This is a genomic window from Bacillus sp. EB106-08-02-XG196 (assembly GCF_013396335.1).
Taxonomy (GTDB): domain Bacteria; phylum Bacillota; class Bacilli; order Bacillales; family Cytobacillaceae; genus Neobacillus.
Genome location: NZ_JABWSY010000004.1, coordinates 57,672 through 288,357 on the forward strand (window position 1 = coordinate 57,672; position 230,686 = coordinate 288,357).

A 230,686-nucleotide genomic window follows, 5' to 3' on the forward strand; every position below is an offset into this window, starting at 1 on the left:
TCCAGTTTGTTTCATGACAACTAATTTCATGCGCTCTGGAAGCATAGGTAGATCTTCTAGATTCCATGTTTTATATTTATGATCATATACCTCAGGATCTGCTAAAGTTACTAAATGTCCCAGCGCCCAAGTAACGATATAATTGTTTCCTTCTAAAAAACCATTGCCTTTCTTCGTACACTTCAATACATTTGCAATATCACGTGCAACGGAAGGTTTCTCAGCAATTACTATACTTTTTGCCATTATCCGAACTCCTTTACTGACTATGTACCGTCTAATATACCATAGTTTCAGTGTGGGAATGTATAGATACACTTACATATTAGACATTGCTTATTCCTTTTTGAAGGCCAAACTAAATCTGTAAGCTGGGCTTGTTTTTTTCTTGTATTTTCTTCCATTGAGATAGTATGATGTATTAGCTATCATACATATTGGTTCTGGAGGTACATCATGAGGATTAGAGATTGGGATCCGAATTTAAAAGTTCGCTTATTTAGCGAAGCAATGATGAACATTACGTTTTGGATGTTCTTTCCGTTTTTGACGATCTATTTCGCTGAGGCGTTTGGCAAAAATAAAGCAGGATTTTTATTGGTATTTTCACAACTTTTCTCAGTATTGGCCAACCTAATGGGTGGTTATTGTGCCGATCGTTTTGGAAGAAAACGCATGATGGTTCTCTCTGCCTTTGGACAAGGACTTTCTTTTATAGCTTTTGCGGCAGCAAGTTCTCCTTGGCTTGAATCTCCCTGGGTAGGATTTATTTCCTTTGCGATTGCTGGTGTATTTGGTTCGTTTTATTGGCCTGCCAGTCAAGCAATGGTCGCGGATGTGGTTGAAGAAAAAGATAGAAGCAATGTATTTGCCATTTTCTACACGTCAATTAATATCGCCGTTGTAATTGGTCCTATTTTAGGGGCAATTTTTTATGTGAATTATCGTTTTGAAACTTTACTCTTTGCTGGTATTGTTTGTATGTTACTTGGCTTAATATTAGCAAAATTCACGAGAGAAACTGCACCGCTGCAAAAAACCAACCCGCTGGAAGCGGAAGGTAAATGGTACTATTTCTTACAGAACCAATTGAAGGATTATACATTAATCATAAAAGATAAAACCTTTCTACTTTTTATTATTGCAGGTGTCCTAGCTGGTCAAACATTTATGCAATTGGATTTATTATTTCCTGTTTATATGAAAGATGTAATCGATCTCCAAACTCTGTTTTCAATCGGAGACTGGTCATTCACTGTTAGAGGAGAGCAAGCCTTTGGAATTGTGCTTGCAGAAAATGGTTTCCTCGTTGCATTACTAACGGTTGTGATTACTAAATGGATGGGTAAATATAAAGAACGGAATGTATTTGTTCTTTCATCTGTCATTTATGCCATTTCCATTGTACTTTTTAGTCAGACTCATTGGATTTGGGGATTTATCATCGCGATGGCTGTCTTTACCTTTGCTGAGTTGATGGGAGCAGGAATTCAACAAAGCTTTGTATCCAAGCTTGCACCTGAGCATATGAGGGGACAATATTTTGCTGCTGCCAGCTTGCGATTTACTATCAGCCGCACAATTGCTCCGTTATCTATCCCAATGACCGTTTGGATAGGATATGAATGGACATTTTACGTCCTATGTTTCCTGGCACTTGTAAGTGCAGGATTGTATTGGCTAATGTTTTATTCATTTGAGAAGACAACAGCATTGGATCCTAATTAGGATCTCAGATTGTCGAGAAAGGGTATTTTTCTCGACAATTTTATATTTTATCAGAGTCTAACCTACGATTTTAAAAAAATTCGTGCCTGCTCAATGGCCTGTTGATTTCCACTCCAGGTGCTTCGCTTTCCGCGGGCGTGCCGGGAAGCCTCCTCGGCGCTGAAGCGCCTGCGGGGTCTCCCCCTGCCCCGTACTCCCGCAGGAGTCTTCGCACCTTCCGTTCCAATCAACAGGGTAGCATTAAGTTAGAATTGCCACACACTTTCTTTAGCCTCGTTAAAAACAAATTCTGCTTCATTTTGTATCTCTTTTTTCGGCTTAAACATTTAATCCACCGTCCAATTAATATTAATTATATTATACCTAATTAACGCGGTGAATTGCAAAAGTAGTTGATAAAGTCTTCTTTTCTGAAAGATTGTGCCATTATCAATATTGATAGCAAGGAGTGGATTGGAGCGAAAGGTGCTTGACTCCTGCGGGATGTAGAGGGTAGGTCGAGACCCCACAGACGCACAGCGTCGAGGAGGCTCGACTTCCTCCCCGCGGAAAGCAAGCACCTGTAGCGGAAAGGAACGGTCCGTTTGTATACAAAAAACAATATTCTATTAGAGAAGAGCCAAAATAAAAGACTGTCGAGAGTTTCTCGACAGCCTGTGGATCCTAATTAGGATCCTTTTTTTCGTTCAAAAATTCGTCAATAAATTGTACTAAAATGTTCACATTTACCCTATTTACTTGTATAATTAAGTTGTAATCGTTTTCTATTATAAGGATGGTGGAATTGATGGAATTATCCCAATTTATGTCTCCCACTTCATGGTCAGGTATTATTACATTTCTAGTATTATTTTCCGCAGGTGTTTATTTTAATATAAAAGTATACGGCAGTAAATTAGAGTAGAGATTCACGTCCCTACTTATTTTTTTGCCTAATTTTGTGCTCCACTGCCTTTCTGCTGTTATCAGTTTCCTTTTAACATAAAAAAGGCTAAAATATATAAGGAAGATTCTGAAAAGGGGGACTAAAAAATGAGTGATTTTCAAAAGAACCTTGAGAAATATGCTGAGCTTGCTGTTAAGGTTGGGGTTAATATACAGGAGGGTCAAACATTAGTAGTAAATACGACCTTAGATGCTGCAGAATTTGTTCGTCAGGTTGTTAAAAAAGCCTATGAAGCAGGCGCCCATAATGTTGTAGTTAACTGGAACGATGATGTGGTCTCCAGAACAAAATACGAATTAGCACCAGATGATGCATTTACTACATACCCTATTTTCCGTGCAAAGGAAATGGAAGATTTAGTTGAACAAGGGGCTGCTTTTATGGCCATTGTTTCTTCCAGCCCTGATTTATTGAAAGGAGTTAATCCAGAGCGCATCTCTAACTTCCAAAAAGCCGCTGGAACTGCTTTGGCTAAATACCGTCAAGCAGCACAATCTGATAAAGTCAGCTGGACCGTTATTGCTGCTCCATCTCCTGCATGGGCTGCTAAAGTTTTTCCAGATGCACCGAGCGATCAACAAGTTTCATTACTTTGGGATGCTATCTTTAAAGCTGTTCGTGTCAATACTGATAATCCAGTGGAAGCTTGGAAAAAGCATGATGCAACTCTGCATGAAAAGGTTAACTATTTAAACGAAAGACACTATCAAAAGCTTCACTATACTGCACCAGGAACAGACTTAACCATCGAACTCCCGCATAACCATCTTTGGGTTGGGGCTGGCAGTGTAAATGAAAAAGGTTTTGAGTTCATGGCAAATATGCCAACGGAAGAAGTCTTCACTGTTCCTCATCGTGAGGGTGTAAATGGTACCGTTGCAAGCACAAAGCCATTAAGCTACGGCGGAAATATTATCGACCGGTTCTCTGTTACGTTTGAAAACGGAAGAATTGTCGGTTATAAGGCTGAAGAAGGTGAGGAGTTCCTAAAGCGTTTAGTTGAAACAGATGAAGGCTCTCATTATCTTGGTGAGGTAGCACTCGTTCCTTTCAATTCACCAATTTCACAATCTAATGTCCTATTTTATAATACTTTGTTTGATGAAAATGCATCAAACCACTTAGCCATCGGAAGCGCTTATGCGTTCTGTATTGAAGGCGGTAAGAAAATGTCTTCTGAAGAACTGAAAGAAAATGGACTCAATGATAGTATTACTCACGTTGATTTCATGATTGGCTCGAATGAAATGGACATTGATGGCATTAAAGCGGATGGAACAACTGAACCAGTATTTAGAAAAGGCAATTGGGCATTTTAAATGGTATAATAAATGGAGCAGTTTCTAAAAAGGAAGCTGCTCTTTATTGATTATGCGGATAAAATTTGGAGGTATTATTATGTTAAATGAATTTAAGAAGTTCGCCATGAGAGGCAATGTGATTGACCTCGCAGTCGGTGTCATTATCGGCGGAGCATTTGGAAAAATTGTTTCATCACTTGTGGCTGATATTATTATGCCAATAGTGGCAATGCTAATAGGAAAGGTAAGTGTTTCCGACCTAGCTTTTGGCTCAATCAAATACGGCATATTTATTCAGTCAATTATAGATTTCTTAATTATTGCTTTTTCAATATTCTTGTTTATAAAATTCCTTTCTCGTTTTAAAAAGAAAGAAGAAGTTAAAGTGGTGGTTCAAATTGATAAGAAAGAAGAGCTGCTTGCTGAAATACGTGATTTATTAAGAGCAGAAAAAGATTTTTCTAAATAAAATGAAACATCTTGACTCTTTCTTCGTATATTCTAGTTATAAATATACTTTGAGGTGAAGAAAAATTGTATACACAAACTTCTACTGAATTTTTACCTTCTGTAATAAGGACATTTGCTCTTTCTCTGGCCATCGCCTTTGTTGGGACCATGGCAGGTACCTTTGTACCACCGGCATTATTTTTACCTTTGGCTATCCTTGAATTTGTTTTATTGATGATTGCCTTTTTCTTTAGACGTAAAAAAGCTATTTCTTATACGTTCTTATATATCTTTACATTTATTTCAGGGATTACCTTATATCCTATTGTTTCGTATTATGCCATGACTGCTGGGGCAAATGTAGTACTGATGGCTTTTGGAAGTACCACAGTCGTGTTTACTGGAGTAGCCATTTATGCAACAGTATCAAAACGAAATTTCTCCTTTTTAGGCGGATTCCTGTTAGCAGCCTTACTTGCTTTAGTTGCTGTTTCTATTTTTAATATTTTCATGCCGCTTAGCTCAACTGGTATGCTCGCTTTCTCTTTCATTGGCGTATTGGTTTTTAGTGGGTATGTATTGTATGATTTCAACCGTATGAAGCATTATGGGGTAAGTGCTGAAGAAGTTCCATTGATGGCATTAAACCTATACTTAGATTTTATCAATCTGTTCGTGAGTATCTTACGTATCTTTGGAATTCTTTCAAGTAAAGATTAAACAGCAAAAGCCGGGAGCTCCCCGGCTTTTTTTATGCAAAGGATTGGAGCTTTGGTCTTAAGTGCTCCTTTCCCCTCTTCATTCTTGTTTTTACCGTAGAAATTGGAATGTTTTTTCTCTTTGATATTTCAATTAAGGTAAGGTCTTTAAAATAATAGAGAAATAGTGCAGATTGGTATATTTCTGGTAATGTCTTTACACTTTCAACCATTTTTTCAGTTGAATATTTATGTAGGACCTCTTCTTCGGGAAGAGGCGGTGCCTCAACTGTTGTCGAGTAAGAATACACCTCTTCCTTCCAAAACTGTTTTGTTTTCTTTTCCTTCCGCCAATAATCCCGGCACTTATTTCTTGCTATCGTAAACAACCAGCCTTTTAGTCTGGCAGGTTCCTTAATAGTATGAAAAGCCAAATAGGCAGATACCAAAACCTCCTGATAGAGGTCCTCTGCAAGTTCTTTTTGTCTAACTAAAGAAAATATATAGTTAAAAATAGCTTTCCCATGTTCAATAATTATTTCTTCAAATAAATCTGTCATACTATCCCTCATTTTTTCGTACCTTCTTTCCATTTAACACTTCTCATACTAATAGACGGAATAGTAATGTCTAACCCCTACACAGGATCATAAATTTTTCTAATTATTTTTCTGAATGAAACCTTTCATAAAAATAGAAACACCAATTTTTTTGCAAATGCTTAAGTAATGCATCAAAGCTAGTAAAATGGATCCGGTATTCATTGCGATAATCACGCCTTCCATCCGCCATTCGGGACGTGAAGCTAAGACAATAATGATAGCAAAGGAAACAATGGTAGACCAAATAGCATGTATAAAGGTTTCCTTTATAAGTCCTAAACCAATTAAGATTGCCTGCATTGGCATTACAAAGAAATGGAATAGAAAAAACGGCCAAAGCAATTGTAAATAAATAGCTGCAGTAGAGGATTCAAAGAATATCGACGTGAGCGGGCGGGCAAATATATAGAAAATCACCACCGCTGGTACGCCGTAAAGGAATGTGAGTGTCATTACCTGCGAAAGCATTTTTTGCAGTGTAGGGTAATCTCTCATCGAATACGTTTTTGAGACAGCTGGAATTAGAACCGTCATTAAGGAATGAGCAATAAAAGCAGGGAAAAATCCAATTGAAACGGCAACCCCCATTAGCATCCCAAAATGCTCGGTAGCAATGGTTTCAGAAAGTCCAGATTGGACCAATGCAGCCTTAATTAAAAAGGGCTGTATCGCACCTGTCAGTGCGGAGAATAGTCGCAATCCTGTCGTTGGCACAGAGACAGCCATTAAGTTTTTCCGGACAGCCTTACGATTTAAATTGGAAAAGGGCATTCGCCTAAGTTGCTGAAACTGAATGATTAACGTATAGCATAAATAAAGAAAAACAGCGATTTCACTGCCTATAAAGGAAGCAATGGCAATGAGTACAGCGGCTTCTGAGTCAAATTGGAAGAAACGAAAAAGAACAAATAACAACACTAGTTGTATTGATTTTCGTATGAAATTAGCAATGGCGATTTTCCCCATCTGGTGCCTGCCCATAAAATAACCCCGCGCTACAGAGGTAAAGGAAATGACGGGAACCAAAAGAATGATGAGCCATCTCGTATAAGGGTGATATCCATTGAATACCGAAATAAATGGTATCAGCAATATGGCCAATACTAACAGGATACTTGTAAAAATAATGGTGATCGTAATAGCATGATAAAGGATATTTCGATGGAACTTTTCCTCTTTTTCTGCAACAAACTTTGATATGGATACCGGCAGTTCGAAGCTTGATAACAGAACTAGTAAATAAATAGAGGGAAGTATAGACATATATAAACCTAATCCATGCTTGCCCAATTCTTTTGCAAGAATTAAATTGACTAAGAACTCAACACCTTCCCCTAAAAAAGCAGAAAGGGCTAAAAACAAGATTCCTTTGTAAAAGATACCCATTTCGAACTCCCCTTTAAAACAATCTCACTTTTAATAAGCTATGAGACAAGTTCAAAGATTAGTAGGGATTTTTTCAAGGTTGTGTATTCAGGTAAAATGGAATGTTGATTTCCGCTCCACTAAGGAAAGCTTCTTTGAATAATCACCGCAGTGACAGACCGTCTCTGCCTGTCACGAGGCGCTTCGCTTTCCGCAGGCGTTGCGGGAAGCCTCCTCGGCGCTAAAGCCGCCTGCGGGGTCTCCCCTGCTCCGTACTCCTGCATGAGTCTCGCGCCTTCCGCTCCAATCAACATTCAATAAGCTATTCGTAACACAGCCCATCAAAAAAGGACTTCTTCAGTCCTTTTCATGATTATTTTATTAATGAGTGTTTGAACGCGTAGATTACTGCTTGTGTGCGGTCTTGGACGGCTAGTTTACTTAGTATGTTACTGACGTGGGTTTTCACTGTTTTTAAGGCGATGAAAAGTTCATCTGCTATGTCTTGATTTGTTTTTCCCTGTGCCATTAACATGAGTATTTCCATTTCTCGGCTGGTAAGTTCTTCGTGTGGTAAGTGTTGATGTTTCTGGCGCATTTTCACCATCATTTTTCCCGTTACTTCTGGTTCAAGAACGGACTGGCCATGATATGTAGCGCGGACAGCATTAGCGATTTCATCTGCTTTTGATGTTTTAAGCATATAGCTGGTTGCACCTGCTTCTAATGCGGGATAAACTTTCTCATCGTCTAAAAAGCTAGTGACGATAATTACTTTTGCTTCTGGCCATTTTTCAATAATTTTCCTTGTTGCTTCAATTCCGTCCATTTCCTTCATCACTAAATCCATTAAAATAATATCAGGTCTAAGCTCTAGTGCCAGTTCCACACCCTTTTTACCATCAGCTGCCTCACCAACCACTTCTATGTCCGGCTGTGCTGATAAATAAGCGGAAACTCCAATTCTCACCATCTCATGATCATCGACAAATACTACCCTAATCATTTACACCATCTCCATTTTTCATAACAGGTACCTTTACTTCCAGCCGTGTACCTTTACTCTTTACACTAATCACCTTTAAAGTGCCCCCGACTTCAAGCGCCCGCTCGTGCATATTCTGCATACCATAGGAGCCAGCCTTCATGTTATCGACTTCAAAGCCAATCCCGTCATCCACAATTCTTAATATGACAAGGTCATCCCGCTCTATTAATAAAACTTCAAGTTTGTTTGCTTTTGAGTGCCGAAGCGTGTTGGATACAGACTCTTGAAGGATACGGAAAAGATGATCTTCAATTCCCTTATCAAGTGGAAATGCCTCTACCTTCCACTTAATTTCCATTGTTACTTTCTGCGATAATTCGATTAATAACTCTTCGATTCCTTCCTGCAGCGTTTTATTTTTTAACGCAACAGGACGCAAATGAAGAAGCAGGGCGCGCATTTCCAGTTGTGATTGATGAATCATCTCTTCAACCATTTTCAACTGTTTTGCTTCCCTATCCTCCTCAGTGGTACTTTGTTTTGTTGTATTAATAGCAGACATCATCATAGATGCAGCAAATAGCTGCTGACTGACTGAATCATGTAACTCACGTGCGAGACGGTTTCGTTCCTGTTCAATAATTTCTTGTATTCTTGCTTCCTGATCTTCTACTTTTTCTGTAGCCAAACGTTGTGATAGCTTGGCTTGTTCAGAAATTTGCCTGCCTATCTTATCAATTTGTTCTGCAATACCTTGCATTTCCGTTATGGCTTGCTTTTCAACGAATCCACTCTGTTTCCCCTGCTCCAATTGGTGTAAGGAGTGTTCAACAGACTGAAACTGTCTTCTCCAGAACATACCTGAAATTATGCCCAATAAAATTCCAATGGCAATACTAAATGCCGGAATAAAAATAACAAATGGGATATCCATGAAATGTCTATTCCACAATTCTGACCAATCTGCAATTGGAAAAACAATGATAAAGGCAGCAGCCACAACAAGAGCAATGATGACGGAAAAGCCGATATTCCAAATAACCTGCCTTTGGATAGTGCTCATATCCGGCTCACCTCTAAATTCCCCACCAACAAGGATGTAAAGATTTTCACCTTTTGCTCTGCCTGATCATAACCCGCTGTCTTTAGATGGAAAGCTTGATTAAAAACCTGTGACTGATGGTTATCCAAAACCGTTGTAGAACCGATAACACATGAGTGATGAACACTTACTTCAATTTCATAAGGCACTTGAATTTGTATATTTCCAATGATATTCCGAATAAAGATGATGGTTTCACCTTTTGGTAAAACCGTATAACTTAGATCGATGATAGTATCTCCAATTCCAGATTGGATGTTAATGTCATTCCATTCATAAACACCACTAGGCGTTTTTTGCTGTCCAAAAAATATATTTTCAAAGAGCGGCTTGGTCTTAATCAACGTCTCTTCCTGCCCGGCCTGCTCTGATTCTTTTATATCTAGTGAAATCTTATTTGGATTCTTTTTAGAGTTAGAATATTGAATAATAAAATGTAAGAGAATAGCCAGCAATAAAAACTTGAAGGTCATCATACTAAACACACTAATTAAAAGGAAAATAATTCCAGCAAGGAAAAATACTTTCCCACTCTTCTTCCCTGATTTTCTTCTACTTAGATATATAAGTCCACCAGAAAATAAAAGGGAGAATATAAGACCACTGTTGAAAAATAGAATTTCGAGAAGCAGAACGACAACCCCAATTACAACCAGCCATCCTGAATAATCATTCTTTGCATTTTTTAACATCTGGCCACCCCTCCCTTAATTTTTTTCTGTTTGAATTTAGGCCAAAAGGTGCAGCTGTCTGCACCTTTCTAGAATATCATGTTTTGGTTATTAAATGGACTTGCTTTCTTCTAATTTCATTTCTTTTTCTAATTGAGCAACCCTTGCGTCAATGGTATCGCGATAATAAGAACTTTTCACTTGATGTTCTAAACGATCTAAGTAATGATCAATTTCTTGAAAACGAGTGTTTTCATTATTCATTGTAGTATTTGAGTCTAATACTTGATTCATTCGATGATTGGCACGGGTTACATTCTCACGGCCCATTAATTCCAAGCGCCGGATTTGCATATCTTTAAGCTTATGCTTCATTTCCTCATATTTTCTTTCAAGTTCCCCTAGCTGACCCTTTACTTGCTCAAGTGAAGAAGCTAGCCGCTCAACACGGCTTGAGTACTGCTGATGTTCAGCAGTAGCAAACTCATAAAGCTCTGTTTCTCCAGCCTTAGAAGCCACCTCAGCCTGATACTTTCTTTTTTCTGCCAGTTCCACAGCCTGAGCATGTTCTCTAGTGAATTCATCTCGCAGCGCATACTGGCGTTCCAAAAGCTTTCTTACCTTTTCTGTCTCTTGCTCGCATTGACGAAGATATTGGTTAAGCAGGGCAATTGGATTTTTCTTTTCCTTCTGGTCAACAGCAGCATGTAAATCCGCCATAATCGTATCTTTAATTCTAGTTAATAGGTTTGTCATTTTATATCTCTCCTTAGATTAGTTTTTACTTAATTCATTCCATTGTTTCTCAAAATTTACAAACGGATCAGAATCCTCTTTTACAACGGTCTTTTTACTGCTATTCCAGTTTTTATAAACCAGATAAAGTACATAAGCAGCAAGAACACCAATGATAGCAGGAGCGTTATGAATAGAGGCCATTAAGACAAATACTCCGATAATCCCGAGAACAATCTTGCCTCCAGTCGATTCAGCCTTTAAGAACTGTTTAAAAATGAAGTAGAGAACCGCAAGACCAACTAGTAATCCTATCATCGGACCTATGGATGAAAGTAAAATGATGGCTGCAACACCACCAGCAAGTATTAAACCAAACTTTTTCATTTTGTTTTTTCCTCCTTTCTTTATCTTGATATCATCTTACCTCTTATCCAAATTTCTCATAACGAACCTGCGCTTTATTTTCATATCAGTCTTAAGACGTAGAAAGGGTCAGTCCCTATGCAGGAACTGACCCTTTTTTTGTTTATTTTGAGATAAACATTTGTGTCCAATAATGTCTTTGTGATCCGCCTTTTGCGTACCCAACACCTATATACGTATAATTTCCGCTAAGGATATTTGCTCTATGGCCAGGGCTGTTCATCCAAGCCTGAACCACTTCTTGGGCGGTAGTTTGTCCAGCTGCAATATTTTCTGCTGCTGCCCGGTAAGAAATGCCAAAGTTCTTCATCATGGTAAAAGGGCTGCCATATGTCGGACTTGTATGGCTGAAATAGTTTTTATCCCTCATGTCCATGGATTTATATCGTGCAACCCTAGAGAGTTCCCAGTCTTGTGTCAAAGCTCTTAATCCATGCTTTGCCCGTTCTTGATTCGTTAATTGGACAACTTGGCTTTCAATGCTTTTTGTTGCATCATAACTAGGAATGGTCACCTTATCTCCTGGATAAATAAGATTTGGATTCCTAAATTGCGGGTTTGCTGAGATGATTTCAGAAATCCCAACTTGATACCGAACCGCGATTTTCCATAGTGTATCGCCAGGTTGCACAGTATATATCTGCTGGGCAAATGAAATGCTTGGAATACATATTAGTGATAGTAAAAACATTAAACTAAACCAAAATGATTTTTTCATTATTTCGCCTCCTCGATATATATTTTTGATTTCAGGTTCAAAATATACAGAGTGTCAAAATAAAATTTTTTATGTAAAGTTCGGAGGAGAAAATGTGAGAGACATTTCATGGATTACCTATGTCATGTTAATTTTGGCAAGTTATCGTTTAACGCATTTAATCGTTTTTGATAAAATCACTGAATTTATTCGTAAGCCATTTATGAAAAAAGTTAAGGTCGAAACCAATCATGGAATTGAAACAAAGGAAGTACCGAAAGGCATGTTTGGGTATTTATTGAAGTGTTATTGGTGTGCTGGGGTTTGGAGCGCCATACTTCTTGGAGGCGGATATTTACTTTTCCCCCGGGTTACGTTTGTCTTTATTTTGATTTTCTCGATTGCAGGCGGTCAATCCATCCTTGAAACGTTTGTAGGAGTAAATATTAAAAAAGTAGATTATTATGCTGATTTGGATAAGAAAAATAAATAAAGAAAAAATGTTCCCCCTTTGGCATAAACATTAGAAAAGCGTAAGGCGCCTGCTTATCTGCGACAAGCGTAAGACGAGCAGGCATGAAGGTTGCTTTTTAACCTTCTTGACTGATTGTCTGTAGACCTTAGAGCCGATGGCGCCTGGAGCTAGACAATGAAAAAAGGGGGATTTGAATGGCTGGATGGTGGATTGCTGCCATTGGGTTTATCAGTTGTCTTGGTATTGTAGGTGGAACTATGGTTTATTTTTTAAGAGGAAGTCTTAACTCCGAAGACTCCACCCGAATTGATCCCGTAAAAAAGGATGCTGACTAATAAAATAGCTAAAACGAAAAGAACCTTGGAAACCCAGGGTTCTTTTGTATGATTATAGTGATTTCTCAATTGCCTGTTCAAATTGTGCAATAATATCATCTTCATGTTCGATTCCTACTGAAATTCGAACAACTTCTTTGGTAATCCCCAATGCTTCACAGGCTTCTTGTGGGAGTGACCTGTGAGAAGTGGTTAATGGATGGGAAACCGTCGTTTCGACTCCGGCAAGTGTTGGCGCAATTTTGATCCAGGCCAATGAGCGAAAGAATTGATTGATATCGACCGTTTTTGAAAGCTCAATGGTTACCATCGCACCAAAACCATCTTTATCTTGGTCAAAGGGATAATAGACTTTTTCAACAAAACGATTATGTGACAATGCTTCTGCTAATTTCTTTGCGTTACCGGACTGAGCTTTCATTCTCAATGCTAGTGTTTTTAAACCACGGCACGTCAGCCATGCTTCAAACGGACTTACATTTGTACCAAGGTTTGCAATTTTCGTGCGTGCACTGGCAACTAAATCTTTTCTGCCAGTAAGAACCCCAATGGTTACGTCGCTATGCCCTCCAATATACTTGGTCGCGCTATGTACCACCAAATCAATTCCCATTTGGTATGGCTGACAATGGTAGGGAGTCGCAAATGTATTATCAACTAGTGTATTTAGCTGGTGCTTTTGGGCTAACTCTACAACTCCTTTGATATCCTCCACCCTTAATAAAGGATTTGTAATGGATTCAGTGTAAAGCAGTTTCGTATTTTCTTTAATTTCCTTTTCTACTTCAGCTAAATCTTGAAAGGAAACAAAGCTTGTTTCAATCCCAAAATGATTTAATTCTTCTTTCAGCATATGGTAACTGCCGCCATATAAATCATCTGCTGCAATAATATGGTCCCCGTTTTTCACTACGGCTAATACACCCGCTAAAATTGCTGACAATCCTGATGACGCTGCAACACCTGCAGGCGCACCCTCAAGTCTTGCAACACCTTCTCCTAGTTCATCTGTATTCGGATTGCCTACACGTGAATAAAGATACTGACCATTCCCATGATAAAATCCTTCTAATTCATCAAGATCTTTAAAGGCAAATGCAGAGGTCTGATAAATCGGTGTAACTTTACTTGCTATTTTACTATTACTTTTCTTCCTGCCATGTAAAATCTCTGTCTCAAATTTCTTCCCCATATCAGCACCCTCTTCTTAATTTACAAAATAGTTATTATATTGAAAATATCAATACCTGTAACTTTCGTCAATCTAAATATATTTCCAGATAATATTTTTTTTATAAATGGAACCATTACATGATTTCGCTCTATTTGGAAAAAGTAATCCTATGAATATCTTATTGGAGGTCAACAAATGAGTTCAACTGAAAATACCCACCAATTTCCGCGTACATACTGGCGTGAAATAGAACTACCAACTTTTGAAAAGTTAAATGAGGATAAAACCGTAGATGTTGCCATTGTCGGGGCCGGAATTACGGGTATAACAGCTGCATATTTACTTGCAAAAGAGGGTGTAAAGGTAGCGGTTATTGAGGCAGGAGGAGTCTTAAACGGGACAACAGGTCATACCACAGCTAAACTCACTGCTCAGCATGAGTTGATTTACGATGAATTAATCGGTCATTTTGGTGAGGAAAAGGCAAAGCAATATTTCGAATCAGCCTCCAATGCTATTAAATTCGTTGAAACGGCTGTAAAAGAAAAAGGAATAGATTGTGACTTCAGTCAACAAGACGCCTATGTCTACGCTGCCTCTGACCAATATGCCCAGAAGTTGGAAACAGAGTGGTCTGCTTACCAAAAACTTGGAATCGATGGGGACTTAGTCGGTAACATTCCGTTTGATATTCAAATAAAATCAGCTTTGCTAATGCGAAATCAAGCTCAATATCACCCGTTAAAGTTTTTAAAAGGGCTCCTAAATGAAGCTGTAAATGCAGGCTGTTCTTTTTATGAAAATACGGTAGCTGATACACTAGAGGATGAAGATACGTCACAGCCAAAGGTAGTTACCAAGGATGGACATAGAGTTACCTGCAGTCACGTCATCATTGCTTCTCACTTCCCTTTTTACGATAAACCGGGCCTCTATTTTGCAAGGATGTACGCTGATAGGTCCTATGCCATTGGGATTAAAACAGACATGAAGTACCCAGGGGGCATGTATATCAGTGCTGATAGTCCGACCAGGTCGATTCGCTATACACCGATCGAAGGTGGGAATCTCCTTATCCTTGGCGGTGAAAACCATAAAACTGGACAGGGTATGGATACGCTCAGACATTATCTCGCACTTGAGTCATTTGCTAAGGAAGTCTTTGATTTATCTGAGTATCATTACCGCTGGTCGGCTCAGGATTTAGTTACATTGGATAATGTCCCTTATATCGGTCCAATTACACAAAATAAGGAGCATATTTTAGTGGCAACTGGCTATAAAAAATGGGGGATGACAACAGGAATACTTGCTGCCCATGTACTTACCGATTATATTATGAATCGTGAAAATCCATATAAGGAATTGTATTCTCCATCACGTTTCGATGCAGACCCAGATATAAAATCAATAGTAACCACAAATGCGGACGTAGCTAAGCATTTAATAAAAGGCAAGCTTGAGTTTGTGCCAAAGGATCCTGGGGATTTGAAAAATGGAGAAGGATCGGTCGTCATGCATAATGGACAACGTGCAGGGGCTTATAAGGATGAAAATGGTAAGCTATATATTGTAGATACAACATGTACACATATAGGCTGTGAATGTGAATGGAATCATGCAGAAAAATCATGGGATTGCCCATGTCATGGTTCAAGGTTTTCGTATGCAGGCGACGTAATTGAAGGACCAGCTAAGAAGCCGCTTAAGTATGTCGGGGATAAATAATACGAATTAAACACGCCTCCTAAAGCAGGAGGCGTGTTCCTTTATTTACCGTGCGGACGATTCTGTTTTAACTCTTCACCTGTTGAAAACTCAACAAGTTCAGCGCTGTTTTTCATTCCCTTTTTACGATTGTTATTTCTCTGAGCATTGGCATTACCGAGTTTCGTTCTTCCCACACTATCATCTCCTTTTAGAGAAATTCATAAATAGTATGAGTGAAAATATATGAAGTTATTCTACCCTAAAAACTGGTGCTTTACGGAACTTTGTCAGCTGTTCAAACGCATAGGCAGCTTCAATCAGCTGTGGTTCACTATAAGCGGTTCCCGCAAAGGTTATTCCAACAGGTTCACCTTCTGAGGTATACCCAGCAGGAACAGCAATTGTTGGATAACCAGCTTTTGCACTAATATGTGAACCTTCTTCGCTAGGGAAAAGAATCGCATCCAGTTGATACTTCTCTAACGCATAATCAATACCCCGCTTGGTTGAATGATAATCATCAAATTCCAATGCTTTTACATATTCTGCTTCCGTTAATGAACCACTAGTTGCATCTGAATTAATTAATACCGCCTGTCCATACTTAAGCATTTGTTCTTCATTTTCATTATTAAACTGAATTAAATCTTTTAACGTTCTAATGGATATAGATGGGTGAAGACTGTTTAAATAAGCATTTAAGTCCGGTTTAAATTCATAAGTTAAAACATCATAAGACCATTTTTCCCGAGCAGACGGAATTTCTAAAGGTTCAATAATTTCTGCTCCTGCTGCCTCTAAAATTGCCACAGCTTCATGATAAATTTTTTGCTTTTCTTCACTAACCTGTTCGATGAATCCTTCTGAAGCAATTCCAATTCTTTTCCCCTTGAGTCCGTCCTTACGTAAATGCTCTGTAAAGTCCTTCTCCACAAGTGGATTTGTTCTTGTTATTGCATCGTCCTCGTCTCTCCCTGTTATAGCATTCAATAGAAGTGCCGCATCCCGAACACTTCTAGCCATAGGCCCTGCTGTATCCTGTGTATGCGCAATTGGAATGATTCCTTTCCTGCTGATCAACCCTACTGTCGGTTTGATTCCGACTAATGAGTTTTGACAGGCTGGATTTAAAATCGAACCAGAGGTTTCCGTGCCAATCGATGCTGCCGCTAAATTTGCCGCAATGGCTGCACCTGAACCAGAACTAGAACCGCCAACATCAAATTTATCCGGTCCATATGGATTCAGCACCTGACCGCCTCTTGAGCTATAGCCGCTTTTCATCCCAATTGCCATAAAGTTTGCCCACTCAGTCATATTTGTTTTCCCAAGAATGACAACTCCTGCTTTCCGTAACTGTTCTGCCACATAAGAATCCTGTAAGGCAATCGATTCCTTTAAAGCTAAAGAACCTGCACTCGTATGCATTTTATCAGCTGTATCAATATTATCTTTTAGTAAAATCGGAATCCCGTGCAACGCACTGCGTGGTCCCGTTTCCTTTCTTTCAGCATCAAGAGCTGCAGCGATATGCAGCGCATCTGGGTTCACCTCAATGATTGAATGAATCCTTTTATCATAAACAGAAATTCTATGTAGATACATCATCACAAGTTCTTTAGATGTAAGCTCTCCGTTAGTCATCTTTTCCTGCATTTGCGTAATTGTGGCTTCTTCAATCCACTCATTCAAGTATTTCTTTAACTTATAATTTTCCATGATAACCCCCCTGTTGATAAAATTCTACAAAATCTAAGAAAATCCTGCAAAAGCAAAAGACAGCAGGTAATCCCCACTGTCTTCAATCAACGCCTTGCCTTTTGTTCCGGTTCAGCAATTTGCCCTTTATAAAATATTCTCTTATTAGGCGTGACATTAAGTTCCTGGCAATATCGTTTTAATTCTCTCTCTTCTCGCTCCGTCACTAATGAAATGACGGTACCATCCGCACCCATTCTTCCTGTTCTGCCTGCTCTATGGACATATTGGGCAATGTCCCTCGGAAAGTCTACATGGACCACATGAGTGACACCCTGTATATCCAATCCACGTGCTGCTACGTCTGTAGCGATTAGCATTTTCGTTTTACCATCACGGAAAGCTTTAAGCTCTGCCTGTCGTTCTAATTTCTTCATGTCACTATGTAGAATTCCGGATGACAATTCTTTAAAATTGAATTTTTCTTTGTACACTTGAATTTCGCCAATATCATTAATAAATGCAAGGGCTTTGATGTTTTCTAAACGGACGATTTTTTCAAGAAGCTTAATCTTATCTCTTGGTTCAGCTAGAAAATAGATATGCTCAACATCTCCAGAAGAAGCCAGCTCATCCTTTTCTATCCGCAGGATTTCAGGTTCATTCGTAATTTCCTTTGCTAATTTCTCCGTTCCAGCCTTCATCGTTGCTGAGAATAAAACAACTTGCCGATCACCCATCGTTGATTTAACAATATTTTGGACCGTATTAATATGCTCTGGAATCAGCAGTTGATCGCCTTCATCCAAAACGACTAGCTTCACCTCGTGCATTTTCACCTTTTTCTGTTTGATTAATTCAAATAATCGCCCAGGCGTAGCAAAAATAACATGGGGACGCTTTTTCAATTTTTCAAGTTGGCGTTTTACGTTTGCCCCGCCTATAATGGAGGTGCCTCTTACTCCACTGCCTTCAGACCATTTTTGAAATTCTGAATAAACTTGCATGACCAATTCCTGTGAAGATGCAAGAACAACAGCTTGCAGTGATTGTGAATTAGATTCAATTTTATTTAATAACGGCAGTAAATAAGCAAGTGTTTTGCCTGTGCCTGTAGGTGATTCTGCGATTAAATCTTTTCCATCAAGAATTAGAGGAATGGCCGCTTCTTGAATAGAAGTTGCATTTTGAAAACCTGACTTTTCCCATGCTTCCTGTAAAAAAGGGTTTAAGGTATTTAACATTTCGGACTCCTTTTTTTATCTCATTTCTACATATTATATCCATACATGCATCTGATACTAACCTATTTACTAAAATGTGTCTATAAAAAACCCATTCCCCCGGTCATCCTAAGCGCTGGAGTTACCCAAATCCTTTTTGAACTTTCTTTTCGGTCACTCCAGATGGGCTGGAGTGACCCAAATCCTTTTTGAACTTCCTTTTCGGTCACTCCAGGTGGGCTGGAGTGACCCAAATCCTTTTGAGCTTCCTTTTCGGTCACTCCAACTCCCCTTTTTCTATCTACTCTCTTAAAATTGAAAAAGCACATGCCCAATGTCATGTACTTTTAGTTAATCCGTTAGTTCGTATATCGGCTATTTTTCGGCATAGCCATTTCTCTGAAATTGGCTGTTAAATAGCTTAGATTCTCTCTTAATTCTTCACCATTCATTGGAAGCCCATGCCCGGTTACGGCTATTTCTGGCTTCAAAGCCTCTAGTTTTTTAACGGATTGATAGGCGGCCTCCCAATCGGTTGTGTAATATCGAGGCGGCCCGCTTATTTCCTGTGTTTGCGTTAATACCTTATATAGTGATTCTTGTTTCACTGTGACAAAGGCATCCCCAGCTATTAGTGCTCGATCCTCTTCCCGAAATAATGACACATGACCAGGAGTATGCCCTGGGGTATGAATCCATTTCCAACCAGGCATATGAGGGATTGAACCATCTTGTGGAAAAGCCTTTACCTGTTCCCCTATATTAATTCCATGATTCGGAAACATCGGGGACAATTTTGCCACGATTCCTGCGTCGACACTTGGATCCCCTGGCGGGTAATCCTTTTTGCCCGTTAAATAAGGAATCTCCAACTCATGTGCATAAACAGGAACCCGCCAATTTTCTAGAAGTTCAACCAGCGAACCTACATGATCAAAATGACCATGAGTCAAAATGATGGCACTTGGTCGTGCCTGTTCTCCGAAATGTTCTGCAATCATTTCGATAATTTCATCTGCACTCTTAGGCATACCTGCATCGACAAGTACAAATTCATTCTCATTACCCACTAAAGCTAGGTTGACGATTTGATTTGTATAACTAAACACATCAGGCAAAACGGCAATGCCCATTCCGCCGCCAATAGAGGTCATCGGTAGAAATGCCCCTTCAAACTTGCTGTCCTGATTTTGCTGCAAAAAAATCCCCCCTGTTTTTATTTATTATTTAACAGAGAGGATTAATCTATTAATCAAATGTTCTTATTGACAATTTATGAATGGTGGAATTAATTTCTTCAGATTCAATAATCGCTTCATTATAGTTAATTTCAATTTTACCACTGCCTGCTAAAATCTTTACCTTCTCTATCCCGTTATACCTTTTTATTTTCCTTTTGATTTTCCCAATACACCCAGAGCAGGCAACATCATTAAGAGACAACTGAATTATACTCATCTGAATCTCTCCTTTTTATCATGGCAGCTCCAAAAGATTTGCCAAAGTTAATACAAATTTCTTTGTCCGCACTAGAAGGGGTTTTTTCAATTTTCAATCCACTGTTAACGACCTTTGCACCTAGATTCTCTAGTTTTTCTGATAGAATCTCAACGGCACGGCCTACATGCTCATATGAAAAATCACAGGACCCAAAGGCTGCTGCTATTTTATCTTGTAAGTTTAAGCCATCCATGTCTTCATAAAAATCTATAAACTCATCCGGAAGTTCACCATCACCCCAAGTATAGGCACCCAGCAGGATGCCATTGTAGTTTTGAAGTTCATTCACATCTACCTCTAATATATCCTTCATTTCAACATCACTACCTGACAGTTGAATTCCTTCAGCTATTAAGTGTGCTATTTCCTCAGTATTACCAGTCATACTCGCATATACAATTAAACAAGCTGTATTCATTCATAATCACCTCTTGTTTTTCTTAATCTTATAAGAAATCCGGAAAAGAAACATTGACTTACATCAAGAGTTGATTTGAATCACTACAAAAACGAATAAAGAAAGATAAACTATATAGTAACGAATACTTTAAGGGAGTGGTTATAATCGTGTGTTGTGAAAATTGCTCTCATGAATCATCCTGTCTTATCACTGTTCCTGTTTTTAAAGGGCTGAATGCGGAGGATATTCAGCAATTACGAAAGGTAACACGCAGCCGAATGGCACATAAAGGAGAATATATTTTTAGAGAAGGGGAACGTTCTAGTACGTTATTTGTTGTCAAAGAAGGACTGATTAAATTAACGAAAACATCTGCAGACGGAAAAGAACAAATTGTTCGGCTTCTGTTTCCTGGAGATTTTTTTGGCCTATATTCTCTTTTAAGAGATGAAAAACATTATATAAATGCTGAAACCGTCCAACAAACGATGATTTGTTCAATAGAAAAAGCTGACTTTTTAAAAACAATAGAGGGTAATTCTGATATGGCATTCCGCTTTTTAGTGGCGATGAACGACCGTCTTTATGAAGCAGATGAATCCATGGGGAATCTAAGTTTAATGGAAGTGGAACAAAGACTGGCAAAGGCTCTTCTACTCTTCCATGAAAAAATGAACATCCAGAATGAGGCATTTACGCTGCCGATTACAAAGAAAGATTTAGCAAGTTTTATTGGAACAACCCCAGAATCTGTAAGCAGAAAGCTTTTGACTTTTATGTCGAAAAATATTATTCGCATGGAGGGTCAGAGGCAGTTACAGATCCTAGAGCTTGGCCAACTAAAAAGGATATCTGAATTTGGTTAAATTTCATTCAATTTTATTGCCATGAGACGAAAGTGTGCTGGCTCGATTTCATTTACAATCGCATTCATTCCTAAGGATTGAAAGGTCGCTACCAGCGGTTCCCCACGATGTGGTAAATGAATTTCAAATATGGTACCCACAGGTGCTGACTTTACAAAATTTATGATTTCCCGTCGTGGATGTTCGCCCTTTAACACTCTCTCGCGAATATCTATGACGGCTCTTTGATTTTCTATTTGGAAGCTGCTCATCTTTTAACATCTCCTATTGAGTAAGATTATTTCCAGTGTAACACCCTTTGGTATTTTGAAAATTGATTTATATCAAGTTCAACTATGTTTTTAGTATATAAGATTAGGTAATATTAATATTTGAACGTATTGTGAACATTATCTTTAATTCGATATAACTTATTCTAATTGGTGGTAGAATGAAGAACAGCAAGATAACAATATATCGGAGTTGAAAATGATGTTAAGTAAACTTACTCTGGTTTCATGTTTGTTGTTCTTTTTATTTGGTTCACATACCTTTGCGGATTCCCACTTGGAAACAAATACAACACCACCAGCACAAGTTAAAACGACTAAAGAAATCGAAACTTCCGCCAAAGATACTGAAGCGGTTATGAAGGCAGAAGCCACAGAAGGAAATAAAACGAATTCAGAAAATTCCTCTGTGATGAATTATGTATTCCCAGCCATAATGGGTTTGATAATCGTTTTGGGCTTTGGAAGCTATTGGTTAATTTTTAGGAGGAAACAAATCTAGATGTTTATTACAGGTATCGTAAGTGAGGCATTACTTTATAGTTGTTTTTCATTGTTACTCGGAAGCTTTATTTTGAATCTAATTCCCAAAAATGCTCGACCGGAAATTAAGATTCCAAAAGGTGTGCTTTTGGCTGCCACATTAGGAATTGCTCTATTTTCATTTTTACCGGTATTAAAAATTGTTCTATATTTATATGAGGACCTAGGTTTAGGCTACACCCTTAAGTCAGTGTTAACGAATTTCGAGGTTGGCAAGACATGGATTAGTACGGGGATTATTTCGATCATTCTATTCATCTATCTAATTCCCATTAAACTTGAACAAAAACCTTTATTTTCTTTGACAGGTCTAGCATTTACGCTTATCTTAATTGCTTCCCTTGGCTGGTCCAGCCACGCAGCATCTTTATCCAAATTGGCCGGTTTCCTCATACATTCCGCCCACTTTTTGGCTGTAACAACTTGGGTTGGAATTCTAATAGTGGTCAGTTGGTTTTCACGGAACCATGATCATTGGCTGCAATTCTTGAAGTGGTTTTCTCCTGTTGCAATTTTATGTTTAGTTATTACGACCATAACAGGTATATCCTTAATGACTTTTCATATGGAATTGTCCGAATATGTCAGCGTAACAGCTATTTCTTATGGGCAGACATTATTAATTAAACATATCGCAATTCTGCCATTACTAGCTTTCGCCTTTATCAATAGCTTTTTGATTCGGAAAAGACTGCAAAAAGATCCGTCTTTTAATCCGCTTCCATGGGCAAAGCTTGAGAGCGTGATTGTTTTAATTGTTTTTTCTATTACTGGTGCACTCGGACAAGCTTCGCCGCCTCATGAACTGGGTTCAATGATTAGGGCAGAAGGTGCTTCCAAACTGTTTTCCTTTTTCCATCCGGGTGATATAAATTTCCCTATCCATTTTTCCCCTGGAATTGTTTCAATAACCCTTTTTCTAATCGCTATACTTTTTCTAGCGTTAGTCATTATATCTTTTATAAAAAAAGCTCCAAAGATTTTGTCTTTAATAATGAGTCTATTATTTATCGTTTCAGGCTATATAGGATTTATGTTAAGCATTTCATGAAAGAAGCAGCGGAAATTGATTCCCGCTGCTTCTTTTTTAAAGTGAACGTAACACGGCTCTTACTGGACTTCCATCTCCTTCTACCAATGGCAGGGGCAGGGCAATTAACTCATAATCACCTGGTTCTACTTGATCCAAAAGAACGGATTCGAGGATATGAATTCCGTTTTCATTTAAGCTATGGTGCGCATGCAGGTCTTTACTGTCAATCGGATCGACCGATGGAACATCCACCCCGATGAGCCTAATTCCCTTCTCTGCTAAGTATGGACCAAGGTTACCTTCTATAAAAGGAATCTTTTCCGGAAACTCAACTGAATTTTCCCACGCCAAAGTTCTAAACAACACTCTTTTAAAGCCTTCTAAATCTACATTTTCTAGATCCTTTGTTCCTATACTATCTTTCCCAATCATATCGAGTACCCTTACAGGACCGATATACAAGTCGAGGTCTAATTCAATCATTCTTTTTCCATTATCATCAAAATGAAAAGGCGCATCCACATGCGTCCCTGTATGTGTACTCATAGTAAGGCTCCCAACATTCACAGACCCACTCTCTGCTTTGGACCACGAAACCTCATATTGAAAGGGTGTATCCCCTGGCCAAACTGGCATTCCATTTTCAAGCCTTCTGGAAATATCAATCGTCTTCATTCTTCCCACTCCCTTGACAGCATTTAATTTTGCCTATGTTAAAAATATATCGCTGCCAAGATGTTGTCAATTAATGAAACGAAAGCCAAAAGTCTCCATCATGATTAATGATGCTGCTTATCTCATTAAACCGAATCGTAAAAGTTGGAAAGCCTGCAGCATAAGGGGCAATTTCATAAGGCTCAAAATAAACATTCAACGCCCCTTCACTAATAAAGAATGCCTGGTCTGCTTTTATTCCTTTATAAGAATCTGGGAAGACATAGGAATATTGATCATTATTTTTGATTTGTTCTCCAACAATTTGACTAATGACCTTTACATAATCTGCTTCCGGCTTAAATAAGTCTTTTAGTTGGTAGAACCTGCCCGTTTTAAGGTCGATATGAGCATATTTTTTAACAGGCATTCCGTGTGCCGCACCAAAAGGATAATCATATCCATTTATCTCAATGACTACCAGGTTATTCTTACAAAACTCTATATCAAAATCACCAGCATAGCTTGATTCCAATTGCGTATGCGCAGGCGTTGGTTTCACTCCAGATAGGTCCTTCAATCTCTGATTAACGCTCTCCTGATTTTCAACACCCTTTATCTGTGGATAATAAACTAAATAATCCTTGTTTGGTTTATATTTATTTTCGATAACAGAATAATCGTGGTTTAAAGGAATGATAGTATTTTGCTTCCAAATTAACTTGCCTTTTTTATCAAAATAGAGAATTCGGAGATCGATATCCCCTTTAATTAAAGATTTCTCAAATGCTAATGTACCACTGCCCTCAACCTTTGGCAGATGTTCTATTCTTTTACCATGCTTATCGATAAAGAATGTAAGTTCATCGTTGAAAGCCGAAGCAATTCCTTCCTTAAAATTTGAAATACCATTATAGATAAACCCTGTAAGGATTTGACCACTGGAATCAGCAAGAGCATACTTTTGAAAAAGATATGGCTTCTCTGGATTAGGTGCTTTCCCTAGGGCATATCGATGCTCCTCGAGATTTAACAAACTATTATACTGTGGTTTGATGATAAATTTCCCGTGGGTATCGATCAAGCCGTAATAATTATTTTCTACATTAACAATTGTCTTTCCATCGACAAATGGCTGTGTTCCTGTAAACTGCTGCTCAATGATGACCTTTCCTGTTTCGTCCATGTAACCCCATTTATCATCATTACTTTCTCGAAATGCCAGCATACCTTCACCATAATCGGCGACAAAGAGATTGGGGTAAGAATTCACTACCTTACCTGTTAGCTCAATGAGAGCATGGTTTCCCTCTATCGTCTTAACTAATGCCTTTCCGTCATGAAAGTTATTAGCAGATTCATAGGATAAAGGAATAACCTCATTACCACGTCTATTCAAATAGCCATATAGATAATCTCCATGTTCATCCGTCTTGGCAGCTAATGCCCTGCCATCTTGATAATCACCAATAAAGGAATATGCCTTTGAGGTAATTTCCTTCCCGCTTTCATCAATTACTTTAAAGCCATCGTCATCAATGACAGTTGCCCGCCCTTCTGAAAAGGGACTGATTGTATCATATTTTGGTTTGACAATAAAATAACCGTCATTGTTGATCATTCCAGTTAGATTATTTACTTGAACAATCGCTAAACCATTTTCCTGAAAATCATGAGCCATTTCATATTGCGCTGGAAGAATAAAATCACCCTTCTCATTGATATATCCCCACTTACTGCCGCCAATCCCTTTCACTGCAGCCGGAAAAAGATAAACCATTCTGGATAAGGAAAGAAGGTAAGTAACCCAGTTTTCCTGTTCCGTATTTCTTCTAGACATCCGTACTACCCCATTTTATTTTTTTATTATATATATGTAAAAATGGGCGTGATGGCAACTTTCTGCTATAACAAACAAAAAAGAATCCATTTTAGCATAAACGCCTTAAAATAGATTCATCGCTATTATTTATATAAAAACATAATTTTGCTGTAATTCTCTCTGGATATTTTCCTTTGTTTTCAATATGGCTTGAACGATTTCATCTTTAACCTCAGGTGAAATTCGATAGGATGGCACACTTACGCTAAAAGCACCATATGTTTTGTTATTCATTCGTAGTGAAACACCTAGACAATAAACATCCTTTTCACCTTCACTGTCATCTATTGCAAAACCATTTCTTTTTATATCCTCTACCTGTTTTAATAATGCTGCCGAATCAGTAATGGTATTCTCCGTTATGTGCTTAAGCTCCACGCGGGACAAGTAACCTAATTTTTCACTATTCGACATCTCTGAAAGTACGGCTTTTCCCATTGCGGAGCAGTAAAGAGGCTTAGATAGACCAATTCTAGAATTCAGGCAAACAATTGGCTTTTTTGTTTCCAGCTTGTTAACTGTTAGGATTTCATCGCCTTCTAAAATACCCAAGTGTATCGTTTCATCTAAACAATTTTGCAGCTCTTTTAAATATGGATAAGAAATTTTTGAGATGTCCAGATCTGCAAGATACTTGTTTGCGTACTTAATTAAGGCACTTCCAAGTTCGAATTTCTTTGTTTCAGGATGCTTTTTCACATAACCAATTAGAAGAAGGGTATCTAATATCTTCAAGGCCGTTGAACTTGTTAATCCTGTTTCCTTAGCAATCACATTTAAGGATTGTGGTTCTTTCTTTGCTGAAAGAAAATCAAGGATACTAGAAGCCTTTATTAGAACAGTACCATATGGCTGTTTTGCATTCTCCACTATGTTACCTCCCTTCATTTTTATAACTTATTATAATGTAAAACTAGCGAACTAACCAGCCACCATCGACAGGGATAATGGCCCCATTCATATAATCAGATGCTCTGCTTGCAAGGAAAACTACTACACTTTGCAAATCAGCTGGAGTTGCCCATCGTCCAGCAGGTATACGAGAAGTAATTTCTGCATGACGCACTTCATCCTCACGAATTGGTGCTGTATTTTTCGTTTCAACATAACCAGGTGCGATGGCATTAATTTGTATGCCTTTTATCGCTAATTCATTTGCAAATGCTTTTGTTAATCCAGCGACACCGTGTTTACTTGCCGTGTAGGATGGTACAAATTTTCCACCTTGGAAAGAAAGCATGGAAGCAACATTAATGATTTTTCCGCTGCCTTGCTCTACCATTACCTTTGCAGCTTCTTGGCTCAATGAGTAAACAGCATTAAGGTTGATATCCATTACTGCATCCCAATCTTCTTCCTTATATTCTAGTATAGGCGAACGGCGGATAGTCCCTGCGTTATTCACCAAAACATCTACTCTTCCATATGTTTCTAAGCATTTAGCTACGATATCTTTTGAAACTTGTTTATCTGTTAAATCACCTTGAAAAAACGCTGCACGACGTCCTTCTTTTTCAATTAGTTCTATCGTTTCTCCCCATTTGTTCCCATGAGTCGTGATAAAAAGATCCGCACCTGCTTTTGCCAGCGCAACCGCAAAGCCTTGTCCAATTCCCGTATTACCACCTGTCACAATCGCGACTTTTCCATCTAATTTAAAATAATCTAATGAAAATTGTTGTAAGTCCTGCGTCATTTTCAAAGCCTCCAATTCTATTTAATGAAGTACATTAAAACAATCAATGAACAAAAGGATTTATTTTAAGTCCTTCATTGGAACCATGTCCATATCATTATATGTAATGTTTTCACCGCACATTGCCCAAATGAAAGTATAGTCACTTGAACCTACACCTGTATGAATAGACCAGCTTGGTGAGATGGCAGCCTGTTCATTCGCAATAACTAAATGTTTGGTTTCATCCGGTTTGCCCATGAAATGGAAGACACGAGTATCTTCTTTCATATCGAAATATAGATACGTTTCCATGCGGCGTTCATGTGTATGACTTGGCATTGTGTTCCAAGCACTACCTGGAGTCAGGATGGTATATCCCATTTGAAGCTGGCAGCTTTCACATACGTTCGGGTGAATATATTGATAGATAGAACGATGATTTAACGTGGATGAATCCCCTGTCACCATTGGTTCAATATTATCAATACTAATTCTTACATTTGAATATTTATGGTGAGCCGGTACAGATACTGTATAGAATTTTGCCGGATTAGACGGATCTTCTGATTTGAATTGAATATCCTTTGTTTCTTTTCCAATGTAATATCCATCTTGCTTTTTCATTGGTTCTTCTCTGCCTTCGATTACAATAGATCCTGGTCCACCGATATTAATTACACCAAGTTCACGTCGTTCTAAGAAGTAGGTAACTCCTAATTCTGTAGAGAGTTCAATCGTTAAAGGCTGATTTGTTGGTGTAACACCGCCAAAGATCATTCGGTCGTTATGGGTATACGTCAATCTTACTTCCCCTGGTACAAAAATACTTTCTACTAAAAATTCCTTGCGTAATTGTTCTGTTGAATAATGACGAATATCTTCTGGACTATGTGTATAACGAGTTTCCATTTTACTCACTCCTGTTATCGATTAATTTTTGAAGCATTAAATTTCCAAATAAGAAATAAGATTGTTTATTTGGAAATGTATATTTTTATTATATTGGACATTTTTGGGTTTTTCAACTCTATTTTAAAAAATAGTCAGAAAATTTCCTCTAAAAAAAAAGTAACCTGATTGTACGAATCAGGTTACTCTCTTTTGCTTAGTCTATATATTTTGCTTCAGGAATTAATATTTTCCATTCTTCATAACTGATAATGGTTTCCCAGTGTCCCGTCATTTTTGCAAAGCCAACTATTAAGAAGAATACGACAAAGAATGAAACCGGAATAAACCATTTACTTACCTTTTTATTTGCTACTGTCATGTTCAAGGTATCCTTTACAGGGCATGCCTCTACACAGGCCATACAAGCTGTACAATTTAAGTTATTTACGGTTTCGACCTTATGCACCTTTACTCTGGAAGGACAAACCTTCGTACACATTTCACAGTTCGTACAAGTTTCTTCATTTCTACTAATCTTGGAAATTCTAAATATCGAACCAAGTCCGATGAACGCTCCATAAGGGCAGAGGAATCTGCACCAGAAATTTTTATAGAATAAAGACAGTACAAACATCACGGTTAGAAAGCCAAGGCCAAAACCACTAATATCTAAGAAAAATGTCAGCATTTTCACATCCGATATTTTGTTATATGGTTCGTTTAAGAAGGAAATTGCACCATACGTCGGCATTACGATAACCATACCTAAAAAGAAAAGTAGTAATAAATACTTAATTGGGGTTAGCAGCCAAACGAGCCAAGTGGGTACCTCGAAATTTCTTTTGAAAAGTTTTTTCCCCAATCTGCTGATCCATTCCCCAACTGTTCCAATCGGACAAATCCAGCTGCAAAAAGATCTCTTGAAAATAATAGCTCCGCCTACAAAAAAGCTTAATAAAACGAGGCCTGCTGGATGTATGACATCAAAGTCCCCAGTTGCAAGCCATACCTTCAATGCCATTAAAGCACTAATTGGCAGGAATCCTTCGACTGCTGATGGTCTTTCAACAAAAGGTGTTTCTCCTAGGGTTTCAAAATGCATATAAAATTGATAAAAACGGACACCGACATATAGTAAAAATAACAGGAATACAGCTTGAACGACGTACCTTGTTATTTGAACCGGTTTTCTTTTCAACTGTTTCTTGTACCAGTTCATTGACTTCATTACGATTCCCCCAATCTTCTTCACCTTAAATATAAGGAACGAAGGAAAATCGGGGATGTGATAAAAGTCATCAAGAATGCCGTTTTCATAAAGAGTTCACAACCCTATACTTAAAACAGACATAATTAGTTTGTAAGAAGTATAGGGTTACATTCACCTAGCGTTCTACTCCAAAAACAATATTATTCTGTTTCCGTGCTTCTTCCGTTACACGCAGTACAAAATTACTCCATTGCTTTAGCTTCTCATATTCTTGGTCATTGTTGGTTTCAATGATTTCAGCGATATTGATGCATTCATAGACCATATCTTTTTCTTCCTGGGCCACACTGAAGATTTCACTCTCTTTTGTATGACAGTCAAGGAATTTTATTTCAGATATTGGAGCGGCATCTTCTAGGACAAAGGTACCCTTTTCTCCTTGAATCTCACAGTGAAGAACGGAATCTGAAATCTTTGAACAAAGTATAGTACAGACAAAGTCTTGATATTCTAAAATAAGTGTACCGCTGCCATCGATACCGCTCCGCAGTTTAACTGGATAATAGGTGACCTTTTGCGGCTCTCCAAATAGCCCGATAGCTAAGAAGAGCGGATACACACCTAAATCTACTAAAGCTCCGCCTGAATAGGTACTTGAGAAGATATTCGGTTCCTCCCCTTGTAAAAACAAATCGTAGCGTGAAGAATACTTCATATATGGAAGAATAGCACTTCTTAGATTACCTGCCATATGAAGCTTTTCTTTTAAAATACGAAAGTTTGGTGTATGAATATTGCGTATAGCTTCAAATAAATAAACACCATTTTCCTCAGCAATTTGATAAGCTTTTTCTAATTCAGCTGTATTTGAAAATATCGGCTTTTCACAAATAACATGCTTCTTATTTTTTAAAAAAGTAAGTGCCTGCTCAAAGTGGACTGAATTAGGTGAAGCAATATAGACAGCCTTAATCTCAGAACTTTTTGCCATTTCCTCTAAATCAGTAAAAAAGTATGCTGCGTTATATGTATGGGCAAGGTGTTTTGCTTTTTCATCTGTTCGGGAATAGACTGCTGTTAAATTTAGTTTCCCGCTCAATTTTGCTGCCTCTATAAAGGATTCTGTAATCCACCCTGTTCCGACTGTACCTAAATTAATCATATTAAATCCCCTTCCATTCCTTCTATAAGCATATATTGTAGCCTTTTTGCTTTCTTTTTACCAATTTCACTATTTTTCTAATGAATAGTTGGGTACAATGGAAAAATATCATATTTTATGTTATTTATAAGTAATAGAGATGAAAGAAAGAGGTTGAATAGAGTGGACAATCTAAGTTCTAATTTTATAAAAGATGTTATGATTAAGGATTTGGAATCTGGCAAACACGATAAAATTATCACTCGTTTCCCTCCAGAGCCCAATGGATATTTACATATTGGTCATGCTAAATCCATCATCATTAATTTTGGATTAGCGGATGAATTTAACGGAAAAACCAATTTACGATTTGATGACACCAATCCGTTAAAGGAAGATGTCGAATATGTTAATTCCATTAAAGAAGACGTGAAATGGCTTGGATTTGAATGGGATAACTTATATTTTGCTTCAGATTATTTTGAAGAAATGTACAAACGGGCTGTGCTGTTAATTAAAAAAGGACTTGCCTATGTGGATGACCTGTCCGCTGACGAAATTCGTGAGTACCGTGGCACCTTGACCTCTCCTGGTAAAGAGAGCCCTTATCGTGATCGTTCGGCCGAGGAGAATCTTGATTTATTTGAACGGATGAGAAACGGAGAATTTACAAATGGTCAAAAGGTTCTGCGTGCAAAAATTGATATGAAATCTCCAAATATCAATTTACGTGATCCTGTCATTTATCGAATTGCTCATGCAACACACCATAACACAGGCGATAAATGGTGTATCTATCCGATGTATGCTTTTGCTCATCCTTTAGAGGATGCAATTGAAGACGTAACTCATTCCATTTGTACCGTTGAGTTTGAAGACCAACGTCCACTTTATAACTGGATAGTGGAACAATGCGAAATGGAAAGTACGCCGCAACAAATTGAATTTGGCCGCTTAAACGTGACGAACACCGTAATGAGCAAGCGTAAGCTTAAGCAGCTTGTGGACGAAGGGTTTGTTGATGGCTGGGATGATCCAAGGATGCCTACAATCTCTGGAATGAGACGAAAAGGTTTTACCCCTGATTCGATTCGTAATTTCGTTCGTGAGACAGGTGTAGGGAAAGGTTCTGGCGCCGTAGATTCCCAAATGCTTGAACACTTTGTTAGAGAAGACTTAAAATTAAAAGCTCCTCGGACAATGGGAATTCTAAATCCATTAAAAGTTGTCATCACAAACTATCCAGAAGGGCAAATTGAATTACTTGATGCCGAGATTAATCCTGAAGTTCCAGAAATGGGTTTACGGAAAATTCCATTTTCTCGTGAAATCTACATCGAAAAAGACGATTTCATGGAAAATCCTCCGGCTAAATATTTCCGCCTCTTCCCTGGTAATGAGGTACGCCTTAAACATGCTTATTTTATTAAATGCGAAGAAGTCATCAAGGATGTAAACGGAGAAGTTGTTGAACTTCGCTGCACCTATGACCCGCTAACCAAAAGTGGTACTGGCTTTACTGGCCGTAAGGTAAAAGGTACCATTCATTGGGTGGAAGCAACCAATTCCGTGCCAGCGGAGTTTCGTTTATACGAACCACTTATTCTCGATAAAACTGAAGAAGAAGAGGAAGATAAAACCTTCCTTGATAACGTAAATCCTGAATCTCTAGTGGTATTACAAGGATTTGTTGAGCCAAACATGCGCGAAAGCAGACCTTATGACAAATTCCAATTTTTTAGACATGGATATTTCAATGTAGATCCAAAGCATACGACAGTAGATAAACTCGTCTTTAACCGAATTGTTTCTTTAAAAAGTTCATTTAAGATATAAAAAGTAGAACCTGGCATAATGCCAGGTTCTACTTTTTATATCTTCAGCTTATTTTGGGATTTCTAGGATTACTCTTGTCCCCTTTCCAGGTGAGGAGTTAATCGTCAGTTCTCCTCCAACTGCCCGCGCTCTTTCATCCATACTGAAAAGCCCAACACCACGGGTTTGGGAGCCTGTCTCAAAGCCTCTCCCCTTATCTTCTATCATTACCCTGACACTCTGGTCAAAATCTCTAACGGTAACAGCCGCCTCGGATACTTCTGCGTACTTTCTTATATTTGTTAATGCTTCCTGAATGATCCGGTAAATGGTTAATTCAATACTTATATCGAGTCGGCGTTTTAACAAACATTCAAAAAAAACGTCAATATGATAGTTCTCAGAAAAGCGGGAAAGGAAGGAACGAATCGCAGGAACAAGTCCAAGGTCATCCAATACTGATGGACGCAATTCCCATGATATATCGCGAATTTCTTCAATTAATTGGGTTGCTTCCCTTTGCATTTGATGGAGAAGCGGATGATCTAATTCTGACAATAAACGATTTATTGTAATTAGATGACTATATAGATTTTGACCAATGCCATCATGTAAATTTCGTGATAATCGCTTTCGTTCTTCCTCTTGAACATCAATGATGGTTGTCATCATTTTTTGAAGTTCCTGTTCCACTCTTTTTCGTTCTGTTATTTCGTATCGAATCGCCAAATATTGATAGGGCTTCCCCTTATCATTTAAGAAAGGAACGATTGTAGTATCTACCCAATAATAGCTTCCATCTTTGGCACGGTTACGGATTTCACCTTTCCAAACATCCCCAGCACCAATCGTTCTCCACATTTCCTTAAAAAACTCTGCAGAGTGGTAGCCGGAATTTAATATCCGATGGTCCTGCCCCATCAGCTCATCTTTTGTATACTTTGAAATTTGAATAAATTGTTCATTTATATATGTAATTGTTCCTCTAGAATCCGTTATTGCTACAATGGAAGATTCATCAAGGGCAAATTTTATATCCATTAATTCTTGAATTGACTTTTTTAATTCCAACTCTAGGCTGGTGAGCTCATTTAGTGACTGCTGATGATTTGTCTCCATGACTTAAGCCCCTCCTCCTAAGATTTGGCTTCCTAAGAGCTGCTCAACAGATTCAGCTGACTCTTTCACCTGTTCTTGCTCATCTTCAGAAAAAGTGTATGACACCCTCTTTCCAACAAGTAATACACCTTTTGGAGAGCCATTAAAAAATAAAGGTACCGCATAACAGGAAATAAGCTTCTCAGCAAGCATAATGGGATGGTCGGTTACTTTTCCATAGATATCATTCGGAAAGTCACTCAACATCATTGGACTACCGCTTGAAATGATCTTTCCAGCGATTCCTTTTCCAAAACGGACGGTAATTCTCTTATATTTATCGTTTACGTTCCCTGAAGCATAGTGCCATCGAACATCGGGGCCAACTTCATTTTGAAGGGCAAGGGCAACAAAATCACAGCCTACCTCCTTCAGTAACTGATTACAGACCTCCATTACCCCATTATTTTCTGTTATTTCTGTCATTCGTTGGTCTTCTCCTTATATTCCATAACCTAATAGCCCCTTTTTAACCGCATATTCCACCAGTTCAGGTCTAGTCTTCATTTGCAGTTTTTCCATTAAGTTCCCCTTATGAGTTTCTACCGTTTTTACACTTATGACTAACTGTTCCGCTATTTCTTTGTTTGCATAACCTTTAGCTACAAGCGTTAGAACTTCCTTTTCACGCTCGGATAAAAGATGATAGGTATCATGGCTGTCATGCTTAATGCTTCCTAAATATTCTTCCATTAATCTTTTAGTTGCTGCTGGATGAAGATATGCATCTCCGTTTGCAACTGATTCGATTGCTGCCATCAGCTCATCATGAGGTGCACTTTTTAAAATACAACCTGATGCCCCTGCCTGTACCGCTCTAAATAGATATTCCTCATCATCATGCATCGTTAAAATCAAGATATTAGTTTCTGGCAGCTGCTTTTTTAATTCAGCAGTTGCAGTTAAACCATCCTTCCCATGCGGCATACTTAAGTCCATCACTACCACATTAGGTTTAAGCTTCAACGCTTTTTTAATTCCTTCATTCCCCTCAGATGCTTCTCCAATCACTTCAATTTCAGGATTCGTATTTAATAGCATCTTCAAGCCGCTTCTTACAACAGCATGGTCATCAACCAATAGGATTTTGATCAATTTTAACTCTCCTTTGCTCCCTATAAGGGAAGAGATAATTCAATAGATGTTCCTTCTCCTATTTTAGAGGAAATCACACACTGTCCGCCAGTTAGAAGCATTCTTTCCTTCATGGAGGCAATTCCAAATGCATAAGGATTCTTTGTAATGGTTTCTGTTTGAAATCCCTTGCCGAAATCTAGAATGGAAATCCTTAACTCATCTTCACTCCAGCAAAACTCCATCTTTACATTAGATGTATCCGCATATTTTGCGATATTTGCAAGTGCTTCCTGGCACACTCGAAAAACAGCAATACTATTTCGCTCTGTTATTTGCTGTTCTTCCCCAGTAGATGTTAAATCAACAAGAATACCAAAGGTAGACGTATATAACTTAATATAACTCTTCACCGCTGGAAGTAATCCAAGAGTAGTAAGGACAGGCGGGTGCAGCTCAACGGAAAGCAGTCTAATTTCTTGCATCGTTTTTTCAATCAACTGTGTCATTTCATTCAAGTGATTTTTTAAATGCGGCTGACTAATTCCAGATGCAACGAATTGTAGTCCAGTTAGAATACTAAACAGGTTTTGTCCAACACCTTCATGGAGTTCCAATGATATTCGTTTAATTTCCTCTTCCTGCGATTGAATAATATAAGAGTTAATTAGATGCTTTGATTCAGAATGCTCCATTACCTTCCCCCCTTATCTCTTTTTTATTTGAAAAAACCTATACTTTTTTAAACGTATAGGTTAAACCACTTTCTAGGTCAGAAGCTGAAAACATATCTTCTGATTGATTTACATTGCTAATAAGCGGTACTGCTAAAAAATATATATCATCAAAATAGAAACGGACATGTGTACGATCAGGACAGTTTTGGACTTTTTTTATTGCCCTTTTTACAGTAGGAGCTTGATCCCCACCCTCCTGATCAGAAATAGCGATTTCAACAGTCGCCCCAACGAATCTCTGTAATTCATCAACATTAATGGGTTCCACAGCTGTTACATCCCTTCTTGACTGGATAGATGAACATTTTGTAACCTTGCAGATACTCCCAAAACTTTGAATCCGCATGGTCCTCTATGAATAGGATAGTTTCTTCCTCTGAGCTCCAATCACTCATTCCTTTTACTTCTGCGATCACCATTTCTGCTCCATCGATTGTCTTTTCCTCAAGAAACCAATTTAATCGCTTTTTCCCAAACATGTTTTTCAATAATTCATCAATATCGGCAGCAAAATCACCTGTTTGTTCTCGTATGAAACAAAAATCTAAATACGTTTCACTATTCATTGATTTTCACACCCTTTTTATAAATAAGGAGTGCGGCAGGAAAAAGGATTACATTGAAGACTGCTGCAGCAATTGTGTTTGTATAATTTTCATAAAAATACTGATGAACCATATATTGTGTAGCAATAATATTTAACATTAAGACGGCTAAAAGGAGAGCAACACTTAGGTAACTACGCTTCATATCGCTTCACCCCTACAGCAAAAACGGTTCCGTTTTCTACTTTCACATAAATCTCAGGGAGCGGGCGTCTAGGCGGACCAGCTGTAGGCGCACCTGTTTCAACGTCAAACTTCCCGTGATGACATGGGCAGAGCATTTCGCCCTCATCTTTCTTCCAAAATACAGGGCAGCGAAGATGAGTACAAGCATTTTGATAAGCAACATATTTCTCCTCGGATAACCTGATTAAAATCGCGCTATCATGCTCGCCTGGAAAATGGAAATCTACTGCATCGCCAATAGGTAAAGACTTTACATCGATAATTTTCTGTTTTGGATATTTTTTGTCTCCCAGTCCGTTAAGCTCTTTCGCAGCCAATACACCCCAAGGAAGAGAGGAAACTGCAAATACACCTGCAGCTCCAACTAATGTTTTCATAAACCCGCGGCGGTCGAGTTTTCGTTCATTATTGCGGTTTATATTATGTGTATAGTTATCTTCATTGAACGGGATTTTATTACTTTTATCTGTCATGTTAATCCCTCCTAAAACAATTTTGTGACACCCTGAAGGATACCAGGGAGATTCACTCTAACATTTGTTTCGCCTTCTAAATAAGGCATACTTGTAACCCATTTACCATTATCTAAATTAAATTGCTTTTGCTTTGCTTCTATTTCTTCATCAGTTAACCATTGCAATGTATTTGATGGACATACACTTGCACACATTGGAGGGATTCCGTCTTTTGTACGGTCGATACAAAGATCGCACTTATACATTAGATTTTGCTCGGTATCAAACTTTGGTATACCGTATGGGCAGGCAATCGTACAGTTTTGACAGCCAATACACTTTTCCACAAGTGCCGAAAGAACGGCTCCTGTTTCATGAATTTGGATTGCTTGCGCCGGACAGCTTCTCGCACATGCTGGGTTCACACAGTGAAGGCACATTAGAGGCATAGTTTGACGGTTAACAAGCGGGTTAACATCGTAAACGTAGTTACGGTTACGCTCCTCATGCCCTCCGCACTGTGTGCAGGCAGCCAAACACGAGCGACAGCCTATACAGTTTTCTAGTTCAAGATATAACCTCTTTTTCATTTACTGCACCTTCTTTAGTTCAAGTTTTTCAATCTGCGCTGCACAAGCTTTAAATTCCGGCATTCTTGACATTGGATCAAGAGCAGCAATCGTTAATAGATTAATAGATTTATCGTGACCAAAATGATAGGGTACAAAAACCGTATCTTTTCGGATAGCTTCAGTGATTTTAACTTTATATTCAGCTTCGCCTCGACGAGTATATAGGCGAACCATTTCTTCATGTTTAATGTTATATTTTTCAGCTGTTTCTGGGTGTACTTCAACGTATGGCTCAGGACACATATCGCGTAAGAAATTAATTCTTCTCGTTTGATTACCTGATAAATAATGATACACAACACGGCCTGTTGTTAAGCGCAATGGATATTCTTGATCCGGCTCTTCAGCTGGCGGACGGTATGGAAGTGCACAAATTTTTGCCTTTCCATCTGGATGATAGAATTTTTTATCTAAGAACATATGTGGAGTTCCTTCGTCATTCTCATCTTTACACGGCCAGAAAACTCCGTCTTGTTTGTCGATTTTATCCCATGTTGCACCATAATAATCAGCATATCCGCCTTTTGTTGCTAATCGGAACTCATCAGCAACATCTTTAGCTGTTTTTAGGTGAGAGAAATACTTTCCTCTTCCTAGGTATTCTGCAAGCTCTGCTTGGATCTGCCAATCTGGCTTTGATTCACCAAGTGGTTCTTGTGCTTTGTTAATTTTAATAATACGTCCTTCAAGATTTGTTACTGTCCCTTCATCTTCAGACCATGTAACTGTCGGAAGAATGACATCTGCAAACTCTGCAGATTCTGAAAGATAGAAGTCCGCACATACCATGAAATCTAAACCTTTCATTGCTTTACGGACGAAGTTCAAATTCGGTGCTGATACAGCAGGATTCGAACAAAGCAGATACATAGCCCGAATGGTTTTTTGCTCCATTAATTCAAACATTTCATAAGCCGAAACACCTGGCTGCGGCATTTCTTCAGGAGTAATTCCCCAAACCTGGCAAACCTCTTCAACATGCTTTGGATTTGTAATTTTGCGATAGCCTGGAAGTAAATCTGACTTCTGTCCATGCTCACGGCCGCCCTGACCATTTCCTTGACCTGTAAAAGTTGCAACACCAGATTTTGGCCGTCCAATTTTCCCTGTTACTAAGGCCATATTCGTATAGGCAGAAACATTATCTACCCCTTTATGCTGCTGCTCGATACCACGAGCAAACATTACGACTGCATTTGGTGCTTTCCCGTAAATTTCCGCTGCTCGGATAATCTTTTCAGGAGCAACACCTGTTAGCTCACTTGTATATTCTGGTGTAAATTCTTTTACTAATTCTTTTGTTTCTTCAAAACCATTTGTATGGTTATTAACAAATTCCTCATTTGCATAGCCATTTTGAATTAATAGATTCAAGATTCCATTTGCAAGGGCAAGGTCTGTACCTGGTCTTAAATCCAAATGAACGTCCGCTCTTCTTGCAATTGGTGTTTCACGAGGGTCAGCTACAATTAAATAGCCTCCTCTTTCCTGTACCGCCCATACTCTAAACATTGAAGTGGGATGACATTCAGCAGTATTACTTCCCGCAATAAACAAACAATCCGTTTCATGAAGATCTGTCCATGGTAAAGTGGATCCACGGTCTACACCGAAAGAACGGAGGAATCCGCCTGCCGCACTGGACATACAGAAACGACCATTATAGTCAATGTACCTTGTTTGCATAGCAACCCTTGCAAACTTTCCTGTTAAATAACATTTTTCATTGGTCATTGAAACACCGCTGAATACAGATAGAGTATCTTTTCCGTATTTGTTTTGAAGCTCTCCAAATCTTTTAGCAATTAAGCTATATGCTTCTTCCCATGTTGCTTCACGGAATCCTTCTTTTGTTCCTTTTAGGGAAGCATCATCACGAATCAAAGGTTTCAAGATACGATCATCATGATTCGTTTGCTGATAGGCAGTAACTCCTTTTGGACACATTTTACCGACGGTTACTGGCCAATCATAGCGAGGCTCAACACCGATTATTTTATTGGTCTTTGTATTTACACGTAAATTCATCCCACATTGCATACCGCAATAGCTGCAGTGCGTTTTTACAAGAGTTTCATTTGGATGACGGACATTTTCTATTTCCTTGAAAAACTTATCCCTTTGCATTCTGATTTGCCTCCTTGACCTTCACTTGGTGCGTTGCGAATCCTGAGAATCTTGATATTCTGTATTTTCTACGGCATGGAAGGCATAATTCAGCAAGATTAAATCCATCTTCCATATTGAATTTAATCGCATTTACTCCCAATACTTGAATGACATCATTCGACTGTTCAACTGAAACGAAATGATCGCCGCAAACTTTACACTTTTTCTCTTCCTGTTCAGCATAGTGCTCACGGTAATTCCTCGCAAAGACACTTACCGGACGGAAAGGAATATGAGCAAGTTTTCCAAATGGTAAATAAATTAGTGTGACAATCACGGAAAATTGGTGAATCAATGACATTTGCGGCTGCATCCAGCCATGTAAAAATACGTTTTGAACGGTTAATAAAAGTCCCGTAATAGAAATAAATAACAATAAATAAAGTGGCAGGAAGTCATAGATGAATTTTTGCTCTGCTCTTGCCTGCATGTTTTTTAATCGGCGCTGCAACGCCATGCATACACCTGCAGTAACCATGATTGCAGCGATATTTAATGCATTGTATGAGAACCAAGCAATAATACCATCAGCATTTACTTCCATTAAATTCATACCCATTAACACGATTGTATAATAGCCGTTGTCATCCATTGTGAAATACATCCAGCCAAACACGAGTGGGAAGGTAACTAAACATGCAAGAACACAGCCCCAACCGATTAGAATATGCTGGATCCAACGGTGAATTCCTCGATTTTTAATGAAGTCATAAATAGCTAAATGATTAACCGCAGTTTTAGGTGTGCTTTTTCTTTTTAAAAGCTTTAAGCCTTTTTTGATAAAGATTTTAGTTGGCGGTCTTTCGCCCCATGCGATAAAGCGGTAGAAAAATCCCCCGATAAAAACAATCGTACCTACCATATATCCATAAAGATTTAAATCAACATGGGTGAACATTCTTGTTGCAATAAAAGAAAGAATAACAATAGCGGAAATGGTTAAAAACATTGATTTTGCAAACTTAGATGCAAACGCATCATTGATTGAGCGTTCCGCTTTTTTATTTGTTGAAGTATTTGCCTGCATTGGAGCTCCTCCTCAAAAAAAATAACACTAACGAATTTCTTACTCTTATTGTAAGAAATTCGTTAGTGTTACAAATATAGGGGAACTCCCCCATCTCACGAGGAAAAAACCCTTAGATATTCAATTTTAGACAAATCTTCGTCACATTTAGATCCCTCTACGATACTTTTTCCGATAGGAGTACAACAGTAATAGTAAGAAGATGCTAACCTGCAGAGTGAAAAGCACCGCATCCCAAAAAGCAAGGCTTGTTGGAGCCATTCCAAAACCGGGGAGCAGCTGTTTACCCGCATGGATAACTTCTGGAATAAAATAAATGATATATAGAGCGATCGTTATAACTACACCAAGAAAATAGAAAACGGAAAAAGTAAATACAGTATTTCTTTCTTCTGAGAAAACTACTTCTTCCCTCGCGTGCGAATTAAGAAAGGGTAGCTTCTTTCTAATAGTCTGTTGAGCCATTTCCATCAGATTGTAGCAGCCTGAAACATTCTCGAAAACAAAATATAAATCAGTCTTCATATAAAAACAACATTGATAAATAATCCTCAAAACAACATCAAAAACTGCAAGGTTCATTAAACCTAGAATAATCCCTTGTTCACTTTGAAATATTAACTGCAAAATTAAGGCTACAAAAAGGATGAGACTATCAAAAGAAAGTCCTGCTAGAAAAAGAACATTGCGGTCTTTTGAAGGTAATTTCCAAACCGAAGACATATCCGTTTCAAAGACAACAAAAAACATACGATGCCCTATCTCTAATTTAGTTGGTAAGTTGTGTGCCCTCATCGCCAAAACATGTCCAAATTCGTGAATCAGCACAAATAGGAAGGTAAAAAACATCCAAAATAATACATTTACTACCATTAGGTCAAAAACAAATATATCCTCATGATGGGGAAATAAAGATGGATTGACAATGAAAAGAAGAATATTCAATATGAATATTGCCCCATACAAAAAATATGTAAACTTATTAAAAAAGAACTTCCCTATTTTTGGTGATATCCATAAAAAGCCTAATTGTTCTCTTTGAATTTCCTGCTTATCAATTTTTACTCCATCGATACTATCAAGCAATTGTAAGTCGATTAGCTGTTCAGCAAATTCTAGAAGATTTACATCTTCATATGGGTATTTTTCCTTCAGTAAAAGCTCAATATTTCCTAGCTGCTCACCTTGATTCATCAAACTGATTGCGTCTACACAAATTTCAGGCATTTCAAAAAACTCACCTGAAGTTTTATCTTCTATGATAAATCGTTTCTTGTCCTTTCGAATTTCTATAGGTACCAACGAAAGAGTAGCACTAAGTGTTAAGCTCATCTAAACACCGTTCCTAACTAAAGGATTTTAAAAAAATGGATGCATAGCATATTGCTAGCATCCACTTTTTTTTATGATGGTTTTATACCGAACCAAGGACACCACCAGCAAGTTGTTTTTACCTTCTTAAGCTTACGGATTTTCATGATTCCACCTCCCAAAGGTAAGTCCATTTTTTAGTCCACGGATAATTTTCATGAAATTTAACCCATGCCGGGTATACCTTTTTGAACTCTTCAACTAGCATTGGATCAAATTGAGAACCATTTCCTTCCATAATACGTTGATAGGCTTCTTCAACGCTCATTGCTTCTCGATAAGATCGAGAGGAAGTCATCGCGTCAAAGGCATCGGCAATTGCTGAGACTCTGGCAAGTAGTGGAATTTCTTTACCCTTTAATTGATCAGGGTAGCCTTTCCCATCCCACCGTTCATGGTGTGAACGAATTACACAGATACTACCCTTGATACCCTCAACATTTTTTACGGCTTCAGCACCGACAACAGGATGTGTTTTTATTATATCGAATTCTTCCTTAGTGAGTCTTCCTGGTTTCATCAGTATATGATCTGGAATATTTACTTTTCCTATATCATGCAGTAAACATGCATAATAAAATGATTTCTGATCTTCTTTTGTTAACCCTCCAATTTCTTTTGCTAAAAGCAGCGCATAACTTGCAACCCGCTCACTATGCCCTCTTGTATATGGATCCTTCAGTTCTAGTGTAGCAATAACACCTTTTACAATTCCCTCCAACTGATTGTCATATGATACACTTATGGCTTTGACATAACCTTGAAAGCGAATTAATAAAAAGAAGGACATTACCGATAAAATTGCTATTAAAACAATTGGCATAATAACAAAGGAAGTATTTAATATTATTCCAGTAAGTATATATTTAGTGGCTATACCTAAACATACTACCCAAAAGTATCTAGTATTTAAGAAGAGCGGCAGTGTCAAGATAAGAAATACTTCTACAACATTACCACTGGTATAGGAATCCCCTCTTCCATAGTAAGTTAAAAGGTCAAATAGAAAAGAGAAACATAAATAGCTGGAAATAAACACATATTTAATCAAATATTGCTTTTTCACCTTAATTAAATAATAGCTTACAGCTGGAATAAATACCGTTAAGACAATATAGTAGTTTATATACCAAAATTTATTTGGTAAACCGCTATGGGTACGAGTTATATAATTAGGTATTAAATAATAATAAAGAAAGTCATAGCCAATCATAATAATATAAGAAATTACTAGAAACCATTTGACGGTTCGCTGCTCTTCATGTGGTATCATATAATCCTCCAGAGTTTCTAACACATATATTAAAAATACATCTATAAAGGGAAAGCACTATTAGTCCTATCCCTCATTAATTACCCATATTTTTACAATATAATTTATTTTATCATATTCTTCTACATTATATCTTATTGGTATTAACGTTGTAATATATTATGGTATTGAATTTTGTATAAATATAGAATTATTTTTTTCCATAAATCTGTGATACCGGTAAAGTAACATTAACTATTGTGCCGTTACCAAGACTGCTTTTTATTGTGATTTCACCGTCATGATCGTGAATAATTTGGGTTGAAACCATTAATCCAAGTCCAGTTCCGTCTATTTTAGTGGTATAGAAAGGTTCTCCAAGACTAGCAATGTTTTCCTCATCTATACCGCAACCCTCATCTTGGATGGAGATATTCATCTTATTATTATCTACAACCTTCACATTTACCTTAATACTTCCGCCATTAGACATTGATTCAATTGCATTTTTTATCAGATTGATAAATACTTGTTTTAGTTGGAGAGAATCACAATCTATAGGTGATAATGGTCCTGCGATTATTGTTTCTATCGTTACCCCTTGTCTCTCAGCTTGTTGTTGAGTAATAGATAACGTATAAGCAATTATTTCTTCTATATTTGCTTTAACAAATTTTATCTCCCTTGGCTTTCCAAGATACATCAAGTCATTAACAATGGAATTAATTCGATCAATTTCTTGAATCATAATAGGATAAAATTCATTTGTGTTTGGATATCTTTCCCGTTGCAGCTGAGTAAATCCTTTTAATGATGATAGTGGATTACGTATCTCATGGCCAATACCTGCAGCCATTTGTCCAATCACTGCAAGTTTCTCTTTTTGTCGAAGCTCTAAATGAGCTGATGTTAGAGAATTGATATAGGAGGTAAAACGTGTTAAAAGAAAATAGGCTATTACTGATAGAATAAAGAAAGTTATTACTGGTAGTACAACCTGAGTTTCTTGTAAAATACCTCCAATGATTACGTATTTTCCTACCATACATATTGAAGCAGTCCAGAAATATTTTTTATCCACAAAAATCGGTGAGAAAAAAATAAATAACAATTCAACAATATTTCCTGAACCATATGGTTGGTCTGAACCAAAGTACATTACAAAACTATTTATCGTTTCGACTGATGCATAGCTAAAAAGCAAAATATATTTGACAATATAGGGATTTCCTTTTTTGATAAAATAAATTGCTATAGGGAGAAGTCCGATGATAGCAATATGGTACCAGAAACCTAAGCTTTTATCCGAAAGACCAATCTCGCCTTCTTTCGTATATATAGGCATAAGGTAGTAATTAAAAATATCATATGCAATGAAAAAAATATAAAATAGTACTAGAAAAAATTTTATATTTTTTGTCTCTTCTGTAATTAATTTGGGACTCATGGGGCTTATTATCATTTCTGTTACTCCCTTAATTATGTGATTCAAATTATCTCCTACTATTCTACCACTTTTCTAACAAAATTCTTGATGTTTTTTATGGAAATTCGATAAAATTCGACAAGACTTCTTCTGAATCTGCTTATTTTCAACGATAATACAAAGAAACTAACCAAGCTTGAGTTGGTTAGCTTCTTAATAATCAAATATTAACCAATTCCTTTTTACCTTCTGGAAGAATCATGGTAACTTCTGTCCCAATACCTAGTTTGCTCTTATAGGATACTTTTCCTTTCATTGTTTCGATAATTCTTAATGACACAGATGTCCCAAGGCCAGTACCTTTATCCTTTGTTGTATAAAACAAAGTCCCTATCCGAGAGAGTTGTTCATGATTCATTCCCTTCCCTGTATCTGCAATATAGATATATGCATAATGGTCTATTTGCTTTAGGGTTATGGTTACTTTTCCACCTTCAGAGGTGGCTTCAATTGCATTTTTAATTAGATTCACCAGCGCCTGTTTCAACTGATTTCTATCTGTAAAAAGGTGAAAATCACCTGAATCTAAATAACTATGTAATTGAACTCCTTGTTTTAAAGCGAGTGGATCAAGGAGCATTTTAACTTCTGTAAGGACATCAACCAAGGGGAATTCCTCTATTTTATCAAATTGAGGTTTAGCAAAGTTCAAATAATCATTAATAATCGACTCTGCACGCCCCAATTCACTTAATACAAGTGAAAAATAATCGTAATTTTTCCCTTTCTCCTCCTGCTGCATGAGCTGTAAAAACCCTTTAACAACTGTTAACGGATTACGGACCTCGTGTGCGATAGAAGCAGCAAGTTCACCCAATGTATTTAGTTTTTCTGATTTTTGAATTTCTACTCTCATTATAGACCGTTCCACTAACCCCTCATTCAGCTTAGCAGAAATGGCAATAGCTATGGTATCAATTATTCCAACAATTAAAAGGTCCGGAATATTAGTATTAATATTCACTGCCTGCCCCTCCAAGCTTTGGTGTACAGTTAATGATAAAAAGCAAACTAGCAAGGACCATGCACCGATTAATGCCGTAATCAGGACTCTTTTATTTGGAGTGTAGCCCCAGAAACTTTTCATAATATGAATGGGAATGATAGCAATTAACGAAGTATTAACAAGACCAAATAATACAGTGTCCCCACCCATTAATAACCGTGCTGCAATAATAGTCGTTAAAACCATTCCTCCAGCAATTGGACCAGCATATAAAAAGGCGATTACCAACGGAACATAGCGGAGGTCCCAGTTAAAACCATAGTTAGCATATGAAAAAATCATACATAAAAGTGCTGCAGTACTTTGTAATAGTCCACAAATAATAGGTGAATCTAGTTTTCTTTTTTGATCTGTAAGGACACTATACAGCAGGACTGGTGAGATCGTAATAAGTAAATTCAAAAGAAGTTTTTCTGCCAACATTTAATTTCCCCCAAGAAAATATCCATATATATATATATGATAAAGAATACGACATTATCCGCCAGTATCCTTCAAAATACGAAAATTTTCTCTGCTTCCTTATCGACTTTTGCCAGTAAAATTCCCGTAAAAAACGTAGCATTTACGGTCTTCATCAATTTCTCTTGAATCTAATGAGAATTCCAAAAACTTTCCATCCTTTTGAACGTAGATAAAATCTGAATGAAGTGTTGTTATTATCTCTTCATGTTCCCAAACATCTTTTTTCTCAACTACTATAGATGATGTTCCCTTTAATTCTCTGACTTCAAAACCTATGTGAGAATAGATCGTGTCCGAGGAATCATCGTTATAATTTTCTCTTTTCACATAAATCACGGCTGTTCCATCCGGGTCCATGGAAGTCGCACTAACTTCAAAAGTCTCTTTGTCTTTAACGAAGTATTCACACGTCATTCTTGCTGTCGCTTCAATACGAGAAATATCTTGGTAATTATAGATGGCTGGATAGTTTTTATATTCAACATCTAATCGATATTCTAACCTCATTTCCATCCCTCTTTCTTTTTCTTTTTATATTACCATTGTTTTCCTGGAATTTACTTTTATAATGGAATTATAACAAAAAAAGGAGGGTAAAAAGGTGAAGAAAACCCAATGGTTAATCACTGGTGTTCTTACTTCTCTTATGGCCGGAACCACCCTGGCCGGTTGTTCTCAAGCACAGGATCTACCGCCTGAACCAGACGACACTAACTGTTCAGAGTGGGAATGGGATGATGAAGAGGGAGTCTGGCAATGTGATGATACTCGATCAAGTTACTATGGGCATTTCTTTTATGGCGGGTTGTTTTTCAGTAATAAATCAGCTTTGAGAAATTCATCTGCTTACAAGTCTTATAAATCCTCCTCTAGCTTTAAGGGCGGATTCGGCAGCGGCTCAAAAGGTGGATTTGGAGGTTAATCACATGTCCACATACGCAAAGGACCGAAGTCAATTTTACTCAAGGTTTTCAGACTTTTGGTCAAACTTATATGGAGGTGAATACAGTTTATATCATGTATTTACCATAACAGACCAAACCCAAACCCTTTTAAAGGAAGCTACTGAACGGATGGGCCGGGTATTTTTTAAAACTGCCGTGCTGCTTCGAAGCCTTCAAGACAATCAGCTTCTTGAACTTGGTTTTCCTGCCGCAAGTCTTCCATTTCTTAGAATGAAGAACCTTTTTCCAGAATCGGTCATTTCTCGATTTGATTTTGCTGTGACTAGAAAGGGTGTAAAAATGCTTGAGTTTAATTCTGATACACCTACTTTTATCGTCGAATGTTTTAAAATCAACGGCGAAGTTTGTACAGAATTGGGCTATCGTGATCCAAACCAAAATCAGGAACGGCTTCTTTCGTCCGGCATTACAAAGGCTGTCCTTGAATCCTCAAAGGGACATGAAACTCCTAATGTTGTATTCACAGCACACAGTGATCATATCGAGGATTGGAATACCACTGTTTATTTAAGTCAGTTATGTAAGGTTAAAAATCAAACCATTCCAATGTCAGAGCTTCGGATTACAGATGAAGCACTTTTGGACGCTAATGGGGTTCCAATCGATGTTTTATATCGGCAGACGTATCCTCTTGAACACCTGCTCAAGGACAGAGATCCAAATACAAGAGACCTTGTAGGAATTGAATTATTACAGCTTGCGAAGAAAGGGAAAATTTCAATTATAAATCCTGTATCAGCATTTCTTCTTCAGCCCAAATCGATTCAATGTCTAATATGGGGCTTAGCAGAAAAAGAAGGATATTATACAAAGGAAGAACAGGAATGGATAAAAACATATATGCTGCCTACCTACCTTGAAGCCGATACATTCGCAGGCAATGCTGCATATGTCCAAAAACCGTCATTCGGGAGGGAAGGAGACACGATTACCATTTGGGATTCACAAACCCATATAGATGTCCAAAATTCCTTCCAAACCTACAAAAACGAGCTGCCGGTCTATCAATCGTATCTGCCTCTGCCAGTGATTTCATTGGAAACGGAAAAAGGTATAGAAGAGTTATCGTATGTATTTGGTTCTTTCCTTATTGCGGGGAAACCGAGCAGTATTGGAATAAGAGCAGGCGAAAAAATTACCGGTAACGAGTCCTATTTTTTACCGGTAGGTATTAAAGAAGGAGGACTGTAAATGTTAGATTTCTTGTTATATTTAGCTGTTTCTTTAGCTTTATTACTCACTGGGCTCTTTTTAATGGAGATTACCACAAAGGTCAAGGAATTTTCCTTGATGGCAAAAGGGAATAAAGCAGCAAGCTATGTGCTTGGGGGAAGACTTCTTGGACTTGCCATTGTTTTGTATTCTGCACTTGCTCACTCCATCTCGCTCGTGGATATGGTCATTTGGGGAGCAGTTGGAATCGCGGCACAGATTATTGTCTTTTATCTTACCGAGTGGCTCACACCTCGAAGTTTTAACGTATCGCAGAGCATTGAAGAAGATAACCGTGCAGTCGGGCTTTTTCTCCTATTATTGTCCGTATCAATTGGAATTGTTATAGCGGGTTGTTTGACCTACTGAAAAAAACGCATCTTCTTTGATGCGTTTTTTTCATAGCTTTTGGTATGTTTGTTTGTCACAGATGACAAATAATCTAGCTTCCTTTGGGATGGGGTCATTCCATTTTTTGAGTATGTTCAAATCATTCCTATCAGCTATTAGCTGAGCCCCTTTTTCTTTAAGTTGTTCATATGCCTTACCATATGTTTTCCACTCAGTACTTACACTGACCTCCCAGAGATCACTCCCCCCATCTCCATCCTGTCTGCTTAGCAATTGTGTAAAGAGGTGGCTGGCTCCTTTCATTTGGGCTGATTTCGCCATCAGGTTCGAGACAGATCCATTTGATAAGATAAATTCATCAATCTTAACATGCTTGAAATTGTCGACGTGCTTTTCGTTTACGATTTCTGCAATGGTGTAAATATTCTTTTCCGTTCCATCATCGTAGCGTTCTATCGAAGAAGCAGTTAAAAGAGTCTTGCCGTCTACTAAATCAGGATTTACTATACCTTCCGCCGCAAACAGCAATACAGCTTGTGAATTTTCAATTTTCGCCTTCTTCAAAGTCTCTACATCTGTTGGACTCCCCTGAATATAGTGAAACCGTTCATGCTCATAAGGAGTCTTTTCAAATTCATCTATCAACACGATATCTGTTTTCTCATCACATAATAATAGTTCCTTAATCGTGCTTTTACTTTTAGCACTCCAGCCGATAATAACAAAATGATTTTCACCTTTATATGACAATTTCCCCTCCTCCTTTCGCTTTTTATATTGGGAGATACCGTCTACAATCACCCCTATTACCGTTCCAAAAAGTCCAATACCTAATGTATAGACGACAATCATCGCCCACGTTCTTCCTGCTTCTGTTGTTGGATATACATCTCCATAGCCTACCGTGGTCATCGTTGTTAGAATCCACCACACTGCATGCAGGCTGTTTTCAAACGTCTTAGGTTCTAGAAATCGAATAATTTCTGCATTAACGATAATAAAAAGGATGGTAAACAGAATTACTGTTCGATATCGGTATCGTGAAGCTGTAAGGAACAGTTTACGAAAAAAAAGCATGTTCCCCCTCCTTTCCTATTTATAACTATAATTTCTCCTTACGGTTCCCTATTCCCTTTTTTTTAAATAAGGGACTATTTTATGATCAAGTTAAACTATTATATTGACATATTTAACGACAGGGTGTAATATTGTTAATTGTGCTTAACATTTATGTAACTTGTAATAGACGAGATAACGCAATGTAAGAATTTTTTCTGGCATTCTGCTTATGTTTTAAAAGTAAAACTTATTCACGCTGGATCGGCTTCGGAGCCGTAAGGATGTAAGAGAGGTAGGGCTTACATCGTTTAGGTATAAAACCATCAGGTGGAAGAGTAACCGCGGCAAATTGGTCTTTTAATACCATTTATTATATATAAATTTTTACCTTGCGCATGGCTGCTATCAAAACAACCATTCACAAGTTACAATAGTGATCCCATTTGGATCAAAAGCAAAAGAAGGCAGAGGATAATCCTCTGCCTTCGTCCAATTATAACGCCTTTAGATTTTAAAAACCTTATTTCCTCTAATCTTTCGAATTACTTGATTAATAACCTCTGAAAAAACAAGACCAAATGCGATGGAGCCTGAAAGTAACGTTACTTTTGCACCTAACGCTATTGCTTGAAAGTAATCGTCCTCCACAAAATTCCTCATAGTATCGTATGCCAAACCACCGGGAACTAAAGGAATAATTCCAGCAACACTAAAAATTATAACAGGTGTTTTATAAAACTTGGCTAATTCCTGACTAACGATTCCCACAAATAGAGTCGCTCCTAGTGTGGCTAAAACAGAATCTCCTGTATACTTTTCCGCTAAATAATAGATAATCCAGCCGCCCATTCCAACAAATCCGCATTTTACTAAAGTTTCCTTAGGTGCATTAAAAATAACTCCAAATGCTGCAGTGGCTATAAAGCTTGTAATTAGTTGTCCTAATATATCCACACTGTGCCTCCATTTACAAGAATGATAAAACGACAGCAATACCTGAGCCGATAGCAAAGGCAGTTAGAAGTGCTTCCGCACCTTTTGACAAGCCTGATACTAAATGACCAGCCATTAAATCCCTCACTGCATTGGTCACTAGGAGTCCTGGTACTAGTGTCATTACCGAGCCAATGATTATTTTATCTAACTGCTGACCTAATCCTGTTTTTACAAAGATTAACGCCAGTAACCCAATAATAAACGAGGCTAAAAACTCAGAGAAAAACTTTACTGGTATAAAACGATGAAAATATAAAAAACCGCAATAACCTACCCCACCAGTTAACATCGCCGGGATAAAGTCTACCCATTCCCCCATAAACATAATCATAAAACAGCCGCTGGCTATCGAGGCAGCAGCCGCCTGAAACATAAAGGGGAAGGTTACATCTAATGCATCTAACTCTTTTAAATGAATAAGTGCATCATCTAAGTTGATTTCACCACTCGTTATTCTTCGCGAAATACTATTTACCATAGCCACCTTTTTTAAATCAGTGGACCGTGTTGAAATACGGATTAACTTAGTTTTCGTTGGCTCTGCACCTTCAGCTGAAAAGATGATTCCAGTAGGCGTTACATAGCTATGAGAATTTACAATCCCAAACGCAGCTGCAATCCGCATCATCGTATCTTCTACCCGATAGGTTTCACCGCCGGATTGGAGCATAATTTTACCAGCAAGCAAACAAACCTCTATTATTTCGTATGTATGTGTTTTCTCGTTTTCCATAAAAAATTTCACCACAACTATTCTTTCTTCCTATGATTTCCTAAGTTTAATCAAAAGAATAATCTTTATCAATAAAAAAACGCCTTTTCAATCGAAAAGGCGTAAGATAACTTTTATTTTTTCTTATAATGTTCTTTCAACGTGTTCATCCAGTCTTCTTCAAATGCTGTTGATTGGCCCCATCCTGGAATAATATCAGCAAGATTCACCATGTTGACAGGTTCTTTTGATTTTTGAAGGTCTTCTTGTGAGATCAATGATGCTTCGAGATTAAAGGTTTGAGGAGTCTCTTCACCTGCTAATTTCTTCGCTAATATTCTCATATTAACAGCTCCGATGAGTTTGGGATCAACAGCAGCTGTATACTTCCAAGCACTGCCTTCTCTTTGAATTTCCTGCAAGTCAGCATTAGAAACATCAATCCCATAAAGCGTAACTTCTTCTCTTCCCGCTTCCTTTAATGCACGTGCTGCCCCAATCGCAAACGCATCCCATGTAGCAAAAATTGCATCCAATTCCCCTTTAGGGTATTTATTCAACATAGCAGCAACTGCATTCTGTGTTTGTACACTTGTATCGGCAGAAGCAACACCAAAACGCTCAACTTCTTTGATTCCTGGGTTCTTTTCCAAGACATCCTGATAAACCTTATTTCTTCGAACCATTGGTGGAAATCCATCTACCCAAAGATAGGCAATATTCGCTTCTCCACCTGTTTCTTTGACTAATTGGTCCAGTGCTAATGTCGCCAATGCCTCATCATCCTGTGATGTAAGAGTAACACCATCAACAGTTGTTAGGTTTGCATTCGAGTCAAAGGCAACAATGCTCTTTCCAGCATCAACAATTTTTTTCACATCATTTAAAGTCGCATCATCATCACCATGGGATATGATATATCCATCATAATCTTGGCTTAATGCTTGGTTAATCGCATCATGAAATTTAGCTGTATCTCCATTTGCAGTAAATACATCCACTGTGAATCCTAACGCTTCGCCCTCTTGTTTCGCACCAGCTAAGAATTGGGCGGTATGATCGTCCCCGCCAATTTTTCGGATTACCTTAATTTTTGGCTGTTCCCCTTTTGCAAAACGTTCTGGAACTCCTTCAATTGGTGTACTTCCACTCGTTTGCTTTGATTCTCCTCCAGCACCACAGCCGGTAAGCAAAAGTGTTGCTGCAATTGCTGATACAAATGTGCTCTTAAAAAAATTCTTCCTCATGTTGAAATCCCCCATTTTTTAGTATGTACGTGTGTTCCTACCAACGTAGCCCCTAGGAGAGTAATAACAAAAAACCTCTCCAAGAAAAGAGAGGTTTCATCACAAAAAGAAGGATTACTCCTCTCTTATCTTTCAAAACAATTCCTTGTTTTGCAGGATTTAGCACCAATTCCAAACGGAACGGTTGCTGGGCGTCATCGGGCCAGTCCCTCTGCCACTCTTGATAAGAGAACGTATTATTTTACTTGATTAAAGTGTTAAACTAAATTTAATCTCCTATTAACAATTTGTCAATAGTGTTTTCTAAATATTTTAAATTTATCCTCTACTTTCACTACATGCACATAATATCGAATCTAATGCCGAAGCTAATTGCTAGGTATATAACTTTCATTTTTTTGAAAGTTCGGTATTATTGTATTTAGGAAAACGAAATATCTTGCCGAGAGAGGTGAACTAGCATGACTAAGCTGGAGATGGCAAAACGAAATATCTTAATCATGTGGTTTGCCAACTTCTTTGTTGCTGGAAGTATGACGATGGTTCTACCGTTTATTTCCTTATACATAGAGACATTTGGAAACTTTTCAGCGAAATATGTTCAGCATTGGTCAGGAATAACCTTTGCCGTAACATTTGTATCAGCTTTTATCTTCTCACCGATTTGGGGGAAAATTGGGGATCGTTTTGGAAGGAAAAAAATCCTTATTATTTGTGGAATTGGAATGGGATGCTCGATTTTCCTTATGGGCTATGTCCAATCCGTTTGGCAGCTTTTCCTCCTAAGGTTTTTGACGGGATTTTTCACAGGATTTATTCCAATGTCACAAGCATTTATTTCTACACAAACACCAAAGGAAATAGCTGGTCGTGTACTTGGAACATTACAAACAGGCAGTATCACAGGTTCGCTCCTTGGTCCGATGCTTGGCGGGGTTTTAGCGGATTCACTAGGTTACTCCTTGACCTTTAAATGGACGTCGATTGCGATTATTGTTTCCGGCTTACTTGTTTTTGCAACTAAGGAGTATGTGATTGAAGCGAAAAAAGGAACAAAATCACATTATTCCAGTAAAGAAGTTTTAGCACATATTGTAAGGAATCCCGTATTGTTAACGGTTTTACTTATCTCAGCACTCGTACAAATTGCTCACTTTAGCATACAGCCGATTCTATCATTATTTGTCAGTGAACTGCATGGTCACACAAATATCGCTTTTTATTCCGGAATCGCCTTCTCGGCAGCTGGATTAGGAAATCTGCTGATGTCGAGAAATTGGGGGAAGATTGCGGATAAGCACGGTTATATAAAAATTCTAGTCATCCTGCTTTTTGTCTCAGGAATCATTTACCTTCCTGGCGCTGCAGTCACTGAATTCTGGCAATTGGTTATTGTTCGATTTGCGCTAGGAATAGCAATAGGAGGAATCATCCCCGTTCGTATAGCCTATATTCGGCAAGAGGCACCGATAGCCATGCAGGGTGAAGTTCTAGGCTATAATACTAGCTTACGGTTCCTTGGAAATATCATTGGTCCAATGTTAGGTGGATTCATTTCTGGGTATTTAGGATTTTCTGCTGTGTTTATTAGTACTAGCGCGTTATTGATACTTAGCGGAATCATCTTGTTTATCTCTATGCACCGCCACCCGAAGCTTGTTAAACATACCGTTTAAACATGCATAACCATAAAAATAGCAAAAGACCCAATCTGGGTCTTTAACTATTTTAAAGACTGTTCATAAACTTTTAAATTTGTATAAATGGCCGCTAGGAGTGGAACAGAGATTTCTTCCCTTCGCGCAATATCTAGCAAATAACCATGTAAATGATCTGCTTCAACAGGGAGTAACTTTTCCATATCTCGTTGCATGGATGACTTCATAGGGTAGGCTAAAGCATTTATCTGATTCATTTGAACAGTTTCAATATCTTCGGCAAGCGGTGCATCTATTCTTTTCATTATCGCAATTAGTTCTCTTAATAACTGAATAATAATGGATTCACCAATTTCCGTTTCACGAATTGGACCTATTGGTGCTCTCATTAAAGTCGTTATCCCCGAAAGAGCAGATATGAACAAATATTTATTCCATATCTCATGATTTATATTTTCGCTCAAACGGAAGCCAGTGTTGGTTCCGCTAAAGGCTTCTTCAATTTTTGAAATCCGCTCTGATCTTTTACCAATCCGTTCTCCAAACACCAAATCGTGTCTTGGACTTGATTGAATTACCTTTCCTGTTTCATCAAGCGTAGATTCAAGGAAGCATAGGCCGCCAATAATTTTATCTTTACCAAACTCTTCTTCCAATCTAGTAAAATGCGAAATTCCGTTCAACAAAGGCAAAATCATTGTATCCTCGCCTACATACGGATGGATACTCTCTATTGCCCCCTCCAAATGATATGCTTTGGTGGATAATAGAATTAAATCAAAAGGACCTGCAGACTCACTAGCTGTAATCGCATGGACTGCCTGAGTTACATTTCCATGAACACTTTCGACCACGAGTCCAGCCGTATCTAACTGTTTTTTTCTTCTTTCTCTCACTAAAAAAGTGACATTCTCTCCCTTTTCGAGTAAACGCCCGCCAAAATAGCCACCAATTGCTCCTGCGCCAACAACTAATATCCTCATTCCCCGTCCCCCTAGCAGCATAATAATTTAAGTATACGGGAAACTTTTTACAAGTTAAAGATTGGAAAAAGAAAAAAGCAGGAATGTGTGGATTCCCGCTTTCTAAACTATTTTCCAATATTCGCCTGTTGGTTTGAAAAATCGATATCCTGATAATAGCTATTTTTCACCAAGATGTTAGGACCAAGACATGAAGCTGCTGGACAATGGCAACTCAATTCCTTCGCTATACTGGAGCTCTGCCAGATTTGATAAGCTTCTAACAGGTTGGTGGTTTTGATATTTCCAAGCGGCGGAGTATCACCAAAATCAGTAACGATAATATCTCCATTAAAAATGTTAACATTAAGGCGTGACCTTCCATCAGGATCATTTCTTACTGTTACATTTTTACTTTGATAGAGTCTATTTAATAGCTCTAAATCCTCTGGTTTATGGCTGCATGCGTAAAAAGGGAGAGTCCCAAAAAGCATCCATACTTTTTCATCACGAATATCTAGTAAATGGTGAATAGCTTCCCTAATTTCATTAAGTGTTAACGTTTCAAGATTGCTAGCAAAATCACTTGGATACATTGGGTGAACCTCATGCCTCTGGCAGTCCATTTCATCTACAATCTGGCGATGGATCTTTTCCAAATACGGCAGTGTACGCTTGTTAAGCATGGTTTCTGCGGAAACCATCACTCCAGCCTTCACAAGCTCCCGGCTATTTTCTATCATTCTCTGAAAATACTTTTCACGTTGTTTGTAATCAGGCTTGCGCTCCATTCTTGCAAAGCCGCCTTCAACAAAATCATCAACTGTTCCCCAATTATGTGAAATATGTAAAACATCCAAATATGGAATAATTAACTCATAGCGTGCTAGCTCAAGTGTTAAATTGGAATTTATTTGCGTCCGAACTCCGCGTTCATGAGCATATTTTAATAAAGGCACCACATAATTTTTGATAGAGGAAAGAGAAAGCATTGGTTCTCCACCAGTAATACTTATCGCATTTAGTGTTTGAATTTCATCCAACCTATTCAAAAGTAGATCAAGTGGAAGCGCATCCGGGTCTTTTGTTTGAAGGGTGTACCCTACTGCACAATGCTCACAGCGCATATTACATAAGGTTGTTGTCGTGAATTCAATATTGGTAAGCTTGGACTTTCCGTATTGCTTTATATCATTATATGCTTCCCACGGATCATATTCCGGGGTTATTTTTTTCAAGTAGAACATAGCAAACTCCTTAAAGTCAGTATTAGAAAAACCACTTCATTATATCTGAAATAGTGTTTTTTTGGCTAATTTAAACTACTCTTCCTTTTTACAAAACTTATGAAATCAATCCATTTATTATACATAATTTAGCATCTGTTATTAGAAACTATAGGGATGATTCGAAAATTATGGGTGGTGCAGTTATGGAGAGACAGCCCTTAGGCGAGGTAGAAAAATTAGCGTTAAAAAAGGTTAAAATTTTCAGGCAAAGCCTATTACGTTATATTTTAAGGTCAATGCTTGCCAGTATGTTTATTGGATTCGGTGTAATTGTTGCTTTTAAAACAGGAAACTACTTTTATTTGGAACATTCCCCATGGGCTTATCCGATGGCCGCACTCACCTTTGGAGCGGCAATCATATTAATTGCTTACGCTGGTGGAGATTTGTTTACGGGTAATACATTCTATTACACCTATGCTGCACTTCGGCGAAAAATGGCTTGGCTCGAAGTCACCAAGTTGTGGATAAGCAGTTATATTGGAAATATTTTAGGTGCAGCAGTCTTTGCCTTTATCATTTTTACTACGGGACTTTATGAAGAATCGTCGGTTAATGGTTTTTTATTAAGCGTTGTAGAAAAGAAAATGCAGGTTCCTACAATGGAGCTGCTTTTTAGAGCCATTCTTTGTAATTGGCTGGTTTGCTTAGCCTTTTTTATTCCTCTCGGTTTAAAAGGAGACGGACCCAAAATGTTTTCGATGATCCTTTTTGTGTTCTGCTTTTTTATTTCCGGATACGAGCACAGTATTGCCAATATGTGTACCTTCGCAATAGCATTAGTTCTGAATCATCCTGGTACGATTTCATGGGGAGGAGTGATTCATAATCTCGTTCCGGTAACCATAGGTAATCTATTTGGAGGAAGCATATTAATGGCGTGGATGTATTACTTTGTTAATAAACCATTTTTGGATGAATCTGAGGAATGAAAACAGCCGTATGATTGTTATACGGCTGTTTTCATCGACAAATTCCCGGGAAATACTAACAAATTAACCCGGCAGACGACAATTAATATGAATATTCTAAATAGTTGCACACTACTTGTTTTTGCTTAAAAAATAAAGATAAGATTTAACCATGAAATAGCTTACTTCTTCAGGCAATAAATCCTTGATTGGTTTTAAACGGGAACGCCCAGCCTCTTCCACCGCTTTTTGAAGCATTGGAATATACTCCGTAGGAATGAGCTTAGAAAAATCAACTTCCATTCCTTGCTGAGCACATTGGAGTAAATGGTTTTCAACCGTACTCAGTGCCAGCTCGCGTTTTTCTGCTATTTGTTCGATTGATAAGTTTTGCTGATGTAGCTGTAAGGTCTCTAAATGGGAATCACCCACAGCTTTTTTTGATGTTTTTTTAGGAGCAGCAGCTTGTCCCATCTCCGGCTGGCGTTCTGGATGGGCTTCGCAAAACTGACGAATGGCTTGAATAAATTCAAGTCCATATTTCTTCAATTTAAGTTCTCCGACTCCACTAACTCCTAAAAAGTCTTCGCTTGTTCTTGGAAGCTTTGCACACATATCCTTTAGAGCGGCATCAGAAAAAATAACAAATGGAGGCACATTTTCTCTTTCTGCAATCGACCTTCTTACTTCCCGTAACGTTTCGAATAATGGGTCATCCTTTGAAATTTCTCTGACCTTAACGGTTTCTCTGCGATGAACTTTTTCCTTTCCAAGGAGGATGTCCTTCCCTTTTGACGCTACAAATAATGTTGGAAATTGTCCCTGTTCGATGGCAATTAATTCTTGTGAAATCAAGAACTCGATAAAATCACTGACTTCTTTCGAACCTTTTTCCTTCATAATTCCATAGGTTGTCAGCTTGTCAAAACCCATCTCAGTTACTTTTTTATTTCTTGAACCTGTTAATACTTGAGCAGTAAGTGTTTTTCCAAATCGCTGTCCCATCCGGATCATGCACGACATTACCATTTGGGCTTCTTTTGTTACATCAATGCTTGTACGTGAATCGAGACAGTTACCACAGCGTCCACATGACTCTGTCTCTATTTCCCCAAAATATTTTAAAATAAATTCCTGCAGGCAATTTTCGGTATGACAATAATCGACCATTTGCTGCAGTTTTTCCAGTTCCGCATGAATCCGTGTTCGATCGCTGGATTGATCAATTAAAAAGCGCTGAACCTGTACATCCTGCGAAGAATAGAGAAGAATACATTCACTCTCGAGTCCATCTCGTCCTGCACGGCCTGCCTCTTGATAGTAGCTCTCCATATTTTTCGGAAGTTGAAAATGGAGGACATAGCGGATGTTGGATTTGTCGATACCCATTCCAAAGGCAGAGGTTGCGACCATAACGGATGCTTCATCTTTTAAAAAACGATCCTGCTCGCGTATACGCTCGGCGTCCCCCATTCCGGCATGATACCTTGCAACATTAATATTTTCTTTCTTCAGCCTTTCGTAAAGCTGGTCAACGTTCTTCCGGGTGGCTGCATAAATAATGCCCGCTTCTTTTTCATTCTTTTTAATATAATCTCTTAGAAAATGAAGTCTGTCTTGACCTTTAATCACAGCAAACGAAAGATTCTCTCGTTCAAAACCGGTAATGATTGAATTCTCTTCATCGATATCAAGTGTTTCACAGATATCCTCTCGAACTCTTGGTGTTGCTGTTGCAGTCAGCGCCAATACATTTGGTTTTTGTGGAAGGCTGTAAACCATTTGCTGGATATGGCGGTAGCTTGGACGGAAATCGTGCCCCCATTGTGAAATACAATGTGCTTCATCCACCGCAACTAATGGAATATCCATCTGTTTCAGGTCCTCGATAAATTCATGAGATTCTAATCGTTCGGGTGCGATATATAGGAGCTTGTACATTCCTTGCTTCGCTTCCCTGATTCGTTCGTTTGCTTCATGATAACTTAGAGAGCTGTTGATAAAAGTTGCAGGAATTCCTACCTGAACGAGGGCATCGACTTGATCCTTCATAAGTGAGATTAACGGGGATATGACAATCGTGGTACCTGGTAAAACAAGTGCAGGAATTTGAAAACAAATTGACTTTCCTCCGCCAGTTGGCATGACACAAATCGTATTTTCTCCAGCTAAAACGGATTGGATGGCACGCTCCTGCCCATTTCGAAAGGATGAATAACCAAAATGAGATTCTAATAATCGTTGAGCTTTTTCAAACAACAAGGACGTCTCCCCCTTCTGCTAAATAACCTTCTTACATTATACCTTTTTTTCGGTGTATCCAAGAGTGAATTTTGCTATGTGAGAGTGAATTTCGTTATCCGCGAGTAATTTCTGCTATACGAGAGTAAATTTCGTTATCCGAGAGTATTTCCTGCTATGCGAGAGTTAATTTTGTTATCCGAGAGTATTTCCTGCTATGCGAGAGTGAATTTTGTTATCCGAGAGTATTTCCTGCTATGCGAGAGTATTTTTCGCTATCCTCAAGTATTTTCCGCTATCCGCAAGTATTTTTCGCTATCCGCAAGTATTTTTCGCTATCCGCAAGTATTTTCTGCCATCCGCAAGTATTTTTCGCTATCCGCAAGTATTTCGTGCCATCCGCAAGTATTTTCTGCCCTCCACAAGTAACCGTAAAGAAAAGGCCGCCAAGACGAATCCAGCGACCTTTTCTATTATTATCCCTGTGTAAACAGCTCTTCTAGCTGTTTACGCAGCACAAATTTCTGGATTTTCCCACTTGCATTCCGTGGCAATGCTTCACAGAAGACATATTTACGTGGACGCTTGTAGTTTGCTAGACTATCGCTGTTTTTACAATAGTCTTCTAGATCCTGTTCAGTCAGTGCTGGGTCCTTTTTCACCACAAATGCCGTAACGGTTTCACCCCAACGCTCATCTGGCTGACCCACAACCGCAACATCCAAAACACCTTCATGTGCATGTAAAACATCCTCCACTTCACGTGGATAAATATTCTCCCCGCCGCTTATAATCATGTCATCCACCCGGTCATTTACGAATAGAAAGCCCTCTGCGTCTAGGTAACCGATATCACCTGAATGATACCAGCCTTTATACATCGATTTTTCCGTTGCTTCTTCACGGTTAAAGTAACCTATCATCATGCATGGCCCTTTTACAATAATCTCACCTGTTTCACCAACTGGAACAACATCATCAGGATCTGATGGCCCATCCTCTCTCGTACGAACCACTCGAATATCATGGTTAATGGCTGCTTGACCTGCCGATCCGGCTTTTCTTAACTGGTCATTCTCGGATAGGAAGGTAATCGCTGGTCCCATTTCTGTCATTCCATAGGCTTGAACTAACCGGACACCAAAACGGTCATGTAGGGCATGTACGAGAGACGGAGCCATTGGTGCTGCACCATACAAGCCAAGCTTTAGACTTTCTGTATTGTATTGACTTAAATCTTCTTGCAGCAGCATATTCCACATAGTTGGTGCAGCGAAAAATTTCGTAATCTTTTCCTGTCCTATTAACTGAAGGATGACTTTTGGATTAAATTGGTGCAGAATAACATTTCTTGCCCCTACATGAATCCTTGGCAAAAAGGCACAATGAAGCTCGGCACAGTGGAACATTGGAGCGGTCACAAGACCTACGTCTTCCGGCTCAAGCTTTTGGGCAGCAATACAAATCACACTTTGATCGACCATATTACGATGACTATGTATGACTCCTTTTGGTCTTCCTGTTGTCCCGCTTGTATAGATAAACGCATATATATCATTTTCATTAACCTCTGCCTGTATCTCTTCGATTGAAGAATCAGCCAGTTTATCGTGATAGCTTGCTGCATAGGCTGGTGTCTCTTCATCAATAAACCAAAAGGCCATTGAATCAAAACGATTTTCGATAGCGGAAATGACAGGCTCCAAAGCTTTTTCAAAAAGGACCACCTTAGGGCTTGCGTCCGATAAAATAAAAGCCACTTCCTCAGGAGTTAAACGAAAATTAATTGGATTAAAGATGGCCCCGATTTTTGCACAGGCAAAGAATGCCGTTCCTAATTCCTCGGTATTAAACATGAATGTGGAAACCCGGTCTCCTTTTTTGACCCCTTCATTCAATAATGCATTCGCTAGTCGGTTAACCTGCTCACTCCACTCTTTATACGTATAGCGGACATTTTTCCTAACATCATAGATTGCTTCCTTGTTCGGGTATCTTTTTACCGTTAAATCAAAAATTTGTCCAATAGTGGTAGTCATCCAATCTCCTCCATTTATAAGCCTAAATTTTTGGCAATAATCGTTTTCATGATTTCATTTGTCCCAGCATAAATACTAGAAACCTGTATATCACGGAATCTTCTCGCAATCTCGTATTCTTCCATATATCCATAGCCGCCATGAAGCTGCAGGCATTCTCCCGCAATTTTCTTTGCGGTATCTGTTAGTCGCCATTTCGCCATTGAAACCTTTGTTACCACATTTTGGCCATCGATATGTTCAGCAATTAATTGATCTAAAAATGCTCTCCCCATCTCCACCTCGGTAGCCATTTCCGCAATTTTAAACTGAGTATTTTGGAATTGACCGATAGGCTTTCCAAAGGCTTCACGACTCTTCACATAGTCTATCGTTCCCTGCAGCATAACTTCTCCCGCAATTTGTGCTGCTATGGCCACTAAAAGCCGCTCCTGCTGGAGTTTATCCATCATATAGAGAAAACCTTTTCCTTCTTCGCCTAGGAGATTTTCCTTAGGAACTCGGCAGTCCTCAAAAATTAACTCAGCCGTATCCTGACTATGAAGACCCACTTTATTCAGCTTTCTTCCTCTTGAAAAGCCAGGCGAATCTCGTTCAACTAGGAGTAAACTAACCCCTTTATGCTTTGGTACCGCATCGGGATCTGTTTTACAAGCTACTAGAATTAGATCTGACTGAATTCCATTGGTTATAAAGGTCTTTTGCCCATTTAATATATAGTGGTCTCCATCAAGCTTTGCATTGGTTTTGATATTGGCAAGGTCAGACCCCGTTCCAGGTTCAGTCATGGCAATGGCCGTAATAAGTTCCCCTGTTACACAGCGGGGGAGCCAACGCTGTTTTTGCTCTGCAGTGCCGAAGGAATTGATATATGGTACAACGATATCATTATGGAGACCCATTCCCACAAGACCAGAACCCACTCTCTCCAGCTCTTCGTTAATAACTACAGAGAAGCCCCAGTCCACACCACTGCCGCCATAAATCTCATCTAAATCCGGACAAAGAAAACCCTGGTCCCCCATCTTTCTCCACAAGGAGCGGGGAATCATTCTCTCTTTTTCCCAATGCTCATAATAGGGAATAGCTTCTTTCTCTAAAAATTTCCTTAATGACTTCCGAAAAATTTCATGGTCATGTGTTAAATATGGATGTTTCATTATGAATACCTCACTTTCTATTTGTAACCGCCTGCTTTTAAGCGTTGACTTGATTTAATTTTTGTCGAAGCTGATATTTTAGTATTTTCCCAGAAGCATTTCATTTGGAACCTTCAGGATGAAATTAAACATGGCTGGAACACCAAAGAAGTGAGTAATTTTATGTTCTTGAATGGTTTGAAGTGTCTTAACTGGATGGAAATCACGATGGATAATATGTGTTGCCCCAAGTGCAACACCTGAAATTAGGAAAAGATTTAACTATGCAGAGTGGAAGATTGGTGCTACATTAAGGATACGCTCATGCGGTCGTAATCCCATATTAATGGTGACAGAAATCCCAACATTAAAAATCCTCTTATGATCAAACAATGCGCCTTTCGGCCGGCCTGTTGTCCCTGATGTATAAAGAATTTCTAAATCATCTTCTTCAGAGACCTCTATTTCTGGTTCCTCTCCACCCTCAAATAAAGCGCTTACATACGAGTGATAGCCTACTGTCTGTGGTTTACCGATAGTAATTACCTTTACGACATTCATTAAATTGGCGGTAGGTGTAACTACGGCCTTCACATTCAATGGCTAGCAACTCTGGGAACTTTCTAGCATTTTGAGATAAAAGACTACCAATATTCATTTGTTCTTCCTCCTTTTTGTAATTAAATCTCCCCAACCTATTGTAACAAAAGTATAGAATTTTTAGAATATTAAGTGGAAATAAATTGCTAAACTTTTAATTTTCTATCAATAGTGTCATAGGGCTATATTGAATATTCTAAAATTAGAGGATTATAATAGGATTTGGCAATTTAATTTTTGGCTGCGTTAAAGCTGAATGTTGATTTTACTGTGTTTGGAAAATAAGCGGAGAATTGAGACTGTCGATTAATTATGCAAGTGAAATTCAGCAACTCCAATTTGATGAAATTGTGACCAAATATTTGCTTTTTTAGCTACTTTTTATAGTTTTTTATATCTATTTAGGTAGAAAATAGTTGGAATCTTCGTTTTCTAAAAGGTTAAATGAGTTAATCGACAGTCTCGAATTTCCGTTTAAATTGGGAAATACCCATATTTCCTTCATAATAAGCGGAGTTTTTCCGCTTATGGTATCCAAATCATTGGATTTTGTCTTATTTAAAGCAGTTAACCGGAATTTTTCCGCTTATATCTGCTTCTTAAGGTTCCTTTATATACATTAGCCGGAAATTCTCCGCCTATGAATGATCAACCCTACACGAAAATTAACAATGAATAATAACACAGCCTAATATTTAAAAAAGGTCAGCCCTCTTACTCTAGAGGCTGACCTTTTGTTTATGAAACAATTCTTTCCTTCGGAGTAACTCTTTTTTTCCTAACTTCTACTATAGTTAAAACGATAGCAATAATTAAAAATAGACTACTTATCCGGAAGAGATTAGCCGTATCAGTGAATTGTGCAATTGTACCGAAGATAATCCCGCTTAAGCCAATTCCTAAATCTATCGATGAAAAGAACATGCCATTTGCCACACCTCTTCGATTTTCTGGTGTCATCGATAAGGTCCAGGATTGTAAGATTGGTAATGCACAGCCAAATCCGAGTCCAAACAATCCTCCTGCAACAGCAAGCATGAAATTGGTTTGTGCAAAGGAAAGGACCCACAATCCAACAAAGGTAGCACAAATACAGAAGTAGACCATGGCGATTGGCCCCTTTTCATCAAACCACTTTCCTGCAAACGGTCTAGCCACCGTGGCAATAATTGCATTTAGAATATAAAATAAAAAGATTTGGTCAATGCCTCTTTCTTCCCCGTAGATTACGATGAATGTTGAGACTGAACCATAACCAAGACAAATTATGATGGTAATAAGCGATGGAAACCAGCTCGATTTCTCTACTAATGAATCAAGGTAGGAAAATGTAAGATTCTCCTTTTTTGTTTTTACAACGGCTTCAGGTGTTTGGTAGCGAACAAGTGCAAGCAGCACGACAGAAATCAATCCTAATATGCTTGAAATAACAATGAGATTAGTAAATGTAGTGACATTATATATGAAGATTCCTAGACTAGGTGCAATGATATACCCAATGGTGTTTGATAGCCCAAAATAGCCCATTCCTTCACCAAGCCTTGAAAATGGAATAACGTCGACAGCCGCTGTACCATTCACAGTTGTTGACCACCCCCAAGCAAGACCATGCACAAATCGGATCAACAGGAATATCATGACAATTCTTGATATTGGGTAAAGAATTGTAATAACTAAAAGAATGACAGCACCAATTAATACAAGTGATTTCCTTTGCTTGTATTCGAGCATATGTCCAATAAACGGTCTTATGAGCACAGCACCGATCGAAAACAACGCTGTAACAAGACCAATTTCTACCCCACTTGCACCTATGGATTTAATATAGGGCGGTAATGTTGGAATAAGCATTTGAAAAGACATAAACACAAATAGATTCCCAGCCATTAACATAACAAAAGATTTAGTCCACAAACGCTCTTTCAAGGGAACACCTCTCTAACTATCTACACAACGAACATTGTGATAATTCTGATTATTTCGTATCACTAAATAATAGCATATAACACCTTAAAAGATAAATAAGAAATCATTTATTTTTCAGCACTTCCCTAATTTAATTGTTATCATTTTTCAGTAAATTCCAGTATCATGAATAGTAGTAATCGAAGTACATATGGAGGAAATATATGCTAAAGAGAAAAATTGTCATTACTCATACATTAGAACAGAATCTTATCGATCAAATAAAAGAAATTCTCCCAGATTGGACGATCATTATGGGAAAAGATAGAGAAATTTGGCAGGAGCATTTACATGATGCTGAAATTATTGCAGGCTGGAAAAAAGGCATTGAAAAGGAGTGTCTCGTACCCGAATCAAAGCTTAAGTGGCTCCAAACCTGGAGTGCAGGTGTAAATAGTCTGCCCCTCGAATCCCTGGAATCTAGAAATATTACCCTAACTAGTGCGAATGGTGTGCATGCTTATCCGATATCCGAAACAATCTTTGCATTGATGCTTGGCTTAACTAGAAAGATTCATACATATGTAAAAAACCAGCAAGCAAGGAAATGGCACCATTCCGGCATGAATCTGGAAATGCATGAAAAAACGGTTGGAATTATAGGTGTTGGGACCATTGGAAAAGAAGCAGCAAAAATCGCAAAAGCTTTTGGAATGAAGGTCATCGGCGTTCGCCATTCTGGAAAACAACAGGAGTTTGTTGATGAAATGTACACCACAAATCAATTAGATATCGTTCTTCCCAACTGTGATTATGTGGTTGTTACCCTGCCGCTAACCAAAGAGACACATCGCTTATTTGGATCCAAGCAATTTGACCTCATGAAATCTACCGCTTTCTTTATCAATATTGGTCGTGGTGAAATCGTAGTGGAAAAAGATTTGATTGCTGCTTTACAGAGGGGACACATTGCTGGTGCCGGTTTAGACGTATTTGAACAAGAACCATTAACAGTTGATAGTCCTTTGTGGGAAATGGAAAACGTGATTATTACCCCGCACACCTCTGGTTCAACGGAGCATTATAATCAACGGGTTGTTGAAAATATTCTTATCCCGAACCTAAAAAACTATATTTCAGGTAACAAGCCTTCTCTTAATCTAGTTGATTATTCGAAAGGCTATTAGTAGAGGAGCAGTAATATATGCAACATGTCACAGTAGAAAAGGCAAGGAGAAAAAACACTATATTTCTATCTTTAAAGCTGATAGCATCTGCACTTCTCATTTTCCTTTTAGTCATTAATTTATTTCCAGTCAAACAAATCAAACAGAAAAGCTTTTTTAATCATAATCGCCCAATGGTTATTGCCCACCAAGGCGGTGAACTGTTAGCACCTTCAAATACCATGGCAGCCTTTCAGAATGCAGCTAATATGGGAGTGGATGTCCTTGAAACGGATATACATATAACAAAAGACGGCCACTTAGTTGCAATTCACGACGCAAGTGTTGACCGGACAACCAATGGTAAGGGACAGGTTGAAGATCTTACTTTAGCAGAAATTCAAGAGCTGGATGCAGGCTATCATTTTAAAAATCTTGAAGGTAACCATAATTTTCGTGGTAAGGGGGTCTATATTCCGACGGTTAAGGAAATGTTTCAAACCTTCAATCACATGAAGATTGAAATAGAAATTAAAGATGACAATCCTCCTGAAAGAATCGAGGAGATAGCTTCTAAATTGTGGAATCTAATTGAAGAATACCAAATGGAAGAAAAGATTTTAATCGGTTCCTTTGACCAAGAAATTCTTAAAACATTTGATAAGTATGCAAAAGGCCGAGTAGCTCTTTCAGCCGGAAGACAAGAGGTTAAAATTTTTGTAATTACTCATAAATTCCTTTTACGTAATCTTTATGTACCAAAAGTTGATGCCTTTCAGATTCCAGTGGAAGACAGCGGTTTCGATTTAACTGATCAAAGATTAATCGATGGGGCACATCGGCTTGGAATGGAAATCCATTACTGGACCATTGATGATCCAGATACAATGGAAAAGCTTATTGATGCAGGTGCTGATGGTATATTAACCAATCGACCTGATTTATTACATAATCTGATTGAAGAAAAAGGATTTTAATTATTCCTGCTTTTTTTAATGATAAAGGGTGCCTCAATGGGCACCCTTTTTTATTAATGGCTGTGTTATTACTCATTGTTGATTTTCGTGTAGGCTTGATCATTCATAGGCGGAGAATTTCCGGCTAATGTATATAAAGGAATCTTAAGCAGCAGATATAAGCGGAAATATTCTGGTTAACTGCTTTAAATAATACAAAATCCACTGATTTGGATACAATAAGCGGAAAAACTCCGCTTATTATGAAGGTAAAAATGGCTATTTCCCAATTTAAACGGAAATTCTCCGCTTATTTTCCAAACACAATAAAATCAACATTCAGCTTTAACACAGCCTTATTAATAAATCGTTTGTACACCCTTGCCTGCAATTGTCGTCCATTCAAATTGACGCAGTCTAACTTCAAATAGTGTCAACGGATCGCGGAACAATTCTGGGTTGGTATTCATTTTTTTCAGTATATCGTGATTTGTCGTAATTTGAGACATTGATTCCTCGATTGCTTCATTAAGAACCTTCAATGGCTGTCTGTAAAACATGGTAATGTCTCGTTCTAATGATTTTTCAAATAGCTCGAATTGTTGGAAGAAGCGTTCAATCACAACCTCAGTTGGTTCAGAATAGCTATCATTTTTAACAAAGGACTTGTATTTATTATACAGCATGGCTTTATTTTGAGAGATTGCCCCAAATAATTTCCCTGCACTTTTCAATAAAAATTGTGAAGCTGTGTTGCGAAGTAAGATATTGACCTTTTCTAATTGGAACCGGCTCGTCATTCTATCGGTATCCCGGCGCCAATCATCAAGCACTTTAAAATCACATTCTGTGCTAATTCGCTCTTCCCCATACAGGCTATTTAAGCCTTCAGCCATTTCATTTAAAAATGCCTGCCCTTGCTCAAATTCCTCTTTGCTACTGATAATCCATTCTTGAAGTGATGTATAATATTTCGGCAATACTTCTTGCTCCAAGTAATCTTGGATTCTATTGTTCATCATATCATTAAGCTCCAAATGAATCGTACTAATATTACTGTCTTCTTTGATTAACTCGGAACATTCTTGCAGTATTTTCGGTACTGCGGCAGAAATTTCTTTTTGGATTGATTCCTTAATAGCGCGGTATGATCTTGTGATTGCTTTTGTTTTTTGTGACTCCGCATCCTTTAATTGGTTAAGAGCACCATTTAACTTCATCACCACTTCTTCATTCCAGCGAACCGACTCAATTAATTGATTCTCCACATCAATTCTCTTTTGCAGCAGCCTGGATATGGTTGTTCGGATGAAATATAAAAGCTTTGCCAAGCGTTTATCGGCTATGTTTCTTTTATCCTTTATCGATTGAACAAATCTCTTCAGGTCGACTAATTGCTGTCCACTTTCATATTGAGAGGAAAAGGGTAATACTTGTGCTTCAGGTAAATAGGACTGAATCCTGGACCTAGTATCGTCGTAAATTCTTATTGCTTCCTGCTCATTAACAATCGTATCCATCTTATTCAAGAGAAAATGGACGGGAATATCGGGAGCAAGTTCATGAATTTGTGATAGAATCCCCTTTTCTTTATCTGTAAATGGAGCATTTGCATCTAAGACAAAGAATAAACTATCTGCCATTTGTAGATATTGCAGCACTTCATAGCGGTCTTGGTGGCTGCCTCTTAGACCTGGCGTTTCAATTAACGCCAGTTTCTGCTCATATAACAATGGAAAAGGCTGTTGAAATTCGATAATCGATTCTAGTGCATTTCGGCGCCGATCCATTCGCTCTTGAAATTGCGCGAAGTCTGCGAGTGGCACTGTCTCCTGATCAGTTATTTCATAAATATTTAAGTCTTCAAAATCTTTAAACATAACAAGCGACGAAGTGGGGCTATCCTGAATCTCTTCCCCTAGAATGGTATTTATGAAAGCAGACTTCCCGCTGCCACTTAATCCAGTAATCAACAAGTGATGGGTATCAAAATCATTCAATTGCGAAACCATCCATTTTAAGCGGTTATTCTCACCCATATCTTGACTATTCGCCCAACTAATAATGGACTCAAAGAGATTTATACATTCTTCTAATTCGTTGAAATGACTTTCTGTTTCGCCAATAAGATTTTCAGCCACATTAACAATTGACATACTAATACTTGTTGGAAATAGCTCATTCCATGATAATACCGCAGCTGACACTATGACCGTATGCGCAGGAACTGATAAGCGCAGCCAATTTGTTAATAGGTCAGGTACAAGGTCTTCTAGTGTTTTAATACTCTGGCTGCCGTTTATTAATCCAAAATACGTTTCATGATGGAGATCTGATAGCAATTGGAAATGGTTGTTTGTGCTAATATCTAGATTCAATAGGAGATGATTTAACTCTTTTAGCCATGTAAAATAGGACTCTTCACTTTTATAACTGTTCCATAGTGATGCAGTAAGCTCTTCAAACATCTGATGATCTAGGGTATACAATTCAAATAGTCCCTGTAAGAAATAATTTGGGTTTAAGCTTTTGGTAACACCTTTCTTTACATATGAATTCAATGTATCAAACCATTCAAGTGAACCCGTTCGTTTTGCTTCATTTAGTGCAAGTTCAATACCGTGATCCCAATCCTGCTGATCCTCAAAATATGCGCGGGCTATAGCAGTCACATTCGGATAATCCGGGTTAGCATTGATTGTTCTTTTGATAATCTCCACTGCAGCCTCAGACTTTCCTCGTTCAATATAAAGAGAAAACAGCTGCAGGGCCACTTCTGTCTTTAATGTAGGATTATTTGTTTCTATGGAAAGATAAAGGTCCTCAGCATTTGAGAGAAGACCTGTTTCAAAATAGGCATCGGCAATATTTTTCCTCGCCCAAAGTTCAAGTTCCCCCATTACGTTTTCCCATTTAAAAATAGCTGCCTCAAAATCTCGATTGTGAAAATAGATTTCTCCTTGTGCAAAGCGTATAGACGTCAAATCTGGCAAATCCTTTTGAAGCTCTTCCTGATACGCATCACCTAACACACGTATCGGCTGTATATTTTCATGTTCATTTATATACATTTGATAATATGACTTTTTTATTAACTGACTTTCCAACGTCATTTCCGTCCCCCCAATTACCACCACTTCTATGCATTCATATGGAAAAGAGGCAGAATTATTCCTCTATACAATTCGAACGAGGTATTCATTTTTAGTCCCTATTATACCGATTCTACCAAACGATTTTATTATTAAGGTTTCAGTTATATTTCAATTTGAATACATTCCTTTACACAGCAGGCTTCTACTTTTATCCCATTTCGCTGTATAATGTATTCATTCTACCAAAAGGGGCATTTTTTTGAAAAAGGACGAAGCCGTATTTATGGCAGATTTGATAAAAGAATCAAGACCTGCCGCTTATGAAATTAATAAAATGGAAATTGTTAATGGGATGCTGCCTCGATTTCATCAATGGACAAATGGTAAAAAAACAATAGCAGGCTTTGATGTTACTAGGGTAGATAGCGATACCAGCTATTATTTTCTATTCATTGATTGGCACCGCAATGACAACTATTATTTAGTCATTTATCTACATAATAAATCAACCACAGCTGCGGAGCTAAGAATGGTTGAACAAGTAGACGTAAGCCCCCATATCGTATGGAAGTATAATCCTTTAAAACGTGATGGGAAAAACGATCAAAGAAAAGCTTATTTCAAGCAAATGTTTGGCTCAACTACTGTACAAATAAAAGTTCCTGCCTCTACTTTCGAAGTGAAGGAATTCTTTGAGCAACTATTTAAACTCTGCCAAAACCGGATAAAAGCAGACAAGATTGTCGACGTTTTTGATTTTGAAGTATAATTGATAGTAAAAAACAGGGTGGCTTGGCCTCCCTGTTTATAACACCTTACTCAAGAAGGCTTTGGTTCGATTTTCTTTTGGATGATGAAATAGTTCATTTGGAACATTTTCTTCGACGATAAGCCCGCCGTCCATAAAAATGACACGATCTCCTACTTCTTTTGCAAACCCCATTTCATGTGTAACAACCACCATGGTCATGCCTTCTTTGGCAAGCTGCTTCATGACCTCCAAAACCTCCCCGACCATTTCAGGATCAAGGGCTGAGGTTGGTTCGTCAAACAGCATGATTTTCGGTTCCATCGCAAGCGCTCTAGCAATCGCGACACGCTGCTTTTGACCGCCTGATAAGGAATCAGGATACGCCTCTGCTTTATCCTCTAACCCTACTTTTCTTAAAAGCTCTAACCCTTTTTTTCTAGCTTCCACAGCTGAAGTATTTCTGACTTTCATCGGGGCTAGCATGATATTTTCAATAACCTTTTTATGTGGGAACAGATTAAACTGTTGAAACACCATACCCACTTCCGTCCTAATTTTATTGATATCTGTCTTTTTGTCGGTAATATCAGTTCCTTCAATATAGACATGTCCATCTGTAATACTTTCTAAAAGATTAATACAACGCAGGAAAGTAGATTTACCTGAACCAGATGGACCAATTACAACCACAACCTCTTGCGGCTTAATGGTTACATTTATATCCTTTAGTACTTCATTCGTGCCAAAGGACTTTTTTAAATTTTTCACTTCAATCATTCTGTTGTCAGTCTCCTTTCAAGTCGGCTTAATACGTAGCTTAAAGAAAGCGTTAATACAAGGTAAATAAGCGCTGCAGTAATATACGGCTCCCATACACGGAAATATTGACCTTGCATGGCTCGTCCCCAATACATGAGTTCTGGGGCGGCCACTAATGATGCGAGTGATGATTCTTTAATTAGGACAATAAATTCATTACCTAGTGGTGGAATCATTCGTTTAAACGCTTGTGGAAGGATAATATAACGCATAGCTTGTACTTGCGTCATTCCGAGAGAACGGGCTGCTTCCATCTGCCCTTTATCAATTGATTGAATTCCTGCACGGAAGATTTCAGCTATGTATGCCGCAGAATTTAATGACAGAGTAAGAATCGCTGCAGCAATACCATTTGTTCCCCCTATAAACAGCGGTACTACCGCAAAGTGAATTAACATAATTTGTACCAGCATTGGTGTGCCTCGGAACAAAGTGATATACACGCCAAAAGGGAATGATAGAAATTTATTTTTCATCATTTTTCCTAATCCAATAAACAATCCAAGTACTGTCCCGATTAAAATACCAGCTAATGATAGTCCAATTGTAAGTAGCGTCCCTTTCAGAAAAAAGGGTGCGTATTCTGCTAAAATATCCCATTGAAAATCCATAATTAATCCCCCTATTGATACGTTGACTCTCTGTTAAATTATGTAAAATAAGGCATTAAACCAAAAAATTGCGTAACTTCTGATTTCTAAGAGTTACGCAATTTTTGTTATTATTGTTGGTCTTTTAATAGTTGTACGTCTGGATCTACCTTAAACCATTCATTGTAAATTTCTGCATATGTTCCGTTATCAAATACTTCGTTTAGCGCTTTATCAAAATCTGCTTTTATCTTACTTCCCTTCGGAAACATTAATCCGTAGAACTCTTGAGCAAATGCATCCTTATCTTCAATGATAACAAATTTATCATTCGGATTATTTTTTGCATATTCTTCAATTACTGTATTATCCGCAACAACCGCGTCTGCTCCTCCAGCCTTAAGCTCAAGGATTGCTAAGTTATTGTTTTCAAACTTTTTAATCTGACTGCTGTTTTTACCAAGAAGACCTTCAACCGCTTCCTGCCCAGTTGTTGCGTTTTGAACAGCAACTGTTTTATCCTTCAAATCTTCAGCACTTTTAATATCACTGCCTTCTGGAACCATAATCTTATTGGTAGATAAGAAGTATGGGACAGAAAAATCATAGGTTTTCTTTCTATCATCGTTAATGGTTATGGAAGAAATACCAATATCGGCAATTTTCTTCTCTAATTCTACGAATATTGGATCCCACCCGGTATGAGCAATATCAATTTCGTAACCCGCTTCTTTTGCAACCGCTTTAATTAAGTCAATATCAAAGCCTACTATTTCACCCTTATCCTGGTATTCAAATGGTGCGTAGGCTGCATCTGTTACGACGCGGAGAGTTTTCTTGTCCTTATCGGAGTCATCCCCATTACCACTTGTTTCACTCGATCCACAAGCAGTAAGCATTAACATAAGAGCCATGACCAAGAACGTTGTTAAAAGTTTTAACTTCTTCATTTTCTCATCCCCCTAATATTCTTTTGAAAAGTTAATCTTAAAAACATTTTTAATTTTTAGAATATAATGATTATAACTTTTTTTGTTTGCTTATTCAATATGTTAATATTAATACTTTAGTGTTTTACTATTTTAAAACGCAAAAAAAGTAATATGAAAATAGTATTTATTAGATAATTGTTTATTTTGGATTGATATTTTGTTTAGGTTTCCATTTTATCTAGGCATATGCCCACACTCTCCGCGGATGACTACATAATCTATAGGGTATTAATCAAAAAAGGAGAGTTGCCCCATGTATCCTTATGGCTATTACCCAGCTCAACCAGTACAGTATGATTACAATATGTATGATCAATATGTTCAAGAAGACCCATATTCCCAAGACCAATTTGACCCAGATAGACAACCGCAGCAACTTGAGCGCAGAGTCACTCGACTTGAAAGAGAAAGTGAACGTCAAGAGAGAGAAATCAATCGACTACAACGTGAATTAAACCAGACTCAGCGTCGCCTTCAACGTGTAAATCAACGTCTTCGTCAAGTCGAAAGAAGATTTAACTTCCCATTCACACCATTCGATGGAGAATATTAATAACAAATATTAAGAGCCTGGCTGTTGACGCCTGGTTCTTTTTTATTTAGTAAGATTTCCTCTAATAAATGAAATTGTTTGTCAGTGTTTCTGACACATTCACAGACAAATCCTAATAATTTAGTTACCTTTTACAATATATTCAATTAGAAGGAGTGAAAAGGCGGTATGACAAATCAATTGCGTAAAGGAGTCGAAACACTTAAACTATTTTACATTAATCGATTAATTGCATCTGGTCTTTATAACGCTTCTGAACATAATCTAGATTCCCTCACCTTAAGCGAATTACAAAGTATTTTTATAAAGACATTCCCCCAAAAAAATAAACCAAAGTATCTTAAAATAACTTGTACCAAAATCCAATCAATGTAAGGAAATTTCACATAAGTTAGTAGTAAAGTACCTAATCACAGAAGAGCGTGGTGAGAATAAAAAAATGACAAATGATTTTTCTTATAAAGATAAAAAAGTAATCACAATTGGGATTGTTAGAGACTTAACGGGTCTCTCTGAGAGACAAATTCGTTATTATGAGGAGAGAAGGTTAATTTTCCCCGAGAGATCCCCTGGCGGAAGCAGAAAGTACTCTTTTGCAGATGTAGAATTATTAGTGGAAATCGCGAACAAGATTGAAGATGGTGTTCAAACGCATGAAATTAGGAAAGAAATGCTTCGAGCTCAGAAGAACCAAAATCAAAATGATGTTAGAAAAAAAATGATTCAAGGACAATTGAATGCTCAATTCGGTTTACGAAAAGGTCCATCTTCTTAATAAAGAAGATGGCCTTTTTTCTTCTCCCTTCAAAAACCATGTTAGGAAACCTAACACATTTGTAGAATCCCTATTAAATCCATGTAAAAATACAAATACACTAAATGTTAAGAAAGTTAACATGAATTTAAAGGGGGAGAAATGATGGATACTATATTCTTAATGAACAGTCTTTGGGTAATGGTTGGTGCAGTTCTAGTTATTCTTATGATTGGAGGATTCATTCTGCTGGAAACTGGATCAACGCGAATGAAAAATGCCGGACATATAGCAGGGAAAACGATACTTACCTTTGGTATCTCATCCATCATATTTTGGGCAGCAGGGTATGGCTTAATCTTCGGAGAAGGGAATCCACTCATTGGATTATCAGACTTCTTCTATTCGGGTTATGATGTGGAAGGCTTAGCACTTTCCGGTTCTGTATTCTTTTTATTTCAATTAGCCTTTGCTGGCATTTCCTTAACCATCGCGTTTGGCGGCTTTGCAGAACGAGCAAAATTAGGAGCATATCTCGTGTTTGCCGTTTTATTTTCAGTCATTGTTTATCCTCCTATCGCTCACTGGATTTGGGGCGGAGGCTGGTTAGCAGAACACGGTAAACAGGATTTCGCAGGCTCAACGGTTGTTCACTTAACAGGCGCTATGGCAGCATTTGCAGCTACTTTAATCCTAAAACCTCGTATTGGGAAATACAATAAAGATGGTTCAGCAAACAATCTCGCAGGACATAACCAAGTATTCACTGCTCTTAGTGTTTTAATCTTATGGGTGGGATGGTTTGGATTTAATGCAGGCAGTACAGTTTCTGTTGATGGAGCATTCTTTGGTTTCGTAGCAATGAATACGAACTTAGCTGCGGGTGCCGGAGTCATCGCTGCAATGATTATCTCCTGGATTGTCATGGGCAAGGCAGATGTTCCAATGATGTTAAATGGTGCCCTAGCAGGTTTAGTCGCCATTACAGCTTCCTGTGCTTTTGTTGATACTTGGGCTGCAGTTCTAATCGGTTTCATATCTGGAATACTTGTATTTTACAGCATTCGATTCTTTGAAAAGAAAGGAATTGATGATCCAATCGCAGCATTGTCTGTACACGGTACAGCAGGTATATGGGGAACATTATCAACTGGACTGTTTGCCACACCGGAATTAGCAACAGTTGGGGAGCCAGGATTATTTTACGGAGGCGGATTACACCAGCTTGGTGTTCAGGCATTAGGTGTTGTAAGCAGTGGTGCTTTTGCTTTCATTGTCTCCTTTATCCTGTTAACGATAATGAAAGCTGTTATGAATGGCTTGCGTGTTACAGAAGAAGAAGAAATTATTGGTCTTGACATGAGTGAGCATGGAAGCTATGGTTACCCCGAAATGGTAAAAACAGAAAAAACAGCAATAAGTTCAGAGCCTAAGTTAAAGTTTTAATAGCCCTATTTTTATAGCTAGTCCCCATCCCCTTTCACCTAGCAAGGGGATGGCATTGTATTTTTTAGGAGGTGTACTGAATGAATGAACAGCTACTTAGAGATTAGAAGATTCCGTGATGACCAAATCATTTGGGTTACTCGCAATCATTTCCAATTAAATCAGTTACATGATGAAATTATCAAACGTGTCATCACAGCTTCTGTTAATCAAATTATAGAAAGATACGGCCCTATTCCCTGCTCTTTCTCCTTTTTTATGATGGGCAGTGCTGGACGGTTTGAACAATCCGTATGGAGCGATCAGGATCATGGCATTATTTATCAACAACAAGGCACTGAGATAAATGAATACTTTTTGGCATTAGGGAAAGAAATCTCACAGGGCTTGCAGCTAACCGGCTATGTTTATTGCGATGGCGGAGTAATGGCCAGTAATCCTTTATGGTGTAAATCAGTATCCGAATGGAGGCAGCAATTAGCCACTTGGCTGCTTGACTCTAACTGGGAATTGATTCGTCAATTATTGATTTTCATTGATGGGCGATCCCTATACGGTGACGCAAGCTTTCTAGAAAACTTAAAAACAGAAGTATATCAGACTATCTACAAAGAGAACCTCTTAAAAAAATTGCTCAGTAATACCCTGCACCTCAAAAAAGGAATGGGCATATTAGGTCAAATACTAACGGAAACACACGGGCCACATTCGGGATCGCTCAATATAAAGGAAAAAGCCCTTTTTCCATATGTAAATGCGATACGTCTATTAGCAATAAAAGGGAATATATTCGAAACCTCTACTCTTTCAAGGCTTGAAAAGCTGCCAGACTTTGAACTTCCTTCTACTAAGAGAGAACTATATAAACAACAGTTTTTAAAATTATTATACTTTCGTCTATCACTAGCAAAACCTGACAATTATGAAAATAGCCATTTTCTTCCTATAACTTCCCTTTCAAAAAAGCAAAAGGATGAAGTTAAAGAAATATTGAAAAATGGAGCTGCCCTTTATCGTTATGTAAGAAATATAGTAAGCAAGGAGGATTCTTAATGGGAATGAATGATATGATTCACTTTTTCAGACAAATATCAGGCAGACTTGGTTCCAACATTTATGCAGGTGTTCAAGGGCATGCTAACATGCAAAATATCTCATTTATTAGAAAACTTCAAAAAGAAATGAAAGATAATAACTGCCTGGACACACCTCTTCACGAATTAAAGGTTGTGGTGTTTGATTTAGAAACAACTGGTTTCTATCCGGAAAAAGGAGATAGAGTCATTTCCATTGGCGCCATCAAGATGACAGGGCAGCAAATCAAGGAAACAGAAACTTTTTATTCCCTAGTACATTCTCCAGATAGACTTTCACATGAAATCTCCGTCCTGACCAATATTACGGATGAAGAATTACAGTCAGCACCATTGGCTACAGAAGTGTTGATGGAATTTTTCAAATTTGTACAAAACCACGCTCTTGTAGCCCACCACGCTAAGCATGAACAGACTTTTATGCAAAAAATGACTTGGGATTTACTAAAAACTAGATTTGAGCACCGAATCATTGACACCTCCTTCTTACTGCGCCTTTCAAATCCTATGATAAAATCATTGCCACTTGAAGCTGTGTGCAAGGAATGTGGAATAGAAATTATCAACCGGCACCATGCACTTGGGGATGCCAAACTGACAGCACATATTTGGGGACATTATTTGGAGATGGCTCAAACAATAGGTTATAAAAATCTCCGTGAGGTATACGAATACCTAGCGAAAATAAAATAGCAGCAAATGCGAAAACAAGTATAGTGAAAAACTAATGTTTATCTTTTTTTATAGAAATGGCTTAGTAATCCAAGCTGTTTTTTTAGTTGACAATAGTAGAATCCTCGTATGAAATTACTCCTTCTCACTCTTCTTTTTTAACCTCAAAAAATATTTTTTTACTATTTTTATTTCTCCCCAACCTTAATCTAACAATAATGAAAACGCTATCAACTTTTTCGATTTATTTGAATTGTCAGATTTTTGTGTTGACCAAGATTTAGATTGGGTGTAAGATAACTGAAAATATAATTTGTATTAAATATTCTCATTAATGAAATTGCCTTCAGTCATTCCTTCAAACAGGAAATAAGGCATGGGCATTTTTTTACAAATGATTTTAATTATCTAAAGCGTTGTATCACTAAAAGGAGTGGTTAGGTTGGGAAGTCAATGGATATTCCTTGACGGACAATTCGTCAAGAAAGAGGATGCTGTAGTTTCAGTTTTTGACCATGGATTTTTATATGGAGATGGAGTATTTGAAGGCATTCGTGTTTATAGCGGAAACGTCTTTAGACTCGATGCCCACTTAAAAAGACTGTTCGAATCAGCACAATCCATTATGCTGAATATTCCTTTTACACAGGAAGAAATGACACAATTAATTGTGGATACTATCAGAAAGAATGAATTGGACAGCGCCTATATTCGAGTTGTAGTTTCACGAGGCAAAGGAAATCTCGGCCTTGACCCTTCCTCCTGCATAAAGCCCAGCGTTATTATCATCGCAGAGGAATTGAAAATGTTCCCTCAAGAATATTACGATCGAGGAATTAAAATTGCCTCTGTGCCAAGCAGAAGAAATCGTCCGGATGTCCTAAGTCCACAAATTAAATCATTAAACTATTTAAATAATATTCTTGTTAAATTAGAAGCCAATCAGGCTGGTGTAGAAGAAGCTTTAATGCTCAATGATCAAGGTTATGTAACAGAAGGCTCTGCTGACAATATCTTCATCGTAAAAAATGGAGTAATCTTTACCCCTCCTGTTTACTTAGGAGCGTTAGAGGGAATTACACGAAACGCTATCATTGATGTGGCAAGAGCAAAAGGCTACGAGGTTAGAGAATCTCCATTCACCCGCCACGATGTTTATGTTGCGGATGAGGTGTTCTTAACCGGAACAGCTGTAGAAGTTATTGCTGTTATTAATGTGGATGGCCGCGAAATTAATGGCGGTAAACCAGGAATCGTTACAAACGACCTATTAGAAGAATTTAGAAAAATCGTAACAACGGACGGAGTGGGTTGTTATCCTGAATCTACAAACCACGTTATTGTCAGTTAGGAGATAAAACAATGCGAAGCGATATGATTAAAAAGGGGATTGATCGTGCTCCCCACCGCAGCCTATTATACGCTACCGGGGTAACAGTGAAGGACCTAGAAAAACCGTTTATCGGTGTCTGTAACTCATTTATTGAAATTATCCCTGGGCACAAACACCTTAATCATTTCGGTGAAATCGTTAAAGAAGCGATAAGAGAAGCTGGCGGAATACCTTTTGAATTTAACACAATTGGCGTAGATGACGGAATTGCAATGGGTCATGTTGGAATGCGTTACTCCCTTCCCAGCCGTGAAATTATCGCTGATAGTGCAGAAACAGTAATTAATGCACATTGGTTCGATGGTGTATTTTACATTCCGAACTGCGACAAAATCACACCAGGAATGTTAATGGCAGCAGTCAGAACCAACGTCCCTTCTGTTTTTGTTTCAGGCGGTCCAATGGAAGCAGGTGTTTCTTCTACCGGAAAAAACCTTTCTCTCACTTCGGTTTTTGAAGGAGTTGGAGCGTACCATAGTGGGAAAATGACACAGCAGGAGCTGCTGGATATTGAAACTGCAGCATGCCCTACCTGCGGATCTTGTTCTGGAATGTTTACGGCAAACTCGATGAACTGTTTGATGGAAGTGTTAGGCATGACGGTTCCGGGTAACGGCACAATTGTAGCTACTTCTGAAGAAAGACACGAGTTAATTCGACAAGCAGCGAAACACTTAGTTGAATTAGTGAAAAACGATATTAAACCACGAGATATCATTACCAGAGAAGCAATTGACAATGCATTTGCTTTAGATATGGCAATGGGGGGATCGACGAACACCGTTCTACATACCCTTGCCATCGCTCATGAAGCTGGAATTGACTATGATTTACGAGAAATTAATAAGATTGCTGAAAGAGTACCATATTTAGCAAAAATTATGCCTGCATCCGATTACTCTATGGATGATGTCCATCGCGCAGGCGGAGTTAGTGCCATTCTTAATGAGCTATGTAAAGTAGAAGGTGCGCTGCATCAAGATTGCTTAAGCATTACAGGTAAGACTCTTGCTGAAAATGTGAAGGAAGCAACAATAACAAACGAAAACGTCATTCGGACCAAGGATAATCCATATAGCCCTGTTGGCGGACTATCCATCCTATACGGAAACATTGCTCCAGATGGCGGGGTTATCAAAGTTGGTGCTGTGGATCCATCAATTAAAACCTTCCTTGGTGAAGCAATTGTTTTTGAATCCCAAGATGAAGCACAGGAAAACATTAATAATGGCACAGTTAAGTCTGGTCACGTTGTTGTCATTCGTTATGAAGGACCTAAAGGTGGACCAGGAATGCCAGAAATGCTTGCTCCAACGTCAGCGATTGCTGGCCGTGGATTAGATAAAGAGGTTGCTCTCATTACAGACGGTCGTTTCTCAGGTGCCAGCCGAGGAATCTCGATTGGGCATATCTCACCAGAAGCTGCTGAAGGCGGTCCAATCGGACTCGTTGAAAATGGTGACAAGATACTAATTGATCTTCAGGAACGAACCATTGAATTACTTGTTGATGACGAGGTACTTGCTGAAAGACGCAGTTTATGGAAAAAGCCAGAACCAAAAATCAAGACCGGCTACCTAGCCAAATACGCAAAGTTAGTTACATCCGCCAATACCGGCGGGGTTATGAAAATATAAAAGCTATTTGTAGATACTGCCGCTTTAACCTAACCCAGGGTCTAGGCTCCCTTTTAAAGCCGAGGTTAAAGACATTTCAGTAGATTTGAAAAGTTTATAGAAAAAATCGATGACGGGAATAAAGGAATAAGAAAATGTATTTTCAGAGAGCTGGGGTTGCTGGAAGCCCAGTAATACACCTTATTCCGACATCATCCCTGAGTATTGAGCTGAACAGACCTAACTTATTAGGCTCAATCAGGTGCTTTCTTTAGGCACCTGTTACCAAAAGAAACGGCTAAGCGATTCTTTTTAGCCGCTTCAAGAGGCAGTATTCGTGAGAATGCTGTAAAACCGGGTGGTACCGAGAAATGGAAGGCCTTTTCTCCCCGATATATTCTGCTTTTGTTTTTAACTGCAGTTTATTTCGGAGGCGAAAATGGCCTTTTACTATTTAAATAGCTATCAATTTATGTAATGTCATAGGATGACTTTTGAAAAAGATTCGAACATCCATAAGGAGGGATTACGAGGTGAAAGTAGAAGCAAAGCCGGACGTCCAAACTAGTACGGCACCGAAAACGGGTGCAGACCTGCTCATTGACTTATTAATTAATGAAGGTGTTGAAACGCTTTTTGGGTATCCGGGTGGTGCCGTTCTGCCAATATATGACGCGATTTATCGTGCGAAAGGAAATATTAAGCACGTACTCTTCCGTCACGAGCAAGGAAGCATTCATGCAGCTGAAGGTTACGCTCGGATAACTGGGAAACCTGGGGTTGTAATCGCAACTTCTGGTCCTGGGGCAACCAACCTGGTTACGGGAATTACAGATGCGATGATGGATTCTTTACCCCTAGTGATTTTCACTGGTCAGGTGGCAAGAGGTGTCATTGGAACAGATGCATTTCAGGAAGCAGACGTAATGGCTATCACAACACCTATCACCAAACATAATTATCAGGTGCAAGACATTTCTGATTTGCCAAGAATTGTAAAGGAAGCCTTTCATATTGCTTCAACAGGTAGACCTGGTCCTGTTTTAATTGATATTCCAAAAGATATCTCTGCAGGAGAATTAACTCAGATACCTGAAGAAGTAAGTGTTCACCTTCCGGGTTATCAGCCAACAACAAAGCCAAATCCACTGCAGATAAAAAAACTTGCTGATGCGATTACAAAATCTAAGAAGCCCGTTATTCTTGCTGGTGCAGGTATTCTTCACGGTAAAGCTTCTAATGAGTTAACCGCTTTTGCTGAAAAGCACAAGATTCCAGTTGTAACCACACTTCTCGGTCTTGGAACTTTCCCAGCAAACAATCCTCTTTCTCTCGGGATGGGCGGGATGCATGGAACGTATACAGCAAACATGGCAATTTACGAATCAGATTTACTAATCAATATTGGTGCCCGCTTCGATGACAGGCTTACAGGGAATCTAAAACACTTCGCTCCCAATGCCAAGGTTGCCCATATTGATATCGATCCTGCTGAAATTGGTAAAAATGTTCCAACAAATATTCCGATTGTTTCTGATTCAAAGGAAGCTTTGGGTGAATTAATTAATCAGACAACAGAATCACCCGATACTGAAGGATGGTTAGAAACGCTTAATAAGTATAAAGAAGAATTCCCATTATGGTATAAACACAATCCAAACGGGATGTCTCCTCAATGGCTGATTGAAGCTATTCATAAAGTAACCAATGGGGATGCCATTGTCACGACGGATGTTGGTCAGCACCAAATGTGGGCAGCTCAGTATTACAATTTTGAAAAACCACACCGCTGGGTTACATCCGGTGGACTTGGAACAATGGGCTTTGGCTTCCCTGCTGCCATTGGCGCACAAATGGCTTCTCCAGAAAGCACAGTAGTCACTATTGTCGGCGATGCCGGGTTCCAAATGACCTTACAAGAGTTATCCGTAATCTATGAACAGAACCTTCCAGTTAAGATTATCATTGTCAATAACGGTGCCCTAGGTATGGTTCGACAATGGCAGGAATTGTTACATGGCAACCGGATTTCTGAATCTATCCTTAATACGCAGCCAGATTTTGTGAAGCTTGCTGAGGCCTATCATATCAGAGGGTTAAAGATTGAAAGCCAAGAAGAATTGATCACAAAGCTACCTGAAGTATTTGCTTATGACGGTCCTGTTTTAATGGATTGCCGGGTATTGCAACAGGAAAAAGTCTTCCCGATGATTGCTCCTGGCAAAGGGATACATGAAATGATTGGGGTGAAACCATCATGAAACGGATTATATCTTTAACTGTTCAGGATCGAAGCGGTGTCTTGAATCGAGTCACTGGTTTATTGCAAAGAAGACAATTTAATATTTCAAGTATTTCCGTCGGTCCAACAGAAACCGAAGGCATTTCAAAAATGACCTTGGTGGTTGAAATCGAAGATGAGCAACGCCTTGAACAAGTTACAAAACAACTAAACAAGCAGATTGATGTTTTAAAGGTTTCAGATATTACAGATAAAGCAATTGTTGCCCGTGAGCTGGCTCTAATAAAAGTAGCCGGCAGTTCACAGCTCCGCAGTGAAATAAACGGGATTATTGACCCATTCCGCGCCTTAATCATTGACGTTAGTAAAGAAAGCTTAACGATTCAGATTACAGGACGCCCAGACAAAATTGATGCATTGATTGACCTGATTCGCCCATATGGAATTAAAGAAATTGCTAGAACAGGATTGACCGCCTTCTTACGCGGACATCAACCACAGGTTAACGAGTTAACTACCTACTCTCAAATAAAATAAACATTTTGGAAGGATGATTAATAATGGCAAAGGTACTATATAACGGAGATATTCAAGAGGCAGTTTTACAAGGGAAAAAGATCGCAGTTATCGGATACGGATCACAAGGTCATGCACATGCATTAAACCTAAAGGAAAGCGGTTTTGACGTTGTTGTTGGTTTAAGAGGCGGAAAGTCTTGGGATAAAGCAGTTGAAGATGGTGTTGAGGTAACTTCTGTTGCAGATGCAACTGCTCAAGCAGATGTTGTAATGGTTTTACTTCCAGATGAAATGCAGCCTAAAGTTTACGAAGAAAGCATTAAACCAAACCTTGAAGCTGGTAACGCACTAGTATTTGCTCATGGCTTCAACGTTCATTTTACACAAATCGTCCCTCCTGCAGATGTTGACGTATTCCTAGTTGCTCCTAAAGGACCAGGACATTTAGTTCGACGCACATACACAGAAGGCGCAGGCGTACCAGCACTTTATGCTGTTTACCAAGACTACACTGGCCAAGCGCGTGAATTGGCACTTGCTTACGCGAAAGGAATCGGTTCTGCTCGTGCAGGTGTATTAGAAACTTCTTTCCAAGAAGAAACAGAAACAGATTTATTCGGAGAACAGGCTGTTCTTTGCGGCGGTGCTACTGCCCTAATCAAAGCTGGTTTCGAAACTCTTGTAGAAGCTGGTTACCAGCCTGAGGTTGCTTACTTTGAGTGTTTACATGAATTAAAATTAATCGTTGACCTTCTATATGAAGGAGGATTAGAAAACATGCGTTATTCTATCTCCGATACAGCTCAATGGGGAGATTTCGTATCCGGACCACGTGTTGTAAACGAAGATACAAAAGCACGCATGAAGGATGTATTAACAGATATCCAAACTGGTGCATTTGCAAAAGGCTGGATCCTTGAAAATCAAGCGAACCGTCCACAATTTAATGCAATTAACCGCAGCGAAAATAATCACCCAATTGAGGTTGTCGGCCGTGAGCTTCGTGCTTTAATGCCATTTATTAAGCAGCCTGTAAACCAAAAGAAAGAAGTGGTGGTAAATGGTTCACGTTAACATCTTTGATACGACACTACGCGATGGTGAACAATCTCCTGGTGTAAATCTAAACCAGCTTGAAAAACTTGAGATTGCTAGACAACTAGAAAGATTTGGTGTGGATATTATGGAGGCCGGATTCCCGGCTTCCTCCCAAGGGGATTTCGAGGCAGTAAGAGCAATTGCCCGGAGTATTAAAAATAGTTCCGTTACTGGCCTGGCAAGAGCAACCAAATCGGACATTGACATTGCGTGGGACGCATTAAAGGATGCTGCAGAACCAAGGTTGCACGTTTTCCTAGCTACCTCCCCTATTCATATGAAATATAAATTGTTCAAAACACCTGAGGAAGTCATTCAAACCTCCGTTGATATGGTGGCATATGCCAAACAAAGATTCCCTCATATCGAATGGTCTGCTGAAGATGCTTCTCGTTCGGATCTTGATTTTCTTGTCAAGATCATTACAAAGGTCATCGACGCTGGAGCAACAGTCATCAACCTTCCTGACACTGTAGGTTATGCAACCCCAGCTGAATATGGATACATGTTCAGATATATTCGTGAGAATGTTCCAAATATCCACAAAGCAGCGTTATCGTGCCATTGCCATGATGACTTAGGAATGGCTGCTGCCAATTCACTGGCGGCAATCGAAAACGGTGTTACCCAGGTGGAAGGAACCATTAATGGAATTGGTGAACGTGCGGGGAATGCCTCACTTGAGGAAATCGCAGTAGCCCTAAATATTAGAAAAGATAAATACCCTTATACGACCAATCTAGTTCTAAAAGAAATCAAACGTACCAGCGACCTTGTCAGCCGCTTTACAGGAATGATGGTTCCTGGAAATAAAGCAGTAGTTGGAAAAAATGCCTTTGCACATGAATCTGGAATTCATCAGGATGGCGTTTTAAAAAATACCTTAACCTATGAAATTATCACTCCTGAAATGGTTGGGATTCAATCGAATGATTTAGTCCTTGGTAAACATTCTGGACGTCATGCCTTTAAAGATAAAATTGAAAATATGGGCTTTACGTTATCAGCTGAAAAGCTTCAAGAAGCATTTACAGCTTTTAAACAGCTCACCGACCGTAAAAAGGAAGTGACCGATGAAGATTTATTTACCATATTAACAGACATCCAAACAGCTGTAGCTGATGTTAAAAAATATGAACTTGTTGCTTTTCAAGTACATTATGGTTCAGCCAACCTCCCTACTGCTACTGTTGCACTCAACACGCCAGAAGGTGTTCGAGTAGAAACAGCTCGTACAGGTTCAGGAAGCGTTGAGGCACTAATGAACACATTGGAAGCTCTTATAAAAGAAGAAATTCACTTAACTGATTTTAAACTGAACTCCGTTGGTCAAGGGCGTGACGCATTGGCTGAGGTACATGTAAAAATGACTGTTGACGGTTTACAGGTAAGTGGCCGCGGTTCAGCTCAGGACGTATTAGAAGCTTCTGCTAAATCTTTCTTGAATGCTGTAAATCGAGTATTTTTCACCCCTAAAGCTGTTGTTCAAGCAGCAGCAGCTCAAGCATAACTGGTTTTCGCGAGGCGAATTAAAAAATGACGAGGAGGTTGCTTCGAATGAAAAAACGTATTGTATTACTACCTGGTGATGGGATCGGCAAGGAGGTTATTAATTCTGCAAAAGATGTTTTGAATGCTGTTGCGGAAGAATTTAACCACAGTTTTAACTTCGAAACCCATGAGATCGGAGGGGCAGCCATTGACCTATACGGCACTCCGCTGCCGGAAACAACAGTTGACGCTTGTAAGCGGGCTGATGCTGTATTATTAGGCGCGGTTGGCGGCCCGAAATGGGATAACAACCCCTCCCATTTACGCCCTGAAAGAGGATTACTCGGTATTCGTAAGGCCCTTGATTTATTCGCAAATTTAAGACCCATTAAAGGATTTAAAAATTTGCTGCATGCTTCTCCTCTAAAAGAAGAAATTGTTGCAGGCAGCGATTTATTAATCGTCCGTGAATTAACCGGCGGTATTTACTTTGGTACTCCAAGTGAACGACGCGACAACGGTCAAACTGTTGTTGATACACTCGCTTATACTCGTAAAGAGATTGAAAGAATTGTAGACAAAGCCTTCCAAGCTGCACAAGGACGACGTGGACACCTTACTTCAGTTGATAAAGCAAATGTATTAGAATCCAGTAAAATGTGGCGCGAAATTGTCGAAGAGAAAAAAGCTCAGTACCCAGACGTGGTGGTTGAGCATGTATTGGTTGATGCGGCAGCAATGAAATTAATCACTAATCCAACCAAGTTCGATGTTATTGTTACAGAGAACATGTTCGGTGACATTCTTAGTGATGAAGCCTCTGTCCTAACAGGTTCACTAGGAATGCTTGCTTCAGCGTCTTTGAGTGAAGATGGAGTTGGTTTATATGAGCCTGTTCACGGTTCTGCACCAGATATTGCAGGAAAAGGTATCGCCAACCCATCAGCAATGATTTTATCAACTGCATTAATGCTGCGTTACTCTTTCCAATTAAATGATGAGGCAAAATTAATCGAGGATGCGGTACAGTCTGTGTTAGATAGTGGATGCCATACAGCAGACCTTCACATTCCTGAAGGAAGACAAGTAGGCACAGAAGAAATGACCCGTCTAATTGTCGATTATATTAAGTCCCAAAACGCATCAAAATGTATCATGAGCTGTTACGTTTAACTAGTCGCAGCTGGGCTCAACGGTCCAGCTGCTTCTCCATATCAAGGATCTTCTTTTTCCGGGGATGAATACCCCCTCTTTACTAAATCTAGAAACGTGAGGAAGGACACTATGCAAAAACCCAAAAATATAATTCAAAAAGTTTGGCAGCAGCATGTTGTACATCAAGAAGCAGGAAAACCTGATTTACTTTATATTGATTTGCATCTAGTTCATGAAGTAACCTCTCCTCAGGCATTTGAAGGATTACGAATGAACGGACGAAAAGTACGCAGGCCAGATCTTACTTATGCAACGATGGATCACAATGTTTCCACACGTGATCGAAACGTGATCAAAGATCCTGTTTCTAAGAAGCAAATTGATACATTAAAAGAAAATTGTCAGGAATTTGGCGTTGAACTCTCTGATCGACAACATCCCGACAATGGGATTGTACATGTAATCGGTCCTGAACTTGGTCTAACACAGCCAGGAAAAACAATCGTCTGTGGTGACAGTCATACTTCTACACATGGTGCGTTTGGCGCGCTGGCGTTCGGAATTGGGACAAGTGAAGTAGAACATGTCTTAGCTACACAAACACTTTGGCAAGCACCTCCAAAAACAATGAATGTGAAAGTAAATGGCAAGCTTGGAACAGGCGTGACAGCGAAGGATTTAATCTTAGCGATTATCGGTAAATTTGGGGTTCAATTTGGAACTGGTTATGTGATGGAATATACAGGTGAAGCGATACGCTCTCTTTCCATGGAAGAGCGTATGACGGTTTGTAATATGTCCATTGAGGCTGGTGCACGAGCAGGCTTGATTTCTCCAGATGAAACAACTTTTGAATACTTAAAAGGACGCCGTCATGTTCCTAAGGGTGAAGCTTTTGAGGAAGCCGTTGCAAAATGGCAGGCACTTGCCTCTGATGAAGGTGCAGAATATGACGCAGTGGTTGAAATTGAGGCATCGGAGGTTGAACCGCAGGTTACATGGGGAACAAACCCGGGTATGTGCATCCCAATTACAGCAACAGTGCCAAATCCAGATAATGCAGAAAAAGCGAATAAAAAAGATGAAATTTCTCGTGCCCTACAATATATGGGACTTGAAGCCGATCAGCCTATTTCTAGTGTGGAGATCGATCATGTCTTTATTGGCTCTTGTACAAATTCACGCTTAAGTGATTTACGCAGTGCGGCAGATGTCATCCGTGGCCGTAAGGTAAACCCTAAGGTGAAGGCAATTGTCGTTCCAGGTTCTTTTAGTGTGAAATTGGCTGCCGAAAAAGAAGGCATTGATCAAATTTTTATAGACGCAGGTTTTGAATGGCGTGAAGCTGGCTGCAGTATGTGTCTTGCTATGAATGATGATATCGTTCCTCCAGGCGGACGCTGTGCTTCCACTTCTAACCGGAACTTCGAAGGCCGCCAAGGAAACGGTTCTCGTACACACCTTGTCAGTCCTGAAATGGCTGCTGCGGCGGCTGTTGCAGGTCACTTCGTCGATGTTCGCAAGTTCACAGCACAGGAGGTACTATAAATGGAACCACTACGCATTCATACAGGTATCGTTTGTCCTTTAAACCGAAGTAATGTTGATACAGACCAGATTATTCCAAAGCAATTTCTAAAAAGAATTGAGCGAAGCGGTTTTGGACAATTCTTATTCTATCACTGGCGCTTTGATGATGAAGGTAACCTTCGTAAGGATTTTTCAATGAATCATCCAAAATATCAAGGAGCCTCCATTTTAGTAGCTGGCGAAAACTTTGGCTGTGGATCCTCTCGTGAACATGCACCATGGGCGATTCAGGACTTTGGTTTTAAAGTGGTTATTGCTCAGAGCTATGCAGATATTTTTAAAAATAACTGTGTGAAAAATGGTATTCTTACGATTCAAGCAAGTGAAGAACAGGTTCAAAGTATTATGCGAAAAGCTGAATCTGAGGAGTACTCACTTACTGTGAATCTCGAAGACCAAGTGGTTACCGATAATCAGGGGTTAGAGTTTACTTTTGATATCGCTCCATATCCAAAGGAAATGCTGCTTAACGGCTGGGACGAGATTGGTGTAACGCTTAACTATAAGGATAAGATTTCGCAATATGAACTTGCAAATAAATAATCCTTTAATAATCATTAGAAATGGCAAGGGTATAAACCCTTGCTATTTTCTTTTAATTTTCTGGTTTTTCTGATTTGTTTTTCGGTAGGATTCCAAGCTCTTTTATTAATGCCGTGGTGCCAGTAACATCACCAAAACACCAACAATACATATTCCCGCACCAACCCAGTCATATAGATCAGGTGTTTTTTTATCGATCCACCAGCCCCATAAAACTGAAAGCACAATGAACACTCCCCCGTAGGCAGCATAAACTCGCCCGAATGAAGGGAATGACTGAAAGGTCGCAATTACACCGTATAAGGCTAAAACGAGCCCGCCAATGAGTCCCCAGTAGGAAGGCTTCCCTTCACGCATCCATTGCCAAATTAAATAGCCCCCTCCTATCTCTGCAATTCCGGCAAGAATAAATAAAAGAGTTGCTTGAAACATTACAATCACATCCTAATCTTTTTACCTTTTTTTAAAAAGAGTATAAATAATTTTCTGCATCATAGAGTTTTATAACGGACAAGGTTAGGAGTGGTTACTTGATTAAATTAATATTAATAATTTTATTTGTCCTTCTTTCCATTACTATACTCTTCTTTATCTTAACAAAAAATAAGCAGCAAATGATTCAGACCTATTCAATTTCAACCTTTATGGGAGCAAGTACTGATAATGAACTTCTGGAACCTAAACAAACTATCATTGAAAAAATTAATCATTTTTTTGATGATAATGATGCTGGGGATGATGGCATAGACGACGGTAGTGATGACGCAGGAGAATAGACAAATGATTTAGGTTTGATACTAAGTAACAAAAAGGAGGGATTACGATGGATGGAAAGTATAATACAAATGATGATGCGAGTGTTGAGCTGAAGAAGGCTCTTAATAAAACTACACCTAGAAAGAATCCAAACATGAGTGAAGCAGAGTTTAAGATGAAATATCAAGGAAAAGCAAACAAACTCTAACTAGTGCTAAATTAGAAATAACTCATATAACATCTAACATAAAAGCAGTGGATTTCGAGTAAATCGCACTGCTTTTAGCATTTACTCAGAATAGTTTTTAATTATCTCTCTCAAAAGGACCATAATTTGCTACTATTAATTAATAGTATTTATCTAAGAGGAGATTGTGTGTGATGTCTGTAACAAAGAATGTTTCATTCATAAAAAATCAAAATTTTCTAATCGTTGCTATCGCATTGGGTGTAATACTTAACCCACTAAACACAACGATGATCACGGTTGCATTGCCAGAGATAAAAAATGAGTTTTTGCTTACCTCAAAAGATATTGCATGGTTGATTGCTTCCTATTTTATAATTAGTGCTATTTTCTTACCCCTTATTGGTAAATTAAGTGATTATTATGGAAGGAAAAAAATTTTCCTATTTGGACTACTCTTGGTAGGTATTTCTTCCTTTACCGCACCATTATCGCCGAATATGCCGTTTCTACTAGGAATGAGATCGATACAAGCCATCGGAACGTCTGCGCTATATCCTGCCGGGATAGGAATCGTTCGTACATATATTGAAAAAAATCAAAATAGAGTCATCGGTACACTATCGGTATTTGCTACCACCTCGGCAGCATTTGGACCGACAATCAGCGGGCTGTTAATTCAACAGGGCGGCTGGCATATTATCTTTTATGTTAACTTTCCAATTATCTTTATTTCTGCTATTTTGGCTACCCTCACTATTCCGAAAGATGAAAAGAGTACAACGAGGAATTTCAAGTGGGATGGAATTGGGATTGTTTTGTTCGGGCTATTAATCTCTATTTGGATGTATTATTTCCAAACGTTAGAAAGTGGTATGAATGTATGGGCATTAATCGCTTCATTAGCGTTAACTTTTTTATTTTACTTCTTTGAAAAAAAGAAAGAAAATCCTTTTATCGACGTTATTTTCCTAAAGAAAAATCTAAACATTTCATCGTTGTATATTCAATATATTTTTTCAACAGTGATATTTTTTGCCATGCTCCTTTCAATGCCGATTTATTTACAGTCTGTATTAATGCTTAGCTCCAAACAAACGGGTATCATTATGCTCTCTATTTCCATATTTGCCATGCTTATTACACCATTGGCGACGCGTTGGATTGAAAAATCAGGATATAGAATCCCTTTATTAACAGGGGTATTGATAGGAGTGGTTGGTGTTGTCCTATTACTGACAGTCAATATTAACTCTCCACTTTATTGGATATTTATTGTGTTATCAACCATCGGATTGAGTAATGGTATTCTAAACATCGGTTTACAAACGCTGCTCTATTCATTCGTTTCTATATCAGAAAGTGGAACGGCCTCAGGTCTATTTATGACATCAAGATTCATAGGGAATATCCTTGCTTCAAGCATATTTGGTGTGATGTTTGCCACAGGAGTCAATGATACTAACCAAAATTGGTTAGCCATCATTTTAATCGTTGTATCCGTTATTTTATTGCCAGGAATACTGTTCGTAACAAAAGCCAAACCCGAAACAAATACTCCATAGCTTAAAAAGGCAATGTACAGGCTGCCTTTTTTGCATAATACCATAATCGTTTGTTAAAACTGAATTTTACAGTATCGTTCCCACTAAACCCCGTTTACTCCGTTTAAGGGAACGATTCCCCAAGTATTGTTCCCTTAAACGCTCATTTTCGCCGTTCAAGGGAACGATTCTCCAGGTAACTTACCCTTGGCACCTCGTTTTGGTCATTTAAGGGCACGATTCCTTCACATATATGGATAATTGACTTTCGTTTTAATCTCTCTCACTCCTAATTTAATCTAAACACAATTTCAAGCCCGGTTGGTTTGCCCTTGGAAAAATCATGATATTCTTTAAAAACGAAGGTAAGTCCTGAAGGATCATCTGGTAAAGGAGGAAACACAATAAAATTTTGTCTGAAGTGACCATCAGAACCGCTCCCACTGTCTATGCGACATTCATAGTTTTCTCCTAATCTCAGTTCGAGAGCACGATGATGACGCATGTGCCTCAGGTGAGGATCCTCGTCAAGATCCTCGGTCTTGTCATCCCAATCCATATTCAGTTGTACAACGGTGGCATTCTCGTACTGCCGAAGAAAGGTCAGGGTATATAACCGCTCATCCTTTTCAACAGATTGCAGGATTGGTACATGTTTGATAAAGTTTTTAGGTTCCACGCGAGGTTTAAACTCATCCTCCATTCGCAGTGTCCCAAATACGGAATTCAATAAATCCTCGTAAAGACCGTACTTTTTTGCCCATTCACTTATGTATTCTGGTGGTGGAAATCCTGGGTTGTTGTTTGAAATATCCTTACGCTGTTTCAGTAAAGCACATATTTGTTCGTCAATCGGAAAGATCTTTTCATCATAATGTTCAGTTGGCCGTTCAAATGGCATTCTTTTCATAGTACTCCTCCTCAATCTTATTAAGGTTTTATTGCATCGATTATTAATGAAGGAAATAATAGCTTATCCCCTTGATTCCTAGGATCAAACTTTTTCGACCGAAAAATCACACCATCTTCAGCATGCCAATCCCTGAAATGAAAGTTACCTGCTTCATCACAATATTCAAGTAAAGTCACTTGAAATCCTGCGACTTCAAACATTTTAGATAGAGTTCGGTAATTATGAACGATTTTATGACTTGTAGCGGGATGATCTTTTGGACCTGGGCCGCCGATTTTTACTATATTTTGATATTCCTCATCGGGAAAATATCCATCTGGAACCGCACACCGTATATAGCCTGAAGGCTTTAGGTATTGATAACAAAGTTTAGCAGCCTGAATGCCTTCTTCAAATGTTAAGTGCTCCCAAACATGTTCAGCTAGAATCGCTGTTATGGAATTATAAGTAAACTTGTTTCCCCACGTGATCTCATCTATTAAATTGAGCTCTTCTTCCTGGGTATGTAACCACCCTGGATTATTATTGTATTCCCCTGCTCCGATAACAACTTTGATTTCCTTTTCCATTACCGCCAGTTTCACCCCGATTATTTCTTTTTCACCTTTTCCTCTGCTTTCTTCCTATTTTCAGCCACTCTAAATTTAACAATCTCGCTAATTAAATCATATGGCAGCGGTTTGTCTTTAGGGAACTGGACTGCCCCTTTTGAGCTTTTAAACTCTGTTAATTTATGTTGAAAAGCTGCGATTCCACTTGGAGTTGGATAGAATCCTATATGATTTTTATTAGCAGCGAAATACACGAGATTTCCATTCCAGGAAAAAGCGGGCATTTGATAACTTATCTTTTCCACTGCATCGGGTGCTGACTCTTTAATCACTTCTCTTAGATTTTGGAGTATATCCTGAACTTCTTTTGGAAATTGCCTTATGTATTCATCAATCGAATTAATGTTGATTTTATTTTCTTGCATGATTTTTTCTCCTTACCATAGCAGAATTTTCAACTAAACCATTCCTTAGTTTCATTATAATAAATTCCCCTTCATTCCTTGCTTAATTCCAATAGCATTTGCTCAAAGGTTACTTTATTATTTTCCTTTTTCAAAAGAAACACATCAGGATTACGTAGATTCCGCCAATCATCAAATCCGAATTCATTATTATAATGATTTAACAGTAAAGACAATAAATTACCATGTGTAACAATAATGGTATCTTGAGATTCAATTTTCAGAACTTCCTCTACTACACTTACAATACGACTAGCCGCTTCATTACTAGACTCTCCACCTTCGAATTTCAATTCAAAATCATCAAAGGTGGCTTTTAGTTTTTCAAGCCAGTCGGAAAGGTTTTCGGAACTAAGTACACGTTCTGTTAATAAATCGTTTGTTTCAATCTCCAAATTTCGTCTCTTTGCAAGGGGTTCTATAGATTGCACTGTACGCTTATATGGACTAGCAATAATACGGTCAATTGGAATTCCGGTCAACAAATCCGCCAAATGAATGGCTTGATTAAAGCCTTTTTCTGTAAGTGCTGCTTCAGGTGGCTGCCCTTCTGCCTCACAATGCCTAATAAGATATATTTTCTTCACTATAACCTCTCCTAACTTTATTCTTCTAGCGTTTTCCTAAAACCATAAAAAGGACGATATCCTTGTCCTTCATAAAAAGAACGAGATGAACTAGACGCAAGCATTTCGATTCTTGTTTTCGGATATACATTATGAACGTATTGAAGTAGCTCACCCCCAAGACCTAACCCACGATACTTTTTATCAATTAACAGTTCACAAATGTAAAGAGTGATTTGTGCATCCGTTAAACCCCGGATATAGCCAACTACTCCGTCACTTTCAGTTTCTGCAACGAATGAAACTGTTGAATTTTTCCATGCTTCCTTCGTGTCATCATTCTTTTCAACTAGGTTAATCCAGCCCTCTTCTCTGTTTAACACTTGAATCCTATTAAAATCACTTTCTTGATACTGTCGGATATTTATTTGATTCATTGAATACATCTCCCCAAAAACTACAAAAAAATGAATTGATTAGGAAAGCCTTACCTCTGAGAAGTAAGGCTTCAACTATTATTCAATAATTAACATATCATTTTCATCAAAATTCCAGCTTTCAGCATAGGCAGCTTCCCAATAATATCCATCTGGATCTGAAAAATATCCACTATACCCACCCCAAAATACCTTTTGCGGGGCTTTTACAATCCTTCCTCCCGCTTGTTCCACCATTTCAAAGATCCGATCAACCTCTTCTGCGGATTTTGCATTATAAGCAAGGGTAATCCCTGAAAAACCTTGACCGGCAGGAGGGTCATTTTCATTGATATCCTTGGAAAGCTCATCTAATGGATACAATGCCAGTTTGGTACCGCCATTTTTAAAGAAAACAATTCCCGGATTATCCTCCGTTACCGAAGTTTCAAATCCGAGTCCGTCACGATAAAATTTAAGTGACTGAGATATGTTTTTCACACCTAACGTAATCAGGTTTATTCTATTCATCTTTTATACCTCCACTTGTTTAGAAAAACTACTCTATTACAGCTGTTTCTTGTTTAATTACTTCCTTAATAATTTTGTTTCCATAGGCACCGCGATGGAGGGCGTTAGTATCAGACCAATATAGCTCTCTAAATGAAACTCCATTATTCAGTTCAATCTCTAAAAATATACGATTGCCTTCAAATGCTTCCTCTTTATACATTTCCATGTGGTCTATAGCTTCTAATAGAAGCCATTCATTAAGAAACTTGTCCTTCGATTCAGGCGAAAAAGTATGCATTCTGCTGCCATCATCTGTACTTTCAATATGGATGTCCTTAACCAAATCCTTAATTGGATAAATATCTCCGATTGTTTTTGCGTCTTTCTTTTGATCAGCCACATACACTTTATCGTTTGCTACTACCATCAGGGATGAAGGATAGCCTTTTACAGCATAAACAGTCGTTCCTTTTGCTAAATAGGCTGCATCACCATTTTTCATTTTATGATCACTGCAGGCATTGTCAGCCATTTTATAGGTAACTTTTCCAATAGGCTCTCCTTTTTCAATTTGAGTGCTTAATGGTTCATTTGGTGCTACGTCAAATTGATGTTTAAATGTAACATCATCAATCTTTAACAGATCGACCCACTCAATGGCACCATCTGGACATCCAATCGTTAAATTGCTTGGATTACAGGAGGTTAAAAACGTTGAAAGAAATAAGAAAATTAATATTCTTTTCATCCACTTTCCACCCTTTGTTTTTTCTCAACAATATATATTCAGCATTTAAACCTGTAAATCCTTCCCAAAAAAAGAAAATGCTTTACCCTCATAGGAGTAAAGCACAATTTTTAAAGTTCATCTAATATATTTTGATTTTGAGGATCTTCGTTAAAGGACAAAACCTCTTCAACAGGTTGATAGGATTCACCGTAAAAATGTTGATCCTTGTAGATATGAATCTTGTTATACGTCTTTCTCATGCCTTCAAATATCAACTCTTCAGGCTCTTTATTTGGAGCCCAATAGAGAATTTCCATTTTATTAACCTCATTAGTAGCTAGCGACCGTCTTTCATACCCGATTGAATTGGCATGTTCAAAGCCCTCACGTTTATAAAAATGCAGCCTTTTTCCTGAATCACTGTCTTCATAATTAACGGGTTCAACTTCAAGAATAATAGGCTTTCCTTTTTGTTTCATTTTTCCGATGAGCTTATGACCCAGACCTTGACCACGCGCATTTTTTGAAACGAAAAGATAATCAATAAAGACAAAATCATCTAACTCGGCGTACATCAAAACATGATTAGGACCCTCATCCTTATGGTAGATATCAGACCTCTCTCTTAATAATGTCTCCATATGTTCTCTAGACTTCATTTCTTCTACAGGAAAATATTGATTTAGCTTCTCATACCAATGCATTACACTGCTCCTCTTTTAAATGTCTTATTGAGGAAAGTATGTGTAATTATTCTCTTAATCATTCTTCATCTTATTTACTATTTTCCTAATGAAAAAATGTGTCTGTAAAGAAATAGCGCTTTACTTTTATAGTATCCGCTGACCATTCTTCAGGACCCTTTTCTTAAATAAAATTTACAGATTCCAGATGAGTGATATCTCCTTCTAGCACAAGTTTAAAACCATTTTCATTCATTTCTACAATCGTAAGACTCGTATCATGGATATAGGGAGGGTCCCATAAGGTTTCAATTGGTGAATTTTTTAAAAATGAATACAAACATTTGATTGCTACAGAATGTGTAACAATTAATATATTTCCAGATTTATATTCTCTTTTTATTCGATTTAAAACCTGAATGACTCTTGCCCGCGTTTCTTCAAACGTTTCGCCTCCATCAGTCGTAAATAGATGTGGGGTATTCCAAAATGATTCAAACTCTGTTTGATACAATTCTTTAATGGAAGAATGAGTTTTTCCTTCCCATTGACCCAGTTTAATCTCCCTTAGATTCTCATCGTAAATGACAGGAATATCTCTTTCTCCCCGTATCAAGTTGGCAGTGGCTTTCGTCCTCCCGCTTGTGCTTGAATAAATAGCAGTTAACTCAATTTCTTTCAATCTTTCACCTAAACATACTGCATTTTTTATACCGTTTTCTGTTAGATTTGAATCCAGCCAGCCCTGCATTCTTTTTTCACGATTCCACTCTGTTTCACCGTGTCGTGTTATGTATAGAGTTATCATAAGTTTCTCCCTTATTTGTTTATTACATAATATTTATATTAAAAATATTTAATTAACCCCTCGTTGCAATTATAACAAAAACTCGCCTATCTAATAGACGAGTTTTATCTGCCATTTTATTTGTCAAATTTAATATCATAAAAAGAACATCTACACTTGAATAGTGGATTATTGCTGATGTTACGTCTTTTAAATAATCATTTTTCACGCTTCATTAGCTGCAAATCAATAAACAGGTGACATCTTGTATTAAAATCGTCAAAATCGATTGCAGTTAAGTCGGTGATTTGATTGACCCGATATTTCAATGTATTGATATGGACGAAAAGTTGATCTGCTGTCGGCTTAAGCCTGCAGTTATTTAATAAAAAAACTTCTAATGTTTTTAGCAAATTTGTTTGGCTTTCCAGATCTTTCTTTTGCAGGATTAGTAAATCTTCATTAATATAACTTGTCTCACTTTGATGCCGATAAATCGTTTCAAGGTAACGAAAGACTCCGAGCTTTTTATATTCAAAAGTTAATAGTATAGGAGAGCCGATGTATTTCGCAGCATTAATTACTTCCAGTGCTTCAGCATAGCTTTTACTAAGCTGAAGGATAGATAAATATGCATTGCCGATTCCGGAAAAAACTTTTTGATTTTTAAATTGGCTTAATACTGTGTGCGTTAGTTCATTGGCGCTTTCAGACAATCGTCCTGAATCCTTCGATGTGCTTCCGATGATGACAATGATCTTCAGTTGATCTGTGAAGAGGTGGGTCGGTCGGTTTAGAGCATTAGCAAACAGCCGAACTGTCTCCGTGAGCTCACCAAATATATCTTCATCGTTTTGAGCCACTGTAAAAACATTAATAATAAAAGCATCTGGAATAATTACCTTAATATTTGCGGCTTCCCATTTTATTTGGTTTTCCGTTTGATAGGTTTTCTCGATTATTTTCTTATAAAATTGATTTTTTTCTTCATCTTTACCAAGCTTTAACTGGTTCTTTTGATAAAGAAGCTTTCCGATATGAAAAGATACTTCATGCAAGAAATTAAGCTCATTATCTGTCAGCAGCGTATTTGTTTCTTGAACCCAGATATATCCGAAAATGATTTCTTTATATTTTGCACTTACAACTACACGCTGATTAAGACCAATACTTTGAAATTGCTTAATACGGAATGGCTTAGGGATGCTTTTTAACTGTTCAACGATTCCTTCATCCATAAATTTTTCTAAAATGCTGATTGGCCATCGCTTCGTAAAGATTGTTTGTTGATTTGCTTGATCAAATTGGTCGATATAATACGAGCTGTAGGACAACAAGGAAAACTGATCACTCTCGATTACTATTGGCTTTTTTAAATAGGCGCTGACCATATCGGTAATTTCGTCTATATCTGTCAAAGATAGTATTTTTTCCAACGGCTGACTCATACAGCTCCTCCTATTCTTTTTAGTTAAATAATTATTACTAAAAAAATGATAGTTATCCATTAGCATACATTCATTAGAGACGATTGTACATAATGTTTTTTTCAAATAGGGGAATAGCCCGCAGCATAAACTGCGGGCTTTTCAATCAACTTTCTTTTTTTAGAATTTCAAGTGTTTCTGTGAATTCCCTATCAATTTCGGCATTCGGTTGATACGTCGCGATACTTACAAAGTACGTAACAATCCAACAGATAATGAAACCGGGAACAATTTCATAAAGCGTGCCTGTCAATGAATCAACGTTACCCCAAATCATGACGGTGATCGCACCTGCGACCATTCCCAAAAGGGCACCCTTAGTCGTAATCTTCCTCCAGTATAGGGAAAGTAAGATAATAGGGCCGAATGAGGCACCGAACCCTGCCCAAGCAAACGATACGATTTTTAAAACAGACTCGTTATTTGGCCAAGCGAGCGCCATTGCAATAACCGAAACGATTAGGACGGCCATTCTTCCTAAAAATACGTATTGTTTATCAGAGGCATCTGTCTTAATAACCGCTTTATACAAGTCTTCAATAAGCGCTGATGATGTGACAATCAGCTGTGAAGAAATCGTACTCATAACAGCTGCAAGTACAGCTGCAAGCATAATTCCCGCAATAAACGGATGAAAGATAATCTGCCCGAGGACAATAAACACAGTTTCTGGATCAGCGAGTGTTGCATTATTTTGCTGATAATAGGCAACCCCGACAAGAGCCGTTGCAACAGCTCCAAAAAGGCTGAGGAACATCCATCCGATTCCGATGCGTCGTGCGCTTTTCACTTCTTTAACCGAACTGATCGCCATGAAACGGACAATAATATGCGGTTGACCAAAATAGCCAAGCCCCCATGCAACCGCTGACAAAATCCCGAGGAAGGAAGCACCGGAAACAAAGTTCAACAATTGCGGATTAACTTCCCGAATGCTTGTTGCTGTTTCCGTAAGACCACCTGTAAGAAAGACCCCAGCAATCGGTACAAGTAGAAGTGCGAGAAACATAATAATCCCTTGGACAACATCCGTATAACTTACAGCCAAAAACCCACCAAACAAAGTATAGAAAATAACGACAGCAGATACGATCAAAAGACCAGCGTGATAGTCAAGACCGAAAGAGCTCAGGAAAAACTTCCCGCCTGCAACCATTCCAGAAGATACGTAAAAAGTAAAGAAAATAAGAATAATGATACCTGAAGCAATACGTAAAAGACGTGATTTATCTTTCAGGCGGCTTTCCAAGTAACTAGGAATCGTAATGGAATCATTCGACACTTGCGTATAGACACGAAGACGTGGTGCAACGAGAACATAGTTAAAATACGCACCAGCCGTCAGCCCAATTGCAATCCAAATTTCAGCAAGACCACTCAAATAGATTGCACCCGGTAGACCCATGAGTAACCATCCCGACATATCTGCAGCACCAGCACTGAGAGCCGTAACTGCCGGACCAAGTGAACGTCCGCCAAGCATGAAGTCCGTCAGGTTGGATGTACGTTTAAATGCATACCAACCGATGAAAACCATAGCACCCATGTAAATAATAATTGCTAATAATTGATACATTTCATTGGACATAGTAAAACCCCTTTCTAAATCTTTTTTATTATTAACATTAATACTATTTTAATAAAATAAAACGCTTCTGTTTTCTGATATTAGAAAATAGAAGCGTTTTTTCCTTAGTACATTTCAGAAGTAGTTTTTGCTTGCATATGAAGTTGTAAGTAATCCGGCCCGCCTGCTTTAGAGTCGGTTCCTGACATGTTAAAGCCTCCGAACGGCTGGTAACCTACAATGGCACCTGTACAGCCTCGGTTAAAGTAGAGGTTTCCGACATGGAAGTCTTCACGGGCTTTAGCCATGTTCGCACGATTTGTTGTAATAACTGCACCTGTTAGTCCGTATTCTGTGTTGTTGGCAATTTCAAGTGCATGATCGAAATCTCTCGCTTTTGCGAACGCGACGATTGGACCAAAAATTTCTTCCTGCATTAAGCGGGCGTTCGGATCGACATCCGCGACAATTGTAGGTTGGACGAAATACCCTTTAGAGCTGTCACCTTCACCACCTGCGAGGATGCGGCCTTCTTCTTTGCCGATCTCCACATAACTCATAATCTTATCAAATGCCGCTTGGTCGATTACCGGACCCATGAAATGATTTTCCACTGGATTGCCTATAATCAGTTCTTTTGTTAATTGTACAGCGCGATTTAACACTTGTTCATAGACATTTTCTACGATAACCACACGTGAACACGCTGAACATTTTTGACCCGAGAAACCGAAAGCGGATTGAACGATTGATTGGGCAGCTAATTCAAGGTCTGCCTCTTGATCAACAACAATCGTATCTTTTCCGCCCATTTCTGCGATAACGCGCTTCATCCAGATCTGACCGTCATTAAGCTTCGATGCACGTTCAAAAATACGAAGTCCGACATCACGAGAACCTGTGAAAGAGATAAAACGCGTTTTCGGATGGTCGACGAGGTAATCGCCGACTTCAGCGCCACTACCAGGTACAAAGTTTAAGACTCCAGCTGGGAGGCCTGCTTCTTCCATTACTTCCACAAATTTTGCTGCCACAACTGGTGTTGTAGAAGCTGGTTTCAATAAGACTGTGTTTCCAGTAACGATAGCGGCAACAGTTGTTCCCGCCATAATCGCAAACGGGAAGTTCCACGGGGAAATAATAATTCCTACACCTAGCGGAATATAATCGTAGCGATTGTATTCACCTGGACGGCTTTCAACTGGAACACCATCTTTGATTTTCAGCATTTGACGTGCATAATACTCTAGAAAATCGATTGCTTCTGCTGTATCGGCATCTGCTTCATTCCAAGGCTTGCCTGCTTCTTTTGTTAAAAGAGCTGAAAATTCATGTTTGCGGCGGCGAATGATGGCTGAAGCTTTAAATAAAACATCCGCACGGATTTCTGGTTTTGTTTTTCTCCATGCTTCAAATGCAGTAACAGCAGCCTGCATTGCTTCTTCAGCAAGTTCTTTATTTGCTTTTGACACACTGCCAATTACTTCTTGTTTATCAGCAGGATTATATGAAACAATTTTACCATCAGTTGTTACTTTTTCATTTCCAATGACTAATGGATAGTGTTGTCCTAAATAACCTTCTACAAGCTGGAGCGCTTCTTCATATGCCTTTTTGTTTTCCTCTTTTGAAAAATCAGTAAATGGTTCATGTTTGTATGGAATCATTATTTTTTACTCTCCTTTTAGGTAAGATGTATAAATTAATCATTTCGTATTGTCCTTTTTGCGTTGATTACTAAAGGCGCATTATGTTTGTTTATACGGGCTATTAGATTAGGCAAATTTAGCTTTTGACCATCCCTTTAAAAGCAAAGGAAATATTCGCTGGTCTTTCGGCTAATCTTCTCATGAAGTAGCCATACCAATCCATGCCGTATGGGACGTAGACTCTAAATTTATAACCTTGTTTGGCTAACTCTAACTGTGTTTTAGTTCTCATTCCATAAAGCATTTGGAATTCAAATTGATTATTTGGAATATTATGTTGCTTAGCGATCTCTTTTGTATATTCAATCATCGCATCATCATGTGAAGCAATGGCGGTATAGTTACCGCTTAGCAAGCTTTGTTTGATTAGTTTTTTATAATTCTCGTCTACATCCTTCTTTTCAGGAAAGGCCACTTCAGATGACTCTTTATATGCCCCTTTTACAAGGCGTAAAAACGGTTGATAAGAGCCAAGGTCTTTCAAATCCTGTTCTGTTCGGTATAAATAAGCTTGCAAAACAGTACTGACACATCTGTATTTTTTTCTGAATTGCTTAAATAGATCAATCGTTGCCTGGCAGCGCGACACATCCTCCATATCAATTGTTACCATGATATTATGTTTTTCAGCTGTATCGAGAATTCTTGTCATATTTTTAACAACAAGCTCACGGTCAATATCAAGGCCTAAAGAGGTCATCTTCACAGACACTTGTGAATCAAGATTTTCATTGCTGATCATTTCGATTGTCTGTATACACTCCTCTGTTCGTTCATTGGCGACATCAACTGAATCAACAAATTCTCCTAAATGATCGACTGTAACGGATAATCCCTGTTTATTTAATTCACGAATAAAGCGAATTGAACTTTGGAAATCCGTACCACCAATAATTTTCCCAGCAGCAAAACTGCCGCCTTGTTTTTGTGCAAATTTATTTAATAAATTGTTTTTTGATAAAAATAAGAAAAAGTCCCTCGTAATCGCTTCCATCGTTTAATAACCTCCGAAAAGTATTAATATTTAAATTAATCTTACAATTTTGTGACATATCTCTACAATGTTCTTAATTAACAATAAAACGACTGTGCTTTTGTTGGTTTTGGACAAAGAAGGGGGAAAGATAAAGTAATCATAGGGATTTTTCGGAAAAATATCTGATTCAATTAAGGAAGCAGGAATAAGGTTTAGCTTGATTAAATATTTTGACAGCAAAAAAGACATTCCTTGAAAGAATGTCTTTTACTATACTTATTAAAGCTGTAGGCAAGATGACTCCTCCTTCTTAGAAAGATTCCAGTGATTAAATTCTACTTTAACAAAAAAAAGGCCACACATTCGACCTTTTATAAAATATTTTGAAGTGTTTCTAAAATGTATAAGATAAATTGATACACCATTGAGATTAGCTGAGATAAAAACTCAAATAACGAGTCCAACAAACAACATCACCCTTTCATAACATCCTGTTTTATACTATGCTTTGTGGGACGAGTATGAAACGGATAATAGCGCACTTCTGTTACAATACAAGAGAAATAATACCTTGGCTGATACTAACGATAATAATACTCTGACCTAAGCCACTTACGATTCCCGTTGTTACCCTTAATGGATTATTACTCAATCGAAGTTTCTTTTTTTGGGTCCAACCATCCAAAACCATGGGAAGATTTAATACGATCCCCAGCCAAAGTGGAAAATTTAATTCAAATACAAATAATAAAGGGAAAAATAAATACCCCAATAAGATACCCGTGCACCGTGCACATAATGGCAGCGTATGCCCTTTAATTGTTAGACTTCTGGACTTCATTCGATGACAAGGTACAATATCAGTTAACCGCTTCAGACTAATTACAATTTGGTCCACAGTCACAATCTGGTCCTCCATCACAATCTGATTTACCGTCACAATCCGGACCGCAATCAAATGTTGGACAGTCTGGAGTACAATCATCCTTCTTCTTTTTACGATGCTTCTTACTTCCATAATAAAAAAGCACAAACAGCAGCATTAAAATACCTATCGTCGCAGCAATTATGCCAAATACCATTTCACCATTTAGTAAAAACGCAGTTGCTACCACAAAAGAAATGATCATTCCAGTTAGAAGTAAAAAAAACATAACCCTCACCTTTTCTCTAGTTACTTCTCTTATTTTTTAACATTTTAATTCCTATAATAAATAATAGAATAGGTCCAATAACAAGAAATCTAAATACACTCGGAGTGGTTAAACAATACAAACTGAGTAGCAATGCCCAAATAGAACAAAGTATAAGCAGTTTTGGTTTTAAGGAAATGCTTGCGTAAATAGCCAACGTAACAGGAACTAAGTATATGACAGCAAACGAAGTTAGGACATCTGGCTCTGCGCTTGAATGGGTATAAGGGTTAAATAGTAAAATAAAACCACAAAATACAAGACTTCCAATCCCGCAAAACGCCCCTATCAGTCTCAAAAGCTTCACTTAGTTTCCCCCTAACAATAGTCTTTTTTACTATTTATATTCCATTGAAATGGTAAAAAACCTTTTTCTAATGAAAAGAAAAAGGGAGCGGCCCTTTGTGCCACTCCCTTTGCCAAACTAAAATTGGGGAAGTCGATCCAGATTGTTTTCCTTAATTCCATCCGGTTCGCTGCGAATGATATCTCTTCCGTACTTATGGAAAACATCTACATGTGCTATCTGACCTGATTTTGCTTCTGTCAAAGCCGTAATGTAATCCAGCTCTCTGCCATTGCTTGTTTTAAATGCAATGATATCCCCATCATCATTTTTCCTAACGGCTACAAACTCCTCTTTTCCATCAGGATTGCCATGAGCTGCCTCTAACTGCGCTTGCTGCTCACTTTGCTGCTTGTATTCATCATAAATTTTCTCATAATTCTTTTCTTCCAATTCATCCACCTCCGAACGTATGTTAGTATTTTGACGTTAAAGGCAAATAAATATTCAAAATACACAAAACCGACAAAAAAGGTCAATTACCGCACGTGGTATAATTTACCTAATTGGGGGCGATGTAATGGAATCAAATAAGGAAAATGTTTGGTTTTTTATTAAAGATTCTCAGCAGCAAGGACCCATCTGTTTATTTGAATTAAAAAAGTTGATAGAACAAAGAGTCCTAACAGGTGACACCTTTGTCTGGAACAAATCAATGAGCAGCTGGCAAATGGCAAAAAGTCTTGATATTTTTACAGATAGTATTTTTGAATCCACTAGAATTCACCTACTCCCAGATAAGTTTAAAACAAAAAAAGAATATGAAGAAGCAACATTTCCCAATGGAAGACCTTACGTACGATACCTTGCTAGATTTTTCGACCTTTCCTTATTTTCAATAATTATCATTCTCTTTGTGTCTATTCTCTTTCCAACGTTCGTCGCAGAATTCTCAAATTTATATATATTTATCATAAGTTTAATTCTCTGGATTATTGTTGAACCAGCCATTATTGCTATTTTCGGGAATACTTTTGGAAGGGCTTTCTTAAATACTAAGATTAAAAGCTTGAATGGTGAAAAACTCAATTTCAAAACCGCCATCAAGCGCAGCCTTTTTGTTAGTGCTGCTGGTATGGGATTCGGTATCCCTATATTAAATTTTATTTGCTTCTTTTTTTCCTATCGGGACCTAAAGGGTCGTGGAATGTCCACTTGGGACCATAAAATCGGAACGATAACCCTATATGGAAAGGTTAGTATGTCTAGGCTTTGCATTGCAGGATGCTTTCCTATGGGGATGTTAGCTGCAGGTTTTTATATTTAAATTCCAAAGAGAAGGAGCCGTCTTGATGTTGCAAACAGCTCCTTTTTGAGTTCAATGAAATATCAACTAGTACTTGTTCCTCTTACTAGAGCTTTTCCAGATAATCGGCAATAATAGTGGTATAAAGCTTTTCAGCTTGGAGTGAAAAAAAATGCTGAGTTTTGATAAATTCCATGACCCGAGAGAAAATGGAGAACTGATTTCAGAGATTACCGGAAAACATCTTGATATAGAAAAAGCCATAACAGAGACAGAAAAGCTATTTCATCAATGCCTTGAGAATAAGCCTGTACCTCAATACAACAAGCCACCAATCACAGTTCCTTTTTCGAAAAAGATCGAAGAGGGATTGTTTCGATTATTTGCCAGGCCAAATAGCATTTTGGAGCCTACACAGATTTACGTCGATTCTAAAGAAAATGTATATCCTGAATGGAAGCCGAAACTGGATAACGAGTACGAAAGCTTAATGAGTAGAATTACCAGGGAAGTAAATATTGAGGATTATGGCGGAGTTGGAGACGGAAAAACAGATAACACAGCCGCTTTTATAAGTGCGGTTGGAAAGGGATTCGTTAAAGTAAACGTTCCTGAAGGCATATTTATTACGAAAGGAATTGTTTTGCCATCTTGGACCTATCTCGTTGGGGCTGGAAAAGGCAAAACAACGATTAAACTGCATGACACAGCTCCTAAAGGGACTCGAATAATTACCAACGCCAACCATTGGAGAGGAAATCATCATTTATTTGTCCAGGGAATGAGTCTAGATTGGAATGTCGAAAGGCTTGGGGATGCTAAAAAGACAAGTACTTGGGGCAATCATTCAAGTTGTTTAACCTATGCGAATGTTACCTATGGCTGGGTGAAGGATGTTGAAGCGATTAATCCTGGACTCCATTGCTTTGATATTTCCTCAACTCTCTACAATTATGCTGGAGATGGATTTCGTGCCAAAGGCGGCAGCAAATATGTTTGGGTCGATAATCTAACTGGTTATGGTTTTGGAGATGACGGGATAACGACACATCATAGCGACTATATTTTTATTTCAAATTCACATATGTGTGACCCGAGCGGTCGTGCCCATCAGAAGGGTTTTTCAAATTCTAATGGGTTTGAAGTCGATGATGGGTCAAGGAATGTGCTTTTGGTTAATAATTCTTCGGCCAGATGCTTTGGAGGTATTGAAGTAAAAGCCCATCAGAATTCGTCAGCAGCCTCAAATATACAAATCGTTGGTCATATCTCTGTAAACGATAATCGGTCCTATAATTTCCGCCATATCGGACACCACAAAAGTACAGATACCGAATCAAAATCGGCTTACAATATTTGTGCTATAAATCTTGCAGCCATAAAGCCTGTTTTTACTGAATTATATAAAGATTCTACCCCACGTGGAATTGTTGTGTCTGCCTATAAAAATGTCGTGATCAACCATTTTACATTGATTGGCGACCCTGATTACGATTATAAGAGCAACCCAGTTATCGCCGTTCAGTACCGTGCTAGGAATGTGGTGCTAAACAATATTTCAATCAAGGAGTTTAATCGTGCAAGTGCAGATATTAAGGTTTATGGGGGAGAAAATCGGGCTGATTCTGTCTCTATAAATAATGTTGAGGTTTGTGCATCTGCTTCAGAGGCAATTGATATTGGTATAGATGTAGAAGATATTCAGATAAAACAAATAAATGAACAAGAAAAAGCGTCAAATCATTTATGACGCTTTCCCTCTTTTTCAACTACAATCTCGTCAACCAGTTTTTCTGCTACTTTTCGGTATAAATTACTCATGTGAACGAGTGAAGAAATCATAAGTACCTGCTCGAGGTATGGAGCGTTTCGATCTTCCATTTTCGATACTTCTTCATTGACATCCTTTATCCGTTCATTAATCTCCTCATTAAAATCAGCCACATTTCTTTGCGAGAGGTTTAAATAACTTTTGTAAAAAGAATCTATCTCTATATCCTCTTTGATAATCCTTTTATTTATCCCATCAAGTGTTGTCTGAATATCATTAATAGAAAGAGCCCCTTTTAATTGATAGATTAAACTCATCAAAATCAAATGCTCTTTTGAATACTTCTTATTTTTAATCGGAAAAATAAGCTTCCCTTTTGCATAGTTATTGATCATTGTTTTCGTAAGAATCTTTTCCTCGTCATTCCGTTTTGAATCTGCAAATTTATTCTCGAATAACTGAATCACCTGATCCATGTATAAATCAATATTCGGTATTTCATCTAGTTTAAGATTGGACTCCAGCCCAAGGCCCTCGAGAATTTCATTAATTTTTTCCATAAAAAACTCCGTTCATCGTGTTCTCTGATTAACATTATATCGTAACAATTATCCGTTGACTAGCTATTGTTTTACGAGTATCATTATAAGTAGTTATTAAAACTACATGTTGTAATCAGGAGGGATTTTGTGAGTAATTTTATTCGGGAACCAATTAATGGACTAACCCATTTAACTGGGGCGCTGTTATCGTTTGTAGGGCTTCTTGCAATGGTAATCAAAGTGTCGAGTACAACCTCGTCAACGATGGCCATTACTGCTGTCATCATTTTCGGAGTCAGCATGATTCTTCTTTATTCTGCTTCGGCCACCTACCATATGGTAATAGCTAGAGATCATGTGATTGCTTTTTTAAGGCGGCTCGATCATTCGATGATTTTTATTTTAATTGCCGGCACCTATACGCCTTTTTGCTTTATCAGTTTAAATGGAACAACTGGCAATATTTTATTTTCGATTATTGCGGCGGTAGCTATAAGCGGGGTTGTTTTTAAAATGGTATGGTTTAATTGTCCACGCTGGATTTCTACTGCATTGTATCTTGTTATGGGCTGGATGATTGTATTTGTTTTCTCGCCATTAGCAGGGAGCATGGATAGGCTGGGGTTATTTTTATTAGTTCTTGGAGGTATTTTTTATACCATCGGTGGAGTTATTTACGGGGCAAAGCCAAAATTCCTTCAATCTAAATACATGGGCTTTCATGAGATTTTTCACATTTTTATCATGCTTGGGAGTTTGTCTCACTTCTTATGTGTGTTTTACTTTGTTATATAAAATTGAAAAAACGCCCCCCTTGTGAGGCGTTTTTTCTTTGAATTAGGAGTTTTTTTTGTTATCTCTAGCAGCTTGTTTCCTTGCTTTCTTACTTAATCCTTGTTCCGCACCAAATTCTGTATCAGCTTTGCTTCCACCAGTATGAGGTTGGTTACGATTGTTATTTTTATTGGTCATTATTTGTATTTCCTCCTTATTATGTATGTTGGGCTAGCAACATCTTTTATAATGCTTAAAAGGATAGGAAATTATACCTACTTTTTCTTCACTTCTTTATCAGAGGAAAGTGCGAAATTTTCAGCTTCCTTACAACTCTTACCAATTTATGTTGGCATCCGGTGCCTTGTCGGCTACAAGATTTAATTGAATGTTGTGCTCTAGATACGCTTTTAATCCAGAGAGTACCATTATGTATCCTCCCATTGAGTCAATGGCTTGGCTAACCATTTCATCTCCACTTCCAGAAAATCCAGAGTTTGTAATTGAAACAAAGGTTTGATTGTCTACTCGGGGAGTAAAAAGCCACTCAACCTGGGTTCCGTCAGTCCACTCTATCCTTATTAATTTGCTTTGGACTAATTCCTTAACATATAATTCATCCCCAACACCATACATCTCCCAGTCCCACCTGATCGTTTTACCTTCTTCTAATCTTCCGCTGCTTTTAGTGAACCAGAACTTTGTAGTGATTTCTGGGTTTATAAAAGCTTCATATACTTCCTCAACTGAACTGCGAATAAGCATTTCTGCTTTTACAACGGGTTTTTCGTTTAGTGTTATCATTCTAAATGCTCCTTTTCCTTGGTTCATAGCAGTATTACACTATGTTTTCTAATTGGATGATTATTTAATACTAAGTTCTTTTAATACTTTGTCTGACACTCGCTCAGCAATTAGTTGATATCCAGCCGGATTGGGATGTAAGGAATCACTGAAATAATTACTTTTTGTTCTATTTTGAAATAAATCTAACGTTGGAACAAAGTAGACATGATCAAAATTATTAGCCACAATGGCTATCTTGTCGTTCCACCGTTCTATGGTTCGTAGAATCTGCTGATGATTTGGATAGTTTACATAAGGTTGATATAATCCTAAAACAAAAATAGGAGCAGCCGAATTTTCTATTCTAAGGTGTTCTAGGATTTTATGAAGATTTGTTGTGAATTTAACTTTTCCTTCATTTATCAGTTTACTATTAAGTGGATTAAATTGATGCTGAGCACTCTTTCTAAAATCATTCGTTCCAATGAACAGAATAATATATTCTGCCTTTTTTAATTGCAGGTTCATTTTTTTATCCTGCAGTTGTTCGAGAATGTTATCGGTGGTATACCTTGGTACCGCAAAGTTACTCACATGAACAGGAGCTTTCTTTATTTCTTCCAATTTTACTTTAACACCTTCTATATACCCCTTTTTTTCAGGGTCCCCGACTCCATGTGTGATGGAATCACCGATGGCTACTAAGTTAGTCACCTTTGTACTCGCTGAAGAACCTGGGTTCCCAGTATAAGTTCCAAACAGGATTAAAATAACACAGAATAGAAAGAGATAATTTCTCATAAAAAAACCCCTAGGTGTCAAATTCTTTTGTTTCAATATGATTTATTATTCTCTTTAGCTCTCCTTCTAAAACGATTGCATGATTATAGACAGGATCCTTTGCCCCATATAGGAGAGTAATATTCCCCTCTGAAGTCAGATGAATTAATTCATCTATCATCCTTAGCTTCTGTTCATCCGTACGTAATTCCTCTATGTATTTCGTTTGAAACTCATCAAACAACTCGGGTTTGTGGCAGAACCACTTACGAAGTTCAGGACTGGGAGCCACCTCCTTCTGCCAAGCCGTCAACCTAGCAGCCTCCTTCGAGATTCCACGAGGCCACAATCGATCCACTAAAATCCGAAAGCCATCTGACTCATCATACGGTTCATAAACCCTCTTCAAGAAAATATCCCCCATTAGAAGCCCCTCCTTATTGCGATTTTGAGCAAGTGTCCATACCAGGTGGACACTGTCCACGGACGGTGACAGGCACCATATTGGCACCATATTATAATGATTCTAAGTTAGTCCTCATCTTTTATATCGTGGTCTTCGGGGATGGGTTCGCTTAGGATTTCTTCGACTAGGTGTTTGTATTTTTCGATTTGTTTTAGGTGGGTATTGAATTGTTCTTTGTTGATAATCCATCCTTCTCCGTCATGGATGGCGCGGATTTTTTTTTGTTTGATTAGGTCTTCTATTTTTGATTCTGACATGGATAAGTATTCTGCTGTTTCTTTTATTGTTAGGTACATATCATTCATTCCTCGCCCGTAAAGGTAATATTATTTACAACTCTTCCCGCTCTTCCTTTTGTGGTGACTGCCTGTGAAAGTGAGTTAAGAATCGCTTCCTCTGCTGCTTCTGCCGCCCCGGTGAATAGCTGATTCATCAGAGGGTGATCCTCGCGAAGTTGAGTCCTTTGTTCCATCGATTCTTCAGAAAAATGTTCTGATTTATGAGCTGTCGAAAAGGCGATGACGATATCCCCGCTGCCATGACTGAAATGACTGCCTGTTCTGCCGAGGCCAATTCCGCAGCGCTTGGATACACGCAATAGCTGCCTGTCACTTAGTGGAGCATCCGTGGCAAGCACAATGATAATGGAGCCATCAGCAGTATCTGAAAGTCCTTCCATTTTTGAATAACTGTATTTTTGTAGTTCTTCCTTTTTACCAAAGTTACTCAGGACTAAGCAGCCAATCATATATTCTCCAATGGTACGCGAAGACGTACCAATCCCGCCTTTATAACCAAAGCAAACCATCCCTTTACCAGCACCAACAGCGCCTTCCTCAGCCTGATGGTCTGAGGCATTTCTAATTGCTTCAATTGCATGGTCTGGTTTAACTGGAAATTTCCTAATTGAATTTAAGTAACTATCATTGCATTCTCCAACCACAATGTTAATGGTACCTGTTGTTTCTCCAATTTCAGGATTCTCAGCCAGCATGTATTCTAGCGTTCCTTGAGTAACTGCAGGCACTCCAAACGTATTTGTCAGCATAATGGGTGATTCTAACTGTCCTAATTCATTTACTTGAACAAGCCCGGTGGTTTTTCCAAAACCATTAATCACATAGCTCGCAGCTGTTACCTTCTGTTTAAATACATTGCCTTTGTGAGGGATTATCGCCGTAACTCCTGTGCAGGCATATTCGTTTCCGGATTCATCCAAAGGATAATCAAGCGTTACATGTCCAACCATTAAACCCTCAACATCGGTAATACAATTTTTGGGACCTGTTGGCAGCATGCCAACACTTATTCCTGTTTGTCTAACTTTCATCCTAACACTCCTGGCCGATGGTTGAGAAAGTTTTGATAAGCAAAACCTCTCACCTCATCCTCTTTAAAATGCTTTAATAATTCATTAATGAGATTTTGTGATTTCGAAGCGTCCTCTAAATTAGTAATAAATGTCCCTATCCCATCAAAATCGGACCCTAATCCAATATGGCTCACACCACCTAATGAGCAGAAATGATCAATATGCTTTACTAGATCAGAAATCGTTACCTCTCCTGCTCTTTTTATAAATGGAGGAAAATAAACAACATGGATCATAGCGTTCCTTTTAAACATCGCTGTTGCCTGTTCGTCTGTTAAATTACGAAGGTGATTACAAAGCGTGCGTGAATTAGAGTGGCTTGCAATTGGATACTTTGCTAATTCAATAACCTCCCAAATTCCCTTGTCGCTCAGATGAGAGATATCTGTCAGGATTTGGTGTTCATTATTAAACTGCACAATCTCTTTCCCAAAAAGCGTAAGCCCGCCGCCACGAGGTTCGCCTGCACCATCTGCTGCTAAATTCGCATTATTCCATGTCAAACCAATCGAACGAACCCCCAGTTGATGAAGGATATTGAGCTTCGTTAGATCGTTGCCGATGGCATCCACACCTTCAAGGGTTAGCATGGCACCAATTTGGCCGATATTAATTCTTTCAAAATCAGACCATTCTTTAATGTGGACCATATCTTGGTTTTTCCCGATTACTTCCTTGTAAAAATAATCGATTTGTACGAGTGCTTCTTGAAATTTCTGGTCAGAAGGAATGTCTGGCTCAATAAAAATGGCAAAGCACTGAACCTTGACTTGCCCTTTATGCAGCCTCATTTTATTCGTCTGCAATTCTTTTGCATTTGCAAAACGAAGCGAGCCTTTTCCTTCTGAAAGTTTAAGTAATGCATCACAATGGAGGTCAATTAATTTCATGATGATCCGACTCCTTTTTTTAAAAATTTTATCATAAATTAAGAAGAAAGGTTAAATAAGGAAAATAATATACCAAATACTAACACTTATCTAGTAAATAGTTACCAGTAAAAATAACATTTAGAATATTATAAATTACCTATTAATCATGATAAATAAATAGTAGAATTAAGTATACACTACAGTATGGAGGTGAATTTACCTATGACAAATAAACCAATTCATTATGATGGAAGTATTCAAAACAATGAAACTTCTGCTAGTAATTCAACAGTAAATGAGCAATTTACATTAACTGACGAAATGCGTGCGAACATTAGCGGAAACCCTTACATCAGCGAAAATAATAACTAAAAAATAAAAGGAGTTTGCCAAAACGCAAATTCCTTTTATTTTGGTTTATACCTGTTTTGTATCTGCATATATTTACATTCATTGCACAAACTAGAATGCATGCTTGATACAGAAAGGATCGATACGAAAATGACAAAAGTATTGTACATAACAGCTCATCCTCATGATGATACTCAGTCCTATAGTATGGCAGTAGGTAAAGCATTTCTTGATACCTATAAAGACGTAAATCCTGATCATGAAATTATTGATGTTGATCTATACAAAGTAGATGTTCCACATATTGATGTTGATGTCTTCAGCGGCTGGGGGAAGCTCCGGTCAGGAACGGATTTTAATGAGCTTTCCGCAGAAGAAAAGGCAAAAGTCGGCCGGCTTTCGGAGCTTAGTGAGCAATTTATTTCTGCTGATAAATATATATTTGTCACTCCATTATGGAACTTTTCCTTTCCACCTGTTATGAAGGCCTATCTGGATGCGGTATCAGTAGCAGGCAAAACCTTCAAATACACCGAAAAAGGTCCGATTGGCCTTTTAACAGATAAGAAAGCTCTTCATATCCAAGCCCGCGGTGGAATCTATTCCGAAGGACCTGCTGCAGCAATGGAGATGGGTCACCGCTACCTGGATATTATGATGCAATTCTACGGGGTCCCATCTTTCGAAGGTTTATTTATTGAAGGGCATAACGCAATGCCTGACAAAGCGCAGGAAATCAAAGAAAACGCCATCGCGCGGGCGAAAGATTTAGCCCATACTTTTTAAAATTCAAAGAGCCAACAAACTTAGTTGGCTCTTTGAATTTATTTTTCTGCTAATAAATCATAAAGGGTACATGCGACGATTTTGGTTGCAGCCTGTAAATCAGACAGTCGAATATTTTCATCTGCTCGATGTCCGTTTGCCTCTTCTAATACTTTGGGTCCTACTCCAAACATAATCGTAGGAATTCCTGCAGCATAGAAGTGTCGGGCATCTGTATATAGTGGTACTCCGTAAACAGGTAACTCACTTTCCTCTTTTAAAATCGAATGCCAGTTTGCAGCTAAGGCTTGAACTAAAGGCGTATTTTCCGGAGTTGGCCCAAAACTTTTAGCATGAAGGATTTTCTTGATTTCAATTTTGATGCCTGGGATATCTGATACTGCTTGATGAACTAGTTCCCTGAACTCATTCTCTGCGGCAATAAAGTCTTCTTCAGGAATTAATCGTCGGTCCACTCTAATCGTGCATTCATCTGGTACAACATTCGTATTGATCCCGCCTGAAATAAGCCCCACATTCAAGGTCGGAAAGTCAATCCCTGGGATAGATGATTTTATTTCTGCCAGTTTTTTACGATATTCATATAATACATTTACGATTTTATTAGTCGCCTCAATCGCATCAATACCCGTATGTGGCAGGGCTGCATGCGCGGACTTTCCTGTTGTTGTGATTTCAAAATGCAAGCACCCATTATGAGCGTTAACAGCTGAATAAGTAAACCCTGCAACAATGGCTTGATCAGGCTTGATATAACCTCTGTCAAGCAGCCACTTAGGACCTATTTCTCCTCCTGTCTCTTCATCAAACGTAAATGCCAGGTCCACCCTTCCAGAAAGCTTTTCTTTGACCTGATTTAAAGCAAGTACAGAGTAGGTATAAGCAGCGATATCAGACTTCGAAACGGCCACTCCTCGCCCATACATTTTTCCATCAATAATTTCTCCTCCATAGGGGTCGACACTCCACCCTAATCCAGGAGGGACCACATCTCCGTGTGCGTTTAAAACAACATTTGTCCCTTCTCCAAAAACTGTGGGGGCAAGGACGTTAGCCATACTAATCATCCCATTTGCTTTAACACTTTCTTCATCTACTTCAAGAAGAGATACATTTTCAAAACCGAGTTCCTGAAGCTGTTTCTCTAAAACACTGGCTATAGGTAAACAATCGCCAGCTGGATTATCCGAAGCTGTTTGAACTAATTTTTTTAAAAAGGAGATTAAACCTTCCTCCTGGTCCTGTATCCACTGCACCATTTTTGCTTTATCTTGATTCAAAAAAAAACCTCCTCCGTGCTAGTAAGCTAATTGATGTAATAATTGTATAAGTACCTCTAAACCTGTTTCTAAGTCTTTGGTCGACGTATACTCGAGTGGTGAATGACTAATGCCGCCATGACTGGGTACAAATAGGATGGTTGTAGGGCAAACTCGTGCATACAGCTGAGCGTCATGACCTGCACCACTATTCATCCAATGGGAGGAAGTCATACTCCGTGTGCAGATACTTTGGATGATTTCATTAAGCCCGCTATCCATCTGGGCAGGGTGAACCTCATGCCACATCTCCACTTGGATATCCAAATCTAGTTTTTTCGCATTGTCTTGAAACTTCTGGGTGAATTGCTGACAAAATGAGCGTAAAACCGATTCATTCGGATGTCTCGCATCGACTGTAAACTGAACTTGATTAGGTATTACATTGGGCACATTGGGCTCCACAAAGAGCTGCCCCACACTTGTTACCAGATCTTCGTCGTATTGCTTCACACTTTCATATAAGTCATGAATCATGTTTACCGCCCCATGAAGAGCGTCTCTTCTCCATTTCATTGAAGTTGTACCAACGTGGTTAGATTCTCCGTTCACGCTAATCCGAAACCGTTTTTGACCGACAATGGCTTTTACTATTCCAATTGATTTTTCTACTTTTTCAAGGGTGGGTCCTTGCTCGATATGTAGTTCAATAAAGGTTTGAATATCCTTTCGGACCCTGTATTCAGAATTTCTAAATCCAGCAGCCATCATGGCTGTTTCAAAGCTAATTCCCTCCGAATCCTTAATATCCACAATATCTTTATAAGAATATATACCAGTCATCATGCCTGACCCCCACAATGCCAATGGAAAGCGGCTCCCTTCCTCTTCGCAAAAAGAAACCACCTCAAGATTAATGGCTGGCTGTCCATACTTCTTTTTTAAAAATTCTAAAGCCATGATTCCAGCTATAATTCCATATGCACCGTCGTATTTACCACCTGATTTAACGGTGTCGACATGGGAGCCAATAAGAATAGTCTTGGCATTTTGATTAGGTGAAGCCAATCTCCCAAATAGGTTTCCAATAGAATCATAATTTGATAGCAGCCCCACTTCCTCCATCCATCCCTTTAAGGCTTGCTGGGCTTCTTTCCAAGGCTGGGAATAAAGTGTTCGAGTTACACCTCCATCTGGCTCTCCCCCAAATGAAGCTAACCACTGTATTGCCTCTTCTATATTAATGGGGAATTGACCCATAAACTCACTTCCTTGGCTGTAGATACTGACCATACTTTTCTTCCGTTCCCCCTGCTTGATCGTCATAAATTACTTTTCCTCTTAAAATGGTTTTCTTTATTTTCATCAGAAAAGTTCTATTTTCATAGGGAGAATATTTATTTCGAAAAGCAATCGAAGACTGGTCGGCAAACGTTGTTTCGTCCAATGAAATCAGGGCTAAATCCGCATCTAATCCAGGGCGAATTCTTCCTTTCTTCTCTGATATTCCAAAACGATCAGCCACATTAGCAGTGCCCATCGGGAGTATATCTTTAAGTGGAATTCTCCTTTTCAAAGCCTCATCTAATAAAGCAAGCCAGGTAAATTGTACACCTTGGATTCCACCCCATGCCTCCCAAATGGAATCAGTATTTTTCATGGAATAAAGACATGGCGAGTGATCGGAGCCAATCGTATCAATCCAGCCATTGGTGATACATTCCCATAATCCTTCTACCTTTTCCCGTGGTCGAAGCGGCGGTGCACATTTAAGAATAGGACCCTTTTTAAGGAAATCTTCTTCGTCAAAAATTAAATAGTGGGGACAGGTTTCTACGGTAACGTTTATTCCACTTTTCTTTGCTTGTTGAATTGTTTTTACTACTTTTGGTGAACTGATATGAACGAAATGGATTGCCGTACCATATTTTGAGGCTAACTCCAGTGCAGAAATTACTGCCTGTTCTTCAGCTGATATTGGCCGGCTGGCGAGAAATGCCTTTCGCTCATTCATGTTATATTGATTTTTATAAAAGGTAGTAAGGTTATGAATGTCTTCCTGCGATTCTGCATGCAGGGCGAGGATTTTATTTTGGTCTGCGGCAATCTTCATAGCCTGTTTTAATTGTTCTGGTGCGACATAGGGAAAATCATCGATGCCGCTATCTGACATAAATGCTTTCCACCCGATAATTCCCTTTGACATTTGGGCTAGTTCTGCTTTATTTTGAACATTATTACCCGTCATGCCTCCCCACAGTGCGTAGTCAATATAAGACTTAGAGGTAAGATATTCACTTTTATTGTGCAAATTTTTCACGTTTGTCACGGACGGAGAACAATTCAGGGGCATATCAAAAATAGTGGTGGTGCCGCCAATGGCTGCGGAAAGGCTGCCAGTTTCAATTCCTTCCCAATCAGTCCGGCCAGGGTCGTTAAAATGAACATGTGCATCAATAAAACCGGGAACAACCAGGTAACCTCCTGCATCGATGATATTGACATCGTTTCCTTTCAAGGGTTCGTGATTACTGTCGTAGAGAGCCTCTATTACGCCATCTATAATTTTTATACACGTATGTCGAAATCCACTGCCTGTAAAAACATAGCCGTTTTTCACCCAAAGTTCTGTTTTCATTTTCCCTCCTAACTCCCTCGGTAGGTACTATACCCTCCTGGTGAAATCAAAAGCGGCACATGATAGTGGGAAGCCGGTTCTGAAATACCAAATCGTACGGGCACACAGTCTAGAAAGAAGGGATCTTCAGTGGATGCTCCTCGATTTCGGTAATAGTCGCCAACATGGAAATGCAGTTCATAGATTCCCTTTTTCATATATTCCCCTTCCAATAAGGGATGATTTAATCTACCATCTTCATTTGTATAGGAAGATTGGATGGTCTCTATCCCATTATTTTGACCAACACGTACTAACTCCACTAACACACCGCTAGCTGGCTTTCCAATACTTATATCAAGGACATGTGTTGTCAGTTTCCCTGTCATTTACTTTCCTCTTTAGAATCTAGGTCATCACGCGTCATCGAAAAACATTGGAAACCGTATGGGGGACGGGGTTCAGTAAATACTTTTCCATCTTGTGAGGTAGGAATTTCGTCTAAAATCGTCTCCCAAGTCCGATTATTCGATTCAAAGCGAACCTCTGCTAATTGTGGAAAGCGTTCTAGGATTCTTGTACCAATTCGATAAATGAGATTTTGGATGGAAGGTGAGTTTGCCTCATGAAAGACCGTGTAAGCTATATCTCTTACCTGCTCTGCTGCCACATAACCATCCGATGTATTTCCTCTTGCATCCTCAAGATCATTATAACGCCAGTCAATATTTAAAAAGATAAACAGCGGGCGGTCAAAGGATTCCGGTAATGTCGTATATTCATCCTTCACGTAGCCGTAGAACGAGCTTCCCTTTACCTTAATCAATTTCAGACCCTTTAAACTGCTTACTTGATCGGTAGTGATGGTTTCGTTTTTATTACGTTTCACCTCAACAGAGGCACCGGCCTGTTCATTTAAAGAATAACGAAATACGAGTGGACTTGGTTCAAACGTTCCATTTGTAGGAACAGGAAGATCTTCAAAGGAAATTTGTTCTCCTGAGATGCTGACGCCTGTCATATGGGAATAGGTTTCAAGAAAGCGGCGGGCGACAAATTCAAGAAATCCCTCTTGTGTCGCACCCTGATAATCTCCTGCATGCTTGAGGATGAAGTTTTTCATTGAATCCGTAGCGACCACTAGTTTGTTATCGCCATCTTTAAATGAGGGGAAAAATCCTTCACCTTCTACGGCGACTTTTACATTCATGCCAAACAGAATGTTTTTTCGGCCGGAGAAGGTGGATTCGGGAATAGTGCGAACTTCAGTTAACGGCTTAGCATAGGTGCGATAAACCCATACATCTGCTTTTCCGTAGCTCATCGTTCTTTTCATATTTGAAGCCTCCTTTAGTTTGTTGAAAGGCTTGGAAAACATTGATTATGGTAAATCTGCATTGACCCATAACTTATTTTCCTTATGTTTCGGTCACTCCAGACACCCTGCATTAACCGAAAGTTCTTCTTTTTCTTTGCTTCGGTCATTCCAGACACCCTGCATTGACCGAAAGCTCTTCTTTTTCTTTGTTTCGGTCACTCCAGACACCCTGCATTGACCGAAAGCTCTTCTTTTTTTTGCTTCGGTCATTCAGACACCCTGCATTGACCGAAAGCTCTTCTTTTTTTTGCTTCGGTCATTCCAGACTGAAGATGCTTCTCAAAAACAGATTCTATTAACTTTTGAATATATCATTCAATCGGAAGCCTGCAATTTTATAGACTTCAAGTAACGCGATGTTAAACTCTTGATTGTAAGAGTTATTAACTCTTTGCTTCATTGCAGCAAGAATACTTTCTTTGCTTTGCCCTATCACGGCCAAAATAAACGGAAATTTAAACTTCTGTACATAGCACCGATTGAGGGAAACAAACTCCTCAAGTTCCTCCTTTGAAAGCTGATTAAGCCCTGCACCAGCTTGTTCCTTCTTAGAAATCTCAGACATTTGCAATCTAGTTCCTAAATCAGGATGTTCACACAGTAATGCCAATTGCATAGATTTCTCCGCATTTTGAACAATGTCAATCATCGTTTGTAAAAGGTGTTCATGAGATTCAAAAGGGATATTTTCCCACGCTGCAGAAGCCACCCACGGTGAGTGTTCAAACACCCAGCCTACTTTTTGTATAAACTCCTTCCTGTTCATTTGATTTACTTCCTCACATTCCATCCATTCATTTACATTCATCGTTTCACCCCTCACTTCCAGCTGGCTTACCGTTAAAACTATGTATATTCTAGACTTCCTAAAAATACATCAACTGTTCATTCTCTATTTTTATGAACCTTACAATGAATGTAAGTTTTATTGATTAGTAAACTCGTCCGGTCATTTTTCAATATACGATCGAAATGACGAAATAGTATTTACATAAGGGTCATATACTCTACTATAGCTTTGGGTCTTTAATTACCACTTTTGAACGATCAAAAAATACGAAAGAATGGAGAGGTTACATGTCAGATATTCAATTTATGAAAAAGGCAATTGATGAAGCACTTAATAATGTTCTATCCAAACATGGGGGTCCGTTCGGGGCGATTGTGGTAAAAGACGGGAAAATAATCGGTACTGGACGAAATGAGGTCACCACATCGAACGACCCAACTGCACATGCAGAAGTCCAGGCCATTCGTGATGCTTGCAAGTACTTAAACGACTTTCAGCTTACTGATTGTGAAATTTACACGAGCTGTGAACCCTGTCCAATGTGCATCGGTGCCATTTATTGGGCGAGACCAAAGGCCGTTTATTATGCATGCACGAAACAGGATGCGGCAAAGATAGGGTTTGATGATCAATTCATTTATGAGCAACTTGAACTCCCAATGGAACATCGAAAAATACCCATGCAGCAAATTTTCCCCGACGATGGTGATCTCCCTTTTCGAACTTGGGAAAGCACTAAGAACAAAGTAGAATACTAATCTGATAGTAGAGGATGTTGGGCAATGGAGAGAAATCAATTAAGGAGAAGAATCTCTGTGGCTTCAGGAAAAGAACCTGCGGATACGGTTGTGAAAAATGGCAGGATTGTTGATGTTTTTAATGGGGAAATACTCGAAGGTGATATCGCCATTGTGGATGGTTATTTCGCAGGTATCGGAGAATATGAAGGGAAACATATTGTTGATGCTAACGGTCAGTATGTACTTCCTGCCTTTATTGACGGTCATGTTCATATCGAATCGTCCTTGGTGACACCAAGTGAATTCGCAAAAGTCCTGCTGCCGCATGGAGTAACGACCGTTATTGCTGATCCCCACGAGATTGCAAATGTCTTAGGCACTGCTGGTATTCAATATATGCTAGATTCTTCCGAAAACCTTCCTTTCGATTTTTATATTATGCTTCCATCTTGCGTTCCAGCGACAAGCTTTGAAAACTCAGGTGCAATTTTAACAGCGGAGAATTTAAAACCCTTTTATCAACATTCTCGAGTCCTTGGATTAGCAGAAGTTATGAATTTCCCTGCAGTCCTTCATGCTGAGGAGGATATGCTGAATAAAATATCTGACGCAAAACAATTGTGTAAAAAAGTCGATGGTCATGCCGCGGGGTTGTCTAAGAGAGATTTGAATGTCTATATGGCTGCAGGTATTCGGACCGACCATGAGAGTACCACAGCTCTAGAAGCTAAAGAGCGCCTTAAGAGCGGAATGTATTTAATGATTCGTGAGGGTACTGTTGCAAGGGATTTACGCAATTTGATTCCAGTTGTAAATCAGTATAATTCCCGCAGGTGCTTATTTGTTACGGATGATAAACATCTAGATGACCTTGTGCTCGAGGGCAGCATTGATCACAATGTGAGGCTGGCGATTGCAGAAGGACTTTCCCCTATAACCGCTATTCAAATGGCTACCATCAATGCCGCGGAATGTTTTGGGCTCCAAGATAAGGGGGCCATCGCAGCAGGTTATAAAGCAGATTTTTCCTTCGTTGAGGACCTTGAAAGTATCAGAATCTCACATGTATATAAAGATGGAATGGCAGTCGTCGAAGATGGAAAATTGATTATTGACTGTAATAATAATCATAAGAATGGTTTGGGTAAGTCAGTCCATTTTGATGATCTCATAGAAATGAATTTGAATATTTCCTTATTCTCAAAAAAGGCAAATATCATCGAAATCATTCCTAATAGCCTTATTACTCAACATATCGTGGAAGAAGTGGAAATCTGCGATCAAGGTTTCTTCCAGCCCTCTATCACTGCTGATCAATTAAAGCTTGCCGTAATCGAACGCCATCATATGACGAAGCAAATTGGTTTAGGAATTGTCAAAGGCTTAGGGTTAAAAAATGGCGCGATTGCCACCACGATTGCCCATGATTCGCATAATCTTATTATTGCTGGAACCAATGATCGTGATATGACTTTAGCTGCAAATAGGATTAAAAAAATGCAGGGCGGGCTGATTGTCATTAAAGATGGCCAAATCCTCGCATCATTAGAGTTGCCCATTGCAGGATTAATATCTGACCGCCCTTACCGGGAAATATATGCGAGTCTAAATAACCTTCATATTGCTCTCGAAAAGCTTGGAGCAAACAGTCATTTCAATCCCTTTTTAACCCTTTCCTTTTTAGCCCTGCCCGTCATTCCTGAACTAAAGCTTACGGACAAAGGCTTGTTTAAGGTATCTAAATTTGAACATATCACTATCTGTTCTGAGTAAATTTTGTGCTTTTTAGACATACTATCATGCGAGTTAACCGAAAACGGTTGCGTTCAATGTAATTACCTGTCAAACTAATAGGATGAATTGACTTCAAAGAAAGTATGTAGGTGACAATCATGATAGAAATAAAAACATCAAAACTCAGCGATGGGGAGTTCAATAGAGGTGTATTTGCAACACGTGATATAAAAAAAGGCGAACTGATCCATGAAGCACCCGTTATCGCCTATCCAAATGCGGAGCATGAACATATTGAAAAAACCTTGCTTGCCGATTATGCATTTGAATATGGAATCAACCACACATGCCTTCTCTTAGGTTATGGAATGCTATTTAATCATTCTTATCAGCCAAATGCCACTTATGAGATAAATTTTCCAAACCATACCTTTGACTTCTTTGCGTACAAAGACATTAAAGCTGGTGAAGAGATTCTTATCAACTATAATGGCGATGAAGAGGATCAAGAACTACTTTGGTTTGATAAAGAGAAACAAGAAAACTAACAGCCCATCAATTGGGCTGTTTTTTTGCCTCCTGTCCTCCACTTAGGTAAAAAGGACCATTTTCGGTATATTTGTTAATATTTCAAGGTTTGTTCAATATTTCACAAACTATTGTTGAAAATCGGTGTTATTATAAACTTATAAAAGGTTCAAGGAGTGATATGACATGATGGTATGTGAATGGAAATCCTTTTCAACAGATTCTGAAACGTATACACAAGAAACTTTCGAAGAAACTGTTGGTGATGAATTTGAGGCGATGATGTTCAAGGATAATGAAAACATTCCAACGTATATATGGACTGTAAACTTTGTCATCGTTGTAAAAAAATATTCAAAGGTCCTTACTGACATATCCTTTGAAAAGATACCACGAAACCCTGTATGCGAGTAACAATGTAAGTCATATATATTCTGTTTGTTATTTTTTTTACAGCTACTTGTGAAATATATCACAAAGTTTTAAGAAATTGGAGGAATTAAAATGGCAGTGGCAGAAAAAATGAGCAAGGATATACAAAGTGTAACGACAATGGTGGATACCTTGGTGGAAAATGGTCTAAAAGCGTTAGAAGAATTCCGCAGCTTTGACCAAGAAATGATTGATACGATTGTGAAGCAAATGGCCTTAGCTGGACTTGATCAGCATATGCAGCTTGCAAAACTTGCTGTTGAAGAAACCAAACGAGGCGTTTATGAAGATAAGATTATTAAAAATATGTTTGCAACTGAATATGTCTATCATAATATCAAATATGATAAAACCGTTGGCATTATCAACGAAAACGAACATGAAGGCATCATTGAAATTGCCGAACCCGTTGGCGTAATTGCAGGTGTTACACCGGTAACCAATCCAACATCCACAACAATGTTTAAAGCACTAATCTCTATAAAAACGAGAAATCCAATTGTTTTTGCCTTCCATCCATCCGCACAAAAATGCAGCAGCGAAGCGGCAAGAATCCTTAGGGATGCAGCGATAAAGGCAGGGGCTCCTGAGAATTGCATCCAATGGATTGAAACGCCATCCATTGAGGCTACACAAGCACTGATGAATCACTCAAGGATATCTATGATTCTTGCAACTGGCGGTGCAGGAATGGTCAAATCCGCTTATAGCTCTGGTAAACCAGCCCTCGGTGTAGGACCTGGAAATGTTCCATGCTATATGGAGAAATCAGCCAATATCCATCAAGCAGTGAACGACTTAATTTTATCAAAGACGTTTGACAATGGAATGATTTGTGCATCTGAACAGGCTGTGATTATTGATCAAGAAATTTATTCTCAAGTCAAAAATGAAATGATTGCAAATAATTGTTATTTTTTAAATGAAGAAGAAAAAGAAAAAGTTGAAAAATTAGTTATTAATGAAGTTTCATGTGCCGTTAATCCGAATATTGTTGGAATGGCTGCAAGTAAAATTGCTGCATTGGCAGGAGTAACAGTTCCAGAAAACACAAAAATACTTGTAGCTGAATTAAATGGTGTCGGACCAGGCTACCCGCTATCAAGAGAAAAATTAAGTCCAGTCCTAGCCTGTTACAAGGCAAGCAATCTTGAAGAAGGCTTAAAAAGAGCAGAAGAAATGCTAGAGTTTGGCGGGTTAGGACATTCTGCGGTCATCCATTCCCAAGACCAAACAGTAATTAAGCAGTATGGCTACCGGATGAAGGCTGGAAGAATCATTGTCAATGCCCCATCATCACAGGGTGCCATCGGTGATATTTACAATGCTTACATGCCTTCACTAACACTTGGCTGTGGTTCATATGGAGGAAATTCTGTTTCCACTAACGTTGGTGCGATTCACTTAATCAATATCAAAAAAGTAGCCCAAAGGAATGTTAATATGCAATGGTTTAAAGTTCCAGCCAAAATATATTTCGAAAAAAACTCCACTCAGTATTTAGCTAAAATGCCGAAGATTTCTAAAGCATTCATTGTAACGGACCCTGGAATGGTGAAACTAGGGTATGTTGATAAGGTACTTTATTATTTAAGGAAACGTCCGGATTATGTTCATTGTGAAATTTTTTCAGAGGTAGAGCCAGATCCATCCATTGAAACGGTTATGAAGGGCACCGAAATGATGGCTAAATTCCAGCCGGATGTAATCATTGCTCTCGGCGGTGGGTCAGCGATGGATGCTGCCAAAGGGATGTGGCTGTTCTATGAGAATCCAGAATCTGAATTCTTTGGGTTAAAACAGAAATTTCTCGATATCCGAAAACGAATTGTGAAATATCCTAAGTTAGGTGAAAAGGCACAATTTGTTGCGATTCCAACCACCTCTGGAACAGGTTCGGAAGTAACTTCCTTTTCCGTCATAACGGATAAGGAGGCAAATATTAAATATCCGCTTGCCGATTATGAATTAACACCAGATGTAGCGATTATTGATCCGCAATTTGTAATGACTGTTCCTAAACATATTACGGCGGATACTGGAATGGATGTATTGACCCATGCCATTGAGGCTTATGTGTCTTGTATGGCTAATGATTATACAGATGGACTTGCAATGAAAGCCATCCAGCTTGTATTTGAATACCTGCCAAGAGCCTATCGAAATGGCAGTGACGAATTGGCACGTGAAAAAGTGCATAATGCTTCAACGATTGCTGGTATGGCCTTTGCGAATGCCTTCCTTGGTATCAATCATAGCCTTGCCCATAAGCTCGGCTCAGAATTCCATATCGCTCATGGACGTGCAAATACAATATTAATGCCGCATGTCATTCGCTATAATGCTGCCAAACCGAATAAGTTTACAGCATTCCCGAAATACGCACACTTTGTGGCAGATAAGCGCTATGCAGAAATTGCACGAACACTTGGACTGCCTGCGAATACCACAGAAGAAGGAGTTGAAAGCCTAGTTCAAGCGATCATTCGCCTGGCAAAAGAGCTTGATATCCCAATGAGTATCGAAGCAAATAATATTGAGGCAGACACTTTTGAAAGCAAGGTTGACTACCTCGCAGATAAGGCATTTGAAGACCAATGTACCACTGCTAACCCTAAGCTTCCATTAGTTACAGAATTGGCAGAGATTTACCGTCAAGCATATAAGGGAGTTTAAAAGAGTATTAGGAAATCAAGCGAAAAAGCCATCTAACATAGATGGCTTTTTTTATCCATATCACTACCTATTTTAAAAATAGCCACTAACTTAATAGGCTGCGAAGCTATTATTTTTAACCTTATCGAACCAAGAGCTGGCGGACTCTTTCAAAACAACATTTAGTTCTTCGATATTTTTTTTGCCCAGGATTTGCAACCATTCACGGCTGGCTTCCTCACCACCTGAAGCAAATGGGGCAACCCCGTCTTTCCAGGTGGCACGGCCGCATAACACACCATTAAAGCTAGAACCGGAGTCTTTTGCAAATTTCAAAGTCTCTTGGAATAGCGCAGCGCTTACTCCTGCACTTAAAAAGATAAACGGAAGCTGTGTGGACTCACTTTGCTCTTTGAAATACGCAGCGGCTTCTGCCTGACTATATACGGTTTCACCTTCTGTATACCCTTCAACAAAATTCATATCCACGGGAACTTCTACTTTCAGCACATCAACTTGATATTGTGGCTTGGAAAACTCCCTCATGGCTTCAATCACTTTATGCGGCTTCACTTTTGCATACTCTTTACTTTTTACATCATCAATATTGGCATCATAAGAGACGATTTCCAAGAAAAACGGAATATCCTCGGCAGCACACTCGGAACCTACCCGTTCCATATATACATGTTTATAGTCATTGATTTTCTCATCTTCATCGACATCATAGTACAATAAAAATTTTACGGCATCGGCACCTGCTTCTTTCAACCGTTTCACTGACCATTCTGGCAGTAAATCAGGCAGGCGGCCCACAGCTGTTGCATCGTATCCGGTCTTTTCATAGGCGACCAATAAACCGGAGTCTTTGCTGCGGACTTTAGCCGCTGGCAGTCCATATTCTGGATCTAATAGAATCGCAGTTGAATAAGGTGTTAATTCTTCTGAAACCAATTCTTTAAAGCGGATAATACCTTCATCTCCAACTGGTTTCGTACTTCCTGAGGCAATCATTTTTTTCAACGAACCGCGTTGATCAATTGCTAAAGCCCCAATAATACCATTTTCATCAGATAAACGCTTTAAAGCGTCCAATTTGTTTTTTGTTAATTCTAGCATCGATATTCCTCCTATCAATCTATTTTTACCAAATCAAAATACTGTCCGAATTTTGCCATGTTAATGTATCCCGTAGCGTCATCCATGGTATTGAGCATCCCCGTGGTCATAGCCGTTTTCAACACAGTTTCTACCGATTGGTTTTGATTCAGTGCCACAGCTAACCCAGCAACCACAGAATCTCCGGAACCAACCGGATTCACTACGTCTATTTTTGGGAGGGTTACCCGGTAATCATCTGCACCATGCCTTACAAAGGCCCCTTCCCCGCCCATCGAAACAACAATCCATTCAATCCCTTTAAACCATTCATGATCTAAAGCTCGTTTTAAACTGCTTACCCTGCTATCTACTTCCACGCCAAGCAGCTGAGACAATTCCGTCAGATTCGGCTTAATTGCCAATGGTTTTACTTTATGTAACAAGGCTGCTTTTAACGGTTCTCCTGATGAATCCAATACAACTGGAATTTGCCTCCGATGGCAAATCGCTAACATTTGCTGGTAAAAATCCACTGGCAGACCCTTAGGTAAACTTCCTGAAATGGTTACCAAAGAAACTTTTGCCAATAGCTCTTCAAATTTCCCTAAAAAAGCTATCCCTTCTTCATTCGTTAAGGTTGGTCCAGATTCTAATATTTCCGTTTGCCTGCCTTGATGAAGAATAGCAATGCAATTTCTCGACTCTTTTTCGATTCTCAAAAAGTCATTCAGAATGTGACTTTTATTTAATTCCTGAACGATGTAATCACCGATCGTTCCGCCAATTACACCGGTTGCAAGGACTTTTTCTTCCATTTGTGCAATCACCCGGGCAACATTTAAACCTTTTCCGCCAGCTGTTTTCCGAACATTTTCCACACGGTTTACCGCATCTAACTTGAAATTATCTATCGGATAGGCAATATCAACGGATGGATTCATCGTGACAGCTAAAATCATTGCACTCCCTCTTTCTGTAAATGGTAACGACAACCACCATCAAGGTAAGTCGCAAGTAAATCCAGTTCAGGATTCAATACAATAAAGTCAGCAGCGTACCCCTTTGCAATTTTCCCGCATTCCACATCCAGCCCAATACTCTTAGCAGGAGCCGTACTCGCCATATAGATTGCTTCTTCTGGTGTCGCAATCCCCCAATCGACGACATTTTTGACAGCATCTTTCAGCTGCAATATACTGCCTGCTAAACTGCCGCCTTCAATCCGGGCCGCGCCTGTTTTCACCTCGACAGGGAATTCTCCGAGTTGATAGTTCCCTTCCGGCATACCTCCAGCCATCATACAATCTGTCACCAAAACGGTTTGATCTCTGCCGCGGGCATTCATTAAAATGTTAGCGGCACTAGGATGAACATGATGTCCGTCACAAATGATTTCGGCAAAAACATCTTTTAAATTCATCGCTGCCCCGACCATCCCCGGCTCCCGATGATGCATCGGACTCATTCCATTGAAGGTATGAACAAAAATCGAAGCTCCTTTTTCAACCGCCTGCTTTGCTTCTTCGTAAGTGGCGTCACTGTGGGCTAATGCCACTGCAATCTCTTCTTGCACTGCATATTCAATAAATTCCGCTGCTCCTTTTCGTTCAGGGGCAATGGCAATTTTTTTGATAAAATCATTGGATAATTTCTGCCAGACTTTCAAAAGATCCACGGATGGGTCACAAAAGTATTTCGTGTTTTGGGCCCCTTTATGCTTTTCTGTAAAAAATGGTCCTTCTAAAAAAATCCCTTTAATTTTTGCACCTTGCACTTTCTTATAATTGGCACCAATCATTTCAACTACATTATTCAAGGACTCTGACGAAGAAGTTAAGGTTGTCGGCAAAAACGAAGTAACCCCGCAGGATAGAAGACCTTCAGAAATCTGATTCAATCCTTCAAAATCATTATCCATAATGTCATGATTTCTAAAGCCATGAATATGTGTATCTACTAAACCAGGAGCGATCCAATGCCCTGCGTAATCAATAATTTCTTCCGCTTCCACTGGTCTGTTTCCAGAAAAGTCACCGAATTTCCCATCTCTTATTTCCAAAAATCCAGGACCTTCAACCTTTCCATCAAGGAAAAACTTATCTGCAAAGATAAACTTGGACATGCTTCTTCCCCTATTTAAATTCATAGATGGTTACGCCTTTAACAACACGGTTCACCGTTCCTGTCGGTGAAGGTGTATCTGGTGTGTTGCCTACTTTTACCGAAGCAAGCAAGGAAACTGTCTGACCAATCATGACAAAAGGCAAGGCTAAGTAAGCATCCGGCACGAAGTTGGCCTCGCTGCCAAATCCAAACCTGTTCCCATCATAATTGGTATTGCCATCAACCTGGATTGAACAAATAATGCTGGCAGTGTTATCTTGCTGCATTTCTTTTAACATATCTAAATCGTATTGACGTGTATAAGGTTGGTTGGAAACAAACACAAAAACTAATGATTTTTCGTTCACAAAGGATTTAGGACCATGCCGGAATCCTAACGGTGAATCAAAGGCTGTGACAACTTTACCTGCAGTCAGCTCTAATATTTTTAACTGTGCTTCTCTCGCTAACCCTTCTAAACTTCCAGATCCCAAGTAAATAATTCGATCAAAATCATGATTGATCATCGCTTGAATCACGTCTTCCCTATCGATCACACTTTCACCCATTTGTTGAATCGTTTTTACAATCGTCGATTTTTCTTCAATGGATAAAGAATCAAAAACAAGTAAAGCCGTTAGCGACATGCACGTATAACTTCCCGTCATCGCAAATCCTTGATCATTGGATTTTTCAGGCATTAATAGCAATAAATTATTTTCATCCCCTGCTGCCCGCTTGGCTAATTGACCCTCTTTCGCACAAGTAATTGTTACCTGATATAAATCAGTTACAATTTGCTCCGCTAATTGTACAGCTGCAACACTTTCCGGACTGTTACCGCTTCTCGCAAATGAAACGAGTACGGTTGGAAAATCTGCTTTTAAAAATTGATAGGGATTGGATACTAAAGTGGTTGTAGGAATACTTAACAATTCCCACTGTTTTTCATCAACTTTTTCTTTAAGGTATGGTGTGACGGTATCACCAACATAGGCAGACGTTCCAGCACCTGTAAAAATAACTCGAACCCGGCCGTGTTTGGTTGATACTTTCAGTAAAAACTCTTCAATCTCGCTGCTTTTCTTCAAATACAAAGAAAAGGCTTCTGCCCATAAATCAGGCTGCTGTTTTATTTCTGCTGTTGTGATCGATGCACCCAATGGCACTAATTTTTCTTGACTTAATGTAAACATCCGACCATTCCTCCTTAGATTTCTTCAAACGCGCGCAATCCCGCACCAACAACGCCATTATTTTGCGCCAATGTACTAATGCTCATTTGCTCTAACAGATGCTGTTGTTCAGGAAGTTGATAGATTTTTAGTTTTTCTTTGATTAATTCAAGCATGAAAGGGTTATTTACAATGACACTGCCGCCGAAAACCATTTTATGCGGATCGATTAAACTAGAAATGGAATAGAGCCCTTGGGCTAAATGACCTGTTACTTCATTGATAATGGACAGAAATTCCTGTGAACCGTTTAAATATCCAGTAAAGACATCCTTGGTTGGAATCCCGGCTATTTTCTCGATTCCTGGGCCGGCAGCGAGTATTTCTAACCTTTCATTGCCTTCCTTCGAAAGAACCGGAATCAGCCCCAATTCCCCAGCAAAACCAGCTCCTCTAAAAAAGGATCCATGATGGATGATCGAACAGGCGATTCCTGTACTGATTGTCACGTAGACAAAGGTCTCATTGGTTTTTCCCTTGGCCGTCTTCCACTCAGCAAAAGCCGCCATACAAACATCATTGTCAATGGTGATGGTCTTGGCACCAAATTGTTCCTGTAACCGGGCGGCAATCGGAAACTGCTGCCAAGGCAAATTGTTTTGATAAACGGCGATGCCGTTTTCTCGGTCGACTTTCCCAGGTACCCCGACACCGATACCTTCAATCTCCGAAATTGATGCCCCTTCAAGAACTTGTTCCACCGCTATTACTACTTGTGTAAACATGTTTTCACGGTCAGAAGGATCACTTTTTACTTCGGTACGGTGAAGCAATTCTCCCGATTCCGTTATGATTCCCACTGCAATCTTTGTTCCGCCGATATCAATACCGATGGACTTTTTCATCTCTCTTCACCTCAATAAAAAAAATATCCAAAATAATCAGAAGTTCACCTATTGGTGGGTTGTTGGTACAAGTTAGGTTTTAGAAAAACTCATAGACAATAGACTATGAGTTTTTCTAAATTCTTTCAGAATCGTAATAAGAGCATATCTAATTTTTTCAAAACGAAACTTTCAATCTTAAATATAATATTACATCATTTGACTTGTTGGGTCAACCCAACATAAGGAATAAGTGATCCTCGATTATGTTAATTCTGTATAAAAGCGGCACCGGTCGCCTCGGACAACGGATATACAAAATTCAACAGGCATACCGTTCGCATCAAAGGCCGTTCGTTCCAGCAGCAGTGCCGGACGGCCTTCTTCTGTTTGAAGATATTCACTTTCGTCAGCACGAATGAGAACGGGTTCAAATGCCTCTTTTGCTTTCGTCACTACCGTATTAAATTGTTGTGCAAAGAGATCATATAAAGATATCTCGCCCACCTTTTTAAGCTGCTCCTTATTGGAAACTACATGTTTCGGAATGAACGATGATTCCAAAATATACGGTTCATTATTGGCACATCTAAGTCGTTTCATTTCAATCACATGCTCATTTTCTCCAAGCTGGAGTGCTTCTCTGATTTTGGCATTCGGTTTGACTTCTTCTATTTTTAGAATGATATCCTTAGGATTCAATCCTTTTTCTTTTAGGACTTTGCTAAAACTATAGAATCCCATCAATGACTGCTGCAATTTCGGTTTTGCCACAAAGGTACCCTTTCCTTGGATACGGTAAAGGATTCCGACCTGTACGAGCTCCTCAATTGCCTTTTTTGCCGTGTTGCGGCTTACGCCAAATTGGTCCATTAACTGATTTTCCGACGGGATTTTATCACCAGGTACCCAATGCCCTTTTTCAACCGAACTCTTCAATCTCTCCATTAATTGGTGATATAACGGGATTAAACTTTCATGCTGCAACGGTTCCATTATTCAATCGTGCCTCCAAACCATACTAACATTCATTTATTAAGCTAAATTATATCACCAACACTTGTGTAGTCAACCCAACAACTATTTTCCTGCACAGTAGAATATAGGAATGAACTCATCTAATCAAAACGAATTTTAACAAAATACCTTCTACCACTTGATAAGTAGCTTTTATCTGTCAATGAAAACCAACACCAAGAATCATTTCGATGTCTGCTGAGTTGCTTGGACCCTATTACTTTCATTTTCTTTGCTACCTTAAACCGAAACTAATCACAGCTTTTGATTTATCAAAAAAACCCCAATCCATATTATTTGGATTGGGGCCTTTTTATTCTCTCGGACTCCATAATTTTTTATGGTCAATTCTATCACACTCTCAACTAAAGCACGCCTTTTTTCAAAATAATGTTCGCATACAGAGCTCGTTCACTCGTAGCAATAATGGCATAGGCCGACTTACTTCGTTCATAAAAATCCATTCTTTCAAGCTTTTCAATTTGGACATAAAAATCGCTCTTTTTGTTTAGGATTTCTTCGTAATCCTTCCAAATTGCTGGATTTTTTTCATCGCCTTCAACTGTATCCATCAGCACTACCGGAAATGGAACGTATGTATCGAGTGGAAAAAGTTCTAATATGGCGTTCAAGAACGCTTCAACTCGATGTCCATGACCATTAATCAAACGGCTGGAATGACTTGCAACCGGAAAATTTCCGTCTGCAAGTACAATTTCATCCCCGTGCCCCATCTCCATCAAAACTTTTATCAGTTCTGGTGAAATAATGGGGGGAATTCCTTTAAGCATAGGTCAATGCCTTTTCTTCCACAAATTTATTCGTTAGCTTTCCTAACTTTTCAATTTCAACCGTGATCACATCGCCTGGCTGAATATAGACACGTTGATCAGCAGGGAGACCAAATACGACTCCCTCAGGTGTACCCGTTAAAATAAGATCACCAGGAACAAGCGTCATGTGCTGAGAAATATAGCTGACAATCTCTGCGCATGAAAAGATCATGTCAGAAGTGTTGGAGTCTTGTCTTAATTCATCATTAACATATGTTTTCAGACTAAGGTTGTTTGGATCTCCTACTTCATCCGCTGTCACCAGGTAAGGGCCCGCCGGACTAAAATCGTCACAGGTTTTACCAAGTAGCCATTGATGGGTTCTCATTTGAAGATCTCTTGCTGATAAATCATTCACAGTACAATAACCAAACACATGAGAAAGTGCCTCTTCTTTCGAAACATTTTTTGTCTTTTCACCGATTACGATTCCTAATTCCACCTCATAGTCTAGTTCATTTGTTACAGCTGGAATGGCAATTTCACTATGATGACCAGTTAACGTATTATCAAACTTATTAAACAAAATCGGCACTTCTGGATAGGGTGCGTTTGTTTCATCCGCATGTTTTCGATAATTTAAACCGACACAAATAATTTTATGCGGACGTGTAACACATGGACCCCATTCAAGATCTTCCTCATTTAATACAACCGCATTGCCATTTGACACTGCCTCATTAACTTTTTTCTCTAATTCTTGTAATTGTGATGGTTGGAATTGAATGACCTGCATGACATCAGTGATTACTTCAGCCCACTCCGCTTTCTTTGCCGTTTCTTCGATATCGATTAATTGATTGCCCAATTTCACTGCTAATCTTTCATTTTCATTTTTTATAAAAGTAGCTAATTTCATTTACCATTCATCTCCTATGCATTTTTTCCAAAAACAACGCCGCCATCAATATAAAGAGGTGATCCCATCATGAACGAAGACTCATCGGAAGCAAGAAAGAGTGCTGCTTTTGCAACGTCTTCCGGTCTTCCTAATTCACCGCTTAATTGCCTTTTCTTAATCCCTGCGATTGCTGCTTCAGGATCATCGTAGGAAGTTCTTAAATAATTCTCAACAAAAGGCGTTAATATGGTTCCCGGTAACAAGGCGTTCACACGAATATTATATGGAGCATAGTCCACTTGCATCGCTTTGGTCAGTGCAAGAACCGCCCCTTTCGTTGCCGAATAGGCAGCCCGCTTTGCCAGTCCCATTTCCGCTGCGCATGATGACATATTAATAACGACTCCAGACTTTTGCTCCATCATATAAGGGAGTGTGTATTTAGAAGGCAGATAAACTCCCTTCACATTCACATTCATAATCCGGTCCCAATCATCCGGCTCTACTTCATCCACTCTTCCGACATTACTAATCCCTGCATTGTTGAATAAAATATCTATTCTTTTATATGTCTCCATAATCTGCTGGATCGCAGACTCAACCGCTTCGGGGGTTGTTACATCTACTTCGAAAAATGCAGCTTTTCCGCCCTGTTTTTCTATTTCAGTTACCGTTGCTTGCCCATTTTCACGATGAATATCTGTGATGTTGACAAATGCTCCTTCCCTTGCGAATAATTGAGCCGTTGCCTTGCCAATTCCGCTGCCACCGCCAGTAATAACCGCTATTTTATCAAGTAATCTCATACTGTTACCTCCATATCATGATCCATATGATCTTCAGGCTGCGCAGCTTTAACCGTTAATCCGCCATCAACCATTAATAGATGCCCATTTATTTGCATGGCTTCTTCTGATGCTAAAAAAACTACAGCATCGCCAATTTGTTTTTCTGTCCCTAGTCTCTTCATTGGATTGGCTTCAATTTCTTTTGCAAGAATTTGCGGATCGTCGAGATATTCTTCGCACATATCCGTTGCAACCGTGCTTGGACCGACAGCGTTAACATTAATATTGTATTTCCCTAATTCAATCGCAAGTGCTTTTGTTAAATGTCCTGCTGCTGCCTTTGATGATATATAGTGAGGAATCACTGGGCTCGTGACAAGAACACTCGCTGTTGATGTAATATTAATGATTTTCCCATATTTGTTTTTGATCATATTAGTAGCTACTCTCTGTGTTGTTAAAAAAATAGATTTCACGTTCGTCTGATACGTTTCATCCCATGTTTTTTCTGAAAGACTTAAAAAGGGTTCAAATGGTGCAATCCCTGCATTGTTCACCAGAATATCCACAGTTCCTAGCTCTTTTTCCACTTCGTCAATCATTTGATCGACTTCATCTTTAATCCCAACATTTGCTTTCACAACCATCGCTTTAATAGAAAACTGCTCTTCTATTCTATCTTTTAAAACGTTTGCTTTTTCTAATGAACGAGGGGAAGTATAGTTGATTGCGACATTCGCGCCTTCCTCCGCTAATCTTTTGACAATGGCTGCTCCTATCCCGCGGCTTCCACCTGTAACAAGAGCTGTTCTACTCTTTAATTTACTCATATTTTAATTTCTCCTTTAATTATAGGCTGATACTGATTCGACTTATACTGAACTCTTGGTGACCTAGAATTTCAGCTTTTGTAAGTTCTCCCTGCGCTGTTTTAATCACTGTTTCAAGAATACGGTTTCCAGCATCTTCAATGGTTTCTTTGCCTTTCATAACAGGACTGGTATCAACATCCATGTTGTCTTCCATGTTTCGGGCCGTGATTTCATTCCCTGTTATTTTGATGACAGGGATAATTGGATTTCCTGTTGGAGTCCCTCTTCCTGTTGTAAAACAGACCATATGGACACCCGCAGCCGCCATACCTGAAACGCACTCGATATCATTGCCTGGAGAATCCATAAAGTAATATCCATTACCAGGTATTTCCTCAGCAAATGGTAATACATCTTGTAATGGGCTTGTACCTGCTTTACTTATACAGCCAAGTGATTTTTCTTCAATCGTGGACAATCCTCCCTCAATATTACCCGGGCTAGGGTTGCCCCCTCGCATGTCTGCGCCAATACGTTCGACTTCTTTTTCAAATTTGTCAACATAGGCATAGACCTTATTAGCTACTTCTTCATTAATGGCAGATTCAGCCACAAGGTGTTCAGCTCCGATAATCTCAGTTGTTTCTCCCATTACAATCGTGCCACCCTGATTAATAAGCATGTCTGATGTTTTTCCTAATGCAGGATTGCTGCATAATCCAGAAGTAGCATCAGATCCGCCACATTTCACGCCAAGGATTAGTTCTGAAAGTGAGATATCTACTTGAGGGATATTTTCAATTTCCTTGTACAATTGCTTAGCCAAATCAGATCCCTTTTGAATCGCTTTAACGGAACCCCCTGCATCCTGAATATCAATCCATGCAACTGGTTTTCCTGTTTCTTCTATTTCCTTTTTAAGTTCACGTGCATCAATGACTTCACAACCTAAGCTTACTAACAGAACTGCACCTACATTTGGATTTTTCCCCATTCCAACAAGCAGTTTATGTGTACGCTCTTTGTCATCGCCAATTTGGCTGCAGCCATGCTGATGTGGGATAGCAACTGAATCAGGTACGCTTTGTTGGATTCTATTTGATACATGGTTAGCACAAACAACCGTAGGAATGATTAATAAATGATTTCGTATCCCCATTTTACCGTTTGGACGACGATAACCTTTTATCATATTCATTATTTTTGCTCCCCTTTCGCCTTATCGCCTCTGCCTCGTATTCCTTCAATATTATGAACATGTACATGTTCACCAGGAGTAATCTCAATACTTGCGGCACCAATCACTTGACCGTACTTAACGATATGTTCAGTTGGCTGGATCGATTTAATAGCTATTTTATGTCCAAATGGAATGGCTTGTTTTGCTGTTACTTCTTCCTTTTGCCCATTAAGCACATATTGTACGATTTCTCCAGACTCTATGTTCTGCAAAAGGGTGGCAACATTATCAATCTCTGACATTACAATACTTGTTAATTCTTGCTCTTGTGCTAAATTACCCATTTATTGCACACCTTTCCTTTAACTTATAAAATGATTTTGCATTTTCAGAAAAAATTTGTTCTCTTTCTGAAGCGCTTACTAAATTTGGTAAGTTTTCGAATACAACCCGTACTGCTTCTTCATAGCTTCCACCTGATAAACAAACCGGCCAATCACTGCCAAAAAGAATACGTGACGAACCAAATGATTGAACAACATGCTGAATGTAAGGTTTAAAATCGGCTGCCTCCCAAGAATCTGCCAGCGTCATAAAGCCGGACAATTTACACCAAACATGAGGAAATTTAGCCAGCTTGTTCATTTCTTCTTTCCACTTATGCAATCCCACTTTAGAAATATCTGGTTTAGCGATATGATCAATGACTACACGCAGGTTTGGAAGCAACTCTAGTAATGCTTCAATTGAGGGAATATGTCTATCGGTAATTAATAAATCAAGAGGCAGGTCATTTCGAATAAGCAGCCTCAAATTCTCGATTACCTGATCCTGTAAAATCCAGTCATCTTGATTGATATCCTGTAACATCGGGCGTAAACCTACAATACCTTGCTGTTGCATTAATACATCTAGCTGTTCCGGGAAGGTTGAAGAGGATAAATCTAACCAGCCAACAACACCGTATATCCATTCATAGTGTTCGTATAACGATAAAAGATAATCGGTCTCCTCAGATGTAGGTGCTGCTTGAACAAGGACTGTTCCTGAGATTGAGAATTTTTCTAAAGAAGGTATTAAATCTTCTGGAAGAAAGTCTTGATAAAGAATACCCATATCTTTGGTAAGCCAGTCGTAATCTCCTCGCTCCAGCTTCCAAAAGTGTTGGTGAGAATCAATGATTGTGATACCGCTCCCCCCTAATTGTTAAATTAGTGTTATCGATAACATAAAATTAACAAAATAATTACTAATTGTCAATAAATTTAGTTAATAACTAGATTCATAGAAAAAGACAGATGGGCTCCCATCTGTCTTTTTATGAAGGCGTATTATTTAACCTATTTTCCGATTCATTCTGTGGCATTAAGTGTTTAAACTTTAAATCAGCAAACCAGTATATCAGATAAGCAGAAACACTGAAAAAGAAAAAGAATATTAAAAAGGAAAAGCGTAATGATAGAATAGTCCATGCACTAATAATAATCATACAAAAAATCGATAAATGAATTTTGTATAAACCTACTTTAAGACTATTAAGACACAAGTGCTTAAAGGATGTGATCATATTAACCATCAGTGGATATATACTAAAAAAAGATAGAACAAATAAAAAGCTGACTAATAGGATTACTGCATGAATAAATCCTTTGTAAGGGATAGTCATCTCCTGTAAAAATAAAATATCAACCATTAAAAGTAATCCAATTATCGTGTATAAAATCCCGACTAAATAACTTTGCTTCCAATTTTCAACAAACATTTCCTTATACTGAGTAAAAACTTCTGCTTCTTTCGTTATTCTCCACTTTCTTACAACCCCAAAAAGAGCTGCAATGGCAGGGAAAATGGTAATAATAGGAATGCAGCTTAGAATAAATAGGATGTTTAAATACATAAAGTTATACATCCACAAGCATATACGATACAAGCGGCTATCTAAACTAAAAATTTCCTCCACCTCATAACATAGATAACTTAATTAAATATTCTTATTATTGTACCATAAAATAGTATGTTACAGCTGAGATACTACTTCATCTTTAATGGTATTTTTATGTCTTCCCTGATTGACTTGGACAACTTTTCCTCCAGAGCGAATCGATTCTGTTGCCGCACATCCGACAGCTACACTCATCCGGCCAGCAAATGACGTTGTTAATGGCTGCTTATCAAATAAAACTAAATTAACAAAGTCCTCACAGATACGCGGGTCTGCTCCGCCATGTGTACCAGGCATTTTCTTCATTTCATAGACAATATCACTCATTTCATGCCAGGAACCGGATTTTCTTGTTTTCACATAGACTTTATCGTTTACATCATCATTTTCAATCCGGCCTTTTGTACCGATGATGGTATAATTTCGAGAATAGTCTGGTGTAAAGTGACATTGCATATAGGATGCTTTAATACCGCCTTCTAACTCCATAATGATCATGCTATTATCCTCAACATCAATTTCTTCTCTAAATGCACATTGAGTCAGCCTTTCTAAACTAGCATCTGGACAGGTATCTTTTAATTCACAATCCGGACAATGTAAATCATTCGGTTTGTCTCCCCCATAATAATCCAGACTGCCGAAAGCGGACACCTTTGCGGCATAACTGCCTGTCAGCCAATGAATGACATCGATATCATGGGATGCCTTTTGAAGCAGCAAGGATGTAGTATTGGCTGCGGTTCCATGCCAATCGTGGTAATAAAAATATCCGCCAAGCCCAACAAAATGTCTGACCCATACCGCTTTTATATCACCAATGACACCTGAATCGATGATTTCTTTCATCGTTTGATACATGCTCATATAGCGCATATTAAAACCTATCATAAAATGCTTTCCGGATTTTTTTGCCTCATCCAGAATTCTATCGCATGCCTCGGGTGTAATGGCTAATGGTTTTTCACAATAAACATGTTTTCCTGCTCGAAGTGCTGCTGTGGCATGTTCTTCATGCAGATAATCAGGGGTTAAAATCGCAACCGCATCGATATCCCCTCTTGCAAGCAATTCTTTATAATCTGTTGTAACAAAAGCTTCATGATTAATTTCCTTTTTAAATTTCTCAAGTGCTTTCAGGGACACATCTGCCGCACCAACAACAACGGAATTTCCTGTTGGATTGTGCCAGTATTCCACAATCGTACTCCTGCCGCCTGTACCGATTACACCAATTCTTACCTGTGTCATAATTCTACTCCCCCAATTTCTTTAACGTCCATGATCAAAGACTCTATCTTCTTTTATATTCTCAGCCGGCATTTTCGAATAGGATAATGTTGGGATGTAAGACACTCCAAAAATATTTGCTTCGAATAGTACATTTTTACATGCTGTTAATTCAAATGTTTGTTGTTTCATTTCTTCCTTTTCCTCTTCGCCAAGAACTGTTTTGGCATATTGTGTGTTTATCTCAGGACAATACCAATTAATTTTATTATTAGTAAAGATCAGTTGATCGACACTATTTGCAACAAGAACGGATTCGTGTTCCATATAGAAAGTGTTTTCTTCAATTCGTATATTTCGATGAATGGCTTGATCAAAAGGTGGGTATTGGTACCCTTTTGTAACGGGATCAATCCGAATGGCGGCATTCCGCCAATTTGCATTTCCTACTTTCGTTACAAAAAATGTATTCGACCGGATGGTAACATCACGAACAGGCCCAGATTCATACCAGTCTTGAGAATCGTTGGATATAAAAATTGCATCCATTGCCATATGCTTAAAAATATTGTATTCAATCATTACCTTCTTACGTGTTGTACATAATACTCCTCTTGTCGATACCGTCTCAAAAAGATTGTTCTTTATATGAACCGTTGGTATGTATGTTACGTTTTCAGCTACGACCATCCCTTCTCCATTGATTTGTTGTAAAATTTCATTTGGAATGGATTGGTCAAAAGTAACAATCATCGATTGAAGGTCATTCCCTTCTTCCCCTGGATGTTTAACGGCCGTTACGGTGTAACATTTTTCATCACCATCAGCAGAAGTTAATGTATCCCGACGATAAAAGACAACTTGATTTCCAACATAGTATTGAGGGAAGCCTCCCTGCTGAGAATGAACGTAACGAAGCCTTACTGTCCGGTCGTCTATTTTATCCTCAACACGCGTAAAGGTACCATGAATATTGATTGGATCATCGTGTGAGTGATTGAATGTACATCCTTCGATGTGAATGTGGCCGCTGGCACCGGAAACATGGATTAGATCAGCGTAGCTTGACGTATATCTGCCAGTTTCCTCCCTTGTTTTGAAGGTACAATCAAAATAGGAAACATTATGGGACATTTGGGTTAACCAGCCAAATGCATGCATATAGTGAACGTTAACCTTCTCAATGACCGTATCTGTACTTTCCCAAATAAAGGCACCCGCCGTTTCTCTTCTAGGGGTTGAACAAAATTCAAAAACAAGATCTTTTTGATGAATAATCGGACGATTCTCTCCATAGAAAATTCGTACGGTTGTATCGTTAAGGAGGATGATTTTTGTTCTTTTTTCTGAAAAGGGTCCTGAATCAAGCGAGTATCGTCTCGTCATATTGCTATCAGGGTGGTAGCCTACGACAGTCCATGCACCTTTATGATTTTTGTCCGTCCAATAATATTGGCCGCTTGTAGGATCAACCTCACTATACCAAGTGACATTTCTAGCATTCTCATCTACCGAAAAGGAAAAACAATCGGGAATAGTGAAGTCAGTATACTGCTCACCATTCCATTCACCCGTAGCACTTACGGTCATTTCGATTGTAGTCGGAACGGCAAAGTCCCATGAAAAATTATGCAGATAAACATCTTTTGATCGGACGATTGCTAGTGCCATACAGTCGCCATGGATCATAAAGAGTGAACCGTTGCCATTAAGGATTACTTGTTCTTGATCCTCAAGCAATAAGGCAATGTGTTTTACAGGAAATCGAATACTATCGGTATTCGATGTATGGTACTCTCTTTTCTGGGAAGTACCTTTCTGTAGTTGATAGGTTCCAGTTGGAAAGTCGATTACCACTTGACCTTGCATGGTTTTCGCATATTCAAATGCTTGCCAAATTGCTTCTGTACTATCAATTTGACCAGATGGATCCGCTCCAAAATAGGTGACATCGATTTTTTGTTTGCATTCTTTTATTAAATTTCCAATGAGCTTTTGTCGCATATTTGTCACACCATTCTATCTTCTTGTGATCCGAACATTTAAAATAATAGCTGAAGCCTTTGGTTTTTGCTCATCGTAAGTGAAATAAAGCCATCAGCAGCAGCTAGTTTTTTATCTTCTTTTCCTTCTTCACGAACAATAACACCGTTGTTTGTCTTTAAAACAAATACGTTCCCAGTGTGACAGCTTACTTCCATTTGATTTACCTGCATCTTATCCCATGAAAGGCTTACCTCAAAGCCGCCTCGAACACGAACGCCCTTTAATGATCCACTTAACCAAGTTGAAGGAAGCGCCGGTAACATTTCCACATATCCTTTGTGGGATTGAATAATCATCTCTGCAACCCCTGCAGTATAGCTGAAATTCCCATCAATTTGGAAAGGCGGATGAGCTCCTAACAGGTTCGGGTACAATCCTCCTCCAACAAAAACTTCCCTTTTGAATGAGACAATGTTAAAAAGCTGATGAAGTAGTGCATTCACCCTCTCCCCATCCTTCAGGCGTGCCCAAAGACACATCTTCCAGCCAAGACTCCAGCCCGTTCCTGCATCCCCTCTTCTATTTAATGTTTGCCGGACAGCTTCTAATAATGGACCGTCGATAATCTGATTTCCTGGATAGACACCATACAAATGGGATACATGGCGATGATGGGGTTCAACATCTTCATAATCCATTAACCATTCCTGTAATTGACCATACTTACCAATTTGTAAAGGATGGAGGCGTTCCTTTGCTGTACTTACTTGTTGAATCCATTCATCCTCAATACCGAGAATGCCTGCTGCTTCGATGCAATTAGTAAATAAATCCCAGATAATTTGCAAATCCATTGTTGAACCTTTTGTCACCGACCCTATTTGACCATCTTCTGCATAAAATTTATGTTCTGGTGATGTGGAAGGAGATGTAATCAAATAACCATTCTCATCCTCCACCAGCCAGTCCAAACAAAATTGTGCCCCGCCTTTCATAATCGGAAAGGCTTCTTCGAGAAGAAAATCCTTGTCCTGAGAGTAGCTATAATGCTCCCATAGGTGGCGGCACAACCAAGGTCCTGACATTGGCCAAAAGGCCCAGCTTGGATCACCGTGGCGCACGTCTCCAACCGGATCGGCATGTCTCCACAAATCGGTATTATGGTGGGCGCTCCACCCCTTTAAACCGTACCTGTTATTTACCATCTTTTCACCGGTTACCGCCAGTTCTTGTATCGCTTTTAAAAGCGGACGATGACATTCAGATAAATTCGTTACTTCAACTGGCCAGTAATTCATTTCCGTATTGATGTTTAACGTATAATTGGAAGACCATGGCGCACGTGTTACATCATTCCAGATTCCTTGTAAATTTGCGGGCTGTGTTCCCTCTCTTGAGGAAGCAATCATCAAATACCGTCCATATTGAAATAATAGTTCTACCATTGCCAAATCGTCAGCATTGTATTTTTTAACTCTTTCATCCGTATCTAGTGTCTCTTCCGTTTGTTCATAACCTAAAGAGAATTCAACACGGTTGTAAAGATTTTGATAATCTTGAATATGGTTTTCTTTCAACTGCTCATAAGAAATACTCATTGCTGTTGATAGAATTGCTTCATTTTGCTGAGTTAATACTTCAAAATCGGTCCCCGGCTGCTGATTGTAACCCTTAAATGATGTAGAAACTGAAAAATAGAGAACAGCTTTCGTTGCATTTTGAATGGATAATCTTCCATTCGATGATTCTACTTGCCCGTCATCTACAACAACTCCCAGTCTCCCCTCGAAATGAATCGCTTTTGTTTCACCAAACTCACCGTAAACGATAGGCTGTTCATTTTCATTGAAATAGTTTGGTGCACAGCGTTCAGGGCAAACCCCTTGTAAAGCCACTTCTTCTGCGGCATTTGAAGTTTTATATTTTAATAAACTATCTAATGAAATGCTCACATTTAATTGTTTTGCAGCAGTACTTGTCAATTGGACAGCTAATACCTGATGCGGATGAGAAATAAATGCTTCACGTGTGTATTCTACTTTTCCAACTGAATAGTTGACAGAAGAGATCGCTTTTTTAATATCTAATGTCCGTACATAGTTCCGTGACACATCACCATGAAGGTATTGAATGGTCAGATTCCCTAACGGCATATAGCTCTGAGTATAAGGACCAAACATATTCTTTGTTTCGCTGATAGCATCTTCATATTTCTCTTCTTCGAGTAATTGCCTTACCTTTTTTAATGATGCTTCGTCATTATATCCCCTGTTCCTATGCGGCGGCCCTGACCATAATGTGTCTTCATTCAATTGAAAACGGTCTGTCTCAACTCCGCCAAAGTGCATCGCACCTAGTCTCCCATTTCCTAGTGGCAACGCCTCAGTCCATTCATTTGCTGCTTTTTTATAGGTTAAAAGATTCATTAATAAATCTCCCATTTACTATTATTTTTCTTACATTGTTTTAAACTGACTTTTATAAATCAAACATCACAGTCTGTTCATTTATAATCTTTAATTCACTTTCTTTCATTTTGTTAACCCTTGCATACGGAACGAAGTCCCCTTCGTATATATTTCCTTCTAGTAACACATTTTTACATCTGCCAAATTCAAATAATACATCATGTATTCCATCGTAGTTCCTGGATGGAAGTACCTTGACAATCTTATTGTTTTTTATTGTAAAATTTTCCACGTTTTCTGCTGACACCACACATTCATGCTGCATATAAAAAGTGTTATTCTCCACTGTAATATTTTTATGGATTGGTACTGGAGAATGAACCTCGCCAAGCGGGATTGGATGGATATGGATCGCTGGTTTACGATAATCCCAATCATCAACCGGAGTTACATGAAACGTGTTCCCCCGAATCGTCATATCCCTGACAGGACCAGATTCATACCAATCGTTCGAATCATTAGATATGAAGATTGTACTCATTGTAATGTTTTGAAAATGATTGCCTTCAATCAACACTTTCCTCCGTGTTGTACATAGGATTCCTCTTGTCGGAACATGGGAAAATCGATTATTCTTAATCACTACTTCTGGTGTATATGTCACGTTTTCCAAGACATATACAAATTCACCCTTTTCATTTTTGACACAATCAAAAGGGAGCTTTTTATTGAAGGTTACTTGCATGGTTTGAAGGTCATTTCCATCATGTCCTGGATGAACAACCTTCGTTACTTCATACTCTTCCTCAAATTCATCACCCATCGTTGCTCGATTGAAAAAGGCTGCTTTATCACCAAGATGATATTGCGGGAACCCGCTTTGCTGAGGGTGAGCATATATGACTTCTAATGTATTTTCATTGATTATTTTTTGTACCCTTGTAAAAGTTCCGTGGATATTTATCGGGTCATCATGTGGATGCATAAAGGTACAACCGTCCACGGTAATCACGCCTTTGGCGCCTGATACATGGATAGAATCGGCAAAGCTTGATCCATGCTTCCCCATCTCTTGATTTGGAATGAAATTAGTCGTCTGAAATGTAATATCACCACTCATTTGAACTAAAAAGCCAAAGCCATGCAGATAATGAATCGTGATGTTAGTTAAACATACTTGTTCACTTTCCCAAATCATAGCACCAGCCGTATTGCGATCGATCACTTTACAAAATTCAAACACACGATCGTCAACAACGCCTTTTGGCAGGGAATCATTATAGTGGATACGAATTTTGCCTGTCGCTAATTCCTCTATTTTCTGTCTATTTTCCGCGAACGGTCCTTCATTTACTCCATATCTTCTTTTTACTCCGTTCGATTCATCAAAGCCAACGATGACCATATCATTTTTTGAGCCTTCCTCTTTCCAATAATATTCATTGGAATAAGGGCTCCTTTCACTTAACCAATAAAAATAGGGCTGATTTTCACTAACTTCATAGGGAACATGATCCTCTAGTTTATAATCAGCATAATAACGCCCCTGTTCCGCAACAGTGCTCTCGACGACTAATTCTGATAGTGTTGATACCTCGTAATCCCATGATAAGTTTTGTAGACGAATATTTTTTGAATAAAAAATCCCTAATCCCATGACATCGCCATGAAAATAAAAGAATGAACCGTTTCCTTCAACCGTTAGATCCTCCTGTTCCTCGATTAGAAAGCAAACCGTCTTAATCGGGTTTCTTCTTGTATCTGTATTTGATGTATGAAACTCTCTTTTGGGTGCATGATCTGGGTAAAAATGATAGACTCCTTTAGGAAAAGATAGTATGGTGTCTTCCTTTATTCCTTTTATTTCTTGTAAAATTTTATGTACAATAGGAGAATAATCATGAATGGAGCTTGCTTCTCCCACATACTCTCTTACATCGATAATCCTTGCTTTCATCTCTTTTTCCCACCTTAATAAAAAAAGAATACACGTCAGTTAAAGACCTTCGTGTATTCTTTTTAATCATGTTAGTTTTTATTTTCCTACATCATACGCTTTTTGATAGATTTCTAAATAGCGGTCGACTTGTAAATTTTTAAAGCCATCAATATACTTATCCCAATCTTTCTCGATATCTTTTGAACCAGTCACAAATTGAACCATGTTTTCTTCGATGTACTTAGTCATATTGATTTTTAATAAATTCACTTCATCTGCTTCTTTTGGATCAACCCAAGCCGCTTCAAAATTAAATTGTTCTTTTGGTTCAAATCCATCATATTTCAGCGTTGCGTTATACAATCTTCTCTCATACCCTTCTACAGAGAATTCATCTTGTTCAGCGGCAATCGAGTCTCTAAGTGTTCTTGTCAAACCCAGTGGACCTCTTTCACCCCATCCGAAATGTACTTTATCTTCCTCTTTTAAATCAGGTTCTGCAGGGATGATCGCATATTTTGCTTGTTTACCTGTTAAATCAATGTCTTCTGGACCACCTTTTTCCCAGTGAACACCTTCTTTACCTCTTGCAGTCATCATGCTGCCTTCTTCTGAATATAAGAAATCCGCCAATTTTATTAATGCTTCCGCTTTTTTCCCTTTTGCTTTATTCGTAATCGCAAAAGTAAAATTATTGACATTACCATAATCGGAAGGGGTAAATTGAGCACCACCTGGCCCTTTCAAAGGTGGAACTACATCATATGCTTTTGAAGCATCCAAAGCGATATCCGAAATAATTGCCAAATGACTTGCTGCACCACCACCAAGGACAACATCACCTTGTGGCGTACCCAATTGTTTATAAGCTTCCGGATTCTGAGTAAATGCACCTTGATCGATTAATCCTGCTTTATATAAGGAATGAATATATTTCAATCCTTCCTTCCACTCTGGCTGTGTTGGTGCTAATAATAATTTTCCATCATTTACATTAATATAATCTTTACCATTATTCGGAATGAATGCATTCATAAGAAAGATAGTAGGATCATCACCAAGCATTGTGCTTTCGCCACTCAACGGAATTTCATCTTTTTTACCATTTCCATTTGGGTCATTGTTCTTAAATGCCTCCATAACTGTTTTAAAATCTTCAGTTGTTGTTGGCATTTCTAAATTCAGCTTGTCCAGCCAGTCTGTATTAATCCACATTTTTCCATACTTAGAACAATGGAAACATTCATTTACTGGCGGCAGAGCATAAATATTACCATCCGGTGCAGTCATTCCTTTTTCTAAATAAGGAACTTCTGTCATCAATTTTTGAAGATTTGGTGCGTGTTCAGTAATTAAATCATTTAACGGTAGGAAAACTCCTTCTTTCCCATACTTTTGCGCTTCAACTTTAGAAATATTATCTAACCAAGCAACTAGCAAATAAGCATCTGGATAGTCACCACTGGCCAGCGACAATTGACGTTTTTCTTTCGCAGCATCTTGATTCGCGTCTTGCCAGTTAATTTTGATGTTGAACTTTTCTTCTACCATTTTCGTAAATTCATTTTTCTCACGATCAAAAACTGGATCGTATGAAATGCTTGGTGTGAAGATAGATACTTCAATTGGTCCATTTGGATCTGAACCCTCACTTGAATTGTCTGATGAGCTATTCTTGCTAGGAACACAGCCAGCAAAAAGTAAAACCATAGAAACTAAAAGCAGAAAAATAGCCGATAACCTCTTCATATAAACATCTCCTTTGTTTTTACTAACGTTATTTTAAAAACGTTCCAAACTGTTTTTAACCCTTTACTGATCCAATTAACATCCCTTTCACAAAATGCTTTTGAACAAATGGATACAGCATTAAAACTGGTAAACTTGAAATAACAATTAATGAATACTTCATTAATTCTTTTAATCCTTGCATTTTCAAAATATCTTCTATATTTGCTGATGGATCGGTATTTAAAATGAGAAGACTTCTTAAAATGAGCTGTAATGGATATAGCTCTTCCGATTTTAAATAAATCAATGCATCAAAATACATATTCCACTTCATAACAGCATACATAAGGACAAGAACAGCAATAATTGGCTTTGCCAACGGTAATACAACTTTAAAGATGAATCCAATATCGCTGCAACCATCCATCTCACTTGCTTCTACTAATTCATCTGGAATGGCAGATTGGAAGAAAGTTCTTGCAATGATTACTTGAAACACAGCAAGGGCTGACGGTAGTAAAAGTGCCCAGATCGTATCGATTAAATTTAAATTTTTCACAACAAGATACATCGGAATTAATCCGCCATCAAATATCATTGTAAAAACAAGTAAAAGCATGATTAGTTTTCGACCATAAAACGTTTTTCTTGAAAGTGGATAAGCAAGCATAATCGTTATACTTACGCTAATAAATGTCCCAACAACGGTGTAGAATAGTGAATTCGAAAATCCTTGAAGAATTTGCGGATTCTTAAATACGGTTGTGTATCCTAATAATGTCGGTTCTACTGGCAATAGCCAAACACGTCCAGATGTTACCGCAGATGCACTACTAAATGAAGCGCTCACAATATAGATAAGCGGATAGAGAACAGCAATTAAAATTAAAGCTAGGAATACATACACTGCTATCATAAAAATGCGGTCTACTTTTGATTCTTGAATACTTGTATTTTTCGTTTTCTTCATACTCTTCCCTCCTACCATAAGCTTGATGACGAGAATCGTTTCGATATTTTGTTAGCAGTAAAAATTAATATGAAGTTAACAATAGAATTAAATAAACCTACTGCAGATGCAAAACTAAAGTTCGCTCCAAGTAATCCAACTTTATACACATAAGTAGAAATAACTTCAGATGAATTCGTATTCATTGGATTTTGTAATAGATAGATTTTTTCAAATCCCATTGACATGATACTTCCAACATTAAGAATTAATAAGACAATAATAATTGGGAATATTCCTGGAAGATCGACATTCATAATTTTTTGAAAGCGATTTGCTCCGTCGACCTTTGCCGCTTCATACAATTGTGTATCTACTCCTGCTAAAGCTGCTAAATAAATGATTGTCGCGTATCCGGTGTTTTGCCATACATCCGACCATACATAGATAGATTTGAAATAGGATGGATTCCCTAAAAAATTTATCGGATCGATTCCGAATAAACCTAAAATATTATTAACGATTCCTGCATTTGGTGATAGAAATAAGATAATGATCGACACCATAATGACAGTAGAGATAAAGTACGGTGCATACGTAATCGTTTGCACTAATTTTTTGAAACGGGCATTTTGAACTTCATTTAAAGCCAAAGCTAAGATAATGGGACAAATAAACCCTACAACTAATCCGTAAATACTCAACCCTAGTGTATTTTTTAATAATAACGAAAAGTTAGGACTCTCAAAAAAGGATTGGAAATACTTCATTCCTGCCCATTCACTGCCCCAAATCCCTTTGACCACACTATAGTCTTTAAACGCAATGACAATCCCAGCCATCGGAACATACTTAAAGATGATCAAAAATACTAATGGAATGAAAACTAAAAAATATAGTTGCCAGTGTTTCTTAATTTTTTTCCATGTTGAACTTTTTGACACTATTTGTTTTTCAACAGCTTCATTTCTAATACCTTTTTGATTTATGACTTCTGTTTTCATGTAACCCCCCCATTCTTTCAAACGCTTTCAAGATTTGTTACCGCTATCATAAGGGAATTCAGAAAAATTAAAAAGATGCGATTTTTTTTCGATGGTACAAGGAAAAAACCCTTAATTATCAAGGGTTTTCGGGGTACTGATTTCCTGATACCGTACATTAAATTTCGAGGGTACAATCTATTGTAAGTACTATTTTTTCTACTTTACTTATGTCTCTTTTAACATTTTTCGATATTCTGATGGGGAAGAACCGGTATTTCGTTTAAAGGCACGTCTAAAAGAATGAGCACTATTATATCCTGAAAGCATAGCAATTTCCTCTATCGAATCATCGGAATGTGTCAAATTTGTTTTTGCAAAGTTGATTCGGACATCTTCTATATAATCGGAAATGTTTACACCAACATGTTCCTTGAAAATTAACGGTACCATTTTTTCTGGAAGACTAACAGCTTCAGATATTTTATACAACGTTAAATTTGGATCATGATAATTCTGTTTAATCCATTCCTTCATCCTAGTAATGACTTGCTGCTTGCCTGCTGATTTACTCTCATAAATTGATAGTGCAATTTCTGTGACCATTTCTTTTATCTCTTCGATACTTTTTTCAAAGGACCCTTTTTTCGTTAACTGTTCATCTAAACGATTGCGTATTTCATCGACCATCACGGTATTCAATTGCGTGTTTTTCGAAAGAATTCGCACAATCGTCCCTTTCAAAGCGGTTAATAATTGGTTTCCCAATTGATACGTTAACGTTCTTACTTCAACATTTTCGATGATTATTTTATCAAGAAGTTCTTTTACTTCATTTAATTCTCCGTTCTTCATGGCATTAATGAGTCGAAGTTCTATTTCAATAGGATAGTAATAATCGATATTGCACTCTTGATATTGGTGCTGATATTTATATACCGAGCCTTGTCGATGAATGGATTGTATAAATGGTAAACTTAACTTTGCTTCCTCAAAGGCTTGGTGGATCTCTGTCAACTGTTCAAATGAGCTGCCGATACCTATATTCACCTTCAAGCTATACTTTTTTGCTATTTGTTTAATAAACAAATTAAGATTTTCTTCCAATTGTTTCGTTTCTTGAGATGATATTTTTTTATCATATGGTAATAGGAAAAGGACTTGATCTTTATCAATATTTGAAAGCAGTACCCTCCCTTTAAAGATTTCAGTAAATTCATTTTGAATGAAAAGCTGCGCGACATTCATTTCATCTAACATGTCCTTATCCAGTTCATTCAACATATGAATAATTTGTACGACACCGACATAACCGAAGGATCCTTTTAATGGAATATTTGCTTGTTCCATTAAAGCTCGCGCCTCTTTTGAAGAAGTTATTTCCCCTGCGACTAATTTTCGAAGTAACGAATCTTGCAAGAGAGGAAGTTGATCTTGAATTTGGTCTTTTAGTCTATCATTTCTTGCAATGATTTCTTCAACATTGCTATGAATAAAATCATACGGATCTGTTCCTTTTCCTATATCAGTAATCTTCATCATTCCTAGAAGCCGATTTAGTGGGATACTATTTTTATATGAAAAAAGAAGGGCAGTAAATAGTCCGACAATAATCGTGAAAAATGCAAGGGCAGAACTGATGGTTTGAATAAAATTAACATCCTCTGATAATTTCTCTTTTGAAATGACAGCAACATATGTCCACTTATTATTTTTTGACTTGGTTTCAATATACATATACTTCTTGTCATGTTCCTTAATGGAGAATTCACCCGTAGACTTTTCAAAAGAAATCAGGTTTTTATCCATGTTATCGCCTGCAATAAGATTCCCTTTATCATCAAGAATAAATGTTGAGCCGTCGTATTGGGAAGAAATTCTATTCAATAATGTTGTAATTTCTGATTCGTTTATCATCACAACGATATTTGCTTTCGGATTTTCTTTATTATTAAAAGGGAGAGATTGTACATACGTAATGATCGGTTCCGTAGTTTCCCCCATCTTCACTTTAGTGGAGGGTAAATAATATCTTGAAAGATACGTTTGGTTGATGTCCTTTTTCCATTTATCATAACTTAACCCTTCATAGACATGGGTATTATAATAGTCTTTTATACGAACGTATGATGATTCGGGCGATACGATGGTATCAATCTGGTTAAAGTATATATAAAAATTTCTAAACAACTGATTCGTTAACCAATACGGACTGATACTGTTTTGGACTTTATATATATCGTAAGCAATATTCAAATCCGTACTTGACGTACGATTCATCAATTGATTAATTTCTGGATTCAAAGACATCTGATAAACAAATTTCTCAATCTCATCATTTTTTTGATCGATAATTTCTTTTGTTTGATTTAGCAGGTTTTTACTATTCTCAGTAGCATTTTCGCTGATTTTATGAATACTTACTTGATAAATGATTAAACTCGCTAAAAGTGGAATAACAAGTATCAATAGATATGATAATAAAAACTTCCTAAAAACAGTTATTTTTTCTAATCTATCAAACATTTCAAGCTCCTTTCTTCCACTTTACATTTTCTCATTATTTGAGATTATGAACGAATTTTTTGACCTCATCGATTCGTTCCGTATTAGTCAAAATAGCCAAAACAAGAGGGTTGTTCGTTTCAACGATGGTGGAAAAAGATGAAATTTCTGAAACATCAATTCCGGTAATTTTATTAGGATCATTTTGCGATGGATATTTTTTTTCTTTCCATTCTATTAGCTCGTTTAAGCTGCTCAAATCATATAAATTTTCCTCTTCATTAAATTGATGAAAGGTCTCTTCATCTACTAGCAGCACATCCACTTCTTTTGCCGCTATTTCCGCTGCCAATTTTTGAATCTTCGCTAATGAATCGGGATTACTTGAAACCTCACTTGTATTAATGGCATGTACTGACATGCTCTCATTCTTTTTAGTGTTAACAACATATTTTTCTAACTCTTTTTGTAATTTTATTGTTTGTTCAGCGTTAGTGTTAGCTCCCACAACTCGAACAGATAAAATCTCTTTATGTTGATTCGAAAAAGTATTAATTCCCAAGATGAGAAAGAAAAGGATAACAACAGCAGCAATCATGTGGAAGGAATAATATTCAATCAAATACTCTATTTTCCCCTTCAGAGTTAAGGGTTGTAATCGTTCTCTTAACTTTTTCAATGTACTGTCACCTCTTATATCTCATTTTAGCATTTTTTGACGAAAAAAATAGATTCATGTTATCGATAACACGAATCTAGGAAACTTTTACTAATAAATTAGTATTTCTGAGTGCTTCCTTCCAATTCTTCAGAAAAACAACAAGAAAACTCTTTTACTATTGGATTCTCCACAGACTCTTTTACATTTAGTTTCAACATTTTCGTCTTGACCCGCGAAACTTTTTTAGTATAACGATGGCCAATTGCTGTACCTGAAGCAATCGATAACCATTTTTCATCCACAAATGCCTCTACCTCAAATTTCCTTACCCGTTCACCAAATCGAATATCTTCCATTAAGATAATATGATCAATGCTCGTCTCTTCTTCCAGCGTTAATACTATTTCATTTCCATTTCCCGTGGTCCTTCCCAAGGGATTAGCAAATCGTCTCTTTATTTCATTTCCAAAATCCAACAACCGATTCGCGTCAACTTCTGGTATCAATCCTCGATCGTCAGGAGAAATATTTAATAATAAATTGGTCCCATGACCAACGGAATGATAATAGATATGCATTAGTTCATCCAATGACAATAAGCTGTCTTCATCGTTAGGATGCCAAAACCAATGGTTTTTTCGGATTGGGACATCGCATTCTGCCGGGAGCCACTCAGGTGTGCCTGGAAGCCAGGTAACTTTTTCATTGGAAAACATACTGATTCTTGCTGCACTTTCTGTATTCCAGCAAGGATACGGTGCTACTCCTTCTTCATTACCAACCCATCTGATTGTTGGCTGACCCATATTAAAGATCATGGCATTTGGTTGATATCGTTTAACAATCCCGATAATTCTTTGCCAATTATATTCCCTGCCTTCTGATCCTGCACCATCAAACCAAACCTCTATTAATGGACCATACTGGGTCATCAACTCGGTAAGCTGCTGACAATAAAAATCATCATAAGCATCAATATCTGAATAACAAGGTTCATGGCGGTCCCATGGAGATAAGTAGATTCCAAAGTGGATGCCTTCTTTTTGACAGGCTTCTGCACATTCACGTACGACATCTCCTTTTCCATTTTTCCAAGGACTTGATTTCACAGAATAATCCGTTGTCGAGGTTGGCCAAAGGCAAAAACCATCATGATGTTTCGCCGTTAGGATAAAGTATTTGAATCCTGCATCCTTGGCAAGCTTAACCCATTGTCCTGCATCTAATTCCTTCGGATCAAACAATTCTGGTGAGTCTTTTCCTTCCCCCCATTCTTGATCACAGAAGGTATTGATACCAAAGTGACAAAAAACTCCCAAGTCTAAATTTTGCCATTCCATTTGGCTTTCTGCAGGCAGCACGAGTTTAACCTTCTCCAATATATACACACCTCTTTGTTAGTAGTTTAATATAGATTGCAATCGCTTAATTGTTACCGGTAACACGAATATAACAATATTAAAATCAATTGTCAAACAATTTATAATTATCTACTTAGTGTTATCGCTACCATTACTTCTTGCTAAAATTAATATTGGTAATTACAATATAATAGATAGTATGATTTACTAGGGGGATTACGATTGGTAACCATTTATGATATAGCAAAAAAAGCCAACGTCTCTGCTATGACCGTCTCGAGAGTAATCAATAATTCAGATAAGATCAGTGAACAAACGAGAAAAAAAGTTGAGGCGATTATTAAAGAATTAAATTATATACCCAACAGTTCTGCGAGAAGCCTAGTTTCCAAAAAGTCAAAAATTCTAACGTTAATGATTACAGACATATCTAACCCGTTTTTTACCAGTGTCGCTCGTGGTGCAGAAGACAAAGCCATGCAAATGGGTTATCAACTGTTGCTTTGCAATAGTGATGAAAATATTGAAAAAGAATCGAAATATATGGATATGCTGATATCGACAGGTACCGACGGTGTTCTAATTGCTCCTGCGAATGACTCTTCGAAAAAAAATATCCGAAAGCTGACAAAGCATAATATCCCCTTTGTACTAATTGACCGTTACATTAATGATCTGAGATGTGACCAGGTGCTGAGTGACAATGAAACCACCACTCGAAAGATAATCGAGCATCTTATCGTACAGGGACATAAAAAAATTGCCATCATCAACGGTCCATTAGATGTTGCCACTTCAAGGGAACGACATCAAGCGTATAGTGATACCCTCCGTTTGCATGGGTTGCCGGTCAATCAGCATTGGATTCACCAGAGTCAATTATTCCATAACAGCGATATTTCAAACAAAATAAAAATGCTTATTGATTTGCCTGTAAGTGAGCGTCCAACAGCTATTTTCGCCACAAGTAACTTTTTGGGGTTAAATACAGTTAAGGCTCTAAAAAAATTCAATATAAAAATCCCTGAAGATATGGCTGTCGTTTGTTATGATGGCGTACCTAATTATACGGAGAATGAACTATTTCTAACCGCAGCGGAACAGCCTTCCTATAATTTTGGGTATATAGGAACTCAAATGCTCATTGAACGAATTGAAAAAACAAGTCCTGAGAATCCAAGGAAAATTGTACTGCCTGCAGAATTCCATATAAGAGCATCTTCTCTTTACAAAATTAATGAATAACTTTCGAAAAATAGCAAAAGCGTAAGTGGCTGTCACTTACGCTTTTACTATGTTCTAAAGGAAAACCTTCCTTCAAAAAATGGAACAAATGCCCCACTTAATTTTGTTTCATTTTTTGATAATAAAGTGGACTTCCTTTGACGACTTTACCTGTAAGACTTAATACAAATTCGCTAAACATCGTGTTGGACCACGCAAACCAATCCCTTGTAAACTCTTCAGGACAACTAGCGTTAAAGCCTTCATGCATAAATTTGGTCCCGCCGTCTGTATTTTTAAAATAAGCTAAAATTTTCTGTTGTTCTGCTTCATTGGTTGTGGTCATACCTTGGATCGCCAATGCAATATGCCAAATATAATGATCAGGTGTATGCGGACTGCCGATTCCCTTCGCAAATTTCCCTTCATAATAGTAAGGATTATCCCTGCTTAAAAGGAATGAACGAGTATTTATATACGTCGAATCATCAAATGGGAGGTAGCCTAAATATGGCGCCGCAAGCAGGCTTGGAACATTGGCGTCATCCATTAAATTAACGCGCCCTTCCCCATCGGTTTCATATACATATATGTCACCATAAATTGGGTGGTCAAACCTCGCATATTGTTCAATCCCTCTTTTAATCTCAGCACGAAGCTTTACGCATTCCTCTTTTAATGATGTATGGTGAAGAACTTCCTCGCATATTTCAGCTGCATAACCTAAAATGACAACCGCAAACATATTTGCCGGTACGAGGTATCCATAGGTGCAGGCATCATCACTCGGACGGAAAGCACTCCACGTCATTCCCGTTGGTACAACACGACCTCCTTTACCATCGCGGATTAACGTATCTGACTGACGGCAATCAGAACGCTCGAAGCGATAAGGAGATAGATTTTCATGATCCTGCTCGGTCCGCCAAACTGTGATAATCGTTTCAATGACATTTTGGAACGTTTCACCAAAATGGGAGGTACGTCCAGTCGATTTCCAGAATAAATACGCTAACTGCACAGGGTAGCAAAGAGAGTCAATCTCGTATTTCCGCTCCCAAATATGCGGTGTCATCTCTGTAAGGTCGGTTTGATAACCATGGCCATTTGCACTTTCATTGAAGGCATTGGCATAAGGATCATGCAAGATAAAAGCAAATTGCTGGCGGATAACCCCTTCTAGTAAATCAGCAATTTCCTCATCCACTTCTGCAGCGAGCAAATAAGGTCTTACCTGTGCAGCTGAGTCACGCAGCCACATCGCTGGGATGTCCCCAGTAACCACGAACGTTTTTCCATCTTCTTGTTTTTTCATTGTTGTTTCGTACGTATTAATAAAGCATTGTTCGAACATTTGCTGGAGTTTTTCATCATGAGGGAAGAATTCCTTAACATGATTAATGATCTTTATTAAAGATTGTGGGATCGTTACTGTCATTTTTTTCGCTCCTAACATTATTTATGAAAACCAAGTGTGATAATTTCGTAACCTTCTACTTCATATCGCTCCTGTGATTCTTCCGTTTTTTCCTCAAGAATCGTACTTTTATAGGATGTCTGGTTCATAGGAATCGAAGCCCTTAGGGTCTCTCTCATCCCTGCCGGATTAAACCAGCGAATCATCACGTCATCCTGCTCCTCTGCTACCTTCATTGATGTCCATACAAGTCCACTAGATTCAGAAGTCACAAACTCATGGGAAGCTGGCAGTGTTCCATCATGACAGTCAGTTTGTACTGTATATAGAGGTACTTTAAATTGGTACGCCTCAACGAAGGATTTTGACGTTATAACATCCATTTCATGCGGCAAAACAATCCATTCTGCTGTCTGGATTCCTAAGCATTGCGCCTCCGGTGTCGGGAAGTAGCCCCAGTCCCCAAGCTCAGCAACCGAACGGAGCACGGTGACCGCAATCGTGCCATCCTCTGGAAAAATTTCATATTCCTGCAGACCATCAGTGGCAACGGTCAGCCCTTTTTTGTCATCAGCTATGCTGACAAATCGCTGCAGATGGTGGCAAAAACTAGGATTCTTCCATTCCTTTTCCGGTGTATTCGGGCGATTAACAATTTCAAAAATACTGTCCGCTTGATGTGTTTCTGTTTTTAACCCAGTTGGAAAAAGGACACGGAGGCGGTGATCACTTGCTTGATTATCGAAAATAAGTTTGAAGGCTGGTCCCTTCATTCCTTTTTCGAGCAAAACGATGGTTTTAAGAGAAATCGTAGTCGTTTCACTTGATCTGCCAGCGTGTCTGTTCGAATGCCAGACCATTTGATGTTGTTCGATGGCTAATCGATCATCTGCAGAAACTGGAATCGTTAACTTGTGCTCAAACTCCAGAACCGTTCTTAGTGCACTTCTTTCCAAGAGTGTAAATTCAGCAGGAACACCTTTTGTCGTGATTGGTGCAAGCCCCGTCGCTTCCTTGAACATATATTCGTTGCCGATATCTCCTGTATCCTCGTAAATTCCGAGATCTCGGAATGTTTGACCCGTTTCTTTTAAAGACAAATCATAGGTGCCATCCTCATGGAACAGGAGATGGACAAACTCATTTTCCATTTCTAGCCCTCCAACAGGCGACTCTGTCACTGGCTGTACTTGCGCTTCGTCAGGAACAAAATAGAAGGTCTTATATCCAAAGGCTGGGATATTCTCCGCATAGAATGATAGAGTTGCCCTTTTCGCATAAAATGGCTGACGGAATTTATCATCTGGTAAATCGTAGCCAAATTCCACGTTCGTGCCCTCGAGCTGAAAATCACAAACCTTCCCTTGGTCATCGACCAGCTTGTAGCCTGGCAGTTCTTTTTCCTCCAAATACGTTGGAATTTTTCCAAGAGGCATTTGAGAAAAATACACTTTTTCAAGATCCAAATTTTTGGTGACTACTTCATTTTTATTCCATCCTGTTGTATTCATAACGATAAGCGGAATCCCGCCATCCGGAGTCCTTGATGTATCTATAGCCGCTGCAAGCTCTGCTGCTTGTTCTTTTACAAACACTTCTCCCATATGAATGACACTTTCAAAGCGGGTAACCATTTCGCGGTGAACCTCATCGACACTGCACCCGCAAATGCTGTCATGCGGATGATTTTTCATCAGTGATTTCCACATAAAACGGATATATTCCCTTGGGTACGTTCCATTCGCTAAGTAGCCAAATGCCGCCAGCGGCTCCGCAATCTTTTCCAACAATATCTGACAGCGATGATTCCATTGCTTCAAATAAATTCGTGCAGACGCTGTATTAACGAGAGTGGACCAGCCGTCTGTCCGCTGATTCCGTAATTCACCTTCAATAACCTGCAGTTTTTCGGGAAGATTCTGTTTTAGTGCTTCTGTATATTCGTCAAAACTAGAATGTTTAAAGTTGTAATCTAGATAAAGGGAAGCTGCTGTTTCGATTGCTGCTGGAATCGTTTTTTGCAGCGGCTGATGATCGCAGCCATTCATAAACAATAATTGATTGGTAGATGCATATTTTTCAGCATCCTTCAGCTTTCTGTCCCAAAAGGCTATCGCTTCTTCCTCATCAACTGGAATTTCATTTCCGTTTGAATACCAATTAGCAAATAATATTCCTAACACACTGGAGTCGTCCGGTGATTTCCAGATCATCTCAGAAAATGGTGATTCAAAGCTAGGTGAGTCTGATACCGTATTATTAAAGCCTGTCGGTTTGACTCCTCTTCCGAAGGCCGCGGTATCAATACCCGCCTGCTTTAAAAGCTGAGGAGCCTGCCCATAAATACCAAATGTATCAGGAAAATAGCCAATTTTTGAAGCATGTCCATAGGATTTTGTATCATTCATACCTATTTGTAAGTTCCGGATATTGGCTTCAGAGCTAGTTAAAAAAGCATCCTGGAGGACATACCACGGTCCAATATAGAGCTTTTTCTCTTCGATTAACTGTTTAACAATCTCGCGTTTTTCTGGGTGAACTGCAAAATAATCCTCTAGTAGAACGGTTTGACCATCGAGATGAAACGATTGAAACGCATTTCCTTCCTTTTGGAACTGTTTGATTAGTTCATTCATTAGTTTAATAAAGTAGTAGCGATGTTTTTCAAAAGGTAAATACCACTCTCGATCCCAGTGTGAATGGGAGATAATATGGGCTGTCTTCTTCAAGAGACTTCCCCTCCTCGATATATTCGACGCGTGCAAAAAACGCTATCATTCTATTTAAATCAGCTGCTTTATTCAGCGTTTTGTCCTTCATCAAAGACATTTCCCTATAATCGTCTAAAAAAAATAACCAAGTCTAAAGTAACTTGGCTACTTTTTATAAAAAGTTTTTATTTAAATGTTCGAATAAAGCTAATGGCCTCGCGGATATCATGAAGTGGATTGGTCCCTACTTCTCTTTCAATCGTTAAGTAACCTTGATAACCAATCTCTTGAAGGGCTGCGAAATAGCTTGGGAAGTCAACCTTTCCTTCGCCTAACGGCAGCTCGCGGAAATATTCCCCTTCGGTCACCATCTTGGCAATTTGTTCATGATCCACTCCGCCGCCGTAGCCAAGCGCACCATATACATCACGCGGATCTACTGGCTTATATCGGACCCCATCTTTCACATGAGTGTGGACGATGTAATCCTTCAGCAGTTTTACACCTTCAACAGGATCATCTCCCGTGACCATGACCATATTCGCTGGATCAAAATTGACGGAGACACCATTTGTGCTCAATGTATCTAAAAACGTTTTCAATCTCAATGAAGTTTCCGGACCTGTTTCAATCGCAAAGTAAGCATTTAAGCTTTTGGCATATACCCCTAATTCGTCACATGCCTTTTGCATCGACTCATACACACGAGTGGCAGGATCCTCCGGAATAATCCCAATATGCGTAGTAACAATATCCGTTCCTAATTCAACGGCCAAATCTAGGATTCTCTTTGATTTCTCAATTTTTTGCAGATTCATTTCCGAATCCTGAAATCCATGTCCCCCAAGATCACCACATAGAGCAGATATTTCTAACCCTATTGAAGAGATATAATCTTTTAATTCCTTCCTTGCTGCAGAAGTTAAATTTTCAGGAGCCATCTCTCCATCCACCGCATAAATTTGGACACCGTCTGCTCCCAGCTCCTTAGCCATCTTTAACCCTTCACGAAGCGGCAGCCGAAGACTGTCCACAATAATTCCGATTTTATTTGATAGTTTCATAAACTCTCACCTCATCCCAAAGTCTTTTTACATTTTCCATCCCAATCTTCGTACCAACCTGACAATCTTCCATGCCTTCAAATTCGACGGTAAGATAGCCGTCATATCCGGATTCTTTGACCAGTTTCACGAGTTCACGGATATTTAAATCTCCATGTCCAACAATCGCGCCGCGCATATAATTTCCATTTACCGTACGGAACCACTCCCCGCCGCCTGGATTTTCATAATAAGGACGAATATAAAAGTCTTTAAAATGAACGGTAGCAGCATAGCCAATATTTTTCTTCACTCCCACAAGCGGATCTTCATCCGCACAAAGGAAATTCCCTACATCCACCGTACTTTTAAAATTTGCCCGGTCAACAGCATGAATCACCCGCTGGACTCTGTCGCTTGATTGCACATTGAATCCGTGGTTTTCGATCGTAGTTGTGATTCCAAATTGGGCGGCATAGTCTGCAAGCAGTTGACTGCCTCGCACCATTTGTTCAAAATGCTTTTCAAAATGATGAATCGTCATTTCTTCTGGTTCAAGACGAAACGCAGTAACATCATGGCGCATGATTTTGATTCCCATCCGATTTACGATGTCTACATGCTGCTTAAGGCGCTCCACTTCCGCTTGGAACGCTTCCTCAGTCGGCTGAATAAAATTAGCTGGCAATGAATACCCAGATAGTTCGATTCCGACTGCTTTTGCTTTTTCCCTGATTTGGTCGGCCAATTCTGGCTGATCGACAACCGTAAACCCATAAGGCACAAGCTCAAGGTGCTCGCCGCCGTTATCGGCCACCCATTGTACGACATCTAAAATATCCAGTTTCCCAGCATTAATATCCTTTAAAAGACTATAAGAACTAATTCCAACTTTCATTTTAAAACACTCCTTTTACCTGCATATTTTCTATTTTCACTTCATCCTCACGGTATGTACCAATAATTTCTCCCGTTTTGGCAGTAGCGAATAAAACACTTCTTTCAGATTCTAGTAAAAACTTGTACGTCTGGTCTGTTCCAGGATCGGTAATCTTCACATTCGTATTAACGCCAAATTCAGAAACAAAGATAAACAAGCTACCATTCTCAAATTCTAGTTTCCGGCCATAAACACCTGGAACATCCCCTTCATGCCAGATTAAATGCTCCGAAACACCAGCAAGATTTAAGCTATATTGATACAATTCACGAATGGACTCATTTCTTTCATTCAATTCAACGGGAAGCGGGGACCAGATAATTCTCCCCTTGCCATAGTCATATTCCTTAACTTCTAAAATTCCCGTCTCTGTGATTTCTTTAACCACTTCGGCAATCCGCTTATCACCAAATGAAAAAGAAAGAGCTTTGTTATTAACAACTAGCTGTTCTTCACGAAGGACATTGACAAGTTTTGTTGGTCCTGCAATTTCTTTCATCCGATCGGTTTCGTTCCAGTATTCATCAAGACTCATAGGTCCAGTAAAAAGCAGTGTAACATCGTGAGTTTTCACAAATTCTAGCAGTTCCGCTAAAGCCTCTGATTGAAAGTTATGTGGACTCGGAACCATAATCACCTTTGGGGGTTCTCCAGCTAAGCTCGATAGATCATATTCACTTAACGCCCTGAATGGCTGGTTAAGCTCATAAGCTAGTATCCTCGTTAATTTCGTTGTTGCATCAAAAGCAAGCCTGCGATTAGAAAAATCATTAGAATATGGGAAAATAACAACAATATCTTCAAGCTTCCGGTTTTCGAATAAATGTCCAACTTCTTTGATAAAGACGCCAAAATCATAGGAAACATTGGTTTCCGGCTTTTCGGTCCCATCGGCACGAAGCGCCCCAATATTTGATTCATTAATATTATTCATAAAATAATTGGTATTCCAGAGCCATTGAACCGCACCCGCGCTGCCGGAAGCGAAGGCATAGGCATACTTTCTTTCCAGAATATTACGCAGCTCTTCCTCGGAGCGTTTCGCTTGGTTATTCGGATTTTCTACATACATGATGCCGGTTTCCGAAATTAAATTTGGTTTATCAAACGTCTTGGCAAAGACGCCATCCCAAAGTAAATTGTCATTTGACCACCAGGTATGATTAGTTGTGTAATCAACCGCTTCTCCATAAAAGAAGGGAGATGGCCGCTGACCCATCAATGCTTCATCCTGTCCGACAGTGACTAACTGATCTTTTGCCAGGTGCTTAATCGTCCCGGATAGTTTGCGAATCCACTCATTATGCTTATCCATCGTATATAACGTGTAATCTAACCATTTCAATCCTCTTTTGCCGGCAGCCATATCTTGTATATGGGTATTAATTTCCCTAATTTGCGGCGGCCTGACATGATCAAATGACGGCAGCTCATTCGGTGTCAGATTCCAGCGTTCTTGAAGCTCAGCAATATCACGATGTCTTGCCTTTAACCACTTCCTATACTCACTCGCATCAAAGTGGTCTAGAAGCGTCCTTGGTCCAGCAAATGTTTGCTTAGGGTCAAACAGAGACGGTTCATTGATTAAATCCCAATGAACATTTGTAGTTGTCTTGTGTCTAGTAACAATCGCAGTAATAAATCGTTTCTGCGCCTCGACACTTCTTGGATCAAGATAAGGGTTTTTCCCTTCCCATTCCTCCGGTGTAAACGAGAAAAAGTTAAACGTTAATTCGATGTCATATTGTTTCGCGGTAAGTACAAAAGCATCAATTGCTCTTAAAATACTCTCTTCCATATGGCCGTCCACAAACATCATGTTCCGCCATGCCGTCCAGATTCCTGTCCTGACATAATTGATGCCGGCTGCTTTCATCGCAGAAAAATCTTTATTCCAGACACTTGGATTAGGAAGGAACAGAAAATACCGGGCAACATCTGAGGACATGTAGGTCATGCCAACCACCGGGAAAGGCTGATTATTTTTCAAAAAGTAATCTCTGCCGCAGACAAGCGGCTGTCCGCTTTCAAGCAGCGCTTCATCCTTAAACCAAAAACCTTGATGTATGACTCGTTCTACTCCAAAATCACTCGTTACTCTAAAGGTTAGTTCATAAAAGCCAGGCTCAAATTCCTTTTTATTTAAATAGAGTTTCTGGATACACAGCTCTTTCGTAATCGAAATTTCTAAGCTATGTTTCTCAAGGGAGCTCCCTTCCTTTGAGAGAGTCAGATGTAAACTCCAATTCGATTGTTCTTGAAGTAATGACTGTGCTTGAAAAGTAAGGATAGGGACCTCAAACTGCTCATACGCGGCGTAATTGGTTTTCAGCCATAGCTCTGTCACACCTCTAGAAGCGAAATCCGCTAACTTCAGTAATAAACGGCAGCCCTTATCATTCCAAAACTCACTGGAAAACAACTGATTAATAAATACCCATCTGCCGCCGGTAAACGTACCCTTATAGTTTTCGATTAAAACCGCCGGGGCCGCAACCTCCCGCCCGCCCTTCGAAATCCCCTTCAATAAAGGGTATATTCGGGCATCCATTGGACCAACCGAACCCATTTCGTGTTCTATCGACGACGACTTCGTTGGATGAAGAATAAAATTGGCTGTATCCTGAACTTTAAATAGTTCCTCATACTCTTTAAAAACCGGAAATTCATTATGATGAATCAATTTCTCGATTGGTTTTCCATCAACCTTTAACACTTCATGAATATTAAGCTCAGCATGGTAAGCGGTTTGCTCCCGCTCGGGGATCCATTCGCCATTTACTAGATTGCATGGCTTTCTAAAAGGGGCACCGCCTATCCCGACAAACCCTTTCCCCTCTTTTAAATAAGAGGTTAGAGAACCCCAAGCGTTTTTTGGAAAATAGGATCCGTGTAAATGAATGAAACATTCTATTCCACTACTAAGAGTACTTTTTAACTCAGCAGCATTGATAATAGAAGCCTGCTCTTCCCATTTTTCCAGTATCTCTTTTGATGGCCTTTGTCCGTCAAAAGGGAGGGCTTCATCATAAAATATCACAACTTTTGAGACCAAGATTCATCCTCCTTATTGAAGCTCTTTCGTGACGAAATCGAGAGTGCGATAAAGCTCATCTAATACTTCTAAATCTTCACCTCTATTAAAAGAGGAAGAAGTCATGCTGATAAATTTTGCAAACTCTTCTTGACCCCAGCCATTCCAGGAGGTAACAGCCATCCCAAGCATTCCTTCCGGTTTAGTGGATTGATTTGCCTGCTCCTTGCTGGCTTGTAGAAAATCGAGGGCCGCTTCTGTTTTATACCAGCAGGATGGAATCACCGAAAATCCCTTTTCTAGAAAAATACCAATCGAAGGATAGGAATCTAGTTTATCGTAATGCCAATCCATCAAAACAATATCATTTGGAATTTTGGATATCGCTTGATGAGTGCCGAACGTATCTCCTTCCCATTGGTTGTAACCGGTTGCCTCGCTGTCATTGAAGCGGTCAGCCCACATAAACATCTGAACCCCGCGTTCTTTTACTAGATATCCATGGAGATCATTGACGGCTTTTGCAAATAGCTCTGCCCGGTTCTTCCCCTTACAGCGCGGGCACATATCATCTGCAATCGCATACACTTCATCCATACCGACATGGAAGGCATCCGCTTCAAAAGCATCGATTAACTCTCCTAGGAGATCAAAAGCAAGAGCATTTACCTCAGGGTGTAACGGGCACCAGCTTCTGCAGAAAAAGTCAGGCCATTTTGCATCTAATGGAATATGGGGAGTTTCATCAAATTCAGGATAGGCTTTTAACAGGGTATTCGGCGCCCCTCCCCAGCCTTGATGGCCCAAGCATTGAAACAAAGGGATGACACGAATACCATGTTGCTTGCAAACGGCAGCGATTTCCTTGGCATCCTGTTTCGTAAGTGTTCCTCCAGTAACCTCTGGATGTTTCTCAAATACAAACGAAGTGTTGCACTCAATGATTAAGTGATTAATGCCCTTTGGTGCTAAGACTTTTTCAATAAACTGTATGAATGGTTCGACAAGTTCATGTGATCCAAAACGCAGATGAAACGCTTTTACAGGTTCAGTGTTCTTCACTCGTTCCTACACCCCTTCTTGGTTAATTTAATTTAAGCATACTTCCGCCCTTGTCCAATCGTAAATATGTGAAATTTGTCAGCGTTGTCTTAGGCACTTTGGCCAGCCATTTAGCTGTTTATCATGATATGTATTTTTTGCATTCTATGTCGTTTCTTACAAATGATAAAAAAGAAGGAAAGAGACAGTTTATCCCTTTTCCTTCTTCTGCTCTTACTTATTCCAGCGATCGTAGGCATCTTGATAAATGTTAACCAATTTATCAAGGTCCATATTATTCATTGTTTTAATATATTTGTCCCAATTGGACAGAGGCTCGGTACCTGTAATAAATTTCGCTTCCATTTGTTCAATGTAAGTATCCAAATCAGCGCGGATTCGTCCTACTTCTTCTTGTTCTTCAGGCGTTAAATAAACTAGTGGATATGGAACCTTTGCATATGGCTTAATTTTTACATCTGTTTCGGCATTCGTAAACTTCGTAAATTCTGTTTCAGGGAAGCCCTCAATTTTATGACGTAATGCAGGAACATTGATACCAAAATCAGGTGTTGTCATACCACGGTAGTCTTCAATCGTTTTCCCTTCAACTGGTGAATCCAGCAATTTTCTAGTACCGCTGGCTTCATCTACCCAATCCCAAACGTCCCCTGCCTTACCGATATTTAGAAGTTCATTTCCTTCTGTTGAATAGAGATAATCAACCCAGCGAATCGCAGCTTCTGGATTAGCTGTTTTATTGGTAATGGCAAATTGACCGCGGTAGATACCCGGGCTTAATGGCGCCACGGCTTTATCAGTTGCAGAACTTGAGATTGGCTGATACATAGGGTCATCAAGTGCCTCTTCTTCCTTATCTCCAGTGGTGAAATAGGAGAACCAGTCCTGGAATAATCCAAGTTGATTGGCTTGTCCTTTTGCTTTCTTCTGCTCATTGGATTGTGAGAAAGTTTCCGGATCCATTAATTTTTCATCATAAAGCTTATTCATAAATGTAAGATAATCCTTATAGCCATCTTCTGCCGGTGTATACACGACCTTACCATCAATTTCTTCAATTCCCCAGTTCGTGAACCCAAAAGCACCTAACAGCCACTGACGAGAATCATCTAAAGCAACTGACGAGAATGGAATTTCATCGGCTTTTCCATTACCATTCGGATCCTCTGTTTTAAATCGTTTGAACAAGGTATACAGCTCATCTGTTGTTTTAGGTAATTCTTTCACACCTAAGGCGTCTAGCCATTTACCGTTATACCATAATGGACCCATATACCAAACGGCATTCTTGTCCACCATCGGCAGTGCATAAATATGACCATCAACTGTTGTCACTGATTTTTTTACATCAGGGTTTTCTTCAAACATCTTTTGGATATTTGGAGCATATTTTTTAATCAAATCTTCTAATGGAATTAATACTCCTTCTTTTCCATACTTAACTTCCTGCTCCGCTGTTAAAGCAGCCCCAAAAAGAACATCTGGAATTTCGCCGCTGGCAAAGGCAAGATTTAATTTTGTTGGAAAATCACTGTTTGGCGGTGTTGTAAATTCATAATGTACATTCGTCATCTTTTCCATTTCTTTAAAGAAAGCCATATCCTTCCACTTTGCTTGACCAATATCCGGTCCCATCATGGACATTGTTATTTTTTCATCAACAATCGGATAACCTTCTTTGTTTATTTCTACCTTGTTTTTTTCGACATTCTCTTTTGAATTAGATTTAGAAGTACACGCAGCCAGCATCGATAAAACTAAAACAAATGATAGCATTATAAGAATAGCTTTTCTCATTTTCCCTCGACCCCTTTCGTTTATGAAAAATTGCAATTTTATCCATATGCTAATTTAATTTTTGCAAACCACCTCCTCAAAATCCAGAAGAAATATTTTCATCCCTTTACGGATCCAATCATGACCCCCTTAACAAAATAACGTTGTAAAAATGGATACACGATAATAATTGGTAATGTAGAAACAATCATGACACCGTATTTAATGATTTGGGCCAGCTCTGCCTTCGAATTCTGCGCTTCCGCTACGGAACCCGAAATTGCTCCGCCAGCCATTTCCGAGGTCATTGACTGGAGCACAAGGATTTCTCGCAAGACCAGTTGAAGTGGATATAATTCTTTATTAGAAAGATAGATCAACGCATTAAAATAACCGTTCCAATGTCCGACACCATAAAATAAGGCCATAACAGCAATAATAGGGGTAGATAAAGGTAAAATTACTTTTATAAATAATTTCATATTTGTACAGCCATCTATCTCTGCTGCTTCTTCCAGTTCCTTCGGGATGGTTACTTGGAAAAAGACGCGGGCAACAATTAAATTCCAAACCGCAACAGCATTAGGTAAAACCATGGCCCAAATAGTATCGATTAATCCAAGACTTTTAATTAATAGATACGAAGGAATTAATCCTCCACCAAAAAACATCGTAAAGACGAAAATTCCCATAAAAATATTTCTTCCTACTAAATCCCTCCGAGATAATGCGTAAGCTGCCGGCAGTGTAAACAATAAATTGATCAAAGTGCCGAGCACAGTATAAAAAATCGTATTTAAGTAACCCTTCCAAATGAGATCATTTTGAAAAATAAGCTCATACCCTGCTAACGTAAATCCTTTAGGCAGTAACCACATTTCACCCGAGTTAACTGTAGAGGGATCACTGACCGATGCGCTGATAATATAAATCAAGGGGTACAAGACAATGACCATTGCCAGCAGTAAAAAAGTATAGTTGATGATTTTAAAGATTTTATCAGCTTTTGTTTCGACTATTGCTGAATTCATTGACTTTCCTCCTTACCATAGACTCGTTTCGCTTTTCTTTTTCGCAATTTGATTCACCAACACTAATAGAATTGCACTGATCACAGAATTAAATAATCCTACGGCTGCCGCAAAACTGTACTGGGCATCCAACAGACCTGCTTTATAAACAAAGGTCGCAATGACATTTGAAGAATCCATATTGAGCGGATTTTGCAGCAATAAGATTTTTTCAAAACTAACAGATAGAATGCTGCCAACATTTAAGATTAATAAGATAATCATCGTCGGAACAAGTGAAGGGATATTAATATGCCAAATTCTCTGCAATCGAGAAGCACCATCCACAATCGCTGCTTCATGCTGCTGTTGATCGACACCAGCTAGTGCTGCAAGATAAATAATCGTTCCCCAGCCAGTTCCCTGCCAAACACCTGAAAGTACATATACCGATTTAAACCAAGCAGGATCACTCATAAATGGGATTGGTTCAAAACCTAGCGCAGCAATCAAATGGTTAATGACACCTGTCGCAGGTGACAAAAAGGCGATAATCATCCCCGCCATAACGACGACGGAAATAAAATGAGGCGCATAGGTAATGGTTTGAACACTGCGTTTAAACATCCCATCCTTTGCTTCATTTATCGCAAGGGCTAAGATGATAGGCAGTGGAAATCCAACGAGCAGTTCATAGATGCTTATTCCGAGAGTATTCTTTATTAGGTCCCAAAAATAATAGGATTCAAAAAAATGGGTAAAGTGCTTAAAACCGACCCATTCACTTCCCCATATTCCGGTAGAAGGAACAAAATCTTTAAAGGCAATTTGAACCCCATACATTGGAATGTAATGGAAGATAATAAAGTAAGCCAATGTTGGCAGGAGGAACAGGTACAATTCCCAATTTCGTAAAATCTTCTTTACCTTTTTCTTTCTTACATTCCTTTTTGCCTCTAACAGCAGTGTACTATTTGAGCTTACCTCTACATTTAATAGTCCCTGATTTTGACTCGCAGTGACTTTGCTATCATGCACTCACATCTCCTCCTTCAGTTTTTCTGTATAGTATTAAACTACATGAAAGAAAGCGTTTTAATATATATGTCTTTTTTGTTTAGTGTTGTAAAAACAAGGAAAAGATAGTGTTGATAATGCCTTCAACGGTCATTTCCTCCGACAAATATGTCCTTTTTGTCCTGCTATGTAAGTCTTTACTAGAATAAAAAATAGAGGAAGGCTGTAATAGCCGTCCTCTATAGGGCTGTATCGTTTTCGATATTAGTTTGTATATGACTTCGTTCCGGTGCATAAAGCAGTCGATAGTTACCGGGTGTAACTCCTTCTGCTTTTTTAAATTTCCTCGTAAAATTAGCTACATCCATATACCCCGCTGCAATGACGATTTCTTTAATCGTTTCATCTGTGTCAGTTAATTTCCTTTTTACTTCCTCAATACGTAAATGCCAGACATATTGGGTAAAGTTTACACCTGTTTGTTCTTTTAAAAAACGGCTTAGGTAGGAAGTGGACAGTTTAAATTTTTGAGCGATACTTTCTAGACTCAGATCATATTTAGCATAATTTTCACGGATATAAGCTAAAATTTTATTACAAAGCTCACTGTTGCTTCTTTCATTTTTCCTGCTTACCTCACGACAAATATCGATAATCAGTGGGTGCAAATGTTTTTCTAATTCACCAATAGAGTTGAAATCGACAACTTTATTCATGTCATAGTTTTTTTCACCCAATCCCATTTCTACAGCCACTTTTAAAACGGTATTAATAATATCAAAACAAATACACTTGACCATCTGGACAGAAAGATCTTTATTGATTACAACTTCAAAAATATGTTTTAGTGTCTCGATGGCGACAATCTGATCTCCTTGTTTTAAGCTTTGAACAAATTTAATATGTTCATCCTTTGGATAGCCAATCGTCTTTTCAGATTGATTGCTGATGTCTTCAAAATACGTAATGCTTTTCCGTTCATTCATAAACCGATACTCTAATGCGGCTAAAGCCTCGATAAACGAGCGGTTAATTTTACTTTTTTCCGCCACATAAGTCCCTGCAGAAATAATCGGATCAACGTTTAATCGATCCCGGATTAGCTGTCTCAACTCCTCAACAACTTTTCTAGCTTCTCCTGGATACGGGTCCTCCATGCTGACGATTATGGCAATGCAATCTTTAAAACCAATCTCCATACCGTAGGAGATTGACTTATTGAAGGATATGACCGAAAGAGTGCGGATCATTTCCTCTCTTTTTTGCAGAATTTCATTTTTTAATGAGACAACCGCCACAAAAAATTGATCCTGTTTCATTGGCAGATTAATGGATTCTAGTAATTTATTTATCTCTCCCTCATTAACTAAACTTCCATTTAACATCCTCATTAAATATTGATCTCTTACAATAGGAGCTTGGTTATCAACCTTTTCACTTAAACTTTCATGATCCTTAAATACTCTTGCCATTGTCACTTTTATCCGATCAAGTTCATTAAATTCCTCAATATTTAATACACGCTTATCGTTCTTGTTAAGAAAATCTAAAAGATTATGGATTGGCCGATATTGTTTTTTTCCTAATAGAATCGAAACACCAATACCCGAAAGAACTATAGAAATAATGACCATCATTAAGAACCTTTGTAAATTGACCACCTTGTCAAAAAACTGATTCGCAGGCATAACGGTGACAAATATCCACCCGCTTACACTAGACTTTACTGAAACAACGGAGTACTCTTTACTTTGCAATTGAATACTTGATACACCATTTTTAGTTGCTGCAAGTTTCTTAATGTCGTTATGATTAAATTCCCTATCATTGATACTGGATGTAAAGACATGATTATTCTGATCAAATATGTATGCGTTTCCTTGAAAATCACCAAGAGTATCCTTAATCAAACTCGTTATTGCAGATTCTTCAATCAAATACATCACAGTACCGTATGGAGTGATAGTGTTTCGTGTAATCGGATACATATAGGTGATCAATCGATCCTCTTTACTTTCATTTACTCTTATAGATGCAGCGGAATAAACGACTGGCAGATTACTTTCTAATTGTTCCTTAATTTTTTCTGATTGATCAAAATGATACATTTTTTTAAAAGTGTCTAGTGAATACGCCCCGTTTGCAGAGTAAATATTATCGTCTCCGCGATAATAAAGAAATAATTCCTTAATAATGGAACTGTTTGCCTTATATTTATTGAGCTCTTCTATCGCTTCTTTTCCATAAAAACCATCGTTAACCATGAAGGGCGTTAAACGATAATCATAGGAAATCCTTAATGCAAGCTTTTCTAATTCTTCCATCCTTTCATCGGTCATATTTTTCACTTGGTTTAACATGTCAATATTCGATTGTTCAATACCTTCTCTTAAGCTTACAACGGAATTTTTATAGATAATAATTCCCATAATCACTAACGGAATGAAAAACATAAGCATATACGACAGGATGTATTTGTACAATAATCTCGATTGTATTCTTCGTAAACCAAACAAATAGATGACCCCCTTACACAAATAGTTTGAATAGAAAATTTGGTAGGAATATTGTATATATAAAAACGAGAGCGCTTTCAAAAATTAATGCATATTTTTAAAGATATAAAATAATTAAAATAATGTCAATCTTTGTAACAATAGTATAAAAGAAAAATAGACTATTTCTATGGTTTTTCCATAAAAATAGCCTATTCTCGACATTCAAGTAACGATTCCTTTTTTCATTTACATGGTCACATTCGATCGTTCAAAGGTGATTTCCTTACCCGTTTCACTAGATTCATAGATACCGCATAATATTTTCATCAATTCCACACCGTCTTCCACTGGACTGATGGTTTGTTCTTCTCCCTTGCAGCACGTAACGAAATGGTTAATTTCATTTTGGAATGCTTGATTGAAATCAAAAGATAGAGAATCAATTTGCGGCTGGCTATTTAAAATTGTATTATTTTTTTCTGTGACAATCACAAGCTCCGGTTCAATCTCTGCCCCGCCCTTATTGCCAAAAATCTTAATCGATGTTTCATCCCTCTTAAGGTGAAGGGTAAAGCTGACATCGATCATTAAGGATGCACCATTTTCAAATCGGATCAGGGCATTGGCAAGGTCTTCTACTTTATTAATGCTAGGATCATAGTCCGCTGCTTGATAGAAAGATAGGTTTTTAATATTCGCTCGATTTCCAAGCTTCGAATAGGTGTTTCCACTAATGGATTTTACCTTTGGTTTCCCCATTAAATACCAGCATAAATCGATGATATGTACACCGATATCGATAAGAGGTCCGCCGCCCGATCTTTCCTTATCGGCAAACCAGCCGCCAGGGTTTCCTAAACGCCTTAGTATCGAAGCTTTTGCATAATAAATTTCGCCTAGATCACCCGAATCAATAAAAGATTTCAAAACGTTCGTATTCGTTCCAAATCGACGGACGAAACCTACCTGAAGAACCTTCCCACTTCTCTTCACTGCATCCTCTACCCTTAACGCTTCTTCTACCGTTTTACATAAAGGTTTTTCAACTAAAACATGTTTGCCTGCATTCAAAGCTGCAATGGCAATTTCCGCATGAGAATTATTCCATGTACAAATACTCACGGCATCTATTTGAGGATTGTTCAATAAATCCTCATACTTCGTGTAAATCAGTGCGGCATTATATTTGTTCTTCTTTTCCTCTGCCCGTTGCTCATTCAGATCACAAACAGCATAGATTTCAGCCTGTTCATTTTTGGTATAGGACTGAAAATGTAAATCTGAAATGGAACCAGCCCCGATTACACCAATTTTTAACTTTTCCATCTTTTTTAATCCTCCTTCTAATGATTCGTACATATATCAGATTACTAGTGATCCTGTGTTTGTTGATATGTCATTTTTTACTGCGCTATGTTTTTTATTACAAAACAGTGATATTTACCTAGTTTCCTCTATTATTTTAGGTACACATTTGCGACGACAGGATAGTGGTCACTCGGAAAGCAGCCATTTGGATGATCTGCTATAATTCCGACAGACTCGACAATCATATCACCTCGAACGATTATCCAATCAATACGCTCTTTACCGCCATGGGGATCCTGAAAATCATTGAACGTACCTAACTCTTCGTTAAACCGCAAATTTGTCATATTCCATGTATCCGATAATGCCCCTTCGCTTAATAAGACTTCATACGGCTTCGAATTGATATCCTCGTTAAAATCACCTGTCAAAATAATAGGCAGATTGGGATCAAATTGATCTATCATTTGAATGATTGTTTTTGCACTTTTCACCCTGGAATTTGATGACTCATGGTCAAAATGTGTATTCATATGATAGAACTGTAGATTAGTTTTCACATCTACAAATTGAGCCCAAGTCATCATCCGGGTGACGAAATTCCCCCAAGTAGCAGAAGCAATGACATCTGGAGTGTCAGAAAGCCAGAAATGATCGTACTCCAAAATTTTAAAGCGTTCCTTTTTGAAAAAGATTGCGGCATATTCGCCCCTGCTTCCCCCTTCTCTACCCAAACCGATCCAGTCATATTCGGGTAACATCTCTAATATGTCACACACTTGACCATATAGGCATTCCTGAGTTCCAATTAAATCCGGAGATTCACGCTGAATTAAGTCTCTTAACATTCCTTTACGTTCTTCCCATGAATGGGGTGGTACATCCATTGCATTTTTTACATTGTAAGTCATAATTCGAAGTTGATTATTTTCAGTCATATTTTTCTCCTCTAGTTTTTATCTACTGACCTTCCATTTGCCCTGTCATCCTTACTTCCTTTTTAAAAATAATGAACCAATATACGGCTAGTGGCACGATGATGAAACTAGATAACCAATAAAGCGATTGAATTCCAAAGACATCCATCATAACAAACCCTAATAATGGACCTAAAGCTGCGCCAATATCAGAAAAAAGTGTATAAAAAGTAATGACTGTAATTTGTAAAGGACCTGCGGCGAAATCGGCTGCAATCGAATCACTCATCGTTATTAATACGGTAGTTGTCAGTTGAAATAACAATATCAGTGCAATAAAAAGAACCATCGGCAATTTTAAAGAAAAAAGGCTCAGGCAAACTGCAGCAGCTAGTAAAGCCAGGATTAAAATAGGGATTCTTCCCCATTTTTGGTCAGAGATTCTTCCAAGATAAGGTGCGAGAAATGGATCCCATCCTGTCCGGAGCGCTTGAATGAAACCGGTAATCGTTCCGGCACCAATAGTTAAACCTATTATTATACTCATTTGTAATTCTATTAATTTACTTAAAGTCGAAGCAAAAACCCCATATACGACAAAAGCAACGATTAACCCCGTAATAAAAGAAGTTACAATCCGTTTATTTTTCCAAATCATGAAATCTTTCTTTTTGTTCACTTGAGGAATCTCTTCCCTCGTGTTGTTGATAAATCGTAAAATAAATGGAATGCTGCTGATAGCAAGGATGGAGAAAAGTACAGTAACGGTTTGAATCCCAATAAGTTCTGAAAGTAATCCGCCAAAAAGCATTCCAAATAAGGTCCCAAGGCCCCATAGTCCGTTATACAAGCCAACGAACTGACCTCTCGTTTCAGGTTTACTGGAAGAAAGAATCGTTAAATAGCCGCCGATACGAAAAAAAGACCAAGCGATTCCCCATAAACATCGGGCGATTAAAAGCAGCCAAAAACCCTTCACCATACCGTAGGAAAACGTAGAGACAGCAGCTAATACAACAGCTGCGATGATACCCAATCGTTTTCCAATTCGTTGGTAACACCAGCCCACTAGCGAATTAATTGGGATTCTGATGATTCGATTAGCTGATAATAACACTCCCACCTGCCAGAGAGATGTCAGTCCAAAAGACTTCCAATATAATGGCATCACAATAAACAGCATTTCGTTTCCCAACATACAAACTGCTGTAACAAGGGCAATGACAACAATTGGCTTTCTCGAAGGATTACTCATAGGTGTCGATCCCTTCTAATACGATTTAAGAGCTAATTCATTCGGCTTTGTCATTTTCGGCTCCTGCGAAAATCCTTGCTTCACATTTCACGGAGTTAACTGCTAATCGATTAATTCTAGTTCAATAACGGTATCCATTTCATCCGGCAGCTGCGCTCCCGATAAATGAATAAATGCACCATTTTCTATATCCGAATACTGCTCAGCCATCCACGGAACCTCAACCTTCAGTTCACTTCCATCGGCTAGGAGCCTTGCCTTTTTAATCCTGCCTTTTAATCCTTGAAAATAAATAGGTCCGATTCCGCGGTCAAATACATGGGCATATAAATAGTTCTCTTTTTGGGTATACCTTCCCCACTCCGGCTTTGGCAAATTAGCGGAGGTGCATCCATAGATGCTTTCCCCATTCTGCCTTATCCACTTCCCGACCACCTGTAAAATGTCCAAAGACTGTTCAGGAATTTCTCCTTTGGCATTCGGACCGACATTTAGCAATAAATTACCGCCCTTACTGACACACTCGACCAATGTGCGAATCACCTGCTTCGGAGATTTGTAATTCAGATCCTTCGCATGATAACCCCAATGATCATTCAAGGTAATACAGGCTTCCCATTGGATTGGCTTATTATCCTTATTAACAATCCCGCCTACAGGAATAATTTGTTCCGGAGAGTAAAAATCCCCTGCATAGACTTCAGGCTGAGCTAACTTAATATTGCCGCCCAGACGGTTATCAATCAGAATTTCCGGCTGCAACTCGCGGATCATCTCCATAAGCTTCGTTGCTTCCCATTTTTCGCCCGTCATATCATCATAGGAAAAGTCAAACCACAAAATATCAATTTTTCCATAGTTCGTTAATAATTCTTTAACCTGTCCATGGAAATAGGCAAGATATCGCGAAAAATCAACTTCTTCCTCTTTATATTCCACATTATCACGCATCGGGTGATAGCGGTCCCCATACTTAGGAAAATGCGGGTGATGCCAGTCAATAATGGAATAATACAGACCAACTTTTATTCCTTCCGCCCGAAATGCCTCAATATATTCCTTAATTAAGTCGCGGCCTGCAGGTGTATTGGTTGCCTTGTATTCGGTTAGTTGACTATCAAATAGACAAAAACCATCATGGTGCTTGGCTGTTAACACCGCATATTTCTGTCCTGCTGCTTTAGCAGCTTTTGCCCATTCGCGCGGGTTATAGTAGATGGGATTAAATTCCTCAAAAAAGGGCTGATACTCCTCAATTGTTAACCGATCATTGGTACGGAGCCATTCTCCTCTCGCCGGAATCGAATACAGCCCCCAATGAATAAACAAACCAAAACGATCCTCCATGAACCACTTAACTCTTTCTTCTCTTGCGTTCATTATTTTCACCACCATACTCTAGTTAACTAAACTGCTTCCCAAATTCTTTTTACATTGTCTAAGCTAATTTTCGCGGCTTTTTTGCATTCTTCCAACCCTTCGAATTCGATAGAAATATAGCCGACATAGCCTGATTGTTTGATAACCTTTAAGACTTCAGGCAGATTGATATCCCCATGCCCTGTGATCGCACCTCTTAAGTACTTGCCGCTGCTTGATGGGAACCAGCCTTCTCCAAGACCAAGCGAAGACGACCTCTGGTAAAAATCTTTAACATGAACCATCGATGCGTACGAGATATTATTCTTTACTGCTGCAACTGGGTCTTCGTCAACACAAAGGAAATTTCCAGTATCTAATGTGGTCTTAAAATTTTCTTTATTGACCGCATGAATTAGCCGTTGTACCCTGTCACTAGCCTGAACATAATACCCATGATTCTCAACGCTTGTTACAATACCAAACTGAGCAGCATAATCGGCGATAACTTGGCAGGCTTCTGCCATCCTTGGCAAATCCTGTTCAAAGTTACGAATCGAGATTTCATTTGGCGCCTTCCACGCAACATCATGTCGCATGAGTTTTACACCAAGGCGGTGAGCGGCATCGACTTCTTTTTTCACACGTTCGATTTCTTTTTCAAAATCATCGGTCAGGAAGTTTGCTCCAATGGCATAATTAGAGATTTCAATTCCTACTTCTTCCGCTTTTTGGCGGATGGCATCAGCCAATGACAAATCCTCAGTCAAACTAAACCCCATTGGGACAATTTCCACATGCTCCCCGCCCTGGTCAGCGACCCACTGAATAACATCTAAAATACTCATTTCTTTCGAATTAATAGCACCTTGTAAGCTATACGAACTGATACCAAGCTTCATTTGATATAACCTCCATAATATTATTTCGTGAGTTCTAGATTACTAGAATCGGATACCTTTATTTAATAGCCAGCTTTCCTAAATCAGCCACCTTCACCGGAAGTCCTGTTTCATAAGACTGATTGGCGGCCAACGTTACGGCAAGTGTCTTTAAGCCATCCTCGTAGGAGGATAAAATTAAGTTTTGGTCTCCTTTGATAATAGCCTCAATAAATAAGCGGTCTTGTTCTCCATAAACATCCAACTCTGACTTGAAGTTTAAAGCAGCCGCCCCTTTTTCAAGGATTGTCAAATTCCCCCCATCGATGACCACACGGAAATCTTCCCCAAACAATTCAATCCCCATTCGATGGTCAAACTGTGCAAAAGTGCTGTCGATATGCCCAACAGCCCCAGAGTCATACACGAAATTTAAAGAAGTCACATCAGGGATATTGATATTCGGGACATTCCGATGAACCTGCAGGCTCATATTGGCATAGACCTGTTCAATCTCACCGCCTAAATATCTTGCCAAGTCAACAATATGCGTCGATTGCTCCACAAGCTGGCCGCCGGATTTATCCCATTCAATATACCAAGGTGTCGGAACAATCGATGATAAATAATAGCCGCGAACCATAGCTGGTTTTTTATCCTTCAAAAATTCCTTAGCCTTCGCGACCGTTTCCCAGTGACGCAAGCAATAACCTGCCCCGTTGATAATACCTGATTGTTTTATCACCTTAGCTTTTTTAGCAGCGGTTTGATAGTCAAGCTCCAAAGGTTTTTCCACCATTAAGTGGATCCCCTTTTTCGCCGCTTTTTCTTCAATTTCTCCGTGGGCAAATGGCGGTACGGAAATAAATAAGGCATCTAACGGTTCTTTTTCAAGCATCTCATCCACATTCGTGTACACCGCTCCGCCAAATTCCTTTGCTTTTTGTAGCGCTGTTTCTTCGTGAATGTCACAAATCGCCGTAACCTCGGCCAGTTCATTATTGCTGATATGCTGCAGGTGGACATTTGCAATTCCGCCCGCTCCGACAAATCCAACCCTAACGTTTTTCATAGGTCTGCCACCTCTTTAATAAAATTCAATTTCCTAGATTGCAGTGATACTAAATTTTGTTTTGCCATTCTTCGCTCTTAAAGACTTTCCAATCTCAACTTGCGATTTCTCATCTGCTGAAATAGGCTTTAAGTGAACTGTGAAATGGAAATCGTTATTATTTAATCGGTACGGTTCCGTCACATCTGGTCCACAGCTGGCAGAACCAAGGCCATGCTGCTGATGATCCAAGATAAATTTAATAAAATCCTGCTTGATTAAATCATACGTATGCTGGGCTTTATCCAAATTTTCCGTTGTATAGTAATGGGCACTGAAATCAAGTACCGGCTCACCTGCCGCGACAAATCCCAATCCGCCGATGTTCGTTAAGGATACCCAGCGGACTTCATGGCGATTGCCATTTTCCTGCGGATAAATGTATGGGGTATACAGCTCCTCCACTTTATTAGCGTAAACACCAACACGATTTGCCTGCTTGCTATCGCTGTAAGCTTCTCCTGGTCCTCGGCCATACCAGGAAACATCATTGAAACGGGCTGGAAGCTTCATTTGCAAGCCAATCCGCGGGAAGGTTTTCGGTCCATTTCCCTCTGGACAGCCTTTCACATCAATGGAAATTACCCCATTATTAGAAATAGTGTACGTGTAAGTGACGCGAATTCCCCAGGCTAAAATTGGCGGGGCGATACGAACGCTGGATGTTATCACAACCTTTTCACCTTCCGCTTGCTGCCACTCGACGGCATCGACTCGATGCTGAAGCCAATGCAGGCCATATCGCTTCCATTCAGCCGCTGAACGGTGATCGTTATCAATTAAAGCCCTCCAGAATTGAAGCTTTGGTCCTTCCTCCAATAGATTAATCCCTCGATACGTCCATGAATCCATCGTGCCGTAAACGAGATCAAACTCAACCTGGAAATCTTCTCCTTGCACAAACAGCTTCTGATTCTTTTCCAGACAAGAAAGGGGCTGATGGAATGACGGGACAACTATACTTTCAAACGTACTCATGACAGGCAATTCAAACTGGCCCCAAGCAATTTCATACCCTGTTTTTGCCCAAAGTGTGTCGGCTGCCAAAGTGAATTGCAGGTTTAACCAATAATCCGTATCCGGTTGGATTACCGCAGGAAGCTTATATGGAATCTCCAGCGTCATTGTTTCACCTGGTGCAACCGCAGGAACTGGCACCACACCCTTATCAATGAGTTTGCCATCTGCCTCGATCGACCATGACAAGTTCAAATGACTCAAGGAAATAAAATCATAGCGGTTGGTGATTTTCACCTCACCTTTTTCCAAATCCACTGCCTCCACATGAACCGGTTCAATGACTTTCTTATATTCGATTAAACCAGGTGATGGTATCCGATCCGGTGACACAAGCCCATCAATGACAAAATTATAATCATTCGGGGTATCACCAAAATCGCCGCCGTAAGCAAAGTATTCTTCACCCCCGTCGGTATATTGGCGGATACCATGATCGCACCATTCCCAGACAAAACCGCCCTGTAATCGTTTGTATTTATAAAAAAGGTCCCAATATTCTTTGATTCCTCCGGGCCCATTCCCCATTGCATGAATATATTCACAAAGAATATGAGGCTTACTTAAATCCGTTCTTTGCCCCAATTGTTCTAGCAGGTCAATCGCTGTGTACATAGTTGTATGTACGTCAGATACAACAGAATCTCTTTTTGGATTGTTCTCGTCCTGATTCATAATGCTTCGAGTTTCACCTTCATAGTGAATAAGGCGTGTCTGATCATTTTCTTTGATCCATTTTCCCATCGCAGCATGGTTACATCCAAAGCCGGATTCATTTCCTAATGACCACATAATAATCGATGGATGATTCTTATCTCTTGAGACCATCCGTTTGGCTCGGTCAACATAAGCCTCTTCCCACGCGGGATCATCACTCAACTGGTTGCCATCACCGACATATTCAAAGCCATGAGTTTCTAAGTCTGCTTCATCGATGACATAAAGTCCATAAACATCACAAAGGTCATAGAATCTCGGATCATTTGGATAATGAGCTGTTCTTACAGAATTAATATTATGCTGCTTCATCAGCAAGACGTCTTTTTCCATTGCTTCGAGTGGTACAGCCCGTCCTAAATCAGGATGGGAATCATGACGGTTAACACCCTTGAATTTGATTGCCGCACCATTCACAAGGAGCACGCCATCCTTTAATTCTATTGAGCGGAATCCTGTTTTATTCGGAATCACCTCAATTGAATTTCCAGAAGCATCCTTTAGCGTAAGCAATAAATGATACAAATATGGATGTTCCGCAGACCATTTTTCAGGATTTGCCACTGGAATGTCGATGTGGACGCTAGCATTTTGATTATTTGGCAGAAACACCTGCTTTTGTTTTACTGAAACCAAGTTTCCTTCTTGATCAAGCAGGCGGTATTCAAGCTGATAGTTTTCCAGCGCTTGATAGGTGCCATTTTCAATCACCGTGTCGATGGAAAGAATCGTATCTTTATACTGCTCATCGAGGATGGGTTTGACGAAAAAGTCTTGAATATGGACCTTTGGTTTTGCTAATAGGTACACATCTCTGAAGATACCGCTTAACCACCACATATCCTGATCTTCAATGTAGGTGCCATCTGACCACTGATAGACTCTGACAGCTAACGTATTATCTCCTTCATAGATATAGGAAGAGATATCAAATTCAGTTGGAATCCGGCTGCCTTGGCTGTACCCAACTTCCTGGCCATTGACCCACACATGGAATGCACTGTCCACACCCTCGAAACGTAAGATGACTTTTTGCAGCAGCCATTCAGTTGGGATGTAAAAACTCCTTCGGTAGGAGCCGGTCGGGTTTTCTGTCGGTACATGCGGCGGGTCTACCGGAAAAGGGTACTGAACATTGGTATAATGCGGCTTGCCATACCCATTCATTTGCCAATGGGAAGGAACCGCAAGCTCATCCCAATCACTTACATCATAACCAGCTTGAAAGAAATGCTCTGGGGCGAGCGCTGGATTATCAGCGTAATGAAATTTCCAGCTTCCGTTTAACAGTTTAAATCCTTGGGCATTTCCTCTTTCATACGTAAGGGCAGAATGCTCGTCTGTAAACGATAGGAAATATGCCCGTTCAGGCAATCTTCCTCTTTGCAGGACAGCAAGGTTTTCCCAGTCATTTTTCTTGATCATTCAAAATACCTCCAAAAGTTCTATTTGAAATACGATATTTTCTCTAGCTTACTGTCTTCTGTAATCGAAGGTAAATATGTGAGATTTGCCGCGGTTGTCCAGGGCAATTCAACAGGGTGCAAGGCATGGAAATAGGATATGTAATTCTTGTACAGTATGTTGTTTCTTACCTAAATAGCTAAATCTTCTTAAATTTGATTGGAATCTTACAAAGCCCCTAATCCTATTTCTGTATTGATATCCTACTTCAAACAAGCACTTTCTAAGTCAACACAGCATTGTTTGAATTTTTTTCCGCTGCCGCACGGACAAGGATCATTTCGCAATGGCGGTTTTCCTTTAAAATAACGAGCGACATTCTCCTGAAACAAACGTGCTCTTACTTTGTCTCCCAGCTGCTTCATTCGTTTATCTGCATAGCTGTATACTTGCTTATAACTGGAGCAAAAATAGTCAACCTCTGAGGCCGAACGATCAGCGTCCCATTTCCGATTTCGTGGACATCCGCCATGGCAGAGTTTTTTCCATTGGCAGGTTTTACATGGGTCAGGCAGCGTTGGCTTCATTTTTAGAAAAGTATCGTATAAAGGATTCGATAAAATTTCCTCGATTGAATGAGTGGCTACATTGCCAATCTTCCAATCCGGATGGATATAAAAGTCACATGGGAAGGCATCTCCGTTTTGCTCTAAAATAATGGTTTGCGGACACTGAGCTCGGTGGATACACAACCCGGGATCCCGATTCATATAAACATTAAGCATTTCATCAAAGAATCGGATGGAAGTCCTTGGTTCCCCATTGTTATACCAATAGTCAAAGGCTTCACACAGGAAAGCGCCATACTCTTCTGGTGTAATTTCGTATACGCCTGGATGGTTTATCTCTTGGGAGCGAAAATCCATACAAGGAATAAACTGAAGAAAAGGGAACCCCTCTGATTCGAAGAAGCTTAATAATTCCGCTGCTTTTGTAACATTTCCTTTGTGCACAACTGTCAAAATGTTGAAATCAACTTGATGTTTCCGCAATTGATCAATCCCGCGCATCACACGGTCAAAACTCCCTTGCCCAAGAGAGGTAACCCTGCGTACATCGTGAATCTCCTTCGGTCCATCTAGACTGACACCAATTAAAAATTGATAGGTTTTAAAAAAATGAGCCCATTGATCATTAAGCAACGTCCCATTCGTCTGCAGGGAGTTGGAAATGATAGTATTCTTAGGTGCATGTTTAGACTGAAGTGTCACTACCTCCTTAAAAAAATCAAGCCCGGCCAGTAAAGGTTCACCCCCCTGCCAAGCGAAGGAAGCTGCCCCTTCGGACCTCTCCATGTACTCCTTGATAAACTTTTCCAAAATTGAAGACTCAATCCGCTTAATTTTACGTCCTGGCTTCCCGCCGCATGTACTGTAATAACAATAATCACATGCCAAATTGCAATCTTCCGAAACCGTCTTCCACATAACACTGATATTTCGTTGCTCTGTCATTAGGCAGGCCGTGCTCATTGGCATCTTCTCCTTTGGTTAGCTTAAATGGAAAGCCCTGAATAGTAATCAGGGCTTTTGAAGATTATTTTTTGAATTCCTTTGCGTGTGTTGGTCCGCCCTCATTCATCACGGTCCATAATGGGTCAACATCATAATCCATCGAAGACATCATTTCATCATGCCATTCATTAAGGATATAAACCGCTTCCTTACATATGTCGCGCCTTTCCTCGGCAAGATTAACTTGTTCATACGGATCTTCAGTTAAATGGAACAACATCTCTTTTGGGAAATTGTTATGTCCGTCATGATACGAGCGAATATATAACCAATCACCAAATCGAACACTTCGCTGACAAACATGGGCACATTGCGATAGAACCAGGTATTCTCTACCTGCAGACTCTCCCTTTACAATACTGTCAGAATAGCTTTGTCCATCCCATGATTCAACCTTTGGCGCTCCTAGTAAACTAGCAAGTGTAGGTGCAAGATCAAGATGATAGTGCAATCCCTCATCGACTGTTCCCTTTAACCCGTTTGGCCAGCGGAAAATCATTGGAATACGACACGTTCCTTGGTCAGCGGTTCCATGCTCAGAATAAATGCCTAATTCCCCCATATTTTCCCCATGATCAGCGCTAATCAGGATTGCCGTATCTTCCATAACTCCTAATTCTTCTAACTTCCGCAGTACCTGTCCGACATGATCATCCATATAACGAATGGCACAATCGTAATTGTCAATGATCATTCTTAAATCGTCGTAGGCTTCAATCTGCTTGCTATGTCGAGGCCAACGGTAATAATGTGTCTTTGCAAGCTCATTCATATGGTCAATACTGTGTTGATTTACCTTCTGTTGGTGAAGCTTAAAGACCTCTTCCGTTAACCATTCAGGCATCGGTTCATTGGCAAATGGATTGCCATAATCATCAGGTGTTCGATAAGGCGTATGCGGATCCCAGAAATTCAAGTGTAAAAACCAATGATCTGCATCGCCATTATCCTCAAGCCATTTAAGCGCAACAGGAAGAACTTGTTCAGCTGATTCTCCGCCGCCTCTGCCGATATTTAATACTTCATTAAAACCTGCATTGAACTTCCAGGCAGAATGTCTCTCAGCAAATGTACTAATAGTAGCGGTTTTGAAACCAAGCTGACGCAATGAGCCTGGAAGACTTTCCCGGTTTAAACGATCGTTAAAGCCGCGTCTTGGTCCTTCATGCCTCATATCAGCTGCAGTTCCGCCATGACCAACCACTCCATTATGAATCCCAAATTTTCCTGACATTAAAGCGGACCGTGATGGCAAGCAAGGTGCATCAGAACAATAATAATTGGTAAATCTCACGCCTTCCTTTGCAATCTCATCAATATTTGGCGAAGTATTCCGCTGATATCCATAGCAGCCTAAGTGATCGGGACGCAGTGAGTCTAAATCTAAATAGAGAATTCTCATTAAATAATCAACCACCCTTGATCATTAATTTTTATAGAGCATTTTACATAGAATCACTCTATATTTTCTCAAGCTTACAACTCACTATAAAAGAACGTAAATATGTATTATTTGTTTACTTGTCTTTTGCATCACCACAGGCTGGAAGGGCTTACAAAAATGATATATTATTATTCGGCATTTACAAATCGATCATAAGCGGTTTGATATACTTCCACCAATTGATCGACACCAAACTCCTTTATTGTCTGGACATAGAGATCCCAATTAGAAAGGGGTTCTTCTCCAGTAATAAATTTTTCTTCCATTTGTACTACATAATCATTTAAAACCATTGTAATACCTGTAATTTGATCCAATTCTTCCGGTTTTAAAAATACTTCCGGAAATGGGACTTGGCCGTTTGAAATGATTTTCGTTTCGGTTTCCCGATAATTGAACTCCGAAAATTCATTTTTAAACGATTTCGCATATTCACTATGGGTCCAATTCGGTACATTAATTCCATAATTCGGTGTTAAGGTTCCGCGATGATTTGGCGGCAGGTCAGAAATATATTTCCGTATCGTTTTTTCCTTATCTGCCCATTTCCATATATCTCCTTCATCTAAGGAATGCAGGAAGATCGAACCCTCTGAGGAGTATGAATAATCAATCCAGCGTATGGTCGCCTCTGGGTAAGGATTGACTTTCGTAATCGCAAACTGGCCGACACTTTGACCACTGCTGATCGGAATCACAGGCTTGGTAATAGTAGGACCTTTGACAGGCTGCATCATGGGATTTTCTAAGTTATCGGGCATACCTAAAAAAGCTCCAGGGCCCCAGTTCGCATACAGACCGACTTGATTAGCAAAACCTTTTGCATATTTTTGCTCATGAGATTGCGAGAAGGTTTCATGGTCGAGAAGTCTCTCTTCCCATAATCGATGCATAAATTCTAAATATGCATTATACTCAGGCTGAATCGCTCCATACTTGACTTGACCGTTATAAACTCCATGCTCGCTTGAAACTATGCCAAAGAACCCCATAAACCATTGATTGATTTCCTCCATTTTCGCAGCTGTTAACGGGATTTCATCCTTTTCCCCATTCCCATTGGGATCTTCATTTTTCATTCTTTTTAATAATTCATACAACTCGTCGGACGTCTTAGGGAGTTTGGTTACATTTAAAGCTTTTAGAAACGAACCATTGTACCAGAGCGGACTTCGATACCATCTAAGTGAGCGGTCAACGGATGGCAGTGCATAAATATGACCATCTAAAGCGGTAATCGATTTTTTTATATCCGGGTGTTCTTCAAACATCTTTTGGATATTTGGTGCGTATTGTTCAATTAATCCTTCCAGTGGAACCAACAATCCTTGGCTGCTGTATATGATAATTTCACTGTTAGACAAGGATGATGCATAGAAAATATCTGGAAGTTCATTGCTTGCAAACAGAAGTTTTTTTCTTGTTGTAAAACTATCAGAGGGAGGTGTATTAAAGATAAAATGAATATTTGTTTTTCTTTCCATTTCTTTAAAGTATTTCATGTTCTCCCATTTCGAGACCCCGACATTGGGAGCAAACATCGTCAGCGTAATTTTCTCATCGACAATCGGGAATCCTTTTTTATTGATTTCTATTTTTGGCTTAGAAATCGTCTCGTTCTTTTGATTTTGGGCGCTTCGAGAAGTGCAGGCTGATAAGACACTTAATAGAAAGAAAAAGCTCATAAATATCAAAAATCGTTTTTTCATCCTGTAAACCCTTTCATTTTAAATATATTAAAAGCACGTAAATATCAAAGACTATTCTATTAAGAATAACATACATAATTTGATAGATTTATCTCACCTTATCAAAATAATTAAAATTTTTCTATAATTCATAAATAAATTTTTAGTTTTTCCGGCCTTTTCACTTAAAATATTCTTTATAATGATAGTATCTTATTTTTGAAAGAAAGGTGAATGAATTTTGTTCAAGGTTTTTTCAAGATTGCAGCTAAAATACATACTCTCTTATATGTTAATTTTTCTTGTTCCATTTTCAACAATGGCTTTTATTTTTTATCAAAACTCTGTAAGCAGCTTACGAGAAGAAATTGAGCTTTCGAACTTGAATAATTTAAATAATATTAAAACCATAACGGATAACCGCTTAAAAGAATTGACAAAGACAGCACATCTCATATCATTTAATCCTAAATTAACACCTAATGTAATTAGGAAAAACGAATTTCAATCAGAAGCGATTAAACAACTTGAAAAGTATAAAGAAACCAGTTCTATTATCACGGAATTACATCTTTTTTATCAAAATCAAAATTTGATTTATTCTTCAAAGGGGCTAATGTCCAGTGATATTTTTCTTAAAAACCGGATTGCTAATCAAAGTCTGACTGAAGATACGTTAGCTAGTGAGATCATGAAAATTGATTCTCCACATGTGTCCACCAGCTTAACATTATTTTCTCATCATCCCGTATTTTTGTATCCGCTTTCCTCAGGTTCAGGAAATACTTATGGAACTTTGGTACTTGAATTGGATGAAACCTTTTTTAAAGAGATGACTCAAAACACGCTCGGCAGCTTCGAAGGAAATGTGTTTATTTTTAACCAAAATAATGAGAAAATCGGGACGTATTCGAATAACGAAGATTCCAGTGTGAAGACTGCTGATGTTATTAAAATCGTAAACAACCAATCCGGTATCAGTGAAATCAAGATAAATAACGTGAATTACTCCATTTCAACGGTCAAATCTGAAACAAGCAGCTGGTCATTCGTTACTGTTATACCGACGGAACAGTTTTTTAGCAAGGTCTCAGAGTTCAAAACGTTTATTTTCCTAGTGATTGCCTTTATTGTGTTTGCTACTACGATCATTTCAATCTATATTTCACTGAGACAATCTGGACCAATAAAGAAGCTAATTGATTTTGTTCAAAGAAAAGATCTTGACTATCAAGTAACGAGTAAGAATGAATTCGCCAGTCTGCAGCAGTCCATCGAGAATGTCTTTAAAAGCCATGAGTATTTAAATGATAAATTTGCCAAACAAGAACCATTAATCCGTGATCAATTTCTAATCATGCTTCTCCAAGGTCAGATGAAGGCTGTAGAACATGCAAAGGAATTGTTCGAATCCTTTGATTTCAACTTTGATGATTCTTATTTTTTTGTGATGACGGCTTCCCTCCCGCAGTCACATTTAAGTGAAATTAATTTAGAAGAATTAGAGTTTAGGACCAACCAGTTGCTGGCCGATACAACGGTGTATGAAGTGGAATTAATTAATGATAATTTGCTTGCTTACATAGTGAAGCGGAAAAGTGATAACCTGACTGAAAAACAGCAATTTTTAGACCGGTTTGAACAATTATTATTGGAGCTTGAACCTTCCATCATCATCGGAGTCGGAGAAACGTATAAAGGGAAGGAACAAATCAATCGTTCGTTTATTGAAGCATCGGCGGCACATGAAAATGGGAAGCTGAAGGAAAAGCAAGGAATTACCTCCTTCCTTCAACTTAAAGGATCCCAAGAATCCCTTTGGCTGCCTAAAGAGCACCTGCTTAAATTATCCCACAGCTATAAACAAGGAAATGCTGAAATAGCGAAAGAATCGACGAAAGCTCTACTTACTTGGTTAAAGCACAATCAATCATCGATCCTGTTATTTAAGCACATGAAATACGATATTATTAACACTATCTTTAAAACCGTTACAGAAATAGACATCACCTTTAATCTTGAAAAATTATATTACTTAACTGAAATAGAAGCTCTAGACCAGTTAGAGGAGAAACTTACAGTATTTACTGACGAAATCTGCTTTAAAATAAATAAAAACAAAGAAAATCAAAAATACGAGCTGCAATCTAATATTTTTAAATATATTGACGAGCATTATAATCAATATGATTTAAGCTTGGAGAATGTAGCTAATACATTTAACCTTTCTACTTCCTATTTAAGCCGCTTTATAAAAGAAGAAACAAGTATCACTTTTTCCCAATATGTATGGGAATTACGGCTTAATGAAGTGAAGAAACAATTAATAGAAACGAAGATGCCAGTGAAGGATATTGTTTCAGAAGTTGGCTATATCGATGTCCCGAATTTCACGAGAAAATTTAAAAGTGCCGTCGGAATTACTCCAGGTGAATATCGAAAATTAAAATCTGAAATACATTAGACAAGAGGCTGTACCCAATGGGTGCAGCCTCTTTCATTTATTCAAAGACGATTTCTTGTTCTTTTCCAGCTGATTCGTAAATAGCAGTTAAAATCTTCATCATTTCAACGCCATCATCAATCCCGCCGATTGGCTGCTCACCAGTTAGACAGCAATTGACGAAGTGATTAATTTCATTTTGAAAGCTATCAGAAAAATGAAACCATGGGTGATCAATTTGCGGTGTGCTATTCAGAATTGTATTGTTCTCCTCATGAACAATGACAAGACTGGGATCAATCTCAGCACCGCCTTTATCACCAAAGATAACAGCACTCGATTGATCCTGTTTCGCATGAAGCGTAAAGCTGACATCAACCATTAAAGACGCACCATTTTCAAAACGAATTAATGCATTGGCTAAATCTTCAACATTATTTTCCGGAGAGTAATCAGCCGCTTTATAAAAGGAAAGGTTTTTAATATTTGTGCGGTTACCTAGCTTATTATACGTATTAGCGCTGACAGTCTTGACTTTTGGCCGGCCCATTAAGTACCATAACAAATCGAGGACATGGACGCCAAGATCTATTAATGGACCGCCTCCGGAACGGGATTTATCTGAAAACCAGCCCCCTGGATTTCCAAATCTTCTTAAGTTTGATGCCTTCGCATAATAAATTTCACCTAATAAACCTGTATCGATATACTCTTTTAAAACAGCAATACTAGAAGCATGACGACGGACATAGCCAATCATAAATTGTTTATGGTTCCGGTCCGTTGCGGCTTTGATTTCCAGCGCCTCATCATAATTAATACATAATGGTTTCTCGCATAACACATGCTTTCGCGCATCTAATGCAGCGACGGAAATTTCCTTGTGTGTATTATTCCAGGTTACCACACTAATGGCATCCAGCTCCGGGTTTTTCAGCATTTCACGATAATCTGTAAAGACATTAGCAATCGAATACTTATTTGCTTTTTCGGAAGCACGTTCTTCTACCAAATCACATATAGCGGCTAATTCTACATCAGGATTATTTTTATAGGCTTCCAGATGTGCTTCTGACAATGAGCCTGCTCCAACTACGCCAACCTTCAACTTTTTCACTTTTTTCCTCCTCTATAATACATCATTATTTATAAATTTCGCCCAACACATCAATAAAGCACAGGATGATAGATTTGTCATTATTCCACTAGCCCTGTACGTTCCACCCCTTCTACGAAATGACGCTGGAAAATCATAAATATAAGTAATGGAGGCAAAATTGCAAGGAAGCTTGCTGCCATTTTAATCGCTCTAGCTTCAAAGGATGTAATTTGCTGGCTCTCAATAAAACTTGTTATAACTCGATCCATCTGAAGCAATTCACTGGCCAAAGGTAAACTTTTTGCATCTGCTAAAAACATTTGCGGGAAATAAGTATCATTCCACGTCCATACAAATGAAAACAGAAATACAACTAAAATTGCGGGTTTAGCTAATGGGAGCATGACCTTTAAATAGAATTTTATTGCTGTTGCCCCATCAATTTTAGCCGCTTCTTCGAGCTCCTTTGGCTGAGTGAGAAAGAATTGGCGGAAAATAATGACGAATAATGCCCCTTTTACTCCAAAGCCAAAAATAGATGGGATAATTAAGGTTAGAATCGAATTGTCCAGCCCTAAATTTCGAAATGCTACAATTGTAGGCAAAACAATCACCTGAGGAGGGATAATAAATGCCAATAACAATAGCCCAAAAACGAGTTTCTTAAACGGAAAATCCAATCGAGCCAAAGCATACCCAGCCAATCCTGTAGAAATACAATGGAAAACAGCTGCAGATAATGCCACGACAAAGCTGATTAAAAAAGACTTTGTATAATCAAGCATCTCCCACGCTTTCTCCATATGTCCAAAATAAATCTCCGTAGGAATCCAAGTAACCGTTGGATCAATGATATCCTCAGTGGTCATCAACATGTTAACCATCATTTTCAAAATAGGGTTAAGATAAATATAGGAAGTTGCAATAAAAATCGTGTATAAGAAGGCCTTGAAAAGAAGGCCCTCATTTATTTCTCTTCCAAGCACCGTATATTTAACGGACCTTAAACTTCTTGTAAGGAACGGATTGTACCTTACTTTATTCGCGGCTTTTTTTATTTCAACATTAGCATTCATGGTCTTCCCTCCTTAACCTTTTGATAATTTCTGACCTCTGTTCAACCGCATAAATATCATCATGACGATTAACAAGAATACAATAATGATAAGGAAATAGATCCATGCAAGTGCGCTGCTATATCCATAATTCCCTGTACCTATTAAATCAATGATCGGATTGAATGGGAAAGTAAACATATCGACAACGGTATAAATTAAATTCAAAAAGATAAACGGAGTCATAGCCGGCAAGGTTATTTTCCAAAAAACCTCCCATGGAGAGGCACCGTCTATCCGTGCTGATTCATAGGCTGAATTTGGGATTGTCTGACGGCCCGCCAAGAAAATCAAGATTTGTACACCCGAATACCATAATACTAATACGAAGCGATTCAATAATGTTTTAACAGGCTGGGCCCATGAACTGTTACCCAGGAAAGTATCTAAATACGCACCAATGGAAAAACGTTCTAAAAACCCTAAGCTTCCTTCTCCTTGATTAACAAACTCCGTTAATAGATATCCAGTAGTAAAAATGACCGGAAGGAAGAAAATTGCCCGAAATAAAAAACGTCCACGTAAATTTTGATTTAATAAAATCGCAATTAGTAGTGAAAAAATCAAAATAATCGGTACCATGATAACAACTTCTTGAAAATAAGGAATTAACTCATCATAAAAGGCAGAGCTGTTAAACAAGATTTCTCGATAGTAAGCAATTCCATTAAAGTCGTATTCCATACCTGAAGGAAGAACTTTTACCTTGTGGAAGCTCATATAAAGTGAAAATCCAAGTGGAAATGCTAGAAATATCATAAATCCCAATAACCAGGGAGCTATAAATAAGCTCCCTTCTAGGTTACGGGAAACCTTTGCACTTAATCTTCGACTTCTTTGCAATTTATTCCCCTCCTTCCAGTACAACGAAATCCTCAGCACCAATTTCAATTCCATCAATCGTGAAAGGATCTTTATTGTAATTGACCAAAATGCGTTTACCATTTTCATAGATTGTTTCAAATACGCCATCAGCAATCATGCGGTGATCTATAATAAACTGGCTTTGAACATCTCGAAGGGCATCATTAAATTGTTGATATTGTGCTGCAATCTCTTTTTCCCAATCTTTAAAGTTCGTACTATAAAAGCTGCGCATAGACCTTGATTCCAATAATTTATTCGATTGTTCATAGGTTACTAGAAATGAAGGATAGGCCCCGTATTCAATCCCCTTTAAAAAGGATTCCTTTACATTTCCACTCATATTACCGTAATCAAAGGAGTAGCCCACTAAGCCATGAAGCGCGATTTGTTCAAACGGCACGACTCTATCTACGAATAAGCCAAAGGAGTAGTCATGATCCATTTGATCAATATGACTGCTATTATTTAGCGCATAAAGGTTTCCAGATGTTACTCGAACATCACCAAGCACTTCTTTTGTTTTGTCAAAAATATCTTGTTGAATTTCTTTTGCTTCATGCCTTGAAGCGAAATGTCGATCATTGAAATCAGTCGCAAGCATTGCACCAATACCGGATCCGTATAAATAACCGTCTACCCCTAATTCCTTTACTCTCTCCAAATCTTTGAAAATGACATCTTTCATAAAGCGCGGACTAACAAAAGTTGTTTCCATTCCAGATCTTTTAAATTCAATAATCGAAGACCCTAGATCACGCAGACCATCTCGGCTTTGTCGAAAACCATCTTTTCCAGTATTGTTAAAGGAATAGGTACTGGCGTCTAAGAAAACTGACATTCCTTCTGAATGAGCGTAATCAACAAAGCTCTTCATCCCGCTGTTGCCGCCTAAATCTCTATCTACCGGGAAGTGCCCCCCATATTTTCCATAGCCGCCATTTTGCCAGCCAATATAAGTAATAGCCATATCCTTAATACCTTGCTTACTAAGGTCTTGCACAATCTGTTTTGCCTGATCCGTTGTAGTCAATGACAAAAACGAATCTGTAATAAAGCCATTTTTTGTTCCGCCGCCCAGAATATTTAATTGCAAATCAAGATTCTTTTTATCACTTTTTATCCGCTCAAAGCCGTGATTTTCGATTAAATATTGGCGATATCGTTCAGCCAAATCCACATAATCCGGATTTTCCTTCGCAATCATATAGTAACGGATAACACGCTTCGTTCGTTGGATGTCTTCTGTGTAGGTGAAATAGCCTTCTGTCTGCTTCTTATTCGTAGGCTGAAAAACTTTAAAACGAAATAAATGTTCACCAGTTGCCCAATTATATTGGCTCATTGACTGTGAGGGCGCTGATACAATACTTGAATAAGACTCACCTTTATGAATAACTCCCAATGTTGCTTGGTCACCCGCCACAATACCAAACACCGGCATCCTTATCGGAAGACTGGAAGAAAGATTCGAATTGGCGGCAAAAGCAATATCCTCGCCATATACTCTTTCACTATATAGATTAGTTGTACTTGAACGATTCTTTTTAAAGTCTACAAGTACGCCTGAGCCGTCTGGCAGAAGTATAAAGCCGTTTTCCTTTTCAGATGTTTCGGCACCAAGAAAAGGAAATAGTCTAAGTGAAACAAGCCGCGCCATTGGATCATTCATCTTCGTATCCTTTTGTTTAACATCGACAATATCTTCCGATAGAACAGTTGTTTCTACAAAATCCTTTTCTAGACGGACTTGGATTGGAATGACAAAACCAACTTTCGGAAGATTATAGGTTACTTGAAACCCGTTATCGATCTTTTTGAAATCAACCTCTCCATTTTGACTGATAAGATTGGATTCTTTGACCATGTCTTTTCGTACGTTCATTTCCACGTATGAAAACATGAATGGTGACTGGAGGTGAGCTTTCCATGCACTAGATGTTCCCTTTTGCTCCCAGCCATCTGGATTAGGAAAAGACCTCAATACCGCATTTGTCTCTTTATTTATAACGATAAAATGACCTGTCTCCGAATCCGCTTTGAGAATAAAGCCATCGTTTTCCGCTACATCCTGAAAGGTATTTGTATCTGGCAGTGCGTTAGGTTTATCATTTTTCGAAGATTTTTGTTTTTTCAACCCTATCTCTATGGTTGGCTTATTTGCTTGCTTTACATTATTCTCAGCAAACGCAGGGATTACCCAGCATGAAAGAAGTACCGCAAGTATCAAAATTATTAAGGTTTTCCTCTTTCTCATCACATTGTCACCTCCCGATAAAGGGTTAAGAAAAAGTCAATGGTCTCTGATGAAAGACCAATCACAATAAAAACTAAAACCCATAACATAATCATTGAAAACATGGATAGTAAACTAGTAATAATCGTTTCCCCGACTGAATAATTTTGCAGCGCCTGAATCATCCAAAAAAACAATGCAGCACTCCAAATAATCATCAGCACGTTGAAAAATCCGTAGATAGAAGATTCATTTAATGACATCAGGTTTGACAGTACCGCTAATGGTATACCGAGGAGAAGCACCGGGAATAGCGCATAGGCACTGCCAACAAACACATCTTTAAACCGTGCTTGCCCTTGCTTGATTGAACCAATTAAATAATGACAAATGACCCAAGATACCCATACCGTTGTAGAAACAGTCAAAATAGAATCGATATTTATGCTGCCAACAGCCACCGGTTGGAACGTAAAGCTAGTAAAATACATTTTGACAAGTACCATGACTATAACCATTAAAAGGATGATGATGGCGCTTGTATATCCGCCCTTATTTCGGTAACGAATATCGGCAAAGCCATCCAATGGATGTCTAAGGATATAAAATGCATGTTTTAACTGTTCAAGCAGTTTTATTTCCTTCAGCCATTTAAGTTTCTTTAGAAAGGAATCCTTTACACTCTTTCGTTTGCTTTTCCGACGATATTGTACTCCTGCAATGGATGTCAGTCCTATGACAACAAAGGCATTGGCTAAATAGGTAAAGTTGCTTTGGAACCAATTTAAACGAAGCTGCCAAAAGGAATCAGAGTACCCTTGGTCATCACCAGCGAGCTTATATAATTCTTTCGATTTTTCAAAATCCTCACGATAAAAGGCAGCTCGGGCCAGTCCAGTATAAGCAGGAGTAAACAGAGCGTTTTGTCTGACAATTTCACTCCAATACTTCTCACTTTCTACGTATTTGCCTTCCTGTGTCAGGATATATGCGTCTTGAACAGTTTTTCCAAATTGTGTTGGAACAAGGACCTGAACAAGATTTAACGAATCATCGAGAATGAAGATTTTGTTTTCAGAGTTTGTATCAAGTGCAACCGGACTTTGATTAACACCTATTTGAGCTGTCCCAGAAGTACTAGGAGCACCCCAAAAAAAGAGTAATTCTCCGTTTTGGTTGAATTGTGTTACTAAAGCATTGGCTTTGTCCGCAACGGTGACAATTCCATTTTCATCAACGGTGACATCCGTAAGGTCCGTACTTACTCCGGCCTGCCCTTCTTCTTTCACTGTGGAATCTTCTCGTAAAAAGCTTACATTTACATTTTCATTAAAAGAAAATTCCTTCCATTGATTCTCACCGCGAATGTTTAATTTTTTTATTTCCTCTGACTTGTCCTTAGATACGGTATAAATATATCCATTTTTATCAATTTCGACGTTACGGATCGGATTTGGAAGTAATCGGACCTGTCTTGCTAACTGTTCTTTTGTATAAAATACTTTACGAATTCTGTCCATGAGTGACACTTCCGATACATTGGTGCCATAAAATCCATAAAAGCCTCCATCAGGATAAAATTGAATAATCCCTTGGAATGTTCCGCGCGAAACGACATAAACGAAGCCGCGTCTATCAACAATCATATTGATCGGTTCATAGACAAACTTCTGATTAATATATTTTGATTCTGGACGTAAAAACTCCTGAATCATATTTCCTTCCTTATTTAAGCGAATGACCCTCTTATTCCCTGTATCTGCGATATAAATATCCCCATTATCGGTAATAAAAACACCTGAGGGCTCTTTCAATGGGCTTTCTGGCACCGTCAGGAACCTTACAAGTTTCCCGCCCTTGTCCAAATGAACAATACGATTATTACCCGTATCGGCGATATAGATATCATCCTGTTGATCAATAAATAAATCCTGGGGCTTATTTAATGGTGAGTAAATTTTCTCTCCATTTTCATCAACCATATAGATGTCCCGAGCTATGACTCCTTCAGGTTCATAAGCTGGCTGGGTAAAGATCGTTCGTCCAAAACCATCTACACTAAACGTATCAAACGGCGTGTCTGCCTTGACCGTTAATGAAGGTGATAGGATTATGGTTAACAGGCAAAGAACAACGATTATTGAATACCAATTTCTTCGGTTTTTTTTCATTGTTAAACCTCCGTTCCCCTTCTGGCTTATTTAATTCCAGAATGTGCCATTGTGGCAATAACTTTTCTCTGGAAGAATAAAAATATGATGAACTGAGGTAAAAACATGAAAAGCGCACCTGCTGCAGCAGCCCCTTGCCTCGCAACGGTATTTGCCAAATTTGCCGTAAGGGACATCATATAATATGGCAATGTTTTCATCGATTCATCTTGCATAAATAACTGTGAAGTTTCTACGTTACTCCAAGCTGATTGGAACGATATAATGCCAATCGTTGCGATGGCAGGTGTAACAATCGGCATGACGATTCGCAGAAATATACCAAATTCCGATGCACCATCTAGTTTTGCTGCCTCTAATAATTCATTTGGTACTTGATCAATAAATTGTTTCATTAAAAATACGCCAACTGGCATCGCAATCACAGGCAATACATGACCCCAATAGGAATTCATGATTCCTAAATTCTGTACGACCACATATCTCGGTATTTGCAGAACCTGTGGTACAAATAGAAGTGAAATCATGATTAATGAAAAGACAAGCTTGGCACCTGGGAATGGATGTTTCGACAATGCGTATGCACAAAGTGCACTCGTGACAACCATGGCAATCGTTGCAAGTACGGTAACGACCACACTGTTAAAAATGTATCTTGAAACGGGTACAAATGCGCTTGATGTTAATGACATGAGCTCAATAAAGTTCTGAAAGGTCGGATTTTGGACAATAAATGTTGGCGGAAAGAGAAATAACTCATGTAATGGCTTAAAAGCATGGTTGAAAATGTAAACAATCGGGAGCAGCATGAAGATTGATGCTACTGTTAGAAAAATTAGGATAATATATTGTGTTCGATCCAATCTTTTTAATTCCATTAAGAAATTGGTCCATTTCCACTTGCTTTCTTTTCCAAAATTCGTGAATGCTTCTATAAATCTCATTTATTACTTCCCCTCCTTTTCTTCTAATAGAAAAAAGAAGATACGACTTAATAGGAACATCATAACCAAAAGAACAACAGAAATCGCACTTGCATACCCCAACTCAAAGCGGATAAAACCATAATCATCGATATGACTAATCATTACCTGACCGGCGTAGTTGGGAGTAGGATTAGAGCCAGAAAGCTGAACACCCAGATTTCCAGCCTGTAATGTATGAATGATTGACATAACACCGGCAAATAATAATTGCGGTCTCATCATCGGAACCGTGATATACCATATTTCTTGTAATCTATTCGAAATGCCATCGATTTTCCCTGCATCGTAAAGCTCTTTATCCACATTTAACAAACCTGCCAGCATCGCTAAAAATCCGATGCCCATACTTGACCAGATGGAAACTACAATCATAATATTTAATAGCCAATCTTGATCCTGTAAGAAAATGATTGGTTCCGTAATAAATCCCCAATTTAATAGGAAACTATTAATGTAACCAGTTCGGTCTCCAGAGAACATGACTTGCCAAACTACAGTCATAGCAACGCCTGCTGCCAGCGATGGGACATACATAGCTAGTGCATATCCCATACGCAAGGTGTTTGGGAGCTGGGCAATGAACCAAGCAAGAAGAAAAGCAAGGACAAAACCAACCGGACCAACAAACAATGAAAATTTAAAGGTGTTCGGCAGGACATTTTGTAAAAATACAATATCCTGTGAGAATAAGGTTTGATAATTTAACCATGCTGACCATGTCGGAAATTGGATTGAGTTAAAATAGGTAAAGCTTAAACCCATGGCCGCTAAGACAGGAATAACAATAAAAATAGTAAACAAAATCATAAATGGTGCAATAAACAAATAAGATAGGCGGTATTCCCATATATTTGCCAATGTCTTGCTCGTACGGTAAGCAACTTCATCTTTCATTCTAGTTATTTTTGATGGTTTGATGGTACTAAGATTTCGTTTTTCAATTGGTTTTTCAATTGGCTTTTCAAGCTGAATATCATTGTTCATCCTGGTTCACTCCTTCCCACGGTTCTGTAATGATTGGTACATCCAAGGGATTCAATACCTTATTATTGTTATCAATAAGATTAAACTCCGATTGCTTTCTATTTAACTCACGGCTTATCGCTTTGATGGCTTTTTCCAATTCAATCCTAGGAACTCCGCCTTCGAGGACTGTTTGGTTCCAGGCAAATTCTAATTGCCTTGTGGTCATATATCCTCCAGGAACGTTCGCAATATCCTTCACCCATTGCCATTGTTCTAAAATGGCTTGTAAATCAGGTTCCCTCCAAGGCATTTTACTAAATGCCTGAACATTAGCTGAATTCCATCTAAATGTCTCCCCACGAAATTGTTCGAGATTTAGGCCATATTCCGTTTGAACCTCTGGAGACGAATACCACTTAATGAACTCCCATGCAAGACTCTGTTTTTCTTCAGACGTATCGTTAAACAGCATCATGCTCGTCGTGTCAACTCCCGTTCCCCCAGCCCAGCGGACATTCTCGCCTGATTCATTGATATGTCCAGGAATTGGTGCGATACCCCATGTGTCCAGAATTTCTGGGGCAGCAACGAGCAATTGCATATATTGGTTAAAATCTGCTATGCCGATAGGAAATGTTCCTTTCCGGAATTGTTGATAAAAGCTTTGAACCTGTCGATCCATTCCATGCAAATTAAAGAGATTTGTCCACTCCTCAAACGCCTGAAAAGCCTCAGGCTGGTCTAACCCTGTCTTCAATCCGTCAGCCGTATATAATTCAACATCATTTTGATAAAGCATATAGGAAAAATCTTTTGGATCAACAAAAAAATTCAGGTGATTTTGCAATAATGTCGGAAGCATTTCATAGACATCTTCCCATGTTTCAGGCACCTCTAATTGAAGTTGATCCAAGATATCTTTTCGATAAAATAACACTTTAAAATTAATTGTTTCTGGAATACCGTAGGTTCCCCCATCGTAATAGTAAGGAAGCATTGTACCTGGTGCATATTGTTTCAATAATTCCTCTGCACCCGGCATGGTTGAAATATCTTTAGCTGCTCCACGAACGGCCATTTCAAATGGCATCCCGCTTGGAACACCCAAGGCAACATCTGGCATGATACCCGCAGCTTTTGCCAATATTAATAAATTCGTATCTTGTATTAAGTTCACGTTTACCTTAATACCATATTTAGGTGTAAATTGTTGGTTTGCCAGCTGTTGAAGCTCTTCTGCATAATCTCTTCCCCACATCATCCAAACATTTAATTCTTTGTCTGATTGCTGCTCTAATTGATTTTGATCAGAAAAGGAGTAGAGTAAAGAATTAAAAGTCCCATTTATTTTCTCGAACCAATTTGCCGTCATAGGAGGAAATTCTGTCTTGTCTGGAGCAATGAAAAACTTGTCTACCTGCAATGGACTATTCATTAATTCCTGTCTCTGAGTTTCCAGTTTATCTTGCAATGCGCCTATTCTTACTTGGCTATTAGGAATTTCACCGGGTTCCTCCAGCAAGAAGGAGATATCTTGAATAATTGATTCCAAGGCTTGGGAGACATTGCTTTGTTCACCATTTATCTCTAACATTTGTTTGGCTATTTTTTCAAACTGTTTCTTCATTGTTTTTAATTGGTCAAGCAATCCTGGAAGCTCTTCCTCTACATTCCAGACTCTAAACTGATCCTCTTGGTTACCTGAGGCAAGCCGAAGTTCTTGTGATATCGCTCTGATTTCATTGGCTAATTCGTCCATCTGAGCAACTAACGGTACAAACGGTTCATAGGTTGCTTCAAGTGAAAGGGTATGCTTACCTTTATCTAAATAAAAGGAATAAGGGCTTCCATTTTTTTCATTAAGAATAATCTCTTGCCATCCTGTGGCATATGAAATTTGATAATGCTTCATTTCTTCAAAAGGTATTTGTCCATCAATATAAATCGTTCTGAAGGTAGATAAATTTTTCCTGAAATTTTGAAGTCCACGAAATCCAATCTTGTAGATTCCATTTTCAGGAACTTCAAATTCCCAAGTAACAGCCTGTCCGCCTTGATACCAGTTCGCGCCACCCAATGTATTAAACTTAATCATTTTTAGTGATTTCGGTGTGGTTAAAGGGTCACGGTCATATTGAACTTGAATAGAGGTGGAATTCTTCTTGTTAAACTTTTCGGCTTCAATGGTAATGAACTTCCCAGATTTTGAGGAATTTGAAGGATATGTTTCCTTTACATCCTGATAAGTCTTGGATGATTCTGGTGATTTAATCTCAACGGATTTCAGGGCAATCGAGTCCCTTAGGACTTGTAAACGAATACTATTTTCTCCCTTTTTCAAATGAAACAATAACGGTTCAACATTTACACCCCCCGAATCGCGAAGTGCTTCAGTCTTCCATCCCGTTACTTCTTTTACAAGTGACCTAATTTGGTTCCCATTGTCATCATATTGGGGCTTCTCATCGCGAAATTCCCTTTTTAGCTCTATGGATCGGGATTCCCTATATGGATAAGAACCATTAAGCTGGACATTAAAGATCACTGATTGCCTAGTACCTCCATCCGCTTGTAATAAGGGGGTATATTCCAACGCAATTTCATATAATCCCTCATTCTGAACATCAACAAGATATTCCACCCAGCCCGTTGGTTTTGACCAAAGTAATACATTATCTTTTCCGCCATAAGATTCTAAAGTAACACCAGCATCAGTGGATTTATTTGAAAAGCTGCCCGCTTCTATTTGCAAATTGTCGGTCCCTTGATTTACCCCTTCACTTTTCCACTTTTGTTCCATTTCGTGGTAATAAGGCTCCAGATTCCTTTCAAATGTGCCTGTACTCGCAGTTTCCTTTGTATTCTTATTCTCATCAGCGTATACGGTCTGACTTTGATTGTTAGAAAAAGGCAACATTGTACTTATGATTAAAACGATAATTAAACCAATACATAGTAATCTCTTACTATGTGACTTCTGAATTTGTTGTGCCATCTTTTCACCCCATTCAAATTGGCAGCAATTTTTCTGTTTTACTGTTAAAAAACAACACCTTATCCATATCTATGGCTACCCTCATCTCTTCGCCTTCCCTAAATGGGAATCTAGGGTGGGCACGGACCGTAAATGACTCTTTTCCTTGTGTCGAAAGATGATAGTAGTGATCGGAGCCGATAAACTCATTAAATTGTAATACCCCTTTCATCGTGGCATGAGGGTATGTATCGAACATTTCCTTTTCAAAACTAAAAAATTCTGGTCTTATCCCCATAATAATGGTGTAACTAAGACCGCGTTGTTCATTAAACAATTTCGCTTGGCGATCGGTTAACCTAATGCTGAAGGTTTTTGCGGAAAAGGTTAAATAACCGTTTATTTCCTCTAATGTGCCTTCAAAAAAATTCATAGGCTGATTACCAATAAACTTTGCTACAAAAATATTTTGTGGTTTATTGTATATTTGCTGAGGAGTATCCACCTGCTGAATGATTCCTTTATTCATAACAACAATTCGATCTCCCATCGTCATAGCTTCGATTTGATCGTGGGTAACATAAATCGTTGTTACTCCCATCGTCCGATGCAGCCTAATTATCTCAGCTCTCATCTGAACACGCAGTTTAGCATCTAAATTAGACAATGGCTCATCCATTAAAAATGCCTGTGGCTGTCGCACGATTGCCCTCCCTAAAGCAACACGCTGTCTCTGACCGCCGCTTAGTTCTCTTGGTTTACGATTAAGAAAGTTACCTATTTCCAGTACGTCTGCTGCTCGTTTCACCGCTGCTTCAATTTCATGTTTTGGTATCTTTCGAATCCGGAGCCCAAAAGCGATATTTTCATAGACTGTCAAATTAGGATATAAAGCATAGTTTTGGAATACCATCGAGATATCTCTATCCTTTGGCGGATAATTATTCACCAAGGTATCCCCAATATAAATCTCACCTTCAGAAATATCCTCAAGTCCTGCGACCATTCTAAGAGTCGTCGACTTCCCGCACCCAGAAGGGCCTAAAAATACTAAAAACTCTTCATCTTCAATTTCCATATTAAAATTATCTACTGCAAGTTCTTTGAATTTACCGTACCGTTTCGTAACATTATTCAACAAAATTCTTGCCAATGAAGTAACCTCCTAAGACAAAGTTTTCCAATATTTGATATTTTTTATTTTACATATCTTTGTGTGAATATAGTGTGAAAATTAGAGAAAGGCGACACTCTGAGGTTAGATTCGGACTGATCTATAAATCTTTAAAATACTTAAAAGGAAACTCTGCAATGATAACCATGCAGAGCCTCCGTTCATTTTAATTTTTTTTGCTTCTTCATCTTGAGTAAAAGGTGATTTACTCTGATTCCATTTGTGTTCGTACATTTTCCTCAGCTGTTTCTTGAAGAATACGTAAAAACTCATTGATATCTTTTCCGGAGTTAACATATTCGATAGGAGCTGTCCATAAAACATCGTCACTGTATTTCGCACTCTTTTCTGGACCAGTTGCATATTGATGAATAAATAGTGATTCAAGATTTTTTTCATGGAACTCTGGTTTATTCTCAGCATACGCAGTATGAATATCTGGATTTACTAGCACTGAAGCTCCACCATCTTTTGACATTTCCAACTGTACTTCGTCAGAGAATAAATATTCGATAACCTCTAATGCTGCTTCCTTATGTTCACTTGGTGCAGTAATGGCATGTCCATTGCCATTTGGTGCAGGGGCAATTCCTTCCAAACCTTCCCATACAGGGAAAGACACAATATCAACATTCTCCTGTGCTAACCAGCCATGGTGAGTCTTGGCAGGTGCCATGGCAACGTTGCCTTCACCGAATGCTGCTCCCCAGTTATGAAGAAGACTGCCAGGCTCCTCTGCAGGGTAATTTCCTGGAATGGAAGTGACTGCTTTCACCATTTCCAAATATCTTCTATATGCTTCTGATCCTGTTATTAATACTTCGTTTGTTTCTGGATCAACTGAATTTTGACTAAATTGAGTATAGGCATCATAAGGAACGTCAAGATCCAATCCTCGGTACTGTACACCATTCATTTCACGTGTTAATTCTTTGGCTAGTTCCGTTACTTCTTCCCATGTCATATTATCAGTTGGATAATCTACACCAAGAATATCGAAAACATCCTTGTTATAGTGCAGCGAAAAAGTAGCACGGCCAGTTGGAATTGTATATAATCCACCTTCTTGTTTTGGATCTTGGTTACGTGCAAATTGAATGATTGATGGGTCAAAACGGTCTAAATCAAAGCCTTCTTTTTCCATTAGCTCATCCATATTGTAAGCCAGGCCAATGTCTTCCAAAAAAGGCGTATGTGTCATGAGACCCATCGTTACGATATCCGGACTCTTTCCTGCTGCTACCAGCTGTTCAAGGGTTTCAGCATTGTCTGTCCCAGCTTCCTGCACCTCAATTGTGATGTGAGGGAACTTTTTTTCAATATACTTTCCGATACTATTCTGGAAAGTCTCTTCCCCCCATTGATACGCCCATCTTAATGTAATTTCTTCGGGTTCCGTTTCCTTTTCTTTAGCACCTTTTTTATCATCAGCGTTCGTTGGTGCTGATGTATTGCTGCAAGCAGCAATTATGGAGAGAGTTAACAATACCGTGAGAACTAAAAACAAAGCTTTCTTCATCTTTTTCATGATTAGGATTACCCCCTTTGAGTTATAAGGAAATTTTTAAAAATAATTACTAAAATAAAACAAGCAGCGATAAATCTTTTAACCTCCTCCCAATTCCAACCATTATTTTTTTGGCAATTCACTAGTGGCCCTTGCCTTATTCGCTTCCATATGTAAGCGCATACCAAGATACTACTCTATAACTTGTGAATTTAGTGTGAAAATTCACTCTATAACTAATTCGCTATTAAAATGGGTATTTTCACTCATATTTACTTAAGCAGCCTTAACACCATTAGTCAGCTTATTCCTAGTTCTGCACAATATGGTCATAAATAAGGTTTGAACCACACTCATAACATACCCATAAGCAAATACTGATCCTGCCATCATCAATGGTCCCCAGAACCAATGAATGAGGAAGCTAATCAAACTGGATGTTATATACATAATTAAAATGAGAGAAAATGAAACGAACAGAGAGTTTTTAAGATATCCTCTGCTCAATTTCAATGCTGCTGTAATACTTACACGGTCCACTACAATGGTGAATTCCAAATAAATGAACAAGATCCGTAAACTTATAAAAAAAACAAGCGCAGCAAAAATCCCAATCATATTAAACATCAGAACTAAAAAACTAGTAACAGCAATTTTGCCAAAAAATATAATGATTCCTAGAAAAATAAATTGCAGCCAACTTTTTTTCCCAGCATGAAAGAATTGTGATAAGTTAAAATTCTTTTCACTGACGATGGAATACAAGTAATGAATGTATCCACCTTGAAGAAAGGCCCCTATGACGATCATTATTATGACAATCAGCCAGGTATAGGCTGCTAGATTAGGACTATTTAAGAGATCAATATTATTCGCGAACAGCGGAATATTCGAGACATGACTGGCAGAAGGCAGTCCCATTTCTAAAATTAACCGAATGGACGTCCTCTCTTTACCATCCATACCGACAATCGACCAGCCTATTACAAATGCAAGCAAATCATACAGTATCGGAAACAAAATGAGAGTGATATGGTGGTGAACTTTCCTGAATGCATAAACAAGTAACATGAAAACCCTCCAACTCTTATTTCTAATGGTTCGTTCAACCCTTAAATAATAAATTAAGAGCTTTCGGCTAAAAGTCCGGAACTTTCGATTATTGGGGCCTGATCGACTAGACAGTTGAATTTATACCCCGCTCCTGTTTTTGTGACGATATATTTAGGAGTACGCGGGTTTTTCTCCAGTTTTTTCCTTAAATTTTTTATATGTGCATCCATTGTCCGCCCATCACCAATAAAACGGTACCCTTGAACAATATAGGACAAGTCTTGCCTGCTAAATACTTTTCCAGGTTTTTGTGCAAACGCATGCAGGATTTTAAATTCAGTAGATGTTAATTGGACAGATTTCCCTTCCACCTGCACTTCTTGTGTTTCAAAATTAATCACAAGGCTTTTTTGATTAAAGCAAATCACCTTTTGGCTTTTCTTTGTAAACCTTTCAATTCTCCTAATCAATGCTTTAATCCGTGCCAATACCTCATTAATGCGGATTGGCTTAATAAGATAATCATCTGCTCCGATATTCAGCGCATGGATGATATCTTCTTCTCTCGACCTTGAAGACATAATCAAGAGCGGTACATTCGTTATTTTTCTAATTTCTTTACAGACTGTATCACTTGGTAACTTCGAAATCATTGGGTCTAAAAGAACTAAATCTACTTTGATCTTTTGAATTTTCTGCAAAGCTTCTAATCCATCACTGGATGTCAAAACTCTCCAACCCTCGCTTAAGAAACTATTCTTTAAAAGATCTCTACTTAATACATCCTTTTCGATAATTAGAATATTCATCATAAGCCCCCTAATCAATTAATGTTTGCGTTCCTCTTTATGTTGAGGTAACTTGAAAATAATTTGATACGCATCGAATTGTAAATATTCTGTTAAATGCTGTCGATTTGATTATAGGATTTCTGAAAAGAAAAGGTCGATATGTAGGTTATCCTTTATGTGTTTTCTTTGCTAACGCTTTCAACCCTTTTATAAAATTGTCATTTAAGAATTGCTTTTATGAATGACAATTTTTGATTTTAGGAACAAAAAGGGGAGCCCTATTGAATGGGGGCTCCCCTTTTTTTGGTATTATGCTTTAGAAATATCAATAAATCCTTCTCCAAATACATCTCGAACATCGTGGATTGCAATAAATGCAGTCGGATCGGTAGCTTGAACAATGCGTTTCAGCTTTATGACTTCTTGCTTACTAATTACAATATAAAGAATCTCCTTGGGGGTTTTTGTGTAATAACCATGACCCGAGTAAACAGTTACACCTCTATCCATTGATGTCGTCACCTGTTTGGCAATGTCATTCGGTTTATCAGAAATAATCGTAATGGCCTTTTTCGGATTTAAACCTTCAATCACAAATTCCATTACTTTCGTACCTACATAAAGCATAATAATGGTTAACATCAGCTTTTCTGCACCGATGATAAAATAAGATGAGAAGGCAACAAGTAAGTCGAAAAACAATAGACCATAGCTAATACTCCATCCTAAATACTTATGTGTAATTCTTGCTAGGATGGTAGTTCCTGCTGATGTTCCTCCAACTCGAATAATGAAGCCTATTCCAACCCCGATAATTACTCCGCCAAAAATGGCATTCACCATTAATTCATCAGAAGCAATCCTCCAGCCTTCTGTCAAATGAAGAAAAAGCGAATTAAAAACTACTGCAATGATCGTATAAATCGTCGTGACCTTATTCAAAAATTTGTAACCAACCATTAACAAAAAGGCATTCAATATTAAGCTGACTAAACCTGGCGACCAGCCAAATAAATAGTAGGCAATTATAGTTATACCCGTAACTCCGCCTTCCCCAAGCTCGTTCGGAATAACAAATAAATTAACACCTAACGCAAACAAAAATGCACCAATAATGATAAAAATGATGTCTATCGTCCCTTTTTTCATACACTACCTCACTGCTAATAAAATATAGATTCACACACAGACTCTCATCATTATATCGTGGCACATTTAAATCGTACAATAGATTGTTTTATAATAGCAGCTGCTGCCCTAAGTAAAAATTTTTTCAACATCAACGATAAACTTTGTAAGTATTGTTGAATGAATGCTTCCTTTATCTTTTGCAATATCATGTAGTCGGTATTGTTTATTGTCATCAAGGGTATATACTTGTACTGTATTTAGTATTGGATTTACAATCCAATACTCTTTTACACCATATTGCATGTACAGATTGAGTTTAAAAACCAAGTCATGGGATTGATTTGAAGGGCTGACAATCTCAATAATTATAGTAGGAACCCCAACATATTTTTCCTCATTTAACCCACTTTTGTCGCAGATCACTGACAAATCAGGTATCACAATCTTCGTGCCATCCATTTTCTCATGTGTCAATTCAACATCAAAAGGTGCATGAAACACTTCACATTCAGAACCATCTAGCAATTGAAAAAGCTCGGCATGTAAACGTCCAGAAATTCTTTGATGCTTTGTGGATGGAGAAGGTGACATAAAAATTACTCCATCAATATATTCCATTATTTGATCAGAATTCTCTTTTAGCTTATAAAATTCGTCCAATGACAGATTTCTTTTCTCTGGTAAACTCAATATTCTCACCCTTTCATCATAAAGAGTATTCCCTATTCTAATTATAGTACATTCTATAACCTAATACACTTATTGAATCAATAGTGGAAAAATACAGTGTAGCCATGCTCAGCAAGAATATAAGCAGCGCTTTCGGCTCTACCGGAAATCAATTCAGTAAAATTTGCCCCAATTAATAAACCAAAACTAAAAAATAAAGAGGCTGTGCCAAAAAGTCTTTTTAAGTCGACTTTTTGTACTGCCCCCTATTAAAGAATCAACCAACACCAAGCATTTTGTATTGTGCTTTTACCAATTCGTAGTAAACTCCTTGGTTACTCATTAGCATTTCATGATTACCCTGTTCAAGGATATTACCATGATCCATGACAATAATTTTGTCCGCGTCTCGAATCGTTGAGAGCCTGTGAGCAATCATAATCGCGGTTCGTCCATTTAATAATGTTTTTAATGCCCTCTGAATTTTTACTTCTGTCTCCGTATCAATACTTGCGGTTGCTTCATCGAGAATGAGAATTTTTGGATCCGCGAGTAAAGCCCTTGCGAAAGAAAGAAGCTGGCGTTCTCCAACAGACAAAACATTTCCCCGCTCTTCCACTTCTGTTAGATACCCATTCGGAAGCTGCATAATAAATGGATCCGCTCCTACAGCCTTTGCAGCTGCTACGACTTTCTCATCGCTTGCACTTGGGCTGCCAAAGCGGATGTTTTCCATGATCGTTCCAGAAAAAATAAACGTATCCTGCAGGACAACACTAATTTGCGAGCGCAAACTGGCAATAGAAATATCTTGAATCGGATAACCATCAATCTTAACAACGCCGTCCGTAGCATCATAAAATCGACTGATCAAATTCGCTATCGTTGTCTTCCCTGAACCCGTGTGACCGACAAGTGCACAAGTCTCACCTGCCTGAATCGAAAAAGTAATCCCATTTAAGGCTGTTCTTTTTTCATCATAGGAAAATTGTACATCTTCAAAATCAATACTGCCATTCACCAAAGGAAGCACCCGAGCGTTTGGAGATTCTGCGACAAGCGGACGTTCATCTAAAAACTCAAAAATACGCTCAGAAGACGCCATTCCAATGAGGAGCTGGTTATACAATTGCCCAAGACGCGAGATTGGCTCCCAGAACATCCCTAAATAAAAGGCAAACGAAACAAATTCCCCGATGGTGCTTTCTCCGTTCATCACAAGAAAAGCACCATACCAAATAAGAATCACCGTTCCGATGGCATTCGTCATTTCCACAATCGGACCAAACATCGCATTTTTCTTAACCGCTTGCTTCCAAATATCAAAGTTTTCCTGGTTCAATCCCTTAAAAAACTGGATATTTTCGTCTTCTTGAGTAAATACCTGTGTGACTCGAATTCCTTGAATACTTTCATTTAAATGAGAGTTAATCTTTGACTGCTTCAGCCGGACCATCTGCCACGATAATCGGATTTTTTTACGCAGACTTGTCGAAATGAAAAACATAATCGGTAATATAACCATTATCGCTAACGTTAGTTTAGCATTCAACGAGAATAAGATAAAAATGACCGCCACTAACAGCAGAAAATCAGTTAATAGATTAATAACACCATTGGTAAACAGCTCCTGCAGTGAGTTAATATCATTCATGATCCTTACTAGAATCGAACCTGCCGAACGCTGGTCAAAGAACCGGTGGGATAATGATTGGACATGGGTAAATAAATGTTTGCGTAAATCATAAATGACATTTTGCCCAAGCTTATTCATCCAGCGAATTCTTAAGGCATTGACCAAATAAGACAGCAAATATAATCCTGAAATGATGAAAACTAGATTCAATAGCAGTCCTGTATCTTTTTCAATAATCGCCCGGTCCAGTGTATAGACACCTATCAAAATCGGAATGATCAACCGAATTGCCGTTGACAGGATAACAGCAATCAACGAAAGCGGCAGATAAGATTTTGCATATGGTTTTACATATTGTAATAACCTCCATATTTGCTGCCAGTTAAACGCTTTATCGATCACTTGCTCATTGGAGTAGTTAAACCGCTCTAATATTAATTGTTTCTTACGCTTATCTTCCATTATTCCCACCTACCTTACTGCCTTTTCCATGATTGCAGCATGATCTTGATATTGAATATGATAAATTCTTTCATATGTTCCATGATTATTTACCAGCTGTTCATGTGTACCCCGTTCAACAATTTTTCCATTATCGAGCACTAAAATTTCATCGGCATGTTTTAACGACGAGATTCTATGTGCAATAATAAAGGTTGTTCTCCCCTTCATTACTTCCTGGAGAGCCTGCTGAATAGAAAACTCCGTTTCCATATCGACCGCACTTGTTGAATCATCCAATATGAGAATCGCAGGATCGGTACAGATGGCGCGGGCAATTGCAATCCGCTGCTTTTGTCCCCCAGATAGACCCATTCCCCTCTCCCCAAGCATTGTGTCATATCCAGCGGGCAGCTCCATAATGAAATCATGTGCATCGGCGCATTCAGCGGCGGCGATAATTTCTTCGATTGTGGCATCAGGTCTTCCATAAGCTATATTCGCTTTTATCGTTGATGAAAAAAGAAAGGTTTCCTGTAAAACAACCCCAATTTCGGAACGCAGCGTTTTCAAACGATATTCCTTGAGCGGACGTCCATCGATGAAAATCTTTCCTTCAGTTGGTTCGTATAAGCGAGAAAGAAGCTGGATAATGCTTGTTTTCCCCGAACCGGTTGCCCCAATCAAACCAATCGTTTTACCCGGATGGGCTTCAAAGCTGATATCTTGAAGGGCCGCCGTTCCTTCATTATGATAACGGAATGTCACCTGATCAAAAACCACACTACCTGTGATCTTTTTGATATTCTTGACATCCTCCCGATCATAAATCGTTTCATCGGCTTCCAGAATTTCCAGCAGCCGCTCGCCGGAAGCTTTCGCCTGAGAGAACATATTAATCGTGAATCCAAGGTGCATGATTGGCCACAAAATATACCAAATCAGGCTGTAAAAGGCGACAAGCTCACCTGGTTTTAAGGCTCCGTTGATGACTTGATAGCCGCCATATCCGATTAAAACAACAACAGAAATATTTCCAATCAGCTCCATCAGCGGAAAGTATTTCGACCAAACTGCTGCGGTATTTAGCTGTTTCGTCCGATAGTCTTGATTTGACTTTGTAAACCGTTCAATCTCTACTGCTTCTTTTGATAGGGCTTTAACGGTATGTATGCCGCTTATATTTTCTTGTACCTTTGTGTTTAACTTTCCAAATGATTCACGGATTCCGCGGAAAGCCGGGTGTACGTCCTTATCAAATTTATAAACAACAATGCTGATAAATGGAAGTGCCGCAATTGTCACAAGCGTGAGTGAAACGGAATAATTAAACATCACAAATAAACTAGCGGTGACAACAATGACAAAGCGGAGTACCTCACTAAAACCGAAGGATACAAAAAAGCGAAATCCTTCTACATCTGCGGTCAAACGAGACATCAGATCCCCTGTCTTCGCATTATCATAATAGCTAAACGACAGCCGCTGCAGTTTTTCATATAAGGTATTACGCAGGTGGAAAACAGATTTAATTCCGAACATATCCGCCAAATAATGTTGAATAAAAGCGGACAGTCCTTTTATCGCCATAATTGCAATAAATCCTAAAGAAATCCAAGGTACCAAATCATATCGGTTCCCAAGAACTACTTCATCAATGGTCAGTTGCAAAATCATTGGATAAACTACTGTAATTCCAGCTATCAACACCAAGAAAAGCATCGACCAAATGAAATCCTTCTTATAAGGAAGATAAAACGACTTTAGTTTTTTAAATATTAACATTACTACCTCCTCTTAAATTAAAATTTCCCTTAGCTTACTGTGAAAAGGACTTCGGGTAAATATGTAAGATTTATTGGAATTGTCTGGCTAAATCATTACTCAGTAAGCCTATAAATGATGATATGTCATTTTTGCTTGAGTATGTAATTTTCTGGTTTTTATTTGGTATAAGAGGGCTTAAGCCACAAAACTTAAGCCTTTGAACATTATTGTCTCTTTTTTTGTAACCCATCCATACTCCGGTTAATTCGGCTTAGCCTTGTTTCTATTATTTAAACACTGGCAGCCATTCTCCATGTGCTTCGATTAAGTCATCGCACAATGAAACAATATCGTCTAATGATAATTCCGCTGCTGTATGCGGATCCAGCATGGCGGCCTGGTAAACATGTTCTTTTTTCCCCGTAACCGCAGCTTCAATGGTCAATAGCTGGGTATTGATATTGGTTCGGTTTAGTGCAGCAAGCTGTTCAGGAAGTTCGCCCATATAGCACGGTGTTATTCCGCTGCGATCTGAAACACACGGAACTTCTACCACTGCCTTCCGAGGCAGATTACTTATTAAGCCGCCTGTATTTAAGACATTGCCGCCGAACTTAAATGGAATATTACTTTCCATAGATTCAATGATTCTTGAACCATATTCATTCGAACGCACATGAGACAGATTTGAATTACTTGTTAGTTCTTCACGCATTCCCTCCCAGCCGCGGATTTGATTTTCACAGCGTCTTGGATATTCATCAAGCGGAATATTGAATTTTTCAATTAAATCCGGGTATTGACGTTTAATGAAATAGGGATGATATTCCGCATTATGTTCAGAAGATTCAGTCACATAAAACCCGAATTTGTCCATTAACTCAAAGCGAACCATATCGGGATGCTTAGGCAACTGCCTCTGTTTAGCAAGTTGTTTAATTTCAGGGTATAAATCTTTTCCATCCTTCTTTACCTCAAGCAGCCAGGCCATATGGTTAATTCCGGCTATTTTCTCGGTAATACCTTCATGCTCCATTCCCAATGATTCGAATAGATCCCTTGTGCAGGTTTGGACACTATGGCATAATCCGACCGTTTTCACGTTTGTATGGCGAAGCATCGCACCAGTTAAAGCGGCCATCGGATTTGTATAATTTAAGAACCACGCATCCGGGCACACCTCCTCGATATCCTTAGCAATATCAAATAAAACTGGAATGGTGCGTAATGAACGAAATATCCCGCCAATTCCAACCGTGTCTGCAATTGTCTGGCGGAGACCGTATTTTTTCGGTATTTCAAAATCAATGACTGTACTCGGTTTATAGCCGCCAACTTGAATGGCATTTATCACATATTTAGCTCCTCGTAACGCTTCCTTTCTGTCTAAATAGGCTTTAATATGAATGCTTTTGTTATAACGATTTCTCAAATTCGTCAGCATAGCCTCTGATTCTTTTAGGCGTTTTTCGTCAATATCAAATAAAGCGAACTCAAATCCCTCAAGGGCTGATACCATTAAGCAGTCCCCAAGGACATTTTTAGCAAAAACCGTACTACCTGCGCCTACAAATGTAATTTTCGACATTTTTTTAACCCCCTGAAAAAAATTGTCATAAATGTTGTTGTACAATTGGACCATTTAAAATAATAAAAAACTGCTATACTCATATTATGGCGCTTACATTATTTCTACAATGGTAATAACTTGCGAATGGAGGGTAAATTATTGTCTAGTCAAAAGTATGGTAATTATGGGTTTCGTTTTCAGGATATGCCCCAAAATAATATAGCAAATATCTCATCAATTGGATGGGAGCTTCAAACTTCCATTGATTATTACTGGGATGGGATGATGAGAAAGGATATTCAAGGGGTAGAAAAATATGTTTTTCAATATACCCTCTCCGGTCAAGGTGCCATTACCTTCGAGGATCAGCGGTACCCATTACATCGCGGCGATGCATTTTTTGTCCAACTGCCAAGTCAGCATTGTTACTTTCTTCCCGAGAGCAGTGCAAGCTGGGAATTTATTTATATTACATTAACCGGAAGTGCTGCCGCTTCATGCTGGGATTTTATTCATGTTCATGCCGGGAAGACTGTAAATATTCCTCCAGAAGCAAATCTGATTCAACTATTGTACAGCCTGCTCCAAGAAACAAGAGAACATAAAATGATTGATGCTTATCTTTCTTCGGCTAGAGCATACGAATTTATCATGGAATGCTATCGTTTTACAAAAAACCTGAATTCTGCCAATCAAGAAATGCCTGAACCCATGTTGCGGGTAATTACTTATCTTCAACAACAATATGGGGAATACATTTCCGTTGAAAAAATGGCGGCAATAGCTGGGCTATCAAGCTATTATTTCATTAAACAATTTCGGAAGTACACCAATACGACGCCGTCACAATACTTAACGAAAGTCCGAATCAAGAAAGCTTCGGAAATGCTTCGTCATACCGATTTATCGATAAAAGATATCGCCGCTAAAACAGGATATGAAAATGCCAACTATTTCAATAAAGTCTTTCGAAAAATTACGGGTTTTTCTCCAGGAGAATTTAGAGAAAGCCGAATAAGCAATCTGGATTATTTAATCCTGTAGTAAAGGGTGCCTTTGATTTTCTTTTCTCTGGTTTCTAATGATTTCGATGTTCTGTCGTCAAGCAGCCAATGCACATTAAATCCACCCCTTATTCCGTGAAAAATAGAAAGCCCTGACGTTGGTATCAGGGCTACAGTTGTTTTCAATTACTCTATATTTTGACTTTAAAAACAGCTTTTCTCACCTTTTCGGAACCATTAACCATCATTCCAGCCATATGGGCATCTTGCGGATAGCAAATGATAAAGTCACCTTTTTCAAGCTTTACCTTTGATTGCAGGCTTCCTTCTAAAAAATAAATATCATCCTGCTTATTGTAGTCTTCTTTGATTTTCATTCGATCAAAAAGTTCATACCCGATGAATTCATTTCCCTCGACGATGACTTGGATATCGATATATTTTTTGTGTGATTCCCACACACGCTCTTCGACACTTTTTGTTTCATATTCAACGAGATTTAAGAAAACTTCTTCTCCTTCTATTTCATAGAAGCCTGGCTCCAACTGTTCAAGGTTCGTGTTTTGGATATAGTCAAAGGCTTTATCGAATTTCTCATTGAGCCCTTTGTAAAAATTGAAATTGCTAATATGATTAACGATCATGGTGATTGCTCCTTTTTAGACGGGTTTCTCCCGCAAGTTATCCTAATACAGGCTGGTCCACAAACCTTATACTTTCTTTATGGTCATGTAATTCCAATATGACAATTTCGTTTTCACCCTTTTGCAAAAATGGAGCCGGAACATAGAGGGTTTGCTGCGGACCGATTTCCCAGTAACGGCCAAGATTATGACCATTCACAAAGACGACCCCTTTCGTCCACCCAGACATATCGATAAACGTATCGGCCGCTTCATCAACATGTAAGGATCCCCGGTGAAGATAAGGATGGTTTTTTTTTGCCTCATCACTGTTAAACACTAGCGGACTCAAATCGTTTAACGGTAATGGATATACAGTCCAATCAAATAAAAATTGGTTGCCTGCTCTTACACCTTGGGTAATCCCTTTAAAATCATTAAGGAACGGACCATAATTAACTCGGCCCATATTTTCAACAATAATCTGCAGTTTTGTTTCTACCTCGGTAATATCAACCTCAATACTTGAACGGCCGCCAATTCGCTCGACTAAGCCAGCATATTCACCGTTCAAATAAATTTGTCCGCGGTCATGAATATCCTGAACGGTAATCTTCTGCTTCCCGTAAGCACCTTTAATCATCGTTTCATAGACAATGAATCCATAACCTTGCCCATACTCCTCCATTGTTAAAGGAGTTCGGCTCTCTAGTGGACTTGAAAGTTGATTTAATGAATCTAGCAAAGCAACGCGCTCCCCCAAAATGACCTCACCATACTGTTTTTTTAGTGTCACAGGAGGTAATTTCATTTCTGGCAGCTCGACGTATTTTTCAAACGTCTTTCGCACCGCGAAGAACTTTTCTGTTACATCCCCGGATTCTGTCAACAAGCCATCATAGTCATAGCTGGTAATCGTTGGCTGATAAACTTCCTCATTATGATTGGCTCCATTAAAGAAACCAAAATTCGTCCCGCCGTGGGCCATATAAAAATTGACAGAACCATTTTGCTTTAGAATACTATCCAATGTCTCGACGACACTTTCAGAGGAACGCGTATGATGCTCCTCACCCCAATGATCGAACCACCCATGCCAAAACTCCATACACATCAGCGGTGCGTTTGGCTGAAACTGCTTTAATTGTTCAAATGCGCTTTCTGCTCGTGAACCAAAATTGACGGTTTCAAACACGCCTTCAATCATCCCGCCATTCAGCATACTTGGTGCCGGACCATCAGAAGTAAAAAGCAGCTCCTGACCAATCCGTTTTTGGATACTGTCCCGCATATATTGCAAATACTTTTGATCATTTCCATAGCTGCCGTACTCATTCTCAACCTGGATGGCAATAATTGGGCCGCCATTGGAACGCAGCAATGGCTGCAATCGTTCAAATAACACATCGAAAAACACATCTACTTTTTCTAAATACGGTTGATTATAACAGCGTAGTTGAATATTCGGTACCGTCAATAACCAATAAGGGAAACCGCCAAACTCCCACTCGGCACAAATATATGGACCTGGTCTGACAATGACATGAAGACCAACTTTTTCAGCCGTTTTGATGAAAGTTTCAATATCAGCAATACCCTCAAAAACAAATTGTCCTTCCTCAGGTTCATGTAAATTCCATGCCACATAGGTTTCGACCGTATTAAAGCCACATTCTTTTAACTTTATTAAACGATCCTCCCAGTACTCCGGCACTGTACGGAAATAATGCATCGCCCCGCTTAATAGTCGAATTTCTTTGCCATCCAATATGAAGGAGTTTTGATTATAGGTTAATGCTGACATACTACACCTTCTCTCTTAATTTTTTCATTAATCTGTTCCCTTTTTTGAAGGTACCACTCTTGGTCTTGAGGATATTGTTCAAAGGTTATTTCATAATCCAATCCGTCTTGCAAAAGCGCTAAAACTTGTTCTCTTCCAACGACGCTTTCCAGCAATTGAAGCGCTCTCAAATCTTGTAGTGCTTCATTCATTACCTCGAGTCTTATCGATTCAATCGGACCATCTTCACCGGGATAAACGAGAAAAGCGTCTCCGGAAGGGAATGCATAATTGGCATCAGTATTTTTAAATGGATCAATCGCCTTTTTTGAATATTGTGCATACCAAAAATTATATCCCCAATGAAGAAAGCCAGCGATTTTATATTTATATAGCTGGATACCTAAAACCCGATTACGAAACGATGGCATCGAGAAAAAGCGGTTTGCCACCTTTTTATATTGGGCACAGCAATAATAGGTCCAAAGATTTTCTACTCCATTCTCTATAAAGGCATTGATATGATCATTGGATGGAATCGGATTTTTGACAATGCCTTTTTCATAGAAGGTATAGTCTGAAAGCGCGTCAATAATTGGAAAATCCTTTAGTAATTCTTGCAGGATTAAACTAGCATTTTTATAAGATTCAACCTGTGTCAGATGCGGCTCATCCGAAACATGGAAAAAGCATTGATCTTCTAATTGATTCTGGTTAATAAATTCTATCAAACTAGGAATAAATTGCTGCAGAAAACCTCGATATTCTAGACTCATTGCATCCGTTTCCCAGCCAAATAATTGTTTCAATTCTCCATTTTCATATCCAACTATTTTCGGCGCATGCTTTGCTCCCCATTGGGTAAAGAGATGAGAAAACTCAAAATACTTTATCCCTTGTTTTTTACATAAATCAACCCATCTTTTTAGCTTTTCAAATTGGAAAGTGTACGCTTCACCTGACTTTTCTACATCAACAAGCTGCACAGTCGGCCGCTCTCCCCCGACCTCCGTATCTAAAGGGGGTGTAAAGATTGGTGTAAGAATCATATTCATTCCATGCTTAGCTGCAGTTCGAACAAATTGCTCAATTCTTCTCCAATGCTCTCCACTAAAAACCTCTACATTATAAAGAGTAGCCAGACAATCCGTATGGAACCATTCAGTATGGATTAATTTTTGTTGAGGCAGTTCGGCGGCAATAACCTCTAATTCAAAAATCTCCTTACCAAGGTATTCCCCGTTTTTCTTTTCAAAAATTACTTCAATTGGATGTCTGCCTGGATTCACATCTCCCTGAGGATCGACAGTAATCCAAATCGCACGCCACTGTTCTGGAAAGGCTATTAAACCCTCTATATCATCAATCGGATAAAGGGGATCCGGATATAATCCTGGTGTGGATTTAAGAATGAGATCATCATGATCGTGGTAACATGGCAACTCAGATGGAACAAGCCCCACAGAACGGATTGTAATCTTCTCATTAAAAGCAGAATTTACTTGCACTCTAATGTCTTTTAATAGTGTTTTAGATTTATAGGCAATCTGAAAAGAGTACGCTTCATTTAACAGCGCTGAACCTTTGTTAATCGCCTTATCTGTCAGTTCTTGATCAGCAAAAACTTTTGTTAAAGAGCTTAAACTTTTTGTTAAAAATTCCCGTTCCACCAAATTATTCCACCCTCTCAACCTAATTTACATAAATTATAACACCGCAACTTGTTGTGTCAACCCAACAAGTTAGGCTTTGATACAACTTTCTTAACATTCACTCTGTTAGACACAGCTGTTGATTGGAGCGAAAAAGCTTTTTCTCCAATCAACAGAGTTATAAAACCTACTTTAACAAAGTCTATAAGTAGAAAGATTTATATAAAAATTATTTTAAAGTAAATGAGTATTGATACGTTTGATCAGAAAATAGTGTGAATTCAGGATGCGTCTTTGCAGCCCAAGAATCATCTCCGCCGACACCCATTTGCTTATGATTTACACGTAAATACGTTTTTGTTCTTTCAGGCAATTGATACGTATGGCCTGCTTCCTGCAATTCTGTGGCAGAGTAAGCACCCGCATTCATTTCGAGTAATGAATCACTCGTAACGTGGAGCTTCACCCCAGCACCATTGTCAATTACAAACGAACGAACATCAATTTTATTCCCATATTCCTGCGGCTTTAAATACGGTATGAATTCATTTTCCACTGTTGATGAGTAGAGGCCAATTTTCGCACCTTTTTCACGGTCCCAATAATTTTCATGAGGGCCTTTTCCGTACCAAGAAAACTCTTCGAACGATTTGACTAAAGGAAGGATCATCCCGATTTCCGGAATCTCAGGTAAGGATTCACCAGGAAGTAGTTCAAATGCTACAAGGATTTCTCCATCTCCTGTAATTTCATAATGAATCGTACATCTTGATACAGGAGAGGTTTGTAACTGTAGAACCGTTTCTATTTGAACCGTTTTATCCAGTTCCTTTACATTCATCTGCTCTAAAACAGCATTCCTTCCTGCATGTTCCCATATTCCTGCACGATCTCCTAATTTATTCCCGCGGTCATTATCGGTTAGTGCCCGCCAAAAATTGGGTACAGCTGGTTCAGCTAAAACCTCTACACCCTGTTTCATGAATGAAGTAATGAACCCGGATGTTTTACTTACGGTTATGGAGAATGTCTCCCCCTCCACTTTTACTTGCTCATTTGTTTCCTCTATGTTTTTCAAGGAAAGACTTGGTACTGATTGAACATAGATTCGATCGGTTAGGACAAATTGATCAAAAGCAATTTCATAACCCTTTTCGGCCCAAAGACTATCTTTCATCGTGTGGAAGCTGATGGTTATAATATATTCATTACCTTCCATGACATAGTTTGCTAGTACATCTTTAAGGTCAATCGTTACAGATGATAATGGCTTACAGGAAACACTTATGCTGTCACTCGCTATTTCTTCCCCATCTTTCAGCATTGTCCACCTTGCTTCATATTCATTAACATCTGTAAATAAATTCTTATTGATGACTGTAAATTGATCATTCTCCAATATGACATCAATCGGTTGATAGCATTTTTTCACTTCATAAATTTTCGGTGTTAACGTCCCATCTGCGAATAACAGACCATTACCGCAGAAGTTACCATCGTGTGGTGATTCACCAAAATCACCGCCATAGGCTAAATACGTTACTCCTGTTTCCGTTGTCGTTTGGATGGCTTGGTCTTTAAAATCCCAGATAAACCCGCCTTGTAAAATCGGATACTTGTTAAATAGATCGGTATATTGATAGAGATTCCCTACGGAATTTCCCATCGCATGAGCATATTCACATACAATATAAGGCTTTGCTGGAATTTCACTCTGTTCTGCATTTAAGGCATATGCTTCCAGCTTTGATGGATGCTCATACATCATGCTTTCAATCTCCGAAGTCTCACTTGATGCACGATAATGGGCCACCCCTTCATAGTGAACAAGACGCGTTGGATCCTCTTCCTTCATATAATTCTTCATTTTAATAAAGTTGGTTCCGCCGAAAGACTCATTTCCAAGCGACCAGATCACGATGGAAGGATGATTCTTATCACGGTGCAGCATCGAATGGCAGCGATCGATTACATTCGCGGTCCACTCTTCCTTATCTCCTGGAACGGTATCAAGGATTTCCTTTTGACCATAAGTCCAGGAACCGTGTGTTTCTAAGTTTGCTTCATCGATAACATATAAACCATATTGATCACATAATTCATACCAATAAGGATGGTTCGGATAGTGGGAAGTTCTTACGGCATTAATATTATGCTTTTTCATTGCGAGTACATCTTGAAGCATATCTTCTTTCGTGACAGAACGGCCTCGAAGATGTGAAAACTCGTGGCGATTGACTCCATTAAACAGAACCCTTTTTCCATTTACCAACATCAGGCTGTCTTTAATTTCGATTTTCCGAAAACCAACTTTACAGGTTTGCGCTTCTATTATAGTGCCGTCAGAGTTTTTCATGGTAATGACAAAGGAATAAAGTGTTGGCTTCTCTGCACTCCATAAGGAAGGGGATTCTAAATGTTTTGAAAAACACAATTCGTTTTCCTCTTCATTTTGCAAATACTGTTCTGCAATCACTTCACTAAATACTTTGCTGCCATTTTGATCAAATAAATGTGCTTCGATAGATACTGGCTTATCAAAAAGACCAGCATAATTAGATACTTTCAAGTTTACAAGAAGCTCTGCATCCACATAGTCAGCATCCAAATTCGTTTGTACAAAATAATCAGAAATGTGGAGGACAGGTGTGGAATATAAATATACATCCCTGAAGATTCCACTTAAACGCCAAAAGTCCTGGTCTTCTAACCAGCTTGCATCACTCCAGCGATAGACCTCAACAGCAAGCTTATTCTTTCCTTCTATTAAATAGGGAGAAATATCATACTCACTCGGAGTAAAACTATCTTCACCATATCCAACGAGGTCACCATTTACCCATACGTAAAAAGCGGACTCCACTCCTGCAAAATGTAGATAGACAGGCTGGTTTTCCCACTCTTTTGGAATACTAAAATAGGTAATGTATTGACCAACAGGATTGTATTTCGTTGGTGCAAACGGAGGTTTTAATTCTTCTTGGTTTTCCCATGGGTACCGAACATTCGTATATTGCGGATAATCATATCCTTGGAATTGCCAATGGGAAGGTACTTGAATCGGTTTCATTTCACTTTCATCGAAACCATCTTTATAAAAATCTTTACTTCTGTTATCAGGATTCTTTGAAAATAAAAACTTCCATTCACCATTCAATAATTTGCAGAATGGTGACTCCATACGATCAACTGCTAATGCATCTTCTACTGACAAAAACGGCATACTTGTTGCATGGGCAGGCAAACGATTTAATTGAAAAATTTCAGGATTGTTATTCCATTCTGGATAACCATTACGAGGTGGTCTATAAACATACTTTTCTTTAGCTTTTAACATAGGTGCTTTCCTCCTTACTCAGTCAAACTCTCTCGTTGAGAATTCAAAAAGTGGTAAACCGCGCCAATCATTCCGGCATGATTGGATAGATTAGCAAGAACAATTTCCGAATTCTTGTTAAAGGAAGGTAACAAATATTTTTCGACTTCCTCTTTTACTTCCTGCAAAAACTTCGCTCCCCGAGCCGTAATGCCGCCGCCTATGATGACTTTTTCCGGGTTAAAAATATAAATAAGATTCGAGATGCCCATCGCTAAATAACGGAAAAACTGTCTGACAGCCATCTGAATCTCCTCATCACCTTGGTCATATAAATCAAAAATTTCTTTTCCGGTCCATTGACGTTTTTCTTTATAGTGATTGGCAAACTGAATTAATCCAGACACTGAGGCATTTTTTTCAAAGGGTTCTCCGTCAACAAGCATATAGCCCCATTCCCCTGCACTGAATGAATGCCCCGAATACATTTTCCCATCAATCACAATCGCTCCGCCGATGCCTGTCCCCACGGTCAATGCAATGAAATTGCTTGAGCCGTGATCACCAAGCCACATCTCACCCAGGGCTGCACAGTCTACATCGTTTCTCACTTCAACTGGAAGTCCGAGGGCCTCACTGACAAGCTTCTTGATTTCGACACCCGTATACTGCGGGATTGTATCACCGGCAGCTACAATCATTCCCGTATGGAAATTAACTTGTCCGGCTGTGCTGATGGCTATTCCACTGAGGGAATGGTCCGCCACAATGCTTTTACCTGCTGCAATTACTTTATCGATGATCGCCCGGCCGCCTTGATGGGCTTCGGTATCCATCATAAAGTGAGAAAGAATATCCCCTTTTTCGGTCACAATCCCATATTTAATTTGTGTTCCTCCGATATCAAAGGCCAGATAATGCTTCATTCTTAGCGAATTCCCTCCGCAAAAGCTTTTGTGATTAATTGCGGTCTTGAGATTGCGCCACCTACTACTATCGACCAAGCACCTAATTCCAGCATTCTGCGTGCTTGCTCTGGTGTTTGGATGCGGCCTTCGGCAATGACTGGGATTGGTAATCGTTGGGAAAGCTGTTCAACTAATTCAAAATCTGGATCATCTTGTTTTGGACTGTCATTCGTATAGCCGGAAAGGGTCGTAGAGACCATATCTGCACCGCATTCTAGCGCATATTCGGCATCCCTGATGGTTGCAATATCCGCCATTACTAACGCATTACTATGTTCATGAATATAGTCGACTAAATCCTTTAAGCTTTCCCCATTTGGACGCTTGCGATAAGTGGCATCCAGCGCGATGACATCAGCCTCTACAGCCAATAGTTCCTTTACCTCTTTAAGGGTTGCTGTGATAAAAACCTCACTGTCTGGATAATCACGCTTGACTAATCCAATGACTGGTAGTCCGGTTTGGCGTTTAATCGCAGCGACATCAACTGCAGAATTGCTTCGAATGACCTTTGCTCCGCCTTCCTTGGCTGCCTGAGCCATTTTCGCCATGATTTCAGATCCGTGAAGCGGCTCGTGTTCAAGCGCTTGGCAAGATACAATTAAATCTTTGTGTATAGTCGTGAAAAAAGGATGATTGTTCATGTGATGATCTCCTTATCGTTTTATTATTTAAAGTATTTTGTCCTTCATAAAGCTTATGAAGGACAGGTGTAAAAAGAAGGCGCTATTAAGATACTTTTTCCACTTCTTTTGTATAGGTGCTTATCAATTGCTGGATATGATCATTTAACTCTGACAAGGAAGCATGATCCTGCTGAGCTACTGGTAATAAAGGAAGCCTTGGGGCACCCGTTTCAATATTTCGTAAGGATAAAATATACTTACAAGCACCGTATAAAGATGGATAGCTTAATAGCTTTTTAATCACGCTATTAATTTCAAATTGTAATTGCTGTGCCTTTTTGATTTCATTGGCGCGGTACAATTTGTCGAGTGAACAGAATAGTTCCGGCATAACTCCGTATGTTCCGCCAATGCCGCCATCTGCACCCATAATCCTGCCGCCTAAGAATTGCTCATCCGGTCCGTTATAAACGAGGAATTCCTTTCCTGCATTCGCTTTAAATTGTTGTAAGTCAAAAACACTTTCTCCAGACATTTTAATCCCGATTACTTTTTCTTGGGCAGCCATTTTTTGAAATAGAGATTGAGTCAAGTTAAATCCTGTTGTTTGTGGGATGTTGTAAATAATAAATGGCAAGGAGGTGCTGTCAATCATTTCCTGCCAATGCTTTTCAACCGATTGCTCAGATAAACGGTAATAGATTGCTGGAACGGCTGAGATCGCATGGGCACCGCATTTTTCTGCGTGAATGGCTAGCTCCTTGCTTTCTTTTGTAGAGTTTGCCCCGACATGGACGATAATCGTTAGCTCTCTGCCAACCTCCTCTGTAACAGCTTCTACTACTTTCTTTCTTTCTTCCGCTGTTTGCAGGATCCCCTCACCAGAGCTTCCTCCTACATATAAACCTGTTACTCCGCTATTTACATAAGAACGAGCAAGCTTTTTCACTCGTTCCTCACAAACCTCGCCTGCCTCATCATAGGCCGAATACATCGCAACAAATACACCTTTAAATTGATCTAAATCCCAAGCCTTCATGTTGGTATCCCCTTTTTGGACTTTTTATAGTAAAACTAGTATTTGTACTTCTGAAAATTTATCTATTATTCTACGAATATATTTGCTCTAAACTTGATTGATTTGGTTTATGTCTTCCTTGCTCAATCTGGACAACTTTCCCTCCTGAGCGAATCGATTCCGTTGCTGCACAGCCAACGGCTACACTCATACGGCCGGCAAAATGCGTTGTTAAAGGCTGTTTATTATATAAAACTAAATTCACAAAGTCCTGACAGATGCGTGGGTCTGCTCCGCCATGAGTCCCAGGCATTTTCTTCATTTCATACGTGATATCACTCATTTCCTGCCACGACCCAGATTTTCTCGTTTTTACGTAGATCTTGTCATTCACATCATCATTTTCGAGACGGCCTTTTGTTCCAATAAAGGTATAATTCCGTGAATAGTCAGGTGTAAAATGACATTGCATATAAGAAGCCTTAATACCGCCTTCTAATTCCATAATCAGCATATTATTATCTTCTACATCAACTTCTTGTCTGAAGGCACACTGTGTTAATGTTTGTAAACTAACATCCGAACAAGTATCTTTGATTTCGCAATCCGGGCAATGCAGGTCATTCGGCTGATCGCCGCCATAATAATCAAGACTGCCAAATGCAGAGACTTTTGTTGCATAACTGCCTGTCAGCCAATGAATCACATCAATATCATGAGAGGCCTTTTGTAACAATAATGATGTTGTATTTGCTGCAGTACCGTGCCAATCATGGTAATAATAATAGCCTCCAAGCCCGACAAAATGTCTGACCCATACAGCTTTAATATCGCCAATGACACCGGAATCAATGATTTCTTTCATGGTTTGGTACATGCTCATATAGCGCATATTAAAACCGATCATTAAATGTTTTCCTGATTTTTCTGCTTCATCGATAATTCTGTCGCAGCCCTCAGGGGTAATGGCCAAAGGCTTTTCACAATATACATGCTTTCCTGCCTGTAATGCTGCTGCTGCATGTTCTTCGTGTAAGTAATCAGGCGATAAAATCGCAACGGCATCGATGTCTGCCCTTTCAAGCAGTTCTTTATAATCGGTCGTTACAAATAAATCTTGATCAATCTCATTTTTAAATTTTTCCAGTGCTTTCACAGACACATCTGCTGCGCCAACAACAACTGAATTCCCCTCAGGGTTATGCCAATATTTCGCAATCGTACTCCTTAAGCCTGTACCAATTACACCGATTCTTAACTGTGTCATGATATCCACCTTTTTAGATCAAGTTTTTATAATAAGCTCTTTTCTTAAACTTTGTTGCTTTTTTGGAACAAAATTTTAATCATTACGAAAACAGCCTTATACTAAGCCATTATTTATCTTTTCTAATTTTGAAACCTTTTGTTCCAGTCTCGTAAAGGCCGATTTCGCCATCCACATTAGTCCAAACGCCAGTACACTGAAACTAAAAAACGGAATAAGTGCTGGAACCAGAACCATCACCATGCAGAAGCCTGCAATAAGCGCAGCCATACTTAGACAATGAAATGGATTTGATATAGCAATGATTAGTGCATACTTAACAACATTAATCAGTTTGATGTCAAAATGAACATAGACTGGAATAATAAGCAGGGCAGTCATCAAATAAAGGATGCCTACAATCCACACGGCAATGAGTAATACAAGATCTATCATTCCCTCTCCCCCTTTGAACAGTTGGAAATAATAATAGAGACTCAAGCCCGTTAACGTGGTAACCCAACCTAGTAAATTGGTCTTTAGAAAGCCTTTACGGTACATATCCCAGAATGTTCGAAAAATAGGAAACTCCGTTTGTTTATTGAGCCATTTTCGGCAAATAGCAAACATCGAAAAGGTTGCCGGGAATATGCCTCCAATAACCAGACCCACAAGACAGAATAATATCCATATTAATTGAAGGACAAAGAACCTCATTATCCATTCCATGATTGTGTTTAACTTCTCCATGTAGCCAGCATGAAACATATTCCCACCTCTTTTTAGATTTAAATTAACTTGGTACTTCTTTCTTGCTGGTGATTGCTGCATTCGCTTCGATCAACTGTTGAAAACGATCAGCGATGATTTTATCGCCTTCTCCATTTGGATGCAGCCCATCAGGCAAATATTTTTCAAACTCTTCTCCAAACATTTCAAGTCCGTCTATATAATAGACGTTTTGATCACCATGACGCTTTAGCATATCAATGACTTGAACGATTTCAGTTCTCACTTTTTCCAGTGACAACCCAACTTCATTTTCGTTTTTTTCTCTCTCCCTGTGAAAAATAGGAGAAATCACCACCAGTGGCACATCCTTGTGTACATCACGAATCGTTTGGATAAATCCAATTAATGCAGGCGAAAAGGTTCTTTCCGATAATGTATTTCCACCTACAATATTGATTCCTGCACATATCGAAATAAAATCAGCCGGCAGATCTCGAATCATTCTAGCTACCATCGGCTCTAGATGGCAATTTCCGCTATATCCAAGAGATGTAAGATTTAAATCCATCTTATTAGCAGCTAGTGCCGGCCACGTTTGTGAAGGACTATCTGAATAATAGCAATGAGTGATAGAACTTCCATACGTGATCCAGCGTAAACGGGAATCTTCGACTAATTCCCACTCTGCTCCTTCATCAATCCAAATTCCTGAAATCGGGACAGGCAATCTCTGGGATAAATAGATTTCAAACAACTTTGATTGACCAGGAAGGGAATCAAATGAAACCATTGTTTCCCCTGCTGAAAGGTAGACAGTTTTTACTAGAGTACCGTCAATCAAACAATCCATCTCCATGAATTCCGTTGCTTCTGCAATTTCAATCTTTATGGATTGGGTATTGCTTCGAAGTTTAATCCGAACACCTGCCGGCAGCTCCGCTTGACCGCTAATGCCATTGGGAGGGAAAAACTCCTTCTTGTCGAAAGGGATTCTCCAAGGCTTCATATACTCTTTCGTTATTTCCAATGAAACAGCTCCATGAAAAAACTTTTCAGATAATGGTACCTGCTGCACGTTCATTCCTCCAATTGTACCTAACTATGACTTTAACCAATCTAGCGAAAACTTAGCAAACTGAATGTCCATGTTATTCCAATCAGAGTAATCATACACCCGTTCATACAGGACACCAATTTCACCGTTTTTAAGGACCGTTAAGCAGGAATAACCATAGTAGCCTTCCTCAACAACTTTACTGTATGGCCATGTTTTACCGCCATCTTCACTCAAGCGAACGGTTCCTTTTACTCTCGTTTTTTCATCAGCAGGATTGGAGAATAAGACCCGTACCTTTCCGTCTCCTAAATCTGGATAAAGGACAACACTTGATTGGCAAATTGGATCAATTAATGTCTCATCAAACGTTACTTCACCCCATGTTTCGCCGCCATCCGTACTAGTTGTAACAGCGGTTCTTTGCAGCCCATAGTGGTTTCGCAAATAGTATTTCAATTCACCTGAAGGTAATTGAATGACTTGGGACTCCGTCAAATATTGTTTTCCTTCTGAAATCGTTTCGGCAGAGAGAACCTCACCATCCAGTTCCCTTCCGTCATTTGGCGATTCACCGCGCTGCCACGTAACACCGTGATCATCGCTATAAATACAAGCACAAGACAGAGCTCCCGCTTCATTGGAGAAATAGATTGGGAACACTAATCGACCTTTCTTTTCTCCGTGCTTCAGTTGAATACCGCAGCCCGGACCAGATCCAATAAACTTCATCCATTCTTCCTTAACCGAACCATTCAATTCTTTTGGTTTGGACCAAGTAAGTCCGTCGTCATCACTTTGAATGATTTGTAAAAAGCATGTTCTTGCTTCTAGTAAACTTTCATTCTTGTCAATTCCCTTTTTAAAATAAATATTTCCTTTAGCTTGACCATCATTGAAAACATAACCATTGTTGTCAACTGTATAACTCGTTACATTGTTTTCTGTATCATAAACGTTTCCTGATTGGGATAAAAAGTAAACATTTCCTTCGTTATCAAATAATTTTCTGCGTCCATCTGTATCAAAACCAATTCCCGGTTCACTATTCCATAGACCAATTCCACCTGGTGAATGGCAATAGATCATAAAGATGGTTCCTGTTTCCTCATCTTGTACAAGTGACGTATCAATTGCGGCAGCTCCGTCTAAACCTTCACCTGCAAATGCGACTAATTTTTGGACAGGTCCCCACGTCACACCATTGTCGTCACTGCGTCGGATGGAAGCATCGATTTGGTTTGGATTGTCTGTTTGATCGACAATTCTGGCATCAATTCCTGCAATAACCGTTCCCTTCGTTGTCGTTATCATTGATGGGATTCGATAAGCCTTTGAACCCGCAAGATTTGGATAAAAAATTGCTTCTGCTTGAATCGTTGACATATTTATTCCCTCCTAATCATGTAATTCCAAATAAATGTGGGTACCATAGCACCCACATTTATTTTTTTTATTATTGCTTTAACAAATCGGATACCTTTGGAGCTTTTTCCAACTCAGCAAGGATTTCTTGTCCACCATTATTCTTCCAATTTTCAACATAAGAATCCCATTCTTTGTCGATATCAACTTCGCCAACGATCGCTTTCATTCTAAATTCGGCTACGATTGTATCAAGCTGTCCTTTATAACGCTTTTCAAGTTCCTTAATATTTGTTTCGTTAAATAAATCCCATTTATATGGACGAATCATCATTTTTTCTTTTACATCTTCACGGGCATATAATTCATTTTTTACCTTCATTGTATATTCAGATTGGAACCAGCCTACTCTTTCTTTATCATACGTACGGAAGTTATAAGCCCAGAAGCCAGAATTTCCTTCTTGCTCTGCAAATTCAGGACGTATTTTCAGAGCTGACTTTTCTGGTTCCCCTTCCCAGTCAGAGTGCACGCCAACCTCTCCATATAATGTCCATCTTGCATCATTATCGAAGTTAATATAATCAAAGATTTGCAGAATTCTCGCCAATTCTTCATCTGTTACATCTTTCGAAACATAGAAGGCATCTGCTAAATTTCCAACTGGAATAAATGCTCCTTCACCTTGTTGTCCATCCTTGCCAATTTCCGGTGCTGTCGCAAGTAATTTTGCAGTAGAATCTGGATTTTCAACGATGTTTTGCGGTGCACGTCCTTTTGCCCAGTCATCCATTGCAATATAAGAAGGCTGTGCTACATAGTATCCGACTTTTCCTTGCTTGTATTTTTCCCAGCTCTTTTTATCATCAAGAGTAGTAAATTCAGGGTCAATTAGGCCCATGTCATACCATTTTGCCATTTGTTTTAAGAATGCTTTATAGTTTTGTGAAATCT

211 protein-coding genes, 1 pseudogene and 1 riboswitch (2 of these 213 only partly in view) are annotated in these 230,686 nt (G+C 38.7%); of the genes and pseudogenes, 50 read left to right on the top strand and 162 right to left on the bottom strand.

The window, feature by feature from the left end:
* On the bottom strand, window positions 1–246 hold the 5' portion of the coding sequence (locus MLOOGBEN_RS07660; protein ID WP_179157671.1) for a DNA topoisomerase III. It extends 1,944 nt beyond the left edge of the window; 246 of the gene's 2,190 nt are visible here — the first part of the coding sequence; its start codon is at window positions 244–246; the stop codon falls past the left edge of the window.
* 210 nt (window positions 247–456) lie between these two features.
* Between MLOOGBEN_RS07660 and MLOOGBEN_RS07665 the strand changes: the two genes are divergently transcribed.
* The 4 genes from MLOOGBEN_RS07665 (at window position 457) to MLOOGBEN_RS07680 (ending at window position 5,145) form a co-directional block, all read left to right on the top strand.
* Window positions 457–1,728, top strand: coding sequence for an MDR family MFS transporter (locus MLOOGBEN_RS07665; protein WP_179157672.1), 1,272 nt, complete (start codon window positions 457–459; stop codon window positions 1,726–1,728).
* Between the two features lie 1,032 nt (window positions 1,729–2,760).
* Entirely contained in the window at window positions 2,761–3,993 is a 1,233-nt protein-coding gene (locus MLOOGBEN_RS07670; protein ID WP_179157673.1) for an aminopeptidase, read from the top strand.
* 79 nt (window positions 3,994–4,072) lie between these two features.
* Window positions 4,073–4,444: a large conductance mechanosensitive channel protein MscL gene (gene mscL / locus MLOOGBEN_RS07675; RefSeq protein WP_179157674.1), complete on the top strand. Its 372-nt coding sequence runs from the start codon at window positions 4,073–4,075 to the stop codon at window positions 4,442–4,444.
* 65 nt (window positions 4,445–4,509) lie between these two features.
* Window positions 4,510–5,145, top strand: a complete 636-nt coding sequence (locus MLOOGBEN_RS07680) for a Bax inhibitor-1/YccA family protein (protein WP_179157675.1) — start codon at window positions 4,510–4,512, stop codon at window positions 5,143–5,145.
* Window positions 5,146–5,176: 31 nt separating this feature from the next.
* Here the strand turns inward: MLOOGBEN_RS07680 and MLOOGBEN_RS07685 are convergent, their stop codons facing one another.
* The 8 genes from MLOOGBEN_RS07685 to safA form a co-directional block, all read right to left on the bottom strand.
* A complete protein-coding gene (locus MLOOGBEN_RS07685; protein WP_256988962.1) occupies window positions 5,177–5,683 on the bottom strand; it encodes an RNA polymerase sigma factor in 507 nt (168 codons plus the stop codon).
* A 99-nt stretch (window positions 5,684–5,782) separates the two neighbouring features.
* The gene (locus MLOOGBEN_RS07690; RefSeq protein ID WP_179157677.1) at window positions 5,783–7,111 is read right to left on the bottom strand and encodes an oligosaccharide flippase family protein; all 1,329 of its coding nucleotides are present in this window, start codon (window positions 7,109–7,111) and stop codon (window positions 5,783–5,785) included.
* Between the two features lie 352 nt (window positions 7,112–7,463).
* Window positions 7,464–8,096, bottom strand: a complete 633-nt coding sequence (locus MLOOGBEN_RS07695) for a response regulator (RefSeq protein WP_179157678.1) — start codon at window positions 8,094–8,096, stop codon at window positions 7,464–7,466.
* Window positions 8,089–9,141 (bottom strand): sensor histidine kinase, encoded by a 1,053-nt coding sequence (locus MLOOGBEN_RS07700; RefSeq protein ID WP_179157679.1) that lies wholly within the window; start codon window positions 9,139–9,141, stop codon window positions 8,089–8,091. The genes MLOOGBEN_RS07695 and MLOOGBEN_RS07700 overlap by 8 nt, the downstream gene beginning before the upstream one ends.
* The gene (gene liaF / locus MLOOGBEN_RS07705) at window positions 9,138–9,872 is read right to left on the bottom strand and encodes a cell wall-active antibiotics response protein LiaF (protein WP_179157680.1); all 735 of its coding nucleotides are present in this window, start codon (window positions 9,870–9,872) and stop codon (window positions 9,138–9,140) included. Before liaF ends, MLOOGBEN_RS07700 begins: the two co-directional genes overlap by 4 nt.
* 90 nt (window positions 9,873–9,962) lie before the next feature.
* A complete protein-coding gene (locus tag MLOOGBEN_RS07710) occupies window positions 9,963–10,607 on the bottom strand; it encodes a PspA/IM30 family protein (protein ID WP_179157681.1) in 645 nt (214 codons plus the stop codon).
* An 18-nt stretch (window positions 10,608–10,625) separates the two neighbouring features.
* Window positions 10,626–10,973: a lmo0954 family membrane protein gene (locus tag MLOOGBEN_RS07715; RefSeq protein WP_179157682.1), complete on the bottom strand. Its 348-nt coding sequence runs from the start codon at window positions 10,971–10,973 to the stop codon at window positions 10,626–10,628.
* A gap of 142 nt (window positions 10,974–11,115) precedes the next feature.
* A complete protein-coding gene (gene safA, locus MLOOGBEN_RS07720; RefSeq protein WP_179157683.1) occupies window positions 11,116–11,730 on the bottom strand; it encodes a SafA/ExsA family spore coat assembly protein in 615 nt (204 codons plus the stop codon).
* A 94-nt stretch (window positions 11,731–11,824) separates the two neighbouring features.
* Here safA and MLOOGBEN_RS07725 point away from each other — a divergent pair, with 94 nt between their 5' ends.
* Both MLOOGBEN_RS07725 and MLOOGBEN_RS07730 read left to right on the top strand, forming a co-directional pair.
* On the top strand, window positions 11,825–12,202 hold the full coding sequence (locus MLOOGBEN_RS07725) for a DUF1360 domain-containing protein (protein ID WP_095249085.1): 378 nt from the start codon (window positions 11,825–11,827) through the stop codon (window positions 12,200–12,202).
* A gap of 176 nt (window positions 12,203–12,378) precedes the next feature.
* The gene (locus tag MLOOGBEN_RS07730; RefSeq protein WP_179157684.1) at window positions 12,379–12,519 is read left to right on the top strand and encodes a hypothetical protein; all 141 of its coding nucleotides are present in this window, start codon (window positions 12,379–12,381) and stop codon (window positions 12,517–12,519) included.
* Between the two features lie 52 nt (window positions 12,520–12,571).
* Here MLOOGBEN_RS07730 and MLOOGBEN_RS07735 read toward each other — a convergent pair whose 3' ends face one another.
* Window positions 12,572–13,711: a trans-sulfuration enzyme family protein gene (locus MLOOGBEN_RS07735; protein WP_179157685.1), complete on the bottom strand. Its 1,140-nt coding sequence runs from the start codon at window positions 13,709–13,711 to the stop codon at window positions 12,572–12,574.
* 177 nt (window positions 13,712–13,888) lie between these two features.
* On the opposite strand from MLOOGBEN_RS07735, the gene MLOOGBEN_RS07740 reads away from it, so the two are divergent.
* Window positions 13,889–15,421 carry an FAD-dependent oxidoreductase gene (locus MLOOGBEN_RS07740; RefSeq protein ID WP_179157686.1) on the top strand — a complete coding sequence of 511 codons (1,533 nt, stop codon included), beginning with the start codon at window positions 13,889–13,891 and terminating at the stop codon, window positions 15,419–15,421.
* 41 nt (window positions 15,422–15,462) lie between these two features.
* Here MLOOGBEN_RS07740 and MLOOGBEN_RS29125 read toward each other — a convergent pair whose 3' ends face one another.
* The 7 genes from MLOOGBEN_RS29125 to MLOOGBEN_RS07770 all read right to left on the bottom strand — a co-directional run bounded on the left by MLOOGBEN_RS29125 (window position 15,463) and on the right by MLOOGBEN_RS07770 (window position 20,242).
* A complete protein-coding gene (locus tag MLOOGBEN_RS29125) occupies window positions 15,463–15,597 on the bottom strand; it encodes a hypothetical protein (RefSeq protein ID WP_353057489.1) in 135 nt (44 codons plus the stop codon).
* Window positions 15,598–15,652: 55 nt separating this feature from the next.
* Entirely contained in the window at window positions 15,653–17,122 is a 1,470-nt protein-coding gene (locus MLOOGBEN_RS07745) for an amidase family protein (RefSeq protein WP_179157687.1), read from the bottom strand.
* A gap of 86 nt (window positions 17,123–17,208) precedes the next feature.
* Window positions 17,209–18,345, bottom strand: a complete 1,137-nt coding sequence (locus tag MLOOGBEN_RS07750; RefSeq protein WP_179157688.1) for a DEAD/DEAH box helicase — start codon at window positions 18,343–18,345, stop codon at window positions 17,209–17,211.
* Between the two features lie 80 nt (window positions 18,346–18,425).
* Complete coding sequence (locus MLOOGBEN_RS07755; protein ID WP_179157689.1) at window positions 18,426–18,605, bottom strand: hypothetical protein; 180 nt, start codon at window positions 18,603–18,605, stop codon at window positions 18,426–18,428.
* 78 nt (window positions 18,606–18,683) lie between these two features.
* Window positions 18,684–19,523 carry an MBL fold metallo-hydrolase gene (locus MLOOGBEN_RS07760; protein ID WP_483296381.1) on the bottom strand — a complete coding sequence of 280 codons (840 nt, stop codon included), beginning with the start codon at window positions 19,521–19,523 and terminating at the stop codon, window positions 18,684–18,686.
* A 49-nt stretch (window positions 19,524–19,572) separates the two neighbouring features.
* Window positions 19,573–19,782, bottom strand: a complete 210-nt coding sequence (locus tag MLOOGBEN_RS07765) for a heavy-metal-associated domain-containing protein (RefSeq protein ID WP_179157690.1) — start codon at window positions 19,780–19,782, stop codon at window positions 19,573–19,575.
* Window positions 19,757–20,242, bottom strand: coding sequence for a flavodoxin (locus MLOOGBEN_RS07770; protein WP_179157691.1), 486 nt, complete (start codon window positions 20,240–20,242; stop codon window positions 19,757–19,759). The genes MLOOGBEN_RS07765 and MLOOGBEN_RS07770 overlap by 26 nt, the downstream gene beginning before the upstream one ends.
* Window positions 20,243–20,502: 260 nt before the next feature.
* Between MLOOGBEN_RS07770 and MLOOGBEN_RS07775 the strand changes: the two genes are divergently transcribed.
* Complete coding sequence (locus tag MLOOGBEN_RS07775; RefSeq protein WP_256988965.1) at window positions 20,503–21,090, top strand: Crp/Fnr family transcriptional regulator; 588 nt, start codon at window positions 20,503–20,505, stop codon at window positions 21,088–21,090.
* Here the strand turns inward: MLOOGBEN_RS07775 and MLOOGBEN_RS07780 are convergent.
* Window positions 21,087–21,341 carry an amino acid decarboxylase gene (locus MLOOGBEN_RS07780; protein WP_179157692.1) on the bottom strand — a complete coding sequence of 85 codons (255 nt, stop codon included), beginning with the start codon at window positions 21,339–21,341 and terminating at the stop codon, window positions 21,087–21,089. The genes MLOOGBEN_RS07775 and MLOOGBEN_RS07780 overlap by 4 nt on opposite strands.
* Window positions 21,342–21,561: 220 nt before the next feature.
* On the opposite strand from MLOOGBEN_RS07780, the gene MLOOGBEN_RS07785 reads away from it, so the two are divergent.
* Both MLOOGBEN_RS07785 and MLOOGBEN_RS07790 read left to right on the top strand, forming a co-directional pair.
* Entirely contained in the window at window positions 21,562–21,861 is a 300-nt protein-coding gene (locus MLOOGBEN_RS07785) for a hypothetical protein (protein ID WP_179157693.1), read from the top strand.
* On the top strand, window positions 21,862–22,953 hold the full coding sequence (locus MLOOGBEN_RS07790) for a copper resistance D family protein (protein ID WP_179157694.1): 1,092 nt from the start codon (window positions 21,862–21,864) through the stop codon (window positions 22,951–22,953).
* Window positions 22,954–22,989: 36 nt separating this feature from the next.
* On the opposite strand, the gene kynB is transcribed toward MLOOGBEN_RS07790, so the two are convergent.
* The 7 genes from kynB to MLOOGBEN_RS07825 all read right to left on the bottom strand — a co-directional run bounded on the left by kynB (window position 22,990) and on the right by MLOOGBEN_RS07825 (window position 30,409).
* Window positions 22,990–23,610, bottom strand: coding sequence for an arylformamidase (kynB, locus tag MLOOGBEN_RS07795; protein WP_179157695.1), 621 nt, complete (start codon window positions 23,608–23,610; stop codon window positions 22,990–22,992).
* 70 nt (window positions 23,611–23,680) lie between these two features.
* The gene (locus MLOOGBEN_RS07800) at window positions 23,681–25,429 is read right to left on the bottom strand and encodes a WG repeat-containing protein (protein ID WP_256988967.1); all 1,749 of its coding nucleotides are present in this window, start codon (window positions 25,427–25,429) and stop codon (window positions 23,681–23,683) included.
* 129 nt (window positions 25,430–25,558) lie between these two features.
* The gene (locus MLOOGBEN_RS07805) at window positions 25,559–26,341 is read right to left on the bottom strand and encodes an IclR family transcriptional regulator (protein WP_179157696.1); all 783 of its coding nucleotides are present in this window, start codon (window positions 26,339–26,341) and stop codon (window positions 25,559–25,561) included.
* Between the two features lie 43 nt (window positions 26,342–26,384).
* A complete protein-coding gene (gene kduD / locus MLOOGBEN_RS07810; RefSeq protein WP_179157697.1) occupies window positions 26,385–27,167 on the bottom strand; it encodes a 2-dehydro-3-deoxy-D-gluconate 5-dehydrogenase KduD in 783 nt (260 codons plus the stop codon).
* Between the two features lie 60 nt (window positions 27,168–27,227).
* Complete coding sequence (gene kduI / locus MLOOGBEN_RS07815) at window positions 27,228–28,058, bottom strand: 5-dehydro-4-deoxy-D-glucuronate isomerase (protein ID WP_179157698.1); 831 nt, start codon at window positions 28,056–28,058, stop codon at window positions 27,228–27,230.
* Between the two features lie 196 nt (window positions 28,059–28,254).
* Complete coding sequence (locus tag MLOOGBEN_RS07820) at window positions 28,255–29,268, bottom strand: 4Fe-4S binding protein (RefSeq protein WP_179157699.1); 1,014 nt, start codon at window positions 29,266–29,268, stop codon at window positions 28,255–28,257.
* 157 nt (window positions 29,269–29,425) lie between these two features.
* A complete protein-coding gene (locus MLOOGBEN_RS07825; protein WP_179157886.1) occupies window positions 29,426–30,409 on the bottom strand; it encodes a Gfo/Idh/MocA family protein in 984 nt (327 codons plus the stop codon).
* Window positions 30,410–30,529: 120 nt separating this feature from the next.
* Here MLOOGBEN_RS07825 and MLOOGBEN_RS07830 point away from each other — a divergent pair, with 120 nt between their 5' ends.
* Window positions 30,530–32,227 carry a glutamine--tRNA ligase/YqeY domain fusion protein gene (locus tag MLOOGBEN_RS07830; RefSeq protein WP_218781100.1) on the top strand — a complete coding sequence of 566 codons (1,698 nt, stop codon included), beginning with the start codon at window positions 30,530–30,532 and terminating at the stop codon, window positions 32,225–32,227.
* A 48-nt stretch (window positions 32,228–32,275) separates the two neighbouring features.
* Here MLOOGBEN_RS07830 and MLOOGBEN_RS07835 read toward each other — a convergent pair whose 3' ends face one another.
* The 16 genes from MLOOGBEN_RS07835 to MLOOGBEN_RS07910 form a co-directional block, all read right to left on the bottom strand.
* Window positions 32,276–33,325: a PAS domain-containing sensor histidine kinase gene (locus tag MLOOGBEN_RS07835; protein ID WP_179157701.1), complete on the bottom strand. Its 1,050-nt coding sequence runs from the start codon at window positions 33,323–33,325 to the stop codon at window positions 32,276–32,278.
* Between the two features lie 3 nt (window positions 33,326–33,328).
* Window positions 33,329–33,790 carry a GAF domain-containing protein gene (locus MLOOGBEN_RS07840; RefSeq protein ID WP_179157702.1) on the bottom strand — a complete coding sequence of 154 codons (462 nt, stop codon included), beginning with the start codon at window positions 33,788–33,790 and terminating at the stop codon, window positions 33,329–33,331.
* A 15-nt stretch (window positions 33,791–33,805) separates the two neighbouring features.
* Entirely contained in the window at window positions 33,806–34,459 is a 654-nt protein-coding gene (locus MLOOGBEN_RS07845; RefSeq protein ID WP_179157703.1) for a response regulator, read from the bottom strand.
* A gap of 20 nt (window positions 34,460–34,479) precedes the next feature.
* Entirely contained in the window at window positions 34,480–35,133 is a 654-nt protein-coding gene (locus MLOOGBEN_RS07850; RefSeq protein WP_179157704.1) for a sensor histidine kinase, read from the bottom strand.
* Between the two features lie 37 nt (window positions 35,134–35,170).
* A complete protein-coding gene (locus tag MLOOGBEN_RS07855; protein WP_179157705.1) occupies window positions 35,171–35,443 on the bottom strand; it encodes a hypothetical protein in 273 nt (90 codons plus the stop codon).
* Window positions 35,430–35,741, bottom strand: coding sequence for a hypothetical protein (locus tag MLOOGBEN_RS07860; protein WP_179157706.1), 312 nt, complete (start codon window positions 35,739–35,741; stop codon window positions 35,430–35,432). The genes MLOOGBEN_RS07855 and MLOOGBEN_RS07860 overlap by 14 nt, the downstream gene beginning before the upstream one ends.
* Window positions 35,734–35,925: a hypothetical protein gene (locus MLOOGBEN_RS07865; RefSeq protein WP_179157707.1), complete on the bottom strand. Its 192-nt coding sequence runs from the start codon at window positions 35,923–35,925 to the stop codon at window positions 35,734–35,736. The genes MLOOGBEN_RS07860 and MLOOGBEN_RS07865 overlap by 8 nt, the downstream gene beginning before the upstream one ends.
* Entirely contained in the window at window positions 35,915–36,439 is a 525-nt protein-coding gene (locus MLOOGBEN_RS07870; RefSeq protein ID WP_179157708.1) for a QcrA and Rieske domain-containing protein, read from the bottom strand. The genes MLOOGBEN_RS07865 and MLOOGBEN_RS07870 overlap by 11 nt, the downstream gene beginning before the upstream one ends.
* 11 nt (window positions 36,440–36,450) lie before the next feature.
* Window positions 36,451–37,011, bottom strand: coding sequence for a 4Fe-4S dicluster domain-containing protein (locus MLOOGBEN_RS07875; protein WP_063253156.1), 561 nt, complete (start codon window positions 37,009–37,011; stop codon window positions 36,451–36,453).
* A complete protein-coding gene (locus tag MLOOGBEN_RS07880) occupies window positions 37,012–39,180 on the bottom strand; it encodes a molybdopterin oxidoreductase family protein (protein ID WP_179157709.1) in 2,169 nt (722 codons plus the stop codon). It abuts the gene before it with no gap.
* Window positions 39,167–40,249, bottom strand: coding sequence for a hypothetical protein (locus MLOOGBEN_RS07885; RefSeq protein WP_179157710.1), 1,083 nt, complete (start codon window positions 40,247–40,249; stop codon window positions 39,167–39,169). Before MLOOGBEN_RS07885 ends, MLOOGBEN_RS07880 begins: the two co-directional genes overlap by 14 nt.
* A gap of 147 nt (window positions 40,250–40,396) precedes the next feature.
* On the bottom strand, window positions 40,397–41,581 hold the full coding sequence (locus MLOOGBEN_RS07890) for a hypothetical protein (protein ID WP_179157711.1): 1,185 nt from the start codon (window positions 41,579–41,581) through the stop codon (window positions 40,397–40,399).
* Between the two features lie 142 nt (window positions 41,582–41,723).
* Window positions 41,724–42,893: an HD-GYP domain-containing protein gene (locus MLOOGBEN_RS07895; protein ID WP_179157712.1), complete on the bottom strand. Its 1,170-nt coding sequence runs from the start codon at window positions 42,891–42,893 to the stop codon at window positions 41,724–41,726.
* A 190-nt stretch (window positions 42,894–43,083) separates the two neighbouring features.
* Complete coding sequence (locus MLOOGBEN_RS07900; RefSeq protein ID WP_256988972.1) at window positions 43,084–44,334, bottom strand: ATP-binding protein; 1,251 nt, start codon at window positions 44,332–44,334, stop codon at window positions 43,084–43,086.
* 184 nt (window positions 44,335–44,518) lie between these two features.
* A complete protein-coding gene (locus MLOOGBEN_RS07905; RefSeq protein WP_179157713.1) occupies window positions 44,519–45,787 on the bottom strand; it encodes an ATP-binding protein in 1,269 nt (422 codons plus the stop codon).
* A gap of 99 nt (window positions 45,788–45,886) precedes the next feature.
* On the bottom strand, window positions 45,887–46,336 hold the full coding sequence (locus tag MLOOGBEN_RS07910) for a hypothetical protein (protein ID WP_179157714.1): 450 nt from the start codon (window positions 46,334–46,336) through the stop codon (window positions 45,887–45,889).
* Between the two features lie 139 nt (window positions 46,337–46,475).
* Between MLOOGBEN_RS07910 and MLOOGBEN_RS07915 the strand changes: the two genes are divergently transcribed.
* The 3 genes from MLOOGBEN_RS07915 to MLOOGBEN_RS07925 are packed head-to-tail and all read left to right on the top strand — an operon-like array spanning window position 46,476 to window position 48,375.
* Entirely contained in the window at window positions 46,476–46,751 is a 276-nt protein-coding gene (locus tag MLOOGBEN_RS07915; protein ID WP_218781110.1) for a hypothetical protein, read from the top strand.
* Between the two features lie 4 nt (window positions 46,752–46,755).
* Window positions 46,756–47,985 (top strand): glutathionylspermidine synthase family protein, encoded by a 1,230-nt coding sequence (locus tag MLOOGBEN_RS07920; RefSeq protein ID WP_179157716.1) that lies wholly within the window; start codon window positions 46,756–46,758, stop codon window positions 47,983–47,985.
* Entirely contained in the window at window positions 47,986–48,375 is a 390-nt protein-coding gene (locus MLOOGBEN_RS07925; RefSeq protein ID WP_179157717.1) for a DUF350 domain-containing protein, read from the top strand.
* Between the two features lie 30 nt (window positions 48,376–48,405).
* Here MLOOGBEN_RS07925 and MLOOGBEN_RS07930 read toward each other — a convergent pair whose 3' ends face one another.
* From MLOOGBEN_RS07930 to MLOOGBEN_RS07945, 4 genes are all read right to left on the bottom strand, one after another.
* Window positions 48,406–49,434, bottom strand: coding sequence for a potassium channel family protein (locus MLOOGBEN_RS07930; protein WP_179157718.1), 1,029 nt, complete (start codon window positions 49,432–49,434; stop codon window positions 48,406–48,408).
* A gap of 486 nt (window positions 49,435–49,920) precedes the next feature.
* On the bottom strand, window positions 49,921–50,370 hold the full coding sequence (locus MLOOGBEN_RS07935) for a threonine/serine exporter family protein (RefSeq protein WP_179157719.1): 450 nt from the start codon (window positions 50,368–50,370) through the stop codon (window positions 49,921–49,923).
* A gap of 13 nt (window positions 50,371–50,383) precedes the next feature.
* Window positions 50,384–51,145, bottom strand: a complete 762-nt coding sequence (locus MLOOGBEN_RS07940; protein ID WP_179157720.1) for a threonine/serine exporter family protein — start codon at window positions 51,143–51,145, stop codon at window positions 50,384–50,386.
* A gap of 113 nt (window positions 51,146–51,258) precedes the next feature.
* On the bottom strand, window positions 51,259–52,371 hold the full coding sequence (locus MLOOGBEN_RS07945) for a sugar ABC transporter substrate-binding protein (RefSeq protein WP_179157721.1): 1,113 nt from the start codon (window positions 52,369–52,371) through the stop codon (window positions 51,259–51,261).
* A gap of 122 nt (window positions 52,372–52,493) precedes the next feature.
* Window positions 52,494–52,601: riboswitch (SAM riboswitch) on the bottom strand.
* A gap of 231 nt (window positions 52,602–52,832) precedes the next feature.
* Between MLOOGBEN_RS07945 and MLOOGBEN_RS07950 the strand changes: the two genes are divergently transcribed.
* Window positions 52,833–54,047, top strand: coding sequence for an MFS transporter (locus tag MLOOGBEN_RS07950; RefSeq protein ID WP_179157722.1), 1,215 nt, complete (start codon window positions 52,833–52,835; stop codon window positions 54,045–54,047).
* Window positions 54,048–54,094: 47 nt separating this feature from the next.
* Here the strand turns inward: MLOOGBEN_RS07950 and MLOOGBEN_RS07955 are convergent, their stop codons facing one another.
* Together MLOOGBEN_RS07955 and yfkAB are read right to left on the bottom strand one after the other, a co-directional pair.
* On the bottom strand, window positions 54,095–55,012 hold the full coding sequence (locus MLOOGBEN_RS07955; protein WP_179157723.1) for a ketopantoate reductase family protein: 918 nt from the start codon (window positions 55,010–55,012) through the stop codon (window positions 54,095–54,097).
* A 107-nt stretch (window positions 55,013–55,119) separates the two neighbouring features.
* The gene (gene yfkAB, locus MLOOGBEN_RS07960; protein WP_179157724.1) at window positions 55,120–56,238 is read right to left on the bottom strand and encodes a radical SAM/CxCxxxxC motif protein YfkAB; all 1,119 of its coding nucleotides are present in this window, start codon (window positions 56,236–56,238) and stop codon (window positions 55,120–55,122) included.
* 185 nt (window positions 56,239–56,423) lie between these two features.
* Here yfkAB and MLOOGBEN_RS07965 point away from each other — a divergent pair, with 185 nt between their 5' ends.
* A complete protein-coding gene (locus tag MLOOGBEN_RS07965; RefSeq protein ID WP_179157725.1) occupies window positions 56,424–57,212 on the top strand; it encodes a formate/nitrite transporter family protein in 789 nt (262 codons plus the stop codon).
* Window positions 57,213–57,323: 111 nt separating this feature from the next.
* Here the strand turns inward: MLOOGBEN_RS07965 and recQ are convergent, their stop codons facing one another.
* The 5 genes and pseudogenes from recQ to MLOOGBEN_RS07990 all read right to left on the bottom strand — a co-directional run bounded on the left by recQ (window position 57,324) and on the right by MLOOGBEN_RS07990 (window position 65,136).
* Window positions 57,324–59,450 (bottom strand): DNA helicase RecQ, encoded by a 2,127-nt coding sequence (recQ, locus tag MLOOGBEN_RS07970; RefSeq protein WP_179157888.1) that lies wholly within the window; start codon window positions 59,448–59,450, stop codon window positions 57,324–57,326.
* Window positions 59,451–59,908: 458 nt separating this feature from the next.
* Window positions 59,909–61,471 (bottom strand): fatty acid--CoA ligase, encoded by a 1,563-nt coding sequence (locus MLOOGBEN_RS07975; protein WP_179157726.1) that lies wholly within the window; start codon window positions 61,469–61,471, stop codon window positions 59,909–59,911.
* A 14-nt stretch (window positions 61,472–61,485) separates the two neighbouring features.
* On the bottom strand, window positions 61,486–62,631 hold the full coding sequence (locus MLOOGBEN_RS07980) for an acyl-CoA dehydrogenase family protein (RefSeq protein ID WP_179157727.1): 1,146 nt from the start codon (window positions 62,629–62,631) through the stop codon (window positions 61,486–61,488).
* A gap of 78 nt (window positions 62,632–62,709) precedes the next feature.
* Window positions 62,710–63,171 (bottom strand): annotated as a pseudogene (locus MLOOGBEN_RS29700) (AMP-binding protein).
* 777 nt (window positions 63,172–63,948) lie between these two features.
* Window positions 63,949–65,136 (bottom strand): MFS transporter, encoded by a 1,188-nt coding sequence (locus MLOOGBEN_RS07990; RefSeq protein WP_256988976.1) that lies wholly within the window; start codon window positions 65,134–65,136, stop codon window positions 63,949–63,951.
* Window positions 65,137–65,339: 203 nt separating this feature from the next.
* Here MLOOGBEN_RS07990 and MLOOGBEN_RS07995 point away from each other — a divergent pair, with 203 nt between their 5' ends.
* Both MLOOGBEN_RS07995 and MLOOGBEN_RS08000 read left to right on the top strand, forming a co-directional pair.
* The gene (locus MLOOGBEN_RS07995; RefSeq protein WP_179157728.1) at window positions 65,340–66,302 is read left to right on the top strand and encodes a D-2-hydroxyacid dehydrogenase; all 963 of its coding nucleotides are present in this window, start codon (window positions 65,340–65,342) and stop codon (window positions 66,300–66,302) included.
* A gap of 17 nt (window positions 66,303–66,319) precedes the next feature.
* Window positions 66,320–67,258, top strand: coding sequence for a glycerophosphodiester phosphodiesterase family protein (locus tag MLOOGBEN_RS08000; protein WP_179157729.1), 939 nt, complete (start codon window positions 66,320–66,322; stop codon window positions 67,256–67,258).
* A 338-nt stretch (window positions 67,259–67,596) separates the two neighbouring features.
* On the opposite strand, the gene MLOOGBEN_RS08005 is transcribed toward MLOOGBEN_RS08000, so the two are convergent.
* Entirely contained in the window at window positions 67,597–70,350 is a 2,754-nt protein-coding gene (locus tag MLOOGBEN_RS08005; protein ID WP_179157730.1) for a dynamin family protein, read from the bottom strand.
* A gap of 241 nt (window positions 70,351–70,591) precedes the next feature.
* Between MLOOGBEN_RS08005 and MLOOGBEN_RS08010 the strand changes: the two genes are divergently transcribed.
* Window positions 70,592–71,101 (top strand): hypothetical protein, encoded by a 510-nt coding sequence (locus tag MLOOGBEN_RS08010; RefSeq protein WP_179157731.1) that lies wholly within the window; start codon window positions 70,592–70,594, stop codon window positions 71,099–71,101.
* Window positions 71,102–71,137: 36 nt separating this feature from the next.
* Here the strand turns inward: MLOOGBEN_RS08010 and MLOOGBEN_RS08015 are convergent, their stop codons facing one another.
* From MLOOGBEN_RS08015 to MLOOGBEN_RS08025, 3 genes are all read right to left on the bottom strand, one after another.
* Entirely contained in the window at window positions 71,138–71,860 is a 723-nt protein-coding gene (locus MLOOGBEN_RS08015) for an amino acid ABC transporter ATP-binding protein (protein ID WP_179157732.1), read from the bottom strand.
* Entirely contained in the window at window positions 71,857–72,513 is a 657-nt protein-coding gene (locus tag MLOOGBEN_RS08020; protein ID WP_179157733.1) for an amino acid ABC transporter permease, read from the bottom strand. The genes MLOOGBEN_RS08015 and MLOOGBEN_RS08020 overlap by 4 nt, the downstream gene beginning before the upstream one ends.
* A gap of 110 nt (window positions 72,514–72,623) precedes the next feature.
* A complete protein-coding gene (locus MLOOGBEN_RS08025; RefSeq protein ID WP_179157734.1) occupies window positions 72,624–73,442 on the bottom strand; it encodes a basic amino acid ABC transporter substrate-binding protein in 819 nt (272 codons plus the stop codon).
* Between the two features lie 295 nt (window positions 73,443–73,737).
* Here MLOOGBEN_RS08025 and MLOOGBEN_RS08030 point away from each other — a divergent pair, with 295 nt between their 5' ends.
* From MLOOGBEN_RS08030 to leuD, 15 genes are all read left to right on the top strand, one after another.
* Complete coding sequence (locus MLOOGBEN_RS08030) at window positions 73,738–74,037, top strand: hypothetical protein (RefSeq protein WP_179157735.1); 300 nt, start codon at window positions 73,738–73,740, stop codon at window positions 74,035–74,037.
* 168 nt (window positions 74,038–74,205) lie between these two features.
* Window positions 74,206–74,412: a Fur-regulated basic protein FbpA gene (locus MLOOGBEN_RS29705; RefSeq protein ID WP_179157736.1), complete on the top strand. Its 207-nt coding sequence runs from the start codon at window positions 74,206–74,208 to the stop codon at window positions 74,410–74,412.
* Between the two features lie 64 nt (window positions 74,413–74,476).
* Window positions 74,477–74,812, top strand: a complete 336-nt coding sequence (locus MLOOGBEN_RS08040; RefSeq protein WP_179157737.1) for a MerR family transcriptional regulator — start codon at window positions 74,477–74,479, stop codon at window positions 74,810–74,812.
* A gap of 144 nt (window positions 74,813–74,956) precedes the next feature.
* Window positions 74,957–76,237, top strand: a complete 1,281-nt coding sequence (locus tag MLOOGBEN_RS08045; protein ID WP_179157738.1) for an ammonium transporter — start codon at window positions 74,957–74,959, stop codon at window positions 76,235–76,237.
* Window positions 76,238–76,321: 84 nt separating this feature from the next.
* Entirely contained in the window at window positions 76,322–77,290 is a 969-nt protein-coding gene (locus tag MLOOGBEN_RS08050; protein ID WP_179157739.1) for a DUF294 nucleotidyltransferase-like domain-containing protein, read from the top strand.
* Complete coding sequence (locus tag MLOOGBEN_RS08055) at window positions 77,290–78,024, top strand: exonuclease domain-containing protein (protein WP_179157740.1); 735 nt, start codon at window positions 77,290–77,292, stop codon at window positions 78,022–78,024. Before MLOOGBEN_RS08050 ends, MLOOGBEN_RS08055 begins: the two co-directional genes overlap by 1 nt.
* A 421-nt stretch (window positions 78,025–78,445) precedes the next feature.
* On the top strand, window positions 78,446–79,354 hold the full coding sequence (ilvE, locus tag MLOOGBEN_RS08060) for a branched-chain-amino-acid transaminase (protein ID WP_179157741.1): 909 nt from the start codon (window positions 78,446–78,448) through the stop codon (window positions 79,352–79,354).
* Between the two features lie 11 nt (window positions 79,355–79,365).
* The gene (ilvD, locus tag MLOOGBEN_RS08065; RefSeq protein ID WP_179157742.1) at window positions 79,366–81,033 is read left to right on the top strand and encodes a dihydroxy-acid dehydratase; all 1,668 of its coding nucleotides are present in this window, start codon (window positions 79,366–79,368) and stop codon (window positions 81,031–81,033) included.
* Window positions 81,034–81,545: 512 nt separating this feature from the next.
* Window positions 81,546–83,273, top strand: coding sequence for an acetolactate synthase large subunit (gene ilvB / locus MLOOGBEN_RS08070; RefSeq protein WP_179157743.1), 1,728 nt, complete (start codon window positions 81,546–81,548; stop codon window positions 83,271–83,273).
* A complete protein-coding gene (gene ilvN / locus MLOOGBEN_RS08075; RefSeq protein ID WP_179157744.1) occupies window positions 83,270–83,791 on the top strand; it encodes an acetolactate synthase small subunit in 522 nt (173 codons plus the stop codon). The genes ilvB and ilvN overlap by 4 nt, the downstream gene beginning before the upstream one ends.
* Before the next feature lie 23 nt (window positions 83,792–83,814).
* Window positions 83,815–84,846 (top strand): ketol-acid reductoisomerase, encoded by a 1,032-nt coding sequence (gene ilvC / locus MLOOGBEN_RS08080; protein WP_179157745.1) that lies wholly within the window; start codon window positions 83,815–83,817, stop codon window positions 84,844–84,846.
* Window positions 84,833–86,380: a 2-isopropylmalate synthase gene (locus tag MLOOGBEN_RS08085; protein ID WP_179157746.1), complete on the top strand. Its 1,548-nt coding sequence runs from the start codon at window positions 84,833–84,835 to the stop codon at window positions 86,378–86,380. The genes ilvC and MLOOGBEN_RS08085 overlap by 14 nt, the downstream gene beginning before the upstream one ends.
* 47 nt (window positions 86,381–86,427) lie before the next feature.
* Window positions 86,428–87,534 carry a 3-isopropylmalate dehydrogenase gene (gene leuB, locus MLOOGBEN_RS08090; protein ID WP_179157747.1) on the top strand — a complete coding sequence of 369 codons (1,107 nt, stop codon included), beginning with the start codon at window positions 86,428–86,430 and terminating at the stop codon, window positions 87,532–87,534.
* A gap of 111 nt (window positions 87,535–87,645) precedes the next feature.
* Window positions 87,646–89,064 carry a 3-isopropylmalate dehydratase large subunit gene (gene leuC, locus MLOOGBEN_RS08095; protein WP_179157748.1) on the top strand — a complete coding sequence of 473 codons (1,419 nt, stop codon included), beginning with the start codon at window positions 87,646–87,648 and terminating at the stop codon, window positions 89,062–89,064.
* Entirely contained in the window at window positions 89,065–89,649 is a 585-nt protein-coding gene (gene leuD, locus MLOOGBEN_RS08100) for a 3-isopropylmalate dehydratase small subunit (protein WP_179157749.1), read from the top strand.
* 105 nt (window positions 89,650–89,754) lie between these two features.
* Here the strand turns inward: leuD and MLOOGBEN_RS08105 are convergent, their stop codons facing one another.
* Window positions 89,755–90,081 carry a YnfA family protein gene (locus MLOOGBEN_RS08105; protein WP_179157750.1) on the bottom strand — a complete coding sequence of 109 codons (327 nt, stop codon included), beginning with the start codon at window positions 90,079–90,081 and terminating at the stop codon, window positions 89,755–89,757.
* Window positions 90,082–90,179: 98 nt separating this feature from the next.
* On the opposite strand from MLOOGBEN_RS08105, the gene MLOOGBEN_RS08110 reads away from it, so the two are divergent.
* From MLOOGBEN_RS08110 to MLOOGBEN_RS08120, 3 genes are all read left to right on the top strand, one after another.
* The gene (locus MLOOGBEN_RS08110) at window positions 90,180–90,425 is read left to right on the top strand and encodes a hypothetical protein (protein ID WP_179157751.1); all 246 of its coding nucleotides are present in this window, start codon (window positions 90,180–90,182) and stop codon (window positions 90,423–90,425) included.
* A 47-nt stretch (window positions 90,426–90,472) separates the two neighbouring features.
* Window positions 90,473–90,613 carry a hypothetical protein gene (locus MLOOGBEN_RS08115; RefSeq protein WP_179157752.1) on the top strand — a complete coding sequence of 47 codons (141 nt, stop codon included), beginning with the start codon at window positions 90,473–90,475 and terminating at the stop codon, window positions 90,611–90,613.
* Window positions 90,614–90,786: 173 nt separating this feature from the next.
* Window positions 90,787–92,157, top strand: a complete 1,371-nt coding sequence (locus MLOOGBEN_RS08120) for an MFS transporter (protein WP_179157753.1) — start codon at window positions 90,787–90,789, stop codon at window positions 92,155–92,157.
* 268 nt (window positions 92,158–92,425) lie between these two features.
* Here the strand turns inward: MLOOGBEN_RS08120 and MLOOGBEN_RS08125 are convergent, their stop codons facing one another.
* The 17 genes from MLOOGBEN_RS08125 to MLOOGBEN_RS08205 all read right to left on the bottom strand — a co-directional run bounded on the left by MLOOGBEN_RS08125 (window position 92,426) and on the right by MLOOGBEN_RS08205 (window position 105,430).
* On the bottom strand, window positions 92,426–93,046 hold the full coding sequence (locus tag MLOOGBEN_RS08125) for a hypothetical protein (protein ID WP_179157754.1): 621 nt from the start codon (window positions 93,044–93,046) through the stop codon (window positions 92,426–92,428).
* A 20-nt stretch (window positions 93,047–93,066) separates the two neighbouring features.
* Window positions 93,067–93,618 carry a class I SAM-dependent methyltransferase gene (locus tag MLOOGBEN_RS08130; protein ID WP_483296383.1) on the bottom strand — a complete coding sequence of 184 codons (552 nt, stop codon included), beginning with the start codon at window positions 93,616–93,618 and terminating at the stop codon, window positions 93,067–93,069.
* A 20-nt stretch (window positions 93,619–93,638) separates the two neighbouring features.
* Window positions 93,639–94,025 carry an iron chaperone gene (locus tag MLOOGBEN_RS08135; protein ID WP_179157755.1) on the bottom strand — a complete coding sequence of 129 codons (387 nt, stop codon included), beginning with the start codon at window positions 94,023–94,025 and terminating at the stop codon, window positions 93,639–93,641.
* A gap of 71 nt (window positions 94,026–94,096) precedes the next feature.
* Complete coding sequence (locus MLOOGBEN_RS08140; protein WP_179157756.1) at window positions 94,097–94,651, bottom strand: histidine phosphatase family protein; 555 nt, start codon at window positions 94,649–94,651, stop codon at window positions 94,097–94,099.
* 17 nt (window positions 94,652–94,668) lie between these two features.
* Entirely contained in the window at window positions 94,669–95,067 is a 399-nt protein-coding gene (locus MLOOGBEN_RS08145) for a GNAT family N-acetyltransferase (RefSeq protein ID WP_306430733.1), read from the bottom strand.
* Between the two features lie 78 nt (window positions 95,068–95,145).
* Window positions 95,146–95,577 carry a VOC family protein gene (locus tag MLOOGBEN_RS08150; RefSeq protein WP_179157758.1) on the bottom strand — a complete coding sequence of 144 codons (432 nt, stop codon included), beginning with the start codon at window positions 95,575–95,577 and terminating at the stop codon, window positions 95,146–95,148.
* 28 nt (window positions 95,578–95,605) lie between these two features.
* The gene (locus MLOOGBEN_RS08155) at window positions 95,606–96,307 is read right to left on the bottom strand and encodes a hypothetical protein (RefSeq protein WP_179157759.1); all 702 of its coding nucleotides are present in this window, start codon (window positions 96,305–96,307) and stop codon (window positions 95,606–95,608) included.
* A gap of 110 nt (window positions 96,308–96,417) precedes the next feature.
* On the bottom strand, window positions 96,418–96,993 hold the full coding sequence (locus MLOOGBEN_RS08160; protein WP_179157760.1) for a GNAT family N-acetyltransferase: 576 nt from the start codon (window positions 96,991–96,993) through the stop codon (window positions 96,418–96,420).
* Window positions 96,994–97,156: 163 nt separating this feature from the next.
* The gene (locus tag MLOOGBEN_RS08165; RefSeq protein ID WP_179157761.1) at window positions 97,157–97,780 is read right to left on the bottom strand and encodes a histidine phosphatase family protein; all 624 of its coding nucleotides are present in this window, start codon (window positions 97,778–97,780) and stop codon (window positions 97,157–97,159) included.
* A 197-nt stretch (window positions 97,781–97,977) separates the two neighbouring features.
* The gene (locus MLOOGBEN_RS08170; protein WP_179157762.1) at window positions 97,978–99,207 is read right to left on the bottom strand and encodes a PucR family transcriptional regulator; all 1,230 of its coding nucleotides are present in this window, start codon (window positions 99,205–99,207) and stop codon (window positions 97,978–97,980) included.
* 145 nt (window positions 99,208–99,352) lie between these two features.
* Window positions 99,353–100,834 carry a sodium/proline symporter PutP gene (putP, locus tag MLOOGBEN_RS08175; protein ID WP_179157763.1) on the bottom strand — a complete coding sequence of 494 codons (1,482 nt, stop codon included), beginning with the start codon at window positions 100,832–100,834 and terminating at the stop codon, window positions 99,353–99,355.
* A gap of 104 nt (window positions 100,835–100,938) precedes the next feature.
* The gene (gene pruA / locus MLOOGBEN_RS08180) at window positions 100,939–102,483 is read right to left on the bottom strand and encodes an L-glutamate gamma-semialdehyde dehydrogenase (RefSeq protein WP_179157891.1); all 1,545 of its coding nucleotides are present in this window, start codon (window positions 102,481–102,483) and stop codon (window positions 100,939–100,941) included.
* Window positions 102,484–102,598: 115 nt separating this feature from the next.
* On the bottom strand, window positions 102,599–103,516 hold the full coding sequence (locus MLOOGBEN_RS08185; RefSeq protein WP_179157764.1) for a proline dehydrogenase family protein: 918 nt from the start codon (window positions 103,514–103,516) through the stop codon (window positions 102,599–102,601).
* A 529-nt stretch (window positions 103,517–104,045) separates the two neighbouring features.
* Complete coding sequence (locus tag MLOOGBEN_RS08190; protein ID WP_179157765.1) at window positions 104,046–104,402, bottom strand: DUF2085 domain-containing protein; 357 nt, start codon at window positions 104,400–104,402, stop codon at window positions 104,046–104,048.
* Window positions 104,377–104,652, bottom strand: coding sequence for a hypothetical protein (locus MLOOGBEN_RS08195; RefSeq protein WP_179157766.1), 276 nt, complete (start codon window positions 104,650–104,652; stop codon window positions 104,377–104,379). The genes MLOOGBEN_RS08190 and MLOOGBEN_RS08195 overlap by 26 nt, the downstream gene beginning before the upstream one ends.
* Window positions 104,653–104,668: 16 nt before the next feature.
* A complete protein-coding gene (locus MLOOGBEN_RS08200; RefSeq protein WP_179157767.1) occupies window positions 104,669–104,998 on the bottom strand; it encodes a hypothetical protein in 330 nt (109 codons plus the stop codon).
* A gap of 117 nt (window positions 104,999–105,115) precedes the next feature.
* Entirely contained in the window at window positions 105,116–105,430 is a 315-nt protein-coding gene (locus tag MLOOGBEN_RS08205; protein ID WP_179157768.1) for a DUF3892 domain-containing protein, read from the bottom strand.
* 127 nt (window positions 105,431–105,557) lie between these two features.
* On the opposite strand from MLOOGBEN_RS08205, the gene MLOOGBEN_RS08210 reads away from it, so the two are divergent.
* Together MLOOGBEN_RS08210 and MLOOGBEN_RS08215 are read left to right on the top strand one after the other, a co-directional pair.
* The gene (locus MLOOGBEN_RS08210) at window positions 105,558–106,304 is read left to right on the top strand and encodes an RDD family protein (protein ID WP_179157769.1); all 747 of its coding nucleotides are present in this window, start codon (window positions 105,558–105,560) and stop codon (window positions 106,302–106,304) included.
* Between the two features lie 151 nt (window positions 106,305–106,455).
* On the top strand, window positions 106,456–108,033 hold the full coding sequence (locus MLOOGBEN_RS08215) for a glycosyl hydrolase family 28-related protein (RefSeq protein ID WP_179157770.1): 1,578 nt from the start codon (window positions 106,456–106,458) through the stop codon (window positions 108,031–108,033).
* Here the strand turns inward: MLOOGBEN_RS08215 and MLOOGBEN_RS08220 are convergent.
* Entirely contained in the window at window positions 108,024–108,614 is a 591-nt protein-coding gene (locus MLOOGBEN_RS08220; RefSeq protein WP_179157771.1) for a DUF1836 domain-containing protein, read from the bottom strand. The genes MLOOGBEN_RS08215 and MLOOGBEN_RS08220 overlap by 10 nt on opposite strands.
* 129 nt (window positions 108,615–108,743) lie before the next feature.
* On the opposite strand from MLOOGBEN_RS08220, the gene trhA reads away from it, so the two are divergent.
* Window positions 108,744–109,391 carry a PAQR family membrane homeostasis protein TrhA gene (gene trhA / locus MLOOGBEN_RS08225; protein WP_179157772.1) on the top strand — a complete coding sequence of 216 codons (648 nt, stop codon included), beginning with the start codon at window positions 108,744–108,746 and terminating at the stop codon, window positions 109,389–109,391.
* A 42-nt stretch (window positions 109,392–109,433) separates the two neighbouring features.
* Here trhA and MLOOGBEN_RS29140 read toward each other — a convergent pair whose 3' ends face one another.
* The 7 genes from MLOOGBEN_RS29140 to MLOOGBEN_RS08255 all read right to left on the bottom strand — a co-directional run bounded on the left by MLOOGBEN_RS29140 (window position 109,434) and on the right by MLOOGBEN_RS08255 (window position 113,664).
* Window positions 109,434–109,568: a hypothetical protein gene (locus tag MLOOGBEN_RS29140; protein WP_256988982.1), complete on the bottom strand. Its 135-nt coding sequence runs from the start codon at window positions 109,566–109,568 to the stop codon at window positions 109,434–109,436.
* A 138-nt stretch (window positions 109,569–109,706) separates the two neighbouring features.
* A complete protein-coding gene (locus MLOOGBEN_RS08230; protein WP_179157773.1) occupies window positions 109,707–110,174 on the bottom strand; it encodes an SRPBCC family protein in 468 nt (155 codons plus the stop codon).
* 60 nt (window positions 110,175–110,234) lie between these two features.
* Complete coding sequence (locus MLOOGBEN_RS08235) at window positions 110,235–110,957, bottom strand: GDSL-type esterase/lipase family protein (protein WP_179157774.1); 723 nt, start codon at window positions 110,955–110,957, stop codon at window positions 110,235–110,237.
* Window positions 110,958–110,967: 10 nt separating this feature from the next.
* Window positions 110,968–111,360 carry a DUF488 domain-containing protein gene (locus tag MLOOGBEN_RS08240; protein ID WP_179157775.1) on the bottom strand — a complete coding sequence of 131 codons (393 nt, stop codon included), beginning with the start codon at window positions 111,358–111,360 and terminating at the stop codon, window positions 110,968–110,970.
* A gap of 107 nt (window positions 111,361–111,467) precedes the next feature.
* Window positions 111,468–111,698, bottom strand: a complete 231-nt coding sequence (locus tag MLOOGBEN_RS08245) for an excisionase family DNA-binding protein (RefSeq protein ID WP_179157776.1) — start codon at window positions 111,696–111,698, stop codon at window positions 111,468–111,470.
* A gap of 5 nt (window positions 111,699–111,703) precedes the next feature.
* Window positions 111,704–112,732 carry a DmpA family aminopeptidase gene (locus MLOOGBEN_RS08250; protein WP_179157777.1) on the bottom strand — a complete coding sequence of 343 codons (1,029 nt, stop codon included), beginning with the start codon at window positions 112,730–112,732 and terminating at the stop codon, window positions 111,704–111,706.
* Entirely contained in the window at window positions 112,729–113,664 is a 936-nt protein-coding gene (locus MLOOGBEN_RS08255; protein WP_179157778.1) for a dipeptidase, read from the bottom strand. The genes MLOOGBEN_RS08250 and MLOOGBEN_RS08255 overlap by 4 nt, the downstream gene beginning before the upstream one ends.
* A 204-nt stretch (window positions 113,665–113,868) precedes the next feature.
* On the opposite strand from MLOOGBEN_RS08255, the gene MLOOGBEN_RS08260 reads away from it, so the two are divergent.
* Both MLOOGBEN_RS08260 and MLOOGBEN_RS08265 read left to right on the top strand, forming a co-directional pair.
* The gene (locus tag MLOOGBEN_RS08260) at window positions 113,869–114,018 is read left to right on the top strand and encodes a hypothetical protein (protein ID WP_179157779.1); all 150 of its coding nucleotides are present in this window, start codon (window positions 113,869–113,871) and stop codon (window positions 114,016–114,018) included.
* Window positions 114,019–114,147: 129 nt separating this feature from the next.
* The gene (locus MLOOGBEN_RS08265) at window positions 114,148–114,783 is read left to right on the top strand and encodes an FMN-dependent NADH-azoreductase (protein ID WP_179157780.1); all 636 of its coding nucleotides are present in this window, start codon (window positions 114,148–114,150) and stop codon (window positions 114,781–114,783) included.
* A 38-nt stretch (window positions 114,784–114,821) separates the two neighbouring features.
* Here MLOOGBEN_RS08265 and MLOOGBEN_RS08270 read toward each other — a convergent pair whose 3' ends face one another.
* From MLOOGBEN_RS08270 to uraD, 7 genes are all read right to left on the bottom strand, one after another.
* The gene (locus MLOOGBEN_RS08270; protein WP_256988983.1) at window positions 114,822–116,063 is read right to left on the bottom strand and encodes an ArgE/DapE family deacylase; all 1,242 of its coding nucleotides are present in this window, start codon (window positions 116,061–116,063) and stop codon (window positions 114,822–114,824) included.
* Between the two features lie 18 nt (window positions 116,064–116,081).
* Complete coding sequence (locus tag MLOOGBEN_RS08275) at window positions 116,082–117,368, bottom strand: M20 family metallo-hydrolase (RefSeq protein WP_256988984.1); 1,287 nt, start codon at window positions 117,366–117,368, stop codon at window positions 116,082–116,084.
* Window positions 117,307–118,680 carry an allantoinase AllB gene (gene allB, locus MLOOGBEN_RS08280; RefSeq protein ID WP_179157781.1) on the bottom strand — a complete coding sequence of 458 codons (1,374 nt, stop codon included), beginning with the start codon at window positions 118,678–118,680 and terminating at the stop codon, window positions 117,307–117,309. Before allB ends, MLOOGBEN_RS08275 begins: the two co-directional genes overlap by 62 nt.
* An 8-nt stretch (window positions 118,681–118,688) precedes the next feature.
* Complete coding sequence (uraH, locus tag MLOOGBEN_RS08285; RefSeq protein WP_179157782.1) at window positions 118,689–119,048, bottom strand: hydroxyisourate hydrolase; 360 nt, start codon at window positions 119,046–119,048, stop codon at window positions 118,689–118,691.
* On the bottom strand, window positions 119,045–119,995 hold the full coding sequence (gene pucL, locus MLOOGBEN_RS08290) for a factor-independent urate hydroxylase (protein ID WP_256988985.1): 951 nt from the start codon (window positions 119,993–119,995) through the stop codon (window positions 119,045–119,047). The genes uraH and pucL overlap by 4 nt, the downstream gene beginning before the upstream one ends.
* Before the next feature lie 93 nt (window positions 119,996–120,088).
* The gene (locus tag MLOOGBEN_RS08295; RefSeq protein WP_179157784.1) at window positions 120,089–120,247 is read right to left on the bottom strand and encodes a hypothetical protein; all 159 of its coding nucleotides are present in this window, start codon (window positions 120,245–120,247) and stop codon (window positions 120,089–120,091) included.
* An 85-nt stretch (window positions 120,248–120,332) separates the two neighbouring features.
* Window positions 120,333–120,845 carry a 2-oxo-4-hydroxy-4-carboxy-5-ureidoimidazoline decarboxylase gene (uraD, locus tag MLOOGBEN_RS08300; RefSeq protein WP_218781103.1) on the bottom strand — a complete coding sequence of 171 codons (513 nt, stop codon included), beginning with the start codon at window positions 120,843–120,845 and terminating at the stop codon, window positions 120,333–120,335.
* Window positions 120,846–121,114: 269 nt separating this feature from the next.
* Here uraD and MLOOGBEN_RS08305 point away from each other — a divergent pair, with 269 nt between their 5' ends.
* From MLOOGBEN_RS08305 to adhE, 5 genes are all read left to right on the top strand, one after another.
* A complete protein-coding gene (locus MLOOGBEN_RS08305) occupies window positions 121,115–121,585 on the top strand; it encodes a nucleoside deaminase (protein WP_179157785.1) in 471 nt (156 codons plus the stop codon).
* Between the two features lie 24 nt (window positions 121,586–121,609).
* Window positions 121,610–123,340, top strand: coding sequence for an adenine deaminase (ade, locus tag MLOOGBEN_RS08310; RefSeq protein ID WP_179157786.1), 1,731 nt, complete (start codon window positions 121,610–121,612; stop codon window positions 123,338–123,340).
* 119 nt (window positions 123,341–123,459) lie between these two features.
* The gene (locus MLOOGBEN_RS08315; RefSeq protein WP_179157787.1) at window positions 123,460–123,849 is read left to right on the top strand and encodes an SET domain-containing protein; all 390 of its coding nucleotides are present in this window, start codon (window positions 123,460–123,462) and stop codon (window positions 123,847–123,849) included.
* A gap of 166 nt (window positions 123,850–124,015) precedes the next feature.
* Window positions 124,016–124,243 carry a hypothetical protein gene (locus tag MLOOGBEN_RS08320; protein ID WP_179157788.1) on the top strand — a complete coding sequence of 76 codons (228 nt, stop codon included), beginning with the start codon at window positions 124,016–124,018 and terminating at the stop codon, window positions 124,241–124,243.
* 90 nt (window positions 124,244–124,333) lie between these two features.
* Window positions 124,334–126,937 carry a bifunctional acetaldehyde-CoA/alcohol dehydrogenase gene (gene adhE / locus MLOOGBEN_RS08325; protein ID WP_179157789.1) on the top strand — a complete coding sequence of 868 codons (2,604 nt, stop codon included), beginning with the start codon at window positions 124,334–124,336 and terminating at the stop codon, window positions 126,935–126,937.
* A gap of 90 nt (window positions 126,938–127,027) precedes the next feature.
* On the opposite strand, the gene lacD is transcribed toward adhE, so the two are convergent.
* The 24 genes from lacD to MLOOGBEN_RS08445 all read right to left on the bottom strand — a co-directional run bounded on the left by lacD (window position 127,028) and on the right by MLOOGBEN_RS08445 (window position 155,363).
* Window positions 127,028–128,035 carry a tagatose-bisphosphate aldolase gene (gene lacD, locus MLOOGBEN_RS08330; protein ID WP_179157790.1) on the bottom strand — a complete coding sequence of 336 codons (1,008 nt, stop codon included), beginning with the start codon at window positions 128,033–128,035 and terminating at the stop codon, window positions 127,028–127,030.
* A 14-nt stretch (window positions 128,036–128,049) separates the two neighbouring features.
* Window positions 128,050–128,976 (bottom strand): tagatose-6-phosphate kinase, encoded by a 927-nt coding sequence (lacC, locus tag MLOOGBEN_RS08335; RefSeq protein WP_179157791.1) that lies wholly within the window; start codon window positions 128,974–128,976, stop codon window positions 128,050–128,052.
* Entirely contained in the window at window positions 128,973–130,139 is a 1,167-nt protein-coding gene (gene nagA, locus MLOOGBEN_RS08340; RefSeq protein ID WP_179157792.1) for an N-acetylglucosamine-6-phosphate deacetylase, read from the bottom strand. Before nagA ends, lacC begins: the two co-directional genes overlap by 4 nt.
* Before the next feature lie 10 nt (window positions 130,140–130,149).
* Window positions 130,150–131,316, bottom strand: coding sequence for an SIS domain-containing protein (locus MLOOGBEN_RS08345; protein WP_179157793.1), 1,167 nt, complete (start codon window positions 131,314–131,316; stop codon window positions 130,150–130,152).
* Between the two features lie 14 nt (window positions 131,317–131,330).
* Window positions 131,331–132,200, bottom strand: coding sequence for an ROK family protein (locus tag MLOOGBEN_RS08350; RefSeq protein ID WP_179157794.1), 870 nt, complete (start codon window positions 132,198–132,200; stop codon window positions 131,331–131,333).
* 243 nt (window positions 132,201–132,443) lie between these two features.
* Window positions 132,444–133,175, bottom strand: a complete 732-nt coding sequence (locus MLOOGBEN_RS08355; protein WP_179157795.1) for a GntR family transcriptional regulator — start codon at window positions 133,173–133,175, stop codon at window positions 132,444–132,446.
* A 386-nt stretch (window positions 133,176–133,561) separates the two neighbouring features.
* Window positions 133,562–133,987, bottom strand: coding sequence for an L-fucose mutarotase (gene fucU, locus MLOOGBEN_RS08360; protein WP_179157796.1), 426 nt, complete (start codon window positions 133,985–133,987; stop codon window positions 133,562–133,564).
* Entirely contained in the window at window positions 133,980–134,888 is a 909-nt protein-coding gene (locus MLOOGBEN_RS08365) for a fumarylacetoacetate hydrolase family protein (RefSeq protein ID WP_179157797.1), read from the bottom strand. Before MLOOGBEN_RS08365 ends, fucU begins: the two co-directional genes overlap by 8 nt.
* Window positions 134,889–134,902: 14 nt before the next feature.
* Window positions 134,903–135,676, bottom strand: coding sequence for an SDR family NAD(P)-dependent oxidoreductase (locus MLOOGBEN_RS08370; RefSeq protein WP_179157798.1), 774 nt, complete (start codon window positions 135,674–135,676; stop codon window positions 134,903–134,905).
* Window positions 135,673–136,488, bottom strand: a complete 816-nt coding sequence (locus MLOOGBEN_RS08375) for an SDR family NAD(P)-dependent oxidoreductase (protein WP_179157799.1) — start codon at window positions 136,486–136,488, stop codon at window positions 135,673–135,675. The genes MLOOGBEN_RS08370 and MLOOGBEN_RS08375 overlap by 4 nt, the downstream gene beginning before the upstream one ends.
* Window positions 136,489–136,507: 19 nt before the next feature.
* Entirely contained in the window at window positions 136,508–137,668 is a 1,161-nt protein-coding gene (locus MLOOGBEN_RS08380; RefSeq protein WP_179157800.1) for a UxaA family hydrolase, read from the bottom strand.
* Window positions 137,668–137,994, bottom strand: a complete 327-nt coding sequence (locus MLOOGBEN_RS08385) for a UxaA family hydrolase (RefSeq protein ID WP_179157801.1) — start codon at window positions 137,992–137,994, stop codon at window positions 137,668–137,670. The genes MLOOGBEN_RS08380 and MLOOGBEN_RS08385 overlap by 1 nt, the downstream gene beginning before the upstream one ends.
* The gene (locus MLOOGBEN_RS08390; RefSeq protein ID WP_179157895.1) at window positions 137,987–138,838 is read right to left on the bottom strand and encodes an amidohydrolase family protein; all 852 of its coding nucleotides are present in this window, start codon (window positions 138,836–138,838) and stop codon (window positions 137,987–137,989) included. The genes MLOOGBEN_RS08385 and MLOOGBEN_RS08390 overlap by 8 nt, the downstream gene beginning before the upstream one ends.
* Window positions 138,839–138,968: 130 nt before the next feature.
* Window positions 138,969–139,547, bottom strand: a complete 579-nt coding sequence (locus MLOOGBEN_RS08395) for a YesL family protein (protein WP_179157802.1) — start codon at window positions 139,545–139,547, stop codon at window positions 138,969–138,971.
* A 120-nt stretch (window positions 139,548–139,667) separates the two neighbouring features.
* The gene (locus MLOOGBEN_RS08400) at window positions 139,668–140,843 is read right to left on the bottom strand and encodes a Gfo/Idh/MocA family protein (protein ID WP_179157803.1); all 1,176 of its coding nucleotides are present in this window, start codon (window positions 140,841–140,843) and stop codon (window positions 139,668–139,670) included.
* Window positions 140,844–140,864: 21 nt separating this feature from the next.
* Window positions 140,865–142,826, bottom strand: a complete 1,962-nt coding sequence (locus MLOOGBEN_RS08405; protein WP_179157804.1) for a hypothetical protein — start codon at window positions 142,824–142,826, stop codon at window positions 140,865–140,867.
* Window positions 142,827–142,864: 38 nt separating this feature from the next.
* Window positions 142,865–145,234 (bottom strand): glycoside hydrolase family 95 protein, encoded by a 2,370-nt coding sequence (locus tag MLOOGBEN_RS08410; RefSeq protein WP_179157805.1) that lies wholly within the window; start codon window positions 145,232–145,234, stop codon window positions 142,865–142,867.
* 52 nt (window positions 145,235–145,286) lie between these two features.
* Complete coding sequence (locus MLOOGBEN_RS08415; protein ID WP_179157806.1) at window positions 145,287–147,173, bottom strand: right-handed parallel beta-helix repeat-containing protein; 1,887 nt, start codon at window positions 147,171–147,173, stop codon at window positions 145,287–145,289.
* Window positions 147,174–147,251: 78 nt separating this feature from the next.
* Window positions 147,252–148,904 (bottom strand): extracellular solute-binding protein, encoded by a 1,653-nt coding sequence (locus MLOOGBEN_RS08420; protein ID WP_179157807.1) that lies wholly within the window; start codon window positions 148,902–148,904, stop codon window positions 147,252–147,254.
* Between the two features lie 55 nt (window positions 148,905–148,959).
* A complete protein-coding gene (locus MLOOGBEN_RS08425; RefSeq protein WP_179157808.1) occupies window positions 148,960–149,856 on the bottom strand; it encodes a carbohydrate ABC transporter permease in 897 nt (298 codons plus the stop codon).
* Window positions 149,857–149,867: 11 nt separating this feature from the next.
* Window positions 149,868–150,839 (bottom strand): ABC transporter permease, encoded by a 972-nt coding sequence (locus MLOOGBEN_RS08430; protein WP_179157809.1) that lies wholly within the window; start codon window positions 150,837–150,839, stop codon window positions 149,868–149,870.
* Between the two features lie 207 nt (window positions 150,840–151,046).
* Window positions 151,047–153,344 carry a helix-turn-helix domain-containing protein gene (locus MLOOGBEN_RS08435; protein ID WP_179157810.1) on the bottom strand — a complete coding sequence of 766 codons (2,298 nt, stop codon included), beginning with the start codon at window positions 153,342–153,344 and terminating at the stop codon, window positions 151,047–151,049.
* 34 nt (window positions 153,345–153,378) lie between these two features.
* Window positions 153,379–153,921, bottom strand: a complete 543-nt coding sequence (locus tag MLOOGBEN_RS08440) for a hypothetical protein (RefSeq protein WP_218781104.1) — start codon at window positions 153,919–153,921, stop codon at window positions 153,379–153,381.
* 179 nt (window positions 153,922–154,100) lie between these two features.
* Window positions 154,101–155,363, bottom strand: coding sequence for an alpha-L-fucosidase (locus tag MLOOGBEN_RS08445; protein ID WP_256988987.1), 1,263 nt, complete (start codon window positions 155,361–155,363; stop codon window positions 154,101–154,103).
* A 204-nt stretch (window positions 155,364–155,567) separates the two neighbouring features.
* On the opposite strand from MLOOGBEN_RS08445, the gene MLOOGBEN_RS08450 reads away from it, so the two are divergent.
* On the top strand, window positions 155,568–156,590 hold the full coding sequence (locus MLOOGBEN_RS08450) for a LacI family DNA-binding transcriptional regulator (protein ID WP_179157812.1): 1,023 nt from the start codon (window positions 155,568–155,570) through the stop codon (window positions 156,588–156,590).
* 97 nt (window positions 156,591–156,687) lie between these two features.
* Here MLOOGBEN_RS08450 and MLOOGBEN_RS08455 read toward each other — a convergent pair whose 3' ends face one another.
* From MLOOGBEN_RS08455 to MLOOGBEN_RS08555, 20 genes are all read right to left on the bottom strand, one after another.
* The gene (locus MLOOGBEN_RS08455; RefSeq protein WP_179157813.1) at window positions 156,688–158,007 is read right to left on the bottom strand and encodes a glycoside hydrolase family 125 protein; all 1,320 of its coding nucleotides are present in this window, start codon (window positions 158,005–158,007) and stop codon (window positions 156,688–156,690) included.
* 17 nt (window positions 158,008–158,024) lie between these two features.
* A complete protein-coding gene (locus MLOOGBEN_RS08460) occupies window positions 158,025–160,715 on the bottom strand; it encodes an alpha-mannosidase (RefSeq protein WP_256988988.1) in 2,691 nt (896 codons plus the stop codon).
* Window positions 160,716–160,882: 167 nt separating this feature from the next.
* Window positions 160,883–161,761: a sugar phosphate isomerase/epimerase family protein gene (locus MLOOGBEN_RS08465; RefSeq protein ID WP_179157814.1), complete on the bottom strand. Its 879-nt coding sequence runs from the start codon at window positions 161,759–161,761 to the stop codon at window positions 160,883–160,885.
* Window positions 161,745–162,638, bottom strand: a complete 894-nt coding sequence (locus tag MLOOGBEN_RS08470; protein WP_179157815.1) for a sugar phosphate isomerase/epimerase family protein — start codon at window positions 162,636–162,638, stop codon at window positions 161,745–161,747. The genes MLOOGBEN_RS08465 and MLOOGBEN_RS08470 overlap by 17 nt, the downstream gene beginning before the upstream one ends.
* A 1-nt stretch (window position 162,639) precedes the next feature.
* Entirely contained in the window at window positions 162,640–165,735 is a 3,096-nt protein-coding gene (locus tag MLOOGBEN_RS08475) for a beta-galactosidase (protein WP_179157816.1), read from the bottom strand.
* A gap of 12 nt (window positions 165,736–165,747) precedes the next feature.
* The gene (locus MLOOGBEN_RS08480) at window positions 165,748–166,776 is read right to left on the bottom strand and encodes a family 20 glycosylhydrolase (RefSeq protein WP_179157817.1); all 1,029 of its coding nucleotides are present in this window, start codon (window positions 166,774–166,776) and stop codon (window positions 165,748–165,750) included.
* A gap of 213 nt (window positions 166,777–166,989) precedes the next feature.
* A complete protein-coding gene (locus MLOOGBEN_RS08485; protein ID WP_179157818.1) occupies window positions 166,990–168,573 on the bottom strand; it encodes an extracellular solute-binding protein in 1,584 nt (527 codons plus the stop codon).
* A gap of 98 nt (window positions 168,574–168,671) precedes the next feature.
* Complete coding sequence (locus tag MLOOGBEN_RS08490) at window positions 168,672–169,583, bottom strand: carbohydrate ABC transporter permease (RefSeq protein ID WP_179157819.1); 912 nt, start codon at window positions 169,581–169,583, stop codon at window positions 168,672–168,674.
* Window positions 169,584–169,595: 12 nt separating this feature from the next.
* A complete protein-coding gene (locus MLOOGBEN_RS08495; protein ID WP_256989004.1) occupies window positions 169,596–170,528 on the bottom strand; it encodes an ABC transporter permease in 933 nt (310 codons plus the stop codon).
* 290 nt (window positions 170,529–170,818) lie between these two features.
* Entirely contained in the window at window positions 170,819–173,095 is a 2,277-nt protein-coding gene (locus MLOOGBEN_RS08500; protein ID WP_179157820.1) for an AraC family transcriptional regulator, read from the bottom strand.
* Between the two features lie 228 nt (window positions 173,096–173,323).
* Window positions 173,324–174,403: a Gfo/Idh/MocA family protein gene (locus tag MLOOGBEN_RS08505; RefSeq protein ID WP_179157821.1), complete on the bottom strand. Its 1,080-nt coding sequence runs from the start codon at window positions 174,401–174,403 to the stop codon at window positions 173,324–173,326.
* A 131-nt stretch (window positions 174,404–174,534) separates the two neighbouring features.
* A complete protein-coding gene (locus MLOOGBEN_RS08510) occupies window positions 174,535–175,323 on the bottom strand; it encodes an endonuclease/exonuclease/phosphatase family protein (RefSeq protein WP_179157822.1) in 789 nt (262 codons plus the stop codon).
* A 22-nt stretch (window positions 175,324–175,345) separates the two neighbouring features.
* Entirely contained in the window at window positions 175,346–176,557 is a 1,212-nt protein-coding gene (locus MLOOGBEN_RS08515; RefSeq protein WP_179157823.1) for an MFS transporter, read from the bottom strand.
* A gap of 102 nt (window positions 176,558–176,659) precedes the next feature.
* Entirely contained in the window at window positions 176,660–177,937 is a 1,278-nt protein-coding gene (locus MLOOGBEN_RS08520) for an alpha-L-fucosidase (RefSeq protein WP_179157824.1), read from the bottom strand.
* 26 nt (window positions 177,938–177,963) lie between these two features.
* Complete coding sequence (locus MLOOGBEN_RS08525; RefSeq protein WP_179157825.1) at window positions 177,964–178,818, bottom strand: sugar phosphate isomerase/epimerase family protein; 855 nt, start codon at window positions 178,816–178,818, stop codon at window positions 177,964–177,966.
* A 58-nt stretch (window positions 178,819–178,876) separates the two neighbouring features.
* Entirely contained in the window at window positions 178,877–179,869 is a 993-nt protein-coding gene (locus tag MLOOGBEN_RS08530) for a Gfo/Idh/MocA family protein (protein ID WP_179157826.1), read from the bottom strand.
* Window positions 179,870–179,902: 33 nt separating this feature from the next.
* Complete coding sequence (ebgA, locus tag MLOOGBEN_RS08535) at window positions 179,903–183,067, bottom strand: beta-galactosidase subunit alpha (protein WP_179157827.1); 3,165 nt, start codon at window positions 183,065–183,067, stop codon at window positions 179,903–179,905.
* A 242-nt stretch (window positions 183,068–183,309) separates the two neighbouring features.
* Window positions 183,310–184,578 carry an anaerobic sulfatase maturase gene (locus MLOOGBEN_RS08545; protein ID WP_179157829.1) on the bottom strand — a complete coding sequence of 423 codons (1,269 nt, stop codon included), beginning with the start codon at window positions 184,576–184,578 and terminating at the stop codon, window positions 183,310–183,312.
* A gap of 64 nt (window positions 184,579–184,642) precedes the next feature.
* Window positions 184,643–186,022 (bottom strand): sulfatase family protein, encoded by a 1,380-nt coding sequence (locus tag MLOOGBEN_RS08550; protein WP_179157830.1) that lies wholly within the window; start codon window positions 186,020–186,022, stop codon window positions 184,643–184,645.
* A 170-nt stretch (window positions 186,023–186,192) separates the two neighbouring features.
* Window positions 186,193–187,773: an extracellular solute-binding protein gene (locus MLOOGBEN_RS08555; protein ID WP_179157831.1), complete on the bottom strand. Its 1,581-nt coding sequence runs from the start codon at window positions 187,771–187,773 to the stop codon at window positions 186,193–186,195.
* A gap of 220 nt (window positions 187,774–187,993) precedes the next feature.
* On the opposite strand from MLOOGBEN_RS08555, the gene MLOOGBEN_RS08560 reads away from it, so the two are divergent.
* Entirely contained in the window at window positions 187,994–190,216 is a 2,223-nt protein-coding gene (locus tag MLOOGBEN_RS08560; protein WP_179157832.1) for an AraC family transcriptional regulator, read from the top strand.
* Between the two features lie 37 nt (window positions 190,217–190,253).
* Here MLOOGBEN_RS08560 and MLOOGBEN_RS08565 read toward each other — a convergent pair whose 3' ends face one another.
* The 17 genes from MLOOGBEN_RS08565 to melA form a co-directional block, all read right to left on the bottom strand.
* Entirely contained in the window at window positions 190,254–191,312 is a 1,059-nt protein-coding gene (locus tag MLOOGBEN_RS08565) for a Gfo/Idh/MocA family protein (RefSeq protein ID WP_179157833.1), read from the bottom strand.
* An 80-nt stretch (window positions 191,313–191,392) separates the two neighbouring features.
* A complete protein-coding gene (locus MLOOGBEN_RS08570) occupies window positions 191,393–192,370 on the bottom strand; it encodes a carbohydrate ABC transporter permease (RefSeq protein ID WP_179157834.1) in 978 nt (325 codons plus the stop codon).
* Window positions 192,371–192,382: 12 nt separating this feature from the next.
* Window positions 192,383–193,252: a carbohydrate ABC transporter permease gene (locus MLOOGBEN_RS08575; RefSeq protein ID WP_256988993.1), complete on the bottom strand. Its 870-nt coding sequence runs from the start codon at window positions 193,250–193,252 to the stop codon at window positions 192,383–192,385.
* A 1-nt stretch (window position 193,253) separates the two neighbouring features.
* Window positions 193,254–195,530, bottom strand: a complete 2,277-nt coding sequence (locus tag MLOOGBEN_RS08580; RefSeq protein WP_179157835.1) for a DUF5696 domain-containing protein — start codon at window positions 195,528–195,530, stop codon at window positions 193,254–193,256.
* Window positions 195,530–197,680, bottom strand: coding sequence for a YIP1 family protein (locus MLOOGBEN_RS08585; protein WP_179157836.1), 2,151 nt, complete (start codon window positions 197,678–197,680; stop codon window positions 195,530–195,532). Before MLOOGBEN_RS08585 ends, MLOOGBEN_RS08580 begins: the two co-directional genes overlap by 1 nt.
* A 26-nt stretch (window positions 197,681–197,706) precedes the next feature.
* Window positions 197,707–198,558 carry a carbohydrate ABC transporter permease gene (locus MLOOGBEN_RS08590; RefSeq protein WP_256989005.1) on the bottom strand — a complete coding sequence of 284 codons (852 nt, stop codon included), beginning with the start codon at window positions 198,556–198,558 and terminating at the stop codon, window positions 197,707–197,709.
* A gap of 69 nt (window positions 198,559–198,627) precedes the next feature.
* On the bottom strand, window positions 198,628–199,650 hold the full coding sequence (locus tag MLOOGBEN_RS08595; RefSeq protein ID WP_483296382.1) for a carbohydrate ABC transporter permease: 1,023 nt from the start codon (window positions 199,648–199,650) through the stop codon (window positions 198,628–198,630).
* The gene (locus MLOOGBEN_RS08600; RefSeq protein ID WP_179157838.1) at window positions 199,640–202,627 is read right to left on the bottom strand and encodes an extracellular solute-binding protein; all 2,988 of its coding nucleotides are present in this window, start codon (window positions 202,625–202,627) and stop codon (window positions 199,640–199,642) included. The genes MLOOGBEN_RS08595 and MLOOGBEN_RS08600 overlap by 11 nt, the downstream gene beginning before the upstream one ends.
* Before the next feature lie 13 nt (window positions 202,628–202,640).
* A complete protein-coding gene (locus MLOOGBEN_RS08605) occupies window positions 202,641–203,759 on the bottom strand; it encodes an ABC transporter ATP-binding protein (RefSeq protein ID WP_179157839.1) in 1,119 nt (372 codons plus the stop codon).
* 226 nt (window positions 203,760–203,985) lie between these two features.
* On the bottom strand, window positions 203,986–205,308 hold the full coding sequence (locus MLOOGBEN_RS08610) for an ABC transporter substrate-binding protein (RefSeq protein WP_179157840.1): 1,323 nt from the start codon (window positions 205,306–205,308) through the stop codon (window positions 203,986–203,988).
* A 255-nt stretch (window positions 205,309–205,563) separates the two neighbouring features.
* Window positions 205,564–206,358 (bottom strand): hypothetical protein, encoded by a 795-nt coding sequence (locus MLOOGBEN_RS08615; protein ID WP_179157841.1) that lies wholly within the window; start codon window positions 206,356–206,358, stop codon window positions 205,564–205,566.
* 53 nt (window positions 206,359–206,411) lie between these two features.
* Window positions 206,412–207,149 carry a response regulator transcription factor gene (locus tag MLOOGBEN_RS08620; protein ID WP_179157842.1) on the bottom strand — a complete coding sequence of 246 codons (738 nt, stop codon included), beginning with the start codon at window positions 207,147–207,149 and terminating at the stop codon, window positions 206,412–206,414.
* 291 nt (window positions 207,150–207,440) lie between these two features.
* Window positions 207,441–208,280, bottom strand: coding sequence for a YitT family protein (locus tag MLOOGBEN_RS08625; RefSeq protein WP_179157843.1), 840 nt, complete (start codon window positions 208,278–208,280; stop codon window positions 207,441–207,443).
* 108 nt (window positions 208,281–208,388) lie between these two features.
* The gene (locus MLOOGBEN_RS08630) at window positions 208,389–208,952 is read right to left on the bottom strand and encodes a Uma2 family endonuclease (RefSeq protein WP_179157844.1); all 564 of its coding nucleotides are present in this window, start codon (window positions 208,950–208,952) and stop codon (window positions 208,389–208,391) included.
* A 256-nt stretch (window positions 208,953–209,208) separates the two neighbouring features.
* Window positions 209,209–211,029, bottom strand: coding sequence for an ABC transporter ATP-binding protein (locus MLOOGBEN_RS08635; RefSeq protein WP_179157845.1), 1,821 nt, complete (start codon window positions 211,027–211,029; stop codon window positions 209,209–209,211).
* Between the two features lie 9 nt (window positions 211,030–211,038).
* Window positions 211,039–212,793 (bottom strand): ABC transporter ATP-binding protein, encoded by a 1,755-nt coding sequence (locus MLOOGBEN_RS08640; RefSeq protein WP_179157846.1) that lies wholly within the window; start codon window positions 212,791–212,793, stop codon window positions 211,039–211,041.
* A 268-nt stretch (window positions 212,794–213,061) separates the two neighbouring features.
* Entirely contained in the window at window positions 213,062–214,363 is a 1,302-nt protein-coding gene (gene melA, locus MLOOGBEN_RS08645) for an alpha-glucosidase/alpha-galactosidase (RefSeq protein WP_179157847.1), read from the bottom strand.
* A gap of 141 nt (window positions 214,364–214,504) precedes the next feature.
* Here melA and MLOOGBEN_RS08650 point away from each other — a divergent pair, with 141 nt between their 5' ends.
* Window positions 214,505–215,389, top strand: coding sequence for a helix-turn-helix transcriptional regulator (locus MLOOGBEN_RS08650; protein ID WP_256988994.1), 885 nt, complete (start codon window positions 214,505–214,507; stop codon window positions 215,387–215,389).
* Between the two features lie 151 nt (window positions 215,390–215,540).
* Here MLOOGBEN_RS08650 and MLOOGBEN_RS08655 read toward each other — a convergent pair whose 3' ends face one another.
* From MLOOGBEN_RS08655 to MLOOGBEN_RS08710, 12 genes are all read right to left on the bottom strand, one after another.
* Complete coding sequence (locus MLOOGBEN_RS08655; RefSeq protein ID WP_179157849.1) at window positions 215,541–215,993, bottom strand: NanQ anomerase/TabA/YiaL family protein; 453 nt, start codon at window positions 215,991–215,993, stop codon at window positions 215,541–215,543.
* A 37-nt stretch (window positions 215,994–216,030) separates the two neighbouring features.
* Window positions 216,031–217,776: a glycoside hydrolase family 35 protein gene (locus MLOOGBEN_RS08660; protein WP_179157850.1), complete on the bottom strand. Its 1,746-nt coding sequence runs from the start codon at window positions 217,774–217,776 to the stop codon at window positions 216,031–216,033.
* Window positions 217,764–219,425: a DUF4091 domain-containing protein gene (locus MLOOGBEN_RS08665; RefSeq protein WP_179157851.1), complete on the bottom strand. Its 1,662-nt coding sequence runs from the start codon at window positions 219,423–219,425 to the stop codon at window positions 217,764–217,766. Before MLOOGBEN_RS08665 ends, MLOOGBEN_RS08660 begins: the two co-directional genes overlap by 13 nt.
* Window positions 219,426–219,636: 211 nt before the next feature.
* Window positions 219,637–222,744, bottom strand: a complete 3,108-nt coding sequence (gene lacZ / locus MLOOGBEN_RS08670) for a beta-galactosidase, LacZ type (protein WP_179157852.1) — start codon at window positions 222,742–222,744, stop codon at window positions 219,637–219,639.
* 14 nt (window positions 222,745–222,758) lie between these two features.
* Window positions 222,759–223,649, bottom strand: a complete 891-nt coding sequence (locus MLOOGBEN_RS08675) for an ROK family protein (protein WP_179157853.1) — start codon at window positions 223,647–223,649, stop codon at window positions 222,759–222,761.
* Window positions 223,650–223,651: 2 nt separating this feature from the next.
* Window positions 223,652–224,335: an N-acetylmannosamine-6-phosphate 2-epimerase gene (locus MLOOGBEN_RS08680; protein ID WP_179157854.1), complete on the bottom strand. Its 684-nt coding sequence runs from the start codon at window positions 224,333–224,335 to the stop codon at window positions 223,652–223,654.
* Between the two features lie 85 nt (window positions 224,336–224,420).
* On the bottom strand, window positions 224,421–225,356 hold the full coding sequence (locus tag MLOOGBEN_RS08685) for a dihydrodipicolinate synthase family protein (protein ID WP_179157855.1): 936 nt from the start codon (window positions 225,354–225,356) through the stop codon (window positions 224,421–224,423).
* Between the two features lie 70 nt (window positions 225,357–225,426).
* A complete protein-coding gene (locus MLOOGBEN_RS08690; RefSeq protein ID WP_179157856.1) occupies window positions 225,427–226,602 on the bottom strand; it encodes a Gfo/Idh/MocA family protein in 1,176 nt (391 codons plus the stop codon).
* Between the two features lie 96 nt (window positions 226,603–226,698).
* A complete protein-coding gene (locus MLOOGBEN_RS08695) occupies window positions 226,699–227,331 on the bottom strand; it encodes a YesL family protein (RefSeq protein WP_218781106.1) in 633 nt (210 codons plus the stop codon).
* Window positions 227,332–227,374: 43 nt separating this feature from the next.
* Window positions 227,375–228,394, bottom strand: a complete 1,020-nt coding sequence (locus MLOOGBEN_RS08700; protein ID WP_179157858.1) for an SGNH/GDSL hydrolase family protein — start codon at window positions 228,392–228,394, stop codon at window positions 227,375–227,377.
* Between the two features lie 18 nt (window positions 228,395–228,412).
* Window positions 228,413–229,753, bottom strand: coding sequence for a sialidase family protein (locus MLOOGBEN_RS08705; RefSeq protein WP_179157859.1), 1,341 nt, complete (start codon window positions 229,751–229,753; stop codon window positions 228,413–228,415).
* 70 nt (window positions 229,754–229,823) lie between these two features.
* Window positions 229,824–230,686: the 3' portion of a type 2 periplasmic-binding domain-containing protein gene (locus MLOOGBEN_RS08710; RefSeq protein ID WP_179157860.1), read on the bottom strand. It continues 838 nt past the right edge of the window; the window shows 863 of its 1,701 coding nt (coding positions 839–1,701); its start codon lies off the right edge, out of view; its stop codon occupies window positions 229,824–229,826.

Excerpts from the sequence above, each read along its gene's own strand:
- MLOOGBEN_RS08550 (WP_179157830.1), bottom strand. The coding sequence starts at position 186,022 with ATGAGAATTCTCTATTTAGATTTAGACTCACTGCGTCCCGATCACTTA.
- MLOOGBEN_RS07745 (WP_179157687.1), bottom strand. The coding sequence starts at position 17,122 with ATGGAAAATTATAAGTTAAAGAAATACTTGAATGAGTGGATTGAAGAA.
- MLOOGBEN_RS08530 (WP_179157826.1), bottom strand. The coding sequence starts at position 179,869 with ATGAAAAACGTTAGGGTTGGATTTGTCGGAGCGGGCGGAATTGCAAAT.
- MLOOGBEN_RS08620 (WP_179157842.1), bottom strand. The coding sequence starts at position 207,149 with ATGAATATTCTAATTATCGAAAAGGATGTATTAAGTAGAGATCTTTTA.
- MLOOGBEN_RS08170 (WP_179157762.1), bottom strand. The coding sequence starts at position 99,207 with ATGAGTCAGCCGTTGGAAAAAATACTATCTTTGACAGATATAGACGAA.
- MLOOGBEN_RS08400 (WP_179157803.1), bottom strand. The coding sequence starts at position 140,843 with ATGACACAGGTAAGAATTGGTGTAATCGGTACAGGCGGCAGGAGTACG.
- MLOOGBEN_RS08265 (WP_179157780.1), top strand. The coding sequence starts at position 114,148 with ATGACAAAAGTATTGTACATAACAGCTCATCCTCATGATGATACTCAG.
- MLOOGBEN_RS08275 (WP_256988984.1), bottom strand. The coding sequence starts at position 117,368 with ATGACGATCAAGCAGGGGGAACGGAAGAAAAGTATGGTCAGTATCTAC.
- MLOOGBEN_RS07695 (WP_179157678.1), bottom strand. The coding sequence starts at position 8,096 with ATGATTAGGGTAGTATTTGTCGATGATCATGAGATGGTGAGAATTGGA.
- MLOOGBEN_RS07895 (WP_179157712.1), bottom strand. The coding sequence starts at position 42,893 with ATGATACCACATGAAGAGCAGCGAACCGTCAAATGGTTTCTAGTAATT.
- ebgA (WP_179157827.1), bottom strand. The coding sequence starts at position 183,067 with ATGATCAAGAAAAATGACTGGGAAAACCTTGCTGTCCTGCAAAGAGGA.
- MLOOGBEN_RS07775 (WP_256988965.1), top strand. The coding sequence starts at position 20,503 with ATGGCACATAAAGGAGAATATATTTTTAGAGAAGGGGAACGTTCTAGT.
- MLOOGBEN_RS07835 (WP_179157701.1), bottom strand. The coding sequence starts at position 33,325 with ATGGAGACAAATCATCAGCAGTCACTAAATGAGCTCACCAGCCTAGAG.
- MLOOGBEN_RS08165 (WP_179157761.1), bottom strand. The coding sequence starts at position 97,780 with ATGATAACTCTATACATAACACGACACGGTGAAACAGAGTGGAATCGT.
- MLOOGBEN_RS08130 (WP_483296383.1), bottom strand. The coding sequence starts at position 93,618 with ATGGAAAAGGAAATCAAAGTTGTTATCGGAGCAGGGGAATACAATAAT.
- MLOOGBEN_RS07765 (WP_179157690.1), bottom strand. The coding sequence starts at position 19,782 with ATGAGTATAATTCAGTTGTCTCTTAATGATGTTGCCTGCTCTGGGTGT.
- MLOOGBEN_RS08615 (WP_179157841.1), bottom strand. The coding sequence starts at position 206,358 with ATGTTACTTGTTTATGCATTCAGGAAAGTTCACCACCATATCACTCTC.
- MLOOGBEN_RS07685 (WP_256988962.1), bottom strand. The coding sequence starts at position 5,683 with ATGACAGATTTATTTGAAGAAATAATTATTGAACATGGGAAAGCTATT.
- MLOOGBEN_RS08015 (WP_179157732.1), bottom strand. The coding sequence starts at position 71,860 with ATGATTGAAGTGAAAAATTTAAAAAAGTCCTTTGGCACGAATGAAGTA.
- MLOOGBEN_RS08705 (WP_179157859.1), bottom strand. The coding sequence starts at position 229,753 with ATGTCAACGATTCAAGCAGAAGCAATTTTTTATCCAAATCTTGCGGGT.
- MLOOGBEN_RS08435 (WP_179157810.1), bottom strand. The coding sequence starts at position 153,344 with ATGTTTGATAGATTAGAAAAAATAACTGTTTTTAGGAAGTTTTTATTA.
- MLOOGBEN_RS07730 (WP_179157684.1), top strand. The coding sequence starts at position 12,379 with ATGGCTGGATGGTGGATTGCTGCCATTGGGTTTATCAGTTGTCTTGGT.
- MLOOGBEN_RS07865 (WP_179157707.1), bottom strand. The coding sequence starts at position 35,925 with ATGAAGCGTAGTTACCTAAGTGTTGCTCTCCTTTTAGCCGTCTTAATG.
- MLOOGBEN_RS08555 (WP_179157831.1), bottom strand. The coding sequence starts at position 187,773 with ATGAAAAAACGATTTTTGATATTTATGAGCTTTTTCTTTCTATTAAGT.
- MLOOGBEN_RS07740 (WP_179157686.1), top strand. The coding sequence starts at position 13,889 with ATGAGTTCAACTGAAAATACCCACCAATTTCCGCGTACATACTGGCGT.
- MLOOGBEN_RS08430 (WP_179157809.1), bottom strand. The coding sequence starts at position 150,839 with ATGAAAACAGAAGTCATAAATCAAAAAGGTATTAGAAATGAAGCTGTT.
- MLOOGBEN_RS07735 (WP_179157685.1), bottom strand. The coding sequence starts at position 13,711 with ATGGGGAAGAAATTTGAGACAGAGATTTTACATGGCAGGAAGAAAAGT.
- MLOOGBEN_RS08255 (WP_179157778.1), bottom strand. The coding sequence starts at position 113,664 with ATGAAATTAATTGACCTCCATTGTGATGCATTACTTAAACTTTCAGAA.
- MLOOGBEN_RS08235 (WP_179157774.1), bottom strand. The coding sequence starts at position 110,957 with ATGAGAAATTATCTCTTTCTATTCTGTGTTATTTTAATCCTGTTTGGA.
- MLOOGBEN_RS08520 (WP_179157824.1), bottom strand. The coding sequence starts at position 177,937 with ATGAACGCAAGAGAAGAAAGAGTTAAGTGGTTCATGGAGGATCGTTTT.
- MLOOGBEN_RS08410 (WP_179157805.1), bottom strand. The coding sequence starts at position 145,234 with ATGAATCTTTTAACCTATAAAAAAGCAGCAAATGAATGGACTGAGGCG.
- ilvN (WP_179157744.1), top strand. The coding sequence starts at position 83,270 with ATGAAACGGATTATATCTTTAACTGTTCAGGATCGAAGCGGTGTCTTG.
- MLOOGBEN_RS08590 (WP_256989005.1), bottom strand. The coding sequence starts at position 198,558 with ATGGAATTAAAAAGATTGGATCGAACACAATATATTATCCTAATTTTT.
- safA (WP_179157683.1), bottom strand. The coding sequence starts at position 11,730 with ATGAAAAAATCATTTTGGTTTAGTTTAATGTTTTTACTATCACTAATA.
- MLOOGBEN_RS07860 (WP_179157706.1), bottom strand. The coding sequence starts at position 35,741 with ATGAATAGTGAAACGTATTTAGATTTTTGTTTCATACGAGAACAAACA.
- MLOOGBEN_RS08700 (WP_179157858.1), bottom strand. The coding sequence starts at position 228,394 with ATGAACGTGCAGCAGGTACCATTATCTGAAAAGTTTTTTCATGGAGCT.
- MLOOGBEN_RS08145 (WP_306430733.1), bottom strand. The coding sequence starts at position 95,067 with ATGAATCAAATAAATATCCGACAGTATCAAGAAAGTGATTTTAATAGG.
- MLOOGBEN_RS08490 (WP_179157819.1), bottom strand. The coding sequence starts at position 169,583 with ATGAATTCAGCAATAGTCGAAACAAAAGCTGATAAAATCTTTAAAATC.
- MLOOGBEN_RS08120 (WP_179157753.1), top strand. The coding sequence starts at position 90,787 with ATGTCTGTAACAAAGAATGTTTCATTCATAAAAAATCAAAATTTTCTA.
- MLOOGBEN_RS07870 (WP_179157708.1), bottom strand. The coding sequence starts at position 36,439 with ATGACAGATAAAAGTAATAAAATCCCGTTCAATGAAGATAACTATACA.
- MLOOGBEN_RS08625 (WP_179157843.1), bottom strand. The coding sequence starts at position 208,280 with ATGAAAAAAGGGACGATAGACATCATTTTTATCATTATTGGTGCATTT.
- MLOOGBEN_RS08025 (WP_179157734.1), bottom strand. The coding sequence starts at position 73,442 with ATGAAGAAGTTAAAACTTTTAACAACGTTCTTGGTCATGGCTCTTATG.
- yfkAB (WP_179157724.1), bottom strand. The coding sequence starts at position 56,238 with ATGTTCTACTTGAAAAAAATAACCCCGGAATATGATCCGTGGGAAGCA.
- pucL (WP_256988985.1), bottom strand. The coding sequence starts at position 119,995 with ATGAAAAGAACGATGAGCTACGGAAAAGCAGATGTATGGGTTTATCGC.
- MLOOGBEN_RS08000 (WP_179157729.1), top strand. The coding sequence starts at position 66,320 with ATGCAACATGTCACAGTAGAAAAGGCAAGGAGAAAAAACACTATATTT.
- leuC (WP_179157748.1), top strand. The coding sequence starts at position 87,646 with ATGCAAAAACCCAAAAATATAATTCAAAAAGTTTGGCAGCAGCATGTT.
- ilvD (WP_179157742.1), top strand. The coding sequence starts at position 79,366 with ATGCGAAGCGATATGATTAAAAAGGGGATTGATCGTGCTCCCCACCGC.
- MLOOGBEN_RS07700 (WP_179157679.1), bottom strand. The coding sequence starts at position 9,141 with ATGAGCACTATCCAAAGGCAGGTTATTTGGAATATCGGCTTTTCCGTC.
- MLOOGBEN_RS08085 (WP_179157746.1), top strand. The coding sequence starts at position 84,833 with ATGGTTCACGTTAACATCTTTGATACGACACTACGCGATGGTGAACAA.
- MLOOGBEN_RS08660 (WP_179157850.1), bottom strand. The coding sequence starts at position 217,776 with ATGTCAGCATTAACCTATAATCAAAACTCCTTCATATTGGATGGCAAA.
- kynB (WP_179157695.1), bottom strand. The coding sequence starts at position 23,610 with ATGAAGACGATTGATATTTCCAGAAGGCTTGAAAATGGAATGCCAGTT.
- lacC (WP_179157791.1), bottom strand. The coding sequence starts at position 128,976 with ATGATTTTAGCTGTCACGATGAATCCATCCGTTGATATTGCCTATCCG.
- MLOOGBEN_RS07770 (WP_179157691.1), bottom strand. The coding sequence starts at position 20,242 with ATGAATACAGCTTGTTTAATTGTATATGCGAGTATGACTGGTAATACT.
- uraD (WP_218781103.1), bottom strand. The coding sequence starts at position 120,845 with ATGAATGTAAATGAATGGATGGAATGTGAGGAAGTAAATCAAATGAAC.
- MLOOGBEN_RS07690 (WP_179157677.1), bottom strand. The coding sequence starts at position 7,111 with ATGGGTATCTTTTACAAAGGAATCTTGTTTTTAGCCCTTTCTGCTTTT.
- MLOOGBEN_RS07950 (WP_179157722.1), top strand. The coding sequence starts at position 52,833 with ATGACTAAGCTGGAGATGGCAAAACGAAATATCTTAATCATGTGGTTT.
- MLOOGBEN_RS08375 (WP_179157799.1), bottom strand. The coding sequence starts at position 136,488 with ATGAGTAAATTAAAGAGTAGAACAGCTCTTGTTACAGGTGGAAGCCGC.
- MLOOGBEN_RS08385 (WP_179157801.1), bottom strand. The coding sequence starts at position 137,994 with ATGGGTAATTTAGCACAAGAGCAAGAATTAACAAGTATTGTAATGTCA.
- MLOOGBEN_RS08125 (WP_179157754.1), bottom strand. The coding sequence starts at position 93,046 with ATGAAAAGAATGCCATTTGAACGGCCAACTGAACATTATGATGAAAAG.
- nagA (WP_179157792.1), bottom strand. The coding sequence starts at position 130,139 with ATGTCCAAGTTTATCTTTGCAGATAAGTTTTTCCTTGATGGAAAGGTT.
- MLOOGBEN_RS08295 (WP_179157784.1), bottom strand. The coding sequence starts at position 120,247 with ATGACCGAAGCAAAAAAAAGAAGAGCTTTCGGTCAATGCAGGGTGTCT.
- MLOOGBEN_RS07875 (WP_063253156.1), bottom strand. The coding sequence starts at position 37,011 with ATGAAAAAGAGGTTATATCTTGAACTAGAAAACTGTATAGGCTGTCGC.
- MLOOGBEN_RS07930 (WP_179157718.1), bottom strand. The coding sequence starts at position 49,434 with ATGCTTTTTTTTCGTAAACTGTTCCTTACAGCTTCACGATACCGATAT.
- MLOOGBEN_RS08425 (WP_179157808.1), bottom strand. The coding sequence starts at position 149,856 with ATGAAGAAAACGAAAAATACAAGTATTCAAGAATCAAAAGTAGACCGC.
- MLOOGBEN_RS08050 (WP_179157739.1), top strand. The coding sequence starts at position 76,322 with ATGAACAGCTACTTAGAGATTAGAAGATTCCGTGATGACCAAATCATT.
- MLOOGBEN_RS08470 (WP_179157815.1), bottom strand. The coding sequence starts at position 162,638 with ATGAAAGTTGGAATTAGTTCTTATAGTCTTTTAAAGGATATTAATGCT.
- MLOOGBEN_RS07830 (WP_218781100.1), top strand. The coding sequence starts at position 30,530 with ATGTTATTTATAAGTAATAGAGATGAAAGAAAGAGGTTGAATAGAGTG.
- MLOOGBEN_RS08685 (WP_179157855.1), bottom strand. The coding sequence starts at position 225,356 with ATGAAGGCTTGGGATTTAGATCAATTTAAAGGTGTATTTGTTGCGATG.
- MLOOGBEN_RS29705 (WP_179157736.1), top strand. The coding sequence starts at position 74,206 with ATGACAAATCAATTGCGTAAAGGAGTCGAAACACTTAAACTATTTTAC.
- MLOOGBEN_RS08155 (WP_179157759.1), bottom strand. The coding sequence starts at position 96,307 with ATGAAAAGAATATTAATTTTCTTATTTCTTTCAACGTTTTTAACCTCC.
- MLOOGBEN_RS07840 (WP_179157702.1), bottom strand. The coding sequence starts at position 33,790 with ATGACAGAAATAACAGAAAATAATGGGGTAATGGAGGTCTGTAATCAG.
- MLOOGBEN_RS08105 (WP_179157750.1), bottom strand. The coding sequence starts at position 90,081 with ATGTTTCAAGCAACTCTTTTATTTATTCTTGCCGGAATTGCAGAGATA.
- MLOOGBEN_RS08365 (WP_179157797.1), bottom strand. The coding sequence starts at position 134,888 with ATGAAATTAGCTACTTTTATAAAAAATGAAAATGAAAGATTAGCAGTG.
- MLOOGBEN_RS07920 (WP_179157716.1), top strand. The coding sequence starts at position 46,756 with ATGTCCACATACGCAAAGGACCGAAGTCAATTTTACTCAAGGTTTTCA.
- MLOOGBEN_RS08005 (WP_179157730.1), bottom strand. The coding sequence starts at position 70,350 with ATGACGTTGGAAAGTCAGTTAATAAAAAAGTCATATTATCAAATGTAT.
- MLOOGBEN_RS08585 (WP_179157836.1), bottom strand. The coding sequence starts at position 197,680 with ATGAAAAAAAACCGAAGAAATTGGTATTCAATAATCGTTGTTCTTTGC.
- adhE (WP_179157789.1), top strand. The coding sequence starts at position 124,334 with ATGGCAGTGGCAGAAAAAATGAGCAAGGATATACAAAGTGTAACGACA.
- MLOOGBEN_RS07800 (WP_256988967.1), bottom strand. The coding sequence starts at position 25,429 with ATGTCTAGAAGAAATACGGAACAGGAAAACTGGGTTACTTACCTTCTT.
- MLOOGBEN_RS08355 (WP_179157795.1), bottom strand. The coding sequence starts at position 133,175 with ATGGAACCGTTGCAGCATGAAAGTTTAATCCCGTTATATCACCAATTA.
- MLOOGBEN_RS07975 (WP_179157726.1), bottom strand. The coding sequence starts at position 61,471 with ATGACTACCACTATTGGACAAATTTTTGATTTAACGGTAAAAAGATAC.
- leuB (WP_179157747.1), top strand. The coding sequence starts at position 86,428 with ATGAAAAAACGTATTGTATTACTACCTGGTGATGGGATCGGCAAGGAG.
- putP (WP_179157763.1), bottom strand. The coding sequence starts at position 100,834 with ATGTCCAATGAAATGTATCAATTATTAGCAATTATTATTTACATGGGT.
- MLOOGBEN_RS08690 (WP_179157856.1), bottom strand. The coding sequence starts at position 226,602 with ATGACACAGTTAAGAATCGGTGTAATTGGTACAGGCTTAAGGAGTACG.
- MLOOGBEN_RS08220 (WP_179157771.1), bottom strand. The coding sequence starts at position 108,614 with ATGGAAAAAATTAATGAAATTCTCGAGGGCCTTGGGCTGGAGTCCAAT.
- MLOOGBEN_RS07980 (WP_179157727.1), bottom strand. The coding sequence starts at position 62,631 with ATGAAACATCCATATTTAACACATGACCATGAAATTTTTCGGAAGTCA.
- MLOOGBEN_RS29140 (WP_256988982.1), bottom strand. The coding sequence starts at position 109,568 with ATGACCAATAAAAATAACAATCGTAACCAACCTCATACTGGTGGAAGC.
- MLOOGBEN_RS08680 (WP_179157854.1), bottom strand. The coding sequence starts at position 224,335 with ATGAACAATCATCCTTTTTTCACGACTATACACAAAGATTTAATTGTA.
- MLOOGBEN_RS07910 (WP_179157714.1), bottom strand. The coding sequence starts at position 46,336 with ATGAGGTTAGAATATCGATTAGATGTTGAATATAAAAACTATCCAGCC.
- MLOOGBEN_RS07820 (WP_179157699.1), bottom strand. The coding sequence starts at position 29,268 with ATGAAGTCAATGAACTGGTACAAGAAACAGTTGAAAAGAAAACCGGTT.
- MLOOGBEN_RS07850 (WP_179157704.1), bottom strand. The coding sequence starts at position 35,133 with ATGGAGCATTCTGAATCAAAGCATCTAATTAACTCTTATATTATTCAA.
- MLOOGBEN_RS07995 (WP_179157728.1), top strand. The coding sequence starts at position 65,340 with ATGCTAAAGAGAAAAATTGTCATTACTCATACATTAGAACAGAATCTT.
- MLOOGBEN_RS08305 (WP_179157785.1), top strand. The coding sequence starts at position 121,115 with ATGTCAGATATTCAATTTATGAAAAAGGCAATTGATGAAGCACTTAAT.
- MLOOGBEN_RS08465 (WP_179157814.1), bottom strand. The coding sequence starts at position 161,761 with ATGAAACTATCAAATAAAATCGGAATTATTGTGGACAGTCTTCGGCTG.
- MLOOGBEN_RS08595 (WP_483296382.1), bottom strand. The coding sequence starts at position 199,650 with ATGAACAATGATATTCAGCTTGAAAAGCCAATTGAAAAACCAATTGAA.
- MLOOGBEN_RS07715 (WP_179157682.1), bottom strand. The coding sequence starts at position 10,973 with ATGAAAAAGTTTGGTTTAATACTTGCTGGTGGTGTTGCAGCCATCATT.
- MLOOGBEN_RS08640 (WP_179157846.1), bottom strand. The coding sequence starts at position 212,793 with ATGTTAATATTTAAAAAACTAAAGTCGTTTTATCTTCCTTATAAGAAG.
- fucU (WP_179157796.1), bottom strand. The coding sequence starts at position 133,987 with ATGCTTAAAGGAATTCCCCCCATTATTTCACCAGAACTGATAAAAGTT.
- MLOOGBEN_RS08150 (WP_179157758.1), bottom strand. The coding sequence starts at position 95,577 with ATGAATAGAATAAACCTGATTACGTTAGGTGTGAAAAACATATCTCAG.
- MLOOGBEN_RS07670 (WP_179157673.1), top strand. The coding sequence starts at position 2,761 with ATGAGTGATTTTCAAAAGAACCTTGAGAAATATGCTGAGCTTGCTGTT.
- MLOOGBEN_RS07965 (WP_179157725.1), top strand. The coding sequence starts at position 56,424 with ATGGAGAGACAGCCCTTAGGCGAGGTAGAAAAATTAGCGTTAAAAAAG.
- MLOOGBEN_RS07945 (WP_179157721.1), bottom strand. The coding sequence starts at position 52,371 with ATGAGGAAGAATTTTTTTAAGAGCACATTTGTATCAGCAATTGCAGCA.
- MLOOGBEN_RS08395 (WP_179157802.1), bottom strand. The coding sequence starts at position 139,547 with ATGTATTTAAACATCCTATTTATTCTAAGCTGCATTCCTATTATTACC.
- MLOOGBEN_RS08405 (WP_179157804.1), bottom strand. The coding sequence starts at position 142,826 with ATGCGACAAAAGCTCATTGGAAATTTAATAAAAGAATGCAAACAAAAA.
- MLOOGBEN_RS08420 (WP_179157807.1), bottom strand. The coding sequence starts at position 148,904 with ATGAAGAGGTTATCGGCTATTTTTCTGCTTTTAGTTTCTATGGTTTTA.
- liaF (WP_179157680.1), bottom strand. The coding sequence starts at position 9,872 with ATGTTAAAAAATGCAAAGAATGATTATTCAGGATGGCTGGTTGTAATT.
- MLOOGBEN_RS08380 (WP_179157800.1), bottom strand. The coding sequence starts at position 137,668 with ATGAATATGATAAAAGGTTATCGTCGTCCAAACGGTAAAATGGGGATA.
- MLOOGBEN_RS07940 (WP_179157720.1), bottom strand. The coding sequence starts at position 51,145 with ATGGAAAACGAGAAAACACATACATACGAAATAATAGAGGTTTGTTTG.
- MLOOGBEN_RS08210 (WP_179157769.1), top strand. The coding sequence starts at position 105,558 with ATGGAATCAAATAAGGAAAATGTTTGGTTTTTTATTAAAGATTCTCAG.
- MLOOGBEN_RS08655 (WP_179157849.1), bottom strand. The coding sequence starts at position 215,993 with ATGATCGTTAATCATATTAGCAATTTCAATTTTTACAAAGGGCTCAAT.
- MLOOGBEN_RS08345 (WP_179157793.1), bottom strand. The coding sequence starts at position 131,316 with ATGTTTACATTAAGTCAAGAAAAATTAGTGCCATTGGGTGCATCGATC.
- mscL (WP_179157674.1), top strand. The coding sequence starts at position 4,073 with ATGTTAAATGAATTTAAGAAGTTCGCCATGAGAGGCAATGTGATTGAC.
- MLOOGBEN_RS07905 (WP_179157713.1), bottom strand. The coding sequence starts at position 45,787 with ATGTTGGCAGAAAAACTTCTTTTGAATTTACTTATTACGATCTCACCA.
- uraH (WP_179157782.1), bottom strand. The coding sequence starts at position 119,048 with ATGACAGGGAAACTGACAACACATGTCCTTGATATAAGTATTGGAAAG.
- MLOOGBEN_RS08040 (WP_179157737.1), top strand. The coding sequence starts at position 74,477 with ATGACAAATGATTTTTCTTATAAAGATAAAAAAGTAATCACAATTGGG.
- MLOOGBEN_RS08215 (WP_179157770.1), top strand. The coding sequence starts at position 106,456 with ATGCTGAGTTTTGATAAATTCCATGACCCGAGAGAAAATGGAGAACTG.
- MLOOGBEN_RS08230 (WP_179157773.1), bottom strand. The coding sequence starts at position 110,174 with ATGATAACACTAAACGAAAAACCCGTTGTAAAAGCAGAAATGCTTATT.
- MLOOGBEN_RS08370 (WP_179157798.1), bottom strand. The coding sequence starts at position 135,676 with ATGAGATTACTTGATAAAATAGCGGTTATTACTGGCGGTGGCAGCGGA.
- MLOOGBEN_RS08485 (WP_179157818.1), bottom strand. The coding sequence starts at position 168,573 with ATGAGAAAAGCTATTCTTATAATGCTATCATTTGTTTTAGTTTTATCG.
- ilvC (WP_179157745.1), top strand. The coding sequence starts at position 83,815 with ATGGCAAAGGTACTATATAACGGAGATATTCAAGAGGCAGTTTTACAA.
- MLOOGBEN_RS08675 (WP_179157853.1), bottom strand. The coding sequence starts at position 223,649 with ATGAAGCATTATCTGGCCTTTGATATCGGAGGAACACAAATTAAATAT.
- MLOOGBEN_RS08320 (WP_179157788.1), top strand. The coding sequence starts at position 124,016 with ATGATGGTATGTGAATGGAAATCCTTTTCAACAGATTCTGAAACGTAT.
- MLOOGBEN_RS07900 (WP_256988972.1), bottom strand. The coding sequence starts at position 44,334 with ATGATAATAAGCCCCATGAGTCCCAAATTAATTACAGAAGAGACAAAA.
- MLOOGBEN_RS08600 (WP_179157838.1), bottom strand. The coding sequence starts at position 202,627 with ATGGCACAACAAATTCAGAAGTCACATAGTAAGAGATTACTATGTATT.
- MLOOGBEN_RS07925 (WP_179157717.1), top strand. The coding sequence starts at position 47,986 with ATGTTAGATTTCTTGTTATATTTAGCTGTTTCTTTAGCTTTATTACTC.
- MLOOGBEN_RS08415 (WP_179157806.1), bottom strand. The coding sequence starts at position 147,173 with ATGAAAGCAAGGATTATCGATGTAAGAGAGTATGTGGGAGAAGCAAGC.
- MLOOGBEN_RS07915 (WP_218781110.1), top strand. The coding sequence starts at position 46,476 with ATGGCCGGAACCACCCTGGCCGGTTGTTCTCAAGCACAGGATCTACCG.
- MLOOGBEN_RS08115 (WP_179157752.1), top strand. The coding sequence starts at position 90,473 with ATGGATGGAAAGTATAATACAAATGATGATGCGAGTGTTGAGCTGAAG.
- lacZ (WP_179157852.1), bottom strand. The coding sequence starts at position 222,744 with ATGTTAAAAGCTAAAGAAAAGTATGTTTATAGACCACCTCGTAATGGT.
- MLOOGBEN_RS08580 (WP_179157835.1), bottom strand. The coding sequence starts at position 195,530 with ATGAGAAAGAGGAAAACCTTAATAATTTTGATACTTGCGGTACTTCTT.
- MLOOGBEN_RS08055 (WP_179157740.1), top strand. The coding sequence starts at position 77,290 with ATGGGAATGAATGATATGATTCACTTTTTCAGACAAATATCAGGCAGA.
- MLOOGBEN_RS07890 (WP_179157711.1), bottom strand. The coding sequence starts at position 41,581 with ATGAGCTTAACACTTAGTGCTACTCTTTCGTTGGTACCTATAGAAATT.
- MLOOGBEN_RS07780 (WP_179157692.1), bottom strand. The coding sequence starts at position 21,341 with ATGAGCAGCTTCCAAATAGAAAATCAAAGAGCCGTCATAGATATTCGC.
- MLOOGBEN_RS08350 (WP_179157794.1), bottom strand. The coding sequence starts at position 132,200 with ATGAAAAAGTCCATCGGTATTGATATCGGCGGAACAAAGATTGCAGTG.
- MLOOGBEN_RS08020 (WP_179157733.1), bottom strand. The coding sequence starts at position 72,513 with ATGGATTTTCAATGGGATATTTTAGCAGAATACGCACCCTTTTTTCTG.
- ade (WP_179157786.1), top strand. The coding sequence starts at position 121,610 with ATGGAGAGAAATCAATTAAGGAGAAGAATCTCTGTGGCTTCAGGAAAA.
- MLOOGBEN_RS08315 (WP_179157787.1), top strand. The coding sequence starts at position 123,460 with ATGATAGAAATAAAAACATCAAAACTCAGCGATGGGGAGTTCAATAGA.
- MLOOGBEN_RS08545 (WP_179157829.1), bottom strand. The coding sequence starts at position 184,578 with ATGAGCACGGCCTGCCTAATGACAGAGCAACGAAATATCAGTGTTATG.
- MLOOGBEN_RS08455 (WP_179157813.1), bottom strand. The coding sequence starts at position 158,007 with ATGACAGTAACGATCCCACAATCTTTAATAAAGATCATTAATCATGTT.
- MLOOGBEN_RS07955 (WP_179157723.1), bottom strand. The coding sequence starts at position 55,012 with ATGAGGATATTAGTTGTTGGCGCAGGAGCAATTGGTGGCTATTTTGGC.
- MLOOGBEN_RS07750 (WP_179157688.1), bottom strand. The coding sequence starts at position 18,345 with ATGTTAAATACCTTAAACCCTTTTTTACAGGAAGCATGGGAAAAGTCA.
- MLOOGBEN_RS08515 (WP_179157823.1), bottom strand. The coding sequence starts at position 176,557 with ATGAGTAATCCTTCGAGAAAGCCAATTGTTGTCATTGCCCTTGTTACA.
- lacD (WP_179157790.1), bottom strand. The coding sequence starts at position 128,035 with ATGCTAGAATTAACAAAAAACAAATTGGACGCTTTAAAGCGTTTATCT.
- allB (WP_179157781.1), bottom strand. The coding sequence starts at position 118,680 with ATGAAAACAGAACTTTGGGTGAAAAACGGCTATGTTTTTACAGGCAGT.
- MLOOGBEN_RS08185 (WP_179157764.1), bottom strand. The coding sequence starts at position 103,516 with ATGGAAGCGATTACGAGGGACTTTTTCTTATTTTTATCAAAAAACAAT.
- MLOOGBEN_RS07665 (WP_179157672.1), top strand. The coding sequence starts at position 457 with ATGAGGATTAGAGATTGGGATCCGAATTTAAAAGTTCGCTTATTTAGC.
- MLOOGBEN_RS08260 (WP_179157779.1), top strand. The coding sequence starts at position 113,869 with ATGACAAATAAACCAATTCATTATGATGGAAGTATTCAAAACAATGAA.
- MLOOGBEN_RS07710 (WP_179157681.1), bottom strand. The coding sequence starts at position 10,607 with ATGACAAACCTATTAACTAGAATTAAAGATACGATTATGGCGGATTTA.
- kduD (WP_179157697.1), bottom strand. The coding sequence starts at position 27,167 with ATGACGCAGGACTTACAACAATTTTCATTAGATTATTTTAAATTAGAT.
- MLOOGBEN_RS08525 (WP_179157825.1), bottom strand. The coding sequence starts at position 178,818 with ATGAAGCTTGGTATCAGTTCGTATAGCTTACAAGGTGCTATTAATTCG.
- MLOOGBEN_RS08635 (WP_179157845.1), bottom strand. The coding sequence starts at position 211,029 with ATGGAAGATAAGCGTAAGAAACAATTAATATTAGAGCGGTTTAACTAC.
- MLOOGBEN_RS08510 (WP_179157822.1), bottom strand. The coding sequence starts at position 175,323 with ATGACTGAAAATAATCAACTTCGAATTATGACTTACAATGTAAAAAAT.
- MLOOGBEN_RS08245 (WP_179157776.1), bottom strand. The coding sequence starts at position 111,698 with ATGTACCTAACAATAAAAGAAACAGCAGAATACTTATCCATGTCAGAA.
- leuD (WP_179157749.1), top strand. The coding sequence starts at position 89,065 with ATGGAACCACTACGCATTCATACAGGTATCGTTTGTCCTTTAAACCGA.
- MLOOGBEN_RS08505 (WP_179157821.1), bottom strand. The coding sequence starts at position 174,403 with ATGGAAAAGTTAAAAATTGGTGTAATCGGGGCTGGTTCCATTTCAGAT.
- MLOOGBEN_RS08250 (WP_179157777.1), bottom strand. The coding sequence starts at position 112,732 with ATGAAAGTTAGACAAACAGGAATAAGTGTTGGCATGCTGCCAACAGGT.
- MLOOGBEN_RS08135 (WP_179157755.1), bottom strand. The coding sequence starts at position 94,025 with ATGCAAGAAAATAAAATCAACATTAATTCGATTGATGAATACATAAGG.
- MLOOGBEN_RS07885 (WP_179157710.1), bottom strand. The coding sequence starts at position 40,249 with ATGCAGGCAAATACTTCAACAAATAAAAAAGCGGAACGCTCAATCAAT.
- MLOOGBEN_RS08045 (WP_179157738.1), top strand. The coding sequence starts at position 74,957 with ATGGATACTATATTCTTAATGAACAGTCTTTGGGTAATGGTTGGTGCA.
- MLOOGBEN_RS08570 (WP_179157834.1), bottom strand. The coding sequence starts at position 192,370 with ATGAATGCTAATGTTGAAATAAAAAAAGCCGCGAATAAAGTAAGGTAC.
- MLOOGBEN_RS07880 (WP_179157709.1), bottom strand. The coding sequence starts at position 39,180 with ATGCAAAGGGATAAGTTTTTCAAGGAAATAGAAAATGTCCGTCATCCA.
- MLOOGBEN_RS08695 (WP_218781106.1), bottom strand. The coding sequence starts at position 227,331 with ATGGAGAAGTTAAACACAATCATGGAATGGATAATGAGGTTCTTTGTC.
- MLOOGBEN_RS08240 (WP_179157775.1), bottom strand. The coding sequence starts at position 111,360 with ATGGGGGATATTTTCTTGAAGAGGGTTTATGAACCGTATGATGAGTCA.
- MLOOGBEN_RS08610 (WP_179157840.1), bottom strand. The coding sequence starts at position 205,308 with ATGAAAAAGATGAAGAAAGCTTTGTTTTTAGTTCTCACGGTATTGTTA.
- melA (WP_179157847.1), bottom strand. The coding sequence starts at position 214,363 with ATGTCGAAAATTACATTTGTAGGCGCAGGTAGTACGGTTTTTGCTAAA.
- MLOOGBEN_RS08030 (WP_179157735.1), top strand. The coding sequence starts at position 73,738 with ATGTATCCTTATGGCTATTACCCAGCTCAACCAGTACAGTATGATTAC.
- MLOOGBEN_RS07790 (WP_179157694.1), top strand. The coding sequence starts at position 21,862 with ATGTTTATTACAGGTATCGTAAGTGAGGCATTACTTTATAGTTGTTTT.
- MLOOGBEN_RS07785 (WP_179157693.1), top strand. The coding sequence starts at position 21,562 with ATGTTAAGTAAACTTACTCTGGTTTCATGTTTGTTGTTCTTTTTATTT.
- MLOOGBEN_RS08440 (WP_218781104.1), bottom strand. The coding sequence starts at position 153,921 with ATGATTGCTGCTGTTGTTATCCTTTTCTTTCTCATCTTGGGAATTAAT.
- kduI (WP_179157698.1), bottom strand. The coding sequence starts at position 28,058 with ATGGAAACTCGTTATACACATAGTCCAGAAGATATTCGTCATTATTCA.
- MLOOGBEN_RS08160 (WP_179157760.1), bottom strand. The coding sequence starts at position 96,993 with ATGCATTGGTATGAGAAGCTAAATCAATATTTTCCTGTAGAAGAAATG.
- MLOOGBEN_RS08195 (WP_179157766.1), bottom strand. The coding sequence starts at position 104,652 with ATGTTTTTTTTACTTCTAACTGGAATGATCATTTCTTTTGTGGTAGCA.